178 protein-coding genes, 4 tRNA genes and 1 other RNA gene (1 of these 183 only partly in view) are annotated in these 227,156 nt (G+C 69.1%); 87 read left to right on the forward strand and 96 right to left on the reverse strand.

All coding sequences use genetic code 11. The features are described from left to right. Nucleotides 1–1,338, forward strand: the 3' portion of a protein-coding gene (locus tag RIC11_RS12400) for a hypothetical protein (protein WP_350211678.1). Its footprint begins 519 nt before the window's first position; only the last 1,338 of its 1,857 coding nucleotides appear in the window; the start codon falls outside the window, past its left edge; its stop codon occupies nucleotides 1,336–1,338. 30 nt (nucleotides 1,339–1,368) lie between these two features. Here RIC11_RS12400 and RIC11_RS12405 read toward each other — a convergent pair whose 3' ends face one another. After that, nucleotides 1,369–2,559: an exo-beta-N-acetylmuramidase NamZ family protein gene (locus tag RIC11_RS12405; RefSeq protein ID WP_350211680.1), complete on the reverse strand. Its 1,191-nt coding sequence runs from the start codon at nucleotides 2,557–2,559 to the stop codon at nucleotides 1,369–1,371. A gap of 246 nt (nucleotides 2,560–2,805) precedes the next feature. Here RIC11_RS12405 and RIC11_RS12410 point away from each other — a divergent pair, with 246 nt between their 5' ends. Beyond that, on the forward strand, nucleotides 2,806–4,575 hold the full coding sequence (locus RIC11_RS12410) for an ABC-F family ATP-binding cassette domain-containing protein (protein WP_350211682.1): 1,770 nt from the start codon (nucleotides 2,806–2,808) through the stop codon (nucleotides 4,573–4,575). Nucleotides 4,576–4,635: 60 nt separating this feature from the next. Here RIC11_RS12410 and RIC11_RS12415 read toward each other — a convergent pair whose 3' ends face one another. The 6 genes from RIC11_RS12415 to RIC11_RS12440 form a co-directional block, all read right to left on the reverse strand. After that, nucleotides 4,636–5,061 (reverse strand): TA system VapC family ribonuclease toxin, encoded by a 426-nt coding sequence (locus tag RIC11_RS12415; protein WP_350211684.1) that lies wholly within the window; start codon nucleotides 5,059–5,061, stop codon nucleotides 4,636–4,638. Nucleotides 5,062–5,537: 476 nt separating this feature from the next. Continuing rightward, nucleotides 5,538–5,625: transfer RNA gene (locus tag RIC11_RS12420), tRNA-Ser, on the reverse strand. A 157-nt stretch (nucleotides 5,626–5,782) separates the two neighbouring features. Beyond that, nucleotides 5,783–8,395, reverse strand: a complete 2,613-nt coding sequence (locus RIC11_RS12425; protein WP_350211686.1) for a sodium-translocating pyrophosphatase — start codon at nucleotides 8,393–8,395, stop codon at nucleotides 5,783–5,785. A 243-nt stretch (nucleotides 8,396–8,638) separates the two neighbouring features. After that, complete coding sequence (locus tag RIC11_RS12430; RefSeq protein WP_350211688.1) at nucleotides 8,639–9,628, reverse strand: DNA polymerase III subunit; 990 nt, start codon at nucleotides 9,626–9,628, stop codon at nucleotides 8,639–8,641. A 63-nt stretch (nucleotides 9,629–9,691) separates the two neighbouring features. Beyond that, nucleotides 9,692–11,164 (reverse strand): protein kinase domain-containing protein, encoded by a 1,473-nt coding sequence (locus tag RIC11_RS12435; RefSeq protein ID WP_350211690.1) that lies wholly within the window; start codon nucleotides 11,162–11,164, stop codon nucleotides 9,692–9,694. A 125-nt stretch (nucleotides 11,165–11,289) separates the two neighbouring features. Next, nucleotides 11,290–11,604, reverse strand: a complete 315-nt coding sequence (locus RIC11_RS12440; RefSeq protein WP_350211692.1) for a transcriptional regulator — start codon at nucleotides 11,602–11,604, stop codon at nucleotides 11,290–11,292. Between the two features lie 250 nt (nucleotides 11,605–11,854). Here RIC11_RS12440 and RIC11_RS12445 point away from each other — a divergent pair, with 250 nt between their 5' ends. Then, the gene (locus RIC11_RS12445) at nucleotides 11,855–14,431 is read left to right on the forward strand and encodes a hypothetical protein (protein ID WP_350211694.1); all 2,577 of its coding nucleotides are present in this window, start codon (nucleotides 11,855–11,857) and stop codon (nucleotides 14,429–14,431) included. On the opposite strand, the gene RIC11_RS12450 is transcribed toward RIC11_RS12445, so the two are convergent. From RIC11_RS12450 to RIC11_RS12460, 3 genes are all read right to left on the reverse strand, one after another. Next, the gene (locus RIC11_RS12450; RefSeq protein WP_350211696.1) at nucleotides 14,419–15,219 is read right to left on the reverse strand and encodes a phosphoribosylformylglycinamidine synthase subunit PurQ; all 801 of its coding nucleotides are present in this window, start codon (nucleotides 15,217–15,219) and stop codon (nucleotides 14,419–14,421) included. The two genes, RIC11_RS12445 and RIC11_RS12450, sit on opposite strands and share 13 nt — an antisense overlap. 169 nt (nucleotides 15,220–15,388) lie before the next feature. Continuing rightward, a complete protein-coding gene (purL, locus tag RIC11_RS12455; protein WP_350211698.1) occupies nucleotides 15,389–18,325 on the reverse strand; it encodes a phosphoribosylformylglycinamidine synthase subunit PurL in 2,937 nt (978 codons plus the stop codon). After that, nucleotides 18,309–19,151 (reverse strand): prephenate dehydrogenase, encoded by an 843-nt coding sequence (locus tag RIC11_RS12460; protein WP_350211700.1) that lies wholly within the window; start codon nucleotides 19,149–19,151, stop codon nucleotides 18,309–18,311. The genes purL and RIC11_RS12460 overlap by 17 nt, the downstream gene beginning before the upstream one ends. A gap of 289 nt (nucleotides 19,152–19,440) precedes the next feature. Here RIC11_RS12460 and RIC11_RS12465 point away from each other — a divergent pair, with 289 nt between their 5' ends. From RIC11_RS12465 to hemG, 3 genes are all read left to right on the forward strand, one after another. Then, nucleotides 19,441–20,469: a DUF1573 domain-containing protein gene (locus RIC11_RS12465; protein ID WP_350211702.1), complete on the forward strand. Its 1,029-nt coding sequence runs from the start codon at nucleotides 19,441–19,443 to the stop codon at nucleotides 20,467–20,469. 89 nt (nucleotides 20,470–20,558) lie between these two features. Next, the gene (locus RIC11_RS12470) at nucleotides 20,559–21,413 is read left to right on the forward strand and encodes an outer membrane beta-barrel protein (RefSeq protein WP_350211704.1); all 855 of its coding nucleotides are present in this window, start codon (nucleotides 20,559–20,561) and stop codon (nucleotides 21,411–21,413) included. A gap of 47 nt (nucleotides 21,414–21,460) precedes the next feature. Then, nucleotides 21,461–22,936 (forward strand): protoporphyrinogen oxidase, encoded by a 1,476-nt coding sequence (hemG, locus tag RIC11_RS12475; protein ID WP_350211706.1) that lies wholly within the window; start codon nucleotides 21,461–21,463, stop codon nucleotides 22,934–22,936. 12 nt (nucleotides 22,937–22,948) lie between these two features. Here hemG and RIC11_RS12480 read toward each other — a convergent pair whose 3' ends face one another. The 3 genes from RIC11_RS12480 to typA form a co-directional block, all read right to left on the reverse strand. After that, entirely contained in the window at nucleotides 22,949–24,484 is a 1,536-nt protein-coding gene (locus tag RIC11_RS12480) for an SHD1 domain-containing protein (RefSeq protein ID WP_350211708.1), read from the reverse strand. A gap of 152 nt (nucleotides 24,485–24,636) precedes the next feature. Then, the gene (locus tag RIC11_RS12485; RefSeq protein ID WP_350211710.1) at nucleotides 24,637–25,425 is read right to left on the reverse strand and encodes a hypothetical protein; all 789 of its coding nucleotides are present in this window, start codon (nucleotides 25,423–25,425) and stop codon (nucleotides 24,637–24,639) included. Between the two features lie 164 nt (nucleotides 25,426–25,589). Then, entirely contained in the window at nucleotides 25,590–27,458 is a 1,869-nt protein-coding gene (typA, locus tag RIC11_RS12490; RefSeq protein ID WP_350211712.1) for a translational GTPase TypA, read from the reverse strand. A 447-nt stretch (nucleotides 27,459–27,905) separates the two neighbouring features. Between typA and RIC11_RS12495 the strand changes: the two genes are divergently transcribed. From RIC11_RS12495 to RIC11_RS12510, 4 genes are all read left to right on the forward strand, one after another. Then, complete coding sequence (locus RIC11_RS12495) at nucleotides 27,906–29,810, forward strand: response regulator (protein ID WP_350211714.1); 1,905 nt, start codon at nucleotides 27,906–27,908, stop codon at nucleotides 29,808–29,810. A gap of 38 nt (nucleotides 29,811–29,848) precedes the next feature. After that, the gene (locus tag RIC11_RS12500) at nucleotides 29,849–30,988 is read left to right on the forward strand and encodes a metallophosphoesterase (protein ID WP_350211716.1); all 1,140 of its coding nucleotides are present in this window, start codon (nucleotides 29,849–29,851) and stop codon (nucleotides 30,986–30,988) included. 58 nt (nucleotides 30,989–31,046) lie between these two features. Further along, complete coding sequence (locus tag RIC11_RS12505; protein WP_350211718.1) at nucleotides 31,047–32,402, forward strand: MFS transporter; 1,356 nt, start codon at nucleotides 31,047–31,049, stop codon at nucleotides 32,400–32,402. 263 nt (nucleotides 32,403–32,665) lie between these two features. Further along, nucleotides 32,666–34,858 carry an inverse autotransporter beta domain-containing protein gene (locus tag RIC11_RS12510; protein WP_350211720.1) on the forward strand — a complete coding sequence of 731 codons (2,193 nt, stop codon included), beginning with the start codon at nucleotides 32,666–32,668 and terminating at the stop codon, nucleotides 34,856–34,858. Nucleotides 34,859–34,889: 31 nt separating this feature from the next. Here the strand turns inward: RIC11_RS12510 and RIC11_RS12515 are convergent, their stop codons facing one another. Beyond that, nucleotides 34,890–35,567 carry a hypothetical protein gene (locus tag RIC11_RS12515; RefSeq protein WP_350211722.1) on the reverse strand — a complete coding sequence of 226 codons (678 nt, stop codon included), beginning with the start codon at nucleotides 35,565–35,567 and terminating at the stop codon, nucleotides 34,890–34,892. Nucleotides 35,568–35,889: 322 nt separating this feature from the next. Continuing rightward, entirely contained in the window at nucleotides 35,890–36,909 is a 1,020-nt protein-coding gene (gap, locus tag RIC11_RS12520; RefSeq protein ID WP_350211724.1) for a type I glyceraldehyde-3-phosphate dehydrogenase, read from the reverse strand. 220 nt (nucleotides 36,910–37,129) lie between these two features. Here gap and RIC11_RS12525 point away from each other — a divergent pair, with 220 nt between their 5' ends. Further along, nucleotides 37,130–38,233 (forward strand): NHL repeat-containing protein, encoded by a 1,104-nt coding sequence (locus RIC11_RS12525; protein WP_350211726.1) that lies wholly within the window; start codon nucleotides 37,130–37,132, stop codon nucleotides 38,231–38,233. Between the two features lie 19 nt (nucleotides 38,234–38,252). Here the strand turns inward: RIC11_RS12525 and RIC11_RS12530 are convergent, their stop codons facing one another. The 5 genes from RIC11_RS12530 to RIC11_RS12550 form a co-directional block, all read right to left on the reverse strand. Continuing rightward, entirely contained in the window at nucleotides 38,253–39,245 is a 993-nt protein-coding gene (locus RIC11_RS12530) for a magnesium transporter (protein ID WP_350211728.1), read from the reverse strand. 4 nt (nucleotides 39,246–39,249) lie between these two features. After that, entirely contained in the window at nucleotides 39,250–39,705 is a 456-nt protein-coding gene (locus RIC11_RS12535) for an ATP-binding protein (protein ID WP_350211730.1), read from the reverse strand. Nucleotides 39,706–39,752: 47 nt separating this feature from the next. After that, a complete protein-coding gene (locus tag RIC11_RS12540; protein ID WP_350211732.1) occupies nucleotides 39,753–40,106 on the reverse strand; it encodes an STAS domain-containing protein in 354 nt (117 codons plus the stop codon). Nucleotides 40,107–40,232: 126 nt separating this feature from the next. Next, nucleotides 40,233–40,523: a hypothetical protein gene (locus RIC11_RS12545; RefSeq protein ID WP_350211734.1), complete on the reverse strand. Its 291-nt coding sequence runs from the start codon at nucleotides 40,521–40,523 to the stop codon at nucleotides 40,233–40,235. Nucleotides 40,524–40,896: 373 nt separating this feature from the next. Then, nucleotides 40,897–47,055: a S8 family serine peptidase gene (locus RIC11_RS12550; RefSeq protein WP_350211736.1), complete on the reverse strand. Its 6,159-nt coding sequence runs from the start codon at nucleotides 47,053–47,055 to the stop codon at nucleotides 40,897–40,899. Between the two features lie 553 nt (nucleotides 47,056–47,608). Here RIC11_RS12550 and RIC11_RS12555 point away from each other — a divergent pair. From RIC11_RS12555 to RIC11_RS12570, 4 genes are all read left to right on the forward strand, one after another. Beyond that, nucleotides 47,609–49,075 (forward strand): BBP7 family outer membrane beta-barrel protein, encoded by a 1,467-nt coding sequence (locus RIC11_RS12555; RefSeq protein WP_350211738.1) that lies wholly within the window; start codon nucleotides 47,609–47,611, stop codon nucleotides 49,073–49,075. 224 nt (nucleotides 49,076–49,299) lie between these two features. After that, on the forward strand, nucleotides 49,300–50,637 hold the full coding sequence (gene hflX / locus RIC11_RS12560) for a GTPase HflX (RefSeq protein ID WP_350211739.1): 1,338 nt from the start codon (nucleotides 49,300–49,302) through the stop codon (nucleotides 50,635–50,637). Further along, nucleotides 50,634–51,413, forward strand: a complete 780-nt coding sequence (locus tag RIC11_RS12565; protein WP_350211741.1) for an SDR family NAD(P)-dependent oxidoreductase — start codon at nucleotides 50,634–50,636, stop codon at nucleotides 51,411–51,413. Before hflX ends, RIC11_RS12565 begins: the two co-directional genes overlap by 4 nt. Before the next feature lie 230 nt (nucleotides 51,414–51,643). Continuing rightward, nucleotides 51,644–52,330 carry an RluA family pseudouridine synthase gene (locus RIC11_RS12570; RefSeq protein ID WP_350211743.1) on the forward strand — a complete coding sequence of 229 codons (687 nt, stop codon included), beginning with the start codon at nucleotides 51,644–51,646 and terminating at the stop codon, nucleotides 52,328–52,330. Nucleotides 52,331–52,397: 67 nt separating this feature from the next. Here the strand turns inward: RIC11_RS12570 and RIC11_RS12575 are convergent, their stop codons facing one another. Continuing rightward, on the reverse strand, nucleotides 52,398–52,973 hold the full coding sequence (locus tag RIC11_RS12575) for a hypothetical protein (protein WP_350211745.1): 576 nt from the start codon (nucleotides 52,971–52,973) through the stop codon (nucleotides 52,398–52,400). Nucleotides 52,974–53,001: 28 nt separating this feature from the next. Between RIC11_RS12575 and RIC11_RS12580 the strand changes: the two genes are divergently transcribed. Further along, nucleotides 53,002–53,163 (forward strand): hypothetical protein, encoded by a 162-nt coding sequence (locus tag RIC11_RS12580; protein ID WP_350211747.1) that lies wholly within the window; start codon nucleotides 53,002–53,004, stop codon nucleotides 53,161–53,163. Between the two features lie 122 nt (nucleotides 53,164–53,285). On the opposite strand, the gene RIC11_RS12585 is transcribed toward RIC11_RS12580, so the two are convergent. Together RIC11_RS12585 and trxA are read right to left on the reverse strand one after the other, a co-directional pair. Next, nucleotides 53,286–54,749, reverse strand: a complete 1,464-nt coding sequence (locus tag RIC11_RS12585; protein ID WP_350211749.1) for a coiled-coil domain-containing protein — start codon at nucleotides 54,747–54,749, stop codon at nucleotides 53,286–53,288. A gap of 184 nt (nucleotides 54,750–54,933) precedes the next feature. Then, entirely contained in the window at nucleotides 54,934–55,257 is a 324-nt protein-coding gene (gene trxA / locus RIC11_RS12590; RefSeq protein WP_350211751.1) for a thioredoxin, read from the reverse strand. Between the two features lie 341 nt (nucleotides 55,258–55,598). Here trxA and RIC11_RS12595 point away from each other — a divergent pair, with 341 nt between their 5' ends. Then, nucleotides 55,599–56,174 carry a thioredoxin family protein gene (locus RIC11_RS12595; RefSeq protein WP_350211753.1) on the forward strand — a complete coding sequence of 192 codons (576 nt, stop codon included), beginning with the start codon at nucleotides 55,599–55,601 and terminating at the stop codon, nucleotides 56,172–56,174. A 187-nt stretch (nucleotides 56,175–56,361) separates the two neighbouring features. Next, the gene (locus tag RIC11_RS12600; protein WP_350211754.1) at nucleotides 56,362–57,147 is read left to right on the forward strand and encodes a hypothetical protein; all 786 of its coding nucleotides are present in this window, start codon (nucleotides 56,362–56,364) and stop codon (nucleotides 57,145–57,147) included. A gap of 317 nt (nucleotides 57,148–57,464) precedes the next feature. On the opposite strand, the gene RIC11_RS12605 is transcribed toward RIC11_RS12600, so the two are convergent. The 8 genes from RIC11_RS12605 to ribA all read right to left on the reverse strand — a co-directional run bounded on the left by RIC11_RS12605 (nucleotide 57,465) and on the right by ribA (nucleotide 65,470). Continuing rightward, a complete protein-coding gene (locus RIC11_RS12605) occupies nucleotides 57,465–58,643 on the reverse strand; it encodes a P1 family peptidase (RefSeq protein ID WP_350211756.1) in 1,179 nt (392 codons plus the stop codon). Between the two features lie 509 nt (nucleotides 58,644–59,152). Further along, complete coding sequence (gene ilvE / locus RIC11_RS12610) at nucleotides 59,153–60,004, reverse strand: branched-chain-amino-acid transaminase (RefSeq protein ID WP_350211758.1); 852 nt, start codon at nucleotides 60,002–60,004, stop codon at nucleotides 59,153–59,155. Between the two features lie 195 nt (nucleotides 60,005–60,199). Beyond that, nucleotides 60,200–60,406, reverse strand: a complete 207-nt coding sequence (locus tag RIC11_RS12615) for a hypothetical protein (protein ID WP_350211760.1) — start codon at nucleotides 60,404–60,406, stop codon at nucleotides 60,200–60,202. Nucleotides 60,407–60,552: 146 nt separating this feature from the next. Next, nucleotides 60,553–61,263 carry an ABC transporter ATP-binding protein gene (locus RIC11_RS12620; RefSeq protein WP_350211762.1) on the reverse strand — a complete coding sequence of 237 codons (711 nt, stop codon included), beginning with the start codon at nucleotides 61,261–61,263 and terminating at the stop codon, nucleotides 60,553–60,555. Nucleotides 61,264–61,303: 40 nt separating this feature from the next. Further along, the gene (locus RIC11_RS12625) at nucleotides 61,304–61,924 is read right to left on the reverse strand and encodes a hypothetical protein (protein WP_350211764.1); all 621 of its coding nucleotides are present in this window, start codon (nucleotides 61,922–61,924) and stop codon (nucleotides 61,304–61,306) included. Further along, nucleotides 61,915–63,456: an ABC transporter permease gene (locus RIC11_RS12630; protein WP_350211766.1), complete on the reverse strand. Its 1,542-nt coding sequence runs from the start codon at nucleotides 63,454–63,456 to the stop codon at nucleotides 61,915–61,917. The genes RIC11_RS12625 and RIC11_RS12630 overlap by 10 nt, the downstream gene beginning before the upstream one ends. 155 nt (nucleotides 63,457–63,611) lie before the next feature. Further along, nucleotides 63,612–64,076, reverse strand: a complete 465-nt coding sequence (locus RIC11_RS12635) for a hypothetical protein (RefSeq protein ID WP_350211768.1) — start codon at nucleotides 64,074–64,076, stop codon at nucleotides 63,612–63,614. A 176-nt stretch (nucleotides 64,077–64,252) separates the two neighbouring features. Then, nucleotides 64,253–65,470: a GTP cyclohydrolase II gene (ribA, locus tag RIC11_RS12640; protein ID WP_350211770.1), complete on the reverse strand. Its 1,218-nt coding sequence runs from the start codon at nucleotides 65,468–65,470 to the stop codon at nucleotides 64,253–64,255. A 152-nt stretch (nucleotides 65,471–65,622) separates the two neighbouring features. Between ribA and RIC11_RS12645 the strand changes: the two genes are divergently transcribed. From RIC11_RS12645 to RIC11_RS12670, 6 genes are all read left to right on the forward strand, one after another. Continuing rightward, a complete protein-coding gene (locus RIC11_RS12645) occupies nucleotides 65,623–66,528 on the forward strand; it encodes a hypothetical protein (RefSeq protein WP_350211772.1) in 906 nt (301 codons plus the stop codon). A 257-nt stretch (nucleotides 66,529–66,785) separates the two neighbouring features. Next, nucleotides 66,786–67,196: a CBS domain-containing protein gene (locus tag RIC11_RS12650; RefSeq protein ID WP_350211774.1), complete on the forward strand. Its 411-nt coding sequence runs from the start codon at nucleotides 66,786–66,788 to the stop codon at nucleotides 67,194–67,196. A 72-nt stretch (nucleotides 67,197–67,268) separates the two neighbouring features. Further along, the gene (locus tag RIC11_RS12655) at nucleotides 67,269–69,146 is read left to right on the forward strand and encodes a 2-oxoacid:acceptor oxidoreductase subunit alpha (RefSeq protein ID WP_350211776.1); all 1,878 of its coding nucleotides are present in this window, start codon (nucleotides 67,269–67,271) and stop codon (nucleotides 69,144–69,146) included. 55 nt (nucleotides 69,147–69,201) lie between these two features. After that, complete coding sequence (locus RIC11_RS12660; protein ID WP_350211778.1) at nucleotides 69,202–70,041, forward strand: O-methyltransferase; 840 nt, start codon at nucleotides 69,202–69,204, stop codon at nucleotides 70,039–70,041. A gap of 71 nt (nucleotides 70,042–70,112) precedes the next feature. Next, nucleotides 70,113–71,138 carry a 2-oxoacid:ferredoxin oxidoreductase subunit beta gene (locus RIC11_RS12665; RefSeq protein WP_350211780.1) on the forward strand — a complete coding sequence of 342 codons (1,026 nt, stop codon included), beginning with the start codon at nucleotides 70,113–70,115 and terminating at the stop codon, nucleotides 71,136–71,138. 93 nt (nucleotides 71,139–71,231) lie between these two features. Further along, nucleotides 71,232–71,753, forward strand: a complete 522-nt coding sequence (locus RIC11_RS12670; protein WP_350211782.1) for a CBS domain-containing protein — start codon at nucleotides 71,232–71,234, stop codon at nucleotides 71,751–71,753. A gap of 39 nt (nucleotides 71,754–71,792) precedes the next feature. Here RIC11_RS12670 and RIC11_RS12675 read toward each other — a convergent pair whose 3' ends face one another. The 7 genes from RIC11_RS12675 to tig all read right to left on the reverse strand — a co-directional run bounded on the left by RIC11_RS12675 (nucleotide 71,793) and on the right by tig (nucleotide 78,573). Then, on the reverse strand, nucleotides 71,793–72,959 hold the full coding sequence (locus RIC11_RS12675; protein WP_350211784.1) for a tetratricopeptide repeat protein: 1,167 nt from the start codon (nucleotides 72,957–72,959) through the stop codon (nucleotides 71,793–71,795). Nucleotides 72,960–73,054: 95 nt separating this feature from the next. Further along, the gene (locus tag RIC11_RS12680; protein ID WP_350211786.1) at nucleotides 73,055–73,591 is read right to left on the reverse strand and encodes a hypothetical protein; all 537 of its coding nucleotides are present in this window, start codon (nucleotides 73,589–73,591) and stop codon (nucleotides 73,055–73,057) included. Nucleotides 73,592–73,819: 228 nt separating this feature from the next. Beyond that, nucleotides 73,820–74,989, reverse strand: coding sequence for a hypothetical protein (locus tag RIC11_RS12685; protein ID WP_350211788.1), 1,170 nt, complete (start codon nucleotides 74,987–74,989; stop codon nucleotides 73,820–73,822). A 289-nt stretch (nucleotides 74,990–75,278) separates the two neighbouring features. Then, a complete protein-coding gene (locus RIC11_RS12690; protein ID WP_350211790.1) occupies nucleotides 75,279–75,866 on the reverse strand; it encodes an ATP-dependent Clp protease proteolytic subunit in 588 nt (195 codons plus the stop codon). Nucleotides 75,867–75,957: 91 nt separating this feature from the next. Continuing rightward, on the reverse strand, nucleotides 75,958–76,287 hold the full coding sequence (locus tag RIC11_RS12695; RefSeq protein ID WP_350211792.1) for a DUF3140 domain-containing protein: 330 nt from the start codon (nucleotides 76,285–76,287) through the stop codon (nucleotides 75,958–75,960). Nucleotides 76,288–76,301: 14 nt separating this feature from the next. After that, a complete protein-coding gene (locus RIC11_RS12700) occupies nucleotides 76,302–76,922 on the reverse strand; it encodes a ClpP family protease (protein WP_350212048.1) in 621 nt (206 codons plus the stop codon). A gap of 154 nt (nucleotides 76,923–77,076) precedes the next feature. Then, on the reverse strand, nucleotides 77,077–78,573 hold the full coding sequence (gene tig / locus RIC11_RS12705) for a trigger factor (RefSeq protein WP_350211794.1): 1,497 nt from the start codon (nucleotides 78,571–78,573) through the stop codon (nucleotides 77,077–77,079). A gap of 214 nt (nucleotides 78,574–78,787) precedes the next feature. Here tig and RIC11_RS12710 point away from each other — a divergent pair, with 214 nt between their 5' ends. After that, the gene (locus RIC11_RS12710; protein WP_350211796.1) at nucleotides 78,788–79,888 is read left to right on the forward strand and encodes a dTDP-glucose 4,6-dehydratase; all 1,101 of its coding nucleotides are present in this window, start codon (nucleotides 78,788–78,790) and stop codon (nucleotides 79,886–79,888) included. Between the two features lie 38 nt (nucleotides 79,889–79,926). Here RIC11_RS12710 and RIC11_RS12715 read toward each other — a convergent pair whose 3' ends face one another. Next, nucleotides 79,927–81,129 (reverse strand): ribonuclease D, encoded by a 1,203-nt coding sequence (locus RIC11_RS12715; protein WP_350211798.1) that lies wholly within the window; start codon nucleotides 81,127–81,129, stop codon nucleotides 79,927–79,929. 79 nt (nucleotides 81,130–81,208) lie between these two features. After that, nucleotides 81,209–82,873 (reverse strand): sodium:proton antiporter, encoded by a 1,665-nt coding sequence (locus tag RIC11_RS12720; protein ID WP_350211800.1) that lies wholly within the window; start codon nucleotides 82,871–82,873, stop codon nucleotides 81,209–81,211. 200 nt (nucleotides 82,874–83,073) lie between these two features. Between RIC11_RS12720 and RIC11_RS12725 the strand changes: the two genes are divergently transcribed. The 3 genes from RIC11_RS12725 (at nucleotide 83,074) to RIC11_RS12735 (ending at nucleotide 84,653) form a co-directional block, all read left to right on the forward strand. Next, nucleotides 83,074–83,814: a (5-formylfuran-3-yl)methyl phosphate synthase gene (locus tag RIC11_RS12725; RefSeq protein WP_350211802.1), complete on the forward strand. Its 741-nt coding sequence runs from the start codon at nucleotides 83,074–83,076 to the stop codon at nucleotides 83,812–83,814. Between the two features lie 40 nt (nucleotides 83,815–83,854). After that, nucleotides 83,855–84,157 carry a polyhydroxyalkanoic acid system family protein gene (locus RIC11_RS12730; RefSeq protein ID WP_350211805.1) on the forward strand — a complete coding sequence of 101 codons (303 nt, stop codon included), beginning with the start codon at nucleotides 83,855–83,857 and terminating at the stop codon, nucleotides 84,155–84,157. Between the two features lie 133 nt (nucleotides 84,158–84,290). Further along, the gene (locus tag RIC11_RS12735) at nucleotides 84,291–84,653 is read left to right on the forward strand and encodes a response regulator (protein ID WP_350211807.1); all 363 of its coding nucleotides are present in this window, start codon (nucleotides 84,291–84,293) and stop codon (nucleotides 84,651–84,653) included. An 89-nt stretch (nucleotides 84,654–84,742) separates the two neighbouring features. Here RIC11_RS12735 and RIC11_RS12740 read toward each other — a convergent pair whose 3' ends face one another. Next, nucleotides 84,743–85,627 carry a hypothetical protein gene (locus RIC11_RS12740; RefSeq protein ID WP_350211809.1) on the reverse strand — a complete coding sequence of 295 codons (885 nt, stop codon included), beginning with the start codon at nucleotides 85,625–85,627 and terminating at the stop codon, nucleotides 84,743–84,745. A 332-nt stretch (nucleotides 85,628–85,959) separates the two neighbouring features. Here RIC11_RS12740 and RIC11_RS12745 point away from each other — a divergent pair, with 332 nt between their 5' ends. After that, the gene (locus tag RIC11_RS12745) at nucleotides 85,960–86,622 is read left to right on the forward strand and encodes a tetratricopeptide repeat protein (protein WP_350211811.1); all 663 of its coding nucleotides are present in this window, start codon (nucleotides 85,960–85,962) and stop codon (nucleotides 86,620–86,622) included. Between the two features lie 98 nt (nucleotides 86,623–86,720). On the opposite strand, the gene RIC11_RS12750 is transcribed toward RIC11_RS12745, so the two are convergent. Further along, nucleotides 86,721–87,866, reverse strand: coding sequence for a thioredoxin fold domain-containing protein (locus tag RIC11_RS12750; protein WP_350211813.1), 1,146 nt, complete (start codon nucleotides 87,864–87,866; stop codon nucleotides 86,721–86,723). A gap of 1,457 nt (nucleotides 87,867–89,323) precedes the next feature. Between RIC11_RS12750 and rho the strand changes: the two genes are divergently transcribed. The 5 genes from rho to RIC11_RS12775 all read left to right on the forward strand — a co-directional run bounded on the left by rho (nucleotide 89,324) and on the right by RIC11_RS12775 (nucleotide 96,268). Continuing rightward, on the forward strand, nucleotides 89,324–90,616 hold the full coding sequence (rho, locus tag RIC11_RS12755; protein WP_350211815.1) for a transcription termination factor Rho: 1,293 nt from the start codon (nucleotides 89,324–89,326) through the stop codon (nucleotides 90,614–90,616). Between the two features lie 318 nt (nucleotides 90,617–90,934). Continuing rightward, nucleotides 90,935–91,017, forward strand: a tRNA-Ser gene (locus RIC11_RS12760). Nucleotides 91,018–91,551: 534 nt separating this feature from the next. Next, a complete protein-coding gene (ppc, locus tag RIC11_RS12765; protein ID WP_350211817.1) occupies nucleotides 91,552–94,293 on the forward strand; it encodes a phosphoenolpyruvate carboxylase in 2,742 nt (913 codons plus the stop codon). A gap of 172 nt (nucleotides 94,294–94,465) precedes the next feature. Beyond that, entirely contained in the window at nucleotides 94,466–95,164 is a 699-nt protein-coding gene (locus RIC11_RS12770; RefSeq protein ID WP_350211819.1) for a hypothetical protein, read from the forward strand. A gap of 129 nt (nucleotides 95,165–95,293) precedes the next feature. Next, a complete protein-coding gene (locus RIC11_RS12775; RefSeq protein WP_350211821.1) occupies nucleotides 95,294–96,268 on the forward strand; it encodes a hypothetical protein in 975 nt (324 codons plus the stop codon). Here the strand turns inward: RIC11_RS12775 and RIC11_RS12780 are convergent. Continuing rightward, nucleotides 96,238–97,314 carry a DUF2231 domain-containing protein gene (locus RIC11_RS12780; protein WP_350211823.1) on the reverse strand — a complete coding sequence of 359 codons (1,077 nt, stop codon included), beginning with the start codon at nucleotides 97,312–97,314 and terminating at the stop codon, nucleotides 96,238–96,240. The genes RIC11_RS12775 and RIC11_RS12780 overlap by 31 nt on opposite strands. Before the next feature lie 125 nt (nucleotides 97,315–97,439). Between RIC11_RS12780 and RIC11_RS12785 the strand changes: the two genes are divergently transcribed. Next, nucleotides 97,440–98,285 carry an FAD-binding domain-containing protein gene (locus tag RIC11_RS12785; RefSeq protein WP_350211825.1) on the forward strand — a complete coding sequence of 282 codons (846 nt, stop codon included), beginning with the start codon at nucleotides 97,440–97,442 and terminating at the stop codon, nucleotides 98,283–98,285. A gap of 89 nt (nucleotides 98,286–98,374) precedes the next feature. Further along, nucleotides 98,375–98,764, forward strand: a complete 390-nt coding sequence (locus RIC11_RS12790; RefSeq protein ID WP_350211827.1) for a hypothetical protein — start codon at nucleotides 98,375–98,377, stop codon at nucleotides 98,762–98,764. Nucleotides 98,765–98,851: 87 nt separating this feature from the next. On the opposite strand, the gene RIC11_RS12795 is transcribed toward RIC11_RS12790, so the two are convergent. The 3 genes from RIC11_RS12795 to polX all read right to left on the reverse strand — a co-directional run bounded on the left by RIC11_RS12795 (nucleotide 98,852) and on the right by polX (nucleotide 101,818). Further along, nucleotides 98,852–99,181, reverse strand: a complete 330-nt coding sequence (locus RIC11_RS12795) for a type II toxin-antitoxin system RelE/ParE family toxin (RefSeq protein ID WP_350211829.1) — start codon at nucleotides 99,179–99,181, stop codon at nucleotides 98,852–98,854. Continuing rightward, nucleotides 99,178–99,411: a hypothetical protein gene (locus RIC11_RS12800; RefSeq protein ID WP_350211831.1), complete on the reverse strand. Its 234-nt coding sequence runs from the start codon at nucleotides 99,409–99,411 to the stop codon at nucleotides 99,178–99,180. Before RIC11_RS12800 ends, RIC11_RS12795 begins: the two co-directional genes overlap by 4 nt. Before the next feature lie 634 nt (nucleotides 99,412–100,045). Next, nucleotides 100,046–101,818 (reverse strand): DNA polymerase/3'-5' exonuclease PolX, encoded by a 1,773-nt coding sequence (gene polX, locus RIC11_RS12805; RefSeq protein ID WP_350211833.1) that lies wholly within the window; start codon nucleotides 101,816–101,818, stop codon nucleotides 100,046–100,048. A 176-nt stretch (nucleotides 101,819–101,994) separates the two neighbouring features. On the opposite strand from polX, the gene RIC11_RS12810 reads away from it, so the two are divergent. The 4 genes from RIC11_RS12810 to RIC11_RS12825 all read left to right on the forward strand — a co-directional run bounded on the left by RIC11_RS12810 (nucleotide 101,995) and on the right by RIC11_RS12825 (nucleotide 104,654). Beyond that, complete coding sequence (locus RIC11_RS12810; protein ID WP_350211835.1) at nucleotides 101,995–103,245, forward strand: outer membrane protein assembly factor BamB family protein; 1,251 nt, start codon at nucleotides 101,995–101,997, stop codon at nucleotides 103,243–103,245. Between the two features lie 75 nt (nucleotides 103,246–103,320). Further along, nucleotides 103,321–104,067 carry a 3-keto-disaccharide hydrolase gene (locus tag RIC11_RS12815; RefSeq protein ID WP_350211837.1) on the forward strand — a complete coding sequence of 249 codons (747 nt, stop codon included), beginning with the start codon at nucleotides 103,321–103,323 and terminating at the stop codon, nucleotides 104,065–104,067. 160 nt (nucleotides 104,068–104,227) lie between these two features. Beyond that, nucleotides 104,228–104,301: transfer RNA gene (locus RIC11_RS12820), tRNA-Met, on the forward strand. A gap of 17 nt (nucleotides 104,302–104,318) precedes the next feature. Next, a complete protein-coding gene (locus RIC11_RS12825) occupies nucleotides 104,319–104,654 on the forward strand; it encodes a hypothetical protein (protein WP_350211839.1) in 336 nt (111 codons plus the stop codon). Between the two features lie 409 nt (nucleotides 104,655–105,063). Here RIC11_RS12825 and RIC11_RS12830 read toward each other — a convergent pair whose 3' ends face one another. Continuing rightward, a complete protein-coding gene (locus RIC11_RS12830) occupies nucleotides 105,064–105,252 on the reverse strand; it encodes a hypothetical protein (protein ID WP_350211841.1) in 189 nt (62 codons plus the stop codon). A gap of 202 nt (nucleotides 105,253–105,454) precedes the next feature. On the opposite strand from RIC11_RS12830, the gene RIC11_RS12835 reads away from it, so the two are divergent. Further along, entirely contained in the window at nucleotides 105,455–106,048 is a 594-nt protein-coding gene (locus RIC11_RS12835; RefSeq protein ID WP_350211843.1) for a hypothetical protein, read from the forward strand. 180 nt (nucleotides 106,049–106,228) lie between these two features. On the opposite strand, the gene RIC11_RS12840 is transcribed toward RIC11_RS12835, so the two are convergent. From RIC11_RS12840 to RIC11_RS12860, 5 genes are all read right to left on the reverse strand, one after another. Next, nucleotides 106,229–106,639 carry a transposase gene (locus RIC11_RS12840; RefSeq protein ID WP_350211847.1) on the reverse strand — a complete coding sequence of 137 codons (411 nt, stop codon included), beginning with the start codon at nucleotides 106,637–106,639 and terminating at the stop codon, nucleotides 106,229–106,231. A gap of 5 nt (nucleotides 106,640–106,644) precedes the next feature. After that, nucleotides 106,645–107,034, reverse strand: coding sequence for a transposase (locus RIC11_RS12845; protein WP_350211849.1), 390 nt, complete (start codon nucleotides 107,032–107,034; stop codon nucleotides 106,645–106,647). A gap of 72 nt (nucleotides 107,035–107,106) precedes the next feature. After that, entirely contained in the window at nucleotides 107,107–107,403 is a 297-nt protein-coding gene (locus RIC11_RS12850) for a hypothetical protein (RefSeq protein WP_350211851.1), read from the reverse strand. A gap of 45 nt (nucleotides 107,404–107,448) precedes the next feature. Then, the gene (locus tag RIC11_RS12855; protein ID WP_350211853.1) at nucleotides 107,449–109,419 is read right to left on the reverse strand and encodes an RHS repeat-associated core domain-containing protein; all 1,971 of its coding nucleotides are present in this window, start codon (nucleotides 109,417–109,419) and stop codon (nucleotides 107,449–107,451) included. Beyond that, a complete protein-coding gene (locus RIC11_RS12860; RefSeq protein WP_350211855.1) occupies nucleotides 109,416–110,249 on the reverse strand; it encodes a class I SAM-dependent methyltransferase in 834 nt (277 codons plus the stop codon). The genes RIC11_RS12855 and RIC11_RS12860 overlap by 4 nt, the downstream gene beginning before the upstream one ends. 156 nt (nucleotides 110,250–110,405) lie before the next feature. Between RIC11_RS12860 and RIC11_RS12865 the strand changes: the two genes are divergently transcribed. Beyond that, nucleotides 110,406–111,491 carry a DUF2817 domain-containing protein gene (locus RIC11_RS12865; protein ID WP_350211857.1) on the forward strand — a complete coding sequence of 362 codons (1,086 nt, stop codon included), beginning with the start codon at nucleotides 110,406–110,408 and terminating at the stop codon, nucleotides 111,489–111,491. Between the two features lie 45 nt (nucleotides 111,492–111,536). On the opposite strand, the gene RIC11_RS12870 is transcribed toward RIC11_RS12865, so the two are convergent. Together RIC11_RS12870 and RIC11_RS12875 are read right to left on the reverse strand one after the other, a co-directional pair. Then, nucleotides 111,537–112,979, reverse strand: a complete 1,443-nt coding sequence (locus RIC11_RS12870; RefSeq protein WP_350211859.1) for a phenylacetate--CoA ligase family protein — start codon at nucleotides 112,977–112,979, stop codon at nucleotides 111,537–111,539. A 230-nt stretch (nucleotides 112,980–113,209) separates the two neighbouring features. Next, on the reverse strand, nucleotides 113,210–113,389 hold the full coding sequence (locus RIC11_RS12875; protein WP_350211861.1) for a hypothetical protein: 180 nt from the start codon (nucleotides 113,387–113,389) through the stop codon (nucleotides 113,210–113,212). A 215-nt stretch (nucleotides 113,390–113,604) separates the two neighbouring features. On the opposite strand from RIC11_RS12875, the gene RIC11_RS12880 reads away from it, so the two are divergent. The 3 genes from RIC11_RS12880 to RIC11_RS12890 all read left to right on the forward strand — a co-directional run bounded on the left by RIC11_RS12880 (nucleotide 113,605) and on the right by RIC11_RS12890 (nucleotide 117,364). Further along, nucleotides 113,605–114,354, forward strand: coding sequence for a hypothetical protein (locus tag RIC11_RS12880; RefSeq protein WP_350211863.1), 750 nt, complete (start codon nucleotides 113,605–113,607; stop codon nucleotides 114,352–114,354). A gap of 440 nt (nucleotides 114,355–114,794) precedes the next feature. After that, nucleotides 114,795–115,586, forward strand: coding sequence for an SDR family oxidoreductase (locus tag RIC11_RS12885; RefSeq protein ID WP_350211865.1), 792 nt, complete (start codon nucleotides 114,795–114,797; stop codon nucleotides 115,584–115,586). A 272-nt stretch (nucleotides 115,587–115,858) separates the two neighbouring features. Continuing rightward, nucleotides 115,859–117,364: a glycoside hydrolase family 13 protein gene (locus RIC11_RS12890; protein WP_350211867.1), complete on the forward strand. Its 1,506-nt coding sequence runs from the start codon at nucleotides 115,859–115,861 to the stop codon at nucleotides 117,362–117,364. A gap of 178 nt (nucleotides 117,365–117,542) precedes the next feature. On the opposite strand, the gene RIC11_RS12895 is transcribed toward RIC11_RS12890, so the two are convergent. The 6 genes from RIC11_RS12895 to icd form a co-directional block, all read right to left on the reverse strand. Next, complete coding sequence (locus tag RIC11_RS12895) at nucleotides 117,543–118,586, reverse strand: hypothetical protein (RefSeq protein ID WP_350211869.1); 1,044 nt, start codon at nucleotides 118,584–118,586, stop codon at nucleotides 117,543–117,545. Between the two features lie 822 nt (nucleotides 118,587–119,408). Beyond that, entirely contained in the window at nucleotides 119,409–119,759 is a 351-nt protein-coding gene (locus tag RIC11_RS12900) for a DUF5615 family PIN-like protein (protein ID WP_350211871.1), read from the reverse strand. A gap of 47 nt (nucleotides 119,760–119,806) precedes the next feature. Beyond that, entirely contained in the window at nucleotides 119,807–120,088 is a 282-nt protein-coding gene (locus RIC11_RS12905) for a DUF433 domain-containing protein (RefSeq protein ID WP_350211873.1), read from the reverse strand. Between the two features lie 185 nt (nucleotides 120,089–120,273). Then, a complete protein-coding gene (locus RIC11_RS12910; protein ID WP_350211875.1) occupies nucleotides 120,274–120,507 on the reverse strand; it encodes a type II toxin-antitoxin system HicB family antitoxin in 234 nt (77 codons plus the stop codon). Further along, the gene (locus RIC11_RS12915) at nucleotides 120,504–120,713 is read right to left on the reverse strand and encodes a type II toxin-antitoxin system HicA family toxin (protein WP_350211877.1); all 210 of its coding nucleotides are present in this window, start codon (nucleotides 120,711–120,713) and stop codon (nucleotides 120,504–120,506) included. The genes RIC11_RS12910 and RIC11_RS12915 overlap by 4 nt, the downstream gene beginning before the upstream one ends. Nucleotides 120,714–120,814: 101 nt before the next feature. After that, nucleotides 120,815–122,113, reverse strand: coding sequence for an NADP-dependent isocitrate dehydrogenase (gene icd / locus RIC11_RS12920; protein WP_350211879.1), 1,299 nt, complete (start codon nucleotides 122,111–122,113; stop codon nucleotides 120,815–120,817). Between the two features lie 370 nt (nucleotides 122,114–122,483). Between icd and RIC11_RS12925 the strand changes: the two genes are divergently transcribed. Together RIC11_RS12925 and RIC11_RS12930 are read left to right on the forward strand one after the other, a co-directional pair. Next, nucleotides 122,484–123,416 carry a sugar phosphate isomerase/epimerase family protein gene (locus RIC11_RS12925; RefSeq protein ID WP_350211881.1) on the forward strand — a complete coding sequence of 311 codons (933 nt, stop codon included), beginning with the start codon at nucleotides 122,484–122,486 and terminating at the stop codon, nucleotides 123,414–123,416. Nucleotides 123,417–123,806: 390 nt separating this feature from the next. After that, entirely contained in the window at nucleotides 123,807–124,391 is a 585-nt protein-coding gene (locus tag RIC11_RS12930) for a hypothetical protein (protein ID WP_350211883.1), read from the forward strand. Between the two features lie 267 nt (nucleotides 124,392–124,658). Here the strand turns inward: RIC11_RS12930 and rnpB are convergent. Continuing rightward, nucleotides 124,659–125,136, reverse strand: an RNA gene (gene rnpB / locus RIC11_RS12935) — RNase P RNA component class A. A gap of 226 nt (nucleotides 125,137–125,362) precedes the next feature. On the opposite strand from rnpB, the gene RIC11_RS12940 reads away from it, so the two are divergent. From RIC11_RS12940 to ahr, 5 genes are all read left to right on the forward strand, one after another. Further along, nucleotides 125,363–126,490 carry a serine hydrolase domain-containing protein gene (locus RIC11_RS12940; protein WP_350211885.1) on the forward strand — a complete coding sequence of 376 codons (1,128 nt, stop codon included), beginning with the start codon at nucleotides 125,363–125,365 and terminating at the stop codon, nucleotides 126,488–126,490. Between the two features lie 119 nt (nucleotides 126,491–126,609). Further along, entirely contained in the window at nucleotides 126,610–127,422 is an 813-nt protein-coding gene (locus RIC11_RS12945) for a glycerophosphodiester phosphodiesterase (protein ID WP_350211886.1), read from the forward strand. A gap of 54 nt (nucleotides 127,423–127,476) precedes the next feature. Continuing rightward, on the forward strand, nucleotides 127,477–128,190 hold the full coding sequence (locus tag RIC11_RS12950; RefSeq protein WP_350211888.1) for a ZIP family metal transporter: 714 nt from the start codon (nucleotides 127,477–127,479) through the stop codon (nucleotides 128,188–128,190). A gap of 42 nt (nucleotides 128,191–128,232) precedes the next feature. Next, nucleotides 128,233–128,496 carry a hypothetical protein gene (locus tag RIC11_RS12955; protein WP_350211890.1) on the forward strand — a complete coding sequence of 88 codons (264 nt, stop codon included), beginning with the start codon at nucleotides 128,233–128,235 and terminating at the stop codon, nucleotides 128,494–128,496. 112 nt (nucleotides 128,497–128,608) lie between these two features. Next, nucleotides 128,609–129,610: an NADPH-dependent aldehyde reductase Ahr gene (ahr, locus tag RIC11_RS12960; protein WP_350211892.1), complete on the forward strand. Its 1,002-nt coding sequence runs from the start codon at nucleotides 128,609–128,611 to the stop codon at nucleotides 129,608–129,610. A 426-nt stretch (nucleotides 129,611–130,036) separates the two neighbouring features. Here the strand turns inward: ahr and RIC11_RS12965 are convergent, their stop codons facing one another. After that, a complete protein-coding gene (locus tag RIC11_RS12965; protein ID WP_350211894.1) occupies nucleotides 130,037–131,590 on the reverse strand; it encodes a hypothetical protein in 1,554 nt (517 codons plus the stop codon). A 194-nt stretch (nucleotides 131,591–131,784) separates the two neighbouring features. On the opposite strand from RIC11_RS12965, the gene RIC11_RS12970 reads away from it, so the two are divergent. The 7 genes from RIC11_RS12970 (at nucleotide 131,785) to RIC11_RS13000 (ending at nucleotide 138,717) form a co-directional block, all read left to right on the forward strand. Continuing rightward, nucleotides 131,785–134,133, forward strand: a complete 2,349-nt coding sequence (locus tag RIC11_RS12970) for an NfeD family protein (protein ID WP_350211896.1) — start codon at nucleotides 131,785–131,787, stop codon at nucleotides 134,131–134,133. 71 nt (nucleotides 134,134–134,204) lie between these two features. Next, on the forward strand, nucleotides 134,205–134,807 hold the full coding sequence (locus RIC11_RS12975; protein WP_350211898.1) for an NfeD family protein: 603 nt from the start codon (nucleotides 134,205–134,207) through the stop codon (nucleotides 134,805–134,807). 232 nt (nucleotides 134,808–135,039) lie between these two features. Continuing rightward, nucleotides 135,040–136,041, forward strand: coding sequence for a flotillin-like protein FloA (floA, locus tag RIC11_RS12980; protein ID WP_350211900.1), 1,002 nt, complete (start codon nucleotides 135,040–135,042; stop codon nucleotides 136,039–136,041). A 103-nt stretch (nucleotides 136,042–136,144) separates the two neighbouring features. Continuing rightward, on the forward strand, nucleotides 136,145–137,014 hold the full coding sequence (locus RIC11_RS12985) for a hypothetical protein (RefSeq protein ID WP_350211902.1): 870 nt from the start codon (nucleotides 136,145–136,147) through the stop codon (nucleotides 137,012–137,014). Between the two features lie 92 nt (nucleotides 137,015–137,106). Next, entirely contained in the window at nucleotides 137,107–137,337 is a 231-nt protein-coding gene (locus RIC11_RS12990; protein ID WP_350211904.1) for an FmdB family zinc ribbon protein, read from the forward strand. 401 nt (nucleotides 137,338–137,738) lie between these two features. Beyond that, a complete protein-coding gene (locus RIC11_RS12995; protein ID WP_350211906.1) occupies nucleotides 137,739–138,578 on the forward strand; it encodes a hypothetical protein in 840 nt (279 codons plus the stop codon). A gap of 4 nt (nucleotides 138,579–138,582) precedes the next feature. After that, complete coding sequence (locus RIC11_RS13000) at nucleotides 138,583–138,717, forward strand: hypothetical protein (protein ID WP_350211908.1); 135 nt, start codon at nucleotides 138,583–138,585, stop codon at nucleotides 138,715–138,717. 448 nt (nucleotides 138,718–139,165) lie between these two features. On the opposite strand, the gene RIC11_RS13005 is transcribed toward RIC11_RS13000, so the two are convergent. Continuing rightward, nucleotides 139,166–139,249, reverse strand: a tRNA-Leu gene (locus RIC11_RS13005). 351 nt (nucleotides 139,250–139,600) lie between these two features. Here RIC11_RS13005 and RIC11_RS13010 point away from each other — a divergent pair. Then, on the forward strand, nucleotides 139,601–140,764 hold the full coding sequence (locus RIC11_RS13010; protein ID WP_350211910.1) for a DUF1559 family PulG-like putative transporter: 1,164 nt from the start codon (nucleotides 139,601–139,603) through the stop codon (nucleotides 140,762–140,764). 50 nt (nucleotides 140,765–140,814) lie between these two features. Here the strand turns inward: RIC11_RS13010 and RIC11_RS13015 are convergent, their stop codons facing one another. The 6 genes from RIC11_RS13015 to RIC11_RS13040 all read right to left on the reverse strand — a co-directional run bounded on the left by RIC11_RS13015 (nucleotide 140,815) and on the right by RIC11_RS13040 (nucleotide 146,350). Next, nucleotides 140,815–141,396, reverse strand: coding sequence for a methyltransferase family protein (locus RIC11_RS13015; protein WP_350211912.1), 582 nt, complete (start codon nucleotides 141,394–141,396; stop codon nucleotides 140,815–140,817). A gap of 18 nt (nucleotides 141,397–141,414) precedes the next feature. Then, nucleotides 141,415–142,254: an MBL fold metallo-hydrolase gene (locus RIC11_RS13020; RefSeq protein ID WP_350211914.1), complete on the reverse strand. Its 840-nt coding sequence runs from the start codon at nucleotides 142,252–142,254 to the stop codon at nucleotides 141,415–141,417. Between the two features lie 152 nt (nucleotides 142,255–142,406). Next, a complete protein-coding gene (locus RIC11_RS13025; protein ID WP_350211916.1) occupies nucleotides 142,407–143,171 on the reverse strand; it encodes a segregation and condensation protein A in 765 nt (254 codons plus the stop codon). A gap of 217 nt (nucleotides 143,172–143,388) precedes the next feature. After that, entirely contained in the window at nucleotides 143,389–143,745 is a 357-nt protein-coding gene (locus RIC11_RS13030; protein ID WP_350211918.1) for a hypothetical protein, read from the reverse strand. Between the two features lie 392 nt (nucleotides 143,746–144,137). Further along, a complete protein-coding gene (locus RIC11_RS13035; RefSeq protein WP_350211920.1) occupies nucleotides 144,138–144,698 on the reverse strand; it encodes a hypothetical protein in 561 nt (186 codons plus the stop codon). Between the two features lie 182 nt (nucleotides 144,699–144,880). After that, nucleotides 144,881–146,350, reverse strand: coding sequence for a hypothetical protein (locus tag RIC11_RS13040; protein ID WP_350211922.1), 1,470 nt, complete (start codon nucleotides 146,348–146,350; stop codon nucleotides 144,881–144,883). Between the two features lie 180 nt (nucleotides 146,351–146,530). Here RIC11_RS13040 and RIC11_RS13045 point away from each other — a divergent pair, with 180 nt between their 5' ends. Further along, nucleotides 146,531–147,034 (forward strand): DUF6960 family protein, encoded by a 504-nt coding sequence (locus RIC11_RS13045; protein ID WP_350211924.1) that lies wholly within the window; start codon nucleotides 146,531–146,533, stop codon nucleotides 147,032–147,034. Between the two features lie 7 nt (nucleotides 147,035–147,041). Here the strand turns inward: RIC11_RS13045 and RIC11_RS13050 are convergent, their stop codons facing one another. Further along, nucleotides 147,042–148,454, reverse strand: a complete 1,413-nt coding sequence (locus RIC11_RS13050) for a sigma-54-dependent transcriptional regulator (protein WP_350211926.1) — start codon at nucleotides 148,452–148,454, stop codon at nucleotides 147,042–147,044. Between the two features lie 209 nt (nucleotides 148,455–148,663). Between RIC11_RS13050 and RIC11_RS13055 the strand changes: the two genes are divergently transcribed. Further along, entirely contained in the window at nucleotides 148,664–150,280 is a 1,617-nt protein-coding gene (locus RIC11_RS13055; RefSeq protein WP_350211928.1) for a sulfatase family protein, read from the forward strand. A gap of 13 nt (nucleotides 150,281–150,293) precedes the next feature. Here the strand turns inward: RIC11_RS13055 and RIC11_RS13060 are convergent, their stop codons facing one another. The 4 genes from RIC11_RS13060 to RIC11_RS13075 form a co-directional block, all read right to left on the reverse strand. Beyond that, nucleotides 150,294–150,665, reverse strand: a complete 372-nt coding sequence (locus tag RIC11_RS13060) for a DUF4870 domain-containing protein (RefSeq protein ID WP_350211930.1) — start codon at nucleotides 150,663–150,665, stop codon at nucleotides 150,294–150,296. 124 nt (nucleotides 150,666–150,789) lie between these two features. Further along, nucleotides 150,790–152,007: an ABC transporter permease gene (locus tag RIC11_RS13065; protein ID WP_350211932.1), complete on the reverse strand. Its 1,218-nt coding sequence runs from the start codon at nucleotides 152,005–152,007 to the stop codon at nucleotides 150,790–150,792. 121 nt (nucleotides 152,008–152,128) lie between these two features. Further along, nucleotides 152,129–153,043, reverse strand: a complete 915-nt coding sequence (locus RIC11_RS13070; protein WP_350211934.1) for an ABC transporter permease — start codon at nucleotides 153,041–153,043, stop codon at nucleotides 152,129–152,131. Then, nucleotides 153,040–155,031 carry a peptide ABC transporter substrate-binding protein gene (locus RIC11_RS13075; RefSeq protein ID WP_350211936.1) on the reverse strand — a complete coding sequence of 664 codons (1,992 nt, stop codon included), beginning with the start codon at nucleotides 155,029–155,031 and terminating at the stop codon, nucleotides 153,040–153,042. The genes RIC11_RS13070 and RIC11_RS13075 overlap by 4 nt, the downstream gene beginning before the upstream one ends. A 159-nt stretch (nucleotides 155,032–155,190) precedes the next feature. On the opposite strand from RIC11_RS13075, the gene RIC11_RS13080 reads away from it, so the two are divergent. Next, nucleotides 155,191–155,685, forward strand: coding sequence for a TrmH family RNA methyltransferase (locus RIC11_RS13080; RefSeq protein ID WP_350211938.1), 495 nt, complete (start codon nucleotides 155,191–155,193; stop codon nucleotides 155,683–155,685). A gap of 95 nt (nucleotides 155,686–155,780) precedes the next feature. Here RIC11_RS13080 and RIC11_RS13085 read toward each other — a convergent pair whose 3' ends face one another. The 4 genes from RIC11_RS13085 to RIC11_RS13100 form a co-directional block, all read right to left on the reverse strand. Continuing rightward, entirely contained in the window at nucleotides 155,781–157,130 is a 1,350-nt protein-coding gene (locus RIC11_RS13085; RefSeq protein ID WP_350212050.1) for a Gfo/Idh/MocA family protein, read from the reverse strand. 118 nt (nucleotides 157,131–157,248) lie between these two features. Continuing rightward, nucleotides 157,249–158,523, reverse strand: coding sequence for a tRNA (N(6)-L-threonylcarbamoyladenosine(37)-C(2))-methylthiotransferase MtaB (gene mtaB, locus RIC11_RS13090; RefSeq protein ID WP_350211940.1), 1,275 nt, complete (start codon nucleotides 158,521–158,523; stop codon nucleotides 157,249–157,251). 50 nt (nucleotides 158,524–158,573) lie between these two features. Beyond that, nucleotides 158,574–158,933 (reverse strand): four helix bundle protein, encoded by a 360-nt coding sequence (locus tag RIC11_RS13095; protein WP_350211942.1) that lies wholly within the window; start codon nucleotides 158,931–158,933, stop codon nucleotides 158,574–158,576. A gap of 24 nt (nucleotides 158,934–158,957) precedes the next feature. After that, nucleotides 158,958–159,317 carry an ATP-dependent Clp protease adaptor ClpS gene (locus tag RIC11_RS13100; protein ID WP_350211944.1) on the reverse strand — a complete coding sequence of 120 codons (360 nt, stop codon included), beginning with the start codon at nucleotides 159,315–159,317 and terminating at the stop codon, nucleotides 158,958–158,960. A 105-nt stretch (nucleotides 159,318–159,422) separates the two neighbouring features. On the opposite strand from RIC11_RS13100, the gene RIC11_RS13105 reads away from it, so the two are divergent. The 3 genes from RIC11_RS13105 (at nucleotide 159,423) to RIC11_RS13115 (ending at nucleotide 163,200) form a co-directional block, all read left to right on the forward strand. Further along, a complete protein-coding gene (locus RIC11_RS13105; protein WP_350211945.1) occupies nucleotides 159,423–160,823 on the forward strand; it encodes a dipeptidase in 1,401 nt (466 codons plus the stop codon). A 45-nt stretch (nucleotides 160,824–160,868) separates the two neighbouring features. After that, nucleotides 160,869–162,185 (forward strand): serine--tRNA ligase, encoded by a 1,317-nt coding sequence (serS, locus tag RIC11_RS13110; protein WP_350211947.1) that lies wholly within the window; start codon nucleotides 160,869–160,871, stop codon nucleotides 162,183–162,185. A gap of 475 nt (nucleotides 162,186–162,660) precedes the next feature. Then, nucleotides 162,661–163,200, forward strand: a complete 540-nt coding sequence (locus tag RIC11_RS13115) for a keratin-like protein (RefSeq protein ID WP_350211949.1) — start codon at nucleotides 162,661–162,663, stop codon at nucleotides 163,198–163,200. A 110-nt stretch (nucleotides 163,201–163,310) separates the two neighbouring features. Here the strand turns inward: RIC11_RS13115 and RIC11_RS13120 are convergent, their stop codons facing one another. Both RIC11_RS13120 and RIC11_RS13125 read right to left on the reverse strand, forming a co-directional pair. Beyond that, entirely contained in the window at nucleotides 163,311–164,063 is a 753-nt protein-coding gene (locus RIC11_RS13120) for a DedA family protein (protein WP_350211951.1), read from the reverse strand. 204 nt (nucleotides 164,064–164,267) lie between these two features. Next, nucleotides 164,268–165,356 (reverse strand): FAD:protein FMN transferase, encoded by a 1,089-nt coding sequence (locus RIC11_RS13125; RefSeq protein ID WP_350211953.1) that lies wholly within the window; start codon nucleotides 165,354–165,356, stop codon nucleotides 164,268–164,270. A 97-nt stretch (nucleotides 165,357–165,453) separates the two neighbouring features. Here RIC11_RS13125 and RIC11_RS13130 point away from each other — a divergent pair, with 97 nt between their 5' ends. Both RIC11_RS13130 and RIC11_RS13135 read left to right on the forward strand, forming a co-directional pair. Then, nucleotides 165,454–166,797: a phosphohexomutase domain-containing protein gene (locus tag RIC11_RS13130; protein ID WP_350211955.1), complete on the forward strand. Its 1,344-nt coding sequence runs from the start codon at nucleotides 165,454–165,456 to the stop codon at nucleotides 166,795–166,797. Nucleotides 166,798–166,922: 125 nt separating this feature from the next. Next, nucleotides 166,923–169,361 carry an MMPL family transporter gene (locus RIC11_RS13135; protein WP_350211957.1) on the forward strand — a complete coding sequence of 813 codons (2,439 nt, stop codon included), beginning with the start codon at nucleotides 166,923–166,925 and terminating at the stop codon, nucleotides 169,359–169,361. Between the two features lie 96 nt (nucleotides 169,362–169,457). Here RIC11_RS13135 and RIC11_RS13140 read toward each other — a convergent pair whose 3' ends face one another. The 5 genes from RIC11_RS13140 to pilM form a co-directional block, all read right to left on the reverse strand. Further along, a complete protein-coding gene (locus RIC11_RS13140) occupies nucleotides 169,458–170,087 on the reverse strand; it encodes a SlyX family protein (protein ID WP_350211959.1) in 630 nt (209 codons plus the stop codon). A 209-nt stretch (nucleotides 170,088–170,296) separates the two neighbouring features. Then, entirely contained in the window at nucleotides 170,297–173,509 is a 3,213-nt protein-coding gene (locus RIC11_RS13145) for a secretin GspD/PilQ domain-containing protein (protein ID WP_350211961.1), read from the reverse strand. Nucleotides 173,510–173,827: 318 nt separating this feature from the next. Then, nucleotides 173,828–175,861, reverse strand: a complete 2,034-nt coding sequence (locus RIC11_RS13150; RefSeq protein WP_350211963.1) for a hypothetical protein — start codon at nucleotides 175,859–175,861, stop codon at nucleotides 173,828–173,830. A 63-nt stretch (nucleotides 175,862–175,924) separates the two neighbouring features. Next, nucleotides 175,925–177,316: a hypothetical protein gene (locus RIC11_RS13155; protein ID WP_350211965.1), complete on the reverse strand. Its 1,392-nt coding sequence runs from the start codon at nucleotides 177,314–177,316 to the stop codon at nucleotides 175,925–175,927. Between the two features lie 78 nt (nucleotides 177,317–177,394). Then, entirely contained in the window at nucleotides 177,395–179,728 is a 2,334-nt protein-coding gene (gene pilM / locus RIC11_RS13160; RefSeq protein WP_350211966.1) for a type IV pilus assembly protein PilM, read from the reverse strand. Between the two features lie 516 nt (nucleotides 179,729–180,244). Here pilM and cmk point away from each other — a divergent pair. From cmk to RIC11_RS13185, 5 genes are all read left to right on the forward strand, one after another. After that, on the forward strand, nucleotides 180,245–180,904 hold the full coding sequence (gene cmk / locus RIC11_RS13165; protein ID WP_350211968.1) for a (d)CMP kinase: 660 nt from the start codon (nucleotides 180,245–180,247) through the stop codon (nucleotides 180,902–180,904). Next, entirely contained in the window at nucleotides 180,905–181,588 is a 684-nt protein-coding gene (locus tag RIC11_RS13170) for a lysophospholipid acyltransferase family protein (protein WP_350211970.1), read from the forward strand. A gap of 152 nt (nucleotides 181,589–181,740) precedes the next feature. Continuing rightward, nucleotides 181,741–183,510 carry an FG-GAP-like repeat-containing protein gene (locus RIC11_RS13175; protein WP_350211972.1) on the forward strand — a complete coding sequence of 590 codons (1,770 nt, stop codon included), beginning with the start codon at nucleotides 181,741–181,743 and terminating at the stop codon, nucleotides 183,508–183,510. 276 nt (nucleotides 183,511–183,786) lie between these two features. Next, nucleotides 183,787–185,682, forward strand: a complete 1,896-nt coding sequence (locus tag RIC11_RS13180) for a 30S ribosomal protein S1 (RefSeq protein WP_350211974.1) — start codon at nucleotides 183,787–183,789, stop codon at nucleotides 185,680–185,682. 267 nt (nucleotides 185,683–185,949) lie between these two features. After that, complete coding sequence (locus RIC11_RS13185) at nucleotides 185,950–186,843, forward strand: sigma-70 family RNA polymerase sigma factor (protein ID WP_350211976.1); 894 nt, start codon at nucleotides 185,950–185,952, stop codon at nucleotides 186,841–186,843. A 108-nt stretch (nucleotides 186,844–186,951) separates the two neighbouring features. On the opposite strand, the gene RIC11_RS13190 is transcribed toward RIC11_RS13185, so the two are convergent. Together RIC11_RS13190 and RIC11_RS13195 are read right to left on the reverse strand one after the other, a co-directional pair. After that, on the reverse strand, nucleotides 186,952–187,506 hold the full coding sequence (locus RIC11_RS13190; RefSeq protein ID WP_350211978.1) for a GNAT family N-acetyltransferase: 555 nt from the start codon (nucleotides 187,504–187,506) through the stop codon (nucleotides 186,952–186,954). A gap of 114 nt (nucleotides 187,507–187,620) precedes the next feature. Continuing rightward, on the reverse strand, nucleotides 187,621–188,484 hold the full coding sequence (locus RIC11_RS13195; protein ID WP_350211980.1) for a deoxyribonuclease IV: 864 nt from the start codon (nucleotides 188,482–188,484) through the stop codon (nucleotides 187,621–187,623). Nucleotides 188,485–188,605: 121 nt separating this feature from the next. On the opposite strand from RIC11_RS13195, the gene RIC11_RS13200 reads away from it, so the two are divergent. Further along, the gene (locus RIC11_RS13200; protein ID WP_350211982.1) at nucleotides 188,606–190,042 is read left to right on the forward strand and encodes a sulfatase; all 1,437 of its coding nucleotides are present in this window, start codon (nucleotides 188,606–188,608) and stop codon (nucleotides 190,040–190,042) included. 32 nt (nucleotides 190,043–190,074) lie between these two features. On the opposite strand, the gene RIC11_RS13205 is transcribed toward RIC11_RS13200, so the two are convergent. The 3 genes from RIC11_RS13205 to RIC11_RS13215 all read right to left on the reverse strand — a co-directional run bounded on the left by RIC11_RS13205 (nucleotide 190,075) and on the right by RIC11_RS13215 (nucleotide 194,177). Then, nucleotides 190,075–191,631, reverse strand: coding sequence for a right-handed parallel beta-helix repeat-containing protein (locus RIC11_RS13205; protein WP_350211984.1), 1,557 nt, complete (start codon nucleotides 191,629–191,631; stop codon nucleotides 190,075–190,077). Nucleotides 191,632–191,690: 59 nt separating this feature from the next. After that, nucleotides 191,691–193,319, reverse strand: a complete 1,629-nt coding sequence (locus RIC11_RS13210) for a pectate lyase family protein (protein ID WP_350211986.1) — start codon at nucleotides 193,317–193,319, stop codon at nucleotides 191,691–191,693. A 96-nt stretch (nucleotides 193,320–193,415) separates the two neighbouring features. After that, nucleotides 193,416–194,177 (reverse strand): DNRLRE domain-containing protein, encoded by a 762-nt coding sequence (locus tag RIC11_RS13215; RefSeq protein WP_350211988.1) that lies wholly within the window; start codon nucleotides 194,175–194,177, stop codon nucleotides 193,416–193,418. A gap of 731 nt (nucleotides 194,178–194,908) precedes the next feature. Here RIC11_RS13215 and RIC11_RS13220 point away from each other — a divergent pair. After that, complete coding sequence (locus RIC11_RS13220; protein WP_350211990.1) at nucleotides 194,909–196,012, forward strand: DUF1559 family PulG-like putative transporter; 1,104 nt, start codon at nucleotides 194,909–194,911, stop codon at nucleotides 196,010–196,012. 100 nt (nucleotides 196,013–196,112) lie between these two features. Continuing rightward, nucleotides 196,113–197,624, forward strand: coding sequence for a PEP-CTERM sorting domain-containing protein (locus tag RIC11_RS13225; RefSeq protein ID WP_350211992.1), 1,512 nt, complete (start codon nucleotides 196,113–196,115; stop codon nucleotides 197,622–197,624). Nucleotides 197,625–198,288: 664 nt separating this feature from the next. Here the strand turns inward: RIC11_RS13225 and RIC11_RS13230 are convergent. The 3 genes from RIC11_RS13230 to RIC11_RS13240 all read right to left on the reverse strand — a co-directional run bounded on the left by RIC11_RS13230 (nucleotide 198,289) and on the right by RIC11_RS13240 (nucleotide 200,449). Continuing rightward, complete coding sequence (locus RIC11_RS13230; protein WP_350211994.1) at nucleotides 198,289–199,245, reverse strand: alpha/beta fold hydrolase; 957 nt, start codon at nucleotides 199,243–199,245, stop codon at nucleotides 198,289–198,291. A gap of 68 nt (nucleotides 199,246–199,313) precedes the next feature. Continuing rightward, on the reverse strand, nucleotides 199,314–199,784 hold the full coding sequence (locus tag RIC11_RS13235; protein ID WP_350211996.1) for a nuclear transport factor 2 family protein: 471 nt from the start codon (nucleotides 199,782–199,784) through the stop codon (nucleotides 199,314–199,316). A 74-nt stretch (nucleotides 199,785–199,858) separates the two neighbouring features. Further along, on the reverse strand, nucleotides 199,859–200,449 hold the full coding sequence (locus RIC11_RS13240) for a carboxymuconolactone decarboxylase family protein (RefSeq protein ID WP_350211998.1): 591 nt from the start codon (nucleotides 200,447–200,449) through the stop codon (nucleotides 199,859–199,861). 214 nt (nucleotides 200,450–200,663) lie between these two features. Here RIC11_RS13240 and RIC11_RS13245 point away from each other — a divergent pair, with 214 nt between their 5' ends. From RIC11_RS13245 to RIC11_RS13270, 6 genes are all read left to right on the forward strand, one after another. Further along, the gene (locus RIC11_RS13245) at nucleotides 200,664–202,286 is read left to right on the forward strand and encodes a sigma-54-dependent Fis family transcriptional regulator (RefSeq protein ID WP_350211999.1); all 1,623 of its coding nucleotides are present in this window, start codon (nucleotides 200,664–200,666) and stop codon (nucleotides 202,284–202,286) included. Between the two features lie 611 nt (nucleotides 202,287–202,897). Continuing rightward, nucleotides 202,898–203,569, forward strand: coding sequence for a cysteine hydrolase family protein (locus tag RIC11_RS13250; RefSeq protein ID WP_350212001.1), 672 nt, complete (start codon nucleotides 202,898–202,900; stop codon nucleotides 203,567–203,569). A gap of 231 nt (nucleotides 203,570–203,800) precedes the next feature. After that, nucleotides 203,801–204,463 (forward strand): FMN-dependent NADH-azoreductase, encoded by a 663-nt coding sequence (locus RIC11_RS13255; protein WP_350212003.1) that lies wholly within the window; start codon nucleotides 203,801–203,803, stop codon nucleotides 204,461–204,463. Between the two features lie 459 nt (nucleotides 204,464–204,922). Beyond that, nucleotides 204,923–205,813, forward strand: a complete 891-nt coding sequence (locus tag RIC11_RS13260; protein WP_350212005.1) for a hypothetical protein — start codon at nucleotides 204,923–204,925, stop codon at nucleotides 205,811–205,813. Between the two features lie 168 nt (nucleotides 205,814–205,981). Then, complete coding sequence (locus RIC11_RS13265; protein WP_350212007.1) at nucleotides 205,982–206,218, forward strand: helix-turn-helix domain-containing protein; 237 nt, start codon at nucleotides 205,982–205,984, stop codon at nucleotides 206,216–206,218. A gap of 618 nt (nucleotides 206,219–206,836) precedes the next feature. Next, nucleotides 206,837–207,259, forward strand: coding sequence for a hypothetical protein (locus RIC11_RS13270; RefSeq protein WP_350212009.1), 423 nt, complete (start codon nucleotides 206,837–206,839; stop codon nucleotides 207,257–207,259). Nucleotides 207,260–208,109: 850 nt separating this feature from the next. Here RIC11_RS13270 and RIC11_RS13275 read toward each other — a convergent pair. The 3 genes from RIC11_RS13275 to RIC11_RS13285 all read right to left on the reverse strand — a co-directional run bounded on the left by RIC11_RS13275 (nucleotide 208,110) and on the right by RIC11_RS13285 (nucleotide 212,845). After that, nucleotides 208,110–208,838, reverse strand: coding sequence for a HEAT repeat domain-containing protein (locus RIC11_RS13275; RefSeq protein ID WP_350212011.1), 729 nt, complete (start codon nucleotides 208,836–208,838; stop codon nucleotides 208,110–208,112). Between the two features lie 108 nt (nucleotides 208,839–208,946). After that, the gene (locus tag RIC11_RS13280) at nucleotides 208,947–212,228 is read right to left on the reverse strand and encodes a protein kinase domain-containing protein (protein WP_350212012.1); all 3,282 of its coding nucleotides are present in this window, start codon (nucleotides 212,226–212,228) and stop codon (nucleotides 208,947–208,949) included. A 2-nt stretch (nucleotides 212,229–212,230) separates the two neighbouring features. After that, nucleotides 212,231–212,845 carry a sigma-70 family RNA polymerase sigma factor gene (locus RIC11_RS13285; RefSeq protein ID WP_350212017.1) on the reverse strand — a complete coding sequence of 205 codons (615 nt, stop codon included), beginning with the start codon at nucleotides 212,843–212,845 and terminating at the stop codon, nucleotides 212,231–212,233. 384 nt (nucleotides 212,846–213,229) lie between these two features. On the opposite strand from RIC11_RS13285, the gene RIC11_RS13290 reads away from it, so the two are divergent. The 5 genes from RIC11_RS13290 to RIC11_RS13310 all read left to right on the forward strand — a co-directional run bounded on the left by RIC11_RS13290 (nucleotide 213,230) and on the right by RIC11_RS13310 (nucleotide 226,991). After that, complete coding sequence (locus tag RIC11_RS13290; protein ID WP_350212022.1) at nucleotides 213,230–214,372, forward strand: hypothetical protein; 1,143 nt, start codon at nucleotides 213,230–213,232, stop codon at nucleotides 214,370–214,372. Then, nucleotides 214,369–215,157, forward strand: a complete 789-nt coding sequence (locus RIC11_RS13295) for a methyltransferase domain-containing protein (RefSeq protein ID WP_350212024.1) — start codon at nucleotides 214,369–214,371, stop codon at nucleotides 215,155–215,157. The genes RIC11_RS13290 and RIC11_RS13295 overlap by 4 nt, the downstream gene beginning before the upstream one ends. 98 nt (nucleotides 215,158–215,255) lie before the next feature. After that, nucleotides 215,256–215,735, forward strand: a complete 480-nt coding sequence (locus RIC11_RS13300; RefSeq protein WP_350212026.1) for a hypothetical protein — start codon at nucleotides 215,256–215,258, stop codon at nucleotides 215,733–215,735. 265 nt (nucleotides 215,736–216,000) lie between these two features. Next, nucleotides 216,001–225,426: a peroxidase family protein gene (locus tag RIC11_RS13305; RefSeq protein WP_350212028.1), complete on the forward strand. Its 9,426-nt coding sequence runs from the start codon at nucleotides 216,001–216,003 to the stop codon at nucleotides 225,424–225,426. Between the two features lie 1,211 nt (nucleotides 225,427–226,637). Beyond that, nucleotides 226,638–226,991 (forward strand): hypothetical protein, encoded by a 354-nt coding sequence (locus RIC11_RS13310; protein WP_350212030.1) that lies wholly within the window; start codon nucleotides 226,638–226,640, stop codon nucleotides 226,989–226,991. The last annotated feature ends 165 nt before the right edge of the window (nucleotides 226,992–227,156 follow it).

Genomic DNA, 227,156 nt, shown 5'->3' on the forward strand with positions numbered 1-227,156 from the left:
TTCACCACGGCGGAGGCCTCCGTCGGTTGGGACGGGCCGGGCGCCGTCACTGTTTCGGGGCCGGGCACGGTGTGGGACGTCAGCCCCGACGCGCCGGCCTTCGACCTCTGGATCGGCGATGGCTTCGGGCAAAGCGACACCGGGGCGGTGCGGATCGAGAACGGCGGCCTGTTGCGCGGCGGTTACCTGGGTATGTCGCCCGGCTCCGACAGCATGCTCGAGGTCGTCGGAGCAGGGTCCGCGGTTGAGGCCTTCGGATTGGAGATCGGCCTCGATCCGCAGCTCAACGCGGTTGCAACCTTTAGTGAAGGGGGCGCTCTGCGAGTCGACTACGCATGGTTGGGACGCGGCGACAGCGTCGGCACGCTCTCGGTGCAAGGAAGCCAGACCGTCGCGGCGATGTTCGAACTAGCGGTTGGTGGCACGACCCGCTTCGACCGATCGCCCAACGAGGGAACCGGGGTCGTCACCGTGGGCGACGGCGGGCGAGTCTTCGTAGGAGACGGTCTCTACCTCTACGAGCGGGGCAAGATCGAGATGGGCGCGGGAGGCTTAGCCGTCGGCGCCTACTACGATCCCCCTGAGCCGCTTCCCGATTTGGCCCCAGGGGTCGTTCGAATCCTGCCGCCGGGGCAGTTGGTCGCGGTGGGGCGGATCGAGGGAGACTTGTCGAACGAGGGTCGCCTCGTCCTGAGCGACGTCGACCCGGGAACGCTCGATGTGGCGTCGTCGCCGGGCGTCGCCGCAGGCGATTTCACGCAAACGCCGGATGGCGAACTGGAGGTCCTCGTCGCCGGCGGAGGGGCCAACGACGCGTCGCGGCTCGTTGTGGAGGGGACCGCGCAACTCGCCGGCGCCCTGGTGGTCGTCCTCCGCCAAGGCACGCGCCCTCTCACGTCAACGGTTCACACGATCCTCGAGTCCGGATCGCTGATTAGCCATTTCGACAACGTGGCCGATGGCGGCCGCGTTGCGACGGCCGACAGCGAGGGGTCCTTCGCCGTCGGCTACGACGCGGCGAGCGCGGCGGTCACGCTTTCTGACTTCGCCTTCGATCCCACGCTCGCCGGCGACTACACCCGCGACGGAGTTGTCGACGCAGCCGACTACACGCTGTGGCGGGACCACGTGGGCGGCGACAACAACTGGCTCGGCGGCAACGGCGACGACGCCGGCGCTAGCTCGGGCGTTGTCGACCATTCTGACTACGGCTACTGGGCTTCGCGGTACGGCCAGCTGGAAGGGTCGCGCGCCACGCCCGAGCCCGCCGGGGCCGTGCTCTTGGCCTGCGTGGCGACTGCCGGAGGATCGGGCCACCGCGGGCGGCGTTCTCCTTGACCGTCGGCGGGCGGCTCGCACCCGATTTTGCTAGTACATCAGCACCCCACGCCGGCGCTCGCCGAACTCCTCGAGCCCCTTCCGCACCATCTGCTGCAGCTCGGCGGCGCTCGCGCCGTCTTGCACCGCCTGGTAGACCTCGCTGTTGATGAGCAGGCGGTCGTAGTTGGCGGTGTCCCAGTCGTCGGGGTGCAGCTTTTGCAAAGTGGCGGCGATGGCCATTCCCGCGTCGACCGCGTTGAGGCCCTTCGGGTCGACGACGAGCACGTCGACACCGCCGCAACGCTCGCCGGCGAACTTGCTCGCGTCGGGCGTGAAGTAGCGCGGCACGTACCGCACGCCCGGCGGGCTGGCCGCGTTGAGCTCCGCGGCGAACGCGACCGGCTCGATCCACGGCGCGCCGAAGCGCTCGAACGGCGTGTCCGTGCCGCGGCCGACCGAGATGTTCGTGGTCTCCATGATGCCCAGGCCCGGGTACACGATCGCCTGCGACAGGCGCCGCATGTTGGGCGAGGGGTCGGTCCAAACCAGGCCGGTCTCGTCCCAGTACATCGGCCGGCGCCAGCCCTCGCACGGCACGACCGTCAGCTCGAGCCCCGGCGCGGCGCCGTCGGCCAGGAATAGCTTGGCCAGCTCGCCGATCGTCATGCCGTGGCGCAGCGGCAGCGAGTGGCAGCCGACGAACGACTCCTCGCCCTGGAGCATCGGCCCCTCGATCGCCACACCGCCGATCGGGTTGGGCCGGTCGAGCACGACAAAGCCCACGCCCTCGGCCGCGGCGGCGGCCATCGCCAACTTCATCGTCGAGATGTACGTGTAAAAGCGGCAGCCGATGTCCTGGATGTCGAAGACCAGCACGTCGAGGTCGGCTAGGTGCTCCGGCTCGGGCGACCGACGCGGGCCGTACAGGCTGACCACCCTCAGGCCGGTCGGCCCGTCGCGGCCGTCGTCGATCCGCGCCTGATCCAGCTCGCCGCGGAGGCCGTGCTCGGGACCGAACAGGCGGACGAGGTCGACCGCGTCGGCCTCGTGGAGCAGGTCGATCGTGGTGCGGCCGTCGCTCGTGAGGCCCGTGTGGTTGGTGATCAGGCCAACGCGTTTATCGCGGAGGGGCTCGAAGCCGTCGCGCGCCAGCACGTCGACGCCGAGCCGGACCGCCTGAGCGCCTGCGGTGCAGGGCAGGAAGAGAACGAGCAGAACCGCGTAGCGAAGCGTCGTCATCGCCTGAGTCTCCGTGGGGAATAGCGAGTCTGCTAGCGTACACCGAAGCGCGTCGGCAAAGAGCACCCGGCGCAAGTCGCCGAAGCGGGTGCGCTAAATGGGGCGTCGGCGGGGTGCGCTGCGGTCGCTGACGCGGCCGTCGCCGGGTCGCGGCGGCAGGCGCCGTTGATCGGTCGGTCACCGGCGGAGAAACTAGGGCTTCCTGCCCCAAGCCTCCCGCCGCCCGCCTCCAGCCTGCAGCCTCCCTTGCCCGTTGTCCTCACCCTGCAAGACGCCCACAAACGCTACGCGGCCCAGGTGCTGCTCGACGGGGCGACCTGCGCCCTGGCCGACGACCAAAAGGTGGGCCTGATCGGCCGCAACGGCGCCGGGAAAAGCACGCTCTGCCGCATCCTGCTGGGCGAGGAGGAGCTCGACGCGGGCGAGGTCGTCCGCAGCAAGAAGCTCCGCTTGGGCTACCTGCGGCAGCACGACCCGTTCCGCGACGGCGAGACCTGCCTCGGGTTTCTCGAGCGCGACAGCGGCCAGCCCGAGTGGCGGTGCGGGCAGGTCGCGTGGCGCTTCGCGTTGGGCGACGACATGCTCACCCGCCCGGTGCGTGAGCTCTCCGGCGGCTGGCAGACCCGCGTGAAGCTCGCCGCGCTGCTGCTGCACGACCCGAACCTGCTGATCCTCGACGAGCCGACCAACTTCCTCGACCTCCGCACGCAGATCCTGCTGGAGCACTTCCTCCGCGACTTCAAGGCCGGCGTGCTGGTGGTGTCGCACGACCGGTCGTTCTTGAAGAAGACCTGCTCGCACACGCTCGAGCTTTCACGAGGCCAGCTGACGATGTTCCCGGGCGACGTCGACGCGTACCTCGAAAACCTCGAGGAGCGTCGCGAGCACGACAAGCGGCTCAACGCAACGACGCTCGCCAAGCGCCGGCAGCTCGAGCAGTTCATCGCCAGCAACCGCGCAAACGCCAACACCGCCAGCCAGGCGCGGAGCAAGGCCAAGCAGCTCGAGAAACTCGAGCTGGTCGAGGTCGCCGGCGAGGAGGGGCGCGTCCACTTCTCGTTCCCGCAGGTCGAACCGCGCAAGGGGCCGGCCGTGCGGACCGAGGGGCTCGCCATCGGTTACGACGACCGCACCGTGGCCGAAGACATCCACGTCGAGATCGAGCACGGCGAGCGCGTCGGCATCGTGGGGGACAACGGCCAGGGGAAGACGACCTTCCTCCGCACGGTCTGCGAGTCGCTCCCCCCGAAGAAGGGCGAGCTCAAGTGGGGCTACGGCTGCCAGCTCGGCGTGTATGCGCAGCACGTGTACACCACGCTGCGCGGCGACCAGACGGTGCTCGATTACCTCGACCACCAAGCCGCGCCGGGCACGACCACCCAGCAGCTGAAGGACGTGGCCGGCAGCTTCTTGTTCTCGGGCGACTTGGCGGAGAAGAAGGTGAAGGTGCTCAGCGGCGGCGAGCGGGCCCGGCTGGTGCTCGCCGGGTTGCTGCTGGAGCAGCACAACGTGCTGGTGCTCGACGAGCCCGGCAACCACCTCGACGTCGAGACCGTCGAGGCGCTGGCCGCCGCGCTCGAGCGGTATAAGGGAACGGTGGTCTTCACGAGCCACGACCGGTACTTCATGCGGGAGGTCGCGACCTCGGTCATCGAGGTGCGCGACGGCCGCGTGACGAGCTACCCGGCCAGCTACGACGACTACGTCTACCGGATCGGCAAAGAGATCGACGCCGGCCTGCGGTCGACGCCCGGCGGCAAGCCGAAGGACGACTCCCCCGGCGGCACAAAACCGGGCGGCCGCGCCGACCGCGACGCGCAGAAGCAGCTCAAGAGCGTCGAGCGGAAGATCGCCAAGCTCGACGAAGAGAAGAAACAACTCAGCGAATCCCAAGCGACCACCACCGACATCGCCGAGGCCCAGCGCCTGCACCACCGCCTGGCGGAAATCGCCGCGGAGGTCGAGGCCCTCGAGGTCGAGTGGCTCGAGCTGAGCGAAGCGGTCGGGGCGTGGTGAGGGAGGGGGTGAGGGGGTGAGGGGGTGAGGCTTGGGGCGGCAGGCTTCAGTACGCGTCTATTAGGCAAGTAGCACTAGATCGGCGCCAGCGTAGCGGCGCATGCCCTGGTCGAACGTGACGAGCGCGAACCCTCCCGCAGCCGCGAAAGAAAAAAGGTAAGCGTCGGTCCAACCGGAGGGCGATTGGTTCTCGCTTCCCGTGTGCGTACGCCAGAGGCTTTCCAAGCCTCTGGGCTCGTCGGAGTAAAGCACTCTTGGGTCTCCGATCAGCCGGTCGTAGACACTCCACGCGGCTCGGGGGCTCAACGCTTCGTAACCAAAAGCACGCCGGTTCGTCGCTATCCGCAGAAACCCTTGCTGCGTGACCCGACAGAAGAGGCACTGTTCGTCGGTTGATCGCTCGAACCAACGGCGGGCGGCGGCATGGTGGCGGTGCGACTCGAACGCGAGGGCAAGCCAGACGTTGGCGTCAAGAAGATGCGACATCCTCGTCGCTCAACAATTCGGAGATCCGCGCGTTCGTCAAGTCGATCGAACCCGGACGCGGCGAAGGCACCAGCGGAAGCTGGACACGCTCAGGAGCTGCCGAGCCTTCTTGGCTACGCCGACGGGGAGCAACCTCGAGCTCCGACACCCTCACGACGGTTCCGTCGGGCAGGAGGGTGGGATCGTCAAAGACGACCACGCCGTCTCGGATACGTCCGATTTGGTCCATGTCGATCGTTCACGCTGCTGACGGCGACGCGCTGATCTGAGACCGAAGGAAGCACCAAAAACTCCGTGGCGAGGTCTCGGCACAGCCGAGCCGAGACCGCCCAAAACTCCGTGGCGAGGTCTCGGCACAGCCGAGCCGAGACCGCCCAAAACTCCGTGGCGAGGTCTCGGCACAGCCGAGCCGAGACCGCCCAAAACTCCGTGGCGAGGTCTCGGCATAGCCGAGCCGAGCCCGCCCAGCAACTCAGCGGAGGCGACAGGATTCGAACCTGCGGATGGGGGGACCCCATCACCGATTTAGCAAACCGGCGCTTTCGACCACTCAGCCACACCTCCGTGGCGCCGGCAGGACAGCGGCCCTGGCCGGCGAGTTCGCATCGTAATTCTACGCCGCCGCCGCTGACAAGGGCGGGAAGGAAGTAGGCAGAGGGCAGAGGGCAGTAGGCAGGCTGGCGGGGCGGCGGTTTGTTGCCTGCTGCCTTCTGCGTACTCCTCAGAACCAGCCCAGCGAGACCAGGCTGTACCGCACGACCAGGCCCGCCACCACCACGCTGACCATGCTCATCAGCTTGATGAGGATGTTCAGGCTCGGGCCGCTGGTGTCCTTGAACGGGTCGCCGACCGTGTCGCCGACGACGGCCGCCTTGTGGGCGGCGGTCCCCTTGCCGCCGTGGGCGCCGGCCTCGATGTACTTCTTCGCGTTGTCCCACGAGCCGCCCGCGTTGGCCATGAACACCGCGACGCAGAAGCCGCAGGTCAGCGCCCCCATCAGCAGGCCGAGCACGCCGGCCACGCCCAGCACCAGCCCGATCACCACGGGCAGCAGCAGGCCGAGCAGCGACGGGCCGATCATCTCGCTCTGGGCCGCCTTGGTGCTGATCGCGACCGGGCTCTCGTAGTCTGGCGTGGCGGAGCCGTCCATGATCCCCGGCATCTCGCGGAACTGGCGGCGGACCTCCTCGACCATCCCTTGGGCCGCGCGGCCGACGGCCTTCATCGTCATCGCGCAGAAGACGAACGTGGCCATCGCGCCGGCGAAGAGGCCGATCAGCACCTTGGGGTTCATCAGCGTGGCGTCGAAGTACACGTTGAAGTCGGGGAGCGTCATCCGTGCCAGCGAGGTCAGTTGCGAGTCGTTGGGCGCCCACACGACGCGGTCGCCGCGACGCGTGATCAGGTCCCCCGCGCCGACCTCGTTCTCGCTCGGCTCGTCCGGCAGGCGGGTCTCGACCGGCGCGGCGCGCCACTTGTCGACCAGGTCGCTTGAGGGGAGTTGGCTCGGCATGATCAGGAACGGCTGTGCGTCGAACGACTCGCCGTCGCCGGTTTTCTCGATGTTCACGAGGAGCTGGTCGGACAGCTTGTACCAGCCGTTGCGGAAGCCCTCGCTGTCGATGGCGATCGTTTCGGCGGCGAAGTCGTCGGCCCACCGCTCGAACCCGACCCGCACGCCTTCGACGTACGCGGCCAACAGCGCCAGCGCGGTGAGGGCGGCCGAGCCGATAGCGAAGCCCTTGCCGGTGGCCGCGGTGGTGTTGCCGAGGCTGTCGAGCGCGTCGGTCCGTTGCCGGACGATGGGGGGCATCTCCGACATCTCGGCGTTTCCGCCGGCGTTGTCGGCGATCGGGCCGTACGCGTCGGTCGCGAGCGTGATGCCCAGCGTGCTGAGCATGCCGACAGCCGCGATGCCCACGCCGTACAGGCCGAGCGAGAAGAGCTCCACGTCGGTGAAGTCGAAGCCGGTCGCGCAGCCGAACGCGAACACCGTGGCGATACAGACCGTGAGCACCGGGACCCACACGCTGAGCATGCCGTCGGCGACGCCGCCGATGATGATGGTGGCCGGGCCGGTGACGGCCTGGTCGGCCAATTTCCTGGTCGGGGAGTACTCGTCGCTGGTGGAGTACTCGGTCCACTTGCCGATCACGATCCCCGCGGCCGCCCCGAACACGACGCTCAGCGCCACGCCGGGGATGCCGAGGATGGCCGTTCCCTCGACGCTCGGCATCAGGAAGTACGCGGCCGCGATCGCCGCAATGATCACGGCGTAGGTCGCGCGGCTGATCCCCCTGTCGAGGGCGGCCAGCAGGTTCTTCTGGCTGGCGTCCTCATCGGTCTTCACCAGGTAAATGCCGAAGATCGACAGGAAGATGCCCAGCCCCGCGATCACCAGCGGAAGCAGCAGGGCGGCCGTTTGGGCTTGGGCGGCGGTCCAGCCGTCTGGCGTGAGGTTCGGGTTGGCGAACGCCGCGGCGCCCAACGCAGCGGAGGCGAGGATCGAGCCCGCGTAAGACTCGTAGAGGTCGGCGCCCATGCCGGCCACGTCGCCCACGTTGTCGCCCACGTTGTCGGCGATCGTTGCGGGGTTGCGCGGGTCGTCCTCGGGGATGCCCTGCTCGACCTTGCCGACCAGGTCGGCGCCAACGTCGGCCGCCTTGGTGAAGATGCCGCCGCCCACCCGCGCGAACAGCGCCTGCGCGCTCGCGCCCATGCCGAACGAGAGCATCGTCACGGTGATCTCGATGAGCGACAGCGGCTCCATGCCGGCCGCCGGCCACACCCAGTAGAGGAACGCGAACCAGAGCGTGATGTCCATCAAGGCCAGACCGACCACGGTCAGCCCCATCACCGCGCCGCTGCGGAAAGCGACTTGCAGGCCTTGGTTGAGCGACTTCTCGGCCGCGGCGGCTGTGCGGTTGCTGGCGGCCGTGGCGGTCTTCATGCCGAACCACCCGGCCAGGCCGCTGAACAAGCCGCCGGAGAGGAAAGCGAACGGCACGAACTCGCTCTGCACCTTCAGACCGAACGCGGCCCAAGCGAGCAACAGCGCGACGACCAGGAAGAACGCCACGACGACCCGGTACTGCTGCTGCAAGTAGGCGTTGGCCCCTTTCTGCACGTAGCCGGCGATCTCGCGCATCCGATCGGTGCCTTGGTCGGCCCGGATCATCGTGTCGTAGAAACGCTTCGCCTGCACCAGCGCAGCGAACGCGCCGAGGAACGCGATCAGCCAACACACGACGACCATCGCCTCAGAGGACTCGCGGGCCGCCTCGGTGGGCGGCTGCTGCTGGGCGTGGGCGACGCTCGCCATGAGTGGCGCCAACAGGGCGGCCCTCCCGGCCGCGGTCGCGAAGTTCGGCATAGCGGTGAACCGTTCCGATCCGTCGGCCCGCCAAAAACGGGGGGGCGGATATGGCAAAAGGGGGCGGCTGGCGTGGCGGTGGTAGCTCCCGCCGGCGATCACGCAAACGCCGAATCCGCAGGGGTTTGCGCCGTCCGCCAGCGACAAACCGCGGAGTCTATGCGGCGCCGGCGGGGGGGTCAACACGCCCCCTCGCGATCGGCCTCAAGCCGCGCAACGAGCCAGCCGCTCGGCCAGGCGCTGCACCAGGGCGGACTGGTTCACGTTCCGCGCAAGCGCCTCTTCGGCGTCGATCACCGCGTCGAGCGCCTCGAGCAGTCGGTCGGCGGTGGGTGTGTCGGTCGACGACTCGAGCAGCCGCTCGTGCAGCCGGCGGGCCACCGCGCCGAGCAGCTCGTGGAGCTGGCGGCGTCGCAAGCGGGGCTCGGTTCCGGCGGCCTTGCTCTGCTGTTCGAGCGTCTGGGCGAAGCGGAGCGGCTCGGTGCGGGCCGAATCGAGGCACGACAGGACCTCTCGGCAAGCGGCGACCAGGTCGCCCTCGGCGAGCCCCGCTGCACGCCCCACGCTGCCACCGGCAAGCTGCGCGAGCCGCTGCGCTTCGTGCGGCGGCAGGTCGCCGTGCAACGCCGAAAGGGCCGCCTCGACTTGCTCGTCGGCGAGCGGGCGGAAACGAACGACCTGCGAGCGCGAACGGATGGTCGACAGCTGCCGCGCGAGGCTCGTGCCGACCAGCAGGATCAGCGAGCGGGGCGGGGGCTCTTCGAGGGTCTTGAGCAGCGCGTTGGCGGTCTCGACGCCGAAGTCGTCGGCGTCGTCGATAATGGCGATCCGCCGGCCGGCGCGCATCGGGCGCAGCGACAGGTCGTGGCACAGCCCTTCGCGGTGGCGCTTGTCGGGCGGGCCGATGAACAGTTCCAGCGGCAGGCTCGACCGGCCCTCGGGGCGAGCGACGGCGAGCACGTCGGGGTGCGCGCCGGCCGAGCTGAGCTGGCACGCGTCGCAGCGGCCGCACGGCTCGAGCGTGGTGGGGCCGTCGCGCTCGCAAACCAGCGCGGCGGCCAGCTCGCCGGCGAACAGCCGCTTGCCGATCCCGGCGGGGCCCACGAGCAGGTAGGTGCTCGCCAATCGGCCCGCGGCGATGGTGCGGGCGAAGCGGTCCTTGGCCCCGTCGTGCCCGAGCACGCGACTCAACATCGGACGGGGCCTCCTGCCGGCGGTTCGTTCGCTGCGCCGGGCGGGGGCGCGGGGGAGGGTGGGTCAGGCCGTCTTGGCGACGCCCTTGCGGGCCGTGAGGGCCGAGAGCACGGCCTCGCGGAGTCGGCGGAGCTTCACGGGCATCGAGACCACGCCGCGGTGGTCGTTGACCTTGGCCGCGTCGGCCCAGTTCGCTTGGCTCTCTTCGAGCAGCAACACGGCCGGCACCGTCGCGGTGCCGCGGTCCTCGCCCAACTGGTTGAACGCCCTAACGGCGTCCGCCCCGAGCGAGGCGCCGCAGAACAGCACGATGTCGGCGGCCGAGGGGTCGGTCGTGAAGCGCGACAGAGCCCGTGCGCCGTCCGACGCGACGAGCACGCGGTAGCCGTTGCGTTTGAACAGCTCGCGGAGCACGTCCTGCCGCTTCTTGTCGGACTCGACCACGAGGATCCGCCGCGGCTTGCCGTCGTCGCCGATCCCTTCGAGGTCCTCCAAACTCCGTTCGTTGATCGCGTTCTCGGAGCCCTTCGCGCGACGCATCGCGAGCTTCAGCTCGGTGAGCATATCGCCGGGCGTCTGGTAACGCTTCGCGGGGTCCATCTCGAGCGCGCGGCTGAGGACCATCGCGAGCGGCATCGGCACGCTGGGGGCGAGCTCGATGACCGGCTTGATCGCGTCGAACACGTCGCGCGTGAACCGCTGCGCGCGGTTGCGGCCCTCCGGCAGCGAGGCGACCCCCGTGACCATCTGGTGGAGCATATAGCCCGCGAAGAACACGTCGCTGCGGGTGTCGTCCTTGCGGACGCCGGTCGCCTTCTCTAGCGCGGCGTACTCCACCGTGCGGTCGACGCCCGAGTCCTCGCCGGCGACGCCGTCCAGGGCGGCGAGGCCAAAGTCCACGAGTTTCCCCACGCCGTCCGACGCGACTAGCACGTTGGACATCTTCAGGTCGCGGTGCGTGACCCCCTGGCCGAACGCGTAGTGCAGGCCGGCGAGCACGTCGCAGAGGATGCCGCCGGCTTCGTCCCAAGCGAACTTCTTCCGCACCTTGTAGAGGTCGCGCAGGTTGCGCCCTTCGATGAAGTCCATCACGATGTACGACACGCCGCCGCGGGACACCACGTCGTGGATCGGCACGATGTTGGGGTGCTGCAGCTTCTTGCCGAGCTCTCCCTCACGCCGGAAGAAATCCGCCTTCTGGGTGTTGCTGTGGCGGGAACGAAGGACCTTGACCGCGTGGATCTCGCCGGTGTTCATGTTCACCGCGCGGAACACCCGTGCGAAGGTGCCAGAGCCCACGCAATACAGCACGCGGTAGTCGCCGTAGATGTAGCCGTCGCGGAGGCCCTTTTGCAGGCGCTCGAGCTGGTAGTTGGTCACCAGCCCTTTGCGGACCATCGCCTGGGCGAACTCATCGACGCCCGCGCCGCCGCCGCCGCCGACCTCGGCCCAAACGGATTGCAGCTTGGCGTCGGTCGCCACGCCCACGTCGACGGCGAAACGCGCGAGCTCTTCGGCGGTCGACGGGGCTTGCATCGGCAGGAAGGTGAGAGGCGGGCGGGATCGCAGAACTCAAGGGCCAGCAGCGACACGCGTGCCGGACCCGGATAGGCGGCAGGGGCCCGGCGTCGCCCGGCCGGTTGGCGCCTCCCTCGAGCCGACTACTCCTGGAAGTCGTGTCCGTCGTCCGAACCACCCGATTGCTCTTCGAGGCGGCTGTGGGCTTCATCGCGTTCGCGGCGCGTCGCTTCGAGGTCGAACATCAGGTACTTCATGTCGAGCCGCAATTGGCCGAGCGCGTCTTGCACAAGCGCCAGGATCCGCCGCCGACGCCCGGTGCTCTCGATGACCCGCTCTAGCAGCGGGGCGAGGGCCTGAGCGTGCTCGGTGGGCAGCGACTCGATCGCCGACGCGAGCTGCACGAGGTCCGAGGGCAGGTCGAGGGTCGAGGCAGCCGAGGAGTGCGTGTTGGGCATCGGTGCGGGTCTCCAGAGAAGGTTGGACGGTCCAACCCGGAAGCAGTCGGCGTGCCAGCACCCCACTCGCGTGGTCCTCGGCTACGCCGCAACCGATTTTAAGGCAAGAACTTACGTGCCTTCAAGCAGTTGGCGCCGAAACGGCCCGAAACCAGCCTGTGTGGGCTTTTCGCCACAAGGACGCCTCGCCTTGGTGCAAAAATCCTGCTACGGGGGCAGCCGCTCCCCCCTGTCTGGATCCCCCCCGCCGATGCCCACTAGTCAACGCGCCGCCGCTCGATTGGCCGCCTGGGGCCTTGTCGTGCTCCTCGGGTGGCGCCTGCCCGGCGCGGCGTTGGCCGATGTCTGGACCGACAGCCACGACGAGCCGACGCCCGTCTGGGACATCGACGCCGACACGGGCGCGCGGCTCGTGGAGCGCAAGCGGGTGCGGCAGGCCGCGTCCGGGGCCGAGAGCGACCGCGGCATGGAGCGGCTCGTCTACCTGGCCCCGGCCGGTTACGCGGCTGGCCTGTGGCGGCGCACCCCGCCCGCCGCGGTGATCGACGAGCTGGCCATCGAGGCTGACCTACGAGGCTCGAGCCCCGGCGTGGCGCTGGCGGCCGAGATCGTGTTGCCCTACGCCGCGCAGCAGGATGAGCCAGCGGTCCGGCTCGCCGTGCGCTCCGAACCGCAAGACACATCGGGCCCCCGCGGCGGGACCGTGCGGCTCGATCGCCTGCCGATCAGGTTGGAGCGCCAGGCGCGGGTCTGGATGCTCGCCAACGCCGGGCGACGGCTCGACACCCGCGGCGCGTACGTGGACCGGGTCGGCGTGGTCGCGCCCGGCGCGGGACGGCCCGCCGAGGTGCTCGTCGACGAGCTGCGTATCGAGTCGCTCGTAACCCCTTTGCGGACGAGCGGCATTGTTGATTCGCCCGCAGAGAACGGCCCGATCCTGCCGACCGTCACCGACGCCGGCGCTGGCCGCCTGTCGCCCACGAAGGTCACGCTCCGCAGCGACGGTTTCCGCGTCGACGAGAAGTCCTACTTCCCACGCATCTGGCGCTGGCGCGGCGAGCCCTACGAAGCGCTGGCCGCGCGGGGGCTGAACACGGTCTGGCTCGACCAGACGGCTTCGCCCCAGGAGCTTGCCGAGGCCGCCCACCACCGCTTGCGGATCCTCTGCCCGCCGCCGGAGAACGTTGAAGCGGCCCGCGCGGGGCACTGGGACCGCGTGCTCGCCTGGGTCCTGCCCGGTCGCTGCGACCCGCAGCGGCTCGACGCGGGCCTCGCCGAGGCGGACCGCGTCCGCCACCTTCCCGAGGCCGCGTTGCGTCCGCTGCTGGCGCACGTCGTGGAGGGCGCCGAGCGTTGGTCGCGGGTCGTTGACGGCGTGCTGATCGACCTCGCCGACCGGCTGCCGAGCGCCGAGCGGGTCCCGCCCGGCTCGCCCGTCGTCGGCTTGGTCCCGCTGGAGCTCGACAGCCGAGCCACTGTGCAGCTCGACGCGTTGCTCGGCGAGGGGGTCGCGGCCACGTGGCGGCCGCCGGCCGAGGTGGCCGAGTCGGCCGAAGCGTCGCTGCGGGCCGGCGCGATGGGCGTCGCGTTCACGGCTTCGTCGTCGTTGTCCGGCGCGGACGACGCGACCTACGCGGCCGCCGGTTGGCTCGAGACGCTCAACCGCCGCCTGCGGCTGATCGAGCCTTGGCTCGTCGGCCCGAGGTCGGTCGCGACCGACCCGGCCGCCCAGCCGCCGCCCGCGACGCTTTTTTCGCGCGGCTCGACACGGCTCGCGGCGATCCGCCCGCTGCGCGCCGCCACCGCGAGCGGCGAGCCCCCCCGTGCTCTGGACGACGGGCCCGATCCGGCCGCTGTGTACCGCGTCACGCCGGCAGGGGTTTCTGACCACAGCGCCCGCTCGTTGGCCGGCGGGTCGGCGACCGCGCTGCCCGACGCGGCTACGCCCGGCGACCTGCTCATAACGACCGATGCGCGCCTGGTGCGGTCGCTCCGACAGTACACGGCCGAGACCGGGCCGGCCGCGTCGAGGACAGCCGGGCTCGTCGCGGAAACGACGCTCCGCCTGTGCGAGTCCCTCACGCCCGAAACTCGGCGGCTCGCCGAACAGCGGCTGGCCGCGTGGAGGGTCGCCGCGTCGCGGCGTGACTACCGCGTCGCGTACGACGAGGCGCTGCGGTGCCTGTCGTTCTGCGCCGAGGCCGACGCGCAGCGCCGCACGCTAGCGACCGACGGGCCGGCCGCCGAGAGCTCGCCGCTGGCGCTGACGCCCGCCACCCTGACGGCCCACTTCCGCTTGGCCCAGATCCTGGCGGCCAGCCCGCGGGGCCCGAACCGCCTGGAAGGCGGGAGCTTCGAGGACATCGACGAGGCCCGCAGCCACGGCTGGCGCCGGCCGCCGGCAGCCGACGCGGCGGCCGTCGAGCTGGTCGAGGCCGACGCGGTCCACGGAGACCAGGTGCTGCGGCTGCGTGGCGACACGCGGGCCGCGCCGTCGATCGAGTCGCCGCCGCTCCGATTGGCGCCCGGCGAAACGGTCGAGGTCACCGGTTGGGCGCGGGTCGAGTCGGCCAGTGGTGGCCGCCTGATCGTGAGCGACACGCTCGGCGGGCCCGACCTGACGCTCCGCGTCGGCGACACCGGCGGCGCGTGGCGGCCGTTCCGGCTGCTGCGTGCGACGCGCGCCGACACACAGCTGCAACTCACCTTCACGACGGCCGGCGCGGTCCAAGCCGAAGTCGACGCGGTCATGCTGCGCGCGATCCAAACGCCCGGCGTGGCCCGCCGGCCCACCCGCACGGCGAGCGGGGCGGCTCAGCCGAAGTAGGCCACGGCGTTGCGGAACAGGCGTAGGCCGTCGCCGTCGGCGTGCGGATCGAAGCCCCCCTCGGCGCGCCGACGCGTCCAAGTGGGGTGCTGGGTCGCGAACAGAAACCGCTCGGGGTGCGGCATCAGGCCGAGCACGCGGCCGCTAGAGTCGGTCAAGCCGGCCGCGTTGCCGACCGAGCCGTTCGGGTTGGCGGGGAAGGGGAGCACGCTGTCGCCGGCGTCGGTTTGTGCGCCCCGGTAGCGCAGCACGACACGGCCGTCGTCGACCAGCCGGCCGAGCGCGTCGCCGCCGCGCGTGGCGATCCGGCCCTCCGCGTGCGCGATCGGCAACTCGAGGCGGTCGAGCCCCTGGAGAAACACGCAGCGTCCCGGGTCGACTCCCAATCGGACCCAGCGGGCCTCGTACCGGCCGTGGTTGTTCCACGTCAGCGACGCGAGCTGCCCCGACTCGTCCTCCAGGTCGAGCAAGCCCGTGTTCACCAGCACCTGGAACCCGTTGCACACGCCCAGCACGAGCTTCCCCGCGTCGCGGAACCGGCGGAGCGCGTCGGCCAGGCCGAGCTTGAGCTGGTTGCCCAGCACGCGGCCGGCCGCGATGTCGTCGCCGTAGCTGAACCCGCCCGGCACACAGAGCGCCTGGTAACCGTCGAGCAGCTCGGGCGCTTCGAGCACGCGGTTCACGTGGACCCGCTCGGCCTGTGCGCCGGCCAATCGCCACGCGTGGGCGGTCTCTTCGTCGCAGTTGGCGCCGGGCGAGCGGAGCACGAGAACTGTGGGAGTCGCCATGCGTTGCGGGGGATCGTTGGGGCTGCGGTTTGGAAGCGGGAGGTCAGGATCGATGGGGGCGAGGAGATGAACTCACGCCGGCGCCCGGCGCCGGCGGCTGAACGCGCCCTCGCAACTCAAGGAACTGTACGGCCCCGTCGATTCCTGTGGCCAGCCAACCCCGTACTCCCTACCAGCGGAGCGGCGCCTGCCAGGCTTCTTTGAGCACGCCGAGCGACGCGTTCACCACCTCGGCGCCGTTGTACAGGAGGCTTAGGGCGGGCGTGTCGTAGGTGCGGCCGATCAAGGCGTGGGCCGTGCCGGCGATCAGCTCTTCGAAGCGATCGGCGTCGGCCTCGGCGACCTCGCACACCAGGCGGCTGTTGGACTCGCTGAACAGCGCGGCGGCTGTCCGGTCGTAGCCGCTGGCGTACTCGCCGGCGAGCGGCGCGTCGGCCAGGTCGGCCCTCAAACCGATCCCGCCGGCGAAGGCCATCTCGGCGAGGGCGACCGCTAGGCCCCCCTCGCTGCAATCGTGGCAGGCGAGCACCAGGCCCTCTTCGATCGCCGAGTGAACCGCCTCGTAAGCGGCCCGCGCGACCGGTGCGTTGACCGACGGGACCACGCCGTTTTCGAGGCGGTTGACCAGCGCCAGGTGCGAGCCGCCCAGCTCGTTGAAAGTGCGGCCGATCACGTACACGCGGCTGTCGACTCGCTTGATGTCCATCGTCACCGCGCGGCCGATGTCGGCGATCTGGCCCATCGCGCTGATGAGTAGCGTGGGAGGGATCGCGATGGTCTGTTTCTGCCCGTCGGCGTCGAGGTAGCTGAACTCGTTGTTGAGGCTGTCCTTGCCGCTGACGAACGGCGCGCCGAACTCGATCGCCAGGTCGTGGCAAGCGATCGCCGCGCGCACGAGCGAACCGAGCGTCGCGCTGCGTTCGCAGTCGCCCCAGCAGAAGTTGTCGAGCAAGGCGATCCGCCGCGGGTCGGCGCCCACGGCCACGCAGTTGCGGATCGCTTCGTCGATCGCCGACGCGGCCATCCAGTAGGGGTCGAGGTCTCCGAAGCGCGGGTTGATGCCGCAGCCGATCACCAGGCCGCGGTGGCTGGTGAGCTTGGGCCGCACGACGGCCGCGTCGCCGGGCCCGTCGGCCTCGGCGCCCACCAGCGGCTTGACCACGCTGCCCGACTGGACCTCGTGGTCGTACTGGCGGACGACCCACTCTTTGCTCGCCACGTTGAGCGAGCCGAGGATCGCCAACAGGTCCTCGGTGTAGTTGTCGCGCTGCGGGGCGTGAAGCGGGTGCACGTCGGGGGGCGAGTACGCGGCCTCGCGGACGACCGGGGGGCGGCCGTCGTGCAGCAGGCTCATCGGCAGCCGGCCGACGGTCTCGCCGTGGTAGGTGAGCAGCAGCTCGCCGGTCGGCGTGTACTGGCCGATGACCGTGGCTTCGACGCCCTCGGACTCGCACAGCTCGCGCAGCTCGTCCCAGTGCGCCTCGGGCACGGCCAGCACCATCCGCTCCTGCGCCTCGGAGATCCAGACCTCGGTGTAGCTGAGCCCCTCGTACTTGAGCGGCGCCGCTTCGAGCCGCACGGTGGCGCCGATGGTCTCGCCCATCTCGCCGACGGCGCTGCTGAACCCGCCGGCGCCGCAGTCGGTCACCGCGTTGAACAGGCCGCGGTCGCGCGCGGCGAGCAGCACGTCGGTCACTTTCTTCTCTTCGACCGCGTTGCCGATCTGCACCGCGCCGCCGGAGAGCGACTCGCTCTCGTGCGTGAGCTCGGCGCTGGAGAAGGTCGCGCCGTGGATGCCGTCGCGGCCCGTGCGGCCCCCCACGGCGACGATCAGGTCGTTCGGCTGGGGCTCGCCGAACGACTTGTCGTGCGGGATCAGCCCCATGTTGCCGCAGAACACCAGCGGGTTGCCCAGGTACCGCGGGTCGAAGCAGACGGCCCCGTTCACCGTCGGGATGCCCATCCGGTTGCCGTAGTCCCGCACGCCCTCGACCACGCCACGCATGACCCGCCGGGGGGCGAGCACGCCGGGCGGGAGGCTCGCGTCGGGCGTGTCGGGCGGGGCGAAGCAGAACACGTCGGTCGACGCGATCGGCTTCGCGCCCAGCCCGGTGCCGAGCGTGTCGCGGATCACGCCCCCCAGGCCCGTGTTGGCGCCGCCGTACGGCTCCAGGGCCGACGGGTGGTTGTGGGTCTCGACCTTGAAGCAGACGTTGTCGGTCTCGTCGAAGCGGACCACGCCCGCGTTGTCGCGGAACACGCTCACGCACCAGTCCCCCTCGCCCCAGTCGGCGCGGAGCTTCTGGGTGGCCGCGAAGATGGTCTCCTTCAGCATGTTGTCGAAGCGGCGCTCGGTCGTGTCGTCGCGGTACGCGATCCGGCCGGCGAGGGTCTTGTGGCTGCAGTGCTCGCTCCAGGTCTGGGCGAGGGTCTCTAGCTCGATGTCGGTCGGCTCGCGCCCCAACTCCCGGTAGTACCGCTGGATGGTCTGCATCTCGGCGAGCTGCAGGTAGAGCTGGCCTTCGCGGCTGAGCCGCGCGAGCGCTCCGTCGTCCAGGCCGGTGATCGGGACCCGCTTCAGCTCGAACGCGTACCTTTCCCCGCTGGGCAAGCGGTCGATGCCGATCGGGCCGACGACCAGCTGCTCGATCGCGTCGTTCGCCAACAGCCGCCGGCCGAACTCTTCCAGGCGGGGCTGGTCGACGCCGGCCAGCCAGTACTTGCGGAGTGTGCGTGTCCGCACGCCGGGGTAGCCGAGGTCGGCGATCGCCCGCTCGGCGCTCTGCGCGGTGGGGTCCATGACGCCGACCTTCGGCAGCACGGCAAGCAGCCGCGCGTCGGCCCCGCCGAGCCGAGCGGGCGGGGCGAGCAGGTCGGCCTCGTCGACGCGGCCCACGCGCGGCGTCTCGACGACGGGGTCGGCCAGCAGCCGCCGCGCGATCGCATCGGCCGCGGCCGCGTCGAGCGAATCGCCCTCGATCAGGTAGCCGCGCGCGGTCGCTGCGCGAACGGCCTCGTAGCCGGCGTGGGCCGCCTCTTCGGTCAGCCGCTCGGCCGGCAGGTCGGGGCGGTCGTCGGCGGGCAGGATGTCAACTTCCCAGAGCATCGCGTCGTCGCTTCCCTTCGGTGAGCAGGCGCTGGAGGGCGTCGGCGTCGCGGCGATCGAGCGCCGCGGCGTACGCCTCGATTTCGGTAGCGAGCCGCCGCAGGCCCGCGGCGATGGGGCCCGGGTTGGCCAGCAGGATTTCGCGCCACAGGTCGGGCGACCCGCCGGCGACGCGCGTCGTGTCGGCCCAGCCGGTGGCGGCCAACGGCATCGCGTCGGCGGGCGTCGTGGCGGCGACCGCCGCGGCTGCCACGTGGGGCACGTGGCTGGTGAGGGCGAGCAGCTCGTCGTGCCGCTCGGGAGTCGTCGTAACGACGCGCGAGCCGAGCGCCTCCCAGAAACGCCGGGCGGCGCCGACGGCGTCGTCCGGGTTGTCGTCGGTCGGCGTGAGCACGGTGACCGCGCCGTCGAACAGGTCGTGGCGGGCCGCTTCGGGACCGGTCCGGTGATCGCCGGCTAGCGGGTGGGCGCCGACGAAGCGGGGGCAGCGGCGCGTTACGTGGGCGACGATGCCGGCCTTGGTGCTGCCGCCATCGGTCAGGACCGCGTCGGCGGATGCGTGCTCGGCCGCTTCGAGGGCGAGCGCGGCGATCGTGCCGACGGGCGTCGCGATGACGACCAAGTCGGCGTCGCGGCAGCCGGCCGCCAGGTCGGCGGTCACTTCATCGACGAGGTCGCAGGCCTCGACACGGCCGATCCGCTCGGCCGATCGGACCACGCCGACGACCCGCTCGGCCAAGCCGCGGCGGCGGGCAGCCGCGGCGACCGAGCCGCCGATCAGCCCCACGCCGACAACGGCCAGACGGCGGTAACGGTCGCGGTTCACGGCGGCGGGTTGGCGGGCTGGCGTCGGAGGGGGTTGGCCATCTTTATACGCTCTCGCTATTCCAGCCGCATCGGGCCGCCCGGCCTGGGGGCGCCGCCGCTAGGGCCCGCATGACCGGCACAACCGGCCGGGGCGGCGCCGCAGAGTTGGCGAACGGGCCGGGGAAAATCGCGAGAAATTCCGATGCGGATTGCCAGCGGACCTACTTTTACCGGATGCTACGGGCGGCGCGCCCTTTGCATCGCCGCTTCATGTGTTTCACAGCCGCTGCGAGCCCCACCGAGCCCCAATGACGCGTCCCTCCGAGTGCCCGTCCGTCCGCCGCCTCGCCGCTGGGATAGCCGCGGCCTGCCTGCTCTGCACGCCCGCAGCGGCCCAGGATTGGGCCCGCAAGATGTTCGAGGAAAAGGACCACGATTTCGGCGTGGTGGCGCGCGGTTCGGACACAGTTTACCGGTTCCCCGTCAAGAACCTGTACAAGGAAGACGTCGTCCTCGGCGGCGTGCGGTCGAGCTGCGGCTGCACGACGCCGTCGCTCGAGAACACCGAGCTGAAGTCGTTCGAAGTGGGCTACGTCGTCGCGAAGTTCAACACCCGCACGTTCACGGGCGTCCATAGCGCGACGCTCACGGTCGACATCGTCAAGCCGTACTCGGCCCAGGTGCAGCTCCGTGTGCACGGCAACATCCGGGGCGACGTGGTGTTCGAACCGGGCGGCGTCGACTTCGGCCAGATCGACCAGGGTTCGCCGAGCGAGAAGACCGTCACGGTCAGCTACGCGGGCCACAGCGGGTGGAGCATCCAGGACGTGCGGAGCACCAACGACCACCTCGAGGCCGAGCTGGTCGAGCGTTCGCGCAACGGCGGCCGGGTGATCTACGACCTGGTAGTTCGGCTACGCGACACCGCGCCGGCAGGCGTGATGCGCACGCCGCTCGTGCTGGTGACCTCCGACGCGGCCAATCCCCGCATCCCGTTGGACGTGGTCGCCGAGGTGCGGCCCGAGCTGACCGTGTCGCCCGACACGCTCGTGTTCGGCGACGTCGAGCCCGGCCAGACCGTGACCAAGCGGCTGCTGGTTCGCGGCAAGCGCCCGTTCACGATCACCGGCGTGCGGTGCGAGAAGCCGGGCTTCGAGTTCGACGCCCCGGAAACGGCGGACACCAAGCAACTGGTGACCGTGAAGTTCACCGCCGAGGGCGACGCCCGCCGCATCAAGGCGCCGATCACGGTCACGACCGACCTGGGCGAGACCTTCACGGCCGAGTGCACCGCGTACGCGGCCGTCGCGCCGACCGAGCGGACCGCGGCCCGCTAGGCCGCCGGCGCGGCCGAGGAAGCTCCGCTAGCACGCGCGGCGGCCGGCCTTGCCGGCCCGCGGCGTCGGCCCTACGCTCCGCCGCGTTTATGGACGGAGCGCCCCGACCGCCGCGGCAGACACTCAATTCGTGGGCGTGGTGCGCGCTGTGGGCGGCGAGTCTCGTGCAGCCGCTCGCGGCCCAGGAGGTGATCGGCCCCACGCTGCCGCCCGTGGCCGAGCCGCAGCCGTTCGACGCGCCCCACGCTGCGCCGGCCGCCCCGCCGGGGTTCTTCGGCCCGTCCCACGGCGCGCCGACGCACCGGCACTGGCTGAAGCGTCAGGCCGACCTCCGCTACAGCGGGACCCACGGCCGTGCGATGGGGCCCGGCGGGCCGCTGCGCGGGACGAGCTGGCACAACCGCCCGATCGGTCTCTCGCTCGACGGCGGCGCTTTACTGATGGCCGACCGACCGGCCGACCACGTGCGCGCGAACAACGACCTGCTCGCGGCGCTCGGTGTGGTCTGGGACTTCGACCACTACTGGGGCGTGCAGGCGCGCGTCGTCTGGTCGACGCCCGAGCTGTTCAACACCCGGCAGCCGGCGCTCAACGACAGCGACGAGCTGTTCATCACCGACCTTTCGGCGCTCTACTACCCCTGGGGCGACTCTAGGGCGAGGCCGTACTACCGGGTCGGTGTTGGCCTAACCGACTTGGAGTACACGAACGACTTCGGCCTGCGGGTGAGCCAGCAACTCTTCACGATCCCCTTCGGGGTGGGCCTGAAGTATCAGTTGCGGCCCGATCTCGCCTTCCGGTTGGAGTTGATGGACAACTTGGCGTTCGGTCAGAACGAGACCTCGACCCTCAACAATCTCACGATCACGACCGGGCTCGAATGGCGCTTCGGCGGGCGCCCGGAGGGTTATTGGGCCTGGGCTCCGCGGGGCGGGGCGTGGTAGCGTCGGGAGAATGCTAGCGACCCTCCGGCCCAGCCGCCCGCGACACGATGACGACCCCCCTCGCTGCCGCGCCGCCCGTCACGCCGCCGAGGGTGGCGATCCTTGGCGGGGGGATCACGGGGCTCGCCGCGGCCCTGCGGCTGCAAGAATCCGCCCTGGCCATCGACTGGCGGTTGTACGAGGCCGATTCACGGTTGGGGGGGGTGCTGCAGACCGTCGAGCGCGACGGCTACCGCGTCGAGCTCAGCGCCGACAACTTCTTGACCCGTGAGCCTTGGGCGAGGGACCTCGCCACGCGGGTCGGCTTGGCGGACGACCTGTTGCCGACCGACCCGGCTCGCCGCAGGGCGTTGGTGGTCAGCCGCGGCCGCGTGCTCCGCGCGCCGGAAGGCTTCGTGCTGATGGCGCCGCAACGCGCATGGCCGGTGCTCGCTTCGCCGGTGCTGAGCCTCGCCGGCAAGCTCCGCCTGGCCGCCGAGCCCCTCGTCCCGCCGCGGCGCGACACGGCGGACGAGAGCGTCGCCTCGTTCGCCCGCCGGCGCCTGGGCCGCGAGGTGTTCGAGCGGCTGGTCCAGCCGCTGGTCGGTGGCATCTACACCGCCGACCCCGAGCGGCTGAGCATGCAAGCCACGATGCCGCAGTTCGTCCGCCAAGAGCGCGAGCACGGCAGCCTGGTGCGTGCGGCGCTGTCCGGCCAAGACCGCACATCGGCACAGGCCAAAGCCGAACGCCACGAGACCGGCGCGCGCTACGGGCTGTTCGTCGCGCCGAGGCTGGGCATGCAGCAACTCGTCGACGCCGTGGCCGCCCGCTTGCCCGCCGACCGGCTCGCCACCGGCACGCGGGTCGGCGCGGTGACACGCAGCGACGGGGTGTGGCGCGTCCTCGACGACGGCCAGCGCGAGCTGGGCCAGTTCGACGCGGTCGTCGTGACGCTTCCTTCTCGCGCCGCCGCGGCGGTCCTTTCGGGCGTCGATCCCGCGCTGGCGGACGAGCTTGGGGCGATCGAATACGCCGGGTGCTCGGTGGTTTGCCTCGGCGTGCACCAGAGCCAGATCACGCGGCCCGTCGACGGGTTCGGGTTCGTCGTGCCGGCGGTAGAGAAGCGACGGCTGATCGCGGCGAGCTTCGCCAGCTACAAGTTCCCCGGCCGCACTCCGCCGGGGCACGTGCTGATCCGCGGCTTCGTCGGGGGCGCCCTGCAGCCCGAATTGGCCGACGCCGACGACGACCGACTCATCGCCGTGGTGCGAGAGGAACTGGCCGACCTGGTCGGGCTTCGTGGCGATCCGCAGCTAATGCTTGTCGCGCGGTGGCCGCGACGCATGCCGCAGTACCACCTCGGGCACCTGGACCGCGTCGCCCGGATCGAACAGCTCGCGAGCGAGCACGAGGGGCTCGAGTTGGCGGGCGCGGCTTACCGCGGGGTGGGCGTGCCGCAGTGCGTCCACTCTGCAGAGCGAGCCGCCGAGCGGGTGCTCGAGCGGCTCGCGTTGCTGCACAGCAGCGGAAAACGCGGCTAGGCCGCGGCGGCCTTAACGCTGCGCGGTACGCAGCGGGTTCACCGCGTCGGTCTGCGCCTGCTTCGGCTGCTCGGCCTCGCGTTGCGGCTGGCGGGCGAGGGCGGCCTCGCGGGCGTCGACCTGAGCGATCGCTTGGCGGCTGACGAACTGCAGGTCGCGTTGGCTCAGCCGCGCCAGCGGCACGGTGGCCACGCCGCCGGCGGGCTTGACGATGCGGACCGATCCGTTGTCGATCGCCAACAGCCGGCCCACGGTGGAGTAGCGGCCGGTGTTGTCGATCCACGTGCGGTCGGTCGTGCTACGCATGCCGCCCGGCTCGCCGAGGATCGCGCCGAGTCCGCCGAACAAGTCGTCGGCGTCTACTTCGTCGGTGTCGTCGGCGGGGGCCTCCTCGGCGGGGGCGTCGGCCGGCTCTTCGGGGGCGAACAGGTCGTCGCCGCCAAACAGGTCGTCGCCCGACTCTTCGGCCGGGGGCGCCTGGGCGGGTTCATCGGCCGCGGGAGCGCCGAACAGGTCGTCGCCGGCGGGGGCTTCGGCGGGGGGCGCCTCGGCCGGGGGTTCGGCGAACAAGTCGTCGCCGGCCGGCGCTTCGGCCGGCGGGGCGGCGGGCTCGGCGAACAGGTCGTCGCCGGCCGGTTGCTCGGCCGCCGGCTGCTCGGCCGGCGCATCGCCGAACAAGTCGTCCGCCGGCTCGTCGGCGGCCGGCTCTTCCGCAGGCGGCGCTTCGGCCGGGGGCTCGTTGAACAGGTCGTCCATCTCTGGCTCTTCGCTCGGCGCGTCGGCCGGCGCTTCTGGCTCAGCGGGGGCGCCGAACAGGTCGTCGTCGGCGGGCGGCTGGGCCGGCTCGGTCGGCTCGGCGAACAGGTCGTCCTCGGCCGGCTCTTGGGCCGGTTCCTCGGGCATGGCCGGCTCGTCCGCCGGCTCGTCGGTGAACAGCTCGGCCGGGTCGTCGGCTTCGTCGCCGAACAAGTCGGCCGGCTCCTCGGCGGGCGCGGGGGAGGCCTCCGGCTGGGCGGGGAGCGGTTCGAACGGTTCGTTGGCGGTCGGCGGCTCGGGAGCAGGGCTCTCGGCCGGTTGATCGAGTCCGGCGTCCCAGTCGTCGCTGGGCGGCTCGGCGGGCTGGGCCGGCGCGTCGCTGCGGAAGCCGCCGCCGAACGTGCTCGGCGGGTCGGCCGGCGTCGGCGATTGGCTCGGCGACGGCTCGACCGCCGGGGCCCGGTGCACGTCGTACTCGACCGCTTGGCCCTCGCCGCACGAAGAGCAGCCGCCGCTCTCGCAGCCCGATTCCATGCTCGTGCCGCACGGCTCGCTCACCGTGTCGCAGCAAGTGGTGGCTTCGCACCCGGTCCAGCAGTCAGCCGGCGGGCAAACCATCGGCTCACAGGGCGCGGGCGGGCAAACCGGCGCGGCCGCGGCCGCTCCCCATCCGCCCCAGCAGTGGCCCGCCCAGGAATGGGCGTGCAGCCACCGACCAGCAGCGGCGGTGTCGATCGCGAGCAACAGAGCAAGCGTCGCGGCAAGGCATCGGTAGGCGGGGTGTTTCATCATGGCGATAGGGCGGGCGCTGCGGTCGGGTCGGGACAAAGGGCGAAGACCGGGCCAGTTGGGCGGGTTGGACAAGGTTCCGATCTTAGCCGGGCAAGAGGGCGCCAGCAACAAATGGCGCGCCGCTGTGGCCGACTAGGGGGCAGATTCCCGGCTCAGATGCCCAGTGGCGGGAACTCCACGAAAAAGCGGCTCGTCAGGTAAGCGGCGGTCTCGATTGAGCGGCGCCGGACCAGCTCGGTCCGCTTACCAAGCTCCGCTTCGGTCTGCGCCCAAACGTCGGCCGCGGGCATCGAGCGGTCGCCGACTGGCTGGCGGGTACGCAGTTCGAGGGCGGTTTGCAGCGTGTCGGCCGCGTGGCCGAACCACTGACCAATGCGGACGCCCGTGCTGACCGCCTCGGGGTCGACGCCCTCGGTGTCGAGCAGCGCCACCGCGTTCTCGCCGTACTCGAGCGACCTGCGGCGAACCGAAAGCGCCCGAGATTGGTAGTCGGTGCCGGTGAAAGGGTTGACTCTTTCTTGCAAGGCGATCACTTCGAAGACGATCTGCGTGAGGCTGTTCCAGTAGGCGAGGGTGCGGTCGCGGAGGGCCTCGTCGGCGGGCGTGAGCGAGCCGCTCGCGTCGGCGGCGACGGCGATCTCGTTGCTGGTCAGCTTCGCCACTTCCAGGCGTAGCTGTTCGAGCTCCGCGCGGAGTCGGCGGTGTTCGTCTCGGCGGACTTCTTCGGGGTCGGGGCAGTCGCCGTCGGGGCAGTCCGGGTTGGGGGGGCGCCAGTTCTCTGGGATCCGCTGGAGCACGTCTGCTTCTTCCAACGCGACGTACGCCGCGTTGTGCAAGTTCAGGCCCAGGTACTGCGCCCCGATCCAGACGCCGCCGCCGATGGCGATCAGGCACCCGAGCAGTTCGATCTTCGACAACGCTTGGCGTTTGGCGCGGGACATCGGCGGGCCTTGCAGCGGGGGGCGAGTCGGGAAGCGGCGGCCCCCTCTCCCCGGCGCGTGTGGTCTGCACGCGCCGACCGGGGGGGCGCCGCCGCGCAAGGCTAGCTCACCTCGGCCGCCGCGCAGGCGTTTTCCTGCGGCGAGGGTCGGTCCGGTCGTAGCGGTCAGACCGACGCGGCGGCCAGCCGCCGGGACTCGCGGCGCCGGTCGGGCTCGCGGAGCATGAGCTTCCGCATCCGCACGTGTTTGGGCGTGACCTCGACGAGCTCGTCGTCGTCGATGTACTCCAGGCACATCTCGAGCGACATGTCGCGCGGCGGGCGGACCTGCGAGTTGTCGTCCTTGCCGGCGGCGCGGATGTTCGTCAGTTTCTTGCCGCGGACGATGTTCACCACCAGGTCGCCGGCCTTGCAGTGCTCGCCGACGACTTGGCCTTCGTAGACCTGGTCGCCGGGGCGGACGAAGAACACGCCGCGGTCGTCTAGCGCGTCCATCGCGTACGCGGTGGCTTGGCCCGGCTCGCTGGCGATCAGCACGCCGTTGGCCCTCAGCGTGACCGCGCCGCGTGGCGGCTCGAAGCCGAGCACCGTGTGGTGCACCACCGCGTTGCCCCCGGTGGCGGAGAGCAAGCGGCTGCGCAGGCCGATGAGCGACCGCGCGGGTATCGAGAACTCGAGGTGGACGAACGAGCCGCCGGCGGTCTTCTTGTTCATCTTCAGCAGCTGCGCGCGGCGGTCGCCCACGAGCGCCATCACGGCGTTCTGGTGCTCCTCGGGCACGTCGACCACGAGCAGCTCGACCGGCTCCAACCGCTTCCCGCCCTCTTCACGCACCACGACCTGCGGCTTGCCGACGCACAGCTCGAAGCCCTCCCGGCGGAGGTTCTCGATCAGGATCCCCAGGTGCATCAGCCCCCGCCCCGCGACGCGGTACTGCTCCATCGTGTCGCCGGGGGTGACCCGCAGCGCCACGTCGGAGCGGAGCTCGCGCTCCAGGCGGTCGCCGATCTTGCGGCTGGTCACGTGCGAGCCGTCGCGCCCGGCGAGGGGGCCGTCGTTCACACGGAACGTCATGTGGAGGGTAGGCTCGTCGACCTGGATCCTCGGCGCGGCGCGCGGCGCTTCGGCGGCCGCCACGGTGTCGCCGATGCCGATCGGCTCCAGCCCGACGATCGCACAAAGGTCGCCGCAGGGCACCGACTCGACCTGTTTGCGGCCCAGCCCCTCGAACGTGAAGAGCTGGCCGACTTGCTGCTGGGTGGCGACGCCGTGGCGGTCGATCACGGCCACCCGCTGCCGGTCCGCCAGTTTGCCGGCCATCACCCGGCCGATCGCCACGCGGCCCACGAAGTCCGAATAGTCGATCGTGGTCACCAGCACCTGGGTCGGCTCGTCCGGCTCGCCCCGCGGCGGGGGCACGCACTTGGCGATCTTCTCTAGCAACGCACGCATGTCGCTGGGCCGTTCGCCGGGCGATTCCGCGGCGAAGCCCTGTTTCGCGGAAGCGAAGACCACGGGGAAGTCGAGCACGTCGTCCTCCGCGCCGAGGTCCACGAGCAGGTCGAACACCTCGGTAACGACCTCGTCGGGCCGGGCGTCGGGGCGGTCGATCTTGTTCACCACGACGATCGGCCGCAGGCCCTGGGCGAGAGCCTTCTGCAGCACGAAACGCGTCTGCGGCATCGGGCCCTCGAACGCGTCGACCAGCAGCAACGCGCCGTCGGCCAGCGTGAGCACGCGCTCGACCTCGCCGCCGAAGTCGGCGTGGCCCGGCGTGTCGACCAGGTTGATCCGCAGGGTCTCGCCGGCGAGCGTCTGGTACTCGATCGCGCAGTTCTTGCTGAAGATCGTGATGCCGCGTTCCCGCTCCAGGTCGCCGGAGTCGAACACCAGGCCGTGCTGGCCCCCGGCTAACTTGTCGAGTTCGGCCGCGCGGTAGCGGCCCGACTGGTACAGCAGGCGGTCGACGAGCGTCGTCTTGCCGTGGTCGACGTGGGCGATGATCGCCACGTTGCGGAGCGAATCTTGCTTCATAGAAGCTTGGCGGCGGGCCAGCGGAGGGGGCAGGGCGGGGCAGCGAGCGAAACGGCGCGTCGGCCGACACTCGGCGGGGAGCCCGATAGTCTACGCGCCGGAGGGCTCGGGCGTCAGCGGAGCAACCGCACCATTCGGTGCATCGCGACGCGATCCGCGCCGGGACGGCCGCAAGGTGGACCGGACCGCTAAATCGCCCTGGATCGACAAACCCAAGCCGCCCGAAGCTACGTATTACAAGGGCTCGGTCGAGTTGTTTGCGGGTGTCGGTGTTCCTATACTCCGACCTGGGCGAGCGCTACGGCGGAAGTCCACCCCCCCGCCGGGGCCGCTGCACGGCGCGCGGCTGCGAACCCGAGTCGGCCCGAGGCGGCCGCTCCGCAGCCGTGGGCCGAACGCGACTGTGAGCCCCACCCTCCCTACCGATTGAAATGGACAGGCGTTCTTGTGTCTGAACCCGGCGTGACCCGCCGTGTGCCGCCCACCGCCGACCACGGCGAGCGGCCAGAGGTCTCGGCCCAGCGGAGCGCCCACAGCGGCGACGCGGCCGACGCGGCCGCGTCGCCGACGCCGGCCGCCGACGCGGCCGGCTCGGCCGAGTGTACCGGGCCCGAGGGCCCGCTCGCCCTGCTCTGCTTGTGCGACGACCCGCGCGACGCGGCGCGCCTCGCCCAGCGCCTGGCCGGCAAGACCGAGGTGACCGCCGTGCGATCGCTCGCGCGAGCGCTCAGCCGGCTCGCCACGGGCGAGTACGCCGGGGTCTACGCGGCGGCCGACCACTTCGGCCCGGCCTCCGACGCAACCCAGCTCATCCACAACGTCCAGATGCTCCGCGCGATGCCCGACGGCGTGGTGCTGTTGGGGCGCGACACGCAGGTCGTGTGGAGCAACGGCCGGCTGCGTGAATGGACCGGGCGCGACCGGGTCGTCGGCGAGAACTTCTACAGCGTGCTCGGCGCGCCGGAGATCCTCGGCCCCGAGTTCAAGCCGCTCGACGCGGCGCTCTCGTCGGGCAGCCCCGCCGCGACGACGCTCCGCTGCGAGGACGGCAAGTACTACCGGATGCACGCGGCGCCGATCGAGTGCTTCCAGGGCGAGAAGCCGGAGCACCTGGTCGTCACGATCCGCGACGTCACGGCCGAGCAGCTCGAGCAACAGAAGCTCAACGCGATCCACCAAGCGGGCATCGAACTGGCCGACCTCACGCCCGAGGAAGTTGCCGAGATGTCGGTCGAGGAGCGGATCGACCTGCTGAAGGCCAACATCCTGCACTGCACGCAGGACGTGCTGCACTACGACGTGGTCGAGGTCCGCACGCTCGACGAAGAGACCGGCGAGCTCTGCCCGCTGCTGGCGGTCGGCATCAAGCCCGAGGCCGAACGCCGCCCGCTGCACTGCGAAACCACCGGCAACGGCGTCACGGGCTTCGTCGCGGCGACCGGCAAGAGCTACCTGTGCGAGGACACCGGCGGCGACCCGCTCTACATCGAGGGCGCGCAGGGCGCGCGGAGCTCGCTCACGGTGCCGCTGCTGCTGCACGACCGCGTCATCGGCACGTTCAACGTCGAGTCGCCCGAGGCCGGCGCGTTCACCGAGAGCGACCGCCAGTTCCTCGAGATCTTCACCCGCGACGTGGCCGCCGCGCTCAACACGATGCAGCTGCTGGAGGCCGAGAAGGCGACCACCGCGGTGGCCAGCGTCGAGGCGATCCACTCCGCGGTCGCTATGCCGGTCGACGACATCCTCAACGACGCGGTCAACCTCATGGACCGCTACCTGGGCCAAGACCCAGAGATCGCCGAGCCGCTGCAACGCATCCTCCGCAACGCGCGCGACATCAAGAAGGTCATCCAAGAGGTCGGCCAGTCGATGGCGCCCGCCGAGGCCCGGCCGATGTGCGTGCGGGTCGAGGAACGCCCGCTGCTGGTCGGCAAGCGGGTGCTGGTGGCCGACGAGGACGACTCGGTCCGCTCGGCGGCGCACGAGCTGCTCGAGCGCTACGGCTGCGTGGTCGAAGCCGCGCACGACGGCAAAGAAGCCCTGGTCATGGCGCGCAACGCCGCGCGCGAAATGGGCGGCGGCGCCACGCCGTACGACGCGATCCTCGCCGACATCGCGTTGCCCGACGTCACCGGCTACGAGCTGCTCCAGCAACTCGAGGCCGAGATCGGCCCGCCGCCGCTGATCCTGATGACCGGCTTCGGCTACGACCCGGGGCACACGATCGTCAAGGCGCGGCAGGCCGGCCTGAAGGCCGTGCTCTACAAGCCGTTCCGGCTCGACCAGCTGCTAGAAACCGTCGAGCTGGTCGCCTCTCGCAACGCGGCGCCGGCTCAGTCGGCCGACGCCTAAACCCCTCTCCCGACTCTTCAGGCGCGGGGGGCGCGGCGATGGAAGCGCTGTTCTGGTCGCTCGCTCTGGTGGGGCACGTGGCCCTCTGGGTCGAGCTGGTCAACCGCCTGCACGGCCTAGGCTGGCGTCGCTCGCTGATCGACGCCCTCACGATGGCGTGCGGCGCGGCCCTCGTGGCCGCGCCCGCCGCCGGGCTTTGGGTCTTCTACCTGAGCGGCCGCTCTGCGTCGGAACCGGCGCCGCTGTTGTTGCAGGCGTACGCTTGGCTGGCGATCGGCGCGCTCGCCGTCGTGGTGGCCTCGCGGGTGATGCTGGTCTGCGACCCGCACCGGGACAAACGGACCCGACTTTCCCTGCGTGAGACGGTCGACCTGGCCGGCCGAGTCGGCGCGAGGGAAGTCTGTGCGGCCGGCGTCGACCGACTCGCCACGCTGCCGGGAAACGAGTTGCTCAAGCTGTCGGTCGAGCACCGCGACACGCCGATCGACCGGCTGCCGCACGAGCTCGACGGGCTGCGGGTGGCCCACCTGACCGACCTGCACATGAGCGGACGGCTGACGCAGCGCTACTTCGAGGAGGTCGCGTCGCTGGTCGCTGACTGGTCGCCCGACCTGGTGCTGCTGACGGGCGACATCGTCGAAAACACGCCGCGGCTCGAGTGGGTCGAGCCGACGCTCGGGCCGCTCGCTTTGGCCGGCGGCGCGTACTTCGTGCTCGGCAACCACGACGAGAAGGTGGACTCGGGCGAGCTCCGCCGCCGCCTGGCGGCCGCCGGGTGGCGCGACGCCGGGCGGGCCGCTTACTCGGTCGAGCTGCGTGGCCACGCGGTCACCGTCTGCGGCGACGAGCGCCCCTGGTTCCCCGCCGCCGAGCCGCCGCCGGAGCGCGACGCCCTGCGGCTCGCCCTGGTGCACACGCCCGACCGGTTCGCTTGGGCGTGTCGTTCGGGGGTCGACCTGGCGCTGGCCGGGCACAACCACGGCGGGCAGGTCTGCTTCCCGCTGATCGGCCCGCTGCTGTGCCCCAGCCGCCACGGCGTGCGCTACGCGGCCGGGACGTTCCGCGTGGGCGGCACGGTGATGCACGTGGGCCGCGGCACGGGGTCGCTCTTCCCGATCCGGTGGAACTGCCCGCCGGAGCTCTCGCTGATCACGCTCCGAAGGGGCAGCGGGAGATGAAGGCCCCGGCGGCGGAGCGCTCTAGGCCCCCGGCGCGATCCGCCCGATAATCCCCCGCATGAGCTCCCCAGCCCCGCCCGACGCCGCCGAGTCTGCGCCCGTCGGGCCGTTGCCGTCGTCCACGAGGGTTGCGGGCCAGCTGCCGCCGCTGTGGCGCGACACCTCGTTCTGGGGGATGTCGGTCACGCAGTTCCTCGGCGCGTTCAACGACAACGTGTTCAAGCAGCTCTTGCTGCTGCTGGCCACCCCCACAGCGGCCGAGCTGGCCGCCGCGAGGGCCGCCGGCGGGTCCGCGCCCGACCTGCAAGCGGTCGCGATGATCATCTTCGCGGCCGCGTTCCTGATCTTCTCCGGTTTCGCCGGTTGGCTCGCCGACCGCACCAGCAAGCGGACGCTGATCGTCGCCGCGAAGGTCGCTGAGATCGTCGTGATGGCGCTCGGCATGATCGGCTTCTTCTACTACGACCGGATCGGCTTCGCGGGGATGACCGTCGTGCTGTTCCTGATGGGCACACAGAGCGCGTTCTTCGGCCCGCCGAAGTACGGCATCCTCCCAGAGATGATCCGCGACCGCGACCTGCCGCAGGCCAACGGCGTGTTCCTGATGTTCACGTTCGTCGCGATCATCTTCGGCGTGGTCCTGGCCGGCGCGATCGGCGCCGACACCGACACCGCGTGGCGGGGCTCGGCGGTCTGCATCCTCATCGCGGTCGTCGGGACCGCCACCAGCTTGCTCGTCCGCCGGGTGCCGCCGGCGAACCCCGGGATGAAGCTGCGCGGGTCGGACCTGTTGGTACCCCCCGAAGCAATCGCCCTAGTGCGCCGCGACCGCGAGCTGCTGCTCGCGCTCGTCGTGACCAGCAGCTTCTGGCTGCTGGGCAGCATCGTGCAACAGAGCGTCAACGCGCTGGGCAAGACCCAGCTCGGCCTGGACGACGCCGCGACCAGCGTGCTCGCCGCGATGCTCGGCGTGGGCATCCCGGTCGGCTGCCTGATCGGCGGCTGGCTCTCGGCCGGGAGGATCAACCCACGGGTCGTCCGCGCCGGCGCGATCGGCATCGTCGTCTGCCTGTTCTTGATGGGCCTCCGCGGCGGCGACCAACGGCACCTGCTCGGGTTCTACGGCAGCCTCGTTGTGCTGTTCGCCGCGGGGGTCAGCACCGGCGTGTTCATCGTGCCGATCCAGACCGCGGTTCAGGCGCTGCCGCCGCCGGACGAGAAGGGCCGCATGATCGCGTTGATGAACCAGTGCAACTGGATTGGCATCATCGTCGGCGCGCTGTTGTTCCAGGCGTCGCTGTGGCTGTCCAACGCGTTTGTGCAGCCGCGCAACACGGCGTTTCTGGTTGGCGCCCTCGTGATGCTGCCGATCGCGTTGTTCTACCGCCCGGCGGAGCGGACCCTGTCGGACTAGCCGGCCGCGAGCGACTAATCCGGAGCGGTGCGCCCCCCCGCTCGCCCCCGGGCCGCTCCAGGCGGCGCAACCGGCACAGGGCGCCGCGCCGGGGTGCGGTTATGCGGGCCTGTCGGCTCGTGCGGGATCCGCGGCTTGGCGGGAGCTTGAAGCCCGGCCGGATTGGACCGCGGACGCGGCCTGCGCCACGCCGATGGCAATCGCTGAGGCGCCCCAGCGGTGACCCGCTGCGCCCCCGCGCTCGCATCCAGGGACGGATCGCTATGCCCCGTTGGTTGACCGCCGCCGTGACCCTCGCGACGCTCGGCGGCGCGGCGCTCGCCGAGGCGCAGCTGGCGGCTTACGGGCCCTACTACGAGCTCGAGGTCCGCGGCGGCGGCGTCACCGACGACGGCCAAGTCAACTTCTTCTTCCCCCTGCGGCAAGACGGGCAGAGCCTGCTGTTCGCCGACGTGCGCGCCCAGCTCGACGACCGCTCCGGCGCGCAAGGCACGTGGGGCGTCGCGTACCGCCGGCTGCTCGACATCGGCTGGATCGCCGGTGTGAACAGCTACTACGACCTGCGGCACACGACCGCGAACCAGCAGTTCTCCCAGTTCGGCGCCGGCTTCGAGGCGCTCAACCTGACCCAGGGGTTCCGCGGCAACCTCTACCTGCCCGAAGAGGGCGCCAAGACCACCGACCCCGGCGACGCGCCCGCCTCGGCCATCTTCTTGGACGACAACATCTTTATCTCCCGCCCGCGCGAGGTCGCCTTCCGTGGCTTCGACCTCGAGGCCGAGCAGCTCCTCTGGTGGAGCGGCCTGACCGGCCCCGAAGCCCCCGCCGGGCAACCCACGCCCGACGTCGCTTGGTGGGCCAGCGCCGGCGGGTTCCACTACACGCCGACCGTGGGCGAGCTGTCCGACCTGACGGGGCCGCGCGTGCGGACCGAAGCGCGCGTGTACGACCTGCCGATGCTGGGGCACGACTCGCGGCTGGTCTTCGGCGCGCAGATCGAGCACGACGACGTCCGCGGCACGACCGGAACGGCCACCATCACCGTGCGGATGGCGATCGGCCGCCCGCCGGAACGCGGGCGCCGGCTCACGTGGATCGAGCAGCGGATGGTCGCGCCGGTGGTGCGCGACCGGCGGGTCGTGACCGACTTGATCCGCGGCGCGGCGGGCGAGCTCGAGCCCGCGATCAACGCGCGGATCGACCGCCTGATCACCGGCGCGCGGATCATCGACGCGGCCAACCCCACCCCAGAAGCAGAGATCGCCGCGGCCGGCGCGGACAGCGTGGTCATCGTCGACGGCTCTTCGGGCGAGATCGTGCTCCCGTCGACCACCCTCGCGCTCGGCCAGGTGCTGATGGGCGGCCGCAGCGGCCTGCTGGTCCGCGGCGCCGAGACCGGCGCCACGGCGGTCTTCGCCGCGCCGGGCACGCGGCCGACGATCGATCTCGGCGGTGGCGGCCTGACGCTCGCCGACGACAGCACGCTGATCGGTCTGGGCATCGAGGGAGAGAACGCGGCTTCCAGCCCGCTGCTGGTGGCGTCGGATGTCGACGACGTGCTCCTCCGCGACGTGAACGTCGCGGCGTCGGACACGGCGATCCCGTTGGCGATCACCGGCGACAGCTCGATCGCGGCAGACGGCGTTTCGTCGTTCAGCGGCGAAACGGTCGCGGTTACCGTGTCCGACACCTCGTTGCTCTCGATGAACAACTCCGGCGCCTCTGCGCCGGTTAGCGCTCTGGTGTTAGAAGACCAAGCCGCCGCCTTGGTGCAAAACGGCTCGCGCCTCGCCAGCAATGTGGTGACCGTTCAACTCAACGACGATTCGACGGCTGTCATCAGCGGGTCTCAGGTCCTCGTCGCGCAGAGCGGTCCGACGATCGCTCCGATCGCTATCGTCGCGTCGGACACGTCGGACCTGGCGTTGATCAACACCCAGGTGTCTGCCGTCGACCCGTCGAACGGAGCGCTGCAGGGCGGGCGGGGCATCTTGTTCGCCGGTGAGACGCTGACCCTCTCGGGCGGGCAGGTCCAATCGACCGACGTCGCACTGCAGATCGCTCCCGGCCCGACCAGCACCGCGACTCTGTTGGTGCAGAACGCTTCGCTCGCGACGCTAGAAGCCCCCACGATTAGCTACGTTGGGGCCTCCGGCAGCACGGCGACTATCAATGCGACCATCCGGAACAACCAAGTCTCGTCCGGCGTGTTCAGGGAGCTCTCGCTCGACACCGATGCAAGCGACGACACGGTGAACCTGAACTTCGCTGGGAACTCCCTCTCCGGCGGAAACGGAACCGCGGTTCTCATCGGCGACATCAACGTGACGCAGTCCGCTCCCGGCGACGGCGCCCAGGCGATCGACGCGGTGAACAACCTGCCGGAGTTGGCGATCGAAGAGTCGCCGAGCGTCGAATTCGATCAGCTCGAGCCGCCGGAACCGTCGCTGCCCTAAACGGCCCAGCCCAGCCGCGGCGCCACCGCGGTCAGGTCGTGGCCGGTCGCTCGTGGTCGTGGTCGTGGGCGCCCTCTTCGGGGGCGGGGCCCGTCGCTGGGCCGGCGGCGGCATTGGCGCCCGCGTCGTGGGCGCCGGGGTCGTGCGCGCCGGGGTCGTGGCCTGCCGTGTCGTGCGGGCCCGGTTCGGCTGGCGGCTGTTCGTCGGCCGCTTCTTCGTCGGCGTAGGGCGACTCTTTGCCTTTGCCGAGTTGGTACGCGATCAGACAACCGATCGCGAGCCACGCGATATCCAGCGGCGCGCCGAAAGGGTCGTCCACGGTCTGCCGGGCGGGGCCGGTCTGTTCGAGCTGGACCACGGGCTCCGGCTCGGGGAGCGCCGCCCCGTCGCCCGCGACTTGCGGCTCGTCGGCCGGCGCGGCGGCCGCTTGGTTGGATTGAATCGTCACGGGGGCCGACGACTGGGCGGTGAGCCACTGGGCCGTCAGCATCGGACCGACCACCGCGGCGACTGCGGTCGCGGCCGCGGCGACGGCGCCACGCAGGTAAGTCGAAACCCTCGCGGCGCCCAGCGTCCTCATCGCCAGCCCGGCGAGCACGCCGGCCGGCAGGACGGGCCAGAGCGTCTTGATGCCGGGCAACGTGCTCAACGCGGCGATCAGGATCGCGGCGAGGAGAAAGCCGACGACCCCGCCCAGAATGACTCGCATCGTCGGGTCCTGTGCTTCGAGGAGCCGCTGCACCCGGTCGGCGCCGCCGCTCCCAAGTAGCGAGCGGAGGGCTCTGGCCGGACGCCGAGCGGTGTTTTGCGTTCTACGGTGGCGAAGCGAGCCGCGGCCACGCAAGCCGCGGTTCACTCCCCCCCGTTGTACCGTGCCAGCGTTCGGTGAGCGACTTCAATCTGGCAGTTTTAGCCGCCGGACGCCCAGAAAACGCCCGGCGACCGGCCCGTCAACGACCGCGGCCGAGCCGCCTCGTAGGAGGGGCGGCTCGGCCGCGGGGTGGTGTTGGTGGCCGAGGGCCGCTCTTCGGTCAGAGCTGGCTGATCTTGGAGATCAGGTCGACGGTGCGGCACGAGTAGCCCCACTCGTTGTCGTACCAGCTGACGACCTTCAGCAGCTTGTCGCCGATCGTTTGTGTGAACGGCGCGGCGAAGATCGAGCTGTGCGGGTCGCCGATGATGTCCGAGCTGACGATCGGGTCCTCGGTGTAGCAGAGGATCCCCTTCAGCGGCCCCTCGGCGGCCGCCTTCACGGCCTCGTTCACGTCCGACGGCGAGGCCTTCTTGGCGAGGTTCACCGTCAGGTCGACGACCGAGCCGGTCACCACCGGCACCCGCATCGCGATGCCGGTCAGCTTGCCCTGCAGCTCGGGGATCACCAGGCCGACCGCCTTCGCGGCGCCGGTGCTCGTCGGGATGATGTTCACCGCCGCGGCGCGGGCCCGGTACGGGTCCTTGTGCGGCAGGTCCTGCACGTTCTGGTCGTTCGTGTAGGCGTGGATCGTGGTCATCAGGCCGTCTTCGATGCCGAACGACTCGTGCAGGACCTTCGCGACCGGCGCGAGGCAGTTGGTCGTGCAGCTCGCGTTGGAAACGCACTTCATGTCGGCCGTGAGCTGGCTGTCGTTGACGCCCATCACGCAGGTGAGGTCGGCGCCGTCCTTGGCCGGCTGGCTCAGCACGACCTTCTTCGCTCCCGCGTCGAGGTGGCTGTCGTAGCCGGGCTTGCCGTCGGACTTGCGCGAGGCGAACACGCCGGTCGACTCGACCACGACGTCCACGCCCAATTCGCCCCACGGGCACTCGGCCGGGTTGCGGATGGCGGTGGCTTTGATCTTCTTGCCGTTGACGATCAGGTGCTCGTCGTCGTGCGAGACCGTGCCCGGGAAGCGGCGGTGCGTGCTGTCGTACTTCAGCAGCGTCGCGAGCATCTGGTTGTCGGTCAGGTCGTTGATCGCGACGACCTCGAAGTCGTCCGGCCTCTCGGCCAAGCCGCGGAATGTCAGCCGGCCGATGCGTCCGAACCCGTTGATTGCGACTTTGATGGCCACTTGCTTCTATCTCCTGCTATGCGTCGGTGAGACCGGTGAGTTGGCGGACACGCACGCGGCGGGGTTAGGGGGGGCGCCTCGCCGTGGGGTGAGGGAGCCGGCTTGAAACCCTTGCCGCGCAGCAAGTTATAGTGCGGCTTCGACACGCTCACAACCACCGGCGCAGGCCGCCGGGGCTCCGGCCCCGGCGCCGCCGGCGTCCCCAAGGAGGCCCCACCAGATGAACCCCCCCCGCACACTGATCACGCCGGCCGCGGCGATCACGCTCCTCGCCCTCGCGACAGCGGCGATCGCCCACCCCGACCACGGCCCGGCGGTCGCCGGCGCCGCGACGGCCGTCGTCGCCGCCACGGCGGCGGTCGCCGAAGCCGGCCCCGACGCGACGACCGGCTCGGGCGACCTGAGGTTCCGCTACCGGGCGGACCTCAGCCAGCTGCCCGGAGCGATCAACGCCAGCATCGAGCGGGCCCACGGCGGCTTCGCGAAGGCGCCCGACGGGTCGCTTTACTTCGGGCTCAAGGGGGTGGGGGTCGTGAGGGTGTCGGCCGACCTGCGCGAGAAGACGGTCGTCGCGGGCGACCAAGCGATGCAGCACGCCGGGCTGCACAACACGACCTACGTCGACCGCGACGGCGGCCTGCTCGTGCTGCCCGACAACGAACAGGCCAAGGTCTACGTCTTGAAGACCGACGGATCCAAGGTGGGCGAACTCGGCCGGCCCGCTGTCAACGACTACTACCGCGACGACTCCAACCCGTACCGGCCCACCGACACCGACGTCGGAACCGACGGCACGCTCTACGTGTGCGACGGCTACTCGCCGGGCAAGTACGTGGTGACGGCCGACCTGGGCGGCTTGGCGTACAACGATTTCTTCTTCGGCGGCGCGGTCAGCGGGCCGGGTCGGGAAGAGGGGCGGTTCAGCACCAACCACGGCGTCACCCGCGCGCCGTCGGAGGACGCGCTGGTGATCGCCGACCGCGAGCGGCAGTGGCTGCAGAAGGTCACGCCGAAGGGCGACTTCATCGAGGGCTACGACACGGCCGGCGGCGACGTCTGCGACGTCGACTTCGTCGACTTTGGCGGCCAGCAGCTGATGGTGGCCGGGTGCCTCAAGAGCGAGGGGGGCCAGGGGCCCGGCTTTGTGGCGATCCTCAAAGACGGCGAGGTCGCGTCGGTCTTGCGGCCGAAGCTCGACCTCGGCCTGGAACAGTTCCAGCACATCCACAACGCGGTCGGCGTGGTGGTCGACGGCAAGCTGTTCGTGCTGTGCTACGGCTGGAACCCCGGCTGCTACGCGGTGCTAGAGCACGTGGCCCAGTAGCAGCGGGGCGCGCCGCGGTTCAGTCGAGCAGGGTCGCCGCGAGCCACAGGTAAAGCGTCAGCGTCGACAGGTCGGTGGCCGTCAGCACGATCGGGCCCGACGCGATCCGCGGGTCGCAGCGGAGCGCGTGGAGCGTGGTCGGCACCAACACGCCGAGCAACGCCGCGATGACCATCGTCACGCTGACAGAAATCAGCAAGCACATCGCGAGCGCCCCGTCGCCCTGCCACAGCCCGACGGCCGCCGCGATGGTCGCCGCGCAAGACACGCCGAGCAACGCGCCGACGGGCGCTTCGCGGAGCAGCTCCTGCACGACACGCCGCAACCGCATGCGGCTCAGGCTGTGGTGCGCCTGGAGCGTGAGCGTCAGCGACTGGATGCTGACGCTCTCGGCCACGGCGAGGACCACCGGGATGAACAACGCGACCGCCACGATCCGGTCGAGCACGCCCTGGAAGAAGCCGGCGACCACCGCCGCGGCGATCCCCCCGGCGATGTTGCACAGCAGCCAAGGGAAGCGGGCCGCGAACGCCGCGCCGGGCCCCGCGCGGCGGACCTCGGCCAGGCGCACGCCGATCAGCTGGAAGAAGTCCTCGGCGTCTTCGCGTTGGGCTTCGGCGCGGGACAGCTCGCTCATCTCCTCCGCGTAGACCTCCACGTCGACCACGCCGACCAGCCGGCCCTGGGCGTCGACGACCGGCAGCGCGAGGAACCGGTGGAGTAGGAAGAACTCGCACGCGTCCATCAGGCTGGCCGTCGACGGGATGCTGATCGGCGGCGACATCAGCCGCGCGACCGGCGTGTCCGGGTCGCTCATCAGCAGCTCGCGCGTGGGAACCACGCCGACCAAGCGGCCGCCGTCGTCGACCGCGTAGAAGTACACGATCCGGCCCCCCGCGTCCGACTCCCGCGCGGCGCGCAACGCGTCCTCGACGCTGCCGCCCGCCGGGATGCTCACGAAGCGCGTGCGCGCGTGGCGGAGCACCGGCTCTTCCAGGTGCGGTGCGGCCACGGGGTTACTCGTCGTCGGGGGGGCGCTCGTCGTCGGGGGGGCGGTAGCCCCGGTGCGTCTGCACGGTGATGACGTTGCCCCGCTCGTTGAACGACACGTGGGCCATGTACGCGTGGATCAGCGCCATGCCGCGGCCGCCGAAGGACTCGAGGTTCTCGTCCTTGGTGCAGTCGGGCACGTGGTCGGGGCGGAAGCCGTGGCCCTCGTCGGCCACCCGCAGCCAGAACCGGTCGCCGCTCGCCTTGCAATGGACCCGCACCCGCTTGGACTCGTCGCAGTGGTTGCCGTGGCGGATGGCGTTGGTGAGGGTCTCTTCGAGCGTCATCTGCACGCCGAAGAAGTCGCGCCCGTCCCAGCCCAGCCGGGCGATCTGCTCGAGGACCTCCTCGAGGAAGGGCAGGTGCGCGCCGGAGCGGCTCGCGATCTGCTCTTCGGCGGACCAATCCCATCGCTCGCTCAAGGGAGACCTAGCCGGTTGCGGTGGGATGGGGTGTGGCTGGCGGCGGCTCACATGACCGCCAACGCGTCGGCCTCGTCTTCCTTGATCGTGAACAGCCTGGTGAGCTTGGTGATCGCGAAGACCTCGTGGATCTCCGGCCGGATGTTCGTCAGGATCAGCTGCGCCTTGTGGGCCCGGACGCGTTTCTCGAAGCTGATCAGCTTGCCGAGCGCCGCACTCGACATGAACTCGACCGCCGCGAAGTTCAGCACGATCTTCTTGCGGTCGTCCACTTCGACCAGGGCGATCAGCTCTTGGCCGAGCTCTTGGATCGCCTGGTCGTCGATGATCTTCGAGTCGTTGAACGTCACCACCGTGACGTCGCCCGACTCGGCCAGTGAGATGCGTTGCGGCGTGCTCATCGACGCTCTTGTTCGAGGGCGGATCGGGAGAGGCCCGGGGCCGCCGCTGCGGCGACCGGGTCGCTCGCGATGCTATCCCCTACGCCCGCCGTGTCAACGGCGCCACGCCACCGCGGCCCCGCCCGGTCAGCCCGGTTTGGACATCGTCAGGCTGTGAAAGAACAGCACCGCGCCGACCGAGATCAGGCACCAGCCGAGCCAATCCGGCGGCGACACCGATTTGGGCGGCAGGTTCGCCGGCAGCTCGGGCGTCGCGCCGGCCAGGCTGCCGACGGGGTCCGCCCCCTGCTGGGCGCGCTCGGCCAGGAAGCGCGTCGTCTCGGGGGTGAGCACGTACGAGCTGACCATCCGGAACTGCACGCCGAGCAGCACCAGGAACACAGCGATTGCGAAGAATTGGTTGCGGTTGAGGTCCATCGGTCGCCTCCTGCGCCGCCGTCGTCGAGGGCCCGCCGGCCGCGAGATCGGCGGCGGGGGGGGAGGCGCCACCGGCCCGGGCCGGAAGCGGTCGCCCCATCGGAACCGGATCGGCTCGCGCGGGTCCTTGGGCGCAGGGTTCGTCGCTAGCGTTGGACCCTGACGGCCGTACCGGTTGCGCGGGCCCGACCCGCCACGCGGTCCGATCCCCCGGCCGACCGCAGCGGCTCGTCAATGAAAGGGCCTCGGCCTCGGGCGGCGGCCCGAGGAGCGATTCAGCCTTACGCAACCCGACCGGCTCCCCGGCCTTACGGCCTGGGGCTCAGGCCTCACTTGCGAACCAACTTCGCGCGACGCTTCGTCTGCCTACGGGTCAGACGGCGAACGCCTCCTCGAGAGCCAGCTCCTCGGACTCGTCCTCTTCGGCCGCTTCGCCGTAGAACTCCTCGGGGCCGACCGGGGCCGGGTCGCCGTCCGGCGTGTCGTCGACCGACAGCAGGAGCAGCGCCGAGTCGATCGAATCGGCGTCCGTGGCGCCATCGGCCACCGGGGCGTCGGCGAGCGACTCGTCGACCGCCGACGAGCCGCCGCTGGGCAGCAGCATCAGCGACGACGCCGTCGCCAGCAGCGGCTGCTGCTGGAAGTCCTCGACCGGCATCGTGACCGGCCGCGGCACGTTGGCCGGCGACAGCGGCAGGTGCGTCAGGTCGACCACGCGGCTCGGCGCGGGGCCCGTCGTGGCGGCGAAGGCCAGCTGGCTCTGCTCGTACGCGTCGCGCCAGATCGTGAAGTCGGCCGCGTCGACACGGCCGTTGCCGTTGCCGTCCGCGCCGAGGATCGTCGTCGACCCGTAGTTCACGCGCCAGTACTGCCCGTCGGCCTCGTCGACGACCTGGTCGCCGTTGTAGTCGGCCGCCAGAGCCGCCACCTGGGCCGCGCTGCGGCGCGGCAGCAGGTAGTCCTCGACCTCGCCCGCGTTGGCGGCGCCGTCGTAGCTCAGCCCGAACGGCCCCCAGCGGAAGCGGGCCGCGTACGCGTCGGCGCGGGTGCTGACGGCCGCGGGCGTGTTCGCGACGAGGCGGATCGCCTCGCCCGTGCCCAGGTCCTCCACGTCGGTGAAGACCTGCTCGCCCGGGTCGTCCCAGTCGCCGTCGGCGTTGAAGTCGATCCAGGCGTTGAGCACCGCGCCGCCGCCGTTGGCGACGATGTCGAACTCGATCGTGCTGTTGGGCGCGATGGTCTGCGACACGAGCAGCACGCCGTCCTCGTCGTCGACGCCATCGAGGTCGTCGCCGAGGCCGTCGTTGGGGTTGAACGTGTTCTCGCCGCGGGTGGGTTGCTGGAAGCCGTTGTCGTCGATGTCGACCAGCGCCCCAAGCGACATGCCGGGGATCACCACGTGCCGGGCGCCGTTGTCCGACAGCAGCGTCGGGTAGCGGGCGCCGCTCACGCCGAAGTCCGGGTCGACGAACAGGTCACCGAAGTCGGAGTCCCGCGCGTCGAATGCGCCGAACTCGACGCCGGCGATCGTCTGGCCGTCGACCAGGTTGACCGTGATCCCGGCGCCGTCGGCCGGGCCGGTCTGCAGCAGCGGGGTCGACTCGGTGTCGAAGCGGACCTGCCGCGTGCCGGTGATGTCGCTCTCGATGACGAACGACCCGTCGTCGCGGGTCACGCCGGCCGGCTCGCCGGCGTCGTAGGAGCCGTTGTTGTTCGCGTCGATGTAGATCCGCACCGGCGTCGAGGCGCCGATGCCCGGCTCGCCCGGGTCGCGCGTGCCGTCTTGGTCCAGGTCGTTGTAGACCAGGCCGAGGACCTGGGCCGGCTCGCCGATCTCCAGTTGCAGGCCGAAGTCGGCGTCGACCGCTTCGCCCGGCGTGGCGGTGACGGCCTGCACGCCGCTGGCGGGCGAGGTCGTCACGAAGCCCTCGGGGAGCGTCGTCTGGTCGACGACGATGTTCACCTCTTGCGGCGAGAACAGCCCGCTCACGACCAGGCTGTAAGAGCCGGTCGAGTCGGTCAGTTCGAACGGCTCGCCCGCGTCGAACGAACCATTGCGGTTCACGTCGCGGAACACGCGCACGCCCTCGAAGCCCTCCTCGGGGCCGACCTGCTGGAGGCCGTCGCCGTTGCGGTCGCGGTAGACCACGCCCGACGTTTCGGCGTTGGTGAGGGCCGGGTCGACCTTGAGCAAGAAGTTGAGGCTCTTGATCTGGCTGGTGACGCCCTGGGCGATGTTCTCGGCGTCGTTGATGCCGACGTTGTAGAGCTTCTGCGAAGCGTCGAAGCCGACCACGCCGACCTCTGGCTGGTCGAAGTAGCCGATGCCCCCCTCGTCCTCGTTGGTGAGGATGCGGTCGTTGTCGACCCCGTCGAGCGAGATCTCGTACTCGAGCGTCGCCCCGACGTCGTTGAACCACGACAGGTAGGCCGGCGTGCCGGGCACGGGCGGCTCGGGGTTGGCCTCGACGTCGAAGTAGTAGTTGCCGTCGGCGCCGGTCGTGAACCGCTGCACCTTGCCGGTCGGCGTGCGCGAGACCGCGACGCCGTTCACGTCGTACTGGACCTCGTACTGCGTGGCGAGCACCGTCACGCCCGCCGCGAACGACTCTTGGCTGTAGTCGAAGTTGCGGTAGCTGAACGAGTCGGCGCGGAAGTCGCCGGGGAGCTCCCCGTAGAACCCGCTGTTGACCGCGTTGGCGACCGCCACGTTGTCCCCCGGCGTGGTGTACCGGTCGATCGACGTGAAGCTGGTCACCGTGTTCAGCACGAGGCCCTCGTTGCCGGTGGTCACCCGGAAGAACTTCTCGATCGCCGCGGCGAAGTCGTCGGTCACGACATCCGAGAAGTAATCGTCCTGGCTCACGACCGGGTACAACAGCTCCACGCCGGTGTCGGGCGCGACGGTCTTGTAGATCCCGTCGAGGCTGAACTCGTTCTCGGCGGGGGTCTGCGTGTTGGAGTAGGTGACCGAGTCGGTCGGGTCGTCGACCACGACCGACGTGTCGAACTCGACGATGAAGTCCTGCGCGGTCTCCGGAGTGTACTCGGGGTCCGACGTGTCGATCATCGTGACGGACACGCCGCCCAGGTCGATGTACCGATTGAAGTTGAAGTTCTCGTCGGCTTCGGTGCCGTCGATCCCTTGCTTGTTGTCGTCGATCCCGATCTTGCCCTGGATCCGGTTGCCCGTGGCGCGCGTGCCGTGCACGGTGATCTCGAACTGCCCGCCGACGGTCACCGCTCCGAAGCCGTGGTTCTCGACGATCAAGAACCACTCGTCGCTCGGGCTGATGCCGGCGTTCGGTCCGTCGTCGTCGACTTCGGCGTTGGCTTGCAGGCTAATCAACTCGCCCCAGTGGCGGTTGGTGGTCCACGTGTAGCCCTGGCCGTTGGGGAGGGGGTCGGTCTGGTCGGTGGCGACAACCTGGTTGGTCACCGAGCCGTTGATGAAGTCGCCGGCCCCGTCGATCGGGGTCAGTCCGACGTTCGGCGCGATCGACTCCTCGCCGGGGGTCTGCCGCCCCTGCTGCCCCTGCGGTTGCTGCGGCGCGAGGTCCGAGACAGGCGGACGCATCGCGTTGAGTTCCGACTGCGTGCCGTTCGGCGAGATAATCGCGAAACGCAGGTGGTCGACGTCGCCCCCGGAGATGTTGGTCGTCAGCTCGATCTGCTCGATCGACACGAAGTCGGTCAGCACCGAAGGGTCGAACCGGAAGGGGATGCGCGTGGGCCCGCGCTGCGACTGGGGCGGGTCGCCGTCCGGATCGAAGAACGGCGCGCCGGTGATCACCTCGCCGCCGCCGTCGCCGAGGCCGGCGTCGATCTCTTGCGTGGTGATGTCCGAGAAGAACTCGTCGTAGAAGGCCTCGTTGATATTCCCTAAAGAGATGCCGCCCGGCACGGTGAGCACCAGGTCGCCGTCTTCGTCGGTGATGTTGACCGCGGGCTGCAGCCGTACGCTCGCCGTGCCGCCGAGGATCGAGCTGGTGATCGATACCTGGTTGTCCAGGTAGAGGTCGTTGGTTTCCCAGGCCTGAGCGAGCTGTACGGCCAGCTCGGCGTCGAGGTAGCCGTGCCCGTAGGTGACGTCTTCCAGGCTGTTCCCATAGCCCTGGCTCACCGTGTAGCCGGCGCCGTTCTCGAACTCCAGCGGAACGGTCTGGAAGAAGTCGGTGATCGGGCTGATCACCGGCAGGAACCCGGCGTTGTCCGGGATCGTGTCTTCCTGGAACACGATCACCGGGTTGGGAGCGCCGGAGCGGAAGATGTTGAGCCAGTCGGGGCTGAGATCTGGGTCCGGATCGCCCACGAAGTCGGGCACTGGGAAGTTCCCGCCGACGATCGATACGTTCTTCCCAGCGAGGTTCAAGCCGTTGAGCGGTAAGGAACCCGGGGCGGCCTCGAACACCTGCTCGCCCATCTCGCCTTCCATTGCGTCGGGCGGGGGGTCTCCGAAAATGAGCGTGTCTTCGTCGTCGACCGCAGGAGCGTTCGGCCGGACGAGGTTGCCGTTCGCATCGTACAAGAGCACGGCGATCTCTTCCTGCATCTCGATAGGATCGCCACCCTCCATCTCCATGAAGACCGTGCGGACCCGAGTGAGCACGACCGGCAGGGCGTCCGGGTCGTCGCTCGGCACCGCGACGCCGTTCTCGTCGAGCGTCGCACGCCCGTAGAGGCTGTCGTCCATGGGGTCGGCGAACAGGCTCGCGTCCTCCCCGTCGAGGGGAAGGAAGCCGTTCGGGACCGCGAACTGCGGGAGGTCGTAGCCGTAGGGGCCGGTGAGCCCATCGAAGAAGCCGACCGGCAGGGGGGCGTAAACGAACGGCGCGCCGAGGTCGACGTTCGCGTTGCGGTTCGCGAAGAAGCCCCGCTCGGCGAGGAAGTCCTGCAGTAACGGGTTGTACTCGGGGTTCGGGATGATCGCGTTCTCGATGTCGGCGGTCCCGTCGCCGTCGGTATCGAGGTTGTACGTGTAGTACTGGGGGAGCTCGTAGTTGTCTTGGAACTCCTTCAGCTGGTTGACGATCCAGCTCTCGTCGAACTGGTCGTTCTGCCGCGCGGACATCAGCAGGATCTGCTGCACGTCGCGGTAGGAGAGGTTGGGGTTGGCCTCCAGCATCAGGGCCACCACGCCGGCGACCTGCGCGGCCGCGTACTGCGAGCCCTGCGCGGCGGTCGTGTAGTCCGTGTCGGCGAAGTAGTCGCCGTCGAACTCGAAGTTGAACACCGGCGCCTGGTTGAGGCCGTCGTCGCCGGCCGGGTCGGTCGTGATGAGGCCGGTCTGCCGGTTGACGAACGTGTTCAGGTCGACGTCTCGCGCGCCGGTCGGAGCGACCAAGAACACGTTGGCGCCCCCCTCGAATTGGCCTGTGAACGTGCCGGTGGCGTTGTTCTCGAACTCCCCGTCGTAGTCGACGCCGCCGACGGTGATCGTGTAGATCGAGTTGGCCAGCTGGTTGTACTGGCTCGACGCCATGTCCCCCAGCGGCGTGAACGGCGGGGTTACCTGATTCCGCCCGGCGTCGTCGCCCGCGGGGACGATGTGGATCGAGCCCAATGACCTGATCTCATCGGGCGAGATGATGCCGTCGGCGTGGATGTCGACGTACCGCGCCCGCCCGCCGATGGCCGTTTCGCGGATCGCGTCGACGATCGAGATCACTTGCAGCGGGTTCTCGGTAGAGAAGCCGACGGGCAGCAGGTCGACGATCCGGTCCTCTTGCAGGACGAGGTTGCCGTCCGCGTCGAACTGCCGCTCGATGAACTCGCCGCTGTGCAGGAAGATGTCGGTCACGAGCGACGGGTCCTGCGCGAGGATCGGCCGCCCCTCTTCGTCCAGCCCGACCTGGATCAGGCTGCCGCCGAGCACGTCGTCGGCCACGCCGTCGCCGTCGCCGTCTTGGATGAAGCCGGCTTGGAAGCGGATCGCGCGGTTGATCGCGTCGATCGTCGGGAAGATCGCTTCGAACTGACCCGGGTCGAGCCGGATCGGGATGATGTCCGACCCGTACGCGATGCCGATGATCCCCTCGCCGTTGTCCCGCGCGCCCACGATGCCGGCCAGACCCGTGCCGAGCGCGTCGGTCGGGTCGTCGTAGGTGGGATCGTTGTCGCCCGCGAGCAGGTCGAGCAGGGTGGTGAAGTCTTGGCCGGCGAACGCGTTCGCCAGGTCGGGGTGATCCAGGTCGAAGCCGCCCGCGATGATCGCGACCTGGATGCCTTGGCCCGTGAGGCCCAACTCCCACGCGGGGATGACGTTGATGTCCTCACCGGCGACCGCCAGTTGCTGGCCGAACGTGGGCGACGTCGGATCGAACTCGACGTTCTGCCCGTCGGCGTCGAGGTTCCACTGCTTCTTGAAGTAGGGCTCGTCAGTCGGCGTGCCGACCACGGCCATCATCTGCCGCGACTCGAGCCGCTCCACCTCGCGCCGACGCGGCGCGCGGCGGACCGGGCCTTCGGTCCGGCCGGTCAGGCGAGAGAAGAGGTTGCGGCGAGACCGGCGAGCGGGGCGGTTCTGGCGCACTTCGGCTGTTTCCTGAATCTAAAGCAAGTCGGGAGCGCCCGAGCGGCGGCCGGCGCGAATCAACACGCGCCGGGCTCTACGCTAGGGACGGCGGCCTGGGCCGCGGGGGGTTCCGGTTGGCAGGGCGGGGCGAGCCACGCCGTTTGGCTGAAAGCCGAGTCGCTGTGAGGGGTGAGCAGAGGCCGCAGCCGCCGCAATAACAGGCCGAGCCTGTCGGCCGCTGTCACTTGCGGAAGGCCGACTTGTCTGGGTGACGTGTCCTGGCTGAAGTTGCCCACGCAGCGTGGGCCACACAAGCGGCCGTGCTTGCCCGTTCCAGCCAAGCTAATCCGGCCGGAAATCCGCGTCAAACTTCTGGTTACGTCGATTCCCGAGAGCCGGCCCCCCTGCGGAGCCTGCAAAACTTTGCCGCTTGTGCCGGAAGGACTGATTCGCCCGATCAAACCGCTCCGATAGGTAATCTCGAACGAACCGTTTGCGCGGGCGCCGGGCCGGCGTCGCAGGCCTGCTGCGACGCGCCCAGGCTGCCGCGACACCGTTTGGGGGGGAATCGATGAGGACTCTTCGTGCGGCCGCTCTTGGGGCGGCTTGCGGACTGGCGACCGCCGGATCGGCCCTCGCCCAGAGCGGGCTCGTGCAGCCGGCCGCCATCGGCGGCCCGGCCGGGGCCGTGTACCAGCAGCCCGTCCAAGGCCCGCCGGCGAGGCCGGGCGACCTGGTCGACGCGCACGGCGACCCGGCCGTGCTGCCCTCGTCGTACGCCAGCCCGGTCGGCTACCACGGCGGCGGCTACGAGGGTGGCGGCTACACCGAAGGCGGTTACGACGGCGGCTGCTACGGCGCCGCGCCGGCGGGCGTCGACTACGGCCACGGCGGCGGCTACGGCGGCGGCTACTGCCCCGACGCGGGCTGCTACGGCGGCGCGGCCGGCGGCCCCTTCGGCGGGGCGTTCACGAACACCGACCAGTGCGGGCCGCACTACTTCGACATCTCCGCGGAGTACCTGTTCTACTCCCGCGACGACGACGCCGTCCGCCAAGACACGCTCTTCTCGACCCTCGGCTTCGTCAACGACCCGCTCAACATCCCCGACGGCAGCCGCGCCCTGTCCGGCGCCGACCTCGACCAAGAAGACGGCGACGGCTACCGCCTGACCGGCCGGATCGACGTGGGCGCCCTCAGCGTGGCGGAGTTCGTCTACAGCGACATCGAGTGGTCCGAGCGGGCCTTCGCCACGAACGACGGCACGACCCGGTTGTTCTCGATCTACAGCCTCTACGGCTCGGCGACCAACGGCCCGTTCGGCGTGGGCGGCTCGGCCGGCCCGCCGACCGGCGCGAACTTCGAAGAGACCGCCAACGCGCTGCGGCACGAGCTGGACTACGACAGCTCGCTGCAGACCGCCGAGGCCAGCTTCCGCCGCTACTGGGTCGGCTACGACCCGCGGGTGAGCGGCACGGTGCTGGTGGGCTTCCGCTACACGAACCTCAGCGAGTCGCTCGGCTTCTTCTCGTTCTCGAACGTGACGACCGACCCCGGCCCCCCGGCGACGATCGTCGGCAAGTCGTTGTCGGTCCTGACCGAAGCGGACAACGACCTGGCCGGCTTCCAGTTCGGCGGCGACGCGTGGATCACCGTCTTCCAAGGCTTCCGCGTCGGCGCCGAGGGCAAGCTCGGCATCTACAACAACGACTACAAACTGCGCCAGCGGTTCCAGGCGTCCGATGGCTCGCCGACGGCGGCGAGCGAGATCGCGTCGGGCGACCAGGTCGCCTTCCTGACCGAGGCCAAGGTGTCGTTCGTGGCCGACGTGAGCCCGTCGTGGTCGATCAAGGGCGGCTACGAGCTGCTCTACATGACGGACCTCGCCCTGATGCGGGACCAGGTCGCGTTGGCCCAGCCCTACGGCGACATCAACAACATCTCCGCCCAGGCGCCGTACCAGGCCCTCCAGCCTGCCACGGTCGACGGCGAGGTGCTGTTCCACGGCTTCCACGTCGGCCTGGAATACATTTACTGAGATTTTGCGGGGTGAACCCGTTCGCCAAACGAAGTGTCTTACCGCCCGCCGCCCCGGAGGCTTCCCTCCGCGGGCGGCGGTTTGCGTAGGCGCCTCGACCCTCCGGGATATACTGGGGCAGGCGGCCATCAGGCCGAAGCGCCCGGCCCGCCCGGCTGCCGACGCCCCGAACGAGGCGGCTGGCACGCCGCGTCAACACGACCCCAAGGAACCCGCGCCGCTTAATGGAAATCGATCGAAAGCAGAGCGTCCACAGCGAGGCGGCCGTCTTGGTTGGTGTCGACCTCGCCGGCAGCCCGACCCTGGCCGAGGCGCCGCTCGAGGAACTCGGCGGGTTGGTCGAATCGGCCGGCGCCGAGATCGTGGGCCGCCTGGTCCAGCGGCGCGAAACGCCCGACATCGCCACCTACATCGGCAAGGGCAAGCTCGAAGAGCTCAAGTCGCTGGTGGGCGCCGCCGACGCCGACGTGGTGGTCTTCGACAACGACCTCTCGCCGGCCCAGGTCCGCAACCTGGAGCAAGCGGTTGGGGTCAAGGTGCTCGACCGCACCGAGCTGATCCTCGACATCTTCAGCACCCGCGCCCAAACCCACGAGGCGCGCCTGGCGGTGGAGCTCGCGCAGCTGGAGTACTCGCTGCCGCGGCTCAAGCGGATGTGGACCCACCTGTCGCGGCTCAAGATGGGCGTCGGCATGCGTGGCCCGGGCGAGAAGCAGCTAGAGACCGACCGGCGGCTCGTCGAGAAGCGGATCAACGACCTGAAGCGCGACCTGGACAAGGTCCTCCACCGCAAGGAGCGCGAGGTCGCCGCGCGCAGCGACCGGATGACGGTGTCGCTCGTGGGCTACACCAACGCCGGCAAGAGCACGCTGCTAAACAAGCTGACGGACGCCTCGGTGTACGCCCAGGACCAGCTCTTCGCCACGCTCGACACCCGCACCCGCCAGTGGCGCCTGCCCGGCTGGGGCCCGGTCTTGCTGAGCGACACGGTCGGCTTCATCCGCGACCTGCCCCACCGGCTGATCGCCAGCTTCAAAGCGACCCTCGAAGAAGCCCGCCAGGCCGACCTGCTGCTGCACGTGGCCGACGCGAGCAGCCCCTCGGCCGGCGACCAGATCCGCGCGGTCTACGCGGTGCTCGAGGAGATCGGCATCGAGCAGAAAGACACCCTGCTGGTGCTCAACAAGGCCGACGCGGCCGACGAAGCCACGCTGACCGTGCTCGAGCAACGCTACCCCGGCGCCGTGCGGACCAGCGCGCGCAGCGGCGACGGCCTCGACCGCTTGGCCCGCGCGGTGAGCGACGCGCTCAGCCGCGAGTTCGTCGAGGTCGACGTCGAGACCTCCGTCGGCGACGGCCGCCTGCTGGCCTACCTGGCCAAGCACGGCGAGGTCCTCAGCCGCACGTTCACCGACGACCGGGTGACCGTGCACTGCCGCGTGCCGCGGAAGTACCTGGGCCGCGTCGCCGGCGCCGACACGGTCGTGCGGCCGCGGGCGGCCGACGCCGCTTCGCCCGACGCCCCGCCCAGCGGCGCCGCAGCGATGGGCGAGGTGGCGTGATCCGACTCGACGGCAGCCGAGCACTCGTGACCGGCGCGTCGGGCGGGGTCGGCCGCCGCCTAGCGGTGCGCTTGGCCGAGGCCGGCGCCGACGTGGTGCTGGTCGCCCGCCGCGAAGAGGAGCTGCACCGGACCGCGGAGCAGGCCCGCCGCGCCGGCCGCTCGGCCGTGGTGGTCGCCGGCGACATCACGCTTGCCGAAGACCGCTCCCGCGCCTTGCAGGCCGCGTCGGACGAGCTGGGCGGCCTCGACGTGCTGGTCAACAACGCGGGGGTCGGCGCCCACGGGCGGTTCCACGACTCCTCGCCCGATCGGCTCCGCGCGGTGTTCGAGCTGAACTTCTTCGCCGCGGCCGAGCTGACCCGCGCGGCCGTGCCGCTGCTCGAGAAGAGCGACTCTGCTTGCGTGGCGAACATCGGCTCGGTCCTCGCTTGGCGCGGCGTGCCGCACACGTCGGAGTACTGCGCGAGCAAGTTCGCCCTCCGCGGTTGGTCCGAGGCGATCCGCCCCGAGCTGCGCCGGCTCGGCATCCACGTGCTGCACGCGTCGCCCTCGACGATCCGGACCGAGTTCCGCGAGCACCTGATCGAACGCAAAGAGAGCGTGCCCTGGGGCGGCCGCGGCGGCGTGTCGCCCGACCGGGTCGCGCGGCGTGTCGTGCACGGCATCCGGCGCGGCCGCAACGAGGTCGCGATCGTCTGGGAGGACTGGGCCATCGTCCGCGCGGCCCGTGCCGCCCCCTGGCTCCTCGACCGCGCCCTGCGCCGATATGGTTAGCGCTGGCCGAGAACCCACCACGCCTGGTTGACTGCCGACTCTCAAAATGAGCCGGAGGGGACGCGGATAAACGCGGGTAGAGCGGATACGGGCTTAGCCAGCGTCGCTGGAGAAGCTCGCCGCCCGCGACCGGCGCCGCGCGGCCCGTGGCGTGATCCGCCGACACCCGTAGCATCAGCGTTCCTCCGCGTCCTATTCGGCCGCGGAAGCGACTGCTCTCTGGACACGCTATGCCGCTCGAGGTCCTCTACGACGACGGCCCCGTGCTCGTGGTCAACAAGCGGCCCGGCTTGCTCACCCAGGCGCCCAGCGGGATCGACAGCCTGGAGCTGTGGGTCCGCGACTTCTACCGGCGGCGCGAGCAGATCGAGGGCAAGTTCTATGTTGGCATCGTCCACCGCTTGGATCGGCCGGTGACTGGCGCGATCGTCTTCGGCCGCCACGCCCGCGCCACGCAGCGCCTGGCCCGGCAGTTCCAGGAGCGGACGGTCTCAAAGACCTACTGGGCGTTGGTCGAGGGGCGGGTCGAGCCGGACGAGGGGACCTGGCGTGACCACCTGCACAAGCGGCACGGCATGGCCCAAGCCATCGTGGTGCCCGATGACGACCCGCGCGGCAAGCACGCGGTGCTGCACTACGCGGTCCGTGAGCGTTTGGAAGGGGCCACGTGGCTCGAGATCACGCTCGAGACCGGCAGGACGCACCAGATCCGGGTGCAAGCCGCCAGCCGCGGCCACGCGGTGCTAGGCGACTCGCAGTACGGCGCCACGATGCGATTCGGCGAGCAGACCGCCGACGAGCGCGACCGTCAAATCGCACTGCACGCCCGCCAGCTCGCTTTCCGGCACCCGATGCGGGAAGAAACGGTCACGGTGACCGCGCCGCTGGGCCCGGCGTGGAGCGAGTGGGCCGGCTAGCCGATCAGGCCGCCGGCTGCCGCTCCCTGCTTGGCTCAGCCGCTGCCTGGCTCAGCCGCTGCCTGGCTCAGCCCTTCCGCCGACGGGCGGCTGTCACGAGCCCACCGATCGCCGCCCAGACCAGCAGCGAGCCCGGCTCGGGCGCCACTTCGGGGTTGTCGTCCGGGTCGGGCGTGGGGGGCTCCGGTGGGTTGTAGAGGAGCTTGTCGCTCCCTTCGCCAGCGTTCACTTGCTGGAACCGCACCGCGGCTTTGAGATGACTCAGATCGGTTGGCTGCGAGTTAAAACCCGTCTGCATAGCGAGGGCCAGTTCCATCGCGTTGTTGATAGCCGACGAGCCGGCATTGAGGCTAACAATTAGCGACGCTGTGTCACTGGCGCCTGCAGCCAACGCACCGTTGGCGTTTCCGCCCAGCAGATTGCCGTTATCGGCAATGGCGAGTTCGAACGAGCCGAAGGGCGGAAGCGAGGCGCTGCTGCTGTTCAGTAAGGTGTCGAGCTTAGTTCCCGGCGAGAACGTGCCGGATTGAACGGTCACGAAGTTGGGAAGGTCGATCGCGACCCCCGTCAGCATCGAAGCGGTCGCACCGGCCCCGAAGGTCGGGCTTCCAGTCGTGTTCGTGACCCCGAAGGTCAAGAGCACCGAACCACTCGTGGAGTCAGCGAAGCTGATGCTGACGCTCGCCGATGCGCCTGTAGCTGGCGAGTTGCTCGAAGTGCTCGATGCGTCGAACACCAGAGAGATTGGCTGGATCGACGCGTTAGCGACGGCCGACAGCGCGACTATGCAGCAAGCGAGACCGAGAGTGCGTGCGGGAGTGACCATCGCCTAATGCAGGGTGCGAAATTCTAGATGAGTTTCAGCTATCCGTAATCGAATCTACGCGGTACCCCTAGTCAATCGATAACCCTCAGGATTCTACAAAATAGGTCGAATGCGGTATCTAGCGATTCGCTAGGCGGCGGCTCTGCTCGGTCCGCGCACTTCCGGGCGGCCGGCCAGCAGCTCCCGCAACTGGTCCCGCAGGCCCTGACGCTCGGCGGCCCATCGCGCTTCGCGCTTCTCGTACTGCCGCTGTTGCCGGTCGAGCTCCCGCTCGCGGCCCTCTAGCCGATCGGCCGCGGCGCCGAACTCTTCGTGCCGCCGGCGGGCCCATTCTTGAAGCGAAACCCGCTGCGCTTCGAGTCTCTCGAACTCCTTCTCTACCCGAGCGGCCGCGTCGCGCAGGGCGCCCCGCTCCTCGGCGATCTTGCGGAGGGTCGCCCCGTAGTGGTCGGCGAGCTGGCTCCGCACCTTCGCGATCGACCGGGAGAGCGCCGCCGGCGCGAGCACGCCGGTCAGCTGGGCCCAGGTCTCCTCGGTCGCTAGACGCATCTCGAGGACCTCGCGCTGGGTGTTTTCTAGCTCGGTCTGCATCCGCCGGAGCGATTCGGCGCGGCGGTCGAGCTCGGCCTCGCGGCGGTCGGCCCGCGCGGCGGCCGAGTCGGCTTCGGCTTTCCAAGCCGCGCGGTCGCTGTCGACCGCGCTCCGCTGGTCGTGCTGGCGGGCCCGCAGCTCCTCTTCCCGACGCTCGACCGACGCCGTGCGGCGGGCCAGGTCCTCGCGCTCCTGAGCCAAGAGCCGCTCGGCCTCGGCAACGGCCGCGTCGCGAGCGGCGACCGCCGACAGTTGCTCCTGAAGCTCGGCCACGCGGCGCTCGCTCACGTCGAGCCGCTCGAACCGCTTGAGGGCCGTGTCGATCTCTTGCCGCCGCATCGCGAGCCGCTGCTCGCGGCTGGTGAGGTTCGCGTCGGCTTGCTTGCGGGCCTCGTCGCAGTGCTTGAGCTCGGCCACACGCAGCTGCAGCTCGGTCGCCCGCCGAGCCAGCTCGCGCTCGCGGTCGGCCAGGGCCGCCTGGGCCGAGGCGGCCCGCTGTGCCTGCTGGTCGACGGCTCGGCGCTCGGCGTCGAGCCGGTCGAGCTTCTCGGCGAAGGCCGCCTTGGCCTCGGCGAGGCGAGTCGCCTCGTCCGCCAAGCGGGCCTCGCGCTCGTCGAGCCGCTGCTCACGCTCCGCCACGGCCCGAGCCGCCGACTCGTCGGGCGCCGGCCGGTCGAGGGCCGCCTCGCGCCGCTCGAGCCGCTCGCGCTCGGCCTCGATCTCGCGCCGCGCCTCGGCCACTTTGGCCTCGAAGTCGATTTGCGAGGCTTCGAGCTCCGCGGCGCGTCGCTCGACGTCGGCCGAGCGTTGCTGCAGCCAAGCCGCCAGTTGCCCGGCGTGCCCCTCTGCCGCCGGCGCGGCGGCCAGCGACGGCGCGGCCGGCGGCAGCGCGGGCTCGGCTTCGACGCGAACCAGGCCGCTCGACAGCGGGGCCCGGGCCCCGACCGCACGGCCCGTGTGGCCCCCGTCGAGACGCGGCTTCGCTTGATTGGGATCGTTCATAGGGAGAGACCGCTGGTGTTGCTAGCCAGCGCAGGCCGCAGCGCCTGCGCAGTCCCCCCGATCCCTACCATCGGCAAGCGGGGCCCAGCGAATTAAGCGATCGACCCAATAAAACGAGCGGAGGCCGGGCTGCGGGCCCGGCCTCCGCTTGCGTTGGTTTGTTTGGCGCTTCAGCGGCGGGCGATCAGCCCTTGGCCGCGTCGAGGGCTTCTTGCAGGCGGTTCTTCGCCTGCACGCCGACGAAGCGGTCGACCACCTCGCCCCCTTTGAAGACCATCAGCGTCGGGATGCTGCTGACGCCGTAGGTCTGCGCGGCGCCGGGGGCGTCGTCGACGTTGAGCTTGGCGACCTTCGCCGAGCCGGAGTTATCGCCGGCCAGCTCTTCCACGACCGGGGCGATCTGGCGGCACGGGCCGCACCACGGCGCCCAGAAGTCGAGCAGCACCGGTTGGTCGCTGTTGAGGACTTCCGCCTCGAAGTTTTCGTCGGTGATTTCTTGCACGCCCATCTTGGTACTCCTGCGGGACTCCCGCTTTGGTCACGGCGGCCCGTGGCGGCGCCGTCTAGGTCGCTTCTACGCCTTGGCCGGGCCGTTGGATCGCCGTTGGTTCGGTTCGATTCGTCGCAGGAACGCCGCGGGGCTGGTTGGCTCCGGCGCAAGTGCCGACGAGGCGAGATTTTAGGTCCGCTGGCCGGGGTGTCAACGCACTACCGGCCGCTAGAGCCCCGCCCGGCCGCCGGCGGTGCGTTGACCAGCCGGGGCCGCCGCCGGTCTACTCGAGAGCCGACCACGACCCGCCCACCCCGCTTCGCCGGGTGATATCCCACTAGAACCCAAACGAGGCCCCGATGGTTCGCACCCCCAGCACGATGCAGCCCCTCGGCACGCCGGCCCCCGAATTCTCCCTGCCCGGCGCCGACGGCAAGACCTACTCGCTCGAGCATTTCAACTCGCCCGGCGGGCTGGTCGTGATGTTCATCTGCAACCACTGCCCGTTCGTAAAGCACCTGGCCGACGAGCTAGCGACCTTCGGCAAGCAGTACCAAGAGAAGGGCATGGACGTCGTCGCGATCAGCTCCAACGACGCCCAGAACTACCCCGACGACTCCCCCGAGAAGATGGCCGCCGAGGCCAAGGCCCGCGGCTACACGTTCCCCTACCTGTACGACGAGTCGCAGGAGGTCGCCAAGGCCTACCAAGCGGCTTGCACGCCGGACTTCTTCGTGTACGACGGCGACCACAAGCTGGCGTACCGCGGCCAGTTCGACTCGACCCGCCCCGACGGCGACAAGCCCACCGGCGAGGACCTCCGCGCCGCGTGCGACGCGGTCCTGGCGGGCCAAAAGCCCAGCGAGAAGCAACTGCCTTCGATCGGGTGCAATATCAAGTGGAAGGCCGGCAACGAGCCGGCGTATTTCGGGTAGCGGGAGGGGTTCGGGGTTCGGGCGTCGGGCTTCAGGCTTCAGGCTTCAGGCTTCAGGCTCGCTGTCCACCCTCCCGAAGCCCGAGGCCTGAAGCCCGAAGCCGCCGGCGAAGCCGGCCTTCGCTGCGGTGGCCCGGCCTGCTACGGTGCTCGGCGCTGGATTCTCTGCCTTAGCACGGATGCCCCTCATGCGCCTGCCGCTAGCCCTGCTGTTGTTCGCTTGCTGCCTGCCGCCGGTCGGCGAAGCGGCCGAGTTCCGGATCGAGACCCGTGTGTACGCCCCCGGCGAGGAAGAGCCCGCCAGCGAGAGCGTCACGCTGTTCACGGCCGGCGCCGCTTACGACTTCCGCGACAAGGCCGACCGGGTGACCATCTTCCGCCCCGGCGCGGGGGAGAAGCCGGGCCGGTTTGTGCTGCTCGACACGGCCGACGAGGTCCGCACCGAGATCACCGGCGACCGGGTCGCGATCGCCACCACGAAGCTCCGCCGCTGGGCCGCGCTGCAGAAGGACCCGTTCCTCCGCTTCATAGGCGACCCGGTCTTCGAAGAGCAGTTCAACGCCGACACCGGCGAGCTGCGCCTGACCAGCAAGCACATGAGCTACCGCCTGGTGACCATGCCGGTCGCCAGCCGCGAGGCGATGCGCGAGCTCCGCGCGTTCCTCGACGCGTACGCTCAGCTCCACACGCTGCTCGAAGCCGGCCTGCCCCCCGCGCCGCGGCTGAAGGTCAACGAGATCCTCGCCGGCCACGACGTGGTGCCGCTCGAGGTCGAGCTGTACAGCGGCCCGATCGCCGACGAGCCCGACCTCCGCGCCGAGCACCTCGTCACCTGGATCCTGTCGCGCAACGACCGCAACCGGATCGAGCAAGCCAACCGCCAGGTGGCCGAGTTCGCCGAGGTCGACAACGCCCACTTCAGCAAGTTCGCCGACCGACTGGCCGAGAAACAAGCGGCGGCCGCGAAGCGTTGAGCGGGAGGGCTTCCTCGGAAAAGTCGTGATCGCGTTTCGAGACAAACGCGACACGTCGAAAAACGCCGCGTCACGCTTAAACGTCACGAAACCGACGCTAAGTCGCCGCCGGCTAACGACTTGGTGAAGCGTTACGCGCCTGCCCGGTCGGCCCCGGTTGTAACGAAACGGCGTCGACAAGCGCAGTTCGCTACGGTCTTCAACGCCAATCGGCGGCCCTCCTTTGCCAGAACTAACCCCTCATTGTCGCCCCTGGCAGGCGGCGCCGATGCGATTTGGCCACCCGGCCGGCGTCGTAGCAGCGGCCGCGCGGCCTTTCAGTCCGCCGCGGCGGGCGCCTCGGCGGCGCCGTTGGCGGAGCGCTCGGCGAGCAGGCGGCGGAGCTTGGCGATCGGCACGGCCTCGGCCACGTGGCCGTCGCGGCCGGTGACCGTGTGGGCCTTCAGCAGCGCGTTGTAGATCGCCTCTTGTGTGGCGTCGGCTGCCGCGGTGAACAGCGGCGACAGCCCGCCGTCGGCGAAGTGCGGGCCTCGCCTCGTCAGGGGACCGTCGGCGGGGATCCGTGCCGACTCGGCGGTCGAGAACGCGATCGCGTAGTCGCCGCTGCCGTGCGAGAAGCTCGCGCCGGCCCGGGCCATGCCGACGAAGCACCGCCGCGCGAGCCGCCGCAGTTGCCGCGCGCCCAGCGGCGCGTCGGTCGCCACGACGATCATGCACGAGCCGTCCTCGCCGGCCGCGTCGACTGCCGACCGCTCGTCGCCGGACAGGCCGCTCGGCACGGCCACGCCGGCGATCGTGAGCCGCCCGCCGAAGTTCGTCTGCACGAGCACGCCGACCGTGAACCGCTGGTCGCCGGCCGCCACCCTGCGCGACGACGTGCCCACGCCCCCCTTGTAGCCCATCGTGACCGTGCCGGTCCCGGCGCCGACGGCGCCCTCCTCGACCGGCCCGCCGCGGGCCGCGTCGAGCGCCGCGTGGAAGTGCTCCGTTCGCAGCGGCCGGCTGCGGATGTCGCTCAAGTAGCCGTCGTTGGTCTCGCCGACCACCGGGTTCACCGAGCGGACCGCCTCGTTGCCCGGCGCGGCGAGCGTGCGCTCGACGAGCACCGCCGCGCCCTCCCACACGTTGAGCGTGTTGGTCAGCAAGATCGGGGTCTCGAGCTGCCCGAGCTCGTCGACCTGCGTGACGCCCACCAGCTTGCCGAAGCCGTTGGCCACCGCGACCGCGGCGGGGACCTTTTGTTGGAACAAGTCGCCACCGTGCGGCACGACGGCCGTCACTCCCGTGCGGACGCGCTCCCCGTGCACAACGGTCGCGTGCCCGACGAGCACACCCGGCACGTCGGTGATCGCGTTGTGCGGCCCGGTCGCCTCACCGCCGACTCGCACCCCAATCTCCCGCGCCCGCGGCCGCTCGGCCGCGTGGGCCGCCGCGCCTGAGGCCACGAAGGAAATGGCGAGCAGGACGGGCGTAAAGAACGGGCGGCGGCTAAGCATGCGGGCGGGCGTCGGGGCGGCGTGGCGTGGCGAAGGGACGCCCCGCAGCATAACTCAGCAGACGCCCGCACACGTTCGGCGCTGTCCGTAGGGCGGAGTCCGGCGGCGCCGCACCGCACTGACACATCGAATCGGATCAGTGTTAATTAGCGCGGATTAGCGTTCTCTGCGCCTGCCGACTGAAGGGAGGCCCTTCAATTCTCCGCCGACCTGATTGATCACTTCCTGACGGGCGCGGCGGAGGGGAGGGTGACGGGATCGGGAACGCTAATCGTCGCTGATCGACGCTAATCGGATCGGCGGTGATCAGTTGATGGCGGAGTCCGGCGGCGCCGAATCGCACCGCACCACGGGACCGACGGTGCGATTCCGCTTCGCGGGATTGCGCCCAACGGGACTTGCACCATCCTCACTTAAGGCGGCCCCCGTTGGTCGCTTCCTGACGGGCGCGGGTCGACGGCGGAAGACTAGCGCCTAGCGCCTAGCAACTAGCGCCTCCCCTCCCCCCCTTACTGCCGCACGTGCTTCTGGAACGCGTCGCGTAGGCGGGCGGTCATTTGGCCCGGTTTGCCGTCGCCGATGGGGCGGGAGTCGACTTTTACGACGGGCACGACCTCGGCGGCCGAGCCGGTCAAGAAGCACTCGTCGGCGATGTACACGTCGTGCTTGGTGAGGGCCTTCTCGTGCGCGGGGATCTCCAGCTCGGCGGCCAGCTCGAGCACGACCGCGCGGGTCACGCCGGCGAGGATGCCCGCGTCCAAGGGGGGCGTGTAGAGCTCGCCGTGCTTCACGAGGAAGATGTTGTCGCCGGTGCACTCGGCGACCTCGCCCTTGTGGTTGAGCATCAGCGCCTCGACGCACCCGGCCTGCGCCCCCTCGATCTTGGCCATGATGTTGTTGAGGTAGTTGAGCGACTTGATCCGCGGCGAGAGGGCGGCCGGGTGGTTGCGGATCACGCTCGAGGTGATGATCTCGAGGCCCTTCTCGTAGTGCTCCTCGGGGTAGAGCTGGATCGTGGCGGCGATGATGATCACCTGCGGGTCGCGGCAGCGGTCGGGCCCGAGGCCGAGCGTGCCGGGGCCACGCGTGACGATCAGGCGGATGTAGCCGTCGGTCAGGTCGTTCGCCGCGACGGTCTTCTCGACGGCCGCCGTCATCTCGGCCAGCTCGATGGGAACCCGCAGGCAGATCGCGCGGGCCGACTCGTAGAGCCGCTCGAGGTGCTCCGCCAGGCGGAACACCTTGCCCGAGTAGATCCGCATCCCCTCGAACACGCCGTCGCCGTACAGCAGGCCGTGATCGAACACGCTGACGGTCGCCCGCTCGGAGGGGACGAGCTCGCCGTTGATCCAGACAGGCATGGGAGGAGAGGCGGTAGGCGGTAGGCTGGAGGGTTTGCTGAGTCGCCCGCAGTTTACTGTGGACCGCGCCCGCTTGCCGAGCGGTCCCCGAAGCCCGAAGCCCGAAGCCCGAAGCCAGAGACCCGAAGCCAGAGACCCGAAGCCGGGGCCGTCCGGCCCCCCCCTCAAGCCTGCAGCCTCAAGCCGCGCGCCTCGTCAAGCGGGGATGTCCGTGGTGACGCTGGCGATGTTCAGGATCGAGCAACGCTGAATGCCGTCTTGCGTGCTGATGTGCAGGGTCTCGCCATGAATCATCGCTTGGTCAGGATGCCGCACCTCGTACTCGGCGCCGTTCGTCAGGTGGACGACGAACGGATGGAAGTCGCCGGCGCGGAACAGGTCGAGCAGATCGAGTGGAGTCACGGGGAAGCTTCAGGCTCTAGGCGGTAGGGTGGAGGATTGGCTCCGGCACAATCAGTCTACTACCCAACGTATCGGCCTGCCGACCGCTTCCCGAAGCCCGCAGCCCGAAGCCCGAAGCCCGAAGCCAGGCCGTCCGGCCCCCCCCCTCAAGCCTGCAGCCTCAAGCCTCGCGCCTCCTCGGCGACGCGGCCTTCGACGAGCGTGACGGTGCGGTCGGCGCGGGCGGCGATCGATTGGTCGTGGGTGACCATCACGACCGTCAGGCCCTCGGATTGGTTCAGGTCGCGGACCAAATCGAGCACGCCCTCGCCGCTGGCCGGGTCGAGGTTGCCCGTCGGCTCGTCGGCCAGCAGCAGGCGGGGCTCGTTCATCAGCGCGCGGGCGATGGCGGTGCGTTGCATCTCGCCGCCGGAGAGCTCGCGCGGCTTGTGGGTGAGGCGGTGGCCGAGGCCAACCCGCTCGAGCAGCTCGGCGGCCCGCCGCCTTAGGGCCCGCCGCTTGCCGAGGTAGGCGGCCACGCCGTAGCGGATCATGGCCGGCGCGAGCACGTTCTCTAGCGCCGAGAGCTCCGGCAGCAGGTGGTACGCCTGAAAGACCATGCCGAATTGGCCGTTGCGGAGCGCGTCGCGGCGGCGGCGGCCGAGGGTGTCGATACGCTCGCCGTCGTAGTGGACCTCGCCGGAGTCGGGCCGGTCGAGCGTGGCGAGCACGTGCAGCAGGGTGCTCTTGCCGCTGCCCGATTGGCCGACCACGGCGAGCATCTCCCCGGCGGCGACCTCCAGGTCCGCGCCCCGGAGCACGGGCGCCTCGACGGCGCCTTTGCGGTAGGTCTTGGTGACGCCGCGGGCGGTGAGCACGGGGGGGGCGAATGCGGAAGGCGGAATGCGGAAGGCGGAATCAGTCGTCACGGCTCGATCCTTCGACGCTCGCGGCTTGTTTGGGCTCTTGGTTCTTCTGCTCGCGCAACCAGTACGAGCTACCTTCCATGCAGAACGCATTCTCAGGTGGCTCCTCTAACGCCGCCCGAACCTCCTCAGGCGTCGCTTCGATTCTGGCAGTCCAGCCGTCGTCGCGGCGCGCGAATCGTTGTTCAACCCACAGGTTGTTCAAAGGGCGTAGCCGCAACGCATCTCTTCCCCGTTCAAGCAGCTGTATGGCGAAGCGATCGGCTACGGCGCCATTGGGGGCTGGCCCGAGTGATGCTTGCACATACTGGCGGCCTGCAATTTCGAACAGCACGAATTCCTCAGGGCTGGATCGGCTACCCAACCCGTCAACGAAGGTGAGTGCATACCCCGCTCCCGTTCGCGAGATTTCGACCTGGCGTCCCGTCGCGTACTTCTCAGCTGCCGAGCCGAACACCGTATCGATTTCTTTCCAACGCCCAACTAGCGAGTCGTCTTCTACTGGATCAGTCACTTCTTCTAGCGACGGAAAAGCGGGCATTCGCAGGCACCCTACTGCCGCAACGGCGATCAAGCCGACCGCAAGCCGCTTTCGAACCGCTGCTATTCCCATCGTAATGCCTCCACAGGGTGCAGCCCCGCCGCCCTTCGGGCGGGGAGCACGCTGGCTACCACGGCGATCGCCACCGCGCCGGCAACGATCCAGGCGACCGTGAAGGGCTGGACGATCGTGGGGATGGCGGCGAAGTAGTACACGGCCGGGTCGAACACTTCTTGGCCGGTGGCGACGGCGAGCAGGTCGGCGATCTGGTTGATGTTCGCGACGAACAGCAGCCCGCCGACCAGGCCCGCGCCGGCGCCGACGATCCCGAGCGTGAGGCCGTAGCCGAGGAACACGCCCATGATCCCCGACGCGCTCGCGCCGAGGCTCTTGAGCACGCCGATGTCGCGGGTTTTTTCGACGACGATCATGTAGAAGATCGCCAGGATGCCGAAGCCGGCCACCGCGATGATCAGGAACAGCAGCACGTTGAGCACGGCGGTCTCCATCTGCACGGCGGCCAGCAACGCGCCCTGCTTGTCGCGCCAGGTGCTGACCATGAAGTGGCGCGGGTCGAGCACGCCGGCGATGCGGTCGCGGACCTCGGCCAAGTTCGCGCCGGGCTTGCAGCGGATCTGCAGCGAGTTGAAGTTCGCGACGCCCGTCGACGGGTCGACCATGCCGCGGATCTCTTGGAGCTTCTCGAGCGGCACGAACACGAACGACGCGTCGTACTCGCTCATCTTGCTCTCGTAGAAGTCGACCACGGTGAACAGCGCGTGCCCGGGCTCGGGCGGGGTGGTGCTCATCGGGTAGGTGACCGCGACGTCGTCGCCGGGCTTGAGGAGGAAGCGGTCGACCCCGTCGGCGTCGCGGAAGCCGCCCAGCGCCATGCCGAGCACCAGCCCGGCGTGCTGTTCTTTCATGGGGTCGAAGGTCTCGCCCTGCGGCGCGCCCTCCTCGGGCGGGGCCTGGGCTTCGGCTTGGGCGAACGGGTCGGCCGAGCCGCCGGCGGCTTGTTTTTGGGAGGCCGCGAGGGCCTTGGCTCGTTGCTGGTCGACCCGCGCGCGGATGCGGCGCCAGGCCCAGCCGGCGTTCTCCATCTCGGGCCGGGGCGCGGCCTCGGCGGGGTTTTCGGCTTGGGGGTCGGAGGTCGGGTAGCCGCCGTCGCGGAGGTCGAACGAGAGCCGCTCCCGGTTCTCGGGGTGCTGCAGGTACTGGCCGAAGTCGCTGACCCGGCCGTAGGTGTCCGGCTCGATGCCGATCAGCATCACCGTCTGTTGGACCGGCTGGCCGTGCACGGTCGTGTAGTCCAGCATCGCATGGACCTGCGCGGTGGGGCTGATGCCGAGGACCTGGTCGCCCACTTCGTCGCGGATCAGCCGCATGTGCGTCGCCGCGTCCGGCGCGCCGTTGAGGCTGCGCGACTCGACGACCACGTCGCCGAGCACGCCGTGCAGGCGCTTCTGCATCTCGTGGGTGAAGCCGGCCATCACGCTGTTGACGACGATCATCGTCGCGACGCCGAGCGTGACGCTGATGATCGACGCCAGCGCGATCCAGCGCGTGCGGAGGTATCGCAGGCAGAGGACGAGCTTGTACATGCTAGCGGCGCCGGCGCGCCGGGAATCGGGCCGGGGGGGACACAGCGGCGGCGGACGTTAGCAGCGGGGGGCGCCTCGCCGCTAGAGAGTCTTGAGGCGCGAGTCGCGAGGCGCGAGTTATTCGTTAGCGAGTTCTATAACTCGCGCCTCGCGACTCACGACTCGCTCCTCTCCGCCCAGGCGCGGAAGTCCGCCTCCCGCAGCGTGACGCCCTCGCGCACCAGCTCGAAGGCCAGCTCTACGTCGGGCCAGCCCATGGTGCGGAGGACCATGTCGAGCGTTCCGGGGGGGCACTCGCCGGCCAGCTCGACGCGGTGCATCCGCGGCTCGTCGGCGCCGTCGGGCCGGAGCTCGTGCATGTGGCCGTTCAGGCGCCAGAACTGGCCTTCGGCCGTGCGCCCCGTGACGAGGAAGAAGCCGTCTGGCTCGCAGTCGCAGCGCGGCAACTCGGCCAGGCGCTGCTGCATGGCCTCGAACGTGACGGGCATCAGGTCGAGGAACAGCGGCGGCCCCCCGCCGGCGCCGACGAGCGTCGCCGCGTCCACGCCGCGGAGGGTACGCACGGGCCCGGCCGTGGCGGTCGGCGGCAGGGCGTACAAGTTGGCTTGGAGGCTCAGCATAGCAAGGGGAACCACGACGGGCACAACGGGCACGACGGCCTACTTGGTGGCGCCACATCAGAGAGGCGGCCGTTGTGTCCGTTGTGGTTAGTTCGAAGTAGGGATCTATCCGGCGAAGCCGAATCGCACCCTACGCTTTGTGACGCAATCGCTTCGGTCGTGGTTGGCTTCCTCAGCTACCCCGAAGGAAGCGTGTGGCCCATCTTGTCGCGCTTCGTGGCCAGGTAGGCGGCGTTCACTTCGTTTGCCGGGACGGCCAGTGGCACCTGGTCGACGACCTCTAGGTCGAAGCCGCCGTACACGACCGCGTCGAGCTTCTTCGGGTTGTTCGTCAGCAAGCGGATCTTCGACAGGCCGAGGTCTTTCAGCAGTTGGATGCCCACGCCGTAGTCCCGCGCGTCGGCCTTGAAGCCCAGCGCGAGGTTCGCCTCGACGGTGTCCATGCCTTGATCCTGCAGGGCGTAGGCCTTGATCTTGGCGGCCAGGCCGATGCCGCGGCCCTCTTGCGGCAGGTAGATGACGGCGCCGACGCCCTCGGCGCCGATCTGGGCGAGGGCCATCTGGAGCTGGTCTCCGCAGTCGCAGCGTAGCGAGCCGAGCACGTCGCCGGTGAAGCAACTGCTGTGCAGCCGCACGAGCGGCGCGTCGGCCGCGGCGAGGTCGCCGAACACGATCGCCACGGGCTCCATCGCCTCGTACTGCACCTTGTAAACGATGATCTTCGCCAGGCCGTTCCGCGTGGGGAGCGGCGCTTCGGCGGTCCGCTCGACGAGCTTCTCCCGCTGCCGGCGGTACTCGATCAGTTGCTCGATCGAGATCACCGGCAGGTCGAATCGGTCGGCCAGCGCGCGGAGCTCGTCGCGGGCGGCTCGGTCGCCGGACTCGTTGAGCACCTCGCAGAGCAGGCCGGCCGGCTTGAGCCCCGCCATCCGCGCCAGATCGACCGCGGCCTCGGTGTGCCCCGCGCGGCGGAGCACCCCGCCCTCCTTGGCGATCAGCGGGAACATGTGCCCCGGGCGGACGAAGTCGGTCGGCTTCGCGGCGTCGTCGCAGAGGGCCCGGACCACGGTGGCGCGTTCTTCGGCCGTGATGCCGGTCTTGGCGGTGTGGTGGTCGACCGAAACGGTGTAGTTGGTCCGCAGGGGGGCCGTGTTGAGCTCGTCGTCGACCATCAGCGGCAGGCGCAGCCGCTCGGCGACCGCCGGCAGGATCGGCGTGCAGAGCTGGCCGCGGCCGTGGGTGATCATGAAGTTGACGGTCTCGGCGGTGGCCTTCTCCGCCGCGGCGATGAAGTCGCCCTCGTTTTCGCGGTCCTCGGCGTCGACCACCACCACCACGCGCCCGGCGGCGATCGCGTCGACGGCTTCTTCGATCGTGTTAAAGCGGTTCGGCACGGGCGTGGGGCGTGTGGGGATTCGATTCAAAACTCGCTGGCGCCCTAGTATAGGGAGAAGGGGGCATCGGGCCCTAGCCGCCGTCGGCAGCCGGCGGACCCGTCCGCACCGCTAGAATCCATCGGCTGCCGCCGATGGCGGGGGCCGCTTGCGTGGAAGACGAACCGAAAGCGGCCGACGATGGCAACGCAGCCGAGGGGCGCGCCGCCGCCGAAGAGGGCAACGTGGCCCCGCTGGGCGTCGAGGAGTACGTCGAGCAGGCGCACTTCTTCGCGACGCTCGCCGAGCGGATCGCCGAGAACGCCCCCACGCAGGAGGTGCTGGCCTCGATCCGCGAGGAGGTGCTGGCCACCACCAAGCTGCCGATGGCGATCGACTACCTGCTGGCAGAGCTGCGTCACCTGGGCGTGATGGCCACCGCGATGCGGAAGCTGTCGCACTACTTCACGCCGCTGCAGGCGTACATCGTGGCGGAGGGCGAGGACGATCTGGGACGGTTCGACCTTCGATTGGGCCTCGCGGCGCTGGCCGCCGAAGCCCGGTACCGCGCGGGGCTGATCGAGGGCCCGACCGGTGAGCCGACGCTGCAGGGGCTGTTCTTCTACCAGTTCGAGGTCCTCTGCCGGAACCGCCTGGGCTACGACCGGGGCCTCGCGGCGATCGCGTCCGACCCGTCGTACCCGCCGCGGTGGCGCGACTGGATCCTCGCGACCCGGCACCAGGTGGGCATCATCGACTTCGCCGACCTGGTCTATGTGCAGAGCGAGCACGCGCGGCTCCGCGGCGGGCGGGGCGACGGGCCCACACTGTTCGGCGACCGCGAAGGCCGGATCGCGCTGGCGAACCGGCGGAAGGACCCGCTGTACCTGTTCAACTCGCTGCACCGGCAGCTGGGCTACCCCGCGCCGCCACGGCCCCAGCGAAGTGTCGCGCAGGAGTCGCTCGTGCCGCAAATGGCGCGGCGGCTGGAGCAGCTCGAGAAACGGATCAAGCTGCTCGAAGAGGAGCAGCGGGGCGGCTTCGATTTGACCCAGTTCTACGAGAAGCCTCCCGGATAAGCCGCTGCGCTAACGGGCCGGTCGAACAGCGGAAATACGAGAGATTTGCGGGCCGGTTGCGGTTCTCTACCCGGCGCGGCGGTGGTATTCTCCATTGAGTGGGCGTCTGCCGCCTGCGGGCCGCTGGTCGCGCTCGACCTCCGGCCGAATCTTTCGCCAGCAATGTTGCTCTGCCTACCGGGCGCCGCCCGTCTGCCGTGGACTTTCAGCTAAGTCTGCAATCGGAAACGATTCGGTCGATCTACCCCGAGTCGCCGGTGGCTGTCGAGGCAGACACGCCCGTCGAGGACGTGATCCGCTTGATGCAGGCCGGCAAGGCCGGCGCGGCGCTGGTTTGCGACGCGGACGACCTGGTCGGGATCTTTACGGAACGCGATGTGCTGCGGCTGTTGTCGCAGCGCGCCGGCCTTTCCGTGCCGGTCCGCGACGTGATGTCTGCCGACCCGGCCACCGTCACGGAGGCGGCCACCGTCGGCGAAGCGATCGCCTGCATGAGCGAGGGTGGCTACCGCCACCTGCCGCTGGTTGACGCTTCGAACCCGGCCAAAGCGGCCGGCATGGTCGATGTCCGCGGCGTGATGCGCTACCTGGTCGAGCACTTCCCGAACTCGATCTACAACCTCCCCCCCCACCCCGAGCGAGCCACCGCCGAGCGCGAAGGCGCGTAGCGAGCCCCCCCCCCGTGGCGCCCCCGAGCCGGTCGCCAGCCGCCCACGCACCGAGCCCTTCGGATTGAAGTTATGTCGACTGCCGCAGCCGTAGAGAAGCCCGTTGAATCGCTGTCCGACGCCACCGTCCGCTTCTGCGGCGACTCCGGCGACGGCATGCAGCTTGCCGGCACCCAGTTCACCAACACGTCGGCCCTAGCCGGGAACGACGTCGCCACGTTCCCAGACTTCCCGGCCGAGATCCGCGCGCCGCGCGGCACGAAGGCCGGCGTGTCGGGCTTCCAGGTGCACTTCTCGAGCGAGCAGATCTACACGCCGGGCGACACGGTCGACGCGCTGGTGGCGATGAACCCCGCGGCGCTAGCGACCAACCTGCAGGACCTCCGCGACGGCGGGATCCTGGTGGTCAACGAGAGCGCGTTCGACAAGAAGGGTCTCGACCTGGCCGGGTACGAGGGCAACCCGATCGAGGACGTCGCGCTGCACGAGTTGGAGCGGAAGTACAAGGTCTACAAGGTCGACATGACCAAGCTGACCCGCGACGCCGTCAAGGAGTTCGGGCTGAGCACCAAGGAGGCCGACCGCTGCCGCAACTTCTTCGCGATGGGCCTGGTCTTCTGGATCTACGGCCGCTCGCTCGACCCCACGCTGCGGTTCATCGAGGCCAAGTTCGGCAAGCGGCCCGACGTGGCCGGCGCGAACACGGCCGCCCTCAAGGCGGGCTACAACTACGGCGAGACCGTCGAGGCGTTCGACACGCAGTTCCACGTGCCCAAGGCGGAGCTCAAGCCGGGCAAGTACCGCAGCATCATGGGCAACACGGCCCTCTCCTGGGGCCTGATGGCCGCCGCCAAGCTGTCCGACAAGCGCCTGTTCCACGGCGCCTACCCGATCACGCCCGCCAGCGACATCCTCCACGAGCTCTGCAAGCACAAGAACCACGACATCATCACGTTCCAGGCGGAGGACGAGATCGCCGCGGTGACCGCGGCGATCGGCGCGTCGTTCGCCGGCGCGATGGCCGTGACCGCCAGCAGCGGGCCGGGCATCGCCCTGAAGGGCGAGGCGCTCGGCCTCGCGGTGATCATGGAGCTGCCGATGGTCGTGATCAACGTGCAACGCGGCGGCCCCTCGACCGGCCTGCCGACCAAGACCGAGCAGTCGGACCTCTACCAGGCCGTCTACGGCCGCAACGGCGAGTGCCCGATGCCGGTGATCGCCGCACGCAGCCCGGGCGACTGCTTCGACGTGGCGCAGGAAGCCTGGCGGCTGGCCTCGAAGTACATGACGCCCGTGTTCCTGCTGACCGACGGCTACATCGCCAACGGGTCGGAGCCGTGGCGGATCCCGCAGATGGCCGACCTGCCGGAGATCCCGATCAGCCACCCCGGGCCGCGCGAGGCCAACGGCGACGCGCCCGAGCCCTTCCTGCCCTACCAACGCAACGAGCGGCTCGCCCGCCCGTGGGCGTTGCCCGGCACGCCGGGCCTGGAGCACCGGCTCGGCGGCCTGGAGAAGCAAGACGGCACCGGCAACGTGAGCTACGACCCGGACAACCACCAGCACATGATCGACACGCGGGCGGAGAAGGTGGCGAGAATCGCCGACGACATCCCGCCCCAGGAGGTCGATGGCCCCGAGGGGGGCGACCTGCTGGTGGTCAGCTGGGGCGGCACCTACGGCGCGTGCCTGTCGGCCACCCGCCTGGCGCGCAAGCAAGGCGTGTCGGTGGCCCACGCTCACCTGCGTTACCTGAACCCGATGCCGAAGAACCTCGGCGAGCTGTTCTCCAGCTACAAGAAGGTCCTGGTCCCGGAGCTCAACAGCGGCCAACTCCGCACCGTCCTCCGCGACCGCTACCTGATCGACGCGATCGGATACAACAAGGTGCAGGGCAAGCCGTTCAGCGTCGGCGAGCTGGTGACGCGTATCGCCGAAATGGCGTCCTGAGCCCCGCGCCCTCCCCCGCTGCGGAAGCGAACCGACCCGTGTCGAAGCCCACACTATGAGAAGGCTGCTTGTACGTACGATGCCCCTCGTGGAGCCGTTGATCCGGCTCCGCAACGAGCGCGCGCTGCGGGCGTTCGCGAAGCAGAGCCAGGAAGCCGAGGCCTTGGCGAGCGCTCACACCGAGGCCCAGCGGGACCCGGGGGTCGCGGCGTCGGGCTACGTCAAAGCGATCGAGGCCGTCCGCCACGAGTACAGCCAACGCGACGAGCCGTTGGTCGACGGGACCCTCGGCGAGAGCGTGCCCTGGGACCAAGGGAGAACCATCGCCGACGCGAGCCGGGTGAGCCGGTCGCCGGACCACGCCGCGTACCTCTACCACTTGATCCGGCAACGCCGCCCGAAGCGTGTCCTCGAATTGGGCACAAACCTGGGGATCTCGGGTTCGTACATCGCCGCCGCGCTCAAGGAGCACGGCGGCGGCGAGCTCGTGACGATGGACGCCTCGCCGTATCGCCAACGGCTGGCCAAGGACCTGTTCGAACGGGTCGGGCTCGACAACGCCCGGTTCGTGCTCGGCGATTTCGCCGACACGTTCGACCGGGCGGTTCAGGAGCACGGCCCCTTCGACTTCGCGTTCATCGATGGCAACCACACGCTAGAGCCGACGCTGCACTACGCGGAGAGCGTTTGCGAGGCCGCCGACGAGGACGTCTGGGTCGTGTTCGACGACATCCGGTGGTCCGAGGGCATGGAGGAGGCTTGGCGGCGGCTCCGCAAGCACCCCCGGATGTTAGCCGGGCTCGACCTGTACCGGTTGAGCCTGTGCGTGATGTCCAGCGCCTCGGGGAACGGCGCCCCGAAGATAAGCCCACCGCTGTACGGAGCCTTCCGCTGAACCGTCCCGCTCCGAACGAACACCGCCGCCCCCGTAGCGGCGTTTCCTACCCAACGCGATAGACTCCCGAAATGGCCGTTACGACCGACCTGCCGATTCTCAAGCCCACCGACTTCGCCAGCGACCAAGACGTGCGTTGGTGCCCCGGTTGCGGCGACTACTCGATCCTCGCGCAGATGAAGAAGGTGATGCCGCAGCTGGGCATCCCGCGCGAGAAGCTGGTGTTCATCTCCGGGATCGGCTGCTCAAGCCGCTTCCCGTACTACATGAACACCTACGGCCTGCACACGATCCACGGCCGCGCGCCGGCGGTCGCGACCGGCCTGAAGACCGTGCGGCCCGACCTGACCGTGTGGGTCATCACCGGCGACGGCGACGGCCTTTCTATCGGCGGCAACCACCTGATGCACTGCATCCGGCGGAACATGGACCTGAACATCGTCCTGTTCAACAACCGCATCTACGGCCTCACCAAGGGCCAGTACTCGCCCACCTCGCCGCTCGGGCAGCGGACCAAGAGCACCCCGATGGGGGCGATCGACAACCCGCTGCACCCGCTGTCGATCGCCATCGGCGCGGAGGCCACCTTCGTCGCGCGGAGCATCGACACCAACATCAAGCACCTCGGCGAGACCCTCGAGCGCGCCGCCCACCACGCGGGCACGGCCTTCATCGAGGTCTACCAGAACTGCAACGTGTTCAACGACGGCGCGTGGGACTACGCCAAAGACCGCGACACGAAGGCCGACACCACGCTGACCCTCGAGCACGGCAAGCCGCTCGTGTTCGGCAAGGACGGCGACAAGGGCATCCGCCTGAACGGGCTGGAGCCGGAGGTCGTGCAGCTCGGGTCGGGCATCACGAAGGACGACCTCTTGTTCCACGACGAGAAGTCGCCCGAGCCGAGCCTCGCGTACCTGCTCAGCCGGATGCGTTACGAGGACGGCTTCCCCGAGCCGATCGGAGTGTTCCGCGCGGTCGACGCGCCGCGCTACGACGAGCTGGTCAACGACCAGATCGAGCTGGCGACCAGCGAGAGGGGGCCGGGCAACCTCGACAAACTCTTCAGCGCCGGCGACACGTGGACCGTCGAGTAGACAGACGGGAGGCCGGAGGCCCGAGGCGGGAGGAAGCGCAAGCGACTCACGCAAGGTAGCCTCCAGCCTCCAGCCTCCAGCCGCCAGCCTATTGTGCTCGTTTGCCCCTTCTGCGCCGCCGATGACTTGATCGAAGGGGACGACGTCTGCGGCCATTGCCAGCAGCCGTTGACCGACGCGTTCATCCGCGTGCCGGCCAGCTCGGTCGAGGCCGACTTGCTGCACGACCTGGTGCGTGACCTGCCCCACCACGAGCCGATCGTCGTCGGGGCCGATTCGACCGTCGGCGAGACCCTCCACCTGATGGTCGAGCGGTCGGTCGGTTGCGTGCTCGTCGTGGTCGACGACCGGCTGGCGGGGATCTTCAGCGAACGCGACGCGCTGTTGCGCCTGGGACCCGAGGGCGTCGATCTGCACGACGACCCGATCGTCAAGTACATGACGCCCAACCCGGCCGTGGTGGCGTCCGACGACAAGATCGCGTTCGCGATCCACAAGATGGACCTGGGCGGCTACCGCCACCTGCCGATCCTCGAGGGCCACCGCGCGGTGGGCCTGATCAGCATACGCGACGTGCTGCGGTACCTGACCGAGCACAACCGCCCCCGAAGGTAGCGGTTCGCTGCGCGCCCCGGCCGCGAAGAGCGCGTGGGCTCAGCGGTCGAGGACCGGCGGCAACAGCCGCGGCGGGCCCGACACGCCGGCAGTCTCCGCAGGGGTGTAGGGCAACGACCCCAGAGAGTCGGTCGACGCGGGCGGCTCGGCGCCGGCGGGCGTGGGCTCGTAGGTCGGCTCGCCCGCCCACCGCGGCGCGGCGGCGACCTGCGCGGGGCGACGCTGCGGGGCCGACGCGAAGCCGCTCGGCGCGCCGGCGGGCGGCGCCGGCTCGCGGTCGGTTTGGCCGCCGGCGGGCGTCGCCGCGGCGGAATCGGCGTAGTCGGCCCCGTTCTCGAGCCGCGCCAGCGCGTCGCGGCTCTGCTGGAAGCTCGGGTCGAGCTCGAGGGCCTGTCGCAGGTGCGTGGCCGCGTCGGCCGCCGCGCCAGACCGGACCAGCAGCAGGCCGAGGTTGTGGTGGGCGGCGGCGGGCCGATAGGCGGTCTTCAGGTGGGCGAGGGCCTCGCTCGGGCGGCCCAGCTCGACCAGCACCGTGGCGATGTTGTTGCGGTACAAGGGCTTGTCGGGCCGCATCGTGATCGCCTGGCGCAGCATCGCGGCGGCCGGCTCGAGCTTCCCCTGCCGCGCGAGGCACAGCCCCAAGTCGTTCAACGCGGCCGGGTTGGTCGGGTCGGCGCCGATCGCCTTGCGGTACAAGCGCTCGGCCTCGACGAGGTCCCCCTCGCGGTCGCGGGCGTGGCCGAGGTCGCGCAGGGCTTTGGGTTCGGTCGGGTCGGGCTCGACCACCGGCGGGGCGGCCGCGGCGATCAGCTGCTCGTCGATTGTGAAGCCGGTCGCGGCCGGAGCGAGCGACGGGGCCGGCGGGAGCGGCGCGAACGTGGCCGCGCCCATCAGCGGGTTCGTCTGACGCAGCGGGGCCGCCCCGGCCGGGGACGGCGCCGAGCGCCAGTCGCCGTAGTGCGCCGCGACCGGCGGCGCGGGCCGCGCCTGCGCGGCCATCGCGGTGGCGACGGCCGTCGGCTGGGGCGGCGTCGGCTCGGCGCGGAACCACTTGGTGGCCCAAGAGAAGGGCCCCTGGTCCTCGGCCTGCGGCTTATCTTCGCACGCCTGGCTGAGCGATTGCATCATCGAGGACGGGGCCGCCGGAGCGACCGCCGCCGCAAAGCACAACCCGGCCACATAGGCGATAAATGGAACGCGTCGCACGGCTCTCCCCCCCGGGATCGGCCGCGCTGGGCGGCCTTGCTTACGCTAGTGGTTGTTCGTTGGCGCCGCGGCTCGCCCGCGGCGGCCCGCGCGGCTCACTCCGTCGGAGCGGGCGCCCCGCCCTGCGGCAGGGTCGGGATCCGCATGTTCTGCTGGTACTGGGAGTTCACGAAGTCGACGACCGTGGCCGGCCGCCCGTCGGACAGGATGTGCGTGTCCTGGGCTTGCGGCGCGACGCCGGCGAGCACGATGGTCGACGCGAACGCGTTGGCCGTGTCGATCCGCTGCTGCGTGACCTCCGCTTCGAGCGAACGCTCGACGAAGATCTGCCGGTGGTCGGGCGGGGTCTGGGTCAGGATGTACTGCACACGCAGCTCGCCCGCGCGGGTCAGCTCGGCGCCGTCCTCGGTGAAGTGGTGGCTGCCCAGCAGGTTCTGCCGGCGCCAGCCGTTGCGGACCATGATGTCGAACGGCGCGGCCGCGTTGATGCGGTCTTGCTCGATGTACTGCTCCGGCCAGCGGTTGTTCTCCGCGCGGTGCGTCTCCAGGTAGCAATACAGCTCTTCGAACCAGAACGCACCGGCCGGGGCGGCTGCCCACAACGTGGCTACGAGCACCAGGGTCCGCTTCATCACGATTCGCTCCGTCGCTTGCGGTCGCGTCGGGCGCCGCGGCCCGCGGCGTCGGCCGTCGGATCGGCTCGCGCGGCGCCTCGGCGCGGGCGGAGTCCCGCCCCTGGCCTGGAGTATCGACCCGCGAAGACCGTGTCTGCGGCGCATCGGGAACGGACCGATCTCCCGACGCAGCTTTCCCATCTTCGGGGGCGCCGGCGCCCGCTTGCTGCTAAGCAGGCGCGCCGCTCAGCGGGCCGCGGCGCCGGCGGCCGCGAACCGCGGCGGGGATCCGACGAGCGTCGCGTCGGTAGAAACGAGCCGCTTGCGGCCGTGGCTGTCTACCAGCCGCACCCAGACCCGCAGCGGCGCGCCGGTCGGCAGCCCCTCGGGCAGCGCGAGCGGCAGCTCGATCCGCAGGTGGCCGAGGTCGTCGCCGAGGGTGCGCGCGGCGTCGACCTCGCGGGAGCTGAAGTCCCAGCGGGCCAGCTTCTGCGGCCCGTCGCCCGCGGTGGGGTCGACCAGCAGGACCGACGCCTCGCCGGTGAAGCCCGCTAGCGACGCGCGGCGGGATTCCCGAATCACAGCGGATCCCCTGCCCGGCTCGCTCGACTCGACCCTCACGGCGATCCCGTCGGCCCCCTGAGCCGATAGGGCCGCTTCGGACTCCTCGACAGCCGCGGGCAAGGGGAGGGGGGTCGCCTCGGCGGTGAGGGGGAACGGCTTGGGCGGCTTGACGCCCGGGTTGTGGCCGCTGGTTTGGGCCACCGGGTTCGGCTGGAACACGCCCAGGCCGGCGTCGGCCGGGCTGGCGGCCGGGCGGCTCGCGCCGAGGCCGGGCTGGAACGGCGGCGCCTCCTCGCCGGGAGGGGGAGCGGCGCCCGGCGGCGGGTCGGGCGTGGTCGCGGGCGTCGTCGCGGGCGGCGCGACCTCGATCGCGGGCTCGCCGAGCTCGTCGGGCGTTTCGATCAGCGCGTCCGGGTCGAGCGGTTCGTCCGGTGGATCGTCGGCCGCCCCGTCGAGTTCTGGCCCGGCGGGCGACGGCTGCAGCGCCGGGGGCGGCGTGGTGGCGCCGCGTCGGGAGCCGAGCGGCGGCCTTTCGAGGTCGAGCGGCTCGGGGAGGGGCGCCGGCGGCTTCGCGTCGGCGGCGGCCTCGCGGGTCTCGGCGAGCTCCTTCTTGAGCTGCTCGACCTCGGAGCGGTAGTTGCGGATGATCGCCTGGTAATCCTCGATGTAGTCTTCGAGGCGGTAGATCTCGTCTTCTTGCAGGCGGAGCTCGCGTTGGAACAGCTCGGTCTGCACGCGCCGCTCGCCGGAGCGGCAGCCGGCGAGTGCTAGCAGGCCCAGCGCTGTCAGGCCCAGCGCGGCCGGCGGCAGGCGGGCGTAGCGGCGCGCGGCGTTGGCCCCAGAGGGTCTCATGCCGGCTAACTAGAGGAAGGGGCCGGCGCCGTCAATCGCGACCGCTCGAGCGGGCGCCGGCGGTTCGGCTGGGCGACGCGGCGGGCGAGCTGGGCGACGTAAAGTCGTCGGTGGGAGCCAACAATCGACCCGTCGCCGGGCGGGGGCTCGCTGCAAAGAACTTGCGCCGATAGCACTTCGAGCCACGAGGGCTGAAGCACCCACGACCGACGTCGTGGGCTCGCTGAGAGTCATCAACACCAGACTGCTAGCGGCCACCGATCCCTAGCCACGAGCAGCGAGCCAAGCGTCACGCGTGCATGCTCTCGATGATCTTGTCGACCATGTGGTACTCGAGGGCTTCCTCGGCGGACATGAAGTTGTCGCGGTCGGTGTCGTCTTGGAGCTGCTCGAGGGTCTTGCCGGTGTGCTTGGCGAGGATGCTGTTGAGCTTGTCCTTGGTCTTCCGGTACTCGGTCGCGTGGATGAGGATGTCCTCGGCGGTGCCCTGCATGCCGGCGAGCGGCTGGTGGATCATCACGCGGCTGTTGGGCAGCGCGTGGCGCTTGCCGGCCGTGCCCGCCGCCAGCAGCACCGCGCCCATCGACGCGCACTGCCCGAGGCAGTAGGTGGCCACGTCGCAGGTGACGAACTGCATCGTGTCGTAGATCGCCATGCCCGCGGTCACGCTGCCGCCGGGGGAGTTGATGTACAGGTGGATGTCGCTCTTCGGGTCGTCCGACTGGAGGAAGAGCATCTGGGCGACGACGTTGTTCGCGACCTCGTCGTTGATCCCCGAGCCGAGCATCACGATCCGGTCGACGAGCAGCCGGCTGTAGATGTCCATCGCCCGCTCTTCGCGGCCGGACTTCTCGATGACGTACGGGATCAGGGGCATGGGGGGCGTCCGTAGGTTGGGATCCGCTGGGTTCTTCCGTGGGCGGGGTCTTCCGCTGGTGGTGCGGCCGAGCGGGGCAGTGCGGGTAGGGCTACTTGAGGGGGTCGTGGCCCCAGTTCATCAGCGAGTGCCGCCACGGGGTGTCCGCCGGGTCGCCGCTGGGGCCCTGGGCTTTGTGGCGGTGCACGTAGCCGACGACCTTCTGCATGTGCTGGTAGTCGCCGTCGGTGAGGTCGGCCTTCTTCTTGCGCTTGATCTCGACGATCCGCCGGCCCGACTTGTGGCCCGTCGACTCGCCGGAGTCGCTGTCGCCGACCGCCTTCGAGTGGTCGGTCTCGAGCCAGTCTTCCAGCTCCGCGGGCTGCATGTTGACCGCGTCGTAGAAGTCGTCGTAGACGGATTGCTTCTGGTCGTCGTCCATGGCGGCGGGGCGGGTCAGTCGTCGTCGCCCTCTTCGGAGCCGGGCGGGCGGACGAGGATGTCGTCGACCAGTCCGAACTCCTTCGACTCGGCGGCCGTTAGGTAGTAGTCGCGGTCGCAGGCCTTGTGGATCTCGTCGATCGTGCGGCCGGTGTGGTCGGCGAGGATCTGGTTGAGCGTCTCGCGCGTCTTGATGATCTCGTTGGCCTGGATCTCGATGTCCGAGACCTGACCGCCGACGCCGCCGTGCGGCTGGTGGATCATGACCTTGGAGTGCTTCAGGGCGTACCGCTTGCCCTTCTCGCCGCCGGCCAGCAGCACGGCCCCGCCCGAAGCGGCCAGGCCCACGCAGTAGGTGGCGACCGGGCAGGTGATCATCTGCATCGTGTCGTAGATGGCGAGCGTCGCGGTGACGCTGCCGCCGGGCGAGTTGATGTAGAAGTGGATGTCCTTGCGGCGGTTCTCGCTCTGCAAGTACAGCAGCTTCATCACCAGCTCGTTGGCGTTGCCGTCGTAGATCTCCCCCTGGAGGAAGATCACGCGGTTCTCCAGCAGCAGGTCGCCGAGCGTCATCTGACGCTGCCGCTGGTACTCCCGCGCGGCCCGCGGGTCGACCGGCGCGGCGGCCCCCGCCATGCGTGGGGCGGCAAAGGGTCCGTCCGTGGGAGCGAAGAGATCGCTCATGGGGTGCTCCGTCGAATGAGTGGGCAGTAGGCAGCAGGCAGAGGGCAGTCGCTGTCGCGTGAGCCCGGAAGACTCAGGCCGCGAGCGACTGTTTACCGCCCTGTGTTCAGTCCTCGGACTCGTCCTCGGCCTCGTCGCTCGCGTCGGGGATGTCGCCCTCGGCGCCGCCGGCGGCGAAGTTGATCGCCTCGACCGACTTGACCGGCGGCTCGTAGGCCTCGTCGTCGAACTTGGCCTCCGACTGCACGAGCTCCATCACCTTCCGCTCGATAATCTGGTTCCGCAGAACGTCCATCAAGCCCCGCTTCTCGAGCTGCGCCCGCACCCGGCGGGGCGACTCGCCCGACTGCATCGACATGAGGAGGATCTCGCGGTCGTAGTCGCCGTCGGCCACGTCGAGGTCCTCGTCCTCGGCGATCCGCTCCAGGATGAAGTGCTCCTTGAGCGCGTCGGCCGTGGCGGCCCGGCTGTTCTGGCGGAGCTCGTTCTCGCGGGCGCGGATCTCGGCCTCGCTGAAGCCGCTGCGGCGCAGCTCCATCACGGCCCGCTCCAGCTCGCGGACGCTCTGCCGCTTCAGCAGCGCGGGGGGGAGCTCCCAGTTGGCCGACTCGGTCAGCAGCTCGCTGATCTGCTCGCGGTAGCGGCGCCGCTGGGTGTACTCGAGTTGCCGCTCGAGGTCCTTCTGGACCGCGTCGCGGAAGTCGCCCTCGGTCTTGAACGAGCCGATCTCGCCGAGGAACTCCTCGTCGAGCTCCGGCAGCCGCAGGCGTTTGACTTCGAGGATTTCGATCTGGAGGTCGACTTCCTCGCCGCGGAGCTCGGCGTTGGGGGCGTCCGGCGTGAGCTTGACCTTGGCCTGGAACTTGTCGCCGGGTTTCGCGCCGTCGACCAGCTTGGCGAAGCCCTCCACGCGGCCGTCGGCCAGGCTGAGCGTCTCGCGGATGCGGACGACGCGCTCCTCGTCGGTCGACACCTCGCGGCCGTCGTGCGTGCCGCGGAGGTTGACCACCAGGTAGTCCCCCTCGGACGCCGGCTTGTCGTGCTCAACGAGCTGGCCGTAGCGGGCGAGCATCTGCTCGATCTGGCGGTCGATGTCCTCGCCCGTGAACTCGTGCACGGGGCGCTTGAGCTTCAGGCCCTTCCACTTGGGCAGCTCGAACTCGGGCCGGACCTCGATGCTGAACTCGAAGGTCAGCGGGCCCTCCTCGGGGACCTCGACCGCTTCGAGGTCCAGGTCCGGCTCGCTGATCGCCGCGAAGTCTTCCTCCTCGCTCACCTGCGCGAGGCTGTCCATCAGCAGCGATCCCTTGACCCGTTCGGCGACGTCGTCGCGGAACTTCTGCACGACCAGCTTGCGCGGCGCGCGGCCCGTGCGGAAACCGGGGACCGACGCGTTGGGCATCAGGTCGCTGAACGCGTCGTCCATGTACCGGTCGATGTCCTCGCGCGATATCGTGACCGTGATCCGGCGCTCGCACGCGCTGGGCTTGGCCACGTCGACGTCGAGCGACAGCTTCTGCGGCTCGTCGTCGGCGCCGTCGGCCTCGTCCGCAACCGCGGTTTCGGTCGAGAGGGCTTCGTCTTCCTGTTCGTCTGCCGCCATGGCTCTCGCGTCGTGTCGGACTGGGGGACCCGGCCTCGCGGCCGAGCGATTTTTCGGGGCTGGGGCGCCGCCGGGCAGTCGCGCCCGCAGCGAAGCACGTGAGGATACCGCCATAGGGCCCCCGGCGAGAAGGGGCGATCCCGGCGCGTGCGGGCGCCGCGGGGGCTAGGATAGGGGGGACGCCAACCGAGAAACCCCGCCCGGCCCGCCCGCCATGCCGCCGCTCCGCCCCCTGCGACGCGTGCTCGTGACCGGCGGCGCCGGGTTCATCGGCAGCACGCTGCTGCGCCGGCTGCTCGAGCGCCCCGCGACACGCGTGCTGAACTACGACGCGTTCACTTACGCGGGCGTCGACGCGTCGGTCGCCCCTTTGCGGCCGGATCTCCGCTACGAGGAGGTCCGGGCGGACGTGGTCGACGCGGCCGCTTTGGCCTATGCGGTGGGCCGTTTCGATCCCGACGTGGTGCTGCACTTGGCGGCCGAGTCGCACGTGGACCGGTCGATCGCCGACCCGGAGCGGTTCGTGCGAACCAACGTGGAAGGGACCGCCACGCTGCTGCGGGTCTGGCGGGAACACGTCGGCGGCCTAGGGCCCGGCGAAGCCGCGCGGCGGCTGCTGGTTCACGTGTCGACCGACGAGGTCTACGGCCCGATCAGCCCGCCCAAAGCCGCGCGGGTGGGCGACCCGTACCGGCCGAGCTCGCCCTACTCGGCCACCAAGGCCGCGGCGGATCACCTGGTCGGCGCGTGGCGGCGGACCTACGGCCTGAGCGCCGTGATCGTGCACCCGACGAACAACCACGGCCCGCGGCAGTTCCCGGAGAAGCTGGTCCCCGTCGCGACGCTCAGGGCGCTGCGTGGCGAGCCGATCCCGCTGTACGGCGATGGCTCGCAGGTGCGGGACTGGCTCCACGTGGACGATTGTGTGGCCGGGCTGATTGCGGCCGCAGAGCGGGGCGAGCCCGGCGCGACCTACCACCTGGCAGGCGGCCCGGGCGACGGCGCGGCGCCGACCGAAGAGTGGTCCAATCGCCGGGTCGTCGAGGCGATCTGCGACGCGGTCGACCAGGTCGCGCCCGACGGCGGCGCGTCGGGCGGCCCGCGGCGGCGGCTGATCGAGCACGTGGCCGACCGCCCCGGCCACGACGCCCGCTACGCACTCGACTCCGCAGCGAGCCGCCGAGAGCTCGGGTGGCGGCCGCGGGTCGCTTTGGCCGACGGCCTGGCCGCTACGGTGCGCTGGTACGCCCAGAACGCCGCTTGGGTGGCGGAGGCGGCTCGGGCGGGTGAAGGGCCGCAGGAGCGGCGTGTCTGAGCGCTAGGGGGCTCTCTCAGACTAGCGTTTGACGACGGTCATTTTCCTTCGATCGCCTCGAACTCGAGCGGTTGCTGGCTGTTAGGGTCGCCGATGCGGATCGACTTGCGGCCTTCGAGCAGCTCGTCGATGAGGTGGCCGATCAGCTCGGCGCGCCAGCCTTGGGCGAGCGCTGGGGGGTCGGTCTGCGACTTGTCGAAGCCCAGGCGGTAGCTGATCAGTTCGCGGAGGTCGGTCGCGGTGCACGCCATCGCCGAGGCGATCTCGGCCCGGTTGCAGAGGCTGGTGATGGCCGGCGCGAGGAACTGGCCGAGCAGGTTGAGCTGCGGCGGCGGGGGCTTGCGCCGCGCGCCCTGCAGGTCGCCGGTGGGGGCTTCGAGGCCGCGGCGGACCGCGTCGGCGATGTCGGGGATCGATTTCTTGAGCTGCCCGTGCAGCATGCCGCGCACCGCTCGGATCTTGTCCTGGCGGTCGGTCTTCTTCTTGGCGAGCTCAACGATCAGGTCGTCGCGCAGCACGCGCTTGGGGGGCAGGTCGCGGCGCTCGGCCTCCGCCTGCCGCCAACGCCACAGCTCGCGCACGATCGCCAGGCTGCGGACCGGCAGCCCGCCGGATCCGGAGACCTTGCGCCACCGCTCGCGAGTGCGGGCGTCGAGCACTTCGCGGACGAAGGAGTCGGTCTCTTCCTCGAGCCAAGCCTCGCGGCCGAGCTCGCGCACGCGGGTCATGATCCGGTCGTGCAGCGGCAGCAGGTAGCGGACGTCCTCCAGCGCGTACTCGATCTGCGCGTCGGACAGCGGGCGGCGGCGCCAGTCGGTGCGTTGCTCGCCCTTGCTGGGGCGCTGGTTGAGCAGTCGCTGCACGACCGAGCTGTACGCGGCCGGGTACTCGGGGCTGCAGAACGCGGCGGCGATCTGGGTGTCGAAGAGGTTCGCCGGCGGCTTGCCGATCGCGTTCACGCAGAAGTTGATCTCCTCGCGGGCCGCGTGCGCGATCGTGACGTGGGGGCCATCGGCCAGGGTCTTCCAGAACCGCGTGAGGTCGCCGATCGGCTGCGGGTCGATCACGGCCAGCAGGTCGCCGCCGGCGCCCCCCTCGGCGACCACCTGCACCAGGCACAGCTCGGGGCGGAACGTGTCTTCGGACACGAACTCCGTGTCGAAGCCGATCCGCGCCGCCCCCTCGAGCCGCCGACACAGGTCGGACAGGGCGTCGGCGGTAAGGATGGTCTCGTGGCTCACGGCGCGCGGGGCTGGCGGGGCTAGGAAAGCAACGAACGTAACGCGGCGGCCGGCCGAGCGACAGGTCGCCGCCGCGAGATCACCCCAGCCGCAGCCAGGCGACCAGCGCGAGGATCGGCAGCAGCAGGACGACGCTGTACAGCATGTAGCCGAAGAACGACGGCATCCGCACGCCCGACGACTCGGCGATCGCGCGGACCATGAAGTTGGGGCCGTTGCCGATGTAGGTCATCGCGCCGAGGAACACCGCGCCGAGGCTGATCGCCACCAGCCGGGGCTCGGCCACGCCGGCCACCACGCCGTGGCCGTCCATCGGCGGCAGGGTGCGGGCGGTCTCGAAGAACACGACGTACGTCGGCGCGTTGTCGAGCACGCTCGACAGGCCGCCGGTGATCCAGAAGAACGCCATCGGCGAGGAGATCCCGAGCTGCGCGCCCTGCGCGTTGAGGATCTGCAGCGCGGGCTGCATGCAGATGAAGATGCCGCTGAACAACGCGGCCACCTCCAAGATCGCGTGGTAGTTGAAGCGGTTCTCGTCGCGGACGCGTTGGCTGCCCAGCCACAGCGACAGCGCGACCAGCCCGAGCTGGGCCACCTCGCGAAGGTACATCCACGGGTGCCAGTCCGTCCCCGGGATCGGCTTGGAGGGGTCGAGCAACGCCACGGCGAGCACCACGCCCAGCAGCAGCGGACCGTTGACCGCCAGCCCCTGGAACTTCAGGAAGCGGATGTTGCGGATGTCGCGGGTGATGTCGGCTTCGGTCTCGCGCCGGTAGTAGACGATCTCGTCGAGCAGCAGGTAGAGCAGCAGCAGCAAGCCGTTGCACGCGGCCCACGACTTCCAGAGGTTGAGCGTCCAGAAGAAGTCCACGCCGCGCAGGTAGCCGAGGAACAGCGGCGGGTCGCCGATCGGCAGCAGGCAGCCGCCGCAGTTGCACACGATGAAGATGAAGAACACGACCGTGTGGACCACGTGCCGGCGCTCCTGGTTGGTCTCCAGCAGCGGGCGGATCAGCAGCATGGCGGCGCCGGTCGTGCCGATGAAGCTAGCGAGGATCCCGCCCACGGCCATGAAGAACATGTTGGTCGCCGGGTTCGCTTGCAGGTCGCCGGTGATGCGGATCCCGCCGGAGATCGTGTACAGGCTGAACAGCAGCACGATGAACGGGATAAACTCGCCGAGGATCGCGTTCTCGAGCACCGTGCGGACCACCGGCCAGTTGAAGGCCGAGTCCGCCCCCGTCACGACGCTGTGGGCCGGCCAGTGGCTCTCGATCGGTTGGCCGTACATGAGGCCGTAGTACAGCAGCGTGAGCACACCCAGCCCGGCCGCGACCAAGAAGCGGTTGCGGTTGGACTCCCACCAGTGCTCGGTCGCCGGGATCAGCGGCAGCACGGCGATCGCCAACAGCAGGAGGATGAACGGAGCGACGGTCCACAGCTCGGGCTCGCCCGCGGGCCCGTGGGCCGCGTCGCCGTGCGAGGCGTCGGGGTCCGCGTGCTCGTGGTCGTGCCCGTCTTCGGTTTCTTCGTGCAGGACTTCGACTTCTTCTTCGCTGAGGTCGACCGCCTCGGCACCCGGCTCGGCGTGCTCGTCGCCGTGGGCGGCGCTCGCCGCGGCGATGATCTCGGTTCCCCGTTGCGGCAGGCCCAGCGCCAGCGAACCGGCGTAGACCAGCACAACGGCCAGGATGGCGCCGACGACCGGACCGGCCGAAGGGGCGCCGTGCGACGAGTCGCTCATTTGTCTCGGGTGAAGGAGGTTGGAAGGCGTCGGGGGAGGGGAGGGGCCGCGACCGGCTGGAAGGCGACCCGGCTTTCGCGTACGCCCTGGGAGGGTAGAAAGCGTGCGGAGCGTAGAAAGGTAGCCCTGACAGGACGGACCGTCTATCGACCCGCCCGCTGCGGATTGGCGAGCCGTCCCCTGCCGAGCGATTTACCGTTGTGACCCCCCTCACCGCCGACACGCCGACGCCCCCCCTGACCGCCGGCGGGGCGCCGCGGCTGCTGGTCAGCGTGCGCAGCCCCCGCGAGGCCCTCGACGCGCTGGCCGGCGGCGCGGCCATCGTCGACGTGAAGGAGCCCGCGGCCGGGCCCCTCGGGAGGGCGCCCGATCGGGTCGTCGCGGAGGTGCTCGCCGTGGTCGCTAGCCGGGCGCCGACGACCGTCGCGCTGGGGGAACTGGTCGATTTCGCCGGCCAGCCGCCCCCGCCGGGGGCGGCTGTCGCGAAGCTCGGGCTGGCTGGCGTGGCCGGGGAGCGCTGGTGGCGGCCCTTCGCACGCGCCGCCGCAGCGATCGCCTGCCCGGCGGGCCTCGCGCCGGTGGTCTACGCCGACGCGCACGCGGCCAGCGGCCCTGCTTTTTCCGAAGCGGCCGAGGTCGCGGCCGACGTCGGGAGCCGGTGGATCGTGCTCGACACGTACGGCAAACGAGGCCCCAGCAGCCTGCGGCTGTGGGGCGAGCAGCGCATCGCCGAAGCGATCGCCGTGGCGAGCGGGCACGGGCTCCGGCTGGTGCTCGCCGGCGGGCTGGGCCTGCACGAGCTGCCGGTCGCCGCTGCGCTGGGGCCCGCGGCCGTCGGCCTGCGCGGCGCGGTCTGCGGCGGCCAGCGCGGCGGCCGCTTGCGGCGCGAACTCGTCCGGCAGGCTGCGCTGCGGTTGGCGCCCCGGCCTACAATCGCGTAGCGTACCGCGACCGCCCCCACGCCAACCCTCTGCGGAAACGATGCCGAAGTTCGATCTCAGCGTGCCCCACTCGCTCGGCCGCGAGGCCGCTCTGGAGCGGTTGCAAGGGTTCTCCGACCAGCTCCGCGAGAAGCACGGCGACAAGGTCTCCGACTTCCGCCAAGAGTGGTCCGGCGACCGGCTCGACTTCGGCTTCAAGACGTTCGGCATCGCCATCGACGGCGGCCTCACCGTGCGCGACGACCAGGTGAACGTCGACGGCAACCTGCCGATGACGGCCGCCATGTTCAAGGGCCAGATCACCAGCGCGATCCGCGAACAGCTCGAAAAACTGCTGGCCTAGCCCCCTCGGGCCCGGTGAAACCTCGGCCTGCGCGGCCTTTTTGACAGCGCCCGTCTGTGACCTACGTTTCGGCGTGCGAAGCGGCCCGCGGGCCGCGACGCGCCGACGCCGAGACCACCGGAGCCAGATCAAGATGGGTGCACGCGTACTAGTCGCCGACGATTCCAGCACCATGCGGAAGATCATCCTCCGCTCGCTCAGCGCCGTCGGCGTGCCCACCGCGGTCGAAGCGGCCGACGGCGAGGAGGCGATCAACCTGTTCGAGGCCGGCAAGTTCGACCTGGTCCTCACCGACTGGAACATGCCGCGGAAGAACGGCCTCGAGGTGATCCAAGAGATCCGCAAACAAGACGGCGACGTCACCATCATCATGGTGACCACCGAGGCCGAGAAGTCGCGCGTGCTCGAAGCAATCCAGGCGGGCGTGTCCGACTACCTGGTCAAGCCGTTCACCGCCGACATGCTCCGCGAAAAGCTCGAGAAGCACGGCTGCTGAACCGCCGCCCGATCGCAGGCGACGACGAACACACCAAGGGAGCCGCTTCGGGTAGTCGCCCGTGGCGGCTTTCCTATTGCGCGTTGTGCTCACGGCGGCGCCGTGATCACGAGCACGCCGTCGGCGACACCGACCGAAACGCCGCCCGCGGCGCCGAGGGCTCCGAGCAACTCTTCGCGTGTCGCGCGGTCGACCGACACCGTGATCCTCTTGCCGAGTCGCCCCGCGGGCAGGCGCGGGTCGGTCCGAAACTCGAGGCCGAGCTGCGCAGCCAACTGCTCGGCGACCGCCCCCAGCGGCTTCTGATCGATCCGCAACGAGTATCGCGTGTCGCTCTCGTTCGCGGTGGCCGCGCGGGGCTCGGGTAGTCGCGGCGCGGGGCTCGGCTCGGCGGGCGGCAGGTCGACGAGCTCCACGGCGCCCCGCGAGCCGCGCGCCTCGCGCCACGTGAGGTCGAAGCCCACGAGCAACAGGCTCAGGTGATCGGCCGTCGGCGCCGGCGGCGCGCTCCACGCCGGGAGCAAGTCGTGCGGCAGGCGCTCGGGGTTCGTTAGCCGCAGGCCCGCGCCTTGGACCAGTTGCCTCGCTTGGTCCCGCGGCGTGGTCAGGCGCGGCCAGTGGACGGCGCGCGGCTCGCGCAGCGGGCCCGACGCCCGTCGGCGCCCCGGTCGCGCCGCGAGCGCGGCGGCCTTTTCGGGAGGGCCGAGGTAGACCGCTTCGCCGACCGTGCAGGCGCCGAGGCCCGCCGCGTCGGCGATCTCGTTGAGCAGCCCGGCGAGCGTGGTCCGTCGGGCGGTGAGCCGCAGCGGGCGAGTCGGGTCGACACCGCGGTCGAGCCAAAGGGGGACCTCGTGCACGGCCGCGACGCGCTGCAGCGCGTCGCCGAGGGCGCCGCCGCGCCACACGCCGGAGGCCGGCCGCGCAAGCTTCTGCGCTAGCGGAGTCGCGGCCGCGGCGCCGAGCGGCAGAACCACTACGCAGCACAAAGCCGCTATCAACGGGCGCGGCCGAACGGTCGGCAGGGCGCGTCCGGTGTCAAGAAGAATCATTGGCATTTTGCGCCCGTGCTGTGGCGAGCCGCCGCGCCCGGCTTTTTCGTTGAGCGGATAGGCCGCCTGATTAAACTGCAGGGCAACCCGAGCGACCAACGCCGCCTCGCGTCGAGGAAAGCGGGGCGGGTGGTCGAGCGGCCGGAAGGGCGAACCAGTTCAGGCTCGCCCTTTTTACCCGATCCTCGGCGAAGCGCGTGGGCGACGGATCGTCTCGCGGTCGCGGCAATCCACCGCCCGACGGGCGCCACGCGGTTATGGAAGATCGAACCTTGCGGCCGCCGCTGATCGTGTCGGCTTACGAGCGTTACCTGAACGAGCAAGACTCGGCGTCGTTCATCCGCGACGTGTCGCGGCACTACACGTGCGCGACGCTGGAGCGGCTTGCGCAGATGGCCGACCGGGCCGGCCGCCGCGCGGCGGTGCTGGCGCTGGGCTTCATGAGCGACTACGGCTCGAACGCCATCGTGGGCCGCGCGCTGACCGACCGCGACCGCGGCGTGCGCACCATCGCCGAGAACGCGATCCGCGAGTTGTGGCTACGCGTGGGCAGCCGCGAGCAACGGATGACGCTCAAGAGCATCGAACGGCTGAACCAGTCGAAGCGCTACGACGAGGCGATCCGCCTCGCCACCGAGCTGATCCACGAGTCCCCCTGGATCGCCGAGGCGTGGCGCCAACGCGGCGCCGCCCACTACCACCTGTCGCAGTACGAGGCCGCGATCCGCAACTGCCATCAGGCGCTCGAGATCAACCCGTACCACTTCACCGCGGCCGCCGGCATGGGGCAGTGCTACCTCATGCAAGAGAACCTGGTGGCGGCGCTGGAGTCGTTCCGCCGCGCGCTGCGGCTGAACCCCGGCCTCGAAGAGGTCCGCGCCCAGGTCGTGCGGCTGCAGCGTTCGATGCGCGACCAGTGAGGAGCGGGCAGAGGGCAGAGGGCAGAGGGCAGCAGGCAGCAGGCAGCAGCTTGTGGGCTGAAGCCCGAAGCCTGACGCCCGGAGCCTGAAGCCCTTCCTCAGCGGACGATCGTGCCGCCGGCCGGCAGTTGCGCCACGCGCTGCGCGCCTTGGGCGTAGGTCCCGGGGTCGGTCCAGAACTTCTCGAGGTTCTCCTGGCTGGTGAACAGGTAGAACCTGCCGCTGCCGGGCGGGTACTGGACGGCGAAGTCGCGCTTGCCGTTGGCTTGGCGGCGTTGGTCGACGGCCGCCACAACGTCGGCGCCGGCGAGAACCGGGGCGTACTTGTCGGCGGCGCCGTCGGCGAGGAACTCTTGCTGCGCGGCGGCGCTGGCGAACAGGTAGGTGCGCCCCTCGTGGATCGCGCCCCAACGCACGTCGCCGCGGACCCATCGCCACTCGTTCTTCATGGTCACCGGGCAGTAGCCCTCGAAGCCCAGCGGCGGGCTGCCCGGGGGCAGCTGCGGCGCCGCGGCGACGGTCGCGGCCGGCTGAGCGGCGGGTGCGGCGGCCGTTTGCGGGGCGGGCTGCCGGCTTGGCTGCTGAGTTGGCTGCTGAGTGGCGGCGGCCGACGCGTAGGGGTTGTCGGTGCGCGAAGCGGCCGGTTGGGCGGTCGCGGTGGGCGGAGCGGCCGGCGCGGCGTCCGCCGAGCGCGACGTGGCGAGGCTGGCGTAGGCCTCGTTGATCGCGGTCGTGCGATCCCGAGACCCGGCGCCGCCGGGCAGCGTCGCAGAGGGCATCGGCGCCGACGCGACCGCCGAAGCGAACGGCCCGCCGCCTTGTGTCTTGTACGCGGCGGCGACTTGCGACACGTAGCCGATGTACTCCATCGGAGTCGCCGGGCTGACGAATTGTTTCACGAGCTGGCCGTCGGGCGCGACGACCGCGTCGGTCGGCACCCGTGTCACGCCGTACGCCTGGGCTATCTCCCGCGACTGTTCGGCGTTGATCTTCACGGGAATGAACTGCTCGTTCAGGGCGATCCCGACGGCCGGTTGATTGTAGACCCGTTGGTCGAGCACCTTGCAGGGTCCGCAGCTCTCGGTCCAGAAGTGGACGAGCATGAGCTTGCCGGTCTTTCGGGCCTCGGCCTGCGCGGCCTGGAAGTCGCCGCGCCACTGGATGCCGGTCGACTGCGCGGCGGCCCCGGCCGCCAGCAGGACGGCCAAACTGAGCGAGGCGAGGCGAGTCAGCGAGTTTTTCATGGTCGACGCCGTGTGAGGGTCGTGTGCCAATCGAGATTCCACCGGCGGCGCAACGCCGCCTTGGGTTGAGATCGACCGCCGGCACGGCTGCGCTTTGAGGCAATTTTGCGGATTGGGCCGGTTCCGCCGGATTTCGGGGTGGAGCGAGCGGGTGGGCGGGCCACTGAGAAGGTTTCGCGAAGTAGGCAGAGTCCGCTTGACAGGCGCTGCTGAGCGGGAAATACTCCCAACAGTTGAACACAACGCCCTTCCGAGGCGTTTTGACTTCAGCGGGGTCAGTTTGGCAAAGCGGCCCCGCATTTGCTGATGCTGAGGGCGATGCCCGCCATTGCCGTGGGCCTCAGCCGCATCAGACCCCTCGCCCCGCGAGCGTTTTGCTGAGTGGGCGGAGGATCGGCGGCAATGGCCAGCTGCAGCGGGCTGTCGCATCGTGGCGACCAGCGGCTGAGTGAACTTCACCGAGCAAGATGTCGGGCCGCCTGCTGCGGTCCGAAAAGGGGCTGGTGAGATCCACCACGGTGGTCCCAAGCGGCCCGCCAGGGCCACGGATCGTGCGGAGCCCGAGCTTAAAGGCCGGCGGCCAGAGCGAGTTGTGAGCGTTCGAAGCAGCCGCTCTCAGCCCTCGGATTCGCCGCTCCCCGGACTGCCCGGATTCGCCGCTTCCCGGACTGTAAGCCGAAGGTTTTCACCCGCCTCGAGGACGCCACTGCCGCTGACCGTCGATTCGGCCGCAGCCGTCGGACCGCCGTGGCGGCAACCCCCCTCAGCACGAGCCCCTCAGCAAGAGCCAGCTACGGTCAGCCGGCGCGATCGCCGGATGACACGGTTGCCTGAATCCGGGCGATCGGATTAAAACCCAGCGTGCCGCCAAGCGGACGAGCCCACCCTGGTGGGTTCGCTGTGGCGGCCGTGACCCAGGACGCGGCGGACCACGCCGCTTAGCAACTGAGCCTTCCCGGCGACGAGATCGCCGAGCGTCTGGATCTGCGGCCCTCGTTTTTCGTGGGTCGATCCACGCCAAAGATTCTCAGCCGCGGAGGGCTGCCTCTCTCAGCGACCGGGCACGACGCCGCGGCCTCGCCTGAGGGTAGAGATTTCATTTCATTTCGTCGCCGTGGCTGGTCCGCAGTCGGGCCGCCCCCGCGACGACCGCTCCAACGAAGCGGCACCGGCAATTTAAGGAAGCCCCCAAGAAAGCGGCCCTACGTGGTCTCGATCGACTGGTCTTGATCGGCCCCGGCGCGAAAAGGTCGGACGCCAACCACCGCGGTCTGCTACTGCCTCTCTCGAAGACTCTCTGAGCATCGCCGCTCCATTCGGATCGGCGTCCCCCACACGCAACGCGAATCCAACTAGGAACGAATCGGCCTGCCCTATCGCCACGGCGCTTGCGCTGTTGCGGTGGGCCGCCTGGCGACGCCCGGCGGTGGCCCAGCAAGCGACCCTAAAACATGACGATGGCAAGCAAGAAGCGATCTGGCGGTCGGTACCGCGGTCGGAACAACCAGAACAACCAGAACAACCAAAACGGTCGCGGCAACTACCGCGGCGGCGGACGCAACAACCGCCGGCGTGGCCAGGGCGGCGACCAGCGGCAAGACCAGGGCCCCGAGTTCAAGGTCTCCGACGAGCTGGCGCCGGCCTCCGGTGTGCTCGAGATGCACCCCAACGGCTACGGGTTCCTGCGTGACCCGTCGAGCAACTTCACCCGCGAGCGCAGCGACCCGTTCGTGCCCGGCACGATTATCGACCGGTACGGCCTGCGGGAAGGCATCTTGCTGAGCGGCTTGGTGCAGCAGCAACGACGCGACCAGGGCCCACGGATGCGCGAGCTGCTCGACGTGGAGGGCATGACCCCCGACGAGTACACCGAGGTCAAGTCGTTCGACGAGCTCACCCCGATCACGCCCGAGGAGTGGTACCGCTTGGAGACCGGCCCGGAGCCGCTGACCACGCGGGTGATCGACCTGTTGTGCCCGCTCGGCAAGGGGCAGCGCGCGTTGCTCGTGGCGCCGCCGCGCACCGGCAAGACGGTGCTCACGCAGCACATCTCGAACGCGATCAGCCAGAACTACCCGTACGTGAACCTCATCGTGCTTCTCATCGACGAGCGGCCCGAAGAGGTCACCGACATGCGGCGCAGCGTCGAGGGCGAGGTGCTCGCCAGCAGCCTCGACTGCGACGTCGAGTCGCACGTGCGCCTGGCCCAGCTCGCCGTGGAGCGTTGCAAGCGTCTGACGGAGATGGGCAAGGACGTGTTCCTCCTGATGGACTCGATCACGCGGCTCGCCCGCGCGTTCAACAAGTGGGTCGGCAACACGGGCCGCACCATGTCCGGCGGCGTCGACATCAAGGCGATGGACATCCCCAAGAAGCTGTTCGCGACCGCGCGGGCGTTCGAAGAGGGGGGCTCGCTCACGGTCGTCGGCACCGCGCTGATCGACACCGGCAGCCGCATGGACGATCTGATCTTCCAGGAGTTCAAGGGCACCGGCAACATGGAGGTCGTGCTCGACCGCCGCTTGGCCGACCGCCGCGTGTGGCCGGCGATCGACATCGAGCAGTCCGGCACCCGCCGCGAAGAGAAGCTCCTCTCGCCCGACATGCTGCACGCGTCGACGATGCTCCGCCGCACGCTCAGCAGCATGCACCCGGTCGACGCGATGGAGCAGCTCACCACCAAGCTCGCGAAGTTCAAGAGCAACAGCGAGTTCATCGGCCTGATCCAAGGCGCCGGCGCGACCGACTGAAGCCGGCTGTAGGCGGGAGACCGGAGGCCGGAGGAAGCGCCGGGGGCGTCGCCCCAAGCACTCCCTGCAGCCTACGGTCTACGGCCTGTAGCCTCCCAACACGCCTCGACGTGGCTGTCGCCACGATCTCGTCTCGGGCTGGGTCGCTGCCGGTCTCGACGTGGCTGTCGCCATGATCTCGTCTCGGCTGGGTCGCTGCCGGTCTCGACATGGCTGTCGCCATGATCTCGTCTCGGCTAAACTCTTGCCCCGTGAGCGGAAGCTCACCAGCGGCGCGGCGAGATCTTGGCGTAGCCACGTCGAGACCGCCCAGAGACCGGAGGGTAAGCGAATTGGCTAGCGGCCTGATTGGAATTCAGGTGCCGGGCAACCGGTTGCGGGTTCGAGTCCCGTGCCCTCCGCTGGGTTTTCGGCGGTCTCGGGTTGGCTCCGCCAACACCTCGCCGCGCAGGCTTTCCGGGCGGCCTCGGCTTGGTTACGCCAAGACCTCGCCGCGCAGGCTTTTCAGGCGGTCTCGGCTTGGCTCCGCCAAGACCTCGCCGCGCGGGGGCGGCCCGCGTCCTAGGGCGGGCGGCTCGCCAGCGTGATCGTGCGACCCCACGCCCCACGATCAAGCTCCGCCCCCGGCGCGTCCTACGGCCTACAGCCTGTAGCCTACGGCCTCTCCGGCGGTCTCGGCTTGGCTAGGCCAAGACCTCGCCGCGCGAGGGCGGCGCGCGTCCTACGGCGAGCGGCTCGCCGGCGTGATCGTCGCGTCCCTTACGTTCCAGCACGAACCGACGCCCCCGGCGCGTCCTACGGCCTACAGCCTCCGGTCTACAGCCTCCCCTTCAAGCCCTTCTTCGCGCGTCCGCGCGTTTGCGTGATACTCTGTCGCGACCGCCCGCGGGATCGTACGGGTCCTCGGAAGACACGAGCACAGAGCGAGCCCGGCGATGGCAAGCGACCAGCGGCTGCGACGCGAGATCGACGACCTGGGCCGCGCGTTCGGCGAGACCGTCCGCCGGTTCGCCGGCGAGGACGCGTTCGACTTGGTCGAGCAAGTCCGGGCGCTGGCGCGGCAGTTTTGCGACGGCGACCTGTCGGCCGCGGACGAGCTAGACAAGTTGCTCCGCGGCCTTTCGGCGGACCAGTTGCGGATCGTCGTCCGCGCGTTCGGCACGTTCCTCGAGCTGGCCAACCTCGCCGAGGACCGCCAGCGGGTCCGCGCGCTCCGCGACCGCGAGCGGGCCGAGCACCCCGAGCCGCGCAAGGAGTCGATCCTGGCCGCCGTGCGGCGGCTCAAGGCGAGCGGCCTGTCGGACGACGCGATCTGCCGCGCGGTCGAGCGGGTCGCCGTCGAGCTGGTCTTCACCGCCCACCCGACCGAGGCGAAACGCAAGAGCCTCCGCGCGCAGCTGCGGTCGCTACGCGAGCTGCTCAGCCGGCTCGATTCGGAGTCGCTCACGCCGCGCGAGTCCGAAGCGCTCCGCGGCTTGGTCCGTCGCGACATCGTCAAGCTCTGGCAGACCGACATCATCCGCCCGACTCGGCCGACGGTCCTCGAAGAGATCCAGCGCGGCCTCGCGTTCAAGACCGTCATCTGGGACACCGCGCCGCAGGTCGTGGGCGAGCTCCGCGACGCGGTGCGCGAGGTCTGCCCGTCGGCCGAGCCCGACCTGGGCCGCGTGCTCTCGTTCGGCAGCTGGATGGGCGGCGACCGCGACGGCCACCCCTACGTGACCCCCGAGATCACCGAGCAGACGCTCCGCTGGCTGCGCGGCGCGGCGATCGAACGCCACCGCGGCGTGTGCGAAGAACTGCTCGGCTCGCTGAGCATCTCGGTCCGCCAGGCGCCGGAGTGTGCGGAGCTGTTCGAGCCGATCGCCGCGGCCTGCGCGCAGTGGCCCGGGTGCGCGGAGCTGCTCGAAACCATCCCGCCGCTGGAGGCCCCGCGCCGGTGGCTGCGCGTGATCGCTTGGCGGCTGGATCAGACGGCCGCGTCGCCCGCCGAGGGGGCGCCCGCCGCCGGCGCGTACCGCGTGGCCGACGAGCTGGCCGCCGACGTGCGCCGCCTGCACGCGGCGATCACCGCGGCCGGCGACCACGCGGTCGCGCGGACCGAGGTCCGCCCGTGGCTCGACCAGATCGCCACGTTCGGCCTCCACATGGCGCGGCTCGACGTGCGGCAGCACTCGGGCGTGTACGGGGAGGTGATGCTCGAGCTCTGGCGCGCGATCGGCCTGGTCAAGGAGGGCGAGCAGATCAGCGAAGAGCGTCGCTGCGAGCTGCTGGTGGAGACCCTGCCGATCGCGGCGAACATCGCGCCGGTCGGCCTCTCGGAGACCGCGCGCGAGACCCTGCAGCTCTTCCGCGTGCTGCGCCGGTCGGCGCGCCGTTTCGGCGGCGCGTGCCTGGGCGGGCACGTGGTGAGCATGACCAAGCAGGCCAGCGACCTGCTGACGGTGCTGTGGCTGTGGAGCTGGAGCGAGCGGGTCGACGGCGGCCAGCCGGAAGACGCGTCGCTGCACCTGCCGATCATCCCGCTGTTCGAGACCATCGACGACCTGCAACGCGCGCCGCGGATCCTCGGCGGCGCGTTCGCCACGCCGGCCTACCGCGAGCACGTGGCCCGCTGCGGCGACCGCCAGACGGTCATGATCGGCTACTCCGACAGCACCAAGGACGGCGGCTACCTGACCGCCGCGTGGGAGCTGCACCAAGCCCAGATCACGCTGCACGAGCTGGCCCAGCGCGAGGGGGTCGACGTGGTCTTCTTCCACGGGCGGGGCGGGTCGCTCGGCCGCGGCGGCGGGCCCGCCGCGCGGGGCATCCTCTCGCTGCCGCCGGAGACCTTCTCCGGCTCGCTCCGCCTGACCGAGCAAGGCGAGGTCCTCGCCGAGCGCTACGACGACCCGGCCATCGCGCACCGCCACCTGGAGCAGGTCGTGTGGGCCGTGCTGATCGCGTCGTCGACTCAGCCACCCAAGCCCACGAGCGAGTACCGCGAGCGGATGCAGCGGATGGCCGACGCCGCGCTGGGGGCTTACCGCAAGCTCGTGACGCACCCCCAGTTCACCCGATTCTTCCGCCTTGCCACGCCGATCGGCGAGATCGAGGCCCTGCCGATCGGCTCCCGCCCCGCCAAGCGCAAGAAGGGCGACGCCATCGAGGACCTGCGGGCGATCCCGTGGGTCTTCTCGTGGACGCAGAGCCGGTGCCTGCTGCCCGCGTGGTACGCGCTGGGCGTGGGGCTCGAGGCCGAGCTCGACCAGCCCGACGGCGCCGAGTCCGTGGCCGAGATGTACCGCGAGTGGCCCTTCTTCCAGGCCACGCTGAACAACGCCGAGCTGGCGCTCGCCAAGAGCAACCTGCCGGTGTTCGACCGCTACGCGCAGATGGCCGGCGACGACCCGGCGATGCGCGAGATCGCCGCCATGCTCGACGCCGAGTACGACCGCGCCCGCAGCGCCCTGCTGCGCGTGACCGGCCGCGACGAGCTGCTCGACGGCGTGCCGTGGCTGCAAGACTCGATCAAGGTCCGCAACCGGTACGTGGACCCGCTCAACCTGATCCAGCTCGAGGTGATGCGCCGCATCCGCGACGCGAACCAGGCCGACGGCCCGTCCGAGGACCTGAAGCACCTGTCGCAACTGTCGGTAAAGAGTGTTGCCGCGGGCATGCGGACGACGGGTTGAGGGGTAGCCGCGGGCGGAGACTGGCTAGCCTTGCGGAAGCGTCCCCGCGAACAAAGGCGGAGTGGGGAGTGGGGAGTGGGGAAGCGTCTTGCTTAGCCTCGACGCCAACACGCAGCAGGTTTCCGGCGTTTGCCGTCGGGGTTTCCGTTTTTCTGAGATAGCTGAACGAGAAATGAGCGGAGCCCTCTTGCTAATCGAATCGGCGCTGGTGGCCGCGGTGCTGACCGCGTGGTGCCGTTTGGCGGCGACGCCCGCCGGCCAGACCGACCCGGCCGCGGGGCCGATCTTGGTCGTGGCCTCGCTCGCCGTGGCGGCGATGCTCGGCGCGCGGCTCGTGTACAGCTGGAAGCGGCGGACCCTGTCGGGCGGCTGGTGGGGGCTCGACGCGGCCGTGCGGCAACTCGCCACGCCCGTGGCGATCGGCGCGGCCGGGGCGCTCGCCGCTTGGGCCGTGTGGCGGGCGAGCGAGGGGGAGAAGCTCGGCGGCTACGGCAGCCTGCTCGTGCTGCTGCTGGTCACGGCCTCCGGCGCAAAGCTCGCCGCGGAGACCTACCTGTTCGCCCAGCTCGGCGGCGACCCGTCGCCCCGCCAGGAGTCGGCCCGCGCGCTCGTCGGCCCCAAGTCGCTCGTGGCCAAGACCCGGTACGCGCTGGGCGTGATGGGCGGGATCGTGCTGCCGCTGGGCGCCCAGATCCTCGCCGGCGGCGCGAAGAACATCCCCGCCGTGGCCGACGCCGCCGCCCCGGCGACGCTCGCCGTGCTGTCGCTGGTCTGCCTCCTACCCGGCGAGCTGCTCGAGCGCCGGCTGTTTTGGAGCGACGGGGCCGCCAACTCCGCTACCGCGGCGCGCGAATCGGCTCCGAACCGGTAACCCGCCCCAGCGCAAAGCGGCGGCGCCGCTGCGCCCTCCGGCCTTGCCTCACGCTCCGGGCCGCCGCTACCGTCTGGCCGCGCGCCAGACGCGGGGTCTGGGGCGGGTGATAGCGGCCCGGAGGGTGAAGTGTTCCTGATAGCTCTGCTAGTGGGCCTGGCGGCCGCCGGCGCGGCGACCGCCCAGGCGCCGGATGCGTCGGCCGAGGGGCCGGCGGCGGCCGAGTCTTCGATCGCCGTGGAGGTCCAGCGGGGCGAGCCGCGCGAGCTGCTCGACGGCATCGGCTGGGTCGTCGGCGTGCCCAACAAGCTGCTGCTGCTCGACCGCCGCGCCGACAACCACGACGTGTCGCCCGAGACCGTCGCCGAGACGACCGAGCTGCTCGCCGCCCGCGACGTCGACGGCGTGATGGTGCGGGTCAACCAGTACGACCCAATCGGCGAGTGGCGCCGGCTAGCGAAGAACGACCGCGTCGGCCTGCCGTGGCGGGCCACGGTGGGCGTGGTCTACACGCTCGGCTACTCGGTCCTCCCCGGGCGCGTGTTCGGCGGCGACTGGTACAACCCGTTCACCGACACGGTGCACGTGTACTCCGACGTGCCCGCCCTGGCGATGGAGCAAGCCGCGCAGGCGTACGACACGCACCGCCGGTCGCACCCGGGCCTGTACTCGGCCACGAAGCTGCTGCCGCTGGTGGGCCTGGTGCACGAGGCGCGGGCCAAGGAGGTCGTGTTCGAGCACGTCGACGAGCACGGCACCCTCGAAGAGCGCGCCGAAGCCCGCCGCGTGCTCACGCCGCAGCTGGGCCGCGAGGTCGGCGGCCAAGCCGCGTTGTTCCTGCCGCAGGGCGACGCGCTGTTCTCGCTCACCGGCGCGGCGATCGGCCACGTGGTCGGCCGGATCCAGGCCGACCGGATCGACCCAGACGGCCCGCCGGGCGACATCGAGTTCTGGCTGCCGTCGCTGGAGGAGATGAAGCCGATCGACGCGGCGGCCGGCGCGCCGCTCGGCGAATCGCCGCTGGGTGACCCGCCGCTCGGCGGCGCGCCGCTGGGGGAGCCGCCGTTTGGGGATCAGCCTTCGGGGTTGACCCACTCTTGGTAGGCGTCTTCGAGGAAGCCCTCGCCGTGGATGATCTCGCCGCCGATGTGGCCTTCCCACGCGACCGCTAGCGCGAGGCCGATCAGCCCGAGCCGCCAGATCACGCCGAGGGTCTTGCTCTTCTTGGCTTGATTGACGACCGCCAGGATCGACAACACGGTCGACACGAAGAGCAACGCAACCGCGGTCCAGCGGTGCTTCACGAGGTGCTCGGAGAAGTCTCCTAGCTCGTCGCCCCAGGTCCACATGTCGCCGTACACGTGCTCCGCGTACCACCAGCCGGTGGCGGTCGCGGCCACGGAGGTGATCGTGCCGAACAGCAGGCTCGCCAGCGGGATCTGCGTCCGCAGCGACGGCACGACCACGCCGATCACCACAAACACCGCGCCGAAGATCCACAACGCGATCGGCAGGTGGACCGCCGCGTGGTGCATCAGCGCGAGGAACGCGGGAGCGCGCTCGGCGAGGCCGGCCCAGTCGGTTCCCGCGGGGGCCTCTTCGTCTGCGTCTGCTTCGTCTGCGTCTGCTTCGGCAGCCTCGTCTTCGGCGGCCTCGTCTTCGGCTGCGTCCTCTTCGGCGGTCGCGGCGTCTTCGGCGGCGTCCTCCTCCGGTGTGTCGGCTTCAGCGGCGTCGGCCGAGGGCTCCTCCGTAGTGGGCGGCTCCGTAGCGGGCGCCTCTTCGACGGGCGCCGATTCGTTGGCAGGGGGATCGTCGGTAGCGGGATCGTCGGTCGCCGGCGGCTGGTCTGCCTCGGCTTCTGGCTCACCAGAGGTTTCGGCCGCCTCGGCGGCTTCGGCTGGTTGCTCTTCGGCGGTCGCCGGTTGGTCCGCTTCTGCGGCCGATCCTTCGGGCGACGGCTCGGCCGTCCCTTCGGCCGCCTCGTTGGTTGCAGCCGGCTGGCTGTCGGACGTGGCGGCATCGCCCTCGGCGGTCTCGGCCGGCGCCTCGGCGGCGGGGCTCTCTTCGACCGCATCGGCCTCTTGCGCCGGCGCGTGGGTCGCGACGAGCAGCAGCAGGGCGATCGACGGGCAGGCAAGTAGCAGACGCACGGCAGGGCTCCTCCGCCAAGGAACGGGACTCAGACTCGGATTGTCTGAACATCGTAACCACCCGCGCCCCGCCGCGGCAGCCGGTCGCCCCCTGGTCGCTCGGCCGCATCGGCTTAGCATCCCGCATGGCCGGATCGACCGACACCAGCGGCGGCGCCCGACGCCCCGACGCCCTGCACAGCGAACCTCTGCGTCGCGACTTTGCGGACCGCGACGAGCTTGTCGCCTACTGCCGCGACGTGTTCCCGGCGGCCGCCGAGGTCGACGACCACGTGTCCGCGACCCGCGGCGGCCCGTGCGCGGCCGAAGCGCGCCTGGCCGAGGTCGACCCGCCGCGGTACGGCCGCACCCGCAACGCGCTTGATGGCGCGGTAACGGGTCTGTCGCCGTACCTGCGGCACGGCGTCGTCGGCCTCGCCGAGACGCGCGACCTCGTCATCGAAACCGCCGGCTCGCCCCGCGCCGCGTACAAGCTGCTGCAAGAGCTCGCCTGGCGCGACTACTACCGCCGCGTGCTCGACGACATCGGCGACGATGTGTGGGACGACCTCGAAGAGTGGAAGACCGGCTACCACGCCGACCACTACGCCGACGAGCTGCCCGAAGACTTCCTGCGCGGCGAGACCGGCAACGACTTCGTCGACCACACGGTCCACACGCTCCACGAGACCGGCTACCTGCACAACCAACTGCGGATGAAGATCGCCGCCTACGTGGTCCACTGGCGCCGCGTGAAGTGGCAGGCGGGCGCGGCGTGGATGCTGTCGCACCTTCTCGACGGCGACCTCGCGTCGAACAACCTGTCGTGGCAATGGGTCGCCAGCACGTTCGGCCCGAAGCCGTATCTCTTCAACGAGGAGAACCTTGTGAAGGTGACAGGCGGCAGGTTGCAGGGCGTAGGGCCGGGAGGTCAGCGGCCGTTCGCGGGATCGTATGACGAACTGAACGAGAGGTTGTTCGAGAGGCGCTAGGCGCTAGGCGCTTGGCGCCCACCCGCGCACGCGGCGTCGAACGCGGCTTCTCACCACCCTAACAACTCGCGCCTCACGCCTCGCGCCTCATGCCTATCACCTGGCTCCACGACGAGATGCTCTCCCCCGCGTGGCTTCGGGAAGGCGTGCCGACGCTCTTTGTTTTCGACGAAGAGTGGATCGCGCGCGAGCGGCTGTCGCTCAAGCGGATCGTGTTCCTGTACGAGTGCCTGCTCGAGCTGCCCGGCGTGGAGATCCGCAAGGGGGACGTCGTGACCGAGGTCCGCGCGTTCGCCGAGAGGCACCACGCCGACACGATCCAAACCGCCCGCTGCCCGCTCCCACGGATCAAGCGGCAGGGAGAAGAGCTCGGCGCCCAGTGGCTCGACCCCGAGCCCTTCGTCGAGCTGCCCGGCCGCGTCGACCTGAAACGCTTCAGCCGCTACTGGCGCAAGGCCGAGAAGCACGTGATCGGCTGAGCCAGCCGGTGGCCGCCTGAGCCGAGGGCATCAGCCCTCGGAGCGAACCACGGATGGCACGGATTCCACGCAGGGGTGGACTAGCAATCAAGCCGGGGGGAACTCGTCTTTTGCGAGCGGAGGTTGACCGGGGCCTCGAATCCGGAGGATGAGGATCTCGTCGCCAAGAAATGTGTAGACAATCCGGTAGGGAAGGCCGTGATGGGTTTTGAAGAAGACCTCGCGAATCTCGATCTCGGCAAGCTCATCTTCAGCGGCTTGACCGCCCGACAGTGGCTGTTGAGCCAGCAGGGCGACCCGGGACTCGAACGCGTCACGCCAACTCCGCGCGCCGGTTCCGGAACGCTGTTCGATGTAAGCGAGAATGCTCCCGAAGTCCGATTCCGCGCGCGGCAGCATCCGAACCGGGAGCGTCACGAAGCATCGCCCCGAGCGGCGTCGAACTCCCGCAAGAACTCGGCTACGGGACGTCCCCGCTCGCCCGCTTCGACGTCACGCACCGATGCCATGACCGCCGCGGCGTCGACGTCTCGAAACACCTCGGTGCGCCACTCCAGGTACAGGTCGTCGATCGACGCCTTCCGTTGTGCCTGCAGCTGGCTCATCGCGAAGTTGGCGAAGTCGGTGATTTGGCTGGCGGTGTCCATGCCGCGATTGTACCGGGGGTGGACCCCGACTTTCCAGCGAAGCCGTCGGATTCCCAACCACGGCGAACGCGCCTGGGCCGAGGGCGTCCGCCCTCGGAGCGAACCACGATTGGCGCGGATTCCTCGGAGGGCGGTGTGCCCACGAATCAAGCGAATCGACGCGAATAAAGGCTCTGCGGTCCGCGCCGCTTCACTCCGCTCGGTTAGACTGTCGCCACGTAAGTAGCTTGACGGTGTAGACCAATCGGCACGGGCCGCTGGAAATGACTTTGACAGAGAAAGACCGGCAAGCCATCTCGGCGGAAGCTCTCCAATGCCAGCCTGACCAGTCGAAGGCGAACAACGTGAGTTGGGCTAGCAGTGTCCTGTGCCTGGGCCTGGGCTGCGCCAGCTTATTGATGGGGCTCAGGTCCAACGAGTCGTTACGTACCGCGAGCTACCCCATCTGCTTTGGAGTTGCGCTTCTCCTTTTGAGCTTGCTCCATTGGCAAGGTTGGCGGCGGCGCAAGGTGTTGCTGGTCCTGCGCGAGCAGCTGGAGCGAACTTCCAGGGACGGTTCGTCGCAGGCCAAAGTCACTTCGGACTGGCCCGCGAATCAAGCGAATTGACGCAAGTAGCTACGAGACGAGGCGAATCACGAACTAGCGCCTAGCGCCTCCCAACTAGCACCTCCCCGACAATTCGCCACATCCTCCCGCGTCAGCCCCGCCCGGCGCGCCTGCAGCACGCCGTAGCGGAGCACGTCGAGGCCCGCCGGGCTGTGCGCGTCGCTGGAGATGACGATCGGCACGCCGGCTTCTTTGGCGGCGGCGCAGTGGATGTCGTCCAGGTCGAGTCGCATCGGGTTGGCGTTCAGCTCTAGCAGCTTGCCGTGCTCGGCCGCCGCGGCGATCAGCTCGTCGACGGCCACTTCGTACGGCGGGCGCCGGCCGATCAGCCGTCCGGTCGGGTGGGCGATGATCGACACGCTCGGGTGCTCGACCGCGAAGAGCAGCCGCTCCATGATCTTCGCGCGGGGCTGGTTCTGGCCGTAGTGCAGGCTGGCGATGACCCAGTCGGCCTCGGCGAGGACGTCGTCGTCGAGGTCCATGCCGCCCGACTCGAGGATGTCGCACTCGATCCCCTTGAGCACGCGGAACTCGGCGCCCTCGACCGCGAGCTCTTCGTTGACCCGATCGACCTCTTTCCACTGCTCGCGGAGCCGTGCGGCGTCGAGGCCGCTGGCCATCGTGACACGCTTCGAGTGGTCGGTGATCGCGATGTACTCCAGGCCCCGCTCGCGCGCGGCGGCGACCATCTCGCGCAGCGTCGCCTTGCCGTCGGTCGCGCTGGTGTGCATGTGCAGGTCGCCGCGGAGGTCCCCTAGCTCGATGAGCCGCGGCAGCTCTCCCTCCTCCGCCCACTCGAACTCCCGCCGGTGCTCACGCAGCTCGGGCGGGAAGAGCGGCAGGCCGAGCGCCGCGTAGACCTCCTCTTCGGTCTCGCCCGCTACGCGCTCGTCGCTTTCCCCTTTAAACACGCCCCACTCGCTGACCTTCAGGCCCTTAACGCGCGCGCGGCCGCGCATCTCGACGTTGTGCTCCTTCGAGCCGGTGAAGTACTGCAGCGCGGCGCCGAACGACTCGGTCGGCACGCACCGCAGGTCGATCTGCAAGCCGCCGTCCATCCGGACGGACATCTTCGTGTCGCCGCGGGCGATCACCTCGGCCACGCCTTCGAAATCGCCGAAGCGGTCCATCGCTTGCGCGACGGCTCCGGGGTCCATCTCGCGCGGGCCGGTCTCCGGGCCGACATCGACGAGCAGGTCGAGGTCGCCGACGGTCTCCTTGCCGCGCCGGTAGCTGCCGGCCGGCTCGCGGCGGCGGATCGCGGGGCAGCCGTCCATGTGCTGCAGCAATCGCCCGACGACCGCGTCGGCGTCGGCCCAGCGGGTCCGCTCGCCGGCTTTCTCGGCGTGGGCGATGCCGGCGAGGATCGTCTCTTCGGTCTTCTTGCCGAAGCCCTTCAGCCCGCGGACCTTCTCTGCTTCGCAGGCGGCCTTGAGCTGGTCGAGCGTCGCCACGCCGAGCTCCTTGTGGATCGCGGCCGCCTTCTTCGGCCCGAGGCCCGGCACCCGCATCAGCTTGAGCACGCCGGGCGGGACCTGTTCGCGGAGCTCGTCGAGCATCGCCAGCGAGCCGGTCGTGGCGAGCTCGGCGATCTTCTCGGCCAGGTCCTTGCCGACGCCGTCGATCTCGGTCAGCGCCGCCGGCCCGGACTCCTCGACCACGGCCAGCAGCGACTGCGACGCGTCGCCCACGCGGCGGGCGCCGTTGCGGTAAGCACGCACGCGGAACGGGTTCGCCGCTTGGAACTCGAGCAGGTCGGCGACCTCGTCTAGCGCGGCGGCGATTTCTCGGTTGGTCATGTTGTGGAGTCTAGCAAGCGGGATTTGTTCGTGGTCAGTGGTCAGTGGTCAGGGGCTCATAACCAATCCGCAATCCGCATTCCGAATTCCGCACTTCCGTTCCGTCTATGGTCACGGGCCGCTGGGCGGCTTAGAAAGGCGGGGTCTGAGTCCGTTCCTGTGGAGCCGCCGCCGGTATGTTTGCCCGAAGCCTTGTCGCCGCTGCTTGGGTTTGCTTGTTCACCTACCCCGCGGCGGGGCAGGACTGGCTGCAATGGCGGGGCCCCACAGGCGACAACCACGCGCCCCCCGGGGCGACCGCGCCGGCCGAGTGGTCGGCGACCGAGAACCTCGCGTGGCGCACGCCCGTGCCCGGTCGCGGGCACTCGTCGCCGACGATCGTAGGCGATCGCATCTACCTGACGACCGCCGATGAGTCGGCAGAGACCCAGTCGCTGCTGATCTTCGACAAAGCGTCTGGCGAGCTGCTGCGCGACGCGCCCGCGCACCGCGGCGGCTTGCCCGAGCAGATCCACGGCAACAACACCCACGCGAGCCCGACCGTCGCGTCGGACGGCGAGCGGGTCTTCGCGCTGTTGCTCAACTCGGACGCCGCTTACGTGACCGCTTACACGCTCGACGGCGAGCGGCTTTGGCAGGCGCGGGCCGGGGGGTTCGACCCCCAGCAGTATCAGTTCGGGTTCGGCTCTTCGCCGCGGGTGGTCGGCGGCAAGGTCGTTGTGGCGACCGAGTACGACGGCCCGGAGAGCGGCCTCTACGCGCTCGACACGCGCACCGGCGAGCCGGCGTGGACCCGGCCCCGCCCCGACGGGCTCAGCTACTCGAGCCCCGCGGTCGCGCAGATCGGCGGCCGCGCGCAGCTGTTGATGAGCGGCAATGGCCGCCTCGCCGCGTACGACGCGTCGACCGGCGAGCCCCTCTGGGAGACGCCCGGCTCGTCCCGCGCCACGTGCGGCACGATGGTGTGGGACGAGTCCCTCGGTCTGGCGTTCGCGAGCGGCGGCTACCCCAACCCGTTCACCCTCGCGGTCGAACTCGACGGCGACCACGACATCGTGTGGCAGAACAGCGTGAAGTGCTACGAGCAATCGCTGCTGCTCAGCGATGGCTACTTGTACGCGACATCGGACCGCGGCACGGCCTACTGCTGGGACGCACGGACCGGCCGGGAGATGTGGAAGCAGCGCCTGGGCGGCGCGTTCAGCTCCTCGCCGCTGTTGGTCGACGGCAAGGTGTACGCCACCAACGAAGGCGGCACGACTTACGTCTTCCGGGCCACGCCCGATCGCTTCATCGGCGTCGCGGAGAACCAGCTCGGCGACAGCGCGTTCGCCACGCCGACGCCCTCCGGCGGCCGCTTGTACCACCGCTACGGCGTCACCGAAGGGGGCCGGCGGCAGGAGTATCTCGTGGCGATCGGTGAGTAGAGTAGTAGCTAGTAGCCACGGTTACTGACTACTGGTCACTGGATTCGCGATTAATCGTTCGTGGAGCTTTCGCCGATGCGACGCCTAGCCGCTATCGCGACCCGGGTGCTTGTCGTTTTCCTGAGCCTGCGAGCGGCCGGCGCGTTCGCCGACGAGGGGGCGTCGTTCGACTTGTTTCCTGGCGGCTCGTTCGACGAGTGGACGCTCTCGGGCGGCGGCCGGCCCCCCGGCGGGTGGCGGTGGTGGACCGAGCGGGGCGAGTTGCACCTGGCTGCGCCCAGCGGCGGGCGGAACTCGCTTCTCACCCGCCGGGAGTTCGGCGACTTCGACCTGGCGTTCTCTTGGCGGAGCCCCGACCGCGGCAACAGCGGCGTGAAGTACCGCGTCCGGCGGTTCGGCCACAAGTGGCTCGGGCCCGAGTACCAGATCCTCGACGACGCGGCGTTCGGCTCGCCGCGGATCGCCGGCGCGGCCTCGCTGTACCTGATCTACGCGCCGCCCGACGACCGCCCGCTCCACCCGCCCGGCGAGTGGAACGCCGCGCGGATCCGCGTCGAGCGGTGCCGCGTGCGTCACTGGCTCAACGGTCAGCCGGTCGTCGACGGCCGGATCGGCTCCGACGCTTGGCGCCGCCGAGTCGCCCGAACCAAGTTCGCCGACTTCCCCGGTTGGGGAACCTGCGAGGACGGGCGGCTCATGCTGACCGACCACGGCTCGGAGGTCTGGTACCGCGACCTGCGTCTGACGCTCCTCCCGCCTGGGGAATCGCCGACGGCGGCGCCGAGCCGGCGGCCGGGGCCGAGCGGCCAACCGACCCCCTGAGCCGCGTGGGCCACGCGGCGGGGGACGCGTTGCCGAACCACCGGAGAAAAGCTACGATTCGAGACCCTTGGGAAGAGCACACCCGCGGCGGCGAACCCACGCCCGCCGCAGCGGTCTGCTCCCCTGTCGGCCGGTGGCTGAAACCACCCGCGCCGACCGCGGCGGCGTAGCTCAGTCGGTTAGAGCAGCGGAATCATAATCCGCGTGTCGGGGGTTCGAGTCCCTCCGCCGCTACCTTGAGGCCTTTCTGTTTGTTGGTCGACCGCGGCGGTCGCGCGATGGGGCTCGCCTCGGGGCGGTCGCAGGCGGAGCGTTGGGCGGCCAAGTGCGTGCGCACGGCCGGGCAGGTGCTGAGCCCCATCGCGCGTTGGTACGCGTCGGCTGCCTCGGCGGGTCGGCCGGCGCGGCGGAGGGCGTCGCCGCGGACGGCCCAGTACGGCTGGAACGACGCCAGCCGCTGGCCCCACTCCGGCGCCAATCGGTCGAGCTCCTCGAGGCACTCCCGCGGCCCCGTGGCCTGCGACACCGCGGCCGCCCTGCTCACGGCCGCCCCTACCGACGGAGCAACGGCCATCAGCAGGTCGTAGAAGCCGACGATCACGGGCCAGTTGGCGACCCCCGACCTCAGCCGCGCGACGTGCGCCGACTGGATCGACGCCTCGAGCTGGAACCGGCCGGGCCTGCCGGCCAACGTCGCGCGGCGTAGAAGGGCCTCGGCCTCGGCGATCCGCTCCGCGTCCCAGCGGGCGGTGTCTTGCTGGTCGAGCGGCGCGTAGCGCCCGGCTCGCCCGGCGTCCTGGACCACCCATCCGGCCGCTACGAGCTGGGCGTCGATGCTCTGGCGGGCTTTGGGCTCTGGCGGCACGGACGTCGCGGTCGCATTGGCGGCAAAGTGCGAAACCGCCAGTATATCAGCGGTAACGCCGGGAATCCCCAGGGCGCCGTACGTGACGGAGCAGAGTCGGCTGCGCTAGCGTTCCGCCTTGGGCAGCTGGGTCACGCAGAGGCTAACGGAGTCAGTCCCGAAGCTAGCCGAAGGACCTCGTTAGCCTGCGGGTCCAGCGTGCCGCCGATTGTCACCGTCACCTGCGACATCTGGCCCTGGTTGTCGTACTCGTACTCGTACGTGTCCCCGTCGATCGACTTCGTGGCCTGCTTCGTCTGCTTCGTGCCAAAATCGCTCAAGCCGTACTCGTACGTTGTGCTCCACGCAGTCGCTCCGGTCGTCGACTCAAGCAGCAGGCGGTCGTCACGCCGGTATCACTCCCGACGTCGCGCCGCTCGTCAAGCAGCCGGCCCAGCTCGTCGCATCGAGGAATATGCTTGACTACCCGGCGGCTCACGCGGAGGATTAAACGGACCGCAACCTTCTGCGAAGGGCTCAATCATGGGCGACGATCCGCTTTACGTAGATGACCCCACGTTTGGCCGCCTCCACTTCGATTACTCTGAGTGGGTCGGCCACGTTGAGTTGCCCAGTTTTCAGCGTTTAGCTGAGCCGATGCACGAGGGCCCTTTCGAGTTGCGGATCGATATCGAGGAACACGACGAGTTACGCCCGTCCGCAAAGGCATTGGAGTTCCTCGCGAACGAGTTGCACTACGAATCGCGTTACGGCGAGATCGTTCCGCTCGCGGTATTGCAAGACCTAACTGGCGAAGGACCCAACTCGCGCAGCGCGTGGTTTGGCGCGCTAGCGCGGCGAGAGGTCGGATGTCTTAAGCATATTACCCCCGAGCAGCCAGACGACTTATACCCTTATCTAACGTTCGGCTGCCTGCACTGCTGTCGCGACTGGCGGGGCGGCCTCATCCTGAACTTCCAGTTTAGTTCCGCCTGGGAGAGCGAACACGGTGGTCCGTCCGTCCTGGTTTGCGATGGGGAGATTGTCGGGCTTGATTACGGCGAACAGCCGCGGCGTTTTGACGAGCCGCCGACGCCGAAGCTCACGGTTAACCCGTTCACGGGCGAGCCCCTATAAAAGTGGGCTATATGATTTCGACTTGCGCGGCGTCAGCACGTCAGCGGTCAAAAAACAAAGTAGCCATGCGGCCTCAACCAGGCTCTTGGACTAACGATTGAGATGATTCTCGCCTGTCGCTCAGTTGTTTAAATGCAACGGTACGTTGGCACTAATCGATGTCAGTCTTCGAGCCTTTGATCAGAACCGTTTCGCGGCGAGTCGTTTGTAAGCGATGAGGGCGGAGGCGAGTTGGACGAAGGCGTCGTAGTGCTTGGCTTTGCGGTCGCGTCGGACGCCGACGGCCCGGTGCTGCTTGAGCCAGGCGATCGCCCGCTCGACCGGCCAGCGGCGTTTGCCGAGCCCCTTTGGGGCGTCATCACCGCGTTGGGGGATCTCCGCCCGGACGCCGCACGCATGAAGCAAGGTAAGCAGGTCTTTCGAGGTGTAACCCGTGTCGGCACACACCAACGCGGGCTTCTCGCGCGGCCGGCCCGGCGCGCCGCCCAAGCGGGGGAACTCGCAGAAGACCAACGGCAACAGGAACCGCACGTCGTGGTCGTTCGCCGCGGACACGATGACCGCCAGCGGCGTGCCGTGGCGGTCGGTCATCACGTTCAGCTTGCTGCCCGAGCGGCCGCGGTCGGTCGGGTTGGGGCCGGATTTTCGCCGCCGCAGGGCGCCTTCAGCAGGCCGCCGTCGATCAGCACGTCGGCCAGTTCGAGCCGCCCGTCCGCTTTGAGTCGTGAAAGCAGCCGTTTGACGATCGCGTGGAACAGGCCCAGTTCGGTCCACTCCTTCAGCCGCCGCCTTGCGGTGCACTGGCTGGCGCCCATCTCGGTCGGCAGGTCGCGCCACCCGAGTCCGGTCTTCGCGCGGAACACCAGCACGGTGAACACCGTGCGGTTGTCGATCGGCTTCCGGCCCCCGTCGGGCGAGGGCCTGTAGACCGGGAACAACGACTCGATCTCTTCCCACAAACCATCCGGCACAAGGCGTCCGGCCATGGCGACTCCGTCCGTGGGTCCAAAAAGCCGCTATTGTCGCCATCGCCTCGAATCGACCAAGATCAGTTCTGATCACTGGCTCTTCGATAATTCCTCCACAGCCCGCTTCGCCTTGTCGCGCATCGAGCTCCATTCCGGTGCGTTCGCTAGTGCGTCGTTCGTGTAGAATTCCCAACTAGATGGGCGCTCGTTCATCTTGTCGAACTCATCAAAAACTTGATCAATTGCGCGACGCTGTCGATCGGTAAGTTGCTCTAGTGCATTGCCGTTCTCCGCTTGTTCTTGAAGTGTCGCCATGCGGGTAATCGAATCAGCGTAATCTCCACCCAAGACACTCGGCGTAGCAAGGTGCTCAAGGTAGGCCAGCATCGCCGCTCGATACCTTTCAATTACCACTTCCAACTCCTCGGCTAATCAGAGAGTGTTTCGCTGATACGACTTGCCTACGGTGTCCGTAAGCAGCTGATAGAACTGCACTCCTCCTGTGTGGGTAAACGCAGTGTGTGTGTCCTTGTCGGTCAACTCCATTACCCCCAGAATCTCGTTGTGATGCCAAAGATAATTTTTCACCAAGCCTTTGTTTGAGACTCCATTGCTCGCCAGCTGACGAATCTGCGTCTCCGCCAGTCTCATGGCGCTCAAGATCGATTGCTTCGCGTTCTCGAACGTCAGCCCCGAGAAACTGAATCCAAGCAGTGTGGTGGCGAACGACAGCCTTCGATCATTCGCATAGCCACCGGTCATCGGAATCCATGTCGTTGCTAACGTTGTCCCCTTGCGCGCGTTCCCGAAGAAGTCCGTTGGTTCGCCAAGAGAATCGATCCCCGCGCCTCGAAGACGATCCGCACCACTTGGAAGGGCGCCTAGGTATCCGATGATCTTCGGAATCGCTGCATTGAGCCGTACCTGACCGTTCCTGCCACGGTACTCTTGCTGAAAACGGTAGAGCAAGTACGCGTTGTAAGCTGCCATAGGCGCTTGAAACTTTTCGATCGCATCGATTCCACTTGCCAGACGCTGCATCTCGAGAAGTGCTATCGCCACAAGGCCTTTGGCGGTTGTGGCGCCAACGCGCACACCGTTGTTCGCTGATTGCAGTTTGGTCTGGCTCTGCGTTCTCGTTGTGATTGAGAGTTCTGTCAGATTCGTCAACCCGCTTGGATCACGTCCGTTGATCGGGTCCCCATTTGCGTACAGGTACTTGTGTAGCGACTGCGGGTCGTCGCTGTTGCCCGCGAAGTCGTCCATCCGTAGGAACCGGCCCGTGCGGAAGTCGTACGGGCGGGCGCGGAGGTAGTCGAAGCCGTTGGCGTCGCGGCGTTCGGCTCGGTAGAGGTGGTCGGTCGCCGCGGAGTGACCGTCCAGCCGCACGCCGTAGGCGTCGTAGGCGTAGACCTCGTCGTTGGCGATCGCCCCGGTGGCGTCGAGCACGGCGCGGGTGGAGCCGCCGCCGTCGGACAAGAGCGCCGTGTACGCGGCCAGGGCGCCGTCGCGTTGGCCGAGGATCGCGTGGCCGATCAGGTACGCCCGCTCGACGTTCTGGGTTCCCAGGTCTTTCTGTTCCAGAACCTGGGCGTAGCCGGTCGGGTTCTGGCGGTCGAGCAGGAACAGCTTCGTGTCGCTCGATTCGGTCCGCGAGACTTGCAGGCCGTTGTCGTCGTACTTGTAGGTCGTTGTGTCGTCGACAATGGTGTCGCCATCCGAGTCGATCTCGACCTTCGACAGCCGCCCGCGGGCGTTGTACGAGTAGGTCGTTCGGTCCTCGGCAGTAAATCCAGACCCGTCCTCGGTGTCGGCGTTGTAGGTCGCCTTGCCCGACTGCCGCACGCCGGCGTACGAGTAGACGATCGACTCGTTGACCGAGCCGTTGGCCCCGGCGTCGGTCTTCTCCCACAGCAAGTGGTCGTTCGCGTCGTAGCCGTAGGTGACCAGCCGATCGGTCCCGGTCAGGCTATCGTGCTTGTATCGCAGCCGGTTGCCGGCCAGGTCGTAGCCGTACTTGTCGGTGTAGTCGTCGAGCGTTGACGAGGTTGAGGTAAGCGTCTCCGTCGTGAGGCGGCCCGCCTCATCGTATGTCCAGTCGAACGTGTGGGTCTCCAGCGTGGACACGCCGTTGCTCTGGTAGAACGTCTCGATCGCCTGAGAACGCTTGCCATCATCTCTGACAGCGTACTCGAACGTCGCGATCAGGTCTTCGCCTCCTTGGCGCCCCTCGGTCGCGTCCTCCCGGTACTGCGTGAGCTCCGTCAGGCGGTAGAGGTCGTCGTACTCGTACTGGCTCGCTTGGTCGGGCCCGAGGACGTACTCGACATTGCCGACCTTGTCGTACTCGTACTCGGTGTCACTTCCCGCCGAGTCGCCGCTCCGGCCAGCGGCGTCGCTCAAGCCGGCTTGCGGGCGACGAAGCAGCCGTAGGCCATCGCCCCGCTGCGGTACGCGTCGAGGATGGTCTGGAACCGGTCGAGGAAGACGATCTGCCCCCGGTCGACCAGCCCCGCGACTCTGTGGATACCGAACCGCTTCACCCGGTCGCGGCAGATCTCCCACGTGCGATCGACCCGCCGTGTCCAATCGTCGGCGACCGTGAGCTCGAGCCCCGCGTCGGCGAGCCAACCTTGGTAGTCACTGCTCGTGCCCAGCGACGGGCAGAAGAACCCTTCGCACACGTCCTCCACACGGCGCCGCTGCGCGGCGTCGAGGTTCTCGCCGGCGAGCCACGCGCAGATCGCCACCCCGCCGCCGGGGCGGACCCACTCGGCGGCGCGGCGGAAGAAGGCCGGCTTGTCGAACAGGTGCTCGGTGCACTCGACGCTCCACACGAGGTCGGCCGACTCGGGATCGAAGTCGACGCGTTCGGCGTCGGCGCAGAGGAAGTCGGCTCGGCTGCCGACCCGATCCCGCCACGCCGCGGCGGCCGCCCAGCGTCGCTGGAAGCGGCTGATCGTCACGCCGGTCACCCTGCAATCCAGCCGCTGCGCGAGCCGACGCGACGACCCGCCCATGCCGCACCCGATGTCCAGCACACGGTCGCCCCGTCGCAGCCCCGCGGCCGCGGCGAGGCGGTCCGTCAGCTGTTCCTGGGCGACCGACGGCGACTCGTCCGCTTCCCAGTAGCCGTGGTGGATGTGCCGCCCCCACAACAGCCGGTAGAAGAGCGTCGACACGTCGTAGTGCCGGCGGATGACGTCCTTCCGGACGGTGGGGCAAGAGATCATCGGCGATCGAATAGAAGAGCGAGGGCAGACGCCGCGGAGGGGCCGCTGTGCCGCTCTCGCCGGTCCCGCCCGGTCCGACGCGCCTGGGTTCAGCCGGGCGCCGCATCTGGTAGGTTCTAAGCGGGGCACGGCGCTTTATCGGTTCGTCGGGGGCGTATGGCTAGTAGCGGCGGCGATCCTTCGCGGTTCTTTCCCCTGGCGTACCAGCCGTCGCGCGACCGCTTGCGCCGCGCGGCGGAGGCCGCGGGCCTGTCGGTCCACGAGCTGCCGATCGGCGCGGCCGGGCCGGACGGGCGGCCGCTGGCGATCGACACGGTGCTCTGCGGCGACGCGGCACGCAAGGCGGTCGTCGTGAGCAGCGGCGTGCACGGCGTCGAGACGCCGCTCGGCGCGGCGATCCAGACCGCTTGGCTCGAGCGGCTGGCCGGCGGCGAGCTCCGGCCGCCGACGGGCTGCACGCTGGCCCTCGTGCACGCGGTGAACCCGTACGGCTTTGCGTGGGGGCGGCGGTTCAACGAGGACAACGTCGACCTGAACCGCAACTTCTTGCTCGACGGCGAGGCCTACCGCGGCTCGGCCCCAATGGTGGAGGCCTTCCGCTCCGCGTTCGTCGGAAGCCGGCGGCTGCCCGGCACGAGCATGCCGATGGCCCTGCTGGCCGCCCGCCACGGCCGGCGCGCCTTCTGGGAGACCCTGCCGCCGGGCCAGTACGACCACCGCGACTGGATCTTCTACGGCGGCAGCGAGCTGTCGGAATCGGGGCAGCGGCTCAAGGAGTGGCTCCCGGATGCGCTGGGCGCCGCGGACGAGATCGTCTGGCTCGACTTCCACACGGGGCTCGGCCGGTTCGGCCACGGCGAGCTGCTGCTGCCCGAGCGGGCGCCGGCCGACGAGATCCAGTGGTGGCGGCAAGCCTTCCCGGCGGCGCCGATCGTCGCGGCGACGTCCGAGCACCGGTACGCGGTGCAGGGCGGGTTCGGCCCTTGGCTCAAGGCCGTGCTCCCCGGCTCGCGGCTGCACTACGCGACCGCCGAGTTCGGCACGTACCAGGGCTTCCGCATGCTGCGTGCATTGATCGAAGAGAACGGAGCGACCCGCCGCGACCCTACGATCGGCCCGGACCACCCCGCGCGGAAGCGCCTCGCCGCCGCCTTCGCGCCGCGGAGCCCGCGTTGGCAGCGGCAGACGTTCGCCCAAGGCATGGACTGGGTGCAGAGGGCGATGGATCGGCTCGCTGGGTGAAGCGGTCGGTCGGCCAGGCTCTTGCTTGCGCGGCGGGATCGCTTCTCATTCGGGCTGCCAGTTCGCGACGATCCGCTGGAACTTATTGCCGTCGGAGTCGGGGCGGAGCTCGTCGACGAGCCTCAAGTCGAAGTCGACGACGTGCTTCAGGCCGCCCTCCTCCAAGAAGCGGTCGACCTCGCGCTCCAGTTCCTCTGCGTCGACCGCTGCGTCGTCGAGGGGTTCGACCTCGATAGCGACCCGCCCCGGCTGGTTCTGGGTCAGCCGGAACTCGCGCACGCCGGTGCGGCCGCCGATGGCTTGTTCGAGGACCACGGGATGGAATGGCCGCGGGTCGCCGTCGCTGCGTGCATAGAAGAGGTCGGAGGTACGGCCCTCGATCTTCTCGATCAGCGGCAACCGGCTGCCGCAGCCGCACTCGCTTTGGGCCATGACGACGGCGTCGTCGACCTCGTAGCGGATGAAGGGCTGCACGCCGTTGGCCAGGTTGGTGACCAGCACCTTCGCGCTCCGCTCGCCGGGCGGGACCGGCCGGTTGTCCGCGTCGACCGCTTCGACGATCGCCCAGTCGGCGTTCACGTGCATGCCGCCGGTGTCGCGGCAACCGTTGGTCAAGAAAAGGCACTCGCCCATGGCGTAGTCGTCCAGCACGTCGGCCGAAAACAGCTCGACGTACCGCCGGCGCGCCTCGGGAGCGAGGGCCTCGCTGATGTTGGTGATCTGCCGCAGGCTCTCGCCCAGGCGGGTCTCGCCGGCCTCCTCGAGCCGCGCCAGCTCGTGCAGGATGCTCGCGTACGTCGACAGGTGCGTCGGCGCGAACTCACAGAGGCGCTCGACCCAGTCCGGTTCGCTGAACGCCAGTTGCTCGACCTCGATGAACCGCCGCACCTCCGGCGGCATGTAAGAGAACGCGGAGCCCGACGGGTAGAAACCCGGTTGCATCACCACCGCGGCCAGCCGGACCGGCCGGGCCATCTTCGCCACCAGCTGGCGGAAGTTGAGCTCCTCGCTGTTGCCCCGCGACGCCTGCAACGCGAAGAGCAGCTCGACGTCGCGCTCGTCCTTCACGAGCAGCAGCGGCTGGCCGGTGCTCCCCGACGTGTGGCTCACGACGAATCGGTCCCGCAGCAGACGGCCCAGGTTCGCCTCGTCGTCCATGAATCCCTCGACCTCGCGGCGCGACACGTCGACGGTCAGGTACTCGTCGAAGTGCTCCATGATCTCGCCCTTGCTGACCGTCGGCAGGTCTTCCAGGCGAGCGTCCTCGGCCGAGAAGCCGGCGTACTTGTCGGCCAGGTAGCGCGAGCCCCGCTTCGCACGGTCCAGCAGCCTCCGCAGCCGCCGACGCTGCAGCGCCTGAAGCCGCTCTGGCGACTCCCTAGCGGTTGCCTTCAGGTTCAACGCGCGGGCGCCGAAGCGGATCGGCCGCCAGAGCCACGCCGCGGCCGCCTCGACCGGGTCCGGCGCCTGGGGGGGAGAAGTCGACATGGGCCAAGAGCTTGGGCAGGCGGGGTTCGGCGGATCGACGCCCCGGCGGGCGATCCGCTGCGGGCGAAGCAAACTCCGTGCCCTGCCCGACCCGCCGCAAGGTGGCCGCGTCGCGCCCCCGGCCGGGGGCTTTCGCTCCCTGCCTGCTTGCCGGGGTCAGGTCGGCGGCACTGCGCAGGTCGAGCCGCCCGCCACTGCGGGAAAGCTAGCTCTTCGGCATGTGGTCGCCGTCAGACCAGTCGGTTGCCGGTGGCGATCGCCGCGTAGGTGGCCGCTGTCAGCACCAGCAGGCCGACGCCCACCGTCAGCTGCGAGCCGACCAACAGGCCGAACCCCGCTACCCCGACGCCGAGCGCTCCGCCCAAGCGGACCAGCACCGCCGAGTCGTCTTGTACGCTGTGCTGCTTCATCGTTGGGGCCCTCCGAGGCCACGTCACGGGCGACGGCCCCCTGCCACGCCCTGCGTGGTCTTCGCACTCATTGTATCACGGCGGGCCGGCGGGGGTGCGCCGGGGTGACGGCGAAATTTGAGCTACCGCGCCGTCGTGATTAAGCTAGCGCGGCTCTGCCCGCCGGCGGGTGGGGCCCAGTTTCGACCGAGAGCCTAGCTCCCCGGGGCGCCCCGATGCCGCCAAGCCCGACCCTGCGATCCGGCCGCCTGACGGGCGCCGCGTTGGCCGCTTGTTTGTTGGTCTCGCCGCCGGCGCTCGCGGCGATTTGGTCCATCGACGAGACCATCGTGCGCGGCGAGACCGAGCTGTTCTGGACCTCGCCGTCGGCGGTCGCGCTCGGCGCGAGCGGCTACAGCTGGAGCTACGAGGTCGCCGCCGTGAGCGCCACGGTGCTCGGCGCCCCGCTCGAGGTGACCGAGCTGATCGGCGATTCCTTCCCGCTCACGCTCTCCGGGCAGAGCGGCGGGCTGCCGTTCTTGCTCGTCGATCAACAACTTGCCGAGCCGGCAACCGGCACGGCGGCGAGGGTGCGGATCGAAGTCGACGCGGCCGGCTTCGGCCGGGCCGCCATCACCGAGGCCGTGTTCGGCTCGCTCGACCTGGGCGGCGGTTCGGTCATCGACATCGACGCGATCCGCATCGAAGCGACCGTCACGGTCGAGCCCGCCGCCGCCCCGCCGCCCGGCGACTACAGCGGCGACGGCTCGGTCGATGTCTACGACTACGTCCTCTGGGCGTCGGCCTACGGGTCGAGCGATCCCCAGACCGACGGCAACGCCGATGGCTCGGTCAACGCGGCCGACTACACGGTCTGGCGCGACGCCGCCGCGTCGGCTGCTTTCGCGGCCCCGGAGCCCTCCGGCGCGCTCCTGCTGGCCTGCGGCCTGGCTGGACTCGGGCGCCGTGGCGAGCGTCGCCGGTAGTAGCAGTGTCGCCTCTCTTGCGTCGTCACGGGCCGCCGCGACTGGCGCCTACTGCTGCTGGCGGGTTTCGAGACAAACGCGACACGCATCGCAACAACCCCCACTGTAACGAAACCTGTCACGAAACGGCGCCTAAGTCGCCTCGCCGCAATCGCTTAGCGTTTCGTTACACCGGTTGCGGCGCGACGCGCCGGCCGCTCGCCCCCGAGGCCATCCGGCGGGCGGCTGTGGGCGTCAATTCTCGCACAAAACGTGCGCCGGCTGGCTGAATCGGCCATGGTTGGCGCGCGGCGGGTGGGGGGGCGTTTCGGCCGTGTGTTGGCACACAAAATGCCCCCGTGCGCCGCCGCCAACCAGCACGGTCGCCCGTGTCGCGGGGCTTGGCCGTGGAAGTCGGCCGGCCCGCGCGCCGGCGCCAACCAGCACCCCGGGGGCGGACGATGGATATCTCTCTTGCCGGCAGAACCGCCTGGGTGACCGGCGGGAGCGAAGGGATCGGCCGCGCGATCGCCCGCCAGCTCGCCGAGTGCGGCGCGCGGGTCGCGCTCACCGCGCGCGACGCGGCCGACCTGGAGGACGCCGTCGGTGAGCTCGAGAGGTCCGGCGCCGAGGCCATGGCCGCCGCGGCCGACGTGTCTTCGCCCGACGAGATGAAGCGAGCCGTCCAGCAGATCGTCGACCGCTGGGGCGGCCTCGACACGGTCGTCGCCAACGCGGGCACGAACGGCACGTGGGCGCCGATCGACGAGCTCACCCCCGACGAGTGGTCGCAAACGATCGCCGTGAACCTGACCGGCTCGTTCCTCACCATCCACGCGGCCGTGCCCCACCTGAAGAAGAGCGACGGCGCGAGCGTTACGCTGATCTCGTCGGTCAACGGCACGCGCGTGTTCAGCAACGAGGGGGCCTCGGCCTACGCCAGCAGCAAGGCGGGCCAGCTCGCGCTCGGGAAGATGGCCGCGCTAGAGCTCGCCCAGTTCAAGATCCGCGTCAACGTGGTCTGCCCCGGCGCGTTCGACACCGGCATCCACGAGAAGACCGACAAGCAAGACCTCGATAAGATCGACACGCCGATCGAGTTCCCCGAAGGGAGCGTGCCCCTCACCCAAGGCGACATGGGCGACCCGAGCCAGATCGGCAAGCTCGTCGCGTTCCTCTCCAGCGACGCCGCCGGGCACATCACCGGCACGCCGGTGTGGATCGACGGCGCGGAGAGCTTGTTGCAGGGATGAAGGGGGGGAAGAGGGAAGAGGGAAGAGGGAAGAGGGAAGAGGGAAGAGGGGAGAGGGGAGGGAGCCCCGCGGCGTCAGCCCGGGGAGCGCATACAAAAGGGAGGGAGCCCCGTGGCGTCAGCCCGGGGAGCGCATACAAAAGGGAGGGGAGCCCCGTGGCGTCAGCCCGGGGAGCGCATACAAAAGGCTTCCGCGCGCGGAACAACAGCTACACACACCATCGGCCGCCGACAGCGCGGCGTTCGCTTACTTAAGGGGCATCGGCTCGCATCATGGAGGAAAAACCGAATCGTGGGTTGGCGCCGCCGCCGGGGGAGATCGAGATCCACACGCCCGACTGGGCGAAGCACGCGGTGTTCTACCAGGTGTTCCCGGACCGCTTCGCGCGGAGCTCGCGGATCCGCCACGCGCCGGGGCTGAAGTTCCAGCCGTGGGGGAGCGAGCCGACGCTCGACGGTTTCCAGGGGGGCGACCTGCTGGGGGTGGTCGACAAGCTCGACTACCTGGAGGAGCTCGGCGTGAACGCGCTGTACCTCACGCCGATCTTCACGTCGGCCTCCACGCACCGCTACCACACGTACGACTACTTCTCGGTCGACCCGCTCCTCGGGGGCGACGCCGCGCTACAAGAGCTGCTCGACGCGGCCCACCGCCGCGACATCCGCGTGGTGCTCGACGGGGTGTTCAACCACACGGGCCGCGGGTTCTGGCCGTTCCATCATATCCTCGAGAACGGCGGCAACTCGCCCTACATCGACTGGTTCACCGTGCACGACTGGCCGCTGAACCCCTACCCGAAAGACAAGGACACGCCGTCGAACTACTCGTGCTGGTGGGAGCTCGCCGCGCTGCCGAAGCTCAACACCGACACCCCCGCCGTGCGCGAGTACATCTTCGAGGTCGCCCGCCACTGGGTGCGGATGGGCATCGACGGCTGGCGCCTGGACGTGCCGCACGAGATCGACGACGACGACTTCTGGCGCACGTTCCGGCAGGTGGTGAAGGGCGAGAACCCGGAGGCCTACATCTGCGGCGAGATCTGGTCCGAGGCGCGGCGCTGGCTGCAAGGGGACCAGTTCGACGCGGTGATGAATTACGTGTTCACCGGCCCGGTGATCAGCTTCTTCGCGGCCGACACGTTCCGACAGGACTACCTCCACCCCCACCTGCCCTTCAAGGCCACGGAGGCCGACGGCCTGGCGAAGCAGATCGACCGCATGTACGGCCTGTACGACTGGGAGATCAACTTCGCGCTGATGAACATGCTCGACAGCCACGACATGGCGCGCCTGTCGTGGATCACCCAAGACAAGTCGGCCGTGCGGCTGTGCGTGCTGTTCCAGATGACGATGCCCGGCGCGCCGTGCCTGTACTACGGCGACGAGGTCGGCCTGACCGGCGGGCCCGACCCGGAGTGCCGCCGCGCGTTCCCGTGGCACGACGAGTCGCAGTGGGACTACGACCTGCTGAAGTTCTACCGCCGCGCGGTCGCGCTGCGGCGCGCGCACGAGACGTTCCGCGTCGGCCGCCTCTGCACGCTCAAGGCCGAGGGCCCGATCTACGCGTTCAGCCGCGAGCTAGGCGACTCCCGGTCGGTCGCCGTGTTCAACGCGTCGACAGAGCGTCAAACGGTGCGCCTGGAGTTGCCGAGCCGGGTTGAGAAGCGTCTGCAACAGGTGTGGCCGCTGGAGACCCACGAGGAGCACACGGTGGACGGCACGAGCCTGTCGTGCACGGTCCCCGCGCGCGACGCGATCGTGCTCGTGCAAGAGGACTGAGCCGAACGCCCGCCGGCGAGCCCCCGCCGTGAGTCGGGGGTGGGAACCACGAAGGAACGACGGAACGAAGGGGAGGTGGGAACCACGAAGGAACGAAGGGCACGAAGAAGGAGCGGGGCGCCATGCCCACCTCCGAAGGAGATGGGCATGGCGTCCGGCGACTTCAAGGGACTTCGGATTAAGACGTGCGTCCGGTGCAGCGCACACCGGTTGATGCGGGGTAGAGACAACTTGCGTCACGAAGAATCAGTTTGTCAACACCTTCGACGTTTGCAATATCCAGAATGCCTTCGAACTGCAACTCAGCGCAGCCGTGGGTGGGCATGTACTCACGCAATTCTATATTTACGCCATCCGACGTCTTAATTTCGGTTGCGAGAAGATATTCATCGCCCTTGCAACCGGGTTCGCCTTCCGCCCCTTGGTTGAGCTTTGCCGTACCAGTGGGTTGCGGTGTTATCCTGGTGGGATGCCGAACTGTGTATAGTAGGCGCTGGCCTTTCAGTTGGTGAAGTAAGCCACGGTTCTCGCCGTTCTGAAGAAGGGCCGCGGGATCAATCAAGAGCGGCGCCCACGAGTGAGATATTATGTATTGGTTGTCTCTTATCAGCGCAAAGAACTCTCCAGCCTTCCATAGTTCGAAGTATTTGTGGTAGACCAGCCGGTTCGAACTCCCGGCGATCTTTCTTACGTGGTTGCTCGTGATGGCGCGATCGCCGTCCGTCAGGGGGAAAGACAGAGCTCCCACAAGTTCAGAACCACGGTCTGGCCAGTGGCGGTGGAATACACCAATCCCGCAACGGTCGTATGGAGTTGTGTTCTTTCTCGCAAGGTCGGCATAATAGCTACCGCGACTGTCTCCGCCCCCTTCTAGGCTGTAATGCGCGTCGGCGAGGCTAAGCGGGTCGCCGGGCTTTATCACGTCGTGGCTTATCGGGAAGATCGAATCCTCGATCAAACTAATCGGCGGGTGTGTTTTGTTGCCTGGAGCAGGCGGCGTGTCGCCATCGATGGCCGTCGTGTCAGCTTTCCCCGGCGGTTCGGCCGGAGTGTCCGCTGATCTAGTGAAGATGGAAACAAATGCGGCGCCGCCGCACCACGCAAGTGCGCCACCAAAAACCAGCATCACCAATCCAGCAACGGCGCAAAATACAGGATGCCAATCAGACCAAGTCTGTGGGCTGAAGTACTTTTGCAACAAATCGAACTCAAGGAACTTCATTCGGTTCGAATGGGTATTTATGTTCCGTGGCGCCCGGCTCGAAACCAATCGGCATTGTAGCCCAGCGAGGGCAACCGACTTTCATCCCCAGCTGCAGGGAACTCAGGTTGTGAAGCTGGCTCTAGTTCTCAAGCTGACCCAGACGGCCTAGCGGCACCACACCTTTGGAGGTAACTTGGACAACCTCACAATCCTCTCGGTAAGCAGCAGTGGGCCTCAAGATCAAGTCCCGCGCATACACCTGCCTGCCGGACAGAGGGCTCAGGATTTGATAATAGTCTCTAATCTCTAGGCGAGAATCTTCTGCGGCCGCTCGCACTTCAATGAGGTGCAGCCGAGCCCAGGGCGGGTGCGGCTTCGGTGTCACTAATAGATACTCTTCTCCGCCGTGCGAGACAACCGAAACTTCCACTGTCTTTCCGCTGGTGAGGCGGAACTCCGACATAGCGTTCACCCGAGTGATAGCCCATATGGCAAGGAACAAGAGGGCCCCAATTACAACGACAACGGACACTCGTGGCAGCTTGGCAGTCACGCGACTCATGACTCTTCTTGGATTCAACATCGGAGTCTGTAGTCTGTAGGTCAGGCTGTGCCTGACGAGGTTCGGGCGACGTATGCCGGTTCCCCCGCAAACGCGTGTCAGGCACAGCCTTGCCTACGGCGGGGCGGAGCCGGTGGCGCGTGCTCGTCGCCCGCGGAATCTACCCGAAAACGCCAAACGCCGCGAATCGGGCGAAAGGCCCTGTCGCGGCGTCGGCGTGGGTTGGTCGCTCCCTAACGGTCGCGGCTCGGGCGCTCAACTGGCTGCTTCGCTGGTCTCTAGCGGAGTGGAAGGTAGAGCACGCGCCCGTCGACGTCGGCTTCTTCGCAAGCGGATAGCACGAGGTTCAATTCGTCGACCAGTGGGCCAATCCCGAGGCTCAGTTGGTGAGCGAAAAGAATCCCGCGGAAGGGCTTTCGGTCGCTCTGCCAGCGGGCGGCGATCCTCAGCAGGTCGTCGTCTTGGGTGAAGAGGACGCGGCCGAGTGCGTTCGCGCGGGCCAGCAGGTCGTCGTCGGCGAGCCGGTCCGCGCCGTCGGCTTGCGCCGTGAGAACATCGTGGCCGAGCCGCCGCAGCCCTTCGGACACAGCGGCCGGGACGTGGACGTCCATCATCTCGGCGAGGGCCACGGCGAATCCTCTGCGCGAGAGTCGCTCGGGCCCCCGCGCGAGAGCAACTAGGCTCGGGAGAGCGCTTGCCCGGCGCGGGAGGCTTCCGCCGCCGCGGCCGAGGCTCGCAGCGTGGCGAGGATCGGATCGCGGTGGTCGTAGAAGTAAGCCAGCGCAGAGTACACCTGCTCGGGCCTCAGGTCCGGGTGTTGCCGCAGCAGCTCTTCGGCGGTCCACCCGTGCTGGTAGTGCTCGGCCGCCAAGTGGGCGACCTTGTACCGCGTGCCGGCGATCCGCGTTTCGCCCGGCGTGGTCGCGGTCAGGTGGGGATAAGCGGTCGTTGATGGCATGGGCTCGCACCGTGTCGGTCTAGACTCACGCAAAGTATAGCCGGCGGCAATCGCCACGGGGGCAAGCCGGTAAGCCCCGGGGAACGACCCAGAAAACGCCAAACGCCGCGAACAGGGGGGGAGGCCCTGTCGCGGCGTCGGCGTGGGTTGGTCGCTCGCTGAGGCGTCGCGGCTCGGCGGGGGCGTCAGCTTGCGGTTGTCGGCTCCCAGCGCTCGCTGTCTTCGACGAACTCGACATCGGCGGCGATGACCAGTTCTAGCTGCACGTCGGTCTCTTCCCACGCCAGAGCGATGGCGTCGCGCACCATGTAGACGAGCTCGTCGAGAGTTCGTCCTTGGGTGGAGATGCCGCGGCGGTCGAGCACGGTTCCGACGTACCAGCCGTCTTCTTGCTCAACGCGTACGTGATAGAGCTTCATGTGATCTCTCGCTCGAAATCGGACCAATCCGCGCCGGCGTCGGCCGCGATCCCGCGGGCCGTGCCGCGCTTGATCTCGTTGTGTCGCGGAACCGCGATACGATCGTCTTGGGCGTTCGCAAAGATTGTATGCTTGCCGCCCTCGCGGATCACGTCGAACCCGAGTTTCTTGAGCGCTTTCAAGATCTTGCGGCGTTGGTAACTCATCGCGGCGTTGGCGTGGGTTGGTCGCTCCCTGACGGTCGCGGCTCGGCGGACGAGTTCCCCCGTCCCCCGTCCCTAGTCCCTAGTCCCTAGTTCCTAGTTCCTCACCCCATCTTCTCCACGATCGCCTCGCCGAACTCGCTGCACTTCAGCAGCGTCGCGCCGTCCATCAGGCGCTCGAAGTCGTAGGTGACGGTCTTGGCGGCGATCGCTCCGTTGAGGCCCTTGATGATGAGGTCGGCCGCTTCGTTCCAGCCCAGGTGGCGGAGCATCATCTCGCCCGACAGGATCACGCTGCCCGGGTTCACCTTGTCTTGGTCGGCGTACTTCGGCGCGGTGCCGTGGGTGGCCTCGAAGATCGCGTGGCCGGTCACGTAGTTGATGTTGCCGCCCGGCGCGATGCCGATGCCGCCCACGCACGCGGCGAGCGCGTCGGAGATATAGTCGCCGTTGAGGTTCAGCGTGGCCAGCACGCTGTACTCGGCCGGGCGCAGGAGGATCTGCTGGAGCATCGCGTCGGCGATGACGTCCTTGATGACGATGTCGGTCTTCGCGCCGTGCTTGCCCTTTTTGATGATTTGCCAGGGGCCGCCGTCGAGCGGCTCGGCGTCGAATGCGTCCGCCGCCAGCTCGTAGCCCCAGTCCCTAAAGGCGCCCTCGGTGAACTTCATGATGTTCCCCTTGTGCACCAGGGTCACGCTGTCGCGCTCGTTGGCGATCGCGTACTCGATCGCCGCGTGCACCAGGCGCTGGGTGCCCTGCTTGCTGACGGGCTTGATGCCCACGCCGCACTGGAGGCTGGCGTCGGAGCCGTGGCCGAGTTGCTCTTTCCACGCGGAGGTCTTGTCGATCGTGCCGAAGCGGATCTTCTCGAAGCTCTTGGGGAACTCCTTGGCGAGGAAGTCGAGCACCTTCTTGGCGTCGTCGGTGCCGGCGGCGAACTCGACGCCCGCGTAGATGTCCTCGGAGTTCTCTCGGAAGATGACCATGTCGGTCAGCTCCGGCTGCTTGACCGGCGAGGGCACGCCCTCGAAGTACTGCACCGGGCGGAGGCAGACGTACAGGTCGAGGATCTGGCGGAGGGCCACGTTGAGCGAGCGGATGCCGCCGCCGACGGGGGTGGTGAGGGGGCCCTTGATGCCCACGAGGTACTCGCGGAACGCGTCGAGGGTGGCCTCGGGGAGCCACTCGCCGGTCTCGTTGTAGGCCTTCTCGCCGGCGAGGACCTCTTTCCAAGCGATGCTCTTGCCGCCGCCGTAGGCCTTCTCGACGGCCGCGTCGAGCACGCGCCGGCTGGCGCGCCAGATGTCGGGCCCGGTGCCGTCGCCCTCGATGAACGGCACGATCGGCGCGTCGGGCACGACGAGCTGGCCGTCTTGCATCGTGATTCGGGTGGCGGACATGGGGGGCGCTCCTGCGTCGCTAGGCTGTAGGCGGGAGGCGGTAGGCGGGAGGGCTCGCGCCGGGAGCGGGATTGTCCGCCAGCGCGCCCTTTGGCCGTGGGGCCTCGATGAGTGGTTTGTTGGGAGGGTGGATTCTCGGTAGGGGGGTCGGGGGGGTCAACGGGTTGGTAGAGGGACGAGGGACGGGGGACGGGGGACGGGGGAAGCGGGAGGCGGGAGGCGGGAGGCGGGCGCCGTTGATTCCCCACTCGCAACTCGCAACTCCCCACTCCGCCGCTCCTTCCCGATTGCACGCGGGCGGCTGGCGGGCGACGATAGGGGGTCCTCTCTTTGGTTCTCTTCCGCTGCCGCCTGTTGTGAGGTTGTTGCTATGCCCGCCCGAGACTTGCCGCGCCGTCGATTCCTGCAGACCGCCGCCGCCGGGGCGGCCCTGGCCGCCGCGCCCGGGGGGGTGTGGGGGGCCGAGAAGAAGGTCGTGCCGTTCCGGATCTCGCTGGCGGAGTGGTCGCTGCACCGGAGCCTGGGCCGCGATGGCGAGGACAACCTGCGGTTCCCGCGGATCGCCAAAGAGGAGTTTGGCATCGACGCGGTCGAGTACGTGAACCAGTTCTTCAAGGACAAGGCGACCGATTCGGCTTACCTGGCCGAGCTCAACCAGCGGTGCGACGACCTGGGCGTGCGGAGCCTGCTGATCATGGTCGACGGCGAGGGCGCCCTGGGCGACGCCGACGAGGGCCAGCGGAAGCAGGCGGTCGAGAACCACAAGAAGTGGCTCGAGGCGGCCCGCACGCTGGGCTGCCACTCGATCCGCGTCAACGCCCAGTCGAGCGGGAGCTACGCGGAGCAGCTCGCGCTGGCGGCCGACGGGCTGGGGCGGCTGGGCGAGGTCGCCGACCAGTACGGCCTCAGCGTGCTGGTCGAGAACCACGGCGGCCTGAGCAGCAACGGCGCGTGGCTGGCCGGCGTGATGCGACGGGTCGGGCGGCCGAACGTGGGCACGCTGCCGGACTTCGGCAACTTCTGCATCAGTGGCCGCGGCACGCCCGACGCGGTCTGGTACGACCGCTACCAAGGGATGAAGGACCTGATGCCGTTCGCGAAGGCCGTGTCGGCCAAGAGCCACAACTTCAACGAAGCCGGCGAGGAGACCGATTCGGACTACGCGCGGATCATGAAGATCGTGCTCAACGCGGGCTACTCGGGCTACGTCGGGATCGAGTGGGAGGGGGACGAGCCGAGCGAGTACGAGGGGGTCCGGCTGACCAAGCAGCTTCTGGAGCGGGTCCGCGACCAGATGGGATGAGCGGGGTTGCTAGCGGTCGGGCCCAGCGGGGCCAACCGCGGAATCTATCCCGACCCGCACGCGTTCATCGAGCCCGGCAGGCCGTTCGGCCCGCCGGGCTTTTTTCTGCCTTTCGCCAGAAACCCGGGCTTTTCGCTCAAGTCCGGCGGCGGAAAAGGCACTGGACACCCTCCGAGGTGGGAAAAGTGGCCGTGCTCAGCTTTTGGGCGCCGCGGGCGTGCCCGTCGATTGGGCAGGGGGTGACGAGATATAGGCAGTTGGCCGCGATCGCTGTAAATGCTGGCGCCATCACGGGCTGAGGTGGGGCGTTTGCTGGCTAGGGAGAATGCCAGCGTTACGTGGGGCTGGAGTTGGCCCCGCTCCCCGCACGACTGGACGGAGACGGACCCCGTGCTGACCTCCCCTGCTACAGAGAACGCCGCTACGAACCACCAAGCCCCCGCTCAAACGACCGCTCCAAAGCCTGAGTACCAGCAATTGCTGCAGGTGGCCGAGCGGCTCTACCAGCAGTCGCCCGACTGGGTGACCTTCTTCCGCGAGGTGATGGGTATCGACGGCATCGTCCGTCGCACGTTCCCCAACTTCGACGACCTGACCGAGTTCGAGCGTTCGCCCGAGTTCGCCCAGATCCAGAAGATGCTGGTGAAGCTGCGTGAGAGCAAAGCGACCGCCGACAGCGACAGCGAGCCGACCCGGGTGATCACGGTCCGCTTGCCCAAGAGCATGCACGAGTACCTGCGGACCGAGGCCCACGACCTGCGGACCAGCATGAACAAGCTGTGCATCAGCAAGCTGCTGCAGATGATCGAGCAGGACCTGATCCCGGCCGACCAGACGGCCCTGCCGAAGCGCCGCGCGGCCTCGCCGGCGCCGCAGCCGCAGCAGCCGCCGCAAGGCTCGCCCTCGCTGACCGGCGCGCCGGCCCCGGGCCACCACCACGGCAACGGCCAGTCGCCGCTGGGCGGAGGGTTCTGAGTAAAGGCTGGAGGCTGGAGGCTGGAGGCTGCAGACCGGAGGACGCGGGGCGCCTCGCAAGCGAGTCGCCGGCTTGACTCTGGCTGTGCGTGCACCTCGGGCTCCGAGCCTATAGCTGTCAACGAGCCGCCTCGGCCTGGACGGGCCGGGGCGGCTTTTTCGATTGCGGAGTTCGGATTGCGGATTGCGGAATACCCGCGGCACAAGCTCCGCTTGCGCTTCATTCCGCAATCCGCAATCCGCAATCCGAAATCCGCAATCCAAAATCCCCCGAGAGGACCTGTAAGCCGGGTTCTGTTCCGAGCCTTTCGGCTCGGCGGCGACCATTCCTCTAGGGCGACGGTTGCCCGCCGCCTCGAGCGGCCCACCCGAGGGTCGTAGCGAGCCGGAACCAGCTCTGCCCTCTGTTTGGCCTTGCGTCGGGTGGGGTTTACCTAGCCGAGCGAGTCACCCCGCCCGCTGGTGCGCTCTTACCGCACCGTTTCACCCTTGCCTGTGGGGTGAGGAGGGATGAGGGAAGCGGGAACAGGGAAGAGGGAAGTCGCACGGCGAAGCCGTCTCTGCTTTTCCCTCGCCCCTCTTCCCTCGTCCCTCAACCCTCCTCACCCCCATCGGCGGTTTGCTTTCTGTTGCACTTGCCCTAGCCTCGCGGCCGGTGGGCGTTACCCACCACCCTGTCCATCGACGCCCGGACTTTCCTCCCGCGGCGGATCGCTCCGACGCCGGCGGCCGCCCGGTCCTCTCGGGGGAGGTTGCACTCTACCAGATCGCCGCGTGGCTCGCCGCGGCGGCGCGGTATCCTATGACCGCGGAAGAAGTGAGTGGTCAGTGGGCAGTGGTCAGTGGGCAGTGGTCAGTGGTCAGTGGTCAGTGGTCAGTGGTCAGTGGCCAGTTTTTGCTCGATGACCGTTTCTTGCTTCGATCGTGCGATAGGTGGCATCCGTGGTCTTAACAGGAGCTGGCATAGGAAGATGACACGCCTGATGTCCGCCATCGCGACCTTCTTTTTGATCGCCGGCGGAGCCGCGGGCGACGAATCGCTCGACGCGGCGATCCAGAGGGTCGTCGACAAGGCGGTCGCCGACTCCGGCGCGCCCGGCATGGTCGCGGCCATCGGCGACTCGAGCGGCGCGATCGCCACCGGCGCGGCCGGCGTCCGCAAGGCGGGCGACAAAACGGCGCTCGCCGCCGGCGACAAGATGCACCTCGGCTCGTGCACCAAAGCGATGACCGCGACGCTCCTCGGCCTGCTCGTCGACGAGGGCAAGCTCGCCTGGGACAGCAAGCTGGTCGACGCCGCGCCCGAGTTGAAGCCGCGGGTCCACGACGACTATCACGATGTCACGCTGTGGCAGCTCGTCACGCACCGGGCGGGCTTCCCGGCCAACGCCAACTGGTGGGGCAAGCAGAGCCTGCCGATGCACGAGCGGCGCGTCGCGCTCGTCGGCGAGGCGCTCGCCGCCGCGCCGACCGAGCCGATCGGCGAGCACCACTACTCGAACGTCGGCTACACGGCGGCCGGCGTGATGGCCGAGGCCATCACCGGCAAGACCTGGGAAGAGCTGATGCGCGAGCGGCTGTTCGAGCCCCTCGAGATGTCCTCTGCCGGCTTCGGCCCGCCGGGCGCGGCCGGCAAGGTCGATCAGCCGTGGGGCCACCGCAAGGGCTGGCTCGGCTTCGGCGGCTGGACCCCCGACCAAACGGACAACGCCCCGGCGCTCGGCCCGGCGGGCACGGTCCACTGCTCGATCGAGGACTGGGCCAAGTTCCTGGCGCTTCACCTCGGCCAAGGGCCGGACCCGACGCTCAAGCCTGAGACCCTCGCCAAGCTGCACACGCCCGAGGAGGGTGATGAGGCTCAGTACGCGGGCGGGTGGCTGTTGCAAGAGCGAGCCTGGGGCGAGGGCGAGGTGTTGTGGCACAACGGCAGCAACACGCTGTGGTACGCGCTGGTGTGGATCGCGCCGAACACCGACCGCAGCTACATGGTCGTGACCAATTCGGCCGACGGCGGCTCGCATTCGGTCTGCGACGGCGTGATCGCCGAGATGATCCGCCTCGACCGCGCGGCCGGCGACAGCCCCCCGGCGAGCGAGTGACTTCGCGCCTGCCGCCCCGCTCGCCATGGCCGTCCTGTCACGCGGCGCGGCGGGCCGTTAGCCTCTCACAGAGCGCGGGACCCGCCCGCACCGCTACTGCAACTCTTCACGACCTCGGCATGCACCCTTTCTTCCTCGGCTGGTTCCTCTGCCTGATGGGCGCAACGCTCGGCCACGCGCAGCACCTGATCGCCCACCGCGGCGCGTCGCACGATGCGCCGGAGAACACACTGGCCGCGTTCAGCTTGGCTTGGGAGCAGGGGGCCGACGGCGTCGAGGGCGACTTCCACCTCACGGCCGACGGCCACATCGTCTGCCTGCACGACAAGGACACAGAGCGCACCGCCGGCGAGAAGCTGGTGGTCGCCGACAGCACCCTCGCCGAGCTCCGCCGCCTGGAGTACGGCGGCTGGAAGGGCCAGCGGTGGCGCGGCGAGCCGATCCCGACGCTGGGCGAAGTCATCGCGACCGTGCCGCCCGGCAAGCTGTTCTTCATCGAGATCAAGTGCGGGCCCGAGATCGTCGGTCCGCTCGCCGATTGCCTGGCGGAGTCCGGCTTGGCAGACGAGCAGCTCAGCATCATCTCGTTCGACCGCGACGTGATCGCCGCGTGCCGCGAGCGCCTGCCGGGCCTCGCCACGCAGTGGCTCACGGGCTGGCGCGAAGAGGCCGGCCGCTGGACGCCCGACGCGGCCAGCGTGATCAACACGCTCCGCGGCTGCGGCGCCGACGGGCTCGGCTGCAACGCGAAACCGCGGGTGTTCGACGCGGAGTTCGTCGCCGCGCTGGCCGACGCGGGCTACCCGCGGTTCGGCGTGTGGACGGTCGACGACCCGCCGACCGCGCGTCACTACCAGCGGCTCGGCGCGGCGGCGATCACGACCAACCGCCCCGGCTGGCTCCGCCCCCAGCTCGACGCGGCGCGCGATTAGCAGCGGCGTCCTGCAGCACGTCTGCCGCCGCGAGCGAACGAGAGGACAGGAGTCATGGGCGAAGCCGCGACCGTCGCTCTGCTGACCCTCGCGGCCGGCGCGATGATGGTCACCGGGGCCGCGCTGGCCCACGTTCGACTGTTCGGCGACAAGCCGTGGCGCGCCGACTTCCGCCACGGCGTGGTCGCGTTCGGCGGCGGCGCGTTGTTGGCGGCCGTCGCGCTGGTGCTCGCGCCGGAGGGGAGCCGCGAGCTGCCGATCTGGGGCGTCGTGCTGTCGATGTCCGGCGGCGGTGTGGCGTTCATGCTGTTATCGCGGTGGCTCGACAAGAGCCAGCGGCCGGCCGGGCAGCTGGCCGCGATGCTCGCCGATTTCCTGCCCGAGGCGCTCGCGCTCGGCGCGGCGTTCGCGCGGGGCGACTCGTCCGGGCCGTTGCTCGCTTTGTTGATCGGCCTTCAGAACCTGCCCGAGGGCTTCAACGCGTACCGTGAAATGGTCGCCGAGGGGCCGATGTCCGCGAAGCTGGTGCTGTGGTCGTTCGCCGCGATGGCGTTGCTCGGCCCGGCGGCCGGCCTTACCGGCCTGTGGCTGTTGTCGGACATGCGACAAACAGTCGCCGTGATCATGCTGGTCGCCGCCAGCGGAATCCTCTACCTCACGTTCGAAGACATCGCCCCCGGCGTGCCCCTGAAGAACGACTGGATCCCGCCGCTGGGAGCGGTGGCCGGGTTCCTGTTCGGATTGATCGGGCACATGGTGATCGGGTGATCCGGTGAGGACACAACACGCGGCCGGCCGGCGGGTGACCCAATGAGCAAGAACACCTGCGCCGGTTGCGGAGCGAAACTGCGTGTCGATGGCCGATTGGTCAGCCGGTCGTACGCGACGGGCGCCGCGCACCAAGCCGGGCAGCCAACTAAGGGCGAATGGCTCTTGGTCTGTGCGGAGTGCGAGCGGCGGCGGAGCAGCACGACCCGCGTGCTGATGATCACGTTGGCGGCGCTCTTCGGCGCGCTCGCGGCGGCCGGTTTGGTCGGGAAGCTTGCGTCTTGGATCGCCGATCCCGGGCCGTAAGTCACAACGGCGGATAGTTGACCACCGCGGTCTGCCCCCTTACAGACAACCAGCAGGCCGCGCGGCCCGGTCGCCACGCGCCGGCTGTTCATTCCTTCCCCGAGGGAGCGCCATGATCCGTGCCTACGCCGCCCAGTCGCCCGAGTCGCCGATCGAACCGATCGAGTACGACCCGGGCCCGCTGGGGCGCGACGAGGTGGAGGTCGCCGTCGAGTTCTGCGGCATCTGCCACAGCGACCTGAGCATGCAGAAGAACGAATGGGGGATGACCCAGTACCCGTTCGTGGGGGGCCACGAGATCGCCGGCCGGGTGGTCGCGGTGGGCGAGGGGGTGCAGAGCGTCGCCGAGGGCCAGCTGGTGGGCGTGGGGTGGACGGCCGCTTCGTGCCTGGCGTGCGATCAGTGCTTGTCGGGCTACCAAAACCGCTGCGCGTCGGCCAAAGGGACGATCGTCGGCCGACACGGCGGCTTCGCCGACCGGGTGCGCGCGCAAGCCGCTTGGACGCTGCCGATCCCCGACGGGGTAGAGGCCGCCGACTGCGGGCCGCTGTTCTGCGGCGGCCTGACGGTGTTCGCCCCCCTGTACGAAAACAACATCCGGCCGACCGACCGGGTGGCGGTCGTGGGGATCGGCGGGCTGGGGCACATGGCGCTGCAGTTCGCCAAGGCTTGGGGCTGCGAGGTCACCGCGTTCTCGACCTCGCCCGACAAGGAAGAGGAAGCGCGCGAGATGGGCGCGCACCACTTCCTCAACTCGCGCGACGCGGCCGCCCTCGAGAAGGCGGCCGGCTCGTTCGACATGGTGCTGGTCACGGTCAACGCGCCGCTCGACTGGGACGCGTACATCGCCACGCTCCGCCCCGGCGGCAAGCTGCACCTGGTCGGCGCCGCAGAGAAGGTGACCGCCACGGTGTTCCCGCTGATCATGGGCGAGAGGTCGATCGGCGGCTCGCCGACGGGGAGCATCGTGCGGGCCGCGCAGATGCTCGACTTCGCCGCGCGCCACGGAGTGAAGCCGCTCACGGAGCGCTACGCGATGAGCGACATCAACGCGGCGATGGAGCGGCTAGAGAGCGGGGCGGCGCGGTACCGGGTGGTGTTGGAGAATGCGTGAGTCGAGTTTTAGACAAAGCGCGGTCGGTGTCAGGCACAGCGCAAACAATTGGGCTGACGTGCCGGGGGATCGCCTAGCGTTAGATACTGTCGAACGGCCTGGCTCAAATTGAGCGAGTGGGACCTTCGTTCAACGTTTGAAGTGTCTGATAAGTTCCACTAGGCCGTAAGAAAACGCGGCAAGTGCAAAGAACGGAACTGACCGCCGTACCCCAACCCATATACTTAGCAGAAGCTGCTCCACCTGCGGAGGAGGACCGCCAGTCCGTAGGTCAGGCTGTGCCTGACGCGGTTCCTCTGCTTCACACCCCCGACTTACGTCGGGGGCTCGCGGCTGCCCCTTGGTTCCGTCGTTCCTTCGTGGTTCGCCTTCTTGTGGCTCGCTCCCCCGGCTGACGCCTGGGGGCTCTCTTTGGGGGTTGGTGGGTCAGTCCGGGAAGCCGGTGTTGACCGCGGCGGATTGGTAGATCGGCAGGTAGCGGTAGTAGACCTCGAGGGTCATCGTGGCCAGGGCTGTTGTGTACAGGCGGCCGCCGCGGCGGTTGTGGGTGTCGTCGACGTACCAGCTTCCGCGCTCGTGGCCGCGGTCGGCTTGTTGCTCGAGGAGCTGCTCGCGCATCCGGTCGTTCCACTCGCGCCACAACGCGCCCTCGCCGGCGGTCTGGTGGAAGATGACCTGGGCCGCGTAGTAGTTGAAGTAGTAGTCGGTCTGGCTGGGGCCGCGCTGGGCGAGGTACTCGACCCCTTTCGCTAGCCGCGGGTCGCCCTGCTCCCAGCCGAGGTACATGCGGCACAGCAGGCCCACGGCGGTCATCGAGGCCGTGCCGTCGTAGGCCGCGTCGACCAGGCCCTCGATCTCTCCGCGGGGCATGTAGCCGTAGCGCGAGCCGCCGGCCGCGGAGACCGAGTCGAGGAAGCCCTCCGCGCGGCGCACGACGGTCGTCGGCGTGGCGATGCCCGCTAGCGAGCCGCTCTTGAGGGCCATGATCTGCCACCCGGTGACCGACGTGTCGCCCGGCCGCTGGGGGCTGTAGCGCCAGCCGCCGCCGGCCGGGTCTTGGGCGGCCGACACGAACGCCAGCGCGGCCTCGGCCGCGGCGCCGAGGCGGCGGTCGCCGGTTAGGCCGTAGGCCTCGCTGAGCACGATCGCGTTGATGCCGTGCGCGTACATCCGCCCGCTGTCGCGCCACGACAAGCCGGGCAGGCTGGCGTAGTCCTCCTCGACACGGCCGAGCCGCGCGAGCGCGCCGAGCCCGGCGGCGACAACGCGCTTGTAGCGCCCCGAGTCTTGTGTCTGGCCGGCGCCGAGGAAGGGGAGCAGCGCGAGGCCCGTGGCGCTGGAGATCGACGCGCCGAACGGGTCGTCGCCCGGCACGCGGCCGGGGTTCGCGCAGCGGCCGCGGCACGCGCCGGCGGTGTGCACGAGGCTCCAGGTCCCGTCGGGGTTCTGGTGCTCGGCGAGCCACTTCAGCGCGCGTTGCACGGCGGCCTCGCTCTCGGGCGAGCCCCCCTTGGCCGCGACCAACGCGGCCCGGCTGGCCGGCGAGCGGCCGTCGGTCCCCGTGCCGGCGATCTCCGAGAGGGAGGGGCTGATCGGCGCGGTCAGCGCCGGCGTGGGGGCGAGGGACGACAGGTCGAGCGCGGCGACCGGCTCGGCCGCCGCTAGCGGCGGCGCGGGCGCGTCGAGCGGCGTGTCGGTCTCGGGCGCGTCGAGCGGCTGGGTGAGGGTCTCCACGTCGAGGTCGACGAGCGCGTCGTCGAGGTCGAGCGTGTCGGCCGTGTCCTCTTCTAGGGCGGGCTCGCCGAGCAGCGAGAGGGCTGCGGGCAGAGGCAACGGCGGCAGGGTCCACGCGGCGAGCAGCAGCAGCACCGCGGCGTGGATCAGCAGGCTCGCCAGCCAGCCGGCCGCCTCTTGCCGCGCGCCGGCGGGTGGGGGGCTCTCGGCGGGTTGCGTGTCGCTGGTGGCTTCGGTTGGAGGCAAGATCGCGAGCCTGGCGGACGAATTACCGTGGCGAGCCCTCGCTGCGCCGGACGCTTCACCATCGTTTCAGCCTACGACACGACCGGCGGGGAAGCCACGGCTTGGTCGGATCGGCACGCAAAGCGGCGCTGCTCGGTATAATCGCGGCGCGGGTTGGGTCGTCGGCACGGCCCCTGGCGCACGGGAGTCAGCACATGGAGAGCGGTTTGAGCCAAACACGGCGTTGGCGGTTGGCGGCGGCAGCCGTTGCGGCGTTGGTCGCGACGACGCTCGCGGCGCCCGCGTGCGCCGATGTCGCCGCCGGCGAGGAGGCCCCAGCCCCCCCAGCGCCGGCCGACGCGCCCGCGGAGCAAGCCGGGCCGGAATCGCCGGCGGGCGAGGCGGCCGGCGAGCGGGCGGTGGCGACGATCCGGGTGCGCTTGCCGCTCACGGGGTCGGAGGACGCGGCTTACCAAGGACGGATGCAGCGGGCGGTCGATCGCTTGTTGGCCGAAGCACGCGCCGGCGCCGACCAGCGGCCGCTGCTAATCCTGCGGCTGTCGGCCGATCCGGACGGGGGCGCCACGGAGTTTGAGCGGGCGTTGCGGCTGGCGCGGTTCCTCGTCAGCGAGCAGATGGCGCGTGTCAAGACGCTCGCCTACGTGCCGGAGACCATCGAGGGCCACGCGGTGCTGATCGCGCTGGCGTGTGAGGAGATCGCGATGGCGCCCGACGCGGAACTGGGCAGGGCGGGGATCGACGAGGACCCGTCGCGGCCGGTCGAGCCGGGCATCCGCGCTTCGTACGAGCAGATCGCCCAAGCGCGGCGGACCGCGCCGCCGGCGGTGGTGCTGGCGATGATCGACGCGTCGGTCGAGCTGGTGCGGGTCGAGACCGACAGCGGCGTGGAGTACGTGACGGGCGGCGAGCTCGAAACGCTCCGCGCGGAGCGCGCCGTGGTGGCCGAGGAGGTGCTCGCGCCCAGCGGGGCGCTGGCCGTGTTCACCGGCCGCGAGGCGCGCCGCGAGGGGGTCGCCAAGTACTTGGCGGCCGACGAGGCGGCCCTCGCTAGGGCCCTTTCGGTTCCGACCGAGGCCCTGCGCGAGGACGAGGGCCTCACCGGCGAGTGGCGGCCGATCATGGTCGACCTGACCGGGCCGGTCACGAATAGCTCGGTGCGTCGGCTCGAATCGCTGCTCGGCGACGAGATCGACCGCAACAGCGTGAACTGGATCGGCGTGCGGATCGACTCGTCCGGCGGCGACCCGGCCGCGGCCGTGCGGCTCGCGCAGACGCTCGCCGACCTCGGCGCGGGCGAGGCGCGCACGGTCGCCTACGTGCCGCGGCGGAGCGAGGGGCCGGCCAGCTTGGTCGCGCTGGCGGCCGATCAACTCGTGATCCAAGAGGGCGCCGAGCTGCGGGGCGTCGACGCGCCCGACGCCGCGCCCGCCGAACAGCCCTTGGGCCCCGACGCCGGCGAGGACGCGGGCGACGACGCCGGCGCCGACGCGATCGATTCGCAGCTCGACGCCGCCGTGGCGACGGTGCGCGAGTCGCTCGCGCAGCAGACGTCGCGTGGCTGGTCGCTGCTGGCCGCGACGATCGACCCGTCGATCGAGCTGGCGGTCTACAACCACCGGGAGACCGGCGCGGTGCGGATCTTCTCGCCGGAAGAGCTGGACGAGCAGCCCGACGCCCAGGCGTGGCGCCGCGGCGAGCGGGTGAAAGCAGCCGGAGAGCGCCTGTCGCTGCCGGCTGCGCGGGCGGCCGAGCTCGGCGTGGCGTGGCAGACCGTGCAGCAGTTCGACGACCTGGTCGCGCTCTACGGCTTCGAAGAGCCGCCCCGCACGGCCGAGCCGAACTGGGCGCTGGAGCTGGTCGAGGCCCTGGCCTCGCCCGGGCTGGCTGCTTTGTTGCTGGTGATCGCCGTGGTGGGGCTCTACATCGAGCTGAACACGCCGGGCCTGGGGGTCGGCGGGTTCATCGCCGCGGTGGCTTTCTTGCTGTTCTTCTGGAGCAAGTTCCTCGACGGCACGGCCGACTGGCTCGAGGTGATGCTGTTTGTGGCGGGGCTGGTGTTCGTGCTGATGGAGCTGATCGTGCTGCCGGGATTCGGTATCTTCGGCCTCGGCGGCGGGCTGCTGATCATCGCGTCGCTCGTGCTGGCGAGCCAGACGTTCATCCTGCCGAAGACCGACTCGCAGATGGTCGAGCTGCGGAACTCGCTCGCGACGGTTGTCGGGGCGGGCTTCGCGACGATCGCCATCGCCGCGGTGCTGCGTGCCTACCTGCCCGAGTCGACGCTCTTCCGCCGGATGACCCTCGCGCCGCTCGAGGAAGCCGACCGCATCGAGCAAGAGCGCCGCGAGCAGCTCGCCGACTACGAGCACCTGGTGGGCAAGACCGGCGCGGCGACCACCACCCTCGCTCCGACCGGCCGCGCGGAGATCGACGGCGAGCCGGTCGACGTGATCACCCGCGGCGAACTGGTCGAGCGGGGCGAGCAGGTCGAAGTCGTCGAGGCGCACGCCAACCGAGTCGTCGTCCGCCGCCTGTCCACGTGAGCCCCACGAGGTAAAGTCGAAGCACCGCCTCCGCTTCCTCCAGCCTCCCGCCTCAAGCCTGCAGCCTCCCCTTGAACGCCCTCGACGGAGTCTCGATCGCCGTGCTGCTCGCTGTGGTCGGCAGCTTGCTGATCATCGCCGAGGTGTTCGTGCCCTCGGGCGGTGTGTTGGGGTTCCTCTCGGCGGCGGCGTTCATCGGCGCGGTCTACAGCGCTTACAGCGAGGGGGGGTGGACCTACGGGCTGGGCTTCGCGGCCGGCGAGGTGCTGCTCGCGCCGGTGGTGATCTACCTGGCGCTGCTGTACCTGCCGAAGACGCCGATCGGCCGCGTGCTGGTGGGCGCTGCGCCGCGCGAGGACGAGGTCCTTCCGCGCGACGAGCGGGACGAGCTGATCGGCAAGATCGGCGTGGCGCGGAGCAAGATGCTGCCGGCGGGCGCCGTGGAGGTCGACGGCCAGATGTTCGACGCGCTCAGCCAGGGGCAGGCGATCGAGCCGGGCGAGTACGTGAAGGTCGTCGAGGCGACCCGCACGCGCATCGTGGTCCGCCGCGCTCCGGCGCCGAGCGACCAGGCCGCGACGCCCGCGGCGGACGCCGACCCGCTCGCGCGGCCCGCGTCGGAGCTGGGCCTCGACACGCTCGACTTCGATCCGGGCGACGACGAGCCAACCTGAGCGCCAGGGGTCAGCCCCGAGCCGTCAGCGGGATCCGTTTAGGCGCCACTCCCCGGGGCTGACGCCGCGGGGCTCAGACGCTCTTTGGTTGGCGAACCCACGCTGCGCGACCCGGCGATCCGCCGGCGGCGGGTTGAGGCCGAAACTTGTGTCGCGCGGCGGTCCGCCCTACAACAACTGTGTCGCCGCACCGGCGGCCCCTCCCCCCCGTTCCTTCAGCCGTTCGGCCGATATGCCGCAGCCCGTTTGGATTGTTCTCTTTGCGATCGGCGGGCTCGTGTTGCTCGCGGCGTTCGCGATCGTCGCCCGCTTCTTCCGGCTCTACATCCAGTCGGTCACGACCGGCGCCGGGATCGGCATCTTCGACCTGCTGCGGATGACCTTCCGGAAGGTCAACCCGACCGTGATCGTGCGCAGCAAGATCATGGCGACCCAGGCGGGGCTGACCGACGAGGAGGGGGTCACGACCCGCGCGCTAGAGGCCCATTACATGGCCGGCGGGAACGTGCCGCTGGTGATCCGCTCCATGATCGCCGCCCGCAAGGCGAAGATCATCGAGCTCGGTTTCAAGAAGGCGACGGCCATCGACCTGGCGGGGCGGAACATCCTCGAGGCGGTCCAGACCAGCGTGTATCCGCGGGTCATCGACTGCCCCGCCAAGAACAGCAAGCGCCCGAGCCTCGACGCGATCGCCAAGGACGGCATCCAGCTCAAGGTCAAGGCGCGGGTCACCGTGCGCGCGAACCTCGACCAACTGATCGGCGGCGCCACCGAGGAGACGATCGTCGCCCGCGTGGGCGAGGGGATCGTCAGCACGATCGGCTCGGCCGCCAGCCACAAGGACGTGCTCGAGAACCCGGACCGGATCAGCAAGGCGGTGCTCGCGCGGCGGCTGGATTCGCAGACGGCCTTCGAGATCGTGTCGATCGACATCGCCGATATCGACGTAGGAGACAACATCGGCGCCCGCCTGCAGGCCGACCAGGCCGAGGCCGACACGCGGGTCGCGCGGGCGAACGCGGAGGGCCGGCGGGCGATGGCCGTTTCGCAAGAGCAGGAAAACATCGCCGGCATCGAGGAGATGCGCGCTAAACTGGTAGAGGCCGAGGCCGAGGTCCCCCGGGCCATGGCCGAGGCGTTCCACACCGGCAAGCTGGGGATCCTCGACTACTACCGGCTGCGGAACGTGCAGGCAGACACGGACATGCGTGAGTCGATCGCCACGGCGAAGTGAGACAAGCAGTCGGGCGACGGTAGAGGGCTACGCATCGGCGCCGGACGCGCCGCCTTCCAGCTTCCGCTTTCCTCCTTCCCCAGACCGATCCCCAACCGGCTCCATGCCCGAAGCCCTGCTCCACCCGCCGCCGGTCGCTTGGCTGCAAGAGATCGGCTCGATCGTCGTGCTGTTGATCGTCGTGGCGCGGCAGGTGATGGTCGCGTTCAAGGAGCAGAAAGAGGCCGAGGAAGCGAAGCGGCGCGCCGCCGAGCGGGCCGAGAAACGGGGCCAGCAGGGGGGCCAGCAGGGGGGCAGGCCCGTCGAGCTCCCGCCGCGGCAGGTGGTGCGCGACCAACGGGCCGACGCGCACGCGGGACGCGAGCGCCAGGCCGAGCCCGTCGAGGCCAAAGCCGACCAAGGCGAGCTGCGTTCGGAGGTCGAGGAGTTCCTCCGGCGGGTCGGGCAGATGCAGGAAGAGCAAGCCGTCGGCCCGGCGCGGCCCGAGCCGGACGAGCCCCCGCAGCGTCCTCGCCGGCGTGGGCCGTTGGACCCGTTTGAAGAACCCCCCCGCCGCAAGCCGACGGCGAGGCCGAAGCGGCCGGCCCCGGAGTCGCAGATCGAGCTGCTGGTTGACCCCGACGAGGCCGCCAGCCGGGCCGACGAGGCGATCCAGCAGCGGCGGCTCCAGGAGCAGCGCGACCGCCAGCGGCAGCTGCGCCACCTGCCGGAGAGCCAGCTCGCCGAACAAGCCGCGCACCTGGGCGAGTCGATCGCGTTGGCGGACGACCGGCTCGAGGAGCGGCTGCAACAAACGTTCGAGCACCGACTCGGCCGGCTGGGGTCACGCCCCGCAGCGGCCGCCGCCGAGTTCGAGGCGCCCCGCCCCGCGTCGACCGCCGCTCGCATCCGGGCCCTTCTCAAGACCCCCGCCGGCGTGCGCGACGCGGTGATCCTCAGCGAAATCCTCCGCCGCCCGGGCGAACGCCCCTGAACTCCGATGCGTATTCCTGACGTTGGGGCCGCGCTGGCGGCGCCGTGAGGCTATCCAGAGAACCGTTCACCGCTTACCGAAAGCGTCCGAAGATGCCGCTGTACGAGTACCTGTGCGACGACTGCCAGAAAGACGTGGAAGTGCTCGTGCGTAACGAGTCGCAGCGCCCGGCTTGCCCCGATTGCGGCGGCGAGCGGCTGAAGAAGCTGCTCAGCGTCCCGGCCGGCCACAGCTCTTCCAGCTTCGGGGCCTCGGGCGGCGGGGCCAGCGGCGACCCGCCTGTTGGCCCGTGCGGCTCGGCGTGCGGGTGCTTCCCGCAGTGACGCTACGCGACCGCGCGTCCGCTCCTGGGGAGGGGGCCGCGTTGCCTGGGGGCCGCGTTGCCTTGTTGCTCGCCGATTGGGGACCCGTCGGCTGGTCCCAGTCGGACCCACGACCGGTTACCGGGCCTGCGACGCTTCGCTTTGAGCCGGTTTTTCGGGTAGAGGCAGGCGGGTTGTCGTAAGTCGCGTATCGCAACGAGATTACGTAAATAGCGTAAATTGACACCCGTTTTCCGGGCTAGCTATACTGCCGGAACGCCGTTCGAACCTGGCCCCCTTCGAGGCAGTGTTCAAACGGTCCCGCCACGCGTCGATCGCTCGAATCGGGCGGAATGACGCCGGAACGCTCCGAGCGGCCCCCGAGCCGCCGGAGAGACTTTGTCGCAGGGAAAACCGCATCGATGAATCTGCTCGGCAAGATCCTCGTCGTGGCGCTGTTCGTGTTGAGCGTCATCTTCATGACGCTGTCGGTGGTCGTGTTCTCGACCCACCGCAACTGGAAGCAGATGCACAGCCAGGTCCAGCAACAGTACCAGGACGAGCGGCAACGCTTCGAAGAAAAGGTGCGTGAGTACAACGCCCTGGAGAGCCGCCTGTCGGCCGAGGCCGAGGCCGCGCTGCAGCAGGTCCGCAAGCTGGAGACCGAGTCGGCGCGGCTGGCGGAGGAGAACTCGGCCATCCAGCGGCGGCTGAACCAGTTGAGCGAGAAGGAACGGGGCGCCGTAGCGGCCGTCACCGCGACACAGCAGGCCAACAACCAGCTCGCCGACGAGGTGGGTCAGCTCCGCGACAACATCAGCGAGGCGATCGCCAAGAAGGACAAGAGCTTCGACACCGCCCTCAAGGCGACCGAGGCCCTGCAGTCGGTCCGGAACGACCTCGAAACCGCCCAGGAATACAACCGCGAGCTGCTGGTCGACACCGGCCGGATGACGCGGGTGATGGAGGCCAACGGCCTCGACCCCGAAGCGACCGCCGAGGGCGTGCCGCCGCGGGTCGACGGCCTCGTGAGCCGCACCCAGCGGCGCGACGGGCGTATGCTGGTCGAGATCAGCATCGGCAGCGACGACGGCCTCCGTGTGAACGACACCGTCGAGGTGTTCAACGGCAGCCGTTACAAGGGACGCCTGAAGATCCTCCGCACCGCGCCCGACCGGGCCGTGGGGAGCGTCGACGTGCGATATCAAAAGGGACCGATCCAGGAGGGCGACCGTGTCGCAACTCGACTCAACCTCGGCTAGTGGCATGGCGCCGCCCGCGTCGCGTGGCGTCGTCAAGAAGCCGCCCACGTCGATCTATACGGTGATGATGGCGATCGCGACGGTCGCCATGGCGCTGGGGTGCCTGTTTTTGGCGCTCGAGAAAGCCCGGTATCTTTGAGGCTCCCGGTATCTCTGAGGCTCTGGGCCTCGGGCTTCAGGAAAGGGCGGGGTCCGATCCGGTTGGGCCGGCCGATGCGCGCCAGCCAGCGGCGTAAGCCGCCGGATTGCCTCGCGGCTGATCTTATCGGGGCGGCTCTTATCGGGCGGCCGCCCTCGCCGGGGCGAGCGGCCTCTGCGCAGCAAGAAACGCGCGGCCTACGGACCGATAAATCGGGCGGAGGCCACGCGTTTCTGCGGGGTGGATCGGTTTGTCGTTCGGTTCAGCGACCGTTGGTATGGCCGCCGTGGACTGCGAACGTTCGGTTGCTCGTCGGCGGGTTGCTCGTCGATGAGTTGCGAGGCGGGGCTGCCGCTTCGCTGCTCAACTGGCCGCTCATCGCTTGGCAGGCTGCCTCGCAGCGATCTGTCTTTCAACCTGCCTTGCGATAACCTGCCTTGCGAATCAGTGGGCCCGACTGGAGTCGAACCAGCACGCCCTTGCGGGCACATGCCCCTCAAGCATGCGCGTCTGCCAATTCCGCCACGGGCCCGGATGCTTCGCCCACGCGAAAACCAGCTGGACGCTGCACTCCATAAATTACCCCCGGCGGGGCGGCCGTCAACCTCCCTGGGACGCGGCCGCCGGAGTTCTCCAGCGGCGGGCGGGCGGTTTGTAGACAGAACGGGCCCGTCCGGGCACAATGGGAAGAGCCGCCTCGCGAATTAAACTCCTTTAGGCAAAGCATTTACGCCGCTTGAGGCAATAAACGCCCGCCGGCAATGCGAAGCCAGGCGGTCGCCAAGCCCCGATCAGGGCGGTGGGAATGCCGCAAAAAAAATATCCCCTCCCGGACCGATTTTTGCGTTAAGCCGACCGCTCCGACCCGACAGGACCCCAGAAAATGCGTCGCCCCTTCGCCCCGTCCGGGCCATTCCGAGCCGGCTTCACGCTCGTTGAGCTGCTGGTGGTCATCGCCATCATCGGCATCCTGGTCGCTCTGTTGCTGCCCGCGGTGCAGAACGCGCGGGAATCGGGCCGCCGGACGCAGTGCGTGAACAACCTAAAGAACCTGGCGGCGGCGATGATGAACTACGACTCGACGCAGCAGGAGCTGCCCGGGTACGCCAACGAGCTCCCCTACCAGGGCGCCCAGAAGACCCCCAACGGAGTGTACGTGGTGGGCCGGCGGGGCAGCTGGTCGGTGATGCTGTTCCCGTACATCGAGGAGCAGCCGCTCTGGGACCAGTGGACCAAGAGCTTCGATGGCGACGGCAGGATCACCGAGGCGTTCACCCCGCAGCTGAGCGTGATGGAGTGCCCCAGCGACCCACCGGAGATCCCCGGCACACCGGCGACTTCCTACGTGGCCAACGCGGGGTGGGCCGAAGGGGATGCCTCGAGGCCGGGCGGCCCGATGCGGCACTTCGAGTACGCGGCGAACGGCGTGTTCTTCGACGTCAACCGACGCAACAACCAGGACCCCGGCTCCGGCTGGGTCAACAACCCCGACGTGCGCGACGCCGAGGGCCCCGGCTCGAGCGTCGACGCGCCGGTGCTGCAGTCGTCGATCAACTACGTGAGCACCGGCGACGGGACCAGCAAGACGATGATGCTGACCGAGAACATCCACGCGGTCAGCTACACGTACACGGCGGCCGAGCAGCTGTTGCCGGACGCGAAGCACCACTTCGGCTTCGTGTGGCACAACGAGCTGCCCACCACGATCCAGACCGGCACGATGGGCCCCTTCACTACGAGCACGAACCCGAACGTGCAGTCGATCATGCGGGTCAACGGCGGCACGGCGCGCGAGATCGTCACGCCCGACTCGATCAGCACGATCCCCGAATGGCTCGCGTACCCGTCGAGCAACCACCCGGGCGGGGTCAACGTGGCGTTCTGCGACGGCCGGGTCGCCTACGTGAACGACAGCATCAGCGACCGGGTCTACGCCCAGTCGATGACCAGCAAGAGTAAGCGGTCGAAGTACTACGACCGTTCCGTCACGCCGGCCAACCAAGCCAGCGACCGCTTCCTGCCGCAGCCGACCGACGCGGATTTTTGAGCCGCTGGGGACCTCACGGCGGAACGACCGCGGCTCTTCCAGAACCGGCGTCACCTCAGGCGCGGGAATAAGGGGGGCGTCTGCTGCGCGTAGCGGGCCCAGTCCTCGCCGAACCAGCCGGCCAGCGCGTGCTCTTCTTCGCGGATCCGGTGCGCCAGGGCCGGCGCGCCGATCGCCGCGGCGACCAGCAGGCTCGCGAGGCTCATGAAGCAGAGCGGGTAGCCAACGAGGAAGCCAACGAAGCCCGTGTAGGCCGGGTGGCGGACCCAGCGATAGAGGCCCGTGGTGACCAATTGGTGCGAGTCGAACGTCTGCACGAACGCGCTGAAGTTGCGACCGATCGTGACCCGAGCGGCGAGGCGAACGACCAAGCCGACGGCTACCAGCACGACCCCGATCCAGCCGACGGGCGCCCACGCCGGCGGGGCGGTGGTCCAGCGGACCAGCGACGCGTCCAGCCAGCCGACGATAAACGTGCCGAAGAAGGCCGTCTGGAGCCACGTGAGCCCGGCCCGGCGGCCCTCAGGGCAGGGGGGCTGAAACAGCCCCCGGGCGTGGATCGCGCCTTCGGCGAGGGCCCAAGCGATGTAGAGCATCAGGCCGAGCCAAGCCGTTAGCGGCGTGTCGCCCATGGGGGAGCGTGCCGGGGGCTAGAGCCACAGGTGGAGCCTGCCGTCGAGCAGGTCGGGCAGCTTCTTCTTGACCATCCGCTCCACCTGCCGCGCGTTGTACCGCGTGCTCAGGTGGGCGGCGATCACCAGCTCGTTCTCGAAGAGCGCGGCCCGGTCGACCCAGTCGTCGAGGTGCATGTGGCCGTGCTTGTGGATCTTCTCTTTGCGGTGCTCGGGGGCGACGAACGTCATCTCGGCGATCAAGATTTTCGCCCGGTACATGGCCGGCGACGCGTCGAGCCCCTTCGGCGAGCTGTCGCCCAGGTACGCGACGATCGGCTCGCGGACCTCGCTGCTGACCTCGGTCCCGGCCAGTCGCAGGTCGCGGATCTCGTGCCCCTCGAGGCCTTGGTACTCGGGCTTGAGCTTCTTCCGCCGGTCCCACACCACGTAGCCGAGCGAGGGCACCGTGTGCGTGGTCGCGGTGGCGGTCACCACCAGCTCGCGCGAGAGCTCGACCTCGGCGCCCGGCGCTAGGCCGATGAGCTGGCAGGGCAGCCGGCCCCGGTCGAGCTTCGTGATGGCGGCGAGCAGGTGGTTGACGCCGTCGACGTTCTCTTCGGGGAGGTAGATCGTGGGCGGGTCCATCTTCATCATCCGCCGCCGCGCCACGTAGACCGGCAGGGCGGCGATGTGGTCCAGGTGCGCGTGCGAGACGAACCACGTCTCGGTGCCCATGAAGCCCCATGGCTGCACGCCGAGGTCGAACCCGAGGCTCATCTCGGGCACCCGCCAGTAGCTCTGCACCGCCGCGCGGCTGTAGCCCTCGATCGTGAGGTCGCCGTGCTTGAGCGTTTTGACCGGGGCGTTCTTCGGCAACGGGGCGTCGCGGGGCGGGGGGCGGCGATCGGAGAGCGTAGGGCCGTGACGGCAGTCGCACGGGCGGCCTGGGGCGGTCGATTATCACCGCGGCAGGCCAGAGAGGAAACCGGCGGGGGGCGTTGGTCGCCTGAGCCCCCGAGCCGTCGCGCTTACGCCGCGACGGCGTAGGGCGTGGGGCCGGGGAGGAGGGCGATCGGTCCAAACCGCTCCGACTGCGAGGCGAGCGCGTGGCGGTAACGGACCAGCTCGAGCACCGCAAGGAACACCGCCACCAGCGTCGACTTGTGGACCTCGCCCTCGGGGAAGAGGCACTCGAAGGGCGTCGGCTCACGGGACTGCCGGAGCTGGCGGTCGACGCGTTGCATGTACACGTGGATCGGCGTTTCGTCGTAGCGGACGGTGGCCGGCTCCTCTGGCGGTTGGAGGCGGTCCCGCATCACCCGCGCGAACGCGCTGACCAGGTCCCACAGCTCGACCCCTTCGATGGGGCGCTCGTCGGCGGGGGCGGCGGCTCGGCCGGTCGGCTGCACGCGGACCCGGCGCCGCGACCAGTCAAGCCGCGCGGTCTCGAGCCGGGCCGCGGCGTCGCGGTACTCCTTGTACTGCAGCAGCCTGGCGACCAGGTCGCCGGGCGACTCGACCGGCGCTTCGTCGTCGGTCGGCTCGCCGGCGCTCGCCTCGGCGTCGGGCAGCACGCTCTGCGACTTGATGACCAGCAGCGTGCTGGCGACCTCGAGGAAATCGCCGACGGCGTCCGGGTCGAGCCGCTCCACGAGCGCCACGTAATCCAAGTACTGTTGGGCCAACTCGGCCAGCGGCAGCTGGGCGATAGGCAACTCGGCCTTGCGGACCAGGTAGAGCAGCAGGTCGAGCGGGCCGTTGTAGGCGTCGAGCTGGACACGGAAGGCGGGCATGCCTCGGCTCCGGACCACCGGGGGGGAACGAGCCCGGAGGCTAGCAACCCCCGCCAGCGGCCGCGAGGCCGACCGGCCCCAAGCCGCCCACAAAAACCGCCGCGCACGGCGCAAACAAAAACCGCCGCCCCCCAGCAGTCGGGGGGGCGGCGGTCGGCGACTCGTTGCGCTCGGCGGCTTCAACCCCGGCGGGCGGGGCTACAGCCGCGTGGGCGGCTCAGTGGCAGCAGCCGCGGTGACCGCGGAGGCGCGAGAACAGGCCGCAACGCTTCTTGGCCGGCTCGCAGCAGGTCGGAGCGGGCTCGCAGCAAGTGGGCTCGGGCTCGCAGCAGGTCGGCGCCGGCTCGCAAACGGGGGCGGGCTCGCAGCAGACCGGGGCGGGCTCGCAGACCGGGGCGGGCTCGCAGCAAGTGGGCTCGGGCTCGCAGCAAACGGGCTCCGGCTCGCAGCAGGTGGGCTCGGGCGCGCAGCACGAGTCCTTCTTGAAGCAGTCGAACAGGCCCGCCTGGGCTTCGACGGCCGACGACAGCACGACCGCAGCAGCGGCCACAACAGCGAAGTGAGCGAATTTCATCAGTGGATTCTCCAGACACGGACGCCGCACTCAGGCGGCTGTAGAAAGGCAGGTGGCGTCGGCAAAAACGACTTGCACGCGGCGACGCACTATGGGCGGGGTCCGAAGGATCGCCGAGCAGCCGGCTCGGCCGCGTTCCTCCGATAGGCTCCTCCCGCCGCGGGCGTCGCGCCACCGTGGCGCGGCTGTGTTCGCGGTGAGAGGCTTTCAGGCGGCTTGCGAATCCTGCGTGGAATACACGGATTGCATCGACCTTGCGGCCTGGGCAGAAAAAGCTATCAGGGTGCGGCAGGGTGTAAAGGGGCCGTCCGGAGAAAGTCAAAAAAAAGCGACCGCCCGACGGCGGCCGCTTGATGTTGCTTAGGTTGCCTATTCTGCCGATCTTCAGGCGCTCAGCGGATCGCTCCGCCCGTTTGTTCCGTAGCGGTCCGCTCATCTGGGGGCGACGCCCCATCCACCAGCGGCTGCGTGCCTGGCTGGGCGGCGACGGGCGCCTCGAAGTTGATAACCACTGGATTGGCGCCGTCCGAAGCGCTGGCGAGCCCGCAGACCCGCCAGAGGTCGCCCTCGCGTTTCATCAAGCAGCCCAGCTCGGACGCCTCGGCGGCGCCGGTCTCGGTCACCAGCACCTGGACGCCCGCCTCGGAGTCGTTAAGCAGGCGGATCTCGCCGACCAGAACGCTCTGGGTCTCGAGCCCCATGGTGGGCAAGATCGACGGGTCGCTGGCGTAGCGCGTCTGTGCCGCGGAGGTCAGCAGGTCAGCCGCGCCGGCCGGGTCGCCGCCGATGACCGAACGGACGAACCGCTCGGCGACCTGGGCGATCGCCTTCTGATCGGTCGATCCAGCCCCGGCGGCCTTCACCCCCTGGGGAGGCTGTGCTTGTGGCTCTTCGGGCTGTCCGCAACCCGCCGCGGCGGCGGCAAATAACAAGGCGACGAGGACCCGGACCATGCTCGGCAAACTCCCAATCGATTCTGGCAACCGCGCCGCCCTCGGCCATCGAGAGCGGCGCGGCGGAGCGTTGCAGAGGGGGCCGGGAGGGTCAACGCCGGTCGGCGGCTTGCCCACGGCGGAATGGGGAAGGCGGAACGCTGCGCAAGCCACTGGCAGGCGTTGACGCGAGGGCCAACCGCTCAGGTCGCGGCGAGGCCCCGATCGATCGAAGCTTGTTCGCGCGTGTAAACAGCGAGGACCGCTTCGAACGTGTCGGGTTCGATCCGCCACGCGGGGTCCGACTCGGTGTGCCGGCCGCAGTGGGTCGTGATCAGGCGGAACAGAAACTTGAACAGGTGCCGCGGCGTCCGCAGGCCGCGCATTGCTTCGGCCAGGCGCGCGTCGGAAACCGCCGGGTCGATCAGGGCGCGCAGCTTCGGCGGCGGCGACTTGTCGGAGCAGGCGGCCAGGCGGGCGTTCGCCAGGTCCTGGAGGGAGTCGGCTGTCCAGTCGAGCGACGGCACCACGTTCTGCTTGTCGAGCCGCGCCCGCTGGTGGAAGTCGCGGTCCTCGCGGTTCAGGTGCTCGAGCAGCTCCGCGGGCAGCAGCAGTTTGAACCCTACGCCGGGCTGGCGGAGGAACTTGTTGTCGAGCATCGACCACACGAAGTCGCGGATGTGCTCGAGCCGCCCGCCGAGCAGGTGGGGCTCGTCGACGCGGTCGACCAGCACCACGACGCCGCCGTACCCGAGCGACCGCAGCACGCCCTGCAGCTTGGCGAGCAGCTCGTAGCGGTCGTCGGTCCGCTTTCGTTCGGGCAGTGGCTGGTTCTCGAGGTCGCTCGCCGGGATCCGCATGAGCATCCCCGAGAGCGTGCCACGATCGCGGCGGAGCACTCGCACGTTGTTGGCGATGCGGACCGCGCGGTACTTGCGGGTGGCCCATTTGGTGACCCACGGCGCCCAGCCCGCGGCGATCGCCACCCAAGTCCAAGGCCACTGCAGCCAATCCCACGCCCGCCAGCCGATGATCACGCCGAGGATCACGAGCGTGATCGCCAGCCCCAGCGTGAACCAGCCGCCGGCGCGCCAGATCGGGTAGCCCACCGCGCGACGCAGCCGCGCCCAACGCTCGCTCTGTGGCTCGGCGGTGGAGTCGTCGTAGCAGGCGGCGAGCAGCAGCAGGTCGCGTTGCTGGGCGTGGTCCAGCCCCCGCGCCTGACCGCGGTCGATCCGCCCGGCGAGCAGGCGGTCGACGAGGTCCGTGACGGCGATGGCGAGCACGCCGTCCATGTGGTCCCACAGCTTCCACTCGCCGAGCACGCGCGACGCGTCGCGGCCCTTGCGGGCGGGCAGGCGGTCGGCGAAGCGGTCGAGCAGCGGGTTGTAGTCGTCGTAGTCGACGACCCACACGCGCTCCCCGGTGGGCGACGCGGCGTTGTGCTTCTCGATCGATTGGACGATCTGCAATCGCATAGCGGTCTTGCCGGCGCCCTTCTCGCCGAACACCAGCGACGTGGCCGGGTCGGTCGGCTCGCCGTAGACCTTGTCCCACGCGGGGTGGTGGATCGTCGAGCAGAGTGCCTTGAACACGCGGTCGGTCTGCGCGTCCTCCTCGGCGAACGGGTTGCGCGAGACGCCGTGGTGGCTGAGGAACTGGTCGGTTTGCATAGCTAGGTCGGTGACGTGTTGCGTTTGGGCAACAAAACATACGCCCTGGCGGCTGAAGTGGGGCGTGGGGTCGTCGGAGCGGGGAAGTTTCCGGCCTCCACCGGGGGCCGATGCCCCTGGGCTCGGGCGGGCGCCGCCACGCCGCGGGCGCCGGGCGTGAGGATGTCCTATAATCGGGTCATGCCGGACAGCCTGCCCCCGCTGAAGACCGATCCGAAGTACGGCTACTTTCCTTGGTGGCCCGAGGACGGCAACGACTGGGTCCACCCGGAGGACGTCCAGGCCGCCCGGCAAATGATCCCCAGCCAGCGAATCTGGCGCCGCGACGGCGCCGTGGGGCCCGAGGGCGAATACGTGGTGATGCACTACGGCGACACGCGGCTCCGCGTACGCCGCACGCTGTGGCGCGACGTGCGCCCCGAGGGCCTAGAGATCGGCCAGTGGGTGGAGGTCGTCAGCCACGGCATGGCGGCCGAGCCGCACACCGGCCAGATCGCCGAGATGCGTTACGACGAGCACGCCGGCGTGATCCGCTACTCGCTCCGCCTAGCAGACGGCACGCCGCTGGAGCGCGCCTACGAGGCGCACGAGCTCAAGCCGATCGAGCGCCCCACCGTCCGCGAAGAAGCCCGCCGCGAACCGCCGGCGGAAGACCCGGGTGACTTGGATATCATGGAGCCGTAGTCGAGACTCACTCCGCCACCGGCGCTCGCTCCTCCAGGCCCAGGCGCTTCATCTTCTTGTAGAGCGTCGTGCGGTTGATGCCGAGTTGGTCGGCGGTCTCGTTGCGGTTCCAGTGGTTCAGCTCGAGCACCTCGAGGATGATCTGCCGCTCGGGGCCCTCGAGGGCCTCTTTGAGCGTCTGGCCCGCGTAGTAGCCCGCGCCGCCCGCCGCGCCGCCGGCGCCGGGCACGCGCAGCTCGGGGGGGAGTTCGTGCAGCGGGATGAGTTCTTGCTTGCCCAGCAAGACGGTCCGCTCGACCACGTTCTGCAGCTCGCGCACGTTGCCAGGCCAGTGGTAAGCCTGCAGGGCCGCGATCGCGTCGTCCGAGAAGCCGCGTACGTTGGGTCGGTTGGCGTCGTCGCGGACCTCTTCGAGGAACTTCTGGGCCAGCAGCGGCACGTCGCTCGGCCGGGCGCGGAGCGGGGGCAGCTCGAGGTTGATGACGTTGATGCGGTAGAACAGGTCCTGGCGGAACTTGCCCTCGGTCACGTTCTTCGCGAGGTCCTCGTTCGTTGCGAGCACCACGCGCACGTCGACGCGGTGCGTCTGCGTGCCGCCGACCGGCTCGAAGGCCAGCTCCTGCAGCACGCGCAGCAGCTTGACCTGCATGGCGGGCGTGGCGGTGCCGATCTCGTCGAGGAAGATGGTGCCGCCGTCGGCCTGGAGGAACTTGCCGATCTTGTTGGTGGTCGCGCCGGTGAACGCGCCGGCCACGTGGCCGAACAGCTCGCTCTCGAGCAGGTTCTCCGGCAGCGCGCCGCACGCGACCTCGACGAACGGCCCGCTGCGGCGGTCGCTGCGGGTGTGGATCGCGCGGGCGAGGAGGCTCTTGCCGGTGCCGCTCTCGCCGGTCACCAGCACGGTGGCCCGCGTGTCGGCGACGCTGTCGATCACGTCGAACACGCGCATCATCCGCGGGTCGGCGCCGATGATGTGGCCCATCCCGTGCTTGCGGTCGAGCTGCTGCTTCAGCTCGGTGTTCTCCGAGAGCACCTTCCGCTGCGAGAGGGCGCGCTCGATCGCCATCAGCAGCTCGTCGTCGATGAGCGGCTTCGTCAGGTAATCGAACGCGCCGGCGCGGATCGCGTCGATCGCGTCGTCGGCCGCGCCGTAGCCGGTGATCAGTATCACCTGGGCGCCGGGGCGGCGGCGGAGCGTCTGCTCGAGCAGGTCGAAGCCGTCGCCGTCACCCAACCGAACGTCGCTGAGCACCAGGTCGTACGACCGCGCGATGAGCCGCTCGACCGCGTCGGCTTGTGTCGAGGCCGCGTCGACCGAGTAACCCTGGTCGCGCAGCCAGTCGGCCATCGATTCCAGCACGTGGAGGTCGTCGTCGACCAGCAAGATCGACGCGGCGGCGGTCTTGACGCCTGAGGGCATGGGCGGCTGGGGCGGCGGGGGAGCGGCGGCGGAGCTCGACACGGGGTGTCGCCAAATACCTACGTCACAGGGGCCTTGTGTCAAAAAACCACAGCGCGGAGGCCCCCCAGAGCCGACCATCGCGCCAATCGGAACCGGCGGGTCGTTACAATCGGCCCCCGTAGGCGATGCTCGTCCGGCGACTCCTCTGCTTTTATGGGGCCCTCCCGATGCGATCGATCAGCGTGCTAGTCGGTCTGCTTCTCGCCGGCGCCGTTTCGGCCGCGGTCGGGGCCGAGCGGCCGCCGAACATCGTGCTGGCGTTCGCCGACGACCTGGGGCGCTACGCGAGCGCGTACCGCGCGGCCGACACGCCGACCGTGAACGACGTCTTGGAGACCCGCCACTTCGACCGGGTCGCGCGCGAGGGTGTGCTGTTCGACTGCGCGTTGGTCAGCGCGCCCAGCTGCACGCCGTCGCGGGCGGCGCTGTTGTCGGGGCGGCACTTTTTCCGCAACGGCAGCCACTCCCAGCTGCACCACCCTTGGCTAGAGGGCGAGCCGGACCCGTGGGACAAGGTGCAAGGTTTCGCGCTCGCGCTGCGAGGGGCGGGCTACCACATCGGCTGGTCGTACAAGATGCACATCAGCGAAGACCGGATGGGCGGCGGCCGGCGAAACTACACGCCTGCCGGCAGGCGGTTCAACTCGTTCTCTCAGCACGCGATGGAGGCCGACGACCCCGAGGCCAAGAAACGCGAGCTGCTCGACGAGGTCCGGCAGAACTTCGGCGCCATGCTCGCCGACCGCGACACGGGCCAGCCTTTCTTCTACTGGTTCAATCCCACGAACACCCACCGGCCGTGGGTCCGTGGTTCCGGTAAGGCCCTCTGGGGAATCGACCCCGACGAGCTCGAGGGCCGTCTGCCCGGCTTCTTGCCCGACAACGAAACGGTCCGCGAAGACTTCGCTGACTACCTCGGCGAGGCGCTCGCGTTCGACGCGGCCGTCGGCGTGCTGCTCGACGAACTCACCGAGCGGGGCGAGTTGGACAACACGCTGTTCGTGGTGAGCGGCGACCACGGCGCGCCCGGCTTCCCCCGTGGGAAGACCAACCTGTACGACTTCGGCGCCCAGGTCCCGCTGGCGATCCGCTGGCCCGGCCGGGTGGGCGCGGGCCGGGAGGTCGCGGCGCCGGTCAGTCTCGTCGATCTCGCGCCGACGTTCCTCGACGCGGCCGGCGTGGCGCCGCTGGACGAGATGGACGGCCAGAGCCTCTTGCCGGTGATCCGCGCCGAGCAGCCCCGGGAGGAGTCGACGCTGCGGGGCTGGGCGCTCGTGGGTCGCGAGAACCACGTCCGCGGCGCCCGGCCCGCCGGTTTGCCCTATCCAATGCGGGCGATCCGCACGGCCGACAACTTGTACATCCGCAACTTCGCGCCCGACCGCTGGCCGGTCGCCGAGCCGCCGCTCGCCGCCCCGGTCGTGAAGGGAATGCTCCGCCGCGATGGGCGGCTGGTGCGGCGGACCGACATGGACTTCGGTCCAACCCGCGACTGGTTCGCCGAGCACGAAGGCGACCCGGCGATCGAGCGCGAGTGGCGCCTGGGGTTCGCGAAACGGCCCTCCGAAGAGCTCTACGCCATCGGCGGGGATCCCGATCAGACGAAGAATCTGGTCGACGACCCGCAGCACCGGGCCGAGCTGGGTCGGCTGCGCGACCTGCTCATGCAGCAGCTGCACGAAGGAGAGGACCCGCGGGTTACCGACGACGGCCGCGCTTTCGACGAGCCCCCCTTCGCGCCGGACGATCCGATGCTGGGGCGGGTCGCCGAACCGTCGACCTGAGGCGACGCGACGCTCAAAAGAAGGGGATCGTGATCGGGTACTTCCAGAGCTGGCCTTTGGACGCCTTCACCGCCCCGACGATGGGGAAGATCACGCCGAGCGCGCCGAGGACCGACAAGAAGGGGATCCCGATTGGCAGGAGGATCACGGTGACGCACATCGCGATCCCCAACGCCCAATAGATGAGCTGGCTGAGGGACCAGTTGGATGCGGCGCGGCCGTGCGCGTCGTACTCCGGTGACTCGTCTTTCATGACTTGCCAGAAGATGATTGGCGCCACGAACCCGGCCAGCGGAGCGATGTAGCCACAGAACTGCGACAGGTGCATCAGCGCCAGCATCGTGCGGTCGGCGGGGGGCGGCGTGTCGTAGGCCGGTTCTTCCATCGGGGTTCTCCTCCGGGAGGTCTTTCGCCCGCGGTGAGCTCATCTTGGTGAAAAAGACGCAGCGAAACGCCGCCTTCGTTCCTCGGTTCCTTTGTGGTTGGCTGCCGAACCCGAGCGGCCGACTTTAGCGGCCCTTCATCCGCGGGTCGAACGCGTCACGCAGGCCGTCGCCGAGGAAGTTCAGCGCGAACAGCGTGACGCCGATCGCCAGGCTGGGGAACACGATCAGCCACCAGTAGGTCTTGACCGGGGTGATGACTTGGATGCCCTCGTTCGCGAGCAGGCCCCACGACACGTCCGGCGGCTCGACGCCCAGCCCGAGGAACGAGAGGAACGCCTCGAAGAGGATCACCCGCGGGATCGTGAGCGTCAGGTACACCAGCACGATGCTCAGCAGGTTCGGCACGAGGTGGCGGAACACGATCGCGGCCCGGGACACGCCCAGGGAGCGGGCGGCCTCGATGTACTGCTCGTTGCGGAGCGAGATCACCTGGCCGCGGACCACTCGGGCCATCGTCAGCCAGTAGATCGCCCCGACGACGAAGTAGAAGATCGTGATCCGGTCGATCCCGTAGGTGGCCAGCCGCTCTTTGACGGAGTCCTCGCTGAGCACGCTGATGATAAAGATCACCAGGAACACGAACGGGATGCTGTAGAGCACGTCGACGACACGCATCATCGCGTCGTCGACCCACCCGCCCGCGTAGCCCGACACGGCGCCGTAGGTCACGCCGATCACGAGCGACACGAGCGTCGCCACGAAGCCGACGATCAGCGACACCCGCGCGCCCCAGAACACCCGGCTGAGGATGTCGCGGCCGAGCTTGTCGCGGCCCCAGACCGAGTTGACCTGCCACTCGCCGAACGCCGCGTGCCGCGCGCGCACCATCCACCGCGCGAGCGGGTCGAGCCGCGGGTAGCCCGCGTCCGCGTAGGGGCGCTGGACGAGCGCGGACACGCCGGCCCGGGCCTGGGCCAGCTCGCGGTAGAGGGCCTCGGCCTCGTCCTCGGTGGGCGACTCGGCCGCGCGGAACTGCCGCCGCGCGGCCCGCAGGCGCTCGCGGGCTTCGGGCATGAGTTCCTGGCCGGCTTCGATCAGCGCCGGGTCGAAATCGAACGTGTCGACCCACAGCGGCGAGAGCGTGGGCTCGGCGAACATCAGCGGCGTGTTGTCCGCGTCGGGGGGCTGAAGCGGCAGCAGCGGCGTGAAGAACGCCAGCACCACCACCACGACGAGCGTCCACAGGGCCGTCATCGCCGGCCAGCTCCGGCGCAGCCGCCGCCAGGCGTCTTGCGTTAGGGAAACGCCGGTCTGCTTCGGGCGGGCGGGGGTGGAGGTCATGCGGCCTCCTCGTTGGAGGCGCCGTGGAATGCGGAAGTCGGAATGCGGAATGCGGAATGAAGCGCTAGCGCGGCTGGCAAGCACTTATTCCGCATTCCGACTTCCGACTTCCGCATTCGGTTCATCTCCACTCCACGCGCGGGTCGAGCACGCCGTACAGCAGGTCGACGATCAGGTTCATCGTGTAGAGGAGCGTCGTGTAGAGCAGCACGAGGCCCATCGCGATGGGGTAGTCCTTGTCGATCGCCGCCTGCACGAAGTGCCAGCCGAGGCCGGGGATCGCGAAAATGTTCTCGATCACCGGGGAGCCGGTGAGGATGCCGGCCACGGCCGGTCCGAGGAACGACACCACGGGCAGCAGCGCGGTCGGCAACGCGTGCTTGGCGACCACGGTGAAGGGGGAGAGGCCCTTCGCGCGGGCGGTGCGGATGTGGTCTTGTCCGAGCACGTCGAGCATGCCGGTCCGCGCGATCCGCGCGACGTAGGCCGCGTACGGCGCGCCCAGGCACAGCGCGGGGAGCACGAGCTGCTCGAGCGAGCCCCATCCGGCGGCGGGGAGCCAGCCGAGCGTGAACACGAACAGGATGATCGCGAAGCCGGCCACGACGAAGTTCGGCAGCGCGATCCCGACCGTGGCGATCGCCATCAGCCCCACGTCGGCCACGCCGCCGCGGAACACGGCGGACACCACGCCGGCCACGAGGCCCACGGAGAACGCGATCGCCAGCGCGAGCAACCCCAGCGCGGCGGAGACCGGCAGGCCCTCGGCCACGAGGCGGTTGACCGTGTAGTCCTTCTTCATCGACGAGCCGAGTTCGCCGCTGGCCATCTGCCTGAGCTTCAGCCAGTACTGCTGGCTCAGGGGCAGGTCGAGGTTGTACTCCTTGCGGATGTTGGCCTCGATCTCCGGCTCCAGAGCGCGCTCGGAGTCGTACGGCCCGCCGGGCACGGAGCGCATCAGGAAGAACGAGACCGTGAACACCACCCACAGCGTCACGAGCATCCAGCACAGCCGCCGCACGAGGAACGCGGTCAACGCTCGTCCTCCTCGGCCGGCAAGCTCGGCGGGGTGAGGGCCTCGGCGGCCGCTTCGCTCGGCGTGTCGGCCGCTTGGGGGCGGAGCACGATCGGGCGGATTGGTTTGCTCGACATGAAGTCGTTAAGCCGCGGCCGGCCGCGGTCGATCGACAGGCTCCAGAGCGGGTGCCGGTCCTCGAGGTTGTTGTGCCAGCCGTACACGTACGGCGCGACCATGCTGCGCGACACGTAGTAGTAGATCGGCATGACCGGCAACTCGGTCATCAGGATCCGCTCGGCCCCGGCGAGCAGCTCGAGCCGCTTGGCCGGGTCCGACTCGAACTTCGCGTCGCGGATCAGGCGGTCGTACTCCGGGTCGCCCCAGCCGGTGTTGTTGTTCTCGCCGCCGGTGACGAACATATCGAGGAACGTGTTCGGGTCGAGGTAGTCGCCGATCCACGCGCGGCGGACCACATCGAAATTGAGCTGGCGGGTGCTCGCCAGGTAGGTGCTCCACTCCTCGTTGCGCGTGGCCACGTCGATCCCCAGGCCGCGGCGCCACTGCTTGCGGATCAGCTCGGCGATCGTCTGGTGCTGCTGCTCGTAGTTGTACAGGATCTCGATCTTCGGGAACCCCACGCCCCCGGGGTAGCCCGCTTCGGCCAGCAGCTGGCGGGCGCGGTCGAGGTCCATCCCCGCGCACTCGGGCGCCTCGTAGTCGGGCAGCCCCGGCGGGGTGAGCGAGCGCGCGGGCAGCTCGCCCGCGCAGGCCGTGGTGACGATCTCTTGCCGGTCGAGGGCCAGCACCAATGCGCGGCGCACCCGCGGGTCGTCGAACGGCGCGCGGGTCGTGTTGAAGTTGTAGAAGTAGGTGCCGAACTGCGCGTCGGGGTTGAAGTCCTCTCGCGGCGGGGTCTGCTCGAACAGCTCGCGAGCGATCAGCGGGGTGACCTTCGTGATCCAGTCGACCTCGCCGGTCTCGTAGAGGTTGAACGAGGTCGTGAGCGACTGCACCGCGAGCGCGTCGATCGTCTCCAGCGCGACGTTGTCGCGGTTCCAGTAGTGGGGGTTCTTGCGGAGCCGGATGCGGTCGCGGATCCGCCGGAACTGGAGCATGTACGGACCGTTGGTGACGATGTTGCCCGCCTTGATCCACGCGCCGGGGCCGTGGGTCTCGACGCACTCGCGCTTCACCGGAGCGAGCGGGTAGAAGCCCAGCAGGTTGAGCCAGTAGGGGGTGGGGGCTTCGAGCTCGGTCTGCACCGTGTAGTCGTCCAGCGCGCGGAAGCCGACCTGGTCGAACGCGAGCGTGAGCTGCTTGGCGGGCGACGCGTCGGGGAACGGCCCTTCGCCGACCCGGAAGCGGCGCCGCTCGCCGTCGATCTCGACGAGGAACGTGCGTAGCTCCGTGTAGCGGGCGGGGTCCTCCAACTCCTGCTCGGTCGCGCCGGGCAGGGTCTCGACCGCAACCAGTTCGCCCCGCAGCAGCTCGCCGCGGGCGAAGGGGAGGGCGCCGGGGGGCAGCTCGTAGAGCTCGACCTCGACCGGGTCGCCCGGCCGCACCCCCCGCGCGGCGCGGCTGAAGCGGCGGGCGTTTTTGATGTACCAGGCTTGGTACGCGTACTCGGCGAGGGTCTGCGGGTCGAGGAACCGCCGCATGCTGTAAACGAAGTCCTCGGCCGTGACGGGCGAGCCGTCGCTCCACTTGGCGTCGCGCCGCAGGTGGAACGTGTAGGTCTTGCCGTCGTCGGAGACCTCCCACTCTTTGGCCACGCCGGGGATCGGCTTGCGGTCCTTCGGGTCGAGCCGCACGAGCCCCTCGTAGAGCTCGTCGATGATCCGCCCTTCGGGCTGGCCCGTGACGACGGCCGGGTCGAGCGACTCGACCTCGGTGTCGTTGTTGAACGTGAAGTCGGCCGGGGGGAGCTGCCCCTGCCGCACGATCACGATCACGCCGGCGGCGAGGCCGGCTAGGATCACAAAGGCGGTCAGCAGGCGGGGCGGCATGCGGTGCAGCTTAAGATTCGAACCGCCGCGACGCCAGGAGAGGCCTGCGGCCTGAGGGTTGAGCTTGAGGCTTGAGGCTTGAGGCTTGAGCGGTGAGGCTTGCGACCGTGGTTCCCCCCATTCTTCCTCAAGCCTGCAGCCTCACGCCTCAAAGCCTCCATGCACCACGTGCGACACCGCCCGCCGCGAGAGCTCGCCCGGCCCCGGGAGCTGGTCGTGGTGTGCGCGCCGCTGCGGTCGAGCGTGAACTTGTCTCGGATCGCCAGGGCGGCCGGCTGCTGCGGGGTGACGCGCCTGATCGCGACGGGCCGGCCGATGAAGCTCGACCCAGAGATCGCGCGCGACGCCGTCGAAGCGATCCGCCTGGAGAACCGCCGCTCGCTCGGTCCGGTCTTAAAGAGCCTCCGCAGCGACGGCTACCGCTTGGTCGCGCTGGAGCAAACGACCGACTCGGTGGACATCCACACGTACGCGTTCCCGCGCCGGGCGGCGCTGGTGGTCGGCAACGAGCGAACCGGCCTCACCGACGAGGACCTCGCCCACGTGGACGACGCGGTCGAGATCCCCGTGTGGGGCCCGCCGCACAGCTACAACGCGGCCACGGCCACCTGCATGGCGCTGTACGAGTACTGCCGGCAATGGCCGGACGGATGAAGCAAGCGATCAGAGTTCAGCGGTCAGCCTTTGTCGGACTGGCGGCTGATCGCTGAGGGCTGATCGCTGACGGCTGACCGCTGATCGCTCGGTGCTCACGCTCCCTCGATCTCGTAGCCCTCGCGGTACGGGCGGGAGAGCATGGAGTTGGCTTGGTCGTCGCCGGTGATCTGCTCGGACTCGGCGTCCCACTGCAGCGGGCGGCCGAGCCGCGCCGCGATGCCCGCCAGGTGGCAGATGTTGAGCATTTCGACGTGGGAATGCACGTCGGAGATCGGCTCTTTGCCCTCGCGGGAGCAGTAGAGGAAGTTGGCCCAGTGGGCCTTGCGCTCGTCGTGCTCCACGGGCAGGCCTTTGTAGACCTTGCTGATCGCGTCGTCGGGCAGCGGGTTCTCGACGAGCTGTTCGACGGGCTCGCCGGTCAAGCGGCCGCGGTTGACGAAGATCTTCCCCTTGTCGCCCTCGATGAGCACGCCGTTGTCGGTGTCGTGCCGGATCACCAGTTGGGTGTCGCCCGGGTACTTCACGGTGAAGTGGAACGTGGTCGCGGTGTTGTACTGATCGTGCCGGGTGGGCTCGCCATCGCGGAACTCGACGGGGTGCTCGGCCGTGCCATCGATCGAGAGGGGCCCGTCGGTCTGTCCGTTGAGCCGCAACGCCCAGTTGCAGATGTCCACGTGGTGCGCGCCCCAGTCGGTTAGCTTGCCGCCGGAGTACTCGTACCACCAGCGGAACTCGTAGTGGCAGTTGGTGAATGCGCGGCCGTCCTCTCTGGAGAGGACGCGGTAGTCGGCCTCGGGGGCGGGGCCGAGCCAGCGGTCCCAGTCGAGCTCGCTCGGCGGAGCGGCCACCGGGATCACGGGGCTGCTCGGCCCGCCGCCGATGGCGGCTTGCACGCTGTGGATCTTCCCCAGGCGGCCCTCGGCGACGATCGCCATCGCCTTGACGAACAGGTCGAACTGGCTGCGCTGCTGCGTGCCGACCTGCACGATGGCGCCGGTCTCCTTCTGCACCTGGCGGATCAGCTTGCCCTCGTCGATCGTGAGGGTGAGCGGCTTCTCGCAGTAGATGTCCTTGCCGGCGCGCATCGCCTCGACGAGGGGCTTGGTGTGCCAGTGGTCGGGCGTGGCGATGTGGAGGACCTTGATGTCGTCGCGGTCGAGGATCGCGCGGTAGTCCGCGTGCAGGCTCGCCTTGCCGTCGGCCAGGTTCTGGTTGAACGACTCCAGGTGGCCGCGGTCCGGGTCGGCGATCGCGACCACGTTGAGCCATTCCTTAGCGGTGGCGATGTTGCCCCCGCCCATGCTCCCGGCGCCGATCACGCCGATGTTGGTCTTGTCGGCGGCGAGCTCTTGGCCGAGCGACTTGGGAGTCCAGAAGAAGTACGGCGCGGCGAGGGCGCCGCCGGTCGCGGCGGCCGATTTCAGCAGGTCGCGGCGGTTCATGCTGGTGTCTGGCACAGCGGTCTGTCCGAGGAGAGGAGGAGCGGCTTGGGAGGAGGTTGGCCATCGTAGTGTACTTGCCTGGTCCCCGGGTCGCGACGAGTGGCCGGCGGTCAGGCGATCAGGCGATCAGCCGGCCCGCCGCGACGCGTACGGGCGTGGCGTCGACGAACCGGCCGGCCTCGCCGCCGACGACGGCGAGTTCGACCGGCGCGTAGCGGCACGACGAGCCGGCCACCCGCCCGTCGGCCAACCGCGACTCGACCAGCACTCGGAGCGGCGAACCGACGAGCGACTCGTAGTACGCGTCGCGCAGCTCGGCCTCGACCTCGGCGAGCCGGTGGATCCGCTCTTTCTTGACCTGCTTGTCGACCTGATCGGGCATGTCCCAGGCGGGCGTGCCGCGGCGGCGGCTGAAGGGGAAGCCGTGGATCTTCGAGAAGCCGGCCGCGCGGCACGTGGCGAGGGTCTCTTCGAATTCTGCTTCGGTCTCGCCGGGGAAGCCGACGATCACGTCGGTGGTGATAGCGGGGCGGTCGAGCCGCTCGCGGAGCAGGCCGCAGCGGTCGACAAAACGCTGCGACCCCCACCGCCGCCGCATCCGACGCAGCACGCTGTCCGACCCGCTCTGCATGCTGATGTGCAGGTGCGGGCAGACCCGGTCCGGGTGGTCGGCCATCACGTCGATCAGCTCGCGCGTGACCTCGGTCGCCTCGATCGAAGAGAGCCGCACGCGCCAGTCTCCCGACGGGCCGGCCGGCAGCTCCGCCAATCGGCGGACCAGGTGGGAGAGCCGGACCCAGCTCTCTTTGTCGCGCGGGCGCTGGCGATTCCAGTCCACGCCGTAGTGGCCCAGGTGGATGCCGGTCAGCACGACTTCGCGGTAACCGTTTTCGGTCAAGCGGCGGACCTCCTGGACGACCTCGTCCATCGGCCGGCTGGCGAGGTTCGGCCGCACGTGGGGGATCACGCAGAAGCTGCAACGCAGCAGGCAGCCGTCCTGGACCTTGACGTACGCGCGGCTCCGCGACCCGAGGCCCGACACGCCGAGCGGCACGTCGGTCACGCCGAAGCGGCCGAGCAGGTCGGGCAGCTCACGCTTGTCGGTAACGACCTCGGTCACGCCGGGCAACGCACGGACTTCGTCTGGCGCGCGGGTCGCGTAGCAGCCCATCACGACGATCTTCGCCGAGGGGTTCTCGCGGGCGAAGCGGCGGATGACCTGGCGGCTCTTGGAGTCGCCCTCGGCGGTCACGGTGCACGTGTTGACCACGCAAAGGTCGGCCGCTTCGCCCTCGGCCGCGTCCGCCCAGCCGATCGACGCGAGCCCCTCGCGCACGTACTGGGTCTCGTACTGGTTGACCTTGCAGCCGAGGGTGTGCGTTTTGAGTTTCACGGCGAAAGGGGAATGCGGAAAGTGGAAATTGGAAAGAGCGAGGTTACGGGTCAGCTAGGCGGTGACCTCAGTTTACGGATGGACGCCACGGTGATTCGAATTAGCTCGTCAGTCTCGGCCCGCAATGGCTCCAAGCGTTGAGCGTCGATGATCTGAGCATCGGCTAGCAGTTCCAGCCACAGCAGAGACTCATCCAGCTCTTGCTCGACGATGCCGAGTTTCGACCGCACCTCGGCGCGGCTGCGTCCGCGCGACGCCTCTCGGTAATTCGCCGCCACGCTCGTGCCGCTACGAAGCAACTGCTTGCCGATTACGCTCGCCTCACCCGTGTTCGGCAAGGCCTGGAAGAGTCGAACAACACGCAACGCGTACTGTTTGGTCCGCTCACGCGAGTCGTCGTCCTTCCGCATTCCCCTTTCGCCTTTCCCCTTTCTTCAGTCTGCCGACTCGATCGTTGCGGTCATCGAGCCGGCGCAGCCCTCGATCAGCTCGTCCTTGCCGTAGGCGTGGATCTGGTCGCGTTTGAGTTCGGCGTGTTCCTTGGTCGTGGTGAGAACCACCACGCGGCCCTCGGCGTCGACCTTCTTCGCTAGCTGGAAGCCCTTCTCTAGCGGGTGGCCGAAGAGCTCCTTGAGCATCAGGATCACGTACTCGTAGGAGTGGTCGTCGTCGTTCCAGAGGATCACGTGCCAGCGGGGCACCTCGCGGCGCTTCTTTTCCTTCTTGGGGCGCCGCTTAGGGCGGACGATTGTCACGGTTCCGTCGGACGGGCCTTCTTGCTGCGGGTCATCCATGGCGCCTCCGTGGGAACAAGCCAGCGGGTCGAGGCGGTAGTGGCCGCCTGTCTGCAGCAGTATATTGCGGCGTTTAGCCCACGGCCAATGCGACCACCCCCCCCGATGACGCCCCCGCCCAACGCCGCCGACCCGACGACCGCCGACCGCCGCGCGGCGCACGAGGCCGCGCTCTTCGAGCTGCTGCGGATCCCGAGCGTCAGCGCCGACTCGCGGCACAAGGCCGACGTCGAGCGGGCCGCCGACTGGGTCCAGTCGCGACTGGGGGGCATGGGCCTGGCCGTCGACCGCCTGCCCACGCCCGGCGCGCCGATCCTGTACGCGGAGTCGCCGCCGGTCGCCGGGGCGCCGGTCGCGCTCGTCTACGGCCACTACGACGTGCAGCCCCCCGACCCCCTCGACGAGTGGCAGAGCCCGCCCTTCGAGCCCACCGTGCGCGACGGCAACGTGTACGCCCGCGGCGCGACCGACGACAAGGGCCAGATGCTGACGCACGTGCTGGGCGTCGAGACGCTGCTCGCCAGCGGCGGGCCGCTCCCCTTGCAGGTGAAGTTCCTCATCGAGGGGGAAGAGGAGGTCGGCAGCGAGCACCTCGAAGCGGCCGTGGCCCGGCACAAAGACCGCCTGGCGTGCGACGTGGTCGTCGTCAGCGACAGCTCGCAGTTCGCGCCGGGCGTGCCGGCGGTGACCTACGGCCTGCGCGGCATCGCGTACTACGAGTTGCTCGTCGAAGGCCCCAAGCAAGACCTGCACTCCGGCACGTTCGGCGGCGGTGTGACGAACCCGGCGAACGTGCTCGCGAAGCTGCTGGCGGCCTTGGTGGACGATTCGGGGCGCATCCGGGTCCCCGGCTTCTACGACGACGTGCGTCCGCTCTCGGAGCGCGAGCGCGACGAGTTCTCACGGCTGCCGTTCGACGAGGCGCGGTTCAAGAAGCAGTTGGGCGTCGAGGGCCTGTCGGGCGAGGAGGGCTACTCCACGCTCGAGCGCCGCTGGGCGCGGCCCACGTGCGACATCAACGGCCTCTGGAGCGGCTACCAAGGGGAGGGCGCCAAGACCGTTCTGCCCGCGCGGGCCGGCGCAAAGGTGAGCTTCCGCCTCGTGCCCGACCAGGACCCGAAGAAGGTGACCGCCGGGCTCCGGGAACTGCTCGACCCCCTCGTGCCCCCCGGCGCGAGGCTCACCATCAAGCCGCACCACGGCGCGCCGGGCGTGGTGTTCCCGCTCGACAGCCCGTACATGGAGGCCGCCGCGTCGGCCATCGAGCAGGGCTTCGGCGCCCGGCCCGTGTTCATCCGCGAGGGGGGCTCGATCCCGATCGTGAACACCTTCGCCCGCGAACTACGGGCCGACGTGCTGCTGCTCGGCTGGGGCCTCGACGACGACAACACCCACAGCCCGAACGAGAAGTTCAACCTCGGCGACTTCCACCGGGGAGTCCAGGCGAGCGCCGCCCTTTGGGCGTCGCTCGCGAAAGGCGAAAGCGGACAGGGGAAAGGCGAGTAGCCGAACCCTTCCCCTTTCCGCGTTCCACTTTCCGCTTTCTCTGCAATGCTCGACAAACGCTTCGTTCTGGATAACGCCGAACTGGTTCAAAAGAACTGCGCCGACCGTGGCGTGAAGGCCGACCTGGCGCGGTTCGTCGTGCTGGAGACCCAGCGGCGGGCGCTGCTGCAAGAGGCCGAAGAGCTCAACCGCCAAGCGAACGCCGTCAGCAAGACAATCGGCAAAGCCCAGGACGACGCCGAGCGCGAGGCCCGCAAAGAGGAAGGCCGCCGCCTACGCGAGGAGAAGGACGCCAAGCAGTCGGAGGTCGACCGCGTCGGCGCCGAGGCCGACCGGATCCTCCGCTCGCTGCCCAACCTGACCCACCCCGAGTCGCCGCGCGGCGGCGAGGCCGCCAGCCGCGAGCTCCGCCGCGGAGAGATCGCGCCGCCCAAGTTCAACTTCCCGGTGCTCGACCACCTGGAGCTGGCCGAGCAGCACCAACTGGTCGACTTCGACGCGGGCGGCCGCGTGTCGGGGCACGGGTTCTATTTCTTGAAGAACGAAGGCGTGCTGCTCGAGATGGCTCTGCAGCGGTACGCGATCGACCTGCTGATGCGCGAGGGCTTCACACCGATGATCACACCCGACCTCGCGCGGGGCGAGGTCGTGCAGGGGGTCGGGTTCATCCCCCGCGGCCCCGAGACCCAGATCTACAGCATCGAGAACCACGACTTGAACCTCGTGGCGACCGCCGAGATCACCCTGGGCGGCCTCCACGCGGGCCAGGTGCTCGACGAGGCCGACCTGCCGATCAAGCTCTGCGGTGTGAGCCACTGCTTCCGCACCGAGGCGGGGGCCGCCGGCCGCGCGAGCCGCGGCCTGTACCGCGTGCACCAGTTCACGAAGGTCGAGATGTTCGCCTTCACGACGCCCGACCAGAGCGAGGACATGCTCAACATGTTCCTCGATCTGGAGTGCGAGATCTTCAACGGCCTGGGCCTGCCGTTCCGGGTGCTCGACATCGCGTCGGGCGACCTGGGTGGCCCGGCGTACCGCAAGTTCGACCTCGAGGCCTGGATGCCCGGCCGCGGTGAGCACGGCGAGTGGGGCGAGGTCACCAGCACCAGCAACTGCACCGACTACCAGGCCCGCCGCCTGGACGTGCGCTACAAGAAGCCCGGCGAGAAGGGCACTCATTACGTCCACACGCTCAACGGCACCGCGGTCGCTTGCAGCCGGGCGATGATCGCGATCCTCGAGAACTGCCAGCAAGCGGACGGCTCCGTGATCGTCCCCGAGGTGCTGGTCCCGTACGTGGGCAAGACCCGCATCGGCGCCGCCGGCGACGAGAGCGATCAGGCGCTGCCGGCCCGGCAGTAGCGGCGGCGTCGAGTTTGAGGAACGGGACGCGTGGAGCGGCGCGCCAGAAGGGAGCCCCAGGCCGTCAGGCCGGGGAGCTAGAGCGCCGGCTGAACTTTCACTCACTCCCCCGGCCCGATCGGGCTCCCTGCGTATCGGCGGTCCGGGTGATGGTTACGGATTCTCGGCGCGCGCTTTCTCGGCGTGCGCTTTCTCGCGGCGGGCTGTGGCCGGGTGGGGGCCGATAGGACCGGCAAAACCGGTACGGTCGCCGCGACGGGCGGGAAAGCTGGGGTATTTGCGTCGGCGGGCGAAAGGAGTCCGGTCGGGTCGTCGATACCGAGGACTGAATCGACCGAGCGACGATCGCTGCTCACCGCGGCGCTGGTTGCTCCGGCGCCGGGCATTGGCTGCGGCCAAGCGGGCGTCGGCCGCCGGCGTGTCGGTCGAACAGAGCGTGCATCCCCCTCCCCCCGTTTTGCGAAGGAGTCTCTCAATGAATCTGCGTCTGACCGCGGCAGCCTTGTGTATGGGCGCCGCCCTCGTTTCCGGTGGCGCCTCGAGCGCCAACGCTTTCGGCTTCGGCCTGCTTGGCGGCCACGGCTGCGGCAGCTGCTGCGAGCCGGTTTGCTGCGAGCCGGCCTGCTGCGCTCCCGAGCCCAGCTGCTGCGTTGCCGAGCCCTCGTGCTGCGACCCGTGCGGCGGCCACCGTGGCTGCGGCCTGTTCGGCGGCCTGAAGGGCCTGTTCAAGCGTCACAGCTGCTGCGCGGTGGACTGCTGCGAGCCGAGCTGCTGCGTCGAAGAGCCCGCTTGCTGTGCGCCGGAGCCCTCGTGCTGCGCGCCGGAGCCGAGCTGCTGCGTTGCTGAGCCCTCGTGCTGCGAGCCGGCTTGCTGCGACCCGTGCTGCGAGCCGCGTCGTGGTTGCCGCTTGTTCGACGGCCTGAAGGGCCTGTTCAAGCGTCGCCACAGCTGCTGCGCGGTTGAGTGCTGCGAGCCGACCTGCGGCGTGGTCGAGCCGAGCTGCGGCTGCCACTGAGAAGTGTCCGCGGCCTGCCGACACCAAGGCGGTCCGCGAGAGTAGAAGAACGCCAAACCGCCGCCGGGTCCCGCCCGGCGGCGGTTTTTTTATGGTCGCGTGGCGAGCGGTCACATGGCCACGTCGGTGGGCTCGTCCGACTTGGAGGTCGGCGAGCCGTTGCTCGTCGGCGTGAGCGGGTCGCCGGCCTCAGCGTGCTCCGATTCGGGTCCGCCAACCCGGTTGCGGTGCGCCTCTTCGGCGTCGTGCGCCGCGAGGTCGTCCAACGCGGCTGCGACGTTCGTGGTGTGCTTCTTGTAGAGGAAGTACAGGCCGACCCCCATGAGACCCAGGATCACGACCGCGGTGGCGACCTCTTCGGCCTTGCCCACGAGTTCGGCGATGCCCCGGCCGAAGCGGTACGCGAGGCCGAACACGACGCCGACGACCAGCGTGGCGCTGATGAGGTCCCACAACAAGAAACGCAGGTAGGGCACCTTGGCCGCGCCGGCCGCGTAGTAAACGGGCCCCCGCACGCCGACGAGGAAGCGGGTCAGCAAGAGGACTTTGAAGCCGTGCGCGCGGACCGCGTGCTCGAACTTCTCTTCCTTCTCGGCGTCGATGAAGCGCTCGACGAAAGGGTGCTTCGTGAGCCAGCCGTGCCCGAAGTGGCGCCCGATCGCGTACATGATCGAGTCGCCGAGCACCGCGCCGGTCAGGCACGAGATGAACGCGAGCCACGGCTGCAACGCGCCCTGGCTGCTGAGCCATCCCGCCATGACCAGCGGCACTTCCTCCGGGATCGGGATGCCGCAACCGCACATCGCCAAGAAGAGGACGATGCCAAGGTATCCCAGGTGATGATCAACGAAGAACTGGAGCACGTCGCCAACTGCGTTTCTTCTGGTCGGGCGCGTCGATCGCGGCGAGCGACCCTCGTGAGCTCCGTACAACGGCTGCTCCCCCCGTGTGGCGGGGGATGCGCTGCGACCGGGTCGGCATTGTAGCCCCCAACGGTCTACGCCAGTAGCGAGGGGCCGCTCGCAGGCGGAGGAGTCAAATGGCACTTGCCGGCGGCTCTCGGTCGCTCAGCCCCCGACCCTCACGATGCGCGCGTCGCCGTCGTCGATGCCGACCATCAGCGCCGTCGCGCCGGGCCGCCGCCGACACAGCCGCCGCGTCCCCTCGACGCCCAGCACGTACGCGGCGGTCGAAAGGGCGTCGGCCTCGGCGGCCGTGGGGGCTACGACCGACGCCGACCAGAGCCCCTCGGCGGGCTGCCCCGTCCGTGGGTCGATCACGTGGCCGTAGCGGCGTCCCTCGTGCTCGAAGAACTGCGTGCCGGCGCCGCTGGTGCTGAGGGCCTGGTCCTCGAGCGTGAGCACGTCGAGGCGTTGGGAAGGGTCGACCGGGTTGGGGATACCCGCGAGCCAACCGTTGATACCCGCGACCAAGTTCCGCCCGCGGCCCAGCAGCGTGCTCCGGCCGCCGTGCATCATCCAGTCGGTCACGCCGCGTCCGGCCAGCAGCTCGCCGGCCCGGTCGAGCGCGTAGCCCTTGCCGATGCTGTTCACGTTGATCTCGAGCCCCGGCAGCTCGAACCGCACGGCCCGCCGCACCGGGTCGAGCCGCACGTGGTTCCAGCCCACCAGCCCTCGGGCGGCGTCGATCTCGCTCGGCGAAGGGAGCCGGCCCTCGCGGCGGTGGAACCCCCACACGCGCGACAGCGGCCCACCGGTGGGATCGAAAGCCCCTTCGGTGTCGCGGTGGAGCCGGTCGCAGGTTTCGAGCAACGCGAACAGCCGCGGCTCGACCTCGACCCAATCTTCCGCGGCGCGGCGGTTGAGCGCGATCAGTTCGCTCTGGTCGCGGTAGATAGTCAGTTGATCCTCGAGCCGCTCGACCAAGTCCATCGCGGCCATGCCGGCCGCGGTGTCGTTCTGATCGCGCGAAACGCACAGCCGCAGAGCGAAGTCGCACGCCATCGCGCGCCGCGTGAGCGTCAGCACGCGCCACGCGGCGCGGGCCGTTTCGGGCGACTGGCCGCCGGCGAGCCGCGCGGCCGGGGTCGGGTCGCCAAGCACCGCGTCGACGGCCGACTCGATCGCGCCGGCCGCCTCGGACAGGGCGGCCTTGCCTCGGAGGAAATCTCGGCGGCTGTGGTGCAGATCGGCCATGCCCCTACTATACGCGCCCTCGAGTAGAGCCGCTCCCGCCCTCGCGGTAGAACTGTCGCCGGCTGGCCCCCTCACCCCAATCCCCTGATCTTGCGAAATGGCCGAACCGATTATCAGCGTTTCGGGCCTGCGTGGCGTGGTTGGTCACACGCTCACACCCGACACGGCCGTTCGCTACCTGGCGGCGTTCGCGGCGACCCTGCCCGAGGGGAAGGTGCTCATCACACGCGACGGCCGCGCCACCGGGCCGATGCTCGCCGACGCGGCCCGAGCGGCGATTGCCGCTGTGGGGCGCACGCCGGTCGACGCCGGGGTGGCCGCCACGCCGACGGCCGGCGTGCTGGTTCGGAGCGAGGGCTGCGTCGGCGGCGTGCAGGTGTCCGCTAGCCACAACCCGGCCGAGTACAACGGGCTGAAACTCTTCGGCGACGATGGCCGGATCATCCCCGCCCCCCGCGGCGAGGAGGTCAAGCGGCGATACCTGGCCGGCGAGACCCGCTACGCGGCCCACGGCCAGGTAAAGCTGGCCGAGACCCTCGCCGACACGACCAGCGAGCACCTCCGCCGGGTCGAGGCGATCGTCGAGCCCCGCCGCATCCGCGACCGGCGATTCCGCGTACTGCTCGACGCCAACCATGGCTCGGGCGCTGTGCTGGGCCGTCCGCTGCTGGAGCGGTTGGGATGCGAGTTGACGGTCCTCGGCGGCGCCCCCGATGGCCGGTTCTCCCACACGCCCGAGCCGACCGAGGCGAACTTGGCCGAGGTCGCTCGTCAGGCGGCTGGTGGCGGGTTCGACGCGGTCTTCTGCCAGGACCCCGACGCGGACCGCCTGGCGATCATCGACGGCGATGGCCGCTACCTGGGCGAGGAGCTGACGCTCGCCCTCTGCGTCGACCACCAACTCCGCCAACAGCCGGGGCCGGTGGTCTCTAACTGCTCGAGCAGCCGGGTCACCGAGGACTTGGCCAGCCGCTACGGGGCGCCGTTCTATCGGTCGGCCGTCGGCGAAGCTAACGTCGTCGACGCGATGCAGGCGGCCGGGGCGGTGCTCGGCGGTGAGGGGGCGGGCGGGGTCATCCATCCTGCCGTCGGCTGGGTCCGCGACAGCTTCGTTGGCATGGCGATGGTGCTCGACGCGATGGCCGCCCGCAGTTGCTCGCTGGCCGACCTGGCCGACGAGCTGCCCCGTTACTCGATCCACAAGACAAAGGCGCCGCTCGAACCAGAGCGGTTGGCTGTGTCTCTCGACCGGCTCGAAACTCATTTCTCTGATGCTGCGGCGAGCCGGCCCGACGGGCTGCGGCTCGATTGGGAGGACGAACGCAAATGGCTGTTGGTGAGGGCCAGCAACACCGAACCGATCGTGCGGCTGATCGCCGAGGCGCCCGACGCAGCGGCGGCTCGCCGCATCTGCGACGAGGCTGCCGCGTTGCTTTCGTGAGCAAATCGTAATCGCGGCGCGGCTTGGCATCCGCGCTGCGTAGCGATAGCTTTCGTAAATGAACTCGGACGCGTCCGACCCCGCCCCGGGGGGGCGCCTTTCTTCGGTTTGGACGCCTCGCCACTATGCTCGCCGAGCGGTTCGCTAGTCTGATCAACCGCCGGTGGCTGTGGCTGCTTGTCGGCTGGGTGCTGCTGGCGGGCGGGTTGAAGCTCGTCGCCCCGTCGTGGGACGAGATCGCCAAGGACGGCGACCTGGAGTACCTGCCGGCGGAGGTCCCGAGCCTCCGCGGCGAGCGGCTTCTGCAAGAGGCCTTCCCGAACGAGAAGGCCCACAGCCAGATCGTGGTCGTGCTGTCGCGCGACGGCGAGCAGCTCAGCCCCGAAGACCGGCGGTTCGGGATCAGGATCGCCGAGGCGTTTCGCCAAGACCAGACGCTGCCGCTGGTCGACGTGTGGGACGAGACAACCAAGGTTGTCGGCGACATGCTCCTGGCCGACGACGGTCGGGCGTCGCTGGTCGTGGCGCGCCTGACGGCCGGCCTGATGGACGTGGGCAACGTGGCGCTGCTGCGCCGGACCGAGGAGATCCTTAATCAGTTGCGGGACGCGCGGCCCGAAGGCCTCGAGGTCGGGCTCACCGGCTCGGCGATGATCGGGGGCGACCTGCGTGCGTCGATCGCCGAGAGCCTGGCGAACACCGAAACCACAACCGTGTTGCTGGTCCTCGGCTGCCTGGTGGCGATCTACCGCGCGCCGGTGCTGGTCCTCATCCCGCTCGCCACGATCGCCCTGTCGATGTCGGTCGCCACCGACGCGGTCGCCTTGCTGGCCCAGAACTTCGGCCCCGAGGCCTTCGAGTGGTCCGATTTCAAGATCTTCACGACCACGAAGATTTTCGTGATCGTGATCCTGTTCGGCGCGGGGACCGATTACTGCCTGTTCCTCATTGCGAGGTACAAGGAGGAGCTAGCCGGCGGCGTGCCCAGGGCCGAGGCGGCCGGCCGTTCGCTCGCCAATGTCGGCGAGGCCCTCGCCGGCAGCGCCCTGACGACCATCCTCGGCCTGGCGACGATGGCCTTCGCCCAGTACGGCAAGTTCGTCAGCAGCGGCCCGATCGTGGCGGTCTGCTTGTTCGTCGCGCTGATGGCGTGCGTCACGTTCGCGCCGGCGTTGCTGCGGGCGCTGGGGCCGATCGTCTTCTGGCCGTTCGGCCGCAGGTTGTTCGAGGGCGCCGGCGACGACCCCAGCCGAGACGACGAAGACCGGCTCTGGAGCTGGGTCGCGGACTGGGTGATGCGACGGCCCGCGACGATCCTCATGCTGTCCGTGTGGCTCGCCGTGCCGCTGGTCTGGGTTGGTCTCCGCGTGGCGGTCACGCACGACATCATGGCCGACTTGGCCCCGGACCGCGTGTCTGTCAAAGGCGCCGAGACCGTTCGGGAATACTTCCCCCAAGGGACGATCGCGCCGATGACGGTCGTCGCGAGGCTCTCGGACACGGTCTTCGAAGCGGGGGGCGACGACGGCGGGGGGCTCGATCTGACGTCCGACGACGGCCGCTTCGCGATCGCGCCGCTGCACTCGATGCTGTACGAGCTGCCGCCCGTCGCCGACGTGCGGAGCCTCTACCTGCCCACCGGCGGCGACCCACGCGACCGCAAGTTCCTCGGCGGCGGCGCCATCCGCGACCTGGCCGCCGCCGGCAGCCCCTTGTCCAAGGACGCGTTCGTGTCGAACGAGGCGCCGCAGGCGGGGCGCGTGACTCAGCTGTCGGTGGTGCTGGCCGACAACCCCTTCAGCCGCGTCGCCCGCGAGAAGATCCCCGAGATCGAGGCCGCCCTGGCCCGCTTCGCCCAGCAAGAAACTCTCGACGGCGAGCCGAACCCCTGGCGCAACGCGCGGTTCGAGGTCGTCGGCGTCACGCCCGGCATGCGCGACCTGGAGGTCGTCACCAACAGCGACCGCACGCGGATCCAGGTGCTCACCGTCAGCGCGGTCTTCCTGGTGCTGGTGGTGATCCTCCGCCGACCGATCGCTTGCGCGTACCTGATCGTGACGGTGCTCGTGAGCTATTGGGTCACGCTGGGCGCGACGGACTTGTTCTTCGCGTGGCTCTACGGCGACACCTACCGCGGCCTCGACTGGAAGGTGCCCGTCTTCTTGTTCGTGATCCTGATCGCGGTTGGCCAGGACTACAACATCTACCTCGTGACGCGGGTCTTCGAGGAGCAGAAGCGGCTGGGGCTCCGCCGCGGGTTGCGGCACGCGATCATTCAGACCGGCGGCATCATCACCAGCTGCGGCGTGATCATGGCCGGCACGTTCATCTCGATGGCGACCGGCACGCTGCGCGGCATGATCGAGCTGGGCTTCGCGCTGGCGCTCGGCGTGCTGCTCGACACGTTCTTCGTCCGCACGGTCGTCGTGCCGAGCTACTTTGCGCTGCTCGCTCGCCGGGAGAAGGGCGACCCGCCCACCGACCCGCAAGACGGCGCCGCCTCGCAACCGGGGCCCCACGGGAAGCAGTCGTCCACCTCGGCGTCGGTCGCGGCCGCGAGCTGAGTCGGCTGCGCCGCAGCGGGCCGGCCCCGATCGCGGCCCACCCTTTCTCGGCTCACCTTTCGCGGTTCACCCGTTCGCGGTTCACCCCTTCGCGATTCAGTAGTGCGGCGGCCGCTCGTCCGGCAGGTCCTCGGCGCCTTGCTCCGCGTCGGCCAGCCGCCGCACGACCGGCTCGATCGTCTTGACCCGCCGGGCAGCGGCGTCCAGGTCGTCGCGGGTGGCGGTCAGCACTTCGTTCAGTTCGTTGACGAGGTGCTGCTGGTGGGTGATCACCTCTTCGAGCCGCACGACCTCTTCGGAGAGTGACGGGCCATCGCCCGCGGGGGATCGGCGGCCCGTCGCAAGCGCCGCGACGGCGATCGCGACCCAGCCGGCGATGAGCCCCGCGCCGCCGATCGGCACGACCGCCCCGAGCCACCGCCACTCCTCGCCCGCGACCGAAAGCGCGTAGAGGCAACCGCTGAACACCGCCGCGCCGCCCGTCAACAAGCCGCCCGCGGCGGTCCAGTAGCGGCCGCCGGGCGCGGCGAGGCCGATCGCCAGTAGGGCGGCGGCCGTGCTGAGTTGGTAGCGGGCGCCGGTCTGCAGATTGTCTAGCCGCTTGGCGGCTTCCTCGGCCGTGTAACCCAGGTCGCCCGCGAACCCGACGAACCCGTGCGCGGCGAACGCCCCCAACCCGATAGCCAAGGCGCCGTACACGCCGGCGATGATCAGGAACGAACGCATGGGTGGCCGAAGGCGGAAGGCGGAACGTCTGGCGCCAAGCCACTGTAGCACAACCGCCCTAACACGAGCCACGAGCCACGAGCCACCGGCCCCGACCCCCGACCCCCGAGCCACTGACCACTGACCATCGGCCACCGGCACAAAAAAAGGCCGCCGGCGAGCAACTCACCGGCGGCCATTCGGATTCTTGGCGAAGAGCAACAGTCGCGTCAGCCGCCCGCGAGGCCCTGGCGCGCTTCCTCCTCTTCCTGGATGATGATCCGCGGCGTGACCATCAGCATCAGGCTGTCGGTCTCGCGGCCGATGCCGACGTTGCGGAACAAGCGGTTGATGTAAGGCAGCTTGGAGAGCAGCGGCACGCCGAACTCCCGGCGTCCTTCGCTCAGCCGCTTGATGCCGCCCAGCAGCACGGTGCCGCCGTCGGGCACGCTGACGGTGGTCGACACGCTGATCTGCTGGAACGTCGGTTGCTGGACGGTGGTGCCGGCGATCGTCCGCTGCTGGTTCTGCGAACCGGAGGCCGACTCGTTGGTGCCGTCGTCGTCCGAGTCGGTCGCGTCCGAGCTGCTGGAGGTCGTGGTCGTCGTCGAGCCGTCGAAGGTGAAGGTCTCGACCTGGCCGATCTCGCTGAAGAACGGGATGACCGTCATCCGCACGTAGCGACGGTCTTCGGAGACCACCGCCTGGATCGAGGTGAACGTCCCCTCGGACAGCACCACGATCACCGGCTGCTGCGCGGCGGCGAACTCGCCCACCACGGGGATCACGCTCAGCACGAACGGCCGCTGCGACTGGTCCGCGACGAACGCCTGCTGGCCGTTGAACAGCGTGACCTTCGGGGCGTTGAGCACGTTGGTGCGGCTGTCGCCCTGGGCGGCGTTGATGAGGAAGTAGGCCTCGATGTCGCTCAGGATGGCGAAGCCGAACGTGGCCGCCGAGTCCGGGCTGAACCCGCCGAACTGCGGCTGCGCGACCGGGAAGCTACCCTGCCGGAAGGGCAGGTCGAGGTCCGCGGTCACGGTCGCCAAGCTGCCGGCGATCGGCGCCTCGACGCCGACCGTTGCGCCGCGTCGCGTGCGGGCGATGCCGTCCGGCGAGTTGACGACCTCCTGCTGGAAGGAGCCGGCCACGGCCGCGGGCGCGCCCGTCTGCACGAGCTCGTCGGTGCCGAGGATGTTGTCGTTGATGTTCATGTCGAAGTCGATGCCGATCCGCTCGAAGAAGTTGTCGTTGAGCTGGATGAAGCGGACCTCGATCGTCACCTGCAGGTCTTGCAGGCGGCGGAGTTGCTCGAGCAGGTCGGCGATCTCCTCGTGGACGCTCTGGGTCTGGCTGATGACCAGGCTGAGGTTCGTCGGGAAGGGCCGGATCTCGGCCGTGCCGCCGCCGTTCTCGGCCCACGTGTCCGACGCGATGGTCGACGTGATCAGCTCGATCAGCGAGTCGAAGTCGGCCGCCGCGGCGCCGCCCGGGCCGGCCGGGTTGGTGTTGAGGACGCCGCCGCCGAGCTGGCCGCTCGGGCTGAAGTTCTGCGCGAGCACGTTCGGGTTGGCCGACGGGTCGCCCATGCCGGGCTTCGCCCCGGCCAGCCCCATCGCGCCCGGCGCCGCACCGCCCCACGTGCTGTTGCTGGCGACCGCGAGCGCGTCGTTGATCAGGCCCTGCATGCCCGTGTTGCTGCTGGGCACGAAGTTCGGGATGGGGATGACCAGGTCGGCCACGTAGTAGACCTTCTCGTAGACGTCGCCGTCGCGGAGCGAGCTGCTGGTGATCTTGAGCACCTCGTCCTTGACCACGTGGCCGAGGTTGAGGTCGTCGAGGATCAGGTTCAGCGCGCTCTCGAGCGAGATGTCCGCCGGGATGTTGATCGTGACCGGCGTGTCGCTCGACACGCCTTCCTGGCTGAGGCCGCGCGCGTCGAGGTAGATCGGCACGTCGGCCATACGCGACAGGCCCTCCATCACCTCGGCGAGCGGCCGGTCGGTGTAGCTCACACGGACCGGGGTCTTGAGCTTCTGCTGGATCTCCACCTCACGCGGGCTCATCCGGCCACGGCCGGAGCCCAGGCCCGGCCGGTCCTTGATCTGGTCCCAGTCCTTTCCGTAGACGAGGTTCCTGTCGTCGCCGACCAGCGGGATCGCCGAGGTCTCGATGTTGTATCGCATGTTCCACAACGCTTCGTCTTTCTCGTCGAGCATCTCGTCGTTCAGCAGGTTGCGGCGCGCGAACTTCGAGTACTGCCAGAGCTGCTGAACCGTCGGGTCGTCCGGAGCGAGCTCCTTCAGCCGCTTCGCGACCACCTCGGCCTCGGCCACCCGCCGCTCGTCCATCAGGTCGTTGAACCGCTCGATGTCTTCGGAGATCTTCGACCGCGTGCGGGCCTCGACCGCGTTCTCCCGGTCGATCTCGGCCAGGACCGCCGCGTTCTGCTCGTCGAGCTCGATCTGCGCGCGGTTGTCTTCGATGTAGCGCTTCGTCTCGCTGATGGAGCGGTCCACGCGTCGCACCAGTTGGTCGCGGTAGTCCTTCGCCACGCCCGACGCGGTGATCTCGGCCTTGGTCTTCTCGAGCATCTCGAGCGCCTCGCGGGGCGCCGACTCGCGGAGCTCGCGGGAGTCGACCTGGGCGCGGCCCACGGCGGCCGCCAGCTGTCGGGCCAGCACCTGCTGGTCCGCGTCGGCCGCGTCGATCATCGACGCGTCGATCGCCCGGTCGGGCGCGGCCGAGTCGCCGCCGGCGAGCATCCGCAGGTGGTCGTCTAAGCGGCGGGCCGCCCCGGCGTCGAGGCCGGCCCGGTTGCGGTCGGCGGCGCGGAACCGCTCGAGCGCGCCGTCCAGGTCGCCGTCGCGGAGCTTCTGCTCGCCCTCGGACAGCAGCACGAGCGCGGGCACGCTCCGAGCCGGTTCGACGCGCTCGGCGGGCAGCGGCAGCTGCGCGACCCGTGTCGGCTGGCCGCCGACCGCCGGGCCAACCAGCGCCGCGGCCGGTTGCACGGCGCCGCGGCCGCCGTCACTCAGGTGCAGGGCCTGGCTCGCCATCGCGGCTTGCCCGGCCGGCGAGGCGCCGCCGGCGGTGACCACCGCCGGGTCGAGCCGGTACCGGGCCGCTTGCAGCTGCAGGGCGAGCTTCGAGGGGGTGTCTTCGTTCTCGGCGAACGCGGTCTCGGGCACGCCGAGCTGGCTCGCTTGCGCGGCGAGCCGCTCCGCGCGGGTCGTGTCGCCCTCGGCCAGCGCGGCCCGGGCGGCGGAAAGCAGCTGCGACACGGCCGCCTTGGCCGGGGTCGCACTCTCGATCGGCGCGGCGCCCGGCTTGGGCAAAGCGCGGGGCGCGCTGGGCTCGCTGGCGTTCTGTCCGTAGGCGGCGCCCGTCGCGAAGGCCCCGAGGGCCACAGCGAGGGTCAGCAACTTCCGTGTCGCGTTCAACTCAACTCTCCTTGTTGCGTTGGATAGCTTTTCGGGCGGCCGCGGGCGCGAGGTCGGCGCGCCGCCCAAGGCCTTCCTGGCTGGCGGGCGCGTCCGGTCGTCGGTTCGCGTCGGTGTTCTCGTTCGCGTTGTTAATCCGGCTCCCCAACAGCCCGGCGGGCCATGTGGGCGCGGGGCGGGTCGGGGAGACGAGCGGCGGGTGATTAGCCCATCCGGCGGGGGCGGTCAACGCCGATCCCAAAGAAAAAAGGCTCCGCCCTCGCCAATCGGGCGGGAGCGGAGCTGTGTGTCGGCTCGTGGAGAGGTTTTTCGCCGGTGCTATCGCCGGCCGCCGAACTCGCCGCCGCCGAATTCGCCACCGCCGTACTCTCCGCCGCCGTACTCTCCGCCGTAGCCCCCGCCGCCGTAACCGCCGCCGAAATTGCCCTGGTTGGTTTCGGAGTAGGCGTCGCGGTGCCGCTGGATGGCCTCGGCGTCGTCGAGCGAGTTGTGCGTGATCAGCTTGCCCGACGCGTCCATCAACAGCACCGACACCGGCTCGGTGTGGTCACCCGGCAGTTCTTTGCCCCCGCGGAAGTCGCACAGGGTGAGGTCGGTGCGGAACTGGAAGTCGTCGTGCTGGACGATCCAGCGGCCGTCGGAGCTGAGCACCTCGGCGTCGGCGGTCAGGTTCATCACGCTGCCGAGGAAGAAGCTCTCTTCGGTGGCGGCTTTGATCGCGCGCCGCGACTCGTCGAGCTTGTAGGTCTGCACGAGCAGGTCGACCGTCCCCTCGCCGCTGCGGGCGCTGGCGGGCTTGGCGCCGATGACGAACACGTCGCCGGCCATAGGCACGCTGACCACGCTGGTCGGTTCGCTCCACTCGGTCTTGCGGTACTCCCGTTGGCTCGTGCTGAGGTCCTTGCGGCGGTCGATCACCTCGCGCGCCAGCGCGCTATCGGGCACGTTGTGGTTCGGGTCGCGGAGCACCAGCCGCACGCGGTACACGTACTGGCGGCCGGGCTGCACGTTGAAGTCGAAGATCCGGATCATCTTGAAGGGGATGTCGGGGTCGTACCCCTCGCCGAAGGCCATGGCGCCGCCGCCGCCGCCGTACTCGCCGCCGCCGAACTCGCCGCCGCCGTAGCCCCCGCCAGGGCCGCCGTAGCCGCCGTACTCGCCGCCGCCGAATTCGCCGCCGCCGTAGCCCCCGCCGCCAAAGCGGCCGCCGCGCCCGCCGGCGGCGTCGCCGACGACGATCTCTCCCTCGGGGGTTTCTTCGGTCGCTTCTTGTTGGGGGTTGCGTTGGGCCTTCCGCTCGGCGAGGTCGGTCTCGGCCTGCAGCGGCGCGTCCGAGTGGACGACCTCCGCGGGTTTCCAGGCCTGGCCGACCAGCGGCGGGAGCGGCATCGTCAGCACGCGGTGGCCGTAGCGGCTATCGACGAGCTGCTCGGGCCACGGGATCCACTTCTGGAACGCCCGCTGAAGCGTTGCGCTGGCGTCGAGCACCGCGCGGCCTTCCCCGCGTACCGCGTCGCCGAAGCGGACGGTTTCCCACTTCAGTTCGGCGTCGTCGTCGCCGGTGACCTCGGCACGCTCGGCTTGTAGGGCGATGTAGTCGGGGTAGTCGGCGCCCGGGTCGTAGCCCTTTGCCTCCTCAAGCGTTTGCTGGAAGATCGCGAACTGCTCCTTGCTGGGCGCCTTGGCGACGACGCACGCGACGCTCATCGCCTTGAAAAGCTCGTCGCCTTGGGTCGGCACGCCGGCCGGGCGGGTCATGCCCGGCGCGGGGCGGCGTTTGCGGCCTTGCTCGTCGACGAGCTCCTGGCCGGGCATCTCGCCGCCGGGCCCGCCACGGCCGCCGCCGAACAGCTCGCCCCCCTCTTTGCGCTGCTGCTCGAGCTCTTTCGCGCGGCGCTGCTCTTCGCGTTGCCGCTCGCGTTCGCGTTCCCGCAAGGTCTCCTCGTCGACGAACGCGAAGATGCCGGTGAGGGCCGTCGCCTCGAGGTCCTGCGGCGGGAGCAGCTTCGGGTCGGTCCGGTCGATCACCGGCGGCACCGCTGGGCGGCTCAACCCGCGTTTGTCGGCCGACGCGTACGCGCCCGCGGGCAGGTCGGCCAGGTTGCCCGAGTCGATCGGGCGGAACTCTTTCTTGTTTTCTTCGGGCGCCGACGCCCAGCTCGCACGCTTGTAGGCTTCTTCCGTGTTGGAGACCAGCTGTGTCAGGTCCCCCGGGGAGTCTTCCATGCCCTCGACGCCCATCGAGGCCCAAACGAGGTAGGCCGCCGCGAGCGCCACCACGGCGATCACGACCTTCTCGACGTGCGCCAGTGCGAGGCTCTTGATGCCGCCGCCTTTGTGATTGCCAGCCATGGTCCTACGCCCTGTGCTAGGGAGAGCAGAGATTTTGTGCGATTGTCGCCCGGTGGCCCGCGGTTACTCCGCCGCGTCGAGTTGGGCGACCGCCGGGTCGGGTTGGTTGAAGATATAGACGATCCCGTGGAGGATCACGGTCCCCACAGTCGGCCGCCGCTCGAAAGCGGCCGCCGCGCCGGCGCTTGCGTTGAACGACCTCCCGGCGCGGGCGCCCTCGCCCGGGTTGAAGCGGACTTGCTCGATCTCGACCTGCAGCGGCGCGTTGGCCAGTTCCCACATCAGCGTGGGCAGCCAGCGGGTGTCCATCTCGAGGACCATCCTCACCGGCAGGCGTTTGAACTCGCGGCCGAAGCTGTAGTCGCCGGGCGTGACGGTCGTGATCGGCGCGCCGGCTTCGTCGAGGTAGCGGCCCGCGAGCAGCGCGGTCTCTGGGTCGGCGCCCTCGGGCACGGCCGCGCCGCCGCCGAACTCGCCGCCGCCGTAGCCACCCCCGCCGTACTCGCCGCCCATTCCGCCGCCGAACTCGCCGCCGCCGTACTCTCCTCCGCCGAACTCGCCGCCGCCGAACTCGCCGCCGCCGTAGCCCCCGTACTCTCCTCCACCGAACTCGCCGCCGAACCCGCCGCCGCCGCTGGCGACCTTCTCTTTCTCGGGCGCGACGATGCGTTGTTCTTCGGCGTTGCTGGGGCCGGCGGCTTGGCCCACTTTTAGCTCGACGATGGTTTGAACCGCTGCCCGTTCGCGGCGGGTCGCTCCGGTCGCTTCGTTCGTGTCGGCGATCGCTCCCAGCACGCTGGTGTAGACCCACAGGTCTTCCTGGAGGACCCAGACGGTCAACGCCGACGGCGTGGTGTCCAGGTCCAGGCGTTTCCGCAGGTCGAGCTGGTCGAGCCACTCGACGAGGTGGGTGTCTTCCGGCTCGCCATCGACTGGCCCACCGGGGCCGAACTCTCCGCCGCCCATCCCGGGGCGGGGGCCGCGGGCGCCGTCGGCCGGGATCAGGCGGGCGTCGACCTTCGCGACGAGCGACGGGAAGGCCTCGCTGATGTAGTTCTGGTAGGCGTTGCGGTTGGTGCTGCTGATCGGGTCGCCGAACCTGTCGCCCTGCACGGCGTTGATGAAACGCGGGCCGAGCTCCTCGGGCCAGATCAGCGTGGTCTCCTTCTGGATCTCGTAGAGCTTGTTCCACTCGGCGAGGACGTTCTCCGCTTGCTTGCGGACCTCTTCGCGTTGCTGGCTGTTGATGCCTTCGTTCGGCTTGAACGACGCGGTGCTGTGGGTTTTGACCTGCTGGAACTGACTCTGGATCGTCGATTTGGCCGAGTCGGTCGCGCTCGCGACCGACGCGGAGCCCGAGTACCACACGCCCGTCGCGGCGCCGACGACGATCACGGCGAGCACCCAGAAGTGGTGCTTCTTGAGCCAAGCCAAGGCGACTTTGATCTGGTCCATCGTGCTTCGTTTTGGTGGTTTGGGAGGTCGCTGCTCGGTTTTCGCTTCACGCCGGTTGGCTGGCGGGTCGCCGGCGGCTCAGAAGTCGGTCGCTAGACCTGCCGGGTCGCCCTCGGCGCCCGCGGCGGAGTCGGGGTTCATCCGCGCGTGCCGCGGCGTGGGCTTCCAGACGAACTGGACCACGAAGTCGTAACGCTGCAGCTCGATCATTTTCGGCGCCTCGGCGCCCGGCTGGTCGCCGGCGCCTTGGGGGCCGGGGCGGCCCACGGGGCCCATCCGCCGGGGGCGGCCGCCCATGGCGCCGCCCCGCGGGTCGACCTCGATCGCTTCGGGGTCGTAGACCACCGTTTCGATGCTCTTCTTGGTGACGATCACCGGGTAGCCGATGCCCAGTTCGCTGAGGGGAACCTCGACCATGGTGGGTCGCCCGTCGGGGCCGGGCGGCCCGTCGGGGAGCATGATCGAGCCGTTCAGGAGGTTGTCGACGAGCGTCTTGTTGACGAACTCGGGGCCGTTGATGTCGCCCTTCTTGTTGTGGAAGTGGTGACCGACGAGCTGCACGACCCACCCTTCGCCCGACGGGCCGCCAGCGGCGGCGCCTCCTGCGGACGGGTCGCCGAACTCGCCGCCCCCGCCGAACTCGCCGCCGCCCAAGCCTCCCTCACCGCCGCCGAATCCGCCTTCGCCCCCCATGCCGCCCGGCACGCCCCCCTCGGCGCCGGGCGGGGGGCCGCCGGCCATCGCGCCGGGGTCGCCGGCGGCCGCGCCGTCGGCGGCCTCGGCCTCGGCGCCGTCGGCCGGGGCCGAGGCGTTCTCTTGGCGGGCGCGGTCTTTTTCGGCTTCCTGCCAGATGTCGCTGACGCCGGCGAACCAGGTCGACAGGTCGGGGTAGAACTGGCAGTCGAAGGAGGTGATGTGGACCTCCTCACGGGCCATGATGTCCTCGGCGGTCGCTTCCCGCTCGCTCTCGGGGCGGGTGTCTTGCGGGACGGCCGACACGACGCCTTTCCAGAGCTCGAGCCAGAGCAGCCGGCCATCGACGTTGCTGGCGAGGTTCTCGCCGATCTGGCGTATCTCTTCGAACTTGGCGGTGACCGTGTCGTTGGCGCTCTTGAACGTTCCGACCTGCGAGTCGAGCTGCTTGGCCTCGTTCATCGGCCCCTGCCACTCGCCGTCGACATCGACGGTGCTGTAAGCGGACACGTACTGGCTGTAGTTGAGCGCGAGGCCGAGCATCAGCAGCGCCGCCGCCGCCACTGCCCAGGGCTTCTTCGAGCGGACGATCCGCTCGGTCACGATGTCGTCGGGCAGCAGGTTGGTGCCCATCTGGCCGCGGCCCAGGCCCTGCACGCAGAGGCCGTACGCAACCGGGAAGGCCAAGCGGTTCTGCTGGAACGCGGGCTGCGCGGTCACGCTGCCGCCCGACAGGTGCTCGAACTCGTCGACCAGCTTGACCGGGATCTCGAGGTTCTGGGACAAGAACCGCTGCAGGCCGGGCAGCTTCATCGCGTTGCCGATCGCGACGACCTCCTTGAGCTCGGCGCCGCGGTTGTTGCTGGTGAAGAAGCCGATCGACCGCTGGACCTCGGCCACCAGGTCGCTAAAGACCGGCCGCATCGCTTGGAACACGGCCTTGGGGTCTTCGGCCTTGGCGGCGTTCTTCTTGAGGTGCTCGGCCTTGGTGAAGGTGAGCTTGAGCTCTTTGGTGAGCGCCTTGGTGAAGTGGCTGCCGCCGATCTGGATGCTGCGTTGCCAGACGCGGAAGCCGTTGGTGATCACCAGGTCGGTCGTGTCCACGCCGAGCGACAGCAGGACCGTCGAGGGCGGGGGGTTCTCCGGGTCGAACTCCTCAGCGACCGTGTCCGAGAGGAGGTCGAAGCACGCGTAGTTGTACAACGCGAGCGGCGCAAGCTGGATGAAGTCGACCTCGATGCCCGCGCGCTGCAGCGGCTCGAGCGACCGCGCGACCTGGTCGCGCTTCATCGCGAACAGGCCGATCTCGGTCTCCAGGGCGAAGCCCTCGTCTTGGCTGCCGCCGGCCAGCGGCTGGTAGTCCCAGACCACGTCCTCGAGCTGGAACGGGATCTGTTGCCGGGCCTCGTACTTGACGATGTCGGGGATCTTCTTCTGCTCCACGGGCGGGAGCTTGATGAAGCGCGCCAGGCCCGCTTGGCCCGGGACGCTCATCGCGACCCGGTCGCCCTTGAGCTCGTTCCGCTCGAGGAAGGTCTGCAGCGCGTCGGCGACCAGCTGCTCGGGCTCCGCGTCGGGCTGGCTGAGCAGCTTCGGGTACTCGATGTACTCGAACGCGTCGACGACCAGGCGCTCGCCCGACTCGTGGGGGCGGCAGCGGAGCGCCTTCAGCGCACTCTGACCGATATCGATCCCCCAAACCGCTCCGGATTTCGCCATCGCTCGCTACGCCCCAATTACTTGTGAAAGACTGCTCGGCCCGAGCCCCGCGGGCCAAACCGCATCGCCTGCCCGCGCCGCGTTGCGATCCGGCGAGGCAGCGGGCGCCGCTCGGCACGCGTGCGGAGCGTTAGAGAAGCCGGCGCTGCGGGCCGCGGGCTGGCTCTCCCGCGAAACCGGACCCCGGTATAGCCGCGATGCCTCGGTCCTGCGCGCCGTCGCCGCTTCTCTGCTCTCCGGGGTTATCCTACTCAACCCGCGAGAAAAATGCAGCTTTCTGCCGCCCCGGGCGGGCCGCGGAGGCCCTCGCGGCCCGCAGAACCGGTTTTCCTGCTCCCCGCCCGTCCGGGACCCGCCGCGCGCGGCCGCTGGCGGGTCACTGCGGCGCCGGGTTACGATGCGGGCTTTCGTCCCGGAATAAAGCCGTTTGGTCGACCCGGATGACCCGCCCGGGCGGCGGGTTCCGCGTGGGGCGCGGCCCGGGCGGTCCCGAACTTGTCGGACGCCGCGTACAGCATGGTTGTGACCATCGACGGCCCCGCCGGCGCGGGAAAGAGCAGCGCCGCTCGGGAGCTGGCCCGGCGGCTGGGATTCCGCTTCCTCGACACCGGCTCGATGTACCGCGCGGTCACGCTCGCGGCGATCGAGCGGGGCATGGACTTGCGCGACGCGCGGTCGCTAGAGCGGGTGGCCGACGAGGTGACGATCGAGCTGGTCGATGAGAGGGTCCTGCTCGATGGCCGCGATGTCACGAGCCAGATCAGGACCGTCGAGATCACCAACGCGGTCCGGCACGCCGCCGACAACCCGGGCGTCCGCGCGCGCTTGGTGCGGCAGCAGCGGCAATTCGCCCAGGGCCGCGACATCGTCACCGAGGGGCGCGACCAGTCGACGGTGGTCTTCCCCGACGCCGGGTGCAAGATTTACCTGACCGCCAGCGAGGAGGTCCGAGCCGAACGGCGGTACCTGGACCTGGTGGCCCGCGGCGAGCACGTCACCCGCAGCGGGGTGCTCAGCGCCCAACGCACCCGCGACGACGGCGACGCCACCCGGGCGGTCGGCGCGCTGGTCAAGGCTCACGACGCGATCGAGGTCTCGACCGACGGCATGACGCAAGAGCAGGTCGTCCAGCGGCTGATGGAACTCGTGAACGACCGGCGGCAGGCAGGAAACTAGATGAGTCGCACGGGGCAAAAGGCCGGCGACCCGCCGCCCACCTACCGACGCGGGCCGCTGAAGGCCGCTTGGTACTGGCTCAGCAGCGTGGCGCTGTGGACCGCCTTCAAGCTGCTCTACCGGCTCCGCATCGAGGGACAAGCCAATGTCCCGCTCGAGGGCCCGGTTGTGTTGCTGGCGAACCACACGAGCCACTTCGACCCGGCGATCATCGGCGGCGCCACCCGGCGGCAGCTCAGCGCCCTCGCCCGCGACACGCTCTTCGTCGGTCCCTTCGGCTGGCTGATCCGGTCGTACGACGCGGTGCCAGTCGACCGCGAGGGGGCGAGCCTCGCCGGCGTGCGGGCGACGCTCAAGCGTCTGAAGCAGGGCGGCGCGGTCCTGTTGTTCCCCGAGGGGACCCGGTCCGCGGACGGCGAGCTGCAGGCGTTCAAGCCCGGGTTCGTGGCGCTGGTGCGGCGTTCCGGAGCGACGATCGTGCCGGTGGGCATCGCCGGCGCTCACGAAGCGTGGCCCAAGCACCGGTCGCGGGCTCGCCTGGGCGAGCGGATCGCCGTGGTCTACGGGGCGCCCCTCAGCAGCGAGCAAGCCGGCGACTGCGACGACTCCCGTTTGGTCGAGCTGAGCCGCCAGCGAGTCGAGGAGGCGCTCGACGCCGCCCGCCGGCTCGGGGGCGGTGGCTGAGCCGGATCGGTGACCGACCGGTTTGTCTCGGGGCCGGATGGTCTCCGGCTGCGGTGCACACGCGCCCGCGTGCGGTTACGATGAGCCCGGCCGCGGCGATCTGTCTTCGGCTGCGCCAGCCGACCCGCCACCTCCCCCAACGCGACGCCATTATGAAGGCCATTCTCTTCGCGGCCACGCTGTCGGCGCTGGTGCTGGCGGCCGCCGACGCCCGCGCCGGCTTCACCGAGGCGGGGGCCGCTCTGTTGGGCGCGAACCACGACAGCCGCAGCGCGTCGCTCGCGGACTTCGACAACGACGGCGACCTCGACCTGTTCTTCCAAGGGGGAGGGGAGTCGCAGCGGCTGTACGCGAACGGCCTCTACGGCGGCGCGGGGTTCGGATTCTCGGACGCGTCGGGCCTGCTGCCCGCGGGCCTGAGCCCGTCGTGGAGCGCCGCGTGGGCCGACATCAACGGCGACCGCCGGGTCGACGTGTTCGTGGGCCAGTCGAATATTTTCGACACCGGCGACGTGCTCCTCAATCAGGGCCCTTCGGGCTTCGCGAACGCCAGCCCGTTCCTCGGCCTCGACGACCCGGGCTTCCACCAGAACGTCGCGTGGAACGACATCGACCGCGACAACGACCTCGACCTGCTCATCGGCATGGAGGGGCCCGACCAGAAGCACGAGATCTACCTGCAGCAAGCGTCCGGCGCGTTTACGCCGGTCGGCGCCGCGGTGGGCTTCCAGCCGGGCATCGGCACGAAGGCCTACGGGATGGCCCTCGGCGACACCGACGGCGACGGCGACACCGACGTGTACATCTCGACCTGCCGCGGCAACAACTTCATCGAGAACCACTTCCTCGAGAATCAACTCGCCGAGACCGGCACGCTGAGCTTCGTCGACATCGCCGATAGCAACGGCACGCAGTTCGTCCGCAACAGCTACGGGACCTCTTTCCACGACTTCGACGACGACGGCGACCTCGACCTCTTCATGGTCGGCGCCGACAGCCAGCTGACGAAGATCTTCCGCAACGACGGCGGCAACCAGTTCACCGACGTCGACCAGATCAACGGCCACCCCCTGCTCAGCGACACGTCGGGCGACCTCAACGGCGGCCGGGCGGTCGACTACGACAACGACGGCGACCTCGACCTGTTCTTCCACGACAACCAGCCCAAGAACGGCAAGAACGCGGCCCGCAAGCTGTACCGCAACGACGGCGACTGGACGTTTACCGACGTGACGGTCGCCGAGGGGCTGCACGAGCTAAATCGCGGCTCGTACGACAGCACGTGGGGCGACCTCGACCGCGACGGCGACCAAGACCTCGTCGCCACGACCGACGCCGCCTGGAACGAGCGGATCTACCTCAGCGACGAGTCCGAGAACGGCGCCCACTGGCTGTACGTCGAACTCGAGGGGCCCGACGAGAACTCGACCGGCGTGGGCGCCACGCTCTACGCGACCCTCGCCGCCGGCACGCCCCACGAGCGCACCCTTCGCCGCGAGGCCAACACCAGCGCCGGCACGTTCAACCAGAGCGACCTGCCCGTGCACTTCGGCCTCGGCGGGTTCGACGAGGTCTCCCAGCTGCGGGTCGTATGGACCGACGGGCGCGTGCAGGTGATCGCGGGTGTCGAGGCCAATCGGTACCTGACGGTCGACTACGCCGACTTGCTGCCGGGCGACTACAACGGCGACGGCCGCGTCGACGCGGCCGACTACTCGGTGTGGCGCGACCAAGAGGGGTACGCGATGGCCGGGGCGGCCTCGGACAGCAACGGCGACATCCGGGTCGACGCCGCGGACTACGGCGCCTGGGCCGACAACTACGGCGCCGCGTCGGGCGTGGCGGTCCCCGAAGCCGCCGCCGCCACGCTCGGCCTCTGGGCCGCGTTGGCCGCGTCCGCCGCGGCCCGACGGCGTTCGTGAGGCCGGCATCAGCCGGCGTGGCGGGGTGGGCGTGGTGACATTGTGCTAGCGAGCGGCGCGCGTTAAGCTCGCGGGCTTAACCGAGCCGATTCCCCCGGAACGTCTCCGGTGGGCCGCGTGTCGCGCTCGCTTGCTGCCTCTAACCCTCTACTGCCGCCGGCCCCATCTCTGCCGCGGCGACGCGCCTCCCCGTGTTTGGAAGTGTCTCCCCCAGCGCACCGCTGCGGGGCGAGGTCGTGTCGCGCTGGATCGCCGGGAGTGTCGGCCCGAATCTTTATGGTCAACCGAAATCTGCTGCACGAGTACGACGTTTCCGACGAGGACTTGGTCGCCGTGATGGGCGCCGAGGACGCGATCGACGAGTCCGCCTGGCTCGAGGGCGAGGACGTGTCGATCAACCAGATCGTTGAGGGGCGGGTGATCCGCGTCGACAACGAGTACGTGGTCGTCGACGTCGGCTACAAGAGCGAAGGCCTCATCCCGTTGTCGGAGTGGGAGCCGGAGATCGAGGAGGACCCGTACGGGCACGACCCCGAAGCCACGGAGATAGAGCCGCAAGAGACGCCCGAGCCCGAGCCGCCGCCCGAGCCGGGCGACATCATCCGCGTGCTCGTGGAGGACGTGGAAGACGTCATCGGCCGGCACGACGACCGTGGCATGCTGGTCCTCTCCAAGCGCAAGGCGGAGCGGATCGAGCAGTGGATGAGCGTCATGTCGGACGTCCAAGAGGGGGACGTCGTGAGCGGCTCGGTGATCCGCAAGATCAAGGGCGGCCTGTTGGTCGACATCGGCGTGAACGTGTTCCTGCCGGCCAGCCAGGTCGACATCCGGCGGCCGCACGACATCGGCGAGTACATCGGCAAAGAGATCCAGTGCATGGTTCTCAAGATCGACGAGGAACGCCGCAACATCGTCGTCAGCCGCCGCAGCCTGATCGAGCAAGAGCGCGCGAAGAAGAAGGCCGAGCTGCTCAAGACCCTCGCCGTGGGCGACGTCCGCAAGGGCGTGGTGAAGAACATCGCCGACTTCGGCGCGTTCGTCGACCTGGGCGGCATCGACGGCCTGCTGCACATCACCGACATGAGCTGGGGCCGCATCTCGCACCCGAGCGAGATGGTCAAGATCGAGGACGAGCTGGAGGTGATGGTCCTCCACATCGACTACGAGCGTGAGAAGATCGCGCTGGGCCTGAAGCAGAAGTCCCCGAGCCCGTGGGAGAAGGTCCCCACCACCTACCCGGTCGGCACCCGCGTGAAGGGCCAGGTCGTCAACGTGATGAGCTACGGCGCGTTCGTGAAGCTCGAGGACGGCATCGAGGGCCTCGTGCACATCTCGGAGATGAGCTGGACGAAGCGGATCAGCCACCCGAGCGAGCTGGTGCAGGTCGACGACGAGGTCGAGGTCGTCGTGCTCGGCATCAACAAGGAGAAGCAAGAGATCTCCTTGGGCATGAAGCAGACGCAGGACAACCCGTGGGACAAGGTCGCTGACCGCTACCCGCCGGGCGCCGACGTGGAGGGCCGCGTGCGGAACCTGACCAACTACGGCGCGTTCATCGAGATCGAGGAGGGCATCGACGGGCTGCTGCACGTGTCCGACATGAGCTGGACGCGCAAGGTCAGCCACCCGAGCGAGGTCGTCGAGAAGGGCCAGATGCTCAAGTGCAAGATCCTCTCGGTCGACACCGAGCGGCGCCGGATCGCGCTGGGCATGAAGCAGCTCGACGAGGACCCCTGGACCAGCGACATCCCCAACCGCTTCCAGCCGGGCGACCTGGTCAAGGGCAAGGTCACGAAGATCACGAACTTCGGCGTGTTCGTCGGCCTGGAGGACGGCCTGGAGGGCCTGCTGCACGTGTCCGAGCTGTCCGACCAGAAGATCGAGAACCCCGAAGAGGTCTGCAGCGTCGGCGACGAGATGGAGGTCAAGATCCTCCGCGTCGACACCGACGAGCGCAAGATCGGCCTCTCCCGGAAGCGGGTCGATTGGGCCGAGGAAGAGGCCGGCGCCGGCGACGACTCGACCGTCGCCCAGGTCACCCCTTCCGCATCGGCCGAGAACCTCAAGGGCGGCATCGGGTCGGGCGAGGGGCCGCTGTTCAAGGCCCCCTCGGCCCAACCGAGCGAGCCCGAAGAGGGCGACTCCGAGTCGGCCGAGAAGCCGCAAGAGTAAGCCGGACCGACAGGCCGGGCGGACACACGCTGCGACCGTCAAACGCGTCACAAAGGGCGCCGCGGGGACAACCCGCGGCGCCCTTTTTCTGTTTCCCCGGCCGCCCCGCGCCACGCGACCAGCTCAGGCGGCTGACCCGCACAAGCGGCGTAGCGGGCGCGGTTTCTCTATGCGTGCAGGCTTGCCGCGGGGGCGAACGATAACACCAGCTAGCACCCGCCGCCGGTCCGCGCCCTCCCCACCCGAACCGCTCGCTCCCCGCTCGCTATGCCCGCCGCCGTAAAGAAACGCGCCGTGAACGATTCGGCTGTCCAAACGCCGCTCGAGACCTACCTGCGCGAGATCAACGAGACCCGCTTGTTGACCGCCGCGGAAGAGAAGGAGTTGGCCGTGGCGATCGGCAACGGTGACCTCGCCGCCCGAGACCGGATGGTCCGGGCGAACCTGCGGCTGGTGGTGAACATCGCGCGGGGCTACGCGGGCAAGGGCCTCGGGCTGCAGGACCTGATCGAGGAGGGCAACCTCGGCCTGCTGCGGGCCGTGGAGGGATTCGACCCGGCGGTCGGGACCCGCTTCAGCACCTACGCCAGCTACTGGATCAAGCAGTCGATCAAGCGGGCGCTGATCAACACGGGCAAGACGATCCGCATCCCGGCCTACATGGTCGAGCTGCTGAGCAAGTGGCGGCGGGCGTCGGCGCGGCTGACCGAGGAGCTCGACCGCACGCCGACCCCCGAGGAGATCGCCCGCGTGCTGGGGCTGCCGAAGAAGAAGCTGCCGATCATCAAGAAGGCGATCAAGATCTACAACGCGACGCCGCAGACCGACCAGACCGAAGCCGGCTGGACGCTGGGCGACATGGTCATGGACGAGGGCCAGCTCTCGCCCGACGAGCGGATGGTCGAGTCCGACAGCCTCCGCCACGTGCTCAAGATGCTCGACCGCATGGAGCCGCGGGAGTCGACGATCCTCCGCTTGCGGTTCGGCCTCGGGGGGGTTGAGCCGAAGACCCTCAAGGAGATCGGCGAGCAGCTCGGTCTGACCCGCGAGCGCGTGCGACAGATCGAGACCGAGGCCCTGGCGAAGATGGCCGCCAGCCTCGACGACCCGCGCGACGCCGCGCGGCTGTTCGGGGCCGATCTTGCGGACGACGCGGGCTGAACCGCCCCCCGCGGCTTGCGAGGGTCACGGACAGCCGGGGGGACGCCGGGAGGGGTGAGGCGGCGGGCCGGTGGGGGGCGCGGCCCGGAGGCCGCGCCGGCGGACGGGCTACGCGTACTGCGCTTCGACCGCGCGGTACATCGTCTTGACCCGCACGAAGCCGAGCGACTCGTACATCCGCACCGCGGTCGCGTTGGTGGCGGTCACCTCGAGGGTCGCGCGCAGCAGGCCCGCTTCGCGGAACGCCACCAGCGCGGCGGTGACCAGCGCCGCCCCCAGCCCCAGCCCCCGCGCCGACGGCGCCACGCCGACGTTCTGGATGCTGCCGTACCGCGGCGTGACGCGGACCGCCTGGATCGTGCCGACCGGCTCCGCCACTCCGGTCGCGTCGGCGCGCTCGGCCAGCCACGTCGCCTGCGGCATGAAGCCCGGCTTGCCGGCGATCTCTTCCATCAGACGCAGGCAACCGTCCTCGTCGGCCAGGCAGCCGAACACGCGCGAGTCGACCTCGTCGCGGAACGCGGCGTGCTTCGCCTCGGCGTGGTCGAGCAACAACTCGTCCGACCAGCCGACCAAACGGTAGCCCAGCGGCAACCGGGGCCGGTCAAACCGGCGACGCACGCTCGCGTCCATCCGGTATCGCTTGTAGTACGTGACGCTCACGGCGGGCCGCTTCGGGGCGACGGGACCTCTGTCCAGCGAATCTACCGCGGGCGACCCGGCCGGTCAAAAACGAAACTACAAGCCGGCGGTCCGGATCGGCCGGTTCGGCGGGTCCTACCGTCGAGCCGACACAAGCTCCCTCAACGCCCGCAGGTTGACCACGTCCAAGTCGACGCCGTCCTCTTCCCCTTTTGGGGTTTCCAGGTACATCGGCGTGCTGCGAAACCGCCGGTCGTTGAGCAGGTGGCGGAACGGCTCGAGCCCCATCTCGCCGCGGCCGATCGCCGCGTGCCGGTCCACGCGCGACCCCAGCGGCTTGAGCGAGTCGTTCAGGTGAAACGCCTTGACCCGGTCGCACCCGACCGTCCTGTCGAGGCGGCGCATCGTGGCCAGGTAGTCCTTGCGGTCGGCCATCGCGTAACCGGCGGCGAACACGTGGCACGTGTCGAAGCACACGCCCAAACGGTCGGGGTCCCCCGCCAGCGAGAGGATCTCGGCCAGGTGCTCGAACCGCCAGCCGAGGTTCGTCCCTTGTCCGGCGGTGGTCTCTAGCAAGACCCGCGAGTTCAGCGAGCCGGTCTGGGCGTGGATCTCGTCGAGCGCCGCCGCGATCCGGCGCAGGCCGGCCTCTTCGCTGCTGGTGGTGTACGCGCCGGGGTGGGCGACCACGTACGGCACGCCGAGCGCGTCGGCCCGTTGGAGCTCGACGACCATCGCGTCGATCGACTTGCGCCACAGCTCCGCGTCGGGCGAGGCCAGGTTGATCAGGTACGAGTTGTGGGCGATCGGGTGTTCGACGCGCAGCTCGCGCAGCGCCGCGGCGAACCGCTCGCAGTCCTCGGCCCGCAGCTCCTTGGCGGCCCACTGGTTGTTGTTCTTCGTGAACAGCTGAACGCAGTCGCACCCGGCCCGGTGCGCGGCCTCGACCGCGCGGTAGAGCCCGCCGGCGATCGACATGTGAGCGCCCAAATGTGGCATGGTTTTTCTCTCTGGGTGGCGATAGCCGCTACGGCGCCGGCTAGGCTAGGCTAAGCGCGGCTAGCGGGCGATCCTCGAACGACGGCCCGCGCACGACCGCCCCTACCGCCGCAACACACCGATGACGCGTCTCCGACTCATCCTCTGGCTCAGCTGCACCCCCTTTTTGCTCGGGGGCGTGTGGTGCAGGCCCGCCCGGGCGGCAGAGCGCCCCAACGTGTTGATGATCTGGGTCGACGACCTGCGGCCAGAAATCGCCTGCTTCGGCGAGAGGAGCGTCGACACGCCAAACCTGGACCGGCTCGCCCGCCGTGCGGTGCGGTTCGAGCGTGGCTATTGCAACGTGCCGGTGTGCGGCGCATCGAGGGCGTCGGTGATGACCGGGCTCCGGGCCACGCCGGACCGGTTCAAGACCTACTACGCCCGCGCCGACCGCGACGCCCCCGAAGCCCAGCCGCTGCACAAGCGTCTGAAAGAGGCCGGCTACCACACCGTGTCGATCGGCAAGGTTTTCCACGTCAAGGCGGACCACGCCGATGGCTGGGACGAAAACTCCCGGCCTCGTGGCAAGATGGCTTACGCCTCGCCGGCGGGCCGTGGCGCCGCCTACACCACGCCCGACAACCGTCGGCTCGCGACCGAGGCGGCCGAGGACGGCCGCCGCGGCCCGCCGTGGGAGGTCGCGCCGGTCGACGATCAGCAGCTGCCTGACGGCCACGTCGCCGCCGCTGCGTGCGACGCGATCCGCCGCCTCGCCGGTGCGGAGCAGCCGTTCTTCATCGCGGCCGGGTTCTGGAAGCCCCACCTGCCGTTCGTCGCGCCCGAGGCTTACTGGGAGGGCCACGACCCCGCAGCGATCGCGCTGCCTGACAACTTTGACACGAGGCCCTCGGCGCCAGCCGCGGCCTTCACCAACTGGGGCGAACTGCGAGCGTACGCCGGCATCCCGCGTCGGGGCCAGGTCGACCGCGACACCGCGCGGCGGCTGATCGCGGGCTACCGCGCGTGCGTCGAGTTCGTCGACGCGCAGATCGGGAAAGTCCTCGACCAACTGGAGCACAGCGGCGCCGCCCGCAACACGGTGGTGCTCCTGCTCGGCGACCACGGCTGGAACCTGGGCGAGCACGGCATGTGGTGCAAACACTGCCTGTTCGAGACCTCGATGCGCACCCCGCTGCTGATCGCCGCGCCGACGCTGTCGGGCTTCAACGGCGACCAAGCGCACGACACGCTGGTCGAGTTCGTCGATATCTACCCGACGGTGTGCCAGCTGTGCGGCGTCCGACCGCCAGCAGGTCTGCCGGGCGTGAGCCTCGTTCCGACGCTGCGCGACCCGGCTGCGCGACCCCGGCGATGGGCCGTCGGGCGATTCCACACCGGCGAGACCATCCGCACCGACCGCTACCGCTACTCCGTCTACCCGGAAAAGAGCGGCGTAGCCCAGCACATGCTCTACGACCACGAGACCGACGAGAGCGAAGATCACAACCTCGCCGACGACCCTCGTTTCGCCAAAATCGTCGCCGAACTACGTTCGACGCTTCAATCGGAGCGCTGACAAATCGGCCGCCGGTCGATGAAGCGTAAGACTCAGCTTCGCGCGTTGTGGTCGTGTGCCCCCCGCCGCCGGCCGGCGCGACCAGCCGCGGCGCCTCGAGTCACGACGAGCGAAACCCCAAGAGCCGCCAGCACGCCGCCGGCCGGTTCGGGCGTGGTGGCGGCGGGCGGGCCGACGGGGTCGAAGCGGCTGGCCCAGACCCCGTAGTCGCCCGGCAGGAACCCCTCGCCGAGGCCGTCGCGCCACAGCGTGTAGTCGGCCGCGTCCAGCCGGCCATCGCTGTTGTAGTCCCCCAGCAGGCCGCTCTCGTACGCGCCCAGGTCGGGCGCCAGGCCGCTGAACGGCAGGCCGACGTTCTTGCCCGCGTCGATCAGGTTGCTGCCGGGCGCCAGGCGCAAGAAGTCGCTGGAGGGCAGGCTGCCATCGGCGTTCCGCGGGCCGCGGGCGATCGCGTCGTCGAGCGAGAGGAAGTCCGCCGCGCTGGCCGGGATGCCGTTCCACGTGTTGAACCCGTCGTCTACGCCGGAGTCGAACCGGTCCGAGTTCCGCCCGAGCAGGCTGACGTTGTTGGTCAGCTCGTGCTGGTTGAGGGTCTCGAACGACTCCTCGTCGAACTGCCAGTTGCGTCCCGAGTTGAAGACCGTCGCGTTGTTCACCGCCACGCCGAAGCCGTTGCCGTTGACGTCGATCCCGCGGACCTGGTTGTCCCACACGACCACACGGTTCAGCACGTGGGGGCCGCCGTCTTGGCCGAGCTTGAAGCCGTTGCCGTCGCCGTTGAACGAGCTGGGCGTGAGGTCGTTTTGTTCCAGCGCATCGACGTCGTAGAACCGATCGATCAGCCTGCCGTTGTCGAAGGCCCACGAGTCCTCGACCAGCACGCCGCCGTCGGTCGACTCCCACATGTCCCAGCCGTCGTCGGAGTTGCCCCACGCCCGCGCGCCGCGCACCACGTTGCCCGGGCCGAGGTCCTCGAACTTGATCGCGAACCCGTCGGCGTTCTCGCCGTTGTTCGACGGGTCGTAATTCTCGTACGAGTCGGCGTTGAGGATCAGGTTGTGCGACGCGGTCCCGCTGAGCTGCAGCCCCGAGTCGCCGTTCCATCGGGTGACCATCCGCTCGAACACGCCCCGGTTGGCGCCGCTCCACAGGCCGTTGTCGCGCGCGTTCTGGATCGTCAGGCCGCGCAGGTGCAGCCAGTCGGCGCCCTGGTCGATCTGGATGCCCCGCCCGCTAGAGGAGCCCCACAGGCCGTTGGACATCGAAGAGAAGTCGAGCACCGGCGCCTCGTCGGCGTAGGCCCAGACCCGGACCGGCGCGGCGGCCGAGCCGGCTGCGCTGCTGCGGAACCTGACCATCGAGCCGAGGCTGTACTCCCCCCCGCGCACGTACAGCGTGTCGCCAGGGTCCAGCCGACCGATCGCGTAGTCGAACGTTCCCCAAGGCGCGTCGATCGCGCCGGAGCCCGCGTTGCTCCCGCCGGGGGCGATGAAGTACTCGGCCGCGGCCGAAGCGGCGCCGGTCGCCGCGAGGAGGGCCGCCGAAAGCGCAGCGGTGGCCGGTAGGCTCTTCAACATCGAGAGTCGCATGGAGGGCTCGTCGTAGGAACTCTGTTCCGTGGGCTGGCTGGCCGCCAGCGGGCTTTCTTCTACTGCGCGGCTGAGGGCTGCGGGATCGCGTCCGGCGAGGTCAGCGTGTGCAGGTAGGCTTCGAGGTTGGTGAAACCGGCTAGCCCGAGGGACTCGGCTAGGGCGGTCTGGTCGGCGTCCGACGGGTCGCTGGGGTCCAGCCCGTGGCGGAGCTCGAACGCGTCGGCGATGCCGTCGCGGTCGCGGTCGAAGCCGTCGTTGCGGCGGCGCTCGGGCAGGTCGTCGACGCCGGCCAGGGCGCCGTCGTCGCCGCGGAGCGATTCCTGCGAGTCGATCACACGGCCGCTTCGCTGCTCAAGCGTACGCAAGATGCGGGTGTCGATCGCGTCGCGCCAGAGGCTCGCGCCGACGCCCTGGCAGACCTTCTCGTAGGCCACTTCGGCGGGCTGGGTCGCTTCGGCGAGCGGCTGGTCGTAGAAGCAGAACGGCTCGCCGTCGCTGCGGAGCGAGTCGTCGTCGTCCAGGTGGCGGAAACCGCTCGCCACTTGCTCCCGCGATGCGACGGCACGGCCGTCGTGCCGTTTGTTCTGGTCCGCGTCGAAGTAGTTGCCCCGGTGGTAGACCTCGGTCGGGGAGCTGTCGTAGCCGGGCCGGTTCCCCCCGCCGCGGAAGAAGTACTCCGCCGCCTTCGACGGACCGACGACGAAGTAGTTGCCGATCAGGTTCAACCGGACCATGCCGAGCTGGCTGCGGTGGGTCGCTTGGTCGCCCCAGTCGTAGACCACGCAGTTCACCAGGTTCACGTCGGTCCGGCGGCGCTGCGACTCCGGCGCGCCCTTCTCTAGCGACTGGGCGCCGGCGATCGACGGGTTCCGCGCTCGGTTGTGCGCCCAAAGGTTGCCGTAGAAGGTGTAGCCGCCGCGGCAGGCGCGTTGGTCCTCGGCGGTGAGGGCGCCGCGTACGAGCGTGCCGTAGCCGTGCGCGCCCTTGGCGTGGAGCGACTCGTCGAGCGCCTCGGCGATCAGACAGTTCTGCACCGTGACATCCCGCGCCTTGGTGACCGAGAGGGTCTCGTCGATGCCCCACGTCGCGGAAACGTGGTCGAAGATCACCCGCTCAGCGCCGTTCCCGATGTGCACCGCGTTGGCCGAAGAGCCCTCCAGGTCGCCGTTGCTCGGCCGGGACTTGCCGAGCGTGGTCCCCTCGGGCCGCGCGTGCAGGTCGCCGCAGCGGACACGCAGGTGCCGCACGACGACGTCCTTGGCGCCGGACACCTCGAGCGGGTAGCCCAGCAGCGTGATGCCGCCCGGCGAGGTCTGCCCGGCGACGGTGACGCGGTCCTTCTGGATCTGGATCGGCTCGCGGAGGTGGATCACGCCCGACACGTCGAAGACGATCGTCCGCGGCCCGATCTCCGCGCGGAGCGCGTGGCGGAAGCTGCCTTCGATTTTCTCTTCGCCCTTGTGCGGCGCGTAGTCTTCGAGCGTCGTGACGTGGTAGACCACGCCGCCGCGGCCCCCGACCGACGCGGCCCCTTGCCCCACCGCGCCGGGGAACGCCGGCGGCTCGTCCGCCCGGGCGCCGACGACGGCCAGCGCACAGCAAGCAAGCGCCGCCAAGCGGGCGGCGAGCGGCCGAGCGAGGCCGACCGGCGTTCGGGAAGGGTTGCCCAGCATGATTCGCTTCAACGTGAGTCGTGCAACGAAAAAAAGGGGGCCGGGCGGGAACGGCAAGTCGCTCCCGCCCGGCCCGATAGACGCGTCAGAGTCGGCGTTCGGCGGGCTTCAACGCGACCGCCGCACAGCCGCTAGCCCGGCGAGCAACACCAGGCCCGCCGTGCCCGGCTCGGGCACGAAGGTGAGCGTCGCGCCGGGGCCCGACTCCTTCGGCCAGAAGCGGGCTTGGTTGCCGCTGGTGCTCTCGTTGGCGCGGAGGATCAGGAAGGTGACCTCGCCGTTGGTGTCCGCGTTGAGGAACGCGTCGAGGGCGGCGCTAGAGAACGAGTAGGGCTCGTTGATTTCTTGCGGCCCGTACGGCTGGCTGGCGACCAGCAGCGTCAGGTTCGCGACGTCCAGGTCCTGGATCTCGTCGAACGACGCGCCGCCGCCGAGTTCGGCCGTCGGGTCGACGCCGTCCGGGATCAGGCCCGGCGCGTTGTTGTAGGTGACGGTCTCTTCGTCCCAGAGGGTCTCGTCCGGGTCCGATTCGTTGAGGCCGTAGAGCTTCAGTTCGTTCGCCGTGCTGCTGTCGTTGCGTTGCCAGAAGAGGTTGAGCGAAACGTCCGACACCCCGGCGGGCAGGCCGGCGGTGGGGAAGCGGAGGAGGATGACGTCGTTGTCGTCGCCGTCCAGGTCGGTCCTGGCGTTCATCTCGTCGTTGCCGTTGCGGTTGCTGTCGGCGTTGTCTTCACGCACCCAGGTGTCGTCGGCCACGCCGATCGTCTCGGCGAGGGCCATCCCCTGGAGGCACGCTAGGGAAGCGACGCAAGCCGGCAGCAGGAAGGTGGGAGTTCGAGAGAACAGTTGTCGCAACGGTCGCCAGGTCATGAGACTCGCTCCTCCGCGGGTGCGGATTCAAGGGTGAGGATCGCCGGGTGAGATAAGCCAGGGTAATCGAGGCTGCTCAAGCGTCTGTTCGCCCGCTGGGGGACGAGAGGGTCGATCCAGAGACCGCCTCGCGGCTGGGCGAGCGCTCTGCTGGACGGGCGACGAGCGACTGAGCAACGGTGAAAAGCAGGCGACGTGCTAGCACGCCGGCCCTCGCCGGCGGCGCTGAGTGGATCGCCAGGGTCAAGGCTAGTCGGGCCTGAATCGGCCTTCAACGCCCCCTCTTTGCAACCAGCGGCGAATCCTTTGCAGCCTTGGCGCCTGTGCGTCGGGGCCGTGACCCCGTGGTCAGGAGCCTGAGATCCCAGTGTCGACGGCGCCGCGAGACGGGTCATGGCGAGCCGTCGCCCTGTTTGCGTAGATTGCGGATTGCTTTGCAAAGAGTCCCGACAAACGCAAACCGGGTTGCAGATAAGATAGGCCCCAGCGGAGGCTGGGCTGCTGCGATACTCGTCTGAGTGACGGCTGATCCGGCCCTCTGCACCACCCCTTTTCAACGTTTCTCCTCGGTTGTGTCCCTCCGCGGCGGCGCCCCCCAAGGCGCCGTGCGATAACGCGATCGAGGCGACGGGCTGCCCCGTCGACCAGCCGCGCCACGCCCCGGTCACCCACCGGATGCGGTTGGCGTCTGGACGACCGGGCGTCGGCTTATCTTCTAGTGAGGCACCGCGATGGCGTTCACGGTCACGACGACGCGTCGGCCCTTGCAGCAGAGCGGCTTTACGCTTGTCGAATTGTTGGTGGTGATCGCCATCATCGGCATCCTCGTGGCGCTGCTGTTGCCGGCGGTCCAGGCCGCGCGGGAAGCCGCGCGTCGCACGAGCTGCATCAACCACATGAAGCAGATCGGCTTGGCGACCCACAACTACCACGACACCACCGGCAATCTCCCGCCGATGCGGATTGACGATCACCAAGCTACCTGGGCCGTGTTGATCCTCCCGTTCTTGGAGGAAGCGGCCGTCGCCGACCTCTGGGACAACGACCTGGGCTGCTTCTACGACCAGTCTTACGAGATGCGCACCGCGCAGATCGCGGCCTACTACTGCCCGTCGCAGGACCACGCCGACGTGACCGCCGCCAGCGGCGGAGGGGCGATCATCGAGCGGATCCCGGCAGACAACCAGCACAGCCACCCACGCCGAGACCCCCAGACCGGCGCCCCTTGGGCCGGCTCGATCGCCGATTACCGGCCGATCTCTAGCTCGAGTTGCTTCATCCAGACGCCCGACGGCGTCCCGCCGATCGCCCGCGGAAACTACCAGGGCAACAACGCCATGTTCGTCGACGGCGCGATGCCCCAGGCGCGGCGGCCGGTGAATTATCGTGGCGGCCAGGGCTCCAACGGGCGCCAAGTGGTCTCGTTCCGCCCGGTGACCTCCTTCGCAAAGATCATCGACGGCACGAGCAAGACCCTCATGATGGGAGAGGTCGGTCGCGTCGCCTCGGAGAACATCCAGGTCTTCAACGGCGACAGCCTGCCGGGCTACCCGATCGGCGAGTACCCCGCTTACTCCGGCTCGGAGCGGAGGTCCTTCTGCAAGAATTGCACGCTCAGCGACGAGGAAGGGGGCGACTCGGGCTTCGGCTCGGGGCACCCGGGCGTGGTGGTGTTCGTCATGTGCGACGGCAGCGTGCCGACCATCAGCCGCGACGTCGACCCGATCGTGCTCGACAACGCCGCCACCCGCGCGGGCGAGGAGATCTACACGTTCGACGACGGCGGCGTGTCGTGCCACTCGCCGACCGGGCCGATCACCTCCCCTACACCCTAGACGCTGCTTTCCAGGCAAGCCCCGCCGCGTCCGCCGCGTCGACGAGCTTGCATCCTCTTCTTTCTGCGTTCTGCACCCCACCGACTGAGAGAGCCCCCGCATGTTGAAACCGATCCATCCGACCAAATCACTGACGGCCTGCCTGTGCCTGGCGGCCGCGGGCGTGCTGACCGCCCCGGCCCAGGCCGCTATCTCTTGGGACGGCGAGGCGGGCACCAACTGGTGGTTCGACCCGCAGAACTGGAGCCAAGACGCCTTCAACCTGCTGCCCCCTTCGCAAGACAACGGCGGCGGCACGGTCCGGGCCACCGACGCGCAGATCAACGACGGCACGGGCCCCTGGGACACGACCGGCGAGGGGGTCGTCTACGACCCGGTGAACGACCCCAACTACGCGGCCGCCAGCTCGCTTCAGTACCCGACCGGCTCTTCCGCGACGGCCTTCGTGGGGCGTGACTACGGCCCCGAGCACTTGTACCGCTTGTACGTTTCGCGGAACACGACCGCCCAGAACCTCATCACGATCAAGAGCGGCGACCTCGTGCTCGAGAACACCACGATCATCGGCCGCTCGGGGAGCACCGCCCAGAACCAAAACGAGGGTCGCATCAACCAGCTCGGCGGCCGCGTGCGGCTGCCGCTGACGAACCTCGACATCGGCCTGTCTGAGTCGTCCGGCTGGGGCAACGGCGTGTACGGCTACTACGGGGGCACGCTGGAGGCCGCCCTCGAAGGCGGGACCGGCATCCGCTTGGGCCATGGCCGCGGCGGCACCGGCCCGTCGGGGGTGAACCGCTTTATCGTCGGCAACGGCGAGGCCGGCCACATCCGCGTGTGGGACTACAGCTCGATCTCCTACCGGGGATCCGAGGACGGCGTGTTCACCGAGGGCCAAGACCCCAACGGCGTCGACCGCGGCGTCGCGATCACCGAGTTCCGCCTCGAGAACGGCGGCACGCGGCCCGTGCAGGTCGGCCGCAACCTGACGCTCAACAACGGCGTCGAAGCGTCGACCGGCGGCATCCTCTCGTCGCGGCTGGTGCTCAGCCTCGAGGAGGCCCCGATGGTCGACGGCGGCGGCGTGCCGCTCGACCTGGGCTTGTTCGACGTCAACTTCGACATCGGCTTCGGCGACAACGGCGGGGTCATCAACGGCTTCGGCGACATCGACAACGACGGCGTGAACGATCAGATCTTCGCTTCGGCCGATGGCTCGACCTACTACATGGAAGGGGACACCGTCTCGGCGATGTTCGGCGGGACCCGATACGACTGGTCGATCTCCTACACCGGCGACATCAGCTGGACCGACGCCGACAACAGCGTCGTCGGCACGATCCTCGGCCCCGGCTCCGGCAACGACGTCGTGCTGATCGGCCTCGGATCGGAGTCCGTCGGATTGGCTGGCGACTACAACAACGACGGCCTGGTCGACGCCGCCGACTACACGGTCTGGCGCGACGGCGATTCGCCCGACAGCTCGCAAGCGGGCTACGACCTCTGGGCGAGCAACTACGGCGCCGGCGGCGCGTCGGCCGCCGCCACGCCCGAGCCCTCGGCCGCGGCGCTGCTGCTCTCTGTCGGCGGCGCCTGGCTGTTCCGCCGCCGCTAGCCGCTCGGGCGGCTTGCTCGTCGTTCGGCCTATCGGGTCGGGCGGCAGCCCTTGGGGTGGGGGCTGCCGCCCGGCCTTTTTTTGATCTATCCGGGATTGCCGTGGGTGTCATTCCCTCGGCTCGGGCTCGACAAGAGGGGGCCGCCCCACCCGTTTCCGCCGTCGCGTCGATCCCATCGGAGGGCGAGGACCGACGCGACGGCGAAAACGGGAGGGGCTCACCAAGCTGTATTCTGAGGGGTGATTCCGAAAGGTCTCGCTCGAGCCCCGACGCCCCGTTGTTGTTGTCCGCGTTGAGGTCCGAATCCACACTTGTCCGAGGTGACCCACGCATAGCCCGGTCGGACCTTCTTTCGTCGGCACGCTGTTTTGAAACAAACGCAACACCGCGCACCCATCCCCTCGTTTGTAACGAAACCTGTAAAAAAACCCCCGCTAAGTCGTCGGCCCGCCTCGGGTTCGGGTTTCGTTACACCGCGCTGGCCGGGCGCCCGTACGCGCCGATCGGGTCGGGGGGGCAAATCTGTTGATTCTCGCACGGCGCGGGCGGCGGGATCCGTGGTTTGGCCACGCTGATGGACCGCGTTCGGCGCAGCGGGTCCGCGCCCCAAGAACGAATCCGCCCGCCGCCCCCCCGGTCGGAGGAGCGGCGGGCGGCTGCCCGTTAGCGGCTGACCTTGCGGTCCAAGAAGTCCCGCATCATCCGGGCGATCTCGGCGCCGTCCTCTTCCAACGCGAAGTGGCCCGTGTCGAAGAGGTGGAATTCGAGGTCCTTCAGGTCCCTCTTGTAGGGGTACGCGCCGGCGTCGGGGAAGATTGCGTCGTTCTTGCCCCACACGATGAGCGTGGGCGGCTGGTGGGTCCGCAGGTACTCCTGCCACTGAGGGTACAGCGGCGGGTTGCTGCCGTAGCTGTAGAACAGGGCGAGCTGGATCTCTTGGTTGCCGTGGCGGTCCAGCAGCGGCTGCACGTGGTCCCACGTGTCGGGGCTGATCGCTTCGACGTCGCGGACGCCGTGCGTGTACTGCCACTTCGTGGCGTCGAGGGTCAGCAGGCTCCGCAGGGCGTCGCCGTTGACGGGGCTGCGGTCGGCCCAGTACTTCTTGACCGGCGCCCAAAACTCGTTGTCGATCCCCTCGTCGTACGCGTTGCCGTTCTGGATGATCAGCGAGTCAACACGCTCCGGCGCCGCCGCTGCGATCCGGAAGCCAACGGGCGCGCCGTAGTCCATCAGGTACAACGAGTACCGCTCCAGACCCACCTTGTCGATGAATCTTGTGACGACGCCGGCCAAGTTGTCGAACGTGTAGTCGAACTCCTCCACCGAGGGAGCGGAGCTGTAGCCGTACCCCGGGTAGTCCGGCGCGACGACGTGATACTTCTCCGCGAGCCGGGGGATCAGGTCGCGGAACATGTGCGACGAGGTCGGGAAGCCGTGCAGCAGCAGCACGGTCGGCGCGTCGGCGGGGCCCGCTTCGCGGTAGAAGATCTCGAGGCCGTCCACCTCCACGGTCCGGTAACGGATGGCCGGTTCGGCCGCCTTCGAGGGCGCCGACAACGGCGCCGCGACCAGCGCGATGAGAACGGGCAGCCAGCTCTTGCGTGCGGTCTTGGCGAACATGGTTTTCTCCTTGGTTGCCCGTCGGCGGGACGGGCGAGGGGGGGTGTACGTAGGTAGGGGGACTCGCCTTAAGCGACGCAGAGCACAACTTCCGGCTCCGCGGGGCGGGGCTCGCCGAGCGGCCAGTGGAACTTCCGCTGCGACTCGGCGATCGCCAGGTCGTTGATGCTCGCCTCGCGGCGCCGCATCAGGCCCTCGGCGTCGAACTCCCACAGCTCGTTGCCGTACGCGCGCCACCACTGGCCGCTAGGGTCGCGGTACTCGTACTGGAAGCGGACGGCGATCCGGTTGCCGTCGTGAGTCCAGAGGTCTTTCATCAGGCGGTAGTCGAGTTCCTTCTCCCACTTGCCGGCGAGGAACCGGCGGATCTGCTCGCGGCCTTGGAGGAACCGGTCGCGGTTGCGCCACGTCGAGTCCTCGCTGTACGCGAGCGACACGCGGTGCGGGTCGCGCGAGTTCCACGCGTCTTCGGCGGCGCGGACCTTGGCCGCGGCGGTTTCTCGGGTGAACGGCGGGCGGATCGCTGAGGGGCTCGTCATGACTGCGTTCCGGTGAAGGGGGAGGCAAAAGAAGGCCCCGCGCCGGCGGCCGGGCCGGCGCGGGGCCGCTGGCGTCAAACGCTGCAAGCGCCGGCGGCGCACGCGGCGTGGTCGGGCTGCTGGGCCGACAGCGGCGCGGCGGCCGGGAAGTCGACGTCGGTCCCGACCAGGTTGTTGAAGTAGTTCGTGTACACGTTCAGCGCGACGTGCGCGACGACCTCGGCGACCGCGTCGTCGCCGAAGCCCGCGGCGCGGAACGCGTCCAACTCGGCGTCGGGCACGCGGCCGCGCGAGCCGAGCACCGCACCGGCGAACCGCGCGACCGCGCGGCCCGCTTCGTCGGTCCCCTCGCCGCGACGGGCCGCTTCGATCGCCTCGGGCGACAGGCCGACCATCTTGCCGATGGTCGAGTGGGCCGCGAGGCAGTACTCGCAGCCGTTGGCCTCGCCGACCGCCAACGCGACGATCTCACGCTGCTGCGCGGTGAGCCCCTCGCCCGCGCCGATCGCGGCCGAGAAGTCGAGGTACCCCCGCAGGGCGGCGGGCGAATTGGCCAACGCGCGGAACAGGTTGGGCACGCGGCCCAGCTTGCCCTTCACCGCCGAGAGCAGCTCGGCTTGGGACGGGGTCGCTTGTTCGGGCGCGATCTGGGGCAGGCGGGACATGGCTGGGGCTCCATCGGGTAGAGGGGAGAATGTTGAGCTCGTTGGCTCGCTGTGCCCCGCCCTAATCACTTCCCGCGCCACTTCTCGGAGTTCGTTCATAAGTCGTTTGAATTAAATGTTTTGCGGCGATTTTAGGCAGCCAGCCAGCGGCACGAGATTTCGCAATTTGGCGAGAATTCGTAGGCGATCAACGAAATGTCGCTACGCTTCTCTCATGAACTCCCCGCCCGAGATGACGCCGCTCTTCGCCGATCCGAAGCGGCTGTTGCTGGACCTCGCGCAGCAGCGCGAGCTGCCCGAGTTGCTCGACCTGTTGGTTTCGCGGATCGGCGATTCCCCGGCGGTCGCGCTGGTCAGGCTCTGGCTGGTGCGTCCCGGGGCAGGGTGCGAGTCCTGCTTGATGCGGTCGGAGTGCCCCGACCAGACGCGGTGCCTGCACCTGGTGGCGAGCAACGGGCGATCGCTCGCCGAGCCGGGGCGCGACCTGTCGCGGGTCGACGGTCGCTTCCGGCGGTTCCCGATCGGCGTGAGGAAGGTCGGCCGGATCGCGATGACCGGCGAAGCGATCGAAGCGCCGGACATGGCCCAGCTCCCGCCGTGGATCGCCGAGCCCGAGTGGGTGCGCGCCGAAGGGATCATCGGCTTCGCGGGCCAGCCGCTGAGCCACCACGGCATGGTGCTCGGCGTGCTCGGCGTGTTCAGCCGGGTGCGGATCGGGGCGGCGTGCCTCGACTGGCTGCGGATGATCGCCGACCACGCGGCGGTCGCGATCGCGCACACGCACGCTTGGGAGGAGGTCCAGCGGCTGCGGACCAAACTCGAAGAAGAGAACGAGTACCTGCAGCAAGAGGTCGCCGCCGAGCAAGGCTTCGGCGAGATGCTCGGCGCCAGCCCCGCGTTGCGGAACGTGAGCCAGCAGATCGACCTGGTCGCGCCCACCGACTCGACCGTTCTGATCCTCGGCGAGAGCGGGGCCGGCAAGGAGCTGGTCGCAAGGGAGCTGCACCGCCGCAGCGACCGGGCCGACCGCCCGCTGATCAAAGTCAACTGCGCGGCCGTCCCGCGCGAGCTCTTCGAGAGCGAGTTCTTCGGCCACGTGCAGGGGGCGTTCACCGGCGCGTTGCGCGACCGGACGGGCCGTTTCGAGTTGGCCGACGGCGGCACGCTGTTCCTCGATGAGGTCGGCGAGGTCCCGCTCGACCTTCAGAGCAAGCTGCTGCGCGTGCTGCAAGAGGGCGAGATCGAACGCGTCGGCGAAGAACGCACGCGCAAGGTCGACGTGCGTGTCATCGCCGCGACGAACCGCGACCTCCGGGAGGAGTCGCGGCGGGGCCGTTTCCGCGAGGACCTCTACTACCGGTTGAGCGTGTTCCCGATCGAGCTGCCGCCGCTCCGCGACCGGCGCGAGGACATCACGGTGCTCGCCGAGCACTTCCTCAGGCAGGCCGCCCAGCGCTTCGGCGTCGACGCGCCCCGGCTCACCAAGGCGGCCGCCCAGCAACTGCGGCGGTACGATTGGCCGGGCAACGTGCGCGAGCTGCAGCACGTGGTCGAACGCGGGGTGATCCTGTCGCGGGGCGGTCCGCTGCGGATCGACCTACAAGGGCGCGCCGACACGCCGGCCGCCCCCCCGGCGCCGGACGGCTCCCCGGAGCAGACCGAGGCCCAGGTGCTAACCGAGGCCCAGCTACGCGATCTGGAGCGCGCCAACCTCCGCCGCGCGCTGGCGGCCGCCGGCGGCAAGGTGTCGGGCCCCGGCGGCGCCGCCGAGCTGCTCGGGGTGAAGCCGACCACGCTCAACTCGCGTCTGAAGGCGCTGCGTTTGGCCGGCCGCTGAGTCGGCTGGCGAGCCCGCCGCCGGCGCGCTCCGCCCGCCGCTCGGCTGGCCTTGGGGTCGTCTGTTGCCCTCGGCCTTGGACTGGGTCGGGCGGCCATTCAGCGCATTACGATATCTCGTCATGCGCCTACGAGTTTTCGCGTATTGACGACATTTCGTCTCGCAGCCGGCTCGGTCGCAGTCGCCGTAAGTCTCTTCCTGTAAATCGCTTAGAGGCGACGCACTGGATTGGCGCGAGAAGTGATTTGGTCGGACGGCAGCACATTCCCGGAGATCCCGGCGCCCAAGGCGCCAGCCGAGACCCGTCGCGTGCAGCGGTAGACCGAGGCACTCAGGGCCTCCGCCGATCGGCGGGATCAGGTCGAAGCCGGGCCGCGAGGCGTGCGGGCGCCTGTGCGATCCGCAGCCGTAACCGAACCCGACGAGGAGGAACCGATGGCGCCGGCGCCGTCTGGGACGTCGATGGCGGCGTCATGGCTGACCGGAACCAATAGGCGGACGCCAACACAGCGGATCAAGCATCAGGTTGCGTCCCGCGGAAACGCTGCCGGGACACCCTGCCGCTCAGTTCTTGATTTCCTCTCAACCCTTAATGCAGAAGGGGCGCCACAATGTCATTGCCTGTACCCGGTATCGAATTTGATCGCAGCACCACCGCCCTCGTCGTCACCGACCCACAGAACGACTTCCTGAGCCTCGAAGGAGCCACTTGGGGAGTCGTCGGAGCGAGCGTCACCGCGAACAAGACCGTTGAGAACATCGAATCGCTGTTCCGCGTCGCCAAGGAGGCGTCCCTTCCGGTGTTCGTGTCGCCGCACTACTACTTCCCCCACGACCACAAATGGCGTTTTGAGGGCGCGCTCGAGAAGTTGATGCACGACATCAACATGTTCGACCGCCCCGGCCCGCTCGACCTCGAGGGCTTCAGCGGATCGGGGGCGGACTGGCTCGAGCGGTACGAGCCCTTCATCAACGACGGCGAGACCGTCGTCACCAGTCCGCACAAGGTCTTCGGCCCCGAATCAAACGACCTGGCGCTGCAGCTCCGCAAGCGCGGCGTGAGCAAGGTCCTCCTCGCCGGCATGTCGGCGAACCTCTGCGTCGAGTCGCACCTGCGCGAGCTACTCGAGCAGGGCTTCGAGGTCGGCGTGGCTTGGGACGCGACGGCGGCCGCAATCCTGCCGGGGTTCGACGGGATGGCCGCGGCGGTGACGAACTTCCACATGCTCGCCAGCGAGACGATCACGACCGGAGAAGCCGTGGAGCGACTTCGGGCTGTCTGACTCGGGCAGAGCGCGGCTGGCGAAAGTCGCCCGCCGCTTCTGTTGGCGAGACCCTTCGCTGCCTAGACCGCCGCCCCAAACGACGACAGCCCAAGCAACGGGCGTCAGCCGACACGATGGCGGGATCGCCGCCTCTGAGCGCGGCTCAGAGCACAGGGCGGCGCGACGGACCCCCAAAACGCCGGCGGCCCCTTACGCGCCCGCCGGGCACACCATCTCGGAGGAAGCCCCGTGACCATTCTCTCGATTCAGGCGTCGCCTCGCTCGGACCGATCTCTGAGCCGCAAGCTGTCGGAGGTCTTCATCTCGGCGTGGCGATCGCTCCGCCCGGCGGATGAGTTCTTGACCCGTGACGTCGGGCGAAACCCTCCTCCCCACCTGACGGAGGAATGGATCGGCGCCGCGTTCACGCCGCCACAATCGCGGAGCGCCGCGCAGCACGAAGTGCTCCGTGTCTCCGACGAGCTTGTGGACGAGGTCTTGAGCGCCGACGTCATCGTGATCGCGACTCCGATGTACAACTACGGTATGCCTTCGCACCTGAAGTCGTGGATCGACCAAGTCATCCGGATCGATCGCACCTTCACCTTCGACCTCGCGCGGGGCGAGCAACCGATCGAGCCCGTCCAGTCGGGCAAGTCGCTCGTGCTGCTCACCGCGAGCGGCGAAGGGCACTTCGCGCCCGGAGAGGCGAACGCCGATCGCAATCACCTCGACACGCACATCGAGCACGCGCTGCGGCTAGCCGGGGTGAGCGAGACCCACCGCGTCAGGATCGAGTTCCAAGAGTTCGGCGACCAGCGGCACAGGAGCTCGGTCGCCGCCGCGCACGCACGAGCGCGTGATCTCGCCCGGAGGCTCGCGGGTGATCCGTCGGCCGACACGGGAGCTTGAGTCCTCGGGGTGCCTATCGACCTCGCCCTCTGCGTTCTGGCGCCCCCGGACGCTAACACCGCCACAGGCAGCGGATTGGCGCCCGCACGTGTCGCCTTTGCGATCGGTGGGCGGTGGCGCGCTTGGCGGGCGTGAGTGACACCCGGCCTCATTCCCCACGCCGAAGCGGCTGAGAAGGGGTCGAGCGGTTCGACGCAAACCCCCGCGGGGCAAGGCGTTACAAGGTAGCCCGGGAGGGACTCGAAGGACCCGCTCTTTCAGCGGCATTGGGGCGGGTTCTCGCGGAAGCGCTGCGCCAGGCGCTGCGCGAATCGGATGCGGCGCCGAGGAAGCCTCGGTAGACTCGCACGACGAACCACGGGCCAGGCGGGTAGCTCCCGCCGTCGGTCGCCCGCCGGTCGCCCTCCCTCCAGGTGGCGCCGGCGGGCGCCGGGCTCGTCTTACCTGGAGGAACGGACCATGCGGAAGAATCGCTGGAACCGCATCTACGGCCGTCCCTTCTTTCAAGATGGCGACTTCAAGGCTGTTTACGAAGCGGCCATTCAGGCGGCGGAAGACGCCGGGGTGCTCGCAGCGGACGCAGCGCAGTACTGTCGCTCGCCAAAGGCGACGCGACCGAGTCGCCGCCACGTTCGTGAGATCGTTCTTGCGTATCACGAGTTGGTGGCGTTCGAAGATCGCTTGGTTCGCTTCCTAAAGCCACAAGCGATCGCCGAAGCACGCAAGGCGAATCCGTACCCCGCAGTCTACAAGGATGGCGACGGCGAAGAGCAAATGGAGAGCTCTTTCATTGAGGCCGTCCTGCGTGAAATCCGACTTGTTATCAGCTGGGTCGAGAAGACGACCGATCCAAGCGGCGTGAGCCGCAGGCAGTATGGAGGGTTTTCTGCCGCCGAACGGCGATTAGCCAGCGAGAGACCACGTCGAGACCCGGAGGCGCCCCTGCTTGACCCGGTCCGCCATCCGCGGATTGCCATCGGAATGCGTGACGTAATCGACGTCGATTCGCGGAACATGACCGAGTGGGGCGTGGTTGAACGCCCCAAGCCTCTGAGGCTCGGCGATTGGGATTACTACCTTCAGCTGGAAAAGGAACTGCTGCGGATCACAGGTGAATCTGGGCTGAGCGTTCCACGACAACGCTCGCGTGGGATGGGTGACCGTGAGTGGTCTCGCCCAATGTCGAAGCGAGAGGCTGCAAAGCTCCTCGGCTATGACCGCTCGAGGCCGTCCGAGTACATCACAAAGTTGATGAACGAAGGCAGACTCTACGGCGAGGCCACGTCTAGGCAATCATGGCTGTTCGATCTCAGGACGATCGATCCGGGGCGTCGGGAGTCGTTCCGCTAGCCACCTGCGAAGTGACCAAACTCACCCTAAGCCGCGCTAAGTCGCGCAGACTCGCGCCAACCGAGCGGAGACTCGGTGGTACTGCGGCGTGGCGCCGCCTAGCTTCCTGCACGTAGCTGCGATCGCGTGAGCGTCGCGGCCCGCCAACCCGTGCAGGAGACTCTCGCAATGCTTTCTCGCTTCCGGGGCGCCCTCCCGGCTTCGGCCGTGTTGGTCGACCAGCAGGCCGTCCGCCGCAAGTTGCTCACCTACCGCCAAGCCGCTGAGTATCTGGCGGTCAGCGAGAGGAGCATCTTCGAGTGGGTCGCGGCCGGGCACATCACGCCGACCCGGCTCGCCAAGCGCTGCGTGCGGATCTCGGTCGACGAGCTCGATCGGGTCGCCCGCGAGGGCATCCCTCACTGACCGAGCCTCGGTCGGTAGGAGGCCGGCATGATGTCTGGATTTATCAAGGTCCCGAGGTCGCTCCTCGATTCGGAGTCGTGGCGCGCTGAGAAGTTCACGCGGGCGCAGGCTCAAATCGACCTGATCGGTCTCGCCCAGTTCAGGACCGAAACCGTGACCCTTGGCCGCCAGCGAATCGACCTTCAACCCGGCCAGCTGTGCCACTCCGTGGCGACGCTGGCAACGCGGTGGGGGTGGGACGAAAAGCGGGTGAAACGATTCCTGAAGTCCCTAGAAGTGTCCCGTATCGTGACCCGAACACCGGTCGGCCGAAACACGGTGACCACCGTGCTCTGCGTCGCGGAGTCACACGCCGGCGACCCCAATCGTGTCCCCGATCGTGTCCCCAATTCTTGCGACGTGTCCCCGATCGTGTCCCGGGATACGTCCCCAGACGTGACCCCAATCGAGTCCCCGATTCGAGCCGCTGCAAGTCACGGGCTCGGCGGCGTTTGCGACGATCCCGCTCCGCCCTCTGTTCCCAATCGTGTCCCTGATCGTGACCCCGATACGGACCCCAATTGTGTCCCCCCGACTAAGAACGAAGAAGAAGAACCCCCTCCCCCTACCCCCTCCGCGGTGCGTGAGGACTGGGGGGAGACGATTCGGAAGCTCGAGGGGCTCGGGGTCCGCGCTGCCGCGGAAGCCGCCGCAGCCGCAGCCGAGGCCGGCTGCACGCCGGCGGACTTCGAGCCACACATCGAATGGTGGCTCCGGCGCCGCGGCTTGTGGCGACGCCCCGAGGGCGTGCTCTTCCACCGGCTCCGCCGACTTCGGCCCGGTCAGAGCCCGACCGACCATTGGCCGCCCTTCGATCCGGACCTCGAGCAGCGCCGCCGCCGCGACCGAGATCGGCAGAAGCCGGACGCATCCGAGCAGCTCCGGCGGAAGTACGAACGCGAAGAGGAGCAGCGACGGCGCCGCGAAGCGGTTCGGCCATTGCTCGAGGCAATGTCCCCGGAGGAGAGAAACGCCTTCGCGCTGCAGACGATAACTCAATGAGCGCCGCCGGGAGCTGAGCTGCGTGGGGCCCGCTTGGCTAGAGGATGAGCTTCTCGAGGCGCTTGCCATGAGGCGGTTGGAGGCGAACTCGTGATCAATCCTCCGAGGCGGCGACTTACCGATGCGCGTCGACTTTCGCCGGGTCTACGCGACGCTGCTGTCCGATTGGCTCGGGGTCTCGCCGCGGGCCGCAGTCAGTAACGACTTCGGGTCGCCGAGTTTTTTCAAAGGATGATTGGCTACGACTGCCGAAGGCGTCGGTCGCAGCGTCGCTCTCGTGGGCAGTGGTCGCGGACATCGAGCGCGCGACCGTTGATGCTGCTCGATACCGGCTAGCAACTGACGTGGTTCACGCCGTTCGAACATATCGAGAGCACCTAGCCAGCACATGGGGGTGGGTCCATCGTCAGCCAACTCGAGCGAGTCGAAAGCTGCTCGTGGCGTACCGGCCACCGGCGGCGCCCACGGCACACGCGACTGCGCCTCAGCCAGCAACGAGGCGATGCCGGGCGTCTCTTGGGCGGCCGGTGTGCGCGCAGGAGCCAAAGGAACTCGCGCCCACGAGGCGCCGTGCCTGGCGCGGGCCGCGTGATGTCTGAGCAACGATCAACCGTCGGCCTGAACGATCCCCTCGGGGCTATCGCGATCGAGCGGTTTCTTCGCCCGTAGGTTCCCGCGGATCTGGGTACGTGATTCAGAACCGCGTTCGATGCACGAGGGGGCGAGCGGCCACACCAGACGGCGGGAGGCGACGCCAATTGTGCCGACGAATTCCGACGCCTTTGATAACGGAAGCCGATTCGGCACGGCTTGAGGTTGGGTGCAGGTCGGAGTAGGGACGTATACAGAGCTACTCCGTCCGCCCTTCAATTCGTTGTATCGCTTCCTCCGCTGCTTCGCTAATCACGGCGTGGTCGGTTCTCTCGGACGCTTCGCGTATCGCAGGGAGCGCCTCGGAGGCGTCGGGACCCAGCCGTCCCAGATAAAGGATCGGTAGGTACTGCGTCTCGGAATCTTCCAAGCACGCAGCCAACGCCGCCACCAGAGGCTGGGCATCGTCACCGAACGGCATGTCGCCGATCACCGAATCGACATCGATCAAGGCCAGCTTCCGCACCCAGCGGTTCTCGTGCCGAAGCAGCTCGGCGAACACCTCGATCAGGTCACGGTTCTCGGCCGAGAGGTTCAGCTTGTCGCGGTGCCAGGCGATCTCACGGGCCGCGGTCGCTCGCACCCAAGGGGAAGGGTCCGAGAGCCTCCCCCTGAGGAACCGGATGTAACCGAGACTCTCGGCCTCGTCGAACCCCTCGAGCGCTTCCGCAGCAGCCTCCAACGCGGCGTCCTCCAATCCTTCAGGGCTCGGGAGCTTGGCGCCGGCCACGATGACCGCGAACAACTCGGCGTAGTCGGTCGTTGCTTCTTCACGCTTAGGCGGCGTCGGCTCGCCGCTCGGGCGAACCGCGGCGGGCGAGTTCCGCGAGGCGTAGCTTTCTCCACCTGCGCTCTCCGGCACGTGCTCGCTGCGATTGCAGCCTGCCAGACAACAAGCGACAAAGATCAGCCTGAAGCACCTACGCATGCAACTATCCCCCACTCTAGGCGAACACCGTCGTTCGCTTGGTAAGATACGGTGCTGCCGCCTGGGCAACCGATTAATCGCGACGTTCCAGGTTGCGAGCCGCGCCTCTCAGTCGGCTGAATGGCTAACAGCGCCTTCTTCGAGATCGAAGTTCGACCCCCAGTCATCTCCGCGCCGGTATGCTTCAAGTCGGACAGCGAACTTCAGGCGTTGGCGGGAATCGGGCGCCAGCGCAATCGCTTTCTCCTCCCATTGTACTGCCCGCTCATAGTCTCCAAGCTCGGCATGGCACTTCGCCAGTGTGTCGAGCGTGGTAGGAAACATGTAATCGCTCTGCTCGCACGCTTCCAGTGCGAGCTCGAAGGCTCTCTCACGATACTCTCCCACGTCTGCGAGCCTCCAAGCGAGTTGGTTCATCGTTTCCCAGTCGGCCGGATGAACGGCATCGATCGCCCGGTCAAAGAGCGCGTAGGCGCTGAGAATGTCTCCATCAAAAAACCTGTCACCCGCAAGATCACGAAGCGTGCTAGCCTCTGCAAACGACGCCGGACTCGCTTCCCCGAGCAGCGACGCCGCCTTCTGCATCAGGCGCCGAAGGTACGGAGAGTCGGACGCTCTGGAAGATCTCGCGGTTGCCCGCGTGTGCCATTGACTAGCTCTCTCAGTTTCGCCCTGCGCTGCGGCCGCAATCGCCAGGATGTAGCAAGTCACGCGGTCTCGGTCGTTTCCTCGAATGGCGATGCTCCGAGTGGCGTACCGCCAAGCTTCATCCCAGTTCTCTTCCGCGACAGCGGTCGCAGCCATTGTGGAGCATGCGCGCCACGACTGGTTGTCGAGGTCCCACGCACGCCGAGCGCACAAACTTGCAGCCCGTTCGTCCTGCGCTGGGGCCGGCGAGCCGAGGATTACAATCGCGCGACGGTGGTAGGATTTCAATAGTTGATCCCGGAAGAGGTTAGCACTCCTATTTCCCTCTAGACAAGATTCGAGGCCAGCAATCGCTTTCGCCAACAGCAAGTCGGCAGCTTGGTGCTGTTGCTTCGCCGCCTGCACCCCCAGACCACAAAACGAATAGAGTGAGTAGAGCTGCGCAAGATAATCCGGGTTTGTCGGGCTTTCTTCGACGAGGGCTTCTGCGCGGGGCAGGAGTTCGAGGCAGAGGCCCACGGATCGCTGGACCTCTTTTTCGGATTGGGCAGCGTAGAACTGCTCTAGGGCCGCATTGGCTTGTAAGCCGATTTGAGCATAGGCGTCTCTGGCTTGAGACGGATACGCCGCAAGCAAGTCGATCATCAGGTCTGTCGCCTCATCAACTCCTGACGGCTTCGTCGCGGGGTCACTTGTCCGGTAGAAAAGCCGTAGAAGTTGCGTGGCTTGGCCCTCAGCTTTCTCGAAGCGGTATGTGTTGTCGTGCCCCTCGCGAAGCAGAGCCTTCGCGTTTCGAAGGTGCCTGAGAGCCTCACTCGTGTTGCCGCGGTCCATGAGCAAGCGAGCTACTGCGAAGTTCGCTGCAGCCACATACAGGGGGGCATGTGCGGTCTTCCCCTGCAATTGCTCGGCCGCTCTCAGGGCCTGCCAGGCGGCTTGGCTGCGCTCTGGAAGCTCTGACGATGTGTATCGCAAGAAATCGGAGAACTGTAGCAAAGCCGCGACTCTCAGCGTTGCAAAGTCAGCAGGACTGTCGGAAGCACTCTTCCCGTCATCTAGCAGGCCGAGCGCCTCCGCGAAGCTCTCGCTCGCCTGCTGGTAATCGCCGACCCGCGATCGCAGCCGGGCAATCTGGAGAATCTTCGATGCAGTTGTTAAGTTGTCTTCGGCCTCGGCTGCGCTAAGTGTGGCCAGTTTTTGGTTCATTGCGATTGTCTCGCGCAGCATCATCTCCTGCTGAACTTGGAAGCCTCCTATGGTGGCGATCCACGGGTTGTCCGCGAGTTTGGAGAGTTGGTCCATCGCGTCAAGCGCGATGCTTAGGCGGCCTTTGGCAGTCTGCATCGCGGTTTCTGCCCGCTCTTCCGCCGCTTGGGCTTTCTCTGTCTGACGGAGATAGACTACGGCGGCGGTTGACGTCGCGGCCGCGATTAAGAGCGTCGCCACCGCGACGGTCCAAGCTAGGGCGACGTGCCGTCGCGACCACTTCCCCGCACGCTGCAACAGCGTCGGAGGTTTGGCTCTGATCGGCAGCTGGGCGAGGTACGCCTCCAGGTCATCCGCCAGTTCTTGCGCCGACTGGTATCTTGCTTCCGGGCTCTTGGCCATGGCGGTCGAGACAATCGTCTCAAGCTCGGCCGGGATACGACTATCCAGCTTGCGTGGTCGAAGGGGCTCCTCGAGAGCGATCTGTCGCAACAACTCGGCCCGATCGGAAGACCCAAACGCGGGCCGAAGCGTTAAGAGCTCGTACAGCGTGGCGCCAAGCCCGTAGATGTCGGCTCGGTGGTCGATGACAACGCGTTTTCCGAGCGCCTGCTCCGGCGCCATGTAGCGGAGCGTGCCCACCAGGTCGCCCGTCATTGTGACGCCGGCGTCGGCCTCGATCCGGGCCAAGCCGAAGTCGGTCACGTAAAGGCGCTGCTCGGCGTCGAGCAGCAGGTTGCCCGGTTTGATGTCGCGGTGGACGACGCCCTGGTCGTGCGCGTGCTGCAGGGCCCGGGCGGCCTGGAGGGCCAGCCGGGCGGCCTGGCGGAAGCGTGCTCGCGAAAAAGGCGGCTCCGCGACGGTGCTTAATCGAGCCTGCGTAGCGAGCGTCGACTGGTGGGCACGATCCAATCCGCCGTTCACGGCGGCCGAGTCTGAACGGGGCGCCTTTGCCTCGACTTGCCCGGCGCCTCGCATCTCTCGGATTGCCTCCGCCAAGCTCTGTCCGCGTATCAATCGCATCGCGTAGTAGTGGATCCCACGCTCTTCTCCCACCGAGTACACCGACACGATGTTTGGGTGGTCGAGCGCGGCCACGGCCCGGACCTCGTTGCGGAAGCGCTGCAAAGCGTTCGATTGCGCCAGCGCCGCGAAGGGCAGCACCTTGAGCGCTACGCGTCGCCCCATCGAGATCTGCTCGGCCTCGTACACGGCGCCCATCCCGCCGCGGCCGATTTCCCCCACGATACGAAAGTCGCCGAGGACGCCGGCAAGCGGAGGCTCACTCGGCGTATGGGCCTTGCCCGCGTCGGGCTCGCCCGGCGCCTCTCCCCAGGTGGCCATCGCCCGCATGGTGGGGATTAGGTCGCGGAGACGCCCGGCGTGCTCGGGGTATTTCGCGAACAGCTCTTCGGTGTCTATCGGGTCGCCGGCGTCGATCGCTTCGGTGAGCTGCTCTAGCAGGTCGGCGAGCGATTGCTGCTCGCTCGCTGGCCTGGCAGCCGTTGCGTTCGCGTGTTGATCGTCGCTTCGCATGCTCATCGGCTCTCAAGAACTTTCCGTAGCCGCTCCAAGGCGCGCATGTGTCGCATGTTGACCGCGGCTTCGCTGATCCCCAAGACGGCGGCGATCTCTTTGGAGGGCATCTGTTCGAGGTAACGCATCAGCAGGATTTCGCGGTCCGCGTCCGCCATCGCGTTGAGCCCCTCGCGTACCCGCCGTTTCGTTTCGCCGCGGATCAGTGTGCTACTCGGCGAGCTTTGCCCACAAGCGACGCACCGGGCCAAGCCGGCCACCGAAGCGTCGGAGATATCGGGCCCACGCGGCTGCTCCCGCGCGACGCTGCGTTTGGCGGCCCGCAGGTGCCGGTCGTGCTCGTGGACCAGCTTTTCCCACGCGATCTGCCGCAGCCACGGGTAGAAGGGCAGTGGCTGGTCGGTCAAGTAATCGTCCATCTTCTGACTCGCGGTCGCGAGAGTTTCTTGCACCACGTCGGACGGATCCAGCCGGGCCGTCACGCGCGGGTCCATCCTGGCCGCCACCATCTGAGCCAATCGCCCACGGTAGACCTCCAGCAGCCGCCGCCGTGCGTCGGGATGCCCGTCTTGAGCAAGGCGAAGGAGTGAGTCGGTGTTGTCGGATGGCGTCGACATAGTGGTCACCGGCGGAGCATCCCCTGGATCTGACCTTCGAAGACCTCGCTGAAGATAACGGCGTTTTTCCCGGCTCGCAGATCTCCGATTCTTGCCAATCTCGACCTCGCGACGCAACACGTTGCTGGAGCGTTGTTTAGGGCGCCTCACGAATCGAACCACCGATTAACCGCGTTTTTCGTGTTAGATCGCTCGGAGCCTTCGAAGGTGCGAGAGGTAGGGCCGAGACACGCCCCCGCTAGTCACCCAGAGGTGGGCGAGCGTCGCCGTTTCCGCCCTGCTGGCCGAGCCGGGGCGTGCCTAGCCCTTTCCGCGGCGAGCGAGGCCATCGCAGTAGGCGAACCACTTGGGCGGCAACCTCACTCTCACGCACGGGGCTCCGACTTGAACGCGACGACCAACGCGACGGCGGCCACGGGGCTGGGCGGCTACGACCGCTACGGCGTCGGCGTCAACCAGATGGCCGCCGGCTCGCTTTTCGAGCTGTACGACTCGTGCGGCTTTCTCTATCCGGCGAAGCGCGAGCAACTTGCGCCCGTGTGGAACCGAGTCGCCGACAGCTGGGACCGCTCCTTGGCCGCGCCGACCAGCGACTACCTGCACCATTGCTTGGCGTTTGGCGACCAGGGGTCCAACTGCTGGGGCAGCGTCTCGGTCTGGCGATCGACCCTCGGCCGTGTGCAGGCGCAGCACTTGGTCTCGGTTGGCGATCCCTTGGCGTCGCGTTCGGTGATGTTGGCGGCGCAGGAGTCGCTGAATCGCGCGGGGTTCCGCTCCATCGAGAATTGGTTCCGCGGTTCCAACAAGTACGCCAACCGAATCTTCGGCACCGCTCCGGCAGCGCTTGGCGATTCGCAGGCCGCTGTCGAGACACGCGAGCTGCTCGCCGTCACGGACCCTCCGAGCGACGCTCGGCGCCCGGCAGCCCGCGTCGATCGCCTCGATGACGCCGGTGGCCGCGAAGCCCGTGCGGCGCTTGCGGGCTTCGCTCACCCCGTGATCGCCGATGCCGAAGAACTCGACAGCGGCGACATCGAGCTGGCGGACCTGGACGCGATGTACCACCGCGTCGGCCTGCACCGTCGGCGTAGCGTGTACCTCGCCCATCTCGAGGGACACGGAGCGCCGGTCGGCATCGCGTGCGCTTACCGCGGGCCGGTCGGGATCAACTTCTCGTTTCTTGAGAACCGGTGCGACCTCTGGCTCGACGCGGGCCTCGGCGAGGAAGAGAGGTCGGCCGTGGCGAGGGGCTTGCTCCGCCGCGCTCAAGCGGACTACGCCGATTGCCCGCTGCCGCAGATGCTTGTGGCCTGCGACGTCGCGACCGCCCGGGTCATCCAGACCACCTGTGGCGGACGCCCGGTGCGGACGTACAAGCGGTGCGTCTGGCTACGCGGCGGCTTCTGGGATTGGTATCGCCATGTCGATTCTTTCTACCAGAAGGCGTTGCGGTTGCGGCAACGGCGTGAACGCCGCCCCGCGGCGCCCCGGCGCGGGACCCTCGCCGCCGTGGGGGCCCCCGCATGACGACCTACCTGATGGACAACCCCCGCGAGGGGGCGCGAGTCAACCAAAAGACCGACCACGCCCTCACCCGCGAACAGCTCCGCTGGGCCGGGTTGAGCGCCGGCCAGACCGTCCTGGACCTGGGCTGCGCCGCCGGGGAGACGTGCCGAATCATGGCGGAGTGCGTCGGCAAGAGCGGACGCGTGATTGGGGTGGACGCGTCGGAGCCGCGTATCCGCCAAGCCGGGCAGGACAGCCAGCTGGACCATCCGATCGCGTACCGCGTCGGTGAGGCGAAGGACCTCCCGGTAGAGACTGACTCGGTCGACCTCGCCTGGTCTCGCTTCCTGTTTGAGTACCTTCCTTACCCGCCGTCGGCCCTGGAGGAGATGATCCGGGTGACGCGGCCGGGCGGAACGGTCTGCGTGAGCGACCTCGACGGCAACTGCGTGTGGCACGACCCGGTCGAGCCGCGCCTAAAAGAAGAGATCGACGAGGCGGTCGCTGCGTTCGGCCGCGGCTTCGACCCGTATGTCGGCCGCAAGCTGTGGCGGTGGTTCGTTGACGCCGGGCTTGAGGACGTGGCCATCGATGTGCGGCCCTACCACTTGATCGCCGGCCGGATCGCGTCGCGTGACGCCGAACTCTGGCGGGTCAAGCTCCAAGGCGTGGCCGAAGCCCTCGAGGCACGCGGCTGGGCCTCCGAACGGGCTTCCGCCCTCGCTTCGGCGTTCGAGGCCCACTTGCGCGATCCACGAACGTTTACCTACAGCACGCTCATCACGGTCCGGGCACGCGTAACTTAGCTTGTGTGACTCGGTGCTCCAATCGGCTTCCCCTGCTCGTCGCGCGCGTGGGCCACGCTTCCAATCTTCTTTCCCATCTGCAATCCGAGGAGTCTGTCGTGATTCGTTCTGGCCTGTTTCTTATCGCGGTTGTTTCAACATTCGCCGTCCTGCCCGGCGCAACGCGTACGTGCCAGGCGGAGGAGTACGGCTATGTCGACGAACGCGGATGGATCTTCCTTAATGACGGGCCAAGCCTGACTGATGACTACTCCTACGCAGCTACCTACTTCGGGCAGATTCATGTGGCGTTTGAAGGAGACCCGCGCGGCGTGCTGGCCATTGAGAATCTCGTCACCGGAACCACGAAGCGCGTCAATCTAGCGAAAATCGTCTCGGGGGAAGCCGTCTACGACCACTACCTTGACGAAACCGAGCCATTTAGCGGCTCGCCCTATCCATTCCGATTCACGTTGTCCGGCGGGAACATCGAATCGCTACAGGTGGGTGGTCTGCCCGACGGCAATCCAAACTACTGGTTCGAGGTCGATGGGTCGGGGCACGCCGAAGCGGTATTCACTATTTATCCGGGGTTTTAATTTTCTGTGCTGTGAGCCACGGATTTATGAGTCCGTAGCACGGGCGCCTACGCCTGCCCGCCCCGATCTTATCCCCGCTCATCCGCGGATTCGCCACGCCTGCTCATCATCGGCTCGACAGCCATTGAGGGATGATTCCATGGCCTCTCGCCGCAACCGGCATTCCCCGCTTCAGCGCAAAAGCAAGAGGCGGAGGGCGAGGGCCGCCAAGCGGCTCCGTTCGGAAAAACTCGAAGACCGGCGCCTCCTGGCGAGCGACGGTTTCGTGAGTGTCTACGCGACCGCCGACTTCAACCGCGATGGCGCTGTAAACGCGGCCGATTACACCGTTTGGCGAGACGCCCTCGGCGCTGCCGACGTTGCGCCGTACTCCGGTGGAGACGCCAGCGGGGACGGCGCAGTCGGCCCGGAGGACTACACGCTCTGGAGCGAGCAGTTTGGGGCGGCGGCGGACGAATTGAAGATCCGGGAGGTCGAGGCGGGCGCCTTTGTCGCCGAGGTGGAACGCCTCGTGGACCTGGACGCGTCCGGGGGCGACCGTCTGCTGACGTTCGACGTCAGCAGCCAGTTTCCGCGGGGCGACGGCGGGGAACTCCAAAGCGTTTGGTTCCAAGTCTACCTGTTGGATCCGGCAGACCGATCATCGACGCTCCTGGATCGGGGGCAGAGCGGCGAGTCGATCTTCTCGTTGCAGGCGGGCGGGGCGGACTATCCCACCGGGAAGGTCACCTTCGATGGCAGCACCGTCAGCGTCGATTTATCCTCCATCGAAGATCGCGAGACGGGATTGCTCGTCTTTCAGCTGGTCAACGGAGTCGCAGCGAATGAGACGACGATCGACGTCCGCAATCTCGCGAGCGTCGTTGACGCGTCCGCCGGGAACAACCTTGGCATGGCCTCGGCGCCCGGCCGCGTCGCGCCGGGCGACGCGGTGGATCTGGACGGCTACGGGGTCCTCGACGCGGGGATCGTCCGCGCGTCCCTATCCAACACGCGCTACCAAAGCGAGACGGGGCTCTTCCAAACGGACGTCGGGCTTCGCAACAACGGGCCCCCGCTGTCGAAGGGGCTCGTGCTCCGCGTCAACAATCTGCCCGCTGGGGTAACCGTCGCGAACTCCTCGGGCGTCGACTCGACTGGCGCCCCCTACCTGAACTTCGCGCCCGCGATCGGCAGCGGCGGCCTCGACCGGGGCCAGACGACGGCCCGTGTCGGGCTGGTCATCGACAACCCCTCGTTGCAGCTGTTCCAGCTAGACGTAGACGTCCTGTCGCTGGGCCCCAACCGGGCGCCGGTCTTTCCGTCGATCGCCGACCAGACCGCCGTCCCCGGCGACGTCGTCACATTGGACCTGGCCGCGGTGGATCCCGACGGCGACGAGGTGGTCTACTCGCTCGCGCCTATCCAGGGCGGTCCGAATGTCGCATTGGCCGGCGGCCAGCTCGTTCTCTCGCCGACCCCCTCGCAGGTGGGCAGCTACCAGATCTCGGTGACCGCCTCGGACGGCGTCGATGAGACAACCCGTACATTCCTGTTTAGCGTGGCGCCCGACGCGTCGACGTCGACCAGGATCTCCGGCCGCGTGCTCGACGTCGACGGGACGCCGATCGCTGGCGTGCCGATCTCGATCAGCCGCGTCACGGCGTTCACCGGCGCCGACGGCGCCTTTGTTCTCGAGTTGCCCCCGCACCTGCTCCCAACTACACGCTTCGACATCCACGTGCCGCAAGGGGATGCCTACTTCGATCCGTTCGGCACGGGCGACGAAACAATCGAGTTCCGCCGCGCGCAGTACGACACGACGACCGGGACGGGCGTCGCCAACCCGAGGAGGCACCCCAACCTCGTCTCGAGTTTCCTGGACGGCAGCGTCGTTTACGGCTCCGACGAGGAGCGAGCCGACGCGTTGAGAGCGAGCGACGGCACGGGGAAACTGAAGACCAGCCCCGGGGATCTGCTGCCGCTGAACAGCAGCGAGTACTTCCCCGACGGCCCGCTCGAGAACGACTCGGCCGGATCCCCGGATCCGACCTCCCTGTTCGTCGCCGGCGACGTCCGCGCGAGCGAGAACCCGGCGCTCTCGTCGCTCCACACGATTCTCTTGCGAGAGCACAACCGGCTGGCAGAGGCCATCGGCGCGGCGGAACCCGGCCTCAGCGGCGAAGCGATCTATCAGCGTGCGCGGCGAATGGTCATCGCCCAGTTGCAGCACATCACCTACAGCGAGTACCTGCCGCTGCTGTTGGGCGCCGGCGCGTTGACCCCTTACGCCGGTTACGACCCGGCTGCGGACCCGACCACCGGCGCCTTGTTCACCACGGCGGCCTTTCGCTTCGGGCACAGCCAGGCGCTGCCCGACACGGCCCGTCTGGCCGACGACGGCTCGCCGCTCCCGGCGATCTCGGCCCAGGAGGGGTTCTTCAACACCGACCCGATCGTGAGTAACGGGATCGAGGCGATCCTTCGCGGGATCGCCTCGCAGGTCGCCGAGGAGGTGGACGCGCAGATCATCGACGAGCTGCGCAACGCCCTGTTCGGCCCCCCCGGCAGCGGCGGTGTCGATCTGGCCGCGATGTCGATCCAGCGGGGCCGTGACCTGGGCTTGCCGAGCTACAACCAGGCGCGTGTCGACTTTGGCCTCACGCCGGTGGGGAGCTTCGCCGAGATCACCTCCGACGCCACGGTCCAGCAAGCGCTGGCGACGACTTACGGTTCGGTCGACGACGTCGACGTTTTCGCCGGCGGCATGGCCGAGGACCACGCGCCGGGGGCGATGGTCGGGGAGCTCTTTGCGCGGGTGATCGCCGACCAGTTCCAGCGCAGCCGCGACGGCGACCGCTTCTGGTACGAGAACGAGCAGTTCACCGAGGGCGAGCTGGCCGAGATCCGGGGGACCACGCTATCGGCGTTGATCCTACGCAACACGGACATCACACATCTGCCCGGCGACGTCTTCACAACGTTGTTCCAGCCGGCCGGCCCCGTGCCCGCCGGCGCAGCGGCCAGCACGATCCCGGGCGAGAGCCGCTCGATCGACGGCAGCGGCAACAACCCAGACAGCCCCACGCTCGGCGCCACGGGGCAGAACCTGCGGGTCGACGCCAGCCTGAACTACGCCGACGGCGTGTCGGCGCCGGCAGGCGCAGGCCGACCGAGTGCGAGAACCGTGTCGAACAACGTCTTCGACCACACGGCGACGACGCCCAGCGCCAGCGGGTCGACCGCGATGTTCGTGGCGTGGGGGCAGCTCATGTCCCACGACCTGAGCCTGACCCCGACCGGCGTGTCGGACACCCTGCGGATCCAGGGCGACGACACCCAGATCGAGGGCAAGGCGTACCCGTTCGTCGCCGAGAAGATCGGCTTGATGCTCGGGCACAGCGTCTACGAGGGCGTCAACAACACGATCGCGCGGCCGATCTACTTGCCGGCCATCGACCTGGCGGGGGGGACCCAGGTCGACCCGTCCGCCGACACGATGGTGATGCAAGAAATCGCCCCCGGGCAGATGGCTTCTGTCGAGGTGGCGGCCGGCACGCTGATCGACCAACAGGGGCAGCCGTTTAACGAGGTGCTAAGCATCACGTCGGTCCCGCCGTCGCTGACGCCCGCGTCGTTGCCCAGGAATATCTCGACCGCGACCGTGGTCACGATCCAGCCGGCCGAGATGGTGTTCACGCAGCCCGCTCCCCTGTCGCTGCCCAACACGGGCGGGTTCCCCGCGGGGATGACGATGGACTTGTGGTCCATCGACCCGGAGACGGGAGAGTTCGAGATCGTTGGCCAGGGGCGGGTGAGCGGCGACGGAACGCTGGTCAACACGATCAGCGGCGGCGTTCGCACGACGAGCTGGTCCTTCGCCGCGCCGCCGCCGGCCCCCGAGCCCGAGCCCCCCGGCGACAGCGACGACGACCCGGACGATGGCTGCCCCTGTAAGAGCGATGGCGAGCCGGTGGCCTCCGAGGTGCGGCTGCACTCGGGCGAGTACGTCGAGAACCACGACCTTGTCACCTACGAGTCGCTGGGCGTCACGCGTGGGCTGACGCTCACCTACAAGTCGCTCCGCGCCGACCCGCGCCCGATCGTCCATTTCGGTTTCGACAACCCCGACCTGCCCTGGATGTTCGCCTCCCTCGAGATGTTCGGCGACAACTTCAGACAGAAGGTGCCGGGCTATGTCTCCGACGCGATCTTCCCAGGCGAGGACCTCACCCCTCGCAACCACCACTTCTGGCAGACCAATTCTCAAAACGCCGACGCGGCGATCCAGGCCGACCTGAGCAACCGGGCGTCGGGGCTCTACGACTACCGCCTGGATTACGGCCTGGGCGTGTACCTTGGAGAGCACCGCTTCAGCGGCACAACGCGGCCGTACGAGGGCCAGGTCATCTCGATCAACTCGATCGACAGCCCGTTCGGCGCCGGATGGGGGCTAAACGGGCTCGAGCAGATCATCGAGAACGCGGACGGCTCGGTGTTGCTCGTCGACGGCAGCCGCCAACTGCTGTTCGACGCACCCACGGAGCCAGGCGGCCCCTACGCCTCGCCCGCGGGTGACTTCTCGGTGCTCGAGAAGCTCGAGGACGGCACGTTCCGCCGGACCTCCACCGAGCAGACCGTCACCTCCTTCGGCGCCAACCGCTTCATCGCGTCGATGGTGGACCGCAACGGCAACGCCACGGCCTACCAGTACGACGCCGAGGACCGGCTGACGAAGGTCGTCGACCCGGTCGGCCTGGAAACGGTGTTGTCCTACGCCGGCGGCAAGCTCGAGTCGGTCACCGACCCCGCCGGCCGCGTCACCCGGTTCCAGCACGACGCCGACGGGAACCTGACGCGGATCATCGACCCGGACCTCTCCGAGCGGACCTTCGAGTACGACTCGCGGCGCCACCTCACTTCGGAGACCAACCAACGCGGCGCCCGCGACGAGGTGGTGTACGGTTACCACGGGCGGGTCGAACGGGTGATCTTGCCCGACGGATCGGAGCGTCTGTTCGAGCCGGCGCAGGTGCAGTCGCTGCATCCGCCGGAGGTGACGAAGCGGCCCAGCACGGCCCCCGACGCCGTGTCGCGCGACGCGGCGACCGCGAGCTACACCGACGCCAACGGCAACGTCATCACCGCGACGTTGACCAAGGCCCAGCAGATCATCGCCGAGCGAGACAGCATCGGCGGCCGGTCGGTGGTCCAGCGCAACAGCGACAACCTCATCAGCTCGGTCACCGACGCACGCGGCAACGTGACCAACTCCCGCTACGACGACCGCGGCAACCTGACTGAGACCTGGGACAGTGTCGTCCAAGTGAACCGCTGGGACGGGCCGAGCTCTGGGAGCTGGGAAAATCCAGCGAATTGGTCGACCGGCGCCGTTCCCAACCCGGAAGACAACGTCGTCATCGACCAAGAGGTCACCGTCACACTCTCCGGCAATATGGAGGTGAAGACCCTCTTGATTGGGGAGAACGCCACGCTACGAGTCACCGGATCGTTCCTCGTCGGGACGATCTCTAACCGAGGAAGGATCGAAATCCTTGGCGTCACGACGCTCGACGGCGACTTCACCAACGGCCCGGGCGGGACGTTGGTGGTGAGCGCTGCCGGGGGGGACTCGGGCGTGCTGTTCATCAGCGACCCGACGCGGTTCGAGAACCAGGGGCTGATCCGCCTGGTCAACCTAACCTCGACGAGCCGCTCGGTGACGCTTCGGGCGCTGGAGGGAACGCTCGTCAACGGCCCGCAGGGCGTCATCGAGTTCGCCGCGGGCACGAGCACCACCGGCTTCGGGCTGACTCGCGTGATCGATGCCCCCTTCATCAACCAGGGGACCCTGCGTGTCGTCGACGCCATCACGTCGATCAACCAAGGCTTCACCAACGAAGGCGTTGTCGAGAACCTGGGGCCCGCGCTCCGCCTAAGCGGGGCGACGGTCAACCGCGGAACGATCGCCGGCGATGTGAGCGTAGCGGGCAGCAACGACAGCATCCGCAACGATGGGGAGATCACCGGCGCGTTTCTGGTGACGGACAACGCGACCTACCTGCCCGGCACAGGAACGGATATTCCGCAAATCACCGACGCGACGATCGGCTCCGGCGTCAACGTCGGTGAAATCCACGTGCTGGGCACAGCGACGCTCGACGGCGGCTTCACCAACGGCCCGGGCGGGACGTTGGTGGTGAGCGCGGCAGGGGGGAGCTCGGGTTTTCTGACGGTCAGCGACCCCACGCAGTTCGAGAACCAGGGGCTGATTCGTTTGGTCAACCTCACCTCGACGAGCCGCGCGGTGACCCTCAGGGTGGGCGAGGGGACGCTCGTCAACGGCCCGCAAGGCGTCATCGAATTCGCCGCCGGCACGAGCACCACCGGCTTCGGGCTGACTCGCGTGATCGATGCCCCCTTCATCAACCAGGGGACCGTGCGTGTCGTCGACGCTACCACGACGATCAACCAAGACTTCTCCAACGAAGGGACCGTCGAGATCGCCCGCTTGCAAACACTGACCGCGTCGGCTGGATTCACCCAAACCGCTTCCGGCCAAACCCTGTTCGAGGTCGCGGGCGCCGGCGGTTCACAAACTGGCCGACTGGCCGTGACGGACACGGCCAGTCTCGACGGCGAACTGAGCCTTTTCATCGTCGATAGCTTCGCGGAAAGCGACTCGGTTTCCCCGCTCAACTACTCCAGCCGTGCTGGCGAGTTCGCCACCGTCAGCGCGACCAACCTGGACCCGAGCCTCGTGCTCACGCCGACGTACGGCGCGACCGAGCTGTCGCTCGTAGCGGGCGCCGCCGCGGCGGCCGGCAGCGTAGCGACCGGCTCGCAGAGCAACCCGTTCGACGCCTACCGCGCCGACTCCTACGAAGCCACGGCCGAGCCGGCCTCGGCCACGGGAACGACCGCCGTTGTCTCGGCAAGCACCGCGACGGCCCTGGCGGAGCACAGCCCTGCCAAAGACCCCGGTTACACGATCACCCCCGCCAGCCACACCGACGAGACCGACGCCACGGCGGCCGAATCCGACGATGGCCCGCAACTGCCCGCGGCGATCCACGCGACCAGCGAGCCGCTCGCCGCGCCGATCACCCGCTACACCTACGACGACACGTTCAGCCAGCTGACCAGCATGACCGACCCGCTCGGTCACACGACGCTGTACGAGGTCGACCCCGCCAATGGCAACCGGCTGTCGATGACCGAGGTCGTGGGGCTGCCAGACGCCGAGTCGGGCGAGACCGACGACCTCGTCACCTCGTTCACCTACACGGCGTCCGGCCAGGTCGACACCGTGACCGACCCGCTGGGCCGGGTCACCGACTTCGACTACGACCCCTACGGCCGGCTCGTGATGGCCACCTTCGCGGTCGACACGGTCGACGAGGCGGTGCAGCGGATCGAGTACGCGAATTTTAGTGGGGACATCACGGCGACGGTCGACGCCAACCTCAATCGCACCGAGTTCCAGTACGACGCGATGGGCCGGCTCACACGGCTCACCGAGCCCGACCCGGACGGCGAAGGCCCGCTCACATCGCCGGTCACCGAGTACGACTACGACGCGTCCGGCAACCTTCTCAGCGTCACCGACGCCGAGGGCAGCGTCACGGCGTTCGGCTACGACCTGCGCGACCGCGTCACGAGGGCGACCGACGCCCAGAACAACACGACGTTCCTCCGCTACGACAAGGTGGGCAATTTGACCGTTGTCACCGACCCCCTGCAGGCTGTCACGCGGAACGTGTACGACCTCCGCAATCGGCTCGTCGAGACGATCGATCCCGACGGGGGGAGCACCACGCTTGAGTACGACGCGGACGACAATCTCGTCGCGTTGACCGACCCGGTCGGCAACCGCACCGAGTTCGCCTACGACGCGCGGGACCGGGTCACCGGCGAGACCGACCCGCTGGGCCAGACCATCGGCTACGAGTACGACCTGGCCGACAACCTGAGCAAGCTGACCGACCGCAACGGCCGGGTGACCTCCTTCGTGTACGACGACTTGGACCGGCTTGTCGGGGAGACCTGGCTCGACGCGGCGGGGCTTGCGGTCAACCAGATCGATTACGCGTACGACGCCGTGGGGAACCTGCTGTCGATCGGCGATTCGTACAGCCAGTTGGCGTACGCCTACGACCACCTCGATCGGCCCCTCAGCGAAGACAACGCCGGCACGCCGGCCGCTCCACGGGTCGCTCTGGAGTACCGCTACGACGACGTGGGCAACGTGCTGTCGATCAGCGACGCGATCGACGGCCAAGCGGGCGCCGTCACCACCTACCAATACGACGCGCTCGATCGCACCACCCGCGTCACCCAAACGGGCGCCGACGCGAGCGACAAGCGGGTCGACCTGGCCTACAACCAGCTTGGCCAGTACGCGTCGATCGAGCGCTACTCCGATCTGGCGGGGGCCCAGCCGGTCGTCGGCACGCAGTACGCCTACGACTCGCTAAACCGCCTCGTGGATCTGCGTCACAGCAGCGGCGTCGGGGACGTCGCGTTCTACGAGTTCGCGTACGACGCCGACAGCCGCATCACGTCGATCAACGACATCGACGGCCTGACCGCGTACACCCACGACGCCCGCGACCAACTGATCGGCGCCGATCGCGCCGCCTCCGACGCCCGGGGCGACGAGAGCTACAGCTACGACGCCAACGGCAATCGGGTCGCCTCTCACCGACACGGCGCTGCTTATGAGACGGGCCCCGCGAACCGGCTCGTTTCCGACGGCGTGTACGACTACGAGTACGACAACGAGGGCAACACGATCCGCCGCACCGAGATCGCCACGGGCGACTACCGCGAGCTGCAGTGGGACCACCGCAACCGGCTGGTCGCGGTGAGCGACCACTCGGCCGACGGGACTCCCACGCAGCGGGTTACCTTCACCTACGACACGCTGAATCGCCGCATCGCCAAGGCGGTCGACGCCACGCCCGAAGACGCGGTCGACGCGGCCGTCGTGCACTTCGTCTACGACCGAGAGGACGTGATCCTCGACTTCGTGGACTCCGACGGCGCCGGGCCGGCCGAGCCACTGCTCGCCAAGCGCTACCTGCACGGCCCGGCGATCGACCAGGTGTTCGCCCAGGACGACGGTGCCGGGCAAGTCGAGTGGCTGCTCACCGATCACCTGGGGACCACCCGGGATCTCGTCAACAGCAGCGGCGTCGTCGTCAACCACCTCAAGTACGATTCGTTCGGCGCCGTGATCGAGGAGTCGAACGAGGCGATCGGCACTCGCTACCAGTACACCGGCCGCGAGTCCGACGAAGAGATCGCGCTGATGTACTACCGGGCCAGGTACTACGACGCCGTGACGGGGCGATTTGCGAGTGAGGACCCGCTCGGATTCGGCGGGGGGGACACGAACCTCTTCCGGTACGTGGCGAACGATGTCTTGAGATTCGTCGATCCCTTCGGAGAGTGCGGCCAAGCTGGGCAAGGCGGGTCGAGTGGCGGCTCGTCGGGATCGGGCAGCGGTTCGTCCGGCTCGGGCAGTGGCTCCTCTGGCTCAGGCTCCGGTTCGTCCGGTTCGGGAGATGGTTCATCCGGCTCGGGAGGCAACGAGGGCGGTGGCTCGGCGGATCCTCCACCGCGGCGTGGCAGCGGCGACGGTTACGATGCAGAGGATGAGGAAGAAGAATCAATCGATTGGCCCGCGAGCGTGCATGGCTCGTTCTGAGCCGAAGGGCCACAGCCGGCTGTCGAACCGTCCAACATTGATGGCTCCAATCTTACAGAAAGTGTAATGTCCTCCCGAACAACCGTTCGCATCGGTCGACCAAACGCGCACCCCGGGGATGCCGCAAGCCGACACTCCTCCTAGCAGACTGGGGGCTGGCTTGCCCAACCACTCGACACCGCCACCGCCGCCAACCTCTTGGATTTTTCCCCGACTACCGATTGAATCATTATGAAATTGCACCCAATCCTGTTTTTGTTGGCCCTGCTTGCTTTCGCCCAAGGGCCTACACCGGTAACGGCTAGCATTCAGCTGCTTGCGAACCCCGGGTTTGAAGATCCGATCAATACGATGGGATCGCCGCCATTTTTCGGCCGCTGGACGGCCTTTAGCTCAAGCTCAGGTGTGGCGAGCAGCACAACGCGTCCACGAAGTGGACAGCAGCATCTCGAGCTGAACCTCTTTAGCGAGAACGAATTTGCGGGTGTTTTTCAAGAGGTGATCGGACTCGCCCCCGGCGACCTAGTGACCTACAGCGGATGGCACGCAAGTGATCTCGGAGTTCCAGTAACTGAGATCAGAATAGAATGGCGTGACTCCGTGGCTGATGCTGAGGTTGCGAGAACCGTCAATTTCACTGCCGAACCGGGCTTTGCGTACGAGACATTCAGCTTAGATTTTGTTGTGCCTGGGGGGGCAGATAGTGCGCGAGCCGTGTATGCCATTCAAAGTTTCGGAGGATCACCGGACCAGTCAGTATACGTTGATGACTTGTCCTTCCTAGTGTCACGTGAGGTCGATAGCCTGGCGCCTGAGCCGACGCTCTCTGCTGTGCTGGCTGGCTTCGGGGCGGGAACGCTCGTCTGCTGCAGACGTAGAGTTAGCCGATAGCCCGAGCGTATCGACGGCCACGTGTCGCGTGCGGCCGGTGATCTTCCTCCCCTCATAGTGGCCACGTTGCTTCCCACCCTCGCCGGCGCCGTCGGTTGGGGTCCCGTTGCGCGCTGATCATTCCGATGCCCCCGGGCAGCCGACGCCCGACGATCGCCGAAGCCACGGTCGGCCCAGGCCGGAGTGGGTCGCGGTGCCCAGCGCTCCAGGCTCGCTTCCGAGAAGGCCATCGAGAATCAAACGCTCGCCTATCTGCATCGATCCGGCTGACAGCAGAAGGCTGCTCGTTGCTCCAACCTCGACAATGCCGGACGTCAAAGTTGGCCGGACTTCAGGCAGGTTCGACAGGGGAAGTCCGCTATGGATCTAGCGGCGTCTCGCTGGCGATCGTCTCAAGTGCGACCGTCGGCGATTTCAACCTCGACGGCTTGGTTGACGCGGCTGACTACACGCTATGGCGTGATCAGCAGGGAAGCGTCGGTCCGGGCCTCGCAGCGGACGCGAACGAAGACCTTACAGTTGATCAGGCGGATTACAACATCTGGAGTCTGAACTACGGCCGTCAGCTTTCGCTTACGCCGATCAGTTCGAGCGTACCCGAGCCGTCCGCCTGCTTCCTCGCTCTATGGGTTGCTGCTCTTGCCATGCGGCCACTCAGACGGGTCAGCGCCTAGCCGTTCGACCCCCCCCGGGGCCTCATACGCATTCCAATCTGAAGTAGCGCGCTTTCTCTTGCGCCCGCCCAGGTTGCCCATCATGATATCGCGATCGTCCCGAACACGGAGGTTGCGATGGAGGTGGCGGATCACTTGCCGCTGGGGGAACTGAAGCGGCTGGAG

Origin of the sequence: Botrimarina sp. (assembly GCF_040219535.1) — a bacterium.
Lineage (GTDB): Bacteria > Planctomycetota > Planctomycetia > Pirellulales > Lacipirellulaceae > Botrimarina.

Bases quoted from the DNA above. Each gene is read 5' to 3' on its own strand.
- RIC11_RS12405 (WP_350211680.1), bottom strand. From the start codon at position 2,559: ATGACGACGCTTCGCTACGCGGTTCTGCTCGTTCTCTTCCTGCCCTGC.
- RIC11_RS12415 (WP_350211684.1), bottom strand. From the start codon at position 5,061: ATGTCGCATCTTCTTGACGCCAACGTCTGGCTTGCCCTCGCGTTCGAG.
- RIC11_RS12430 (WP_350211688.1), bottom strand. From the start codon at position 9,628: ATGTTGAGTCGCGTGCTCGGGCACGACGGGGCCAAGGACCGCTTCGCC.
- RIC11_RS12435 (WP_350211690.1), bottom strand. From the start codon at position 11,164: ATGCAAGCCCCGTCGACCGCCGAAGAGCTCGCGCGTTTCGCCGTCGAC.
- RIC11_RS12440 (WP_350211692.1), bottom strand. From the start codon at position 11,604: ATGCCCAACACGCACTCCTCGGCTGCCTCGACCCTCGACCTGCCCTCG.
- RIC11_RS12445 (WP_350211694.1), top strand. From the start codon at position 11,855: ATGCCCACTAGTCAACGCGCCGCCGCTCGATTGGCCGCCTGGGGCCTT.
- RIC11_RS12450 (WP_350211696.1), bottom strand. From the start codon at position 15,219: ATGGCGACTCCCACAGTTCTCGTGCTCCGCTCGCCCGGCGCCAACTGC.
- purL (WP_350211698.1), bottom strand. From the start codon at position 18,325: ATGCTCTGGGAAGTTGACATCCTGCCCGCCGACGACCGCCCCGACCTG.
- RIC11_RS12465 (WP_350211702.1), top strand. From the start codon at position 19,441: ATGACGCGTCCCTCCGAGTGCCCGTCCGTCCGCCGCCTCGCCGCTGGG.
- RIC11_RS12470 (WP_350211704.1), top strand. From the start codon at position 20,559: ATGGACGGAGCGCCCCGACCGCCGCGGCAGACACTCAATTCGTGGGCG.
- hemG (WP_350211706.1), top strand. From the start codon at position 21,461: ATGACGACCCCCCTCGCTGCCGCGCCGCCCGTCACGCCGCCGAGGGTG.
- RIC11_RS12480 (WP_350211708.1), bottom strand. From the start codon at position 24,484: ATGATGAAACACCCCGCCTACCGATGCCTTGCCGCGACGCTTGCTCTG.
- RIC11_RS12485 (WP_350211710.1), bottom strand. From the start codon at position 25,425: ATGTCCCGCGCCAAACGCCAAGCGTTGTCGAAGATCGAACTGCTCGGG.
- typA (WP_350211712.1), bottom strand. From the start codon at position 27,458: ATGAAGCAAGATTCGCTCCGCAACGTGGCGATCATCGCCCACGTCGAC.
- RIC11_RS12500 (WP_350211716.1), top strand. From the start codon at position 29,849: ATGGAAGCGCTGTTCTGGTCGCTCGCTCTGGTGGGGCACGTGGCCCTC.
- RIC11_RS12505 (WP_350211718.1), top strand. From the start codon at position 31,047: ATGAGCTCCCCAGCCCCGCCCGACGCCGCCGAGTCTGCGCCCGTCGGG.
- RIC11_RS12510 (WP_350211720.1), top strand. From the start codon at position 32,666: ATGCCCCGTTGGTTGACCGCCGCCGTGACCCTCGCGACGCTCGGCGGC.
- RIC11_RS12515 (WP_350211722.1), bottom strand. From the start codon at position 35,567: ATGCGAGTCATTCTGGGCGGGGTCGTCGGCTTTCTCCTCGCCGCGATC.
- RIC11_RS12525 (WP_350211726.1), top strand. From the start codon at position 37,130: ATGAACCCCCCCCGCACACTGATCACGCCGGCCGCGGCGATCACGCTC.
- RIC11_RS12540 (WP_350211732.1), bottom strand. From the start codon at position 40,106: ATGAGCACGCCGCAACGCATCTCACTGGCCGAGTCGGGCGACGTCACG.
- RIC11_RS12545 (WP_350211734.1), bottom strand. From the start codon at position 40,523: ATGGACCTCAACCGCAACCAATTCTTCGCAATCGCTGTGTTCCTGGTG.
- RIC11_RS12555 (WP_350211738.1), top strand. From the start codon at position 47,609: ATGAGGACTCTTCGTGCGGCCGCTCTTGGGGCGGCTTGCGGACTGGCG.
- hflX (WP_350211739.1), top strand. From the start codon at position 49,300: ATGGAAATCGATCGAAAGCAGAGCGTCCACAGCGAGGCGGCCGTCTTG.
- RIC11_RS12570 (WP_350211743.1), top strand. From the start codon at position 51,644: ATGCCGCTCGAGGTCCTCTACGACGACGGCCCCGTGCTCGTGGTCAAC.
- RIC11_RS12580 (WP_350211747.1), top strand. From the start codon at position 53,002: ATGCTGACGCTCGCCGATGCGCCTGTAGCTGGCGAGTTGCTCGAAGTG.
- RIC11_RS12585 (WP_350211749.1), bottom strand. From the start codon at position 54,749: ATGAACGATCCCAATCAAGCGAAGCCGCGTCTCGACGGGGGCCACACG.
- trxA (WP_350211751.1), bottom strand. From the start codon at position 55,257: ATGGGCGTGCAAGAAATCACCGACGAAAACTTCGAGGCGGAAGTCCTC.
- RIC11_RS12595 (WP_350211753.1), top strand. From the start codon at position 55,599: ATGGTTCGCACCCCCAGCACGATGCAGCCCCTCGGCACGCCGGCCCCC.
- RIC11_RS12600 (WP_350211754.1), top strand. From the start codon at position 56,362: ATGCGCCTGCCGCTAGCCCTGCTGTTGTTCGCTTGCTGCCTGCCGCCG.
- RIC11_RS12605 (WP_350211756.1), bottom strand. From the start codon at position 58,643: ATGCTTAGCCGCCGCCCGTTCTTTACGCCCGTCCTGCTCGCCATTTCC.
- ilvE (WP_350211758.1), bottom strand. From the start codon at position 60,004: ATGCCTGTCTGGATCAACGGCGAGCTCGTCCCCTCCGAGCGGGCGACC.
- RIC11_RS12625 (WP_350211764.1), bottom strand. From the start codon at position 61,924: ATGGGAATAGCAGCGGTTCGAAAGCGGCTTGCGGTCGGCTTGATCGCC.
- RIC11_RS12630 (WP_350211766.1), bottom strand. From the start codon at position 63,456: ATGTACAAGCTCGTCCTCTGCCTGCGATACCTCCGCACGCGCTGGATC.
- RIC11_RS12635 (WP_350211768.1), bottom strand. From the start codon at position 64,076: ATGCTGAGCCTCCAAGCCAACTTGTACGCCCTGCCGCCGACCGCCACG.
- RIC11_RS12655 (WP_350211776.1), top strand. From the start codon at position 67,269: ATGTCGACTGCCGCAGCCGTAGAGAAGCCCGTTGAATCGCTGTCCGAC.
- RIC11_RS12660 (WP_350211778.1), top strand. From the start codon at position 69,202: ATGAGAAGGCTGCTTGTACGTACGATGCCCCTCGTGGAGCCGTTGATC.
- RIC11_RS12665 (WP_350211780.1), top strand. From the start codon at position 70,113: ATGGCCGTTACGACCGACCTGCCGATTCTCAAGCCCACCGACTTCGCC.
- RIC11_RS12680 (WP_350211786.1), bottom strand. From the start codon at position 73,591: ATGAAGCGGACCCTGGTGCTCGTAGCCACGTTGTGGGCAGCCGCCCCG.
- RIC11_RS12685 (WP_350211788.1), bottom strand. From the start codon at position 74,989: ATGAGACCCTCTGGGGCCAACGCCGCGCGCCGCTACGCCCGCCTGCCG.
- RIC11_RS12690 (WP_350211790.1), bottom strand. From the start codon at position 75,866: ATGCCCCTGATCCCGTACGTCATCGAGAAGTCCGGCCGCGAAGAGCGG.
- RIC11_RS12695 (WP_350211792.1), bottom strand. From the start codon at position 76,287: ATGGACGACGACCAGAAGCAATCCGTCTACGACGACTTCTACGACGCG.
- RIC11_RS12700 (WP_350212048.1), bottom strand. From the start codon at position 76,922: ATGGCGGGGGCCGCCGCGCCGGTCGACCCGCGGGCCGCGCGGGAGTAC.
- tig (WP_350211794.1), bottom strand. From the start codon at position 78,573: ATGGCGGCAGACGAACAGGAAGACGAAGCCCTCTCGACCGAAACCGCG.
- RIC11_RS12710 (WP_350211796.1), top strand. From the start codon at position 78,788: ATGCCGCCGCTCCGCCCCCTGCGACGCGTGCTCGTGACCGGCGGCGCC.
- RIC11_RS12720 (WP_350211800.1), bottom strand. From the start codon at position 82,873: ATGAGCGACTCGTCGCACGGCGCCCCTTCGGCCGGTCCGGTCGTCGGC.
- RIC11_RS12730 (WP_350211805.1), top strand. From the start codon at position 83,855: ATGCCGAAGTTCGATCTCAGCGTGCCCCACTCGCTCGGCCGCGAGGCC.
- RIC11_RS12735 (WP_350211807.1), top strand. From the start codon at position 84,291: ATGGGTGCACGCGTACTAGTCGCCGACGATTCCAGCACCATGCGGAAG.
- RIC11_RS12745 (WP_350211811.1), top strand. From the start codon at position 85,960: ATGGAAGATCGAACCTTGCGGCCGCCGCTGATCGTGTCGGCTTACGAG.
- RIC11_RS12750 (WP_350211813.1), bottom strand. From the start codon at position 87,866: ATGAAAAACTCGCTGACTCGCCTCGCCTCGCTCAGTTTGGCCGTCCTG.
- rho (WP_350211815.1), top strand. From the start codon at position 89,324: ATGGCAAGCAAGAAGCGATCTGGCGGTCGGTACCGCGGTCGGAACAAC.
- ppc (WP_350211817.1), top strand. From the start codon at position 91,552: ATGGCAAGCGACCAGCGGCTGCGACGCGAGATCGACGACCTGGGCCGC.
- RIC11_RS12770 (WP_350211819.1), top strand. From the start codon at position 94,466: ATGAGCGGAGCCCTCTTGCTAATCGAATCGGCGCTGGTGGCCGCGGTG.
- RIC11_RS12785 (WP_350211825.1), top strand. From the start codon at position 97,440: ATGGCCGGATCGACCGACACCAGCGGCGGCGCCCGACGCCCCGACGCC.
- RIC11_RS12790 (WP_350211827.1), top strand. From the start codon at position 98,375: ATGCCTATCACCTGGCTCCACGACGAGATGCTCTCCCCCGCGTGGCTT.
- RIC11_RS12800 (WP_350211831.1), bottom strand. From the start codon at position 99,411: ATGGACACCGCCAGCCAAATCACCGACTTCGCCAACTTCGCGATGAGC.
- polX (WP_350211833.1), bottom strand. From the start codon at position 101,818: ATGACCAACCGAGAAATCGCCGCCGCGCTAGACGAGGTCGCCGACCTG.
- RIC11_RS12810 (WP_350211835.1), top strand. From the start codon at position 101,995: ATGTTTGCCCGAAGCCTTGTCGCCGCTGCTTGGGTTTGCTTGTTCACC.
- RIC11_RS12815 (WP_350211837.1), top strand. From the start codon at position 103,321: ATGCGACGCCTAGCCGCTATCGCGACCCGGGTGCTTGTCGTTTTCCTG.
- RIC11_RS12835 (WP_350211843.1), top strand. From the start codon at position 105,455: ATGGGCGACGATCCGCTTTACGTAGATGACCCCACGTTTGGCCGCCTC.
- RIC11_RS12840 (WP_350211847.1), bottom strand. From the start codon at position 106,639: ATGACCGACCGCCACGGCACGCCGCTGGCGGTCATCGTGTCCGCGGCG.
- RIC11_RS12845 (WP_350211849.1), bottom strand. From the start codon at position 107,034: ATGGCCGGACGCCTTGTGCCGGATGGTTTGTGGGAAGAGATCGAGTCG.
- RIC11_RS12850 (WP_350211851.1), bottom strand. From the start codon at position 107,403: ATGCTGGCCTACCTTGAGCACCTTGCTACGCCGAGTGTCTTGGGTGGA.
- RIC11_RS12860 (WP_350211855.1), bottom strand. From the start codon at position 110,249: ATGATCTCTTGCCCCACCGTCCGGAAGGACGTCATCCGCCGGCACTAC.
- RIC11_RS12865 (WP_350211857.1), top strand. From the start codon at position 110,406: ATGGCTAGTAGCGGCGGCGATCCTTCGCGGTTCTTTCCCCTGGCGTAC.
- RIC11_RS12870 (WP_350211859.1), bottom strand. From the start codon at position 112,979: ATGTCGACTTCTCCCCCCCAGGCGCCGGACCCGGTCGAGGCGGCCGCG.
- RIC11_RS12875 (WP_350211861.1), bottom strand. From the start codon at position 113,389: ATGAAGCAGCACAGCGTACAAGACGACTCGGCGGTGCTGGTCCGCTTG.
- RIC11_RS12880 (WP_350211863.1), top strand. From the start codon at position 113,605: ATGCCGCCAAGCCCGACCCTGCGATCCGGCCGCCTGACGGGCGCCGCG.
- RIC11_RS12885 (WP_350211865.1), top strand. From the start codon at position 114,795: ATGGATATCTCTCTTGCCGGCAGAACCGCCTGGGTGACCGGCGGGAGC.
- RIC11_RS12890 (WP_350211867.1), top strand. From the start codon at position 115,859: ATGGAGGAAAAACCGAATCGTGGGTTGGCGCCGCCGCCGGGGGAGATC.
- RIC11_RS12895 (WP_350211869.1), bottom strand. From the start codon at position 118,586: ATGAAGTTCCTTGAGTTCGATTTGTTGCAAAAGTACTTCAGCCCACAG.
- RIC11_RS12905 (WP_350211873.1), bottom strand. From the start codon at position 120,088: ATGCCATCAACGACCGCTTATCCCCACCTGACCGCGACCACGCCGGGC.
- RIC11_RS12910 (WP_350211875.1), bottom strand. From the start codon at position 120,507: ATGAAGCTCTATCACGTACGCGTTGAGCAAGAAGACGGCTGGTACGTC.
- RIC11_RS12915 (WP_350211877.1), bottom strand. From the start codon at position 120,713: ATGAGTTACCAACGCCGCAAGATCTTGAAAGCGCTCAAGAAACTCGGG.
- icd (WP_350211879.1), bottom strand. From the start codon at position 122,113: ATGTCCGCCACCCGAATCACGATGCAAGACGGCCAGCTCGTCGTGCCC.
- RIC11_RS12925 (WP_350211881.1), top strand. From the start codon at position 122,484: ATGCCCGCCCGAGACTTGCCGCGCCGTCGATTCCTGCAGACCGCCGCC.
- RIC11_RS12940 (WP_350211885.1), top strand. From the start codon at position 125,363: ATGACACGCCTGATGTCCGCCATCGCGACCTTCTTTTTGATCGCCGGC.
- RIC11_RS12945 (WP_350211886.1), top strand. From the start codon at position 126,610: ATGCACCCTTTCTTCCTCGGCTGGTTCCTCTGCCTGATGGGCGCAACG.
- RIC11_RS12950 (WP_350211888.1), top strand. From the start codon at position 127,477: ATGGGCGAAGCCGCGACCGTCGCTCTGCTGACCCTCGCGGCCGGCGCG.
- RIC11_RS12955 (WP_350211890.1), top strand. From the start codon at position 128,233: ATGAGCAAGAACACCTGCGCCGGTTGCGGAGCGAAACTGCGTGTCGAT.
- ahr (WP_350211892.1), top strand. From the start codon at position 128,609: ATGATCCGTGCCTACGCCGCCCAGTCGCCCGAGTCGCCGATCGAACCG.
- RIC11_RS12970 (WP_350211896.1), top strand. From the start codon at position 131,785: ATGGAGAGCGGTTTGAGCCAAACACGGCGTTGGCGGTTGGCGGCGGCA.
- floA (WP_350211900.1), top strand. From the start codon at position 135,040: ATGCCGCAGCCCGTTTGGATTGTTCTCTTTGCGATCGGCGGGCTCGTG.
- RIC11_RS12985 (WP_350211902.1), top strand. From the start codon at position 136,145: ATGCCCGAAGCCCTGCTCCACCCGCCGCCGGTCGCTTGGCTGCAAGAG.
- RIC11_RS12990 (WP_350211904.1), top strand. From the start codon at position 137,107: ATGCCGCTGTACGAGTACCTGTGCGACGACTGCCAGAAAGACGTGGAA.
- RIC11_RS12995 (WP_350211906.1), top strand. From the start codon at position 137,739: ATGAATCTGCTCGGCAAGATCCTCGTCGTGGCGCTGTTCGTGTTGAGC.
- RIC11_RS13000 (WP_350211908.1), top strand. From the start codon at position 138,583: ATGGCGCCGCCCGCGTCGCGTGGCGTCGTCAAGAAGCCGCCCACGTCG.
- RIC11_RS13010 (WP_350211910.1), top strand. From the start codon at position 139,601: ATGCGTCGCCCCTTCGCCCCGTCCGGGCCATTCCGAGCCGGCTTCACG.
- RIC11_RS13015 (WP_350211912.1), bottom strand. From the start codon at position 141,396: ATGGGCGACACGCCGCTAACGGCTTGGCTCGGCCTGATGCTCTACATC.
- RIC11_RS13025 (WP_350211916.1), bottom strand. From the start codon at position 143,171: ATGCCCGCCTTCCGTGTCCAGCTCGACGCCTACAACGGCCCGCTCGAC.
- RIC11_RS13030 (WP_350211918.1), bottom strand. From the start codon at position 143,745: ATGAAATTCGCTCACTTCGCTGTTGTGGCCGCTGCTGCGGTCGTGCTG.
- RIC11_RS13035 (WP_350211920.1), bottom strand. From the start codon at position 144,698: ATGGTCCGGGTCCTCGTCGCCTTGTTATTTGCCGCCGCCGCGGCGGGT.
- RIC11_RS13040 (WP_350211922.1), bottom strand. From the start codon at position 146,350: ATGCAAACCGACCAGTTCCTCAGCCACCACGGCGTCTCGCGCAACCCG.
- RIC11_RS13045 (WP_350211924.1), top strand. From the start codon at position 146,531: ATGCCGGACAGCCTGCCCCCGCTGAAGACCGATCCGAAGTACGGCTAC.
- RIC11_RS13050 (WP_350211926.1), bottom strand. From the start codon at position 148,454: ATGCCCTCAGGCGTCAAGACCGCCGCCGCGTCGATCTTGCTGGTCGAC.
- RIC11_RS13055 (WP_350211928.1), top strand. From the start codon at position 148,664: ATGCGATCGATCAGCGTGCTAGTCGGTCTGCTTCTCGCCGGCGCCGTT.
- RIC11_RS13060 (WP_350211930.1), bottom strand. From the start codon at position 150,665: ATGGAAGAACCGGCCTACGACACGCCGCCCCCCGCCGACCGCACGATG.
- RIC11_RS13065 (WP_350211932.1), bottom strand. From the start codon at position 152,007: ATGACCTCCACCCCCGCCCGCCCGAAGCAGACCGGCGTTTCCCTAACG.
- RIC11_RS13075 (WP_350211936.1), bottom strand. From the start codon at position 155,031: ATGCCGCCCCGCCTGCTGACCGCCTTTGTGATCCTAGCCGGCCTCGCC.
- RIC11_RS13080 (WP_350211938.1), top strand. From the start codon at position 155,191: ATGCACCACGTGCGACACCGCCCGCCGCGAGAGCTCGCCCGGCCCCGG.
- RIC11_RS13085 (WP_350212050.1), bottom strand. From the start codon at position 157,130: ATGAACCGCCGCGACCTGCTGAAATCGGCCGCCGCGACCGGCGGCGCC.
- RIC11_RS13095 (WP_350211942.1), bottom strand. From the start codon at position 158,933: ATGCGGAAGGACGACGACTCGCGTGAGCGGACCAAACAGTACGCGTTG.
- RIC11_RS13100 (WP_350211944.1), bottom strand. From the start codon at position 159,317: ATGGATGACCCGCAGCAAGAAGGCCCGTCCGACGGAACCGTGACAATC.
- RIC11_RS13105 (WP_350211945.1), top strand. From the start codon at position 159,423: ATGACGCCCCCGCCCAACGCCGCCGACCCGACGACCGCCGACCGCCGC.
- serS (WP_350211947.1), top strand. From the start codon at position 160,869: ATGCTCGACAAACGCTTCGTTCTGGATAACGCCGAACTGGTTCAAAAG.
- RIC11_RS13115 (WP_350211949.1), top strand. From the start codon at position 162,661: ATGAATCTGCGTCTGACCGCGGCAGCCTTGTGTATGGGCGCCGCCCTC.
- RIC11_RS13125 (WP_350211953.1), bottom strand. From the start codon at position 165,356: ATGGCCGATCTGCACCACAGCCGCCGAGATTTCCTCCGAGGCAAGGCC.
- RIC11_RS13130 (WP_350211955.1), top strand. From the start codon at position 165,454: ATGGCCGAACCGATTATCAGCGTTTCGGGCCTGCGTGGCGTGGTTGGT.
- RIC11_RS13135 (WP_350211957.1), top strand. From the start codon at position 166,923: ATGCTCGCCGAGCGGTTCGCTAGTCTGATCAACCGCCGGTGGCTGTGG.
- RIC11_RS13140 (WP_350211959.1), bottom strand. From the start codon at position 170,087: ATGCGTTCGTTCCTGATCATCGCCGGCGTGTACGGCGCCTTGGCTATC.
- RIC11_RS13150 (WP_350211963.1), bottom strand. From the start codon at position 175,861: ATGGCTGGCAATCACAAAGGCGGCGGCATCAAGAGCCTCGCACTGGCG.
- RIC11_RS13155 (WP_350211965.1), bottom strand. From the start codon at position 177,316: ATGGACCAGATCAAAGTCGCCTTGGCTTGGCTCAAGAAGCACCACTTC.
- pilM (WP_350211966.1), bottom strand. From the start codon at position 179,728: ATGGCGAAATCCGGAGCGGTTTGGGGGATCGATATCGGTCAGAGTGCG.
- cmk (WP_350211968.1), top strand. From the start codon at position 180,245: ATGGTTGTGACCATCGACGGCCCCGCCGGCGCGGGAAAGAGCAGCGCC.
- RIC11_RS13170 (WP_350211970.1), top strand. From the start codon at position 180,905: ATGAGTCGCACGGGGCAAAAGGCCGGCGACCCGCCGCCCACCTACCGA.
- RIC11_RS13175 (WP_350211972.1), top strand. From the start codon at position 181,741: ATGAAGGCCATTCTCTTCGCGGCCACGCTGTCGGCGCTGGTGCTGGCG.
- RIC11_RS13180 (WP_350211974.1), top strand. From the start codon at position 183,787: ATGGTCAACCGAAATCTGCTGCACGAGTACGACGTTTCCGACGAGGAC.
- RIC11_RS13185 (WP_350211976.1), top strand. From the start codon at position 185,950: ATGCCCGCCGCCGTAAAGAAACGCGCCGTGAACGATTCGGCTGTCCAA.
- RIC11_RS13195 (WP_350211980.1), bottom strand. From the start codon at position 188,484: ATGCCACATTTGGGCGCTCACATGTCGATCGCCGGCGGGCTCTACCGC.
- RIC11_RS13200 (WP_350211982.1), top strand. From the start codon at position 188,606: ATGACGCGTCTCCGACTCATCCTCTGGCTCAGCTGCACCCCCTTTTTG.
- RIC11_RS13205 (WP_350211984.1), bottom strand. From the start codon at position 191,631: ATGCGACTCTCGATGTTGAAGAGCCTACCGGCCACCGCTGCGCTTTCG.
- RIC11_RS13215 (WP_350211988.1), bottom strand. From the start codon at position 194,177: ATGACCTGGCGACCGTTGCGACAACTGTTCTCTCGAACTCCCACCTTC.
- RIC11_RS13220 (WP_350211990.1), top strand. From the start codon at position 194,909: ATGGCGTTCACGGTCACGACGACGCGTCGGCCCTTGCAGCAGAGCGGC.
- RIC11_RS13225 (WP_350211992.1), top strand. From the start codon at position 196,113: ATGTTGAAACCGATCCATCCGACCAAATCACTGACGGCCTGCCTGTGC.
- RIC11_RS13230 (WP_350211994.1), bottom strand. From the start codon at position 199,245: ATGTTCGCCAAGACCGCACGCAAGAGCTGGCTGCCCGTTCTCATCGCG.
- RIC11_RS13235 (WP_350211996.1), bottom strand. From the start codon at position 199,784: ATGACGAGCCCCTCAGCGATCCGCCCGCCGTTCACCCGAGAAACCGCC.
- RIC11_RS13240 (WP_350211998.1), bottom strand. From the start codon at position 200,449: ATGTCCCGCCTGCCCCAGATCGCGCCCGAACAAGCGACCCCGTCCCAA.
- RIC11_RS13245 (WP_350211999.1), top strand. From the start codon at position 200,664: ATGAACTCCCCGCCCGAGATGACGCCGCTCTTCGCCGATCCGAAGCGG.
- RIC11_RS13250 (WP_350212001.1), top strand. From the start codon at position 202,898: ATGTCATTGCCTGTACCCGGTATCGAATTTGATCGCAGCACCACCGCC.
- RIC11_RS13260 (WP_350212005.1), top strand. From the start codon at position 204,923: ATGCGGAAGAATCGCTGGAACCGCATCTACGGCCGTCCCTTCTTTCAA.
- RIC11_RS13265 (WP_350212007.1), top strand. From the start codon at position 205,982: ATGCTTTCTCGCTTCCGGGGCGCCCTCCCGGCTTCGGCCGTGTTGGTC.
- RIC11_RS13275 (WP_350212011.1), bottom strand. From the start codon at position 208,838: ATGCGTAGGTGCTTCAGGCTGATCTTTGTCGCTTGTTGTCTGGCAGGC.
- RIC11_RS13280 (WP_350212012.1), bottom strand. From the start codon at position 212,228: ATGCGAAGCGACGATCAACACGCGAACGCAACGGCTGCCAGGCCAGCG.
- RIC11_RS13285 (WP_350212017.1), bottom strand. From the start codon at position 212,845: ATGTCGACGCCATCCGACAACACCGACTCACTCCTTCGCCTTGCTCAA.
- RIC11_RS13295 (WP_350212024.1), top strand. From the start codon at position 214,369: ATGACGACCTACCTGATGGACAACCCCCGCGAGGGGGCGCGAGTCAAC.